We start from the raw sequence: 230,686 nt of genomic DNA on the forward strand, positions 1-230,686 counted from the left end.
GCATGTTATGAAACAGCAACATTCAATACTACTAGTTGCGAGTGGGATGTAACGGGTACGCAACCAGTTCAACCTGTAATTGCATGTTATGAAACAGCAACGTTCAATACTACTAGTTGCGAGTGGGATGTAACAGGTACGCAACCAGTTCAACCAGTAATCGCATGTTATGAAACAGCAACGTTCAATACTACTACTTGCGAGTGGGATGTAACAGGTACACAACCAGTTCAACCAGTAATGGCATGTTATGAAACAGCAACATTCAATACTACTAGTTGCGAGTGGGATGTAACGGGTACGCAACCAGTTCAACCTGTAATTGCATGTTATGAAACAGCAACGTTCAATACTACTAGTTGCGAGTGGGATGTAACAGGTACGCAACCAGTTCAACCAGTAATCGCATGTTATGAAACAGCAACGTTCAATACTACTACTTGCGATTGGGATGTAACAGGTACACAACCAATTCAACCAGTAATGGCATGTTATGAAACAGCAACATTCAATACTACTAGTTGCGAGTGGGATGTAACAGGTACGCAACCAGTTCAACCTGTATTAGATTTACTGCCACGTACCTGTATCGAAAAAGAAACTGTTTTTGAAATTTCTAATTATGATGTTCAGTATACTTATATTATACTTCCTAACGCAGGAGTCATGAGAGATGGCAACCTTATAAAAGCTACGACTGGCAATTATACTATAGAGGCTATGATTAATGGTTGTAGTTCTCCGACCACCGCATTTACAGTGGGTTCACAAATATGTGCGGTTAATGATAATATTGGGGTTATGGATACTGCGAAAAATACGACTACAGATTTTAGTATTTTTAAAAATGATATTTTAAATGGTAGTGAAGTTGCTCCATCTGATGTGATTTTATCGAGTCCTTCAAGTCCGTTTTTTACGCTTAATTCAAATGGAACTTTTGAGATTGCTCCCAATACACCAACTGGAACGTATCAAATACCGTATACAATATGTGAAACTTCAAATCCAACAAATTGTAGTTCGGCAGTAGTTACCGTGTCAATTATTTGTAACAGTACTAAAGTTTCTGGTGTTATCATGAATGAAAATTCGAATACGCCACTTGTTAATGTTCCGATTACATTAAAACCAATTAACGGAACGACAGGAGCAACTTTAATTCGCATCACCAAAACCGATGGATCCTATTCTTTCGACGGCATGATTCCGGGTGATTACGTACTGCAAGTACAAGATGCCAACTTAAATACCGCGCAAGAACTGTTTAATACCAATCCGAGTTTCTTGATTTTAGAAGTTGAAAATTGCCAATATTTAGAACGAAATTTTGGTTATGCCAGTACCGACTTACCGGTTATGGGTGATTTTGTTTGGTATGATTTGAATAATAATGGTATTCAGGACGAATGGTATGATGCCAATAATGATGGTCTTGTAACGCAAAATATGCCGGACGTTAATGGTGTAATTGATTACAGCAAATGGGAGTGGATTGATTTCAATGGTGATGGAAGTTACCTTGGAAAAGAAAATGCAGGCGAGCTCAATGCAGCAGGTTTTGGTAACGGTAGTACTAATGTTCCTAATATATTTATAACAGGACCAAATGATTATTCCCGTAGTATAACGATGGGTATTCAAGGTTACTGGAGAGCTAGAGCTGATAAAGGTAATTACGGCGAATACCGAGTTGAATTTATTAAAGAATCTTTAATGGAATCTGCTTCAGAGGCTATGGCTGCTTCTGGATTGGTAAAAGTACTACCGGGTTTTACTAAAAAGAGGACTGCAAATACTCAAACAGCAAAAAGCAACCGTTTTGTAGATTGTGCTTCTACAACCAATACCGTTTTGTTTACCACTATTGACGATACACACCGTGTGCGTTTGGATTTGGATTTTGGAATAAGTTGTAAAACTTACGCCACCCTTGAAGCGAAAGATGACAGTATTTCAGATGTAAATGGTTCTTCAGGAGCTCTTGGGGTGTTGAATCTATTGCGAAATGATATTAAAGATGGTAATGCTATTCAGCCTACAGATGTTATTGTAACGGGGATTAATCTACCAAGTGGTTTTGTATTACACCCTAATGGTGTAGTTGATGTTGCTCCAAATACGGACGAGGGAACGTATACTTTTACCTATCAAATATGTGAAAGTGGTACTTCTAATTGTGCTACGGCAACCGTAACTATTGATGTGGTAGTTCCTCCAGCGCCGGCACCAATACCGGATCCTGTTATTATTCCGATTTTAGTTGTTGCTAATGATTCGGCTACAGCAGATGGAATTAATGGTTCTGTTGCCTTTTTGAATGTATTAGGAAATGATAGTTTGGATGGAACTTCAATTAATCCATCCCAAATTAGCTTACAAGGATTGCATCTTCCAAAAGGAATTGTCTTAAATCCAGACGGTACCATAGATGTAGCACCTAATACGGCAGGTGGGAATTATGTTTTTGATTATCAGGTTTGTGATATTGCAAATCCAACCAATTGTAAAACAGCTACTGTGAATTTGTTTGTTGAATCGCCTTCAATAGCCTTGATAAAAACCGCAGTATTTAACGATGAAAATGGAAGTGGGTATGCCAATGCAGGAGAAACCATTACGTATTCCTTTACAGTGGTCAACACCGGAAATACGGTTTTAGAAAACATCAGCATTTCTGATCCATTGCCGGGTATCCAAATAAAAGGAGGTCCTATTACTTTAGGCGTAAATCAAACGGATGAATCGACTTTTACAGCTACTTATGCCGTTACGCAAAGCGATATTAATGCAGGTAAAGTAGTCAACCAAGCCACAGTTAACGCCACAACGGCTAGCGGAATAGAAGTTGAGGATTTGTCGGACGCTAGTAGTTTGACAGCCGATAATCCAACCATTGTTTCTTTAGAAGGTTGTGTCATCAAAGTGTTTAATGCTATGACTTTGAATGGTGACGGAGAAAACGAACGTTTTTATATTCAAGGAATCGAGTGTTATCCCGAAAACAAAGTCGAAATCTACAACCGTTGGGGTGTTTTGGTTTACGAATCGGAGCATTATAACAATGTGGATCATGTATTTAAAGGTTTTTCCGAAGGCCGTGTTACGGTGAAAGAAACAGGAGGATTACCAACAGGCACCTATTTTTATGTGTTGAAATACCAAGATAACTCGGCTCAAACACAACAACAGGCAGGATATTTATATATAACAAACTAAAACCAGTGGGTTTTTGCTTCTGTTTTTAGTTACTATAAAAAACACAATTATGAATAAAATAACATTGTTTTTTCTGTTTTTATCATCTGTTTTGATGGCACAACAAGATGCGCAGTTTACGCAATACATGTACAATACTATTAATATTAATCCAGGTTATGCTGGGTCAAGAGGCGTGATGAGTATTTTTGGATTGTATCGAACCCAATGGATTGGTTTGGATGGTGCACCCGAGTCGGCTACTATTTCGGTAAATACTCCGTTAAACGAAAGTAAATTAGGATTAGGTGTTTCTTTAATCAATGATAAAATTGGTCCTACTACAGAGAATGCTTTTTCTGCCGATTTATCGTACAGTATCAAAACTTCCGAAACCTTTACATTATCTTTTGGTATTAAAGCCACAGCTAACTTGTTTAGTTTGGATGTTGATAAATTAACTCCAGAACATCAAGGCGATGCACAGCTTCAGAATTTCAACAACAAATTTACACCCAATTTTGGAGCAGGAGTTTATTGGCATTCGGATAAAGCGTATTTGGGATTTTCTATTCCTAATTTTATTCAGACCGATCGTTACAATGATAACGATGTCGTGATTTATAAAGACAAAATCAATTATTACTTAATAGGAGGTTATGTTTTTAATCTGAACCCGTACGAAACCATCAAATTTAAACCGGCATTTTTAACCAAGATGGTCGAAGGTGCCCCTTTACAAGTAGATGTTTCGGGTAGTTTTTTATTCAACGATGTTTTTTCTATCGGAATAGCTTATCGATGGAGCGCTTCGGTTAGTGCCATGGCTGGATTTCAAATTACAGAAGGTTTGTATGCGGGTTATGCCTATGATCATGAGACCACTAATTTGAATAATTACAACTCGGGTTCGCATGAAATTTATTTGCGTTTTGAGTTGTTTAAGAGTTACAATCGCATGACCTCACCTCGATTTTTCTAAAATAAAGAAACAGTATGAAAGTAAAAATAAACGTTTTTTTAATGTTACTTGTTTGCTCTTTTTTATCGCTTAAAGCCCAAACGAATTCCGAAACTCCTGCTGATAAAAAATATGAAAAACTGGCTTATGTCGATGCTATTTCCATTTATGAAAAACTAGCATCTAAAGGATATAAAAGCCAAGAAATGTTTCAGAAGCTGGGTAACGCACATTATTTTAATGGCCAATTACTCGATGCGAACAAAGCCTACAATCAGCTTTTTGAAATGAATCCCAATCAAGAAGCAGAGTATCTTTACCGTTATTCGCAGTGTTTGAAAGCGGGAGGGAATTATCAAAAAGCAGATTCTGTATTGGTACAATTTCGTCAGCAATTTGATCAAGATAGCCGCGGTTTTAAAGTAAAAGAAAACACCAATTATTTGCGAGAAATAAAAGCCAATTCGGGGCGATACCAAATTGCCGATGCCGGAATTAATTCGGATTATTCCGATTTTGGTGCGGCATTTTACCAAGATAAATTGGTTTTTGCTTCTACAAGGGATACCGGCGGTGTGGCCAAAAAAACATTCAAATGGACTAACGGTTCTTTTAGCAATTTGTATCAAGTCGATTTGTTAGCCGATGGCAGTATCGGCAAACCGGAACGATTTAAAAAAGAAATTAATTCAAAATTTAACGAATCAACTCCTGTCTTTTCAAAAGACGGTACAACCATTTATTTTACTCGCAATAATTATGTAGCGGGTAAAAAGGGTAAAAGCAGCGAGCAAACCACTTTGTTGAAAATTTATAAAGCAACTTGGTTGAATGAACAATGGACGAATATTACGGCGCTTCCATTTAATAGTGAGCAATACAGTGTGGCGCATCCGGCTTTGAGTCCCGACGAAAAATACCTTTATTTTGCATCTGATATGCCGGGAACAAAAGGGCAATCGGATATTTTTAGAGTGGCTATTTTTGATGATGGTGATTTTGGACAACCCGAGAATTTAGGAAGTGAAATCAATACCGAAGGAAGGGAAACATTTCCTTTTGTTTCTAGTGATAACGAGTTGTATTTTGCCACCGATGGGCGACCCGGTTTAGGAGGTTTGGATGTATTTGTGTCTAAAATAATGGGTAATTCTACTTTTGCAACACCTCAAAATTTAGGAGAACCGATTAATAGTCCGCAAGATGATTTCGCTTATATCATTAATGGCGAAAACCGAAATGGTTTCTTTTCTTCCAATCGAAATAATGCAAGCGGTTATGATGATATTTACCGATTTACTGAGACTCAAAAATTACAATGTTCGCAAGTTTTGGTTGGAAAAATCACGGATAGCGAAACCAATGAGTTGCTTTTAAATGCGCAAGTACAGTTGTTTGATCAAAATCATTTGCTCATAGCCGAAACGGTTTCTAATGGTAAGGGTGTATATACCTTTTCGAATTTGGATTGTAAAACCAATTATTTTGTAATGGTTCAAAAAACCGATTACGAAACGGTTGAAAAAGTGGTGACCACCGAAAAATATTCAGGAATGACTGCTTTTGATATTAGTTTGGCTAAAAACCGGAAACCGGTTATGGTGGGAACAGACTTGGCTAAAACCTTGCATATTCCTATTATTTATTTTGAGTTGGATAAATTTAATATTAATAAAGAAGCAGCTTACGATTTGGAAAAAGTTTTAGCGGTGCTCCAAGATAATCCAACCATGAAAATCGATATCCGTTCGCATACGGATAGTCGTCAAACCAAAAAATACAATTTGATTTTGTCCGAAAAAAGGGCTCAAGCTACCAAAAAATGGTTGGTACAAAATGGAATTGACCCTACGCGATTAACGGCCAAAGGTTATGGCGAATCGCAATTGGTAAATCAATGTGGCGATGGCGTAAAATGTAGCGAAAAAGAACACAAACAAAATCGAAGAAGCGAATTTATTATTACGTCGCTTTAGTTAAAAGGTTTCGGTTTTATTGGGTTTGTTTACGGTTTTGTGTTGTAATTGGTTGTTTGTTAGTAAATTGTAATTAAAAAGTAGTGTATTCTGATGCCGTTTTTGATTTTTTTTTCTAACTTTAAAATCCTTAAAAATTTTTAGTTATGACAGTAAATCAAATATTAAGCGAAAAAGGACACGAAGTCTTTTCGGTACATTCAGCTACCACAGTGTATGAGGCTTTACAAGTAATGAGCGAAAAAAACATTGGTGCCATTTTAATAATTGATGGTACTGAGCTAAAAGGGATTTTTTCGGAAAGAGATTATGCTCGAAAAATTGTTTTGAAAGACAAAACCTCGCGCGAAACACCCGTGAGTGCCATTATGGAATCGACTGTTTTTACAGTAAAGGAATCGGATGATTTGGAAACCTGTATGGGAATGATGAGCGGAAAACGCATTCGACATTTACCGGTTGTGCGAGATGATACAGTTGTCGGTTTGGTTTCGGTAGGCGATGTGGTAAAAGCCATTATCGAAATGCAAAAAGTCACCATCGAACATTTAAATTCCTATATTTCACAATAATTGTAACTACTAAAAAATAAAAAAAAGTTCAGCATACGCTGGACTTTTTTTTTGGGGTTTGACTGTTAATTTTTTTGAAATAATCCGTGAAAACCGTTTATTAATTAACAAAATAATAGTACGATATTAAGTATCAATAAAAATGAGTTGGTTTTAACTCAATTTTATTATATTTGAAAAATTACTTGAAATTATGATTGCACATTTGCAAGGAAAATTAGTTGAAAAAACGCCAACTGAGGTGGTTATTGATTGCGGAGGAGTTGGTTACCAGGTTAATATTTCACTTCATACCTATTCCTTACTTCCTAATACCGATTTTATTACACTTTTTACCCATCTTCAGATAAAAGAAGATGCCCATACGTTGTTTGGTTTTATCGAAAAATCAGAGCGTGAAATTTTCAGAATGTTGCTTTCTGTTTCGGGTATCGGAGCCAATATTGCCCGCACCATGCTTTCCTCTATAGCACCCAAACAAATCATTAACGCCATTGCCGCTGGCGATGTGGCGAGCATTCAATCCATTAAAGGAATTGGGAATAAAACAGCACAACGTGTTATTCTAGATTTAAAAGATAAAGTGCTTAAATTATACAATTTAGAAGAAGTTTCTATAGTGTTAAACAATACAAATCGAGATGAAGCGTTATCTGCTTTGGAGGTTCTAGGTTTTGTTCGAAAAACAGCTGAAAAAGTAGTGGACAAAATCGTAAAAGAAGAACCCGATGCCACAGTGGAGACGTTAATCAAGAAAGCATTGAAAAATTTATAATTTAACATTAAAAAGAAACGAATTGTATGCCTAAAATTTGGTTTTTTTTGGTAGTGTTGTTTTGTGGTTTTTCGGTTCAATCGCAGGTAAATCAGCAAGCTCAAGATTCTGTTAAAACGGGCTTTGCTACCGGGAAACTTCAATTGGAAAATCCGCCCAGTATTCTTTCTGCCTACACCTATGACCCTGTAACCGACCGTTATATTTACACCAAAAAAGTGGATGGTTTTTCGATTGATTATCCTGTGGTGTTAACGCCGGCAGAGTATGAAAAATTGATGCTTCAGGAATCGCGACGCAATTATTTCAAGCAAAAATCGGATGCTATAGATGGCCGAAAAGACGGTAGCGAGGAAGCTAAAAAAGATCTTTTGCCACGGTATTATGTGAATTCTGGTTTTTTTGAAACTCTTTTTGGTAGTAATACTATTGATGTAAAACCCACCGGATCCGTTGAAATGGATTTGGGATTGCGTTATACCAAACAAGACAATCCCGCTTTTTCTCCCCGAAATCGTTCCAATTTGTCTTTTGATTTTGATCAAAGAATTAGCATGAGCTTGCAAGGTAAAGTGGGAACTCGTTTGGGTGTAAATGCCAATTATGATACACAATCGACTTTTGCTTTTCAAAACTTAATCAAATTAGAATATACGCCCGATGAAGACGATATTGTTCAAAAAGTAGAAGTGGGTAATGTGAGTATGCCTTTGAATAGTACTTTAATTCGAGGAGCTCAGAGTTTATTTGGTGTTAAAACCCAATTGCAATTTGGAAAAACCACGGTAACTGGCGTTTTTTCGGAACAAAAATCACAAACTAAAAGTGTGGTGGCTGAGGGTGGTGGTACCATCGAAAAATTTGATTTGTTTGCCTTGGATTATGATAATGACAGGCACTTTTTTCTCTCCCAATATTTCCGAAATAAATACGATGCGGCTTTGTTGAACTACCCGTATATTGATAGCCGGGTGCAAATTACCCGTATCGAGGTTTGGGTAACCAATAAGCAAAACCGAATTAATACAACGAGTAATAATTTAAGGAATATCATTGCGCTGCAAGATTTAGGAGAAGGACAATTGGCCGGAATTCCGGATAACGAAGTGGTGGTTTTGAATCCTTCCACCGGAATGTTTAATAATCCGATTGGTTCTCCAGCGGATAACTCCAATAACGACTTTGATCCTGCTCAAATTGCTGCGGGAACAGGTTTGTTGAATTCGAATATCCGAGAAATTGCTACGGCTAATTCGGGTTTTAATACGACCAATGTCAGCGAAGGTCGTGATTATTCGAAATTAGAAAATGCCCGAAAATTAACTTCAAATGAATTTACCTTTCATCCGCAATTAGGGTATATTTCGTTACAACAACGATTGTCAAACGACGAGGTTTTGGCCGTTGCTTATGAATATACCATCGGCGACCAAGTCTATCGAGTGGGAGAGTTTGGTAATGATGGGGTTGATGCTACAGTGGTAACCGGAACTTCTAATTCTAATCAGGCGGTAATTACACAAAGTTTGATTTTAAAAATGCTGAAAAGCAATTTAACGAATGTTCAAAATCCGGTTTGGAACTTGATGATGAAAAACATCTATCAAATTCAGGGAGCTTACCAAATCAAGCAAGAAGATTTTCGATTGAATATTTTATATTCCGATCCTTCGCCAATCAATTATATTACTTCGGTGCCTAATTCGAGCTTTCCGGCAAACCCCGCTCCTGAGGATAAAATTGAAAATACGCCTTTATTAAATGTTTTCAATTTGGATAAATTGAATTACAATAACGACAAGCAAATTGGAGGTGATGGTTTCTTCGATTTTTTACCTGGTTTAACGGTTGATGCACAAAACGGACGAATCATTTTTACCTCTAAAGAGCCATTTGGTGAGTTGTTGTTCCGTAAATTATCCGACAATACTTCGCAAGATTACAACAACACGGCTAGTTATAATGCCAATCAACAAAAATATGTGTTTCGAAGCATGTACCGTACGACACAAGCTGCGGCTATACAAGACAGTGATAAAAACAAATTTTTATTGAGAGGTAAATACAAGTCGACTGGAAGTGACGGAATTCCAATTGGTGCTTTTAACGTGCCACAAGGTTCGGTAGTAGTTACCGCGGGTGGAAGGGTTTTGATGGAAGGGGTTGATTATAGTGTGAACTATCAATTAGGAAGGGTTCAAATTTTAGATCCGTCATTACAAGCATCCAATACACCTATCGAAATTTCGTTAGAGAATAATTCTATTTTCGGGCAACAAACTACTCGTTTTATGGGTGTGAATGTTGAGCATAAAATTTCCGAAAAGTTTTTGGTTGGCGGGACTTTTTTAAAAATGACTCAAAAACCTTTTACTCAAAAATCGAATTATGGGCAGGAATCGATAAACAATACCATGTTTGGATTTAATACCAGTTTTTCTACCGAAGTTCCTTTTTTAACCCGATTGGCGAATAAATTACCGAATATTGATACGGATGTACCTTCGAATCTTTCGGTTCGTGGTGAAGTAGCTTTCTTAAAACCGGGAACACCAAAAGCTGATAATTTTGATGGCGAATCTACTATCTATGTAGATGATTTTGAAGGAACGCAAACAACGATTGATATGCGCTCGGCTTATGCTTGGAGTTTGGCTTCTACACCTAGTCGAAATACAAACAGTCCATTCAATTTTAACGCCGATGCCAATGATTTGAGCTACGGTTTCAAAAGAGCCAAATTGGCTTGGTACACTATTGACCCTGTTTTTTATGTACAAAAACCGGATGGTATTAGTAATAACGATTTGTCGTTAAACGCAACTCGTCGCATTTACAACGAAGAATTGTATCCGTTGACCAATTTGGCGCAAGGACAATCTTTAGTAGTGAACACCTTAGATTTAACTTATTTTCCATCCGAAAGAGGTCCGTACAACAACAGTACCGATGTAGGTTTAAATCCAACTGAAAATTTCGGAGGGATTATGCGTTCTTTAAATGCTACTAATTTTGAACAAGGAAATGTAGAGTATATTCAGTTTTGGATGTTGGATCCGTATGAAGGGGAGGGTTCCATTTCCCCAACCAATACCGGTAAGATTTATTTCAATTTAGGAGAAATTTCAGAAGATATTTTAAAAGACGGCCGAAAGCAATTTGAAAACGGATTAGGTCCGGATCAAATTATGGTAAATCCGCAACCTATTTGGGGAGATGTGCCTGCTTCGCAATCGTTGGTGTATGCTTTTGATACCAATGAAAGCAATCGCGCCAATCAGGATGTTGGTTTAGACGGTTTGCCAAATAGTAAAGAGGCCGCCGTATATACCAATTATGCAACAGACCCCGATCCGGCAGGAGATGATTATACTTATTATTTAAATACAACCGGGGGTGTAATTGATAGATACAAACAATACAATGGAGTAGACGGAAACTCCGCCGTAAGTATTAACGACCGTAATCGTGGCTCGACCACGTTGCCCGATGTGGAGGATATCAACAAAGACAATACCATGAATACCATCAATGCGTATTATGAGTACAGTATTGATATGAGAGAAGGAATGGCTATTGGAGAAAATTTCATTACGGATATTCGTACTACAAATGTAACCTTAGCCAATGGTCAGACCACAACAGCACGTTGGATTCAGTTCAAGATTCCGGTTAGACAACCTGAAAACACTATTGGGACTATATCGGATTTCAGATCGATTCGTTTTATGCGAATGTTTATGACCGGATTTAATGATCAGGTTACGGTGCGTTTTGGTGCTTTGGATTTGGTTCGAGGCGAATGGCGTAAATACGATTATACCTTACAAGGTGATCAAGATACGCCTGATGACGATGGAACCGATTTTGATGTAGCAGCTGTAAATATTGAAGAAAACGGCGATCGTTGTCCTGTAAATTACATTACTCCACCAGGTGTGCAACGCGAACAATTGTATAACAACAATACGATTATAAATCAAAATGAACAATCGTTGTCTGTTCGTGTTGGAGGAAGTGGTTTAGAGCCAAATGATTTAAGAGGGGTTTTTAAAAACGTAAGTGTCGATATGCGTCAGTACAAAAACTTACAAATGTTTTTGCATGCTGAGTCGCTTCCTTTTGAAGCTTCTTTAGACGATAACCAACTAACGGCTTTTATGCGAATTGGAAACGACTTTACTCAGGCTTTTTATCAAATTGAAAAACCGCTTAAAGTTACCATTCCGTCTGGTTCGGGAACCAATTGTTCGAAGTTGAGTGCCGAAGAAGTATGGCCCGCCGAAAACAATTTGAATGTTAGTTTGGAACTGTTAACGCGAATGAAAATATTGGCATTGAATATTGATCCCAATTCCTTACCAGCAGATGGTATTTATTATCCCGATGATGATCCAAATGTAAGTGGTGGTGATGGTGATCCGAATTTGCGTTTGGGGATTAAAGGAAATCCCAATTTCGGAATGATTCGAAGTTTGATGGTCGGTGTAAAAAATAATAGTCTGCAAAAAGTGGCCAAAGGAGAAGTTTGGTTCAACGAGTTGCGTTTGTCTGGTTTAGACAACAAAGGCGGTATGGCGGCTATTTTGAATGTCGATACCAACATGGCCGATTTTGCCACTGTTTCGGCAACCGGACGCAAAAGTACTATTGGTTTTGGCTCTATTGAGGAAACTACTATTCAACGCAGTCGCGAGGATTACCAACAATACAATATTATTACGAATATGAATTTAGGTAAATTGATGCCTAAAAAATGGGGTATTAATTTGCCGTTTAATTATGCTATTGGTGAAGAAGTCATCACACCCGAATACGATCCTTTTTACGAAGACATCAAACTCAAGCAATTGTTGGATGAAACTACGGATGAAAATCAGAAAGAATTGTACCGAACACGAGCGGTAGATTACACCAAGCGTAAAAGCATTAATTTTATCGGAGTTCGTAAAGACAAAGATCCTGAAAAGAAAAAGCACCTTTATGATCCAGAGAATTTGACTTTTTCACAATCGTACAACGAAGTCGAAAGACACGACTACGAAATTGAAGATTACGAAGACCAGCTTTCGAGTACAGCGGTAACCTATGCGTATGCTTTTCAACCCAAATTGGTAGAGCCATTTAAAAAGAATGCTTATTTTAAAAAGAGCGATTATTGGAAATTGTTGAGCGATTTTAATTTTAATTATTTGCCTTCGACAATCAATTTTACAACGAATATTAACCGTCAATACAACCGTCAGCAATTCCGACAAGTGGATGATGTGCAGGGTATAGGCTTGCAGCCTTTGTACCGTCGTAATTTTGAATTTAATTATCAATATGGTTTTGCATACAATCTTACCAAATCACTCAAAATTAATTATGCTGTAAACACCGGAAACATTGTTAAAAATTACATGAATTCGGATAACGAGCCTATACCAGAATTTACCATTTGGGAAGATTATTGGGATATTGGATTGTCCAATCAGCATTCGCAACAAATAGTGCTGAATTATGAGTTGCCATTGTATAAAATTCCGGTTTTAGGATTTTTAAAAGCCAATTATTCGTATACCGGTGATTTTAGTTGGCAGCGAGCTTCTACGGCTCTGTCTAACATCGAAATTGAAGGGGTAAACTATAATTTAGGAAATACGATTCAGAATGCCAATTCGAGTACTTTTTCGACTTCTTTGGATATGAATGTGCTGTACAAATATTTAGGTTTAACGGGAACTTCTGCTAAAAAAGCGGCGCCCAAAACCGTTGCCCCAAAACCGGGTGAAAAAGTAGTCAACACAAATAAAACCACTTTGGATATTAACAGTCCGTTTAAAAATGCTTTAATCGGTGTGTTGACTAGTGTAAAAAATATCCAAGTAAATTATACCGAAAATAGCGGGACTGTCTTACCAGGTTATTTGCCAGGAATTGGCTTTTTTGGTACTACAAAACCAACATTTGGATTCGTTTTTGGAAGTCAAGATGACGTACGTTACGAAGCAGCCAAACGCGGTTGGTTGACTAATTACGACGGATTTAATCAAAATTTTACACAAGTCAATAACAAACTTTTAAAAGCCACCGCAAATATTGATTTGTTCCCTGATTTTAAAATTGATTTAACGGCTGATCGCTCTTATTCTGAAAATTTCTCCGAACAATACGATGTTTCGGGAGATGGTTTTTATAATTCGAGATCGCCTTATAGTTACGGACTTTTCTCTATTTCGACGGTATTGATTAAAACCTCGTTTGGAAAAAGCGACGAAAACCAGTCGGCGGCGTTTGATGATTTCAGAAACAACCGTTTAATCATTGCAAATCGTTTGGCAACTCAAAGAGGAATTGATATAAATAATCCAGCCAATTTAGATCCGGAAGGGTTTCCAATTGGCTATTCTAAAAACAATCAAGCGGTTTTATTGCCTTCGTTTTTGGCAGCTTATTCAGGTAAAGATGCTTCGGGCGAATCGTTGGGTATTTTCAGAAGTTTTCCTATTCCAAACTGGAATGTAAAATACAACGGACTGATGCGTTATAATTTCTTCAAGGAAAAATTCAGACGTTTTTCATTGCAACATGGGTACCGCGCTTCGTATACGGTGAGTCAATTTCGTTCCAATTTTGCTTATGATGAAAACCCCGGTGGAATGGATACCAACGGAAATTTCTTAAATCAAACCATCATGTCTAATGTCAATTTGGTTGAGCAATTTAGTCCGCTTATTCGTATGGATTTTGAATTAAAAAGTTCCTTGAAAGTTTTAACAGAAGTCAAAAAAGACCGCGCACTTTCGATGAGTTTTGATAATAATTTATTGACCGAAGTGCAAGGTGTAGAGTATATCGTAGGGTTAGGATATCGTTTTAAAGATGTCATCATGTCGTCGCGTTTAGCCGATAATCCAACCGGAATTATCAAGAGTGATATCAATATAAAAGGCGATTTGTCGTATCGAAATAACCAAACTTTGGTGCGTTATTTGGATTATGATAACAATCAATTGGCAGCGGGGCAAAATATTTGGTCGTTAAAACTTACTGCCGATTATGCTTTTAGTAAAAACCTTACGGCCATATTTTATTACGATCATTCGTTTTCTAAGGCAGTGATTTCAACCTCATTTCCAATTACAAATATTCGTTCAGGCTTTACTTTACGTTATAATTTTGGAAATTAAATTGCAGAATAAAAACAATACTTTCTTAGAAGATTGTTACATTTGTGGCTTAAATTTTAAAATTAGTAATAATTAAATTAGTAGTATGAGCATACCAGCAAATTTAAAGTATACAAAAGATCACGAGTGGGTTAGTATTGATGGCGATATTGCTACCGTTGGAATTACGCATTTTGCGCAAAAAGAATTAGGCGACATTGTATATGTTGAGGTTGAAACATTAGACCAAACTTTAGAAAAAGATGAGGTTTTTGGTACTGTTGAAGCAGTTAAAACCGTTTCGGATTTGTTCTTGCCTTTATCTGGAGAAATCGTTGCTTTTAACGATTCTTTAGAAGCTACGCCCGAAGCAGTAAATTCAGATCCTTATGGAGCAGGTTGGATGATCAAAGTTAAAATAAGTAATGATGCTGAAATTGAAGGATTACTTTCGGCTGATGCTTATAAAGAATTGATTGGTGCGTAAATTATTCTATTTATGCCTAGCGTTAGGATGGACCGGTTTTATAGCCTATTTCTGTCTAGTACCGGCTTCAGAATTGCCTTCGATTACCCTGCCGTATGTTGATAAAATGGTGCACATAGCATTTCATTTTGGCTTTACTACTGTTTGGTTTTTGTATTTTAGAAAACAATTCGAAAGTCCGAATACGTACAAATCGCTTTTAATGGCCTTTGTGTTTTCGGTTTTTTTCGGAATCATGATCGAACTTATTCAAGGTTTGTATACTGCAACTAGAGCGCAAGATGTTACCGATATTTTTGCCAATAGTTTAGGCGGAACAATGGCCATAATCAGTATAGTATTTTACAAAACGTTTTGGTCAAAAAATAAGAAGCTCACTATTTAGTGGGCTTTTTTTGTGTTTTGTAAATGGCATTTTTAAGTAAACTGTATTTTTGTAAGGTAATTGAATTCGATTTTTATGATGGACATCAGAAGTTATTTAGATTCGACTTATTTAAAAACGGCAGCCCAAGCAGGTATTTCCGAAGCTGACAATCAGCAAATAGTGCAACATGCTATTCATGAGGCGATTCGGGAACATTTTAAATTAATTATGATTCGGCCCGAATATGTGGCTATGGCGCAAGATTTAGTTACAGCGGCTGACTCTCCCTTATTGGTGGGGACTGTAATTGATTTTCCGGAAGGCCGTAATTCGCTTAAATTTAAAATTGATCAAGCACAAGAAGCGATTGCTAATGGGGCCGATGAATTGGATTTTGTTTGCAATTACAATGCATTTAAAGAAGGTCAAATTGATTTAGTGCGACAGGAAATTCTAGAAGGTACTCGACTAGTGTTAGCCAATCATAAAACAATTAAATGGATTATCGAAGTGGCTGCTTTATCCGAAAAAGAAATCATTCAATTGTCGACATTGATTAAAAATGTTGTAATGTTGCATTTTGATGAAGAACTTTATGGGAATGTCTTTGTAAAGTCCTCCACCGGTTTTTATCCTACAATTGATGGGAAACCCAACGGAGCTACTTTACCTACAATTACCATGATGTTAGAAAATGCCTCGCCTTTGCCTATAAAAGCAGCTGGAGGTGTACGTACTTTCGAAGAAGCACTCGAGATGATTCAGTTGGGTGTAAAACGCATCGGTACATCAGGAGCCAAAAAAATAGCTGAAGGCCAAGAAAACAGGAACGATTATTAAATTTCTACATATTACCATGAACAAAAGGTTAAGCGCGTTATTTTTATTATTGAATGTTCTTTTTTTAAATGCGCAAACTAAAAATAAAATAGTCGTTACCAACAGTGTAAACGAACGTTTCCCTGTTTTTGAAGCTTGTCAAAAAGTAGCCAACGATTCTCTTGAAATTTGTTTTTATGAAAAGGTACAAGAGTTGGTATATGCCCATTTTGAAGTTCCGGCTTCTTTAAAAGAAAATAATTTTAAAGGTGTTGTTAAGGTTTTGTTTGAAGTCAATACTTCTGGCGAATTCAAAGTTTTGTACGTGAATGCTGTTGCAGATGATTTGCAAAAAGAAGCCATTCGGGTTTTTAATCAATTTCCTAAAGTCGAGCCAGCTTCGTATGATGGTCGCCCTACTTATTCCAAATACACGATTAATATAAGTTTACCTCTGCAAAGTCCCGAAGAGGCTGCTGCACAAGCGTTGTTGCAATCCGAATTGGAAATTCCGAAAGAGCAACCTTTGACCGAGTTGGATAGCATTGTTTATAAAAAATACCAAAATCCCGAATTTGAAAGTCATTTAAATATTCCGTTTTCTCATAGTTATTATGCCCAATTTGATGCCCAATTAAATCAAGTCGGAAGTAATAATCATACGGCATCAAAGCCCTACACGTATTCGGAAGTGGCGCGTTATTATGATTTTAAAAAAGTGAATGCTTCTCTTCAAAAAAACACCTCTACTTGGTTTGGAAGAAAATTATGGAACGAAAATTTAGTGCAAATTCAAGGAGAAGGCTATTGGTTAAGTCTTAATCCTATTTTGGATTTGCAGCTGGGTTCGGCCTCGCATAACGATTCGTATACGTATTTGAATACTAGAGCACTTAATTTTAGAGGCGGAATCGGAAAACAGCTTAATTTTACGACTACTGTTTTTGAAAGCCAAGGTCGTTTTGCAGCTTATTTCAATCGGTATGCCGAATCGATAAAACCTTCTGGTGGTAATCCAGCCATTATTCCTGGAATGGGAATTGGGAAGGCTTTTGGAGAAGGTGGTTATGATTTTCCTTTAGCCGATGCTAATTTGACTTTTACGCCAAGTAAATTCTTTGATTTTCAGTTGGGTTATGGGCGCAATTTTATCGGAGATGGCTATCGCTCTTTATTAGAAAGTGATGGTGTTAGTCCGTATCCGTATTTCAAAATTAATACTACTTTTTGGAAAATAAAATACACCAATACGTATATGTGGCTTAAAGATGTACGGCCAGAAGTTACAGTGGATAGAACTTATGCAACCAAATTCATGGCTAATCATTATTTGAGTTGGAATGTTTCGAATAAATTGAATCTCGGTTTCTTCGAATCGGTAGTTTGGACCGATAGCAACAATCGTGGTTTTGATGTGAATTTTGTAAATCCCATTATATTTTATCGTGCAGTTGAATTTGCGTCTTCTTCTCGAAGTGGAAATGCTTTGTTAGGAATTACCTCTAAATACAAATGGAATAATTCGGTTGCACTTTACGGTCAGTTTTTATTGGATGAATTTTCAATTGGGGATATGGCAGCCGGCGAAAAAAGTTGGAAGAATAAATTTGGGTATCAGGTAGGGGCTAAGTATTTTAACGCCTTTGCTGTTCCGGATTTGTTGCTTCAATTGGAGTACAACCACGTGCGACCTTATGTGTACCAACACAGTAATGTAATTACCAATTACGGTCACAACAATCAAAGTGTTGGCCATCAATGGGGAGGTAATTTCGAAGAATTAGTTGCTATTGGGCGTTATCATAAAGGCAGGATTTTTGCCGATGCTAAACTTACATACGGTACAAGAGGTTTGGATTTTGATACTACCGAAGATTCTTTTAATTATGGGTCTAATCCGTATAAAAGTTACGATGATAGTCGTCCGTATGACAAAGGTGTAAAAGTTGGACAAGGAAACAAAACTAGCATTTTTATAGCCGATATTCAAGGGGGGTATTTGATTAATCCTGCAACAAATTTGAAATTGTACGCCAGTTATATTTTTAGAAATTTCGATCCCACTCAGAATACTGTATCCACATTTAAAGAAACGACCAATTGGTTTACAATAGGATTGCGCTCGGACGTTTTTAATTGGTATTTTGATTATTAATACGATTTTCCATACTTGAATTGATTTTTGAGGAATAAATAGCATTTGATAATCTTGATTTTGCTTTAAAACTAAAATTTAACTTCTGCATTTCGCAATCTAATTTGTACATTTGCGCCAGTTTTTAAAAATAATCAAATAAAAAGACCTTGATTAATTCTTCAAATACACTTTCCCTTAAATCCATTTTTAGAGATTTTAAAGAAATTACAAAAGCAGGATTGGCTATTAGTGTTCTTTTTTCTTCTATTGCGGGGTATTTATTGGGTTTTGATGCCGAACATCCTTTTCAATTATGGGTTCTGTTGTTTTTGTGTATTGGAGGCTATTGCATGGTGGGTGCTTCTAATGCTTATAACCAAGTAATCGAAAAAGATATTGATGTTTTAATGGATAGAACCAAAAATAGACCTGTTCCATCCGGTAGAATGTCGCCCAATATGGCTTTGTTTATTGCCTCTCTTTTGACCATTATTGGTTTGATTTTATTGTATGCTATCAATCCTAAAACGGCAATGTTTGGCGCGATATCCATCTTTTTATATACAAGTGTGTATACACCTTTAAAAACAGTGACTTCCTTATCTGTTTTTGTTGGCGCATTTCCTGGCGCTATTCCGTTTATGTTGGGTTGGGTAGCTGCAACAGGTGATTTCGGAATTGAAGCAGGTACACTTTTTTTGATACAATTTTTTTGGCAATTCCCTCATTTTTGGGCCATCGGGTGGTTTTTATATGAAGATTACGAAAAGGCAGGTATTTTTATGTTGCCAACAGGAAAGCGTGACAACGGGACCGCTTTACAAATTATATTGTATACCATTTGGTTGATTATAGCTTCGTTGTTGCCTATGTTGGGTTACACCGGTCAATTGTTTATTAGTCCTTTTGCAGCCCTTTTGGTATTTTTGTTAGGACTTTGGATGTTGTTTTATGCGGTCAAATTGTATAAAAGCAGGACTTCAAAAGCGGCTAGAAACTTAATGTTGGTTAGTGTTTCTTATATTTCGCTTTTACAGTTAATATATATAATAGATAAATTTTTAAGATAGTTTATGGATATTGTTATGAACAAAGAAGAAAATAAAGCTAGAAGCGATAAGTCGTACAAATTGATTTTGTTGTTTGCTATGGTAAGCATGACCATGATGTTTGCCGGTTTAACCAGTGCTTTTGTGGTAAGTAAATCCCGTGCCGATTGGTTGAAAAACTTTGAATTGCCTTCTGCTTTTTATGCTAGCACTTTGGTAATTATGTTGTGTAGTGTTACTTTTTATTTAGCCAAAAAAGCAATCAAAAAAGATAAACATCAGGTAACTACACTTTATTTAGTGGCCACTTTGGTTTTAGGTATTTTATTTATAGTGTTGCAATTTGCCGGTTTTGGGCAAATTGTTGAGCAAGGTTTTTATTTTACGGGTGCTGGTAGCTCAATTACTACAACTTTTTTGTATGTTGTTACGGTTACGCATCTTTTGCACCTTGCGGGTGGAATTATTTCACTTTTGGTGATAATTTATAATCATTTTAAACAAAAATACAATTCAACTCAAACTCTTGGAATAGAACTAGGTGCGATGTATTGGCACTTTCTTGATTTCTTGTGGGTTTATTTATTTTTATTTTTATATTTCTTTAAATAAGAAAAAAACGTAAATTTGGGAACTTTTTAACGAATAACTTTTATGGACACGACAGTTACTACTGCAAACAATGATGAAAAAATTTGGGGAGGCGGAAATGAGCCTTTAGCAGCAAGTTATGGTAAGATGATGATGTGGTTTTTTATCGTATCGGATGCTTTAACATTTTCGGGCTTTTTGGCTGCTTATGGTTTTTCAAGATTTAAGTTTATTGAAACTTGGCCAATAGCCGACGAAGTATTTACACACTTTCCCTTTTTACACGGTAGTCCGCAACCGATGTTGTATGTGGCATTAATGACTTTTATTTTGATTTTTTCTTCTGTAACTATGGTTTTGGCTGTAGATGCAGGTCATCAAATGAAAAAAACCAAAGTGGCTGTTTATATGTTGTTAACGATCATTGGTGGTTTAATTTTCGTAGGGTCGCAAGCTTGGGAGTGGAAAAACTTCATTAAAGGAGAATTTGGTGCAATCGAAACTAAAGGTGGAAGTATTCTTCAATTTGTAGATAAAGAAGGACATCAAGTTGCTTTGGCTGATTTTGCTATCAAACACGAAGGTGGAAGAGAAGCGTTAAAAGGTAATGCTGCTACTTGGTTTTTAACAGATGCTGATGCTTTGCCTGCTTATTCTGTTGAAGATGTTATGGCTGGTTTTGAAGCGCATCCTGATTTGTTGGTAAGAACAGAACAATTAACTGATAAAAAGAAAAAAACAATTCTTTCAAGAGAAGAGTCAGTACAACGTTTAGCCGATGCTAAATATGTAGTAGAGGGAGCTAATTTGAAAAGAAACGAATACGGAAATAAATTATTTGCTGATTTCTTTTTCTTTATTACTGGTTTTCACGGTTTTCACGTAATTTCAGGTATTATTATTAATATTATTATCTTTTTTAATGTATTGTTAGGGACATATGAAAAAAGAAGAAGTTACGAAATGGTAGAAAAAGTGGGGCTTTATTGGCACTTTGTTGATTTAGTTTGGGTATTCGTATTTACAGTTTTCTACTTAGTTTAATTTATTTAAGATTTATTGCATTATGGCACACGATCACGTTTCTAATACAAAAAGAATTTGGTTTGTTTTCGGATTACTTTCTGTAATCACTACAGTAGAGGTAATATTGGGTATTATTAAACCAGCTTCATTAGAATTCAATCATTTTTTAAGTTTGAATTTGTTAAATTGGATATTCTATATTCTTACTTTGGTAAAAGCATATTATATTGTATGGGCTTTCATGCACATGGAGGGAGAAAAAAGTGCTCTAAGATGGTCGGTAGTTTTACCTGTTGTTTTCTTAGTACTTTATTTGTTGTTCATTCTCCTAACAGAAGGACATTACGTTTATGGGGTTTTTAAAAATTCAACTATCAAATGGAATTTTTAACATCATATTAATTCAAAAAGAGTCCCGATAACATCGGGATTTTTTTATTTTTGTACTCTCTTAAAGTACCGCAGTTAGATGAAAAAAAATATTGTTCTTTTTAGTTTGTTTGTACTTCCCATTGTAGCCTATCTGTTTTTTGCTTCGGGTGTAAATAGTTTTACCACACTTCCTGTTATTTCCCCAAAAGTGCCTGATTTAGGCAATTGGAAATCCCTCCATAACGAAACCGTTACATTAAATAATAAAATTACTATTCTGGGTTTCGGAGGCACTAATATTGTTAACAATCGCGGTAATCTCTTTAATCTTAATGAAAAAATTTACCAACGTTACCATAAATTCGAGGATTTGCAGTTTGTCATGATTTGTCCGAGGGGTACAGAAAAAGACATACAAGGGATTTTAGACGCTTTAGATGACTTTACTGATATTTCACAATGGCATTTTGTTTTTGCTCCTACGGATGAAATAACAGCTTATTATGCGGGGTTAAAACTCAAAGGCAAATTAGATAGTAATTTTGGGACTTCGAATGTGTATATCATTGATAAAAATCGGAATTTACGTGGTCGCAATGATGAAAAAGACTATAAAGAAGGATACGATACTTTTCACCCTTCAGAGTTGAGTAATGAAATGTTGGACGATTTTAAAATTATTTTGTATGAATATCGTGCAGCTTTAAAAAAGAATCATAATGCCACTAAACAACTATAAATTACATACAGATGTTTAAAAATAAAACCTATATCGGAATATCATTTATCATTTTAATTTTTGGAATTTATGCGATTCCTAAAATTGTAGATCGCATTAAAGATGGTGATGTGGTTAAGGGAACCCGATTAGATAATGTGAGTAAAGACGGTGAAATGTCTTCGGTATTGGAAACTATCGGGCCAGCTCCAAAATTCAATTTGACCAATCAGGAAAATAGCAAAATCAGCAACGAAGATTACAAAGGGAAAGTGTATGTGTTGGAGTTTTTCTTTACCCGTTGTCCGTCTATTTGCCCGAAAATGAATATGAGCATGCTGGAAATTGAAAAGAAATTTTTTGGTAACCCTAATTTTGGAATTGTTTCCATCACGATCGATCCTGAAAATGACACACCCGAAGTGCTTAAAAAACATGCTGAAATGTTAGGAGTTAAATCGTCCAGCTGGAATTTTTTAACTGGTGATAAAAGTACAATTTATGATTTATCCAATAAAGGATTTAATTTGTATGCAGGTGAAAATGCTAAAGTGAATGGTGGTTTTGAACATTCGGGTTTGTTTGCCTTGGTAGATAAAAAAGGCAATATTCGTTGTAGACATGATGAATTTGGGAATCCGATTTTGTATTACGACGGTTTGGATAAAAAGGGAGTTAGAGACATACAAAAAGACATTACAATATTACTTGCCGAATAATGGAAACAAGATCTTTAGAAAAAAAATACAACAAACTTATCATCGCAGTATCGATTGTGATTCCGGTTGTGGTGGCTATTTTATTTGGGGTTAAATTAAAAGACTTTGGTTACGATGTGGCGCCTTTGTCGTTTTTGCCACCAATCTATGCTACTATAAATGGATTGACTGCTTTGGTTTTGGTTATTGCTGTAGTGGCTATAAAAAAAGGGAATGTGGTTTTGCACGAACGCCTTATGAAATTGGCCATCGCTTTCTCTTTGGCTTTTTTGGTGATGTATGTAGCGTATCACATGACTGCCGATTCGACTAAATATGGTGATTTGGATCATAATGGTTTGGTAGATGAGTTGGAAATGGCGCAAATAGGGGCTTCAAGATTAATATACTTTTTTATTCTTGTTACCCATATTGTTTTGTCAATTGCGATCATTCCGATGGTTTTAATAACTTTTGTTAGAGGTTTATCGCAACAATTTGATAGACATAGAAAAATTGCCAAAATTACATTTCCTATTTGGTTGTATGTTGCCATTACAGGAGTTGTAGTGTATCTTATGATTTCTCCTTATTATGCCTAAAACAACTATTATATCGTCTATCGAAAATCAATCAAAAAAGGTTGGAAGTGCTGTTTGGGTAAAGCTGTTTTTTATCTTGGTTTCTTTGTTTTTGACTTTTGAAACTAACGCACAATGCGCCATGTGTCGGGCGGCATTAGGTGGTGATGCCAATGTGAAACAAGCCGAAGCAGTGAACGACGGAATTGTCTATTTGATGGTTATTCCGTATTTGCTAGTGGTGGTTATCGGTTATATTATTTACAAAATGTACCAAACTAAAAAGAAAAAGGCCGACTGAGTTTACAAGCCATCAACTGCAACATTTAGGCTGCCTTTCACTTTTAAAAAGGCAATTATAGCTTGATTGTTCAATGTTACTTTTTCAAATACAATGTCTTGTAGAGTGCCGTTTACAAAAACGCCTTTCATGGGCGAATAATTATTTAAATACCCCAGCATTGTTTTTTTGCCTTCTTCTAAATTGGGTGCAATAGAGTAGCGACACGTTTCTTGTATTTTCCTTACAATATAACCTTGCAATAACCAATTGGCTGTTTTGGTCAGTTTGTTTTTTGTGTCTAAAACGTAATCCAGTTGGTCAAAATACAACTCTTTGGTTTGTGCGTTGTATTGCGGAAAACCACTTAAATAAACTACCCCGTTTAAAGAGCCCGATACATCCAATGCAATAATCATTTTGCCATTTTTATGCCAAATGTCTACTTTGTTGACGGTAACTTTTTTACTGCCACTTTCAAAAACTTGTCCGCCAAAATTTTTGGTCATAATTTTAGAAGCCTCGCTATAACTCGAAATAGCAGCTATGGTGGCGCTAACTTGATTGGGGATTTTGGTAACCGGTTTTAAAACAATATTTGCCGAATTGAAATTTGTTTCTGGTTGTTTGCCAATTATGGTTTCCATTGTGCATTTCATTCCCATTTGAATGGAAAATTGATCTTTCTTGAGTACGGCCGGTGAACAGTATATTTCGGAAGGATTTATCCGAAGCCAACTTTCGTACGCTTCGTTCATTAAAAAAGGCGTGCAAATTTGGGCTAATGCAGCCATTACATTCGGTTTAAAATCCATTGCTTTTTCTATAGCATCGTCAATATTTTTCTCCATTTTATCTTTAAAAAGTCCAATTGCTGGATTGGCAAGATACGTTATGGGTAGGTTTTTGCCTAAAAGAGTCATGGTTGGACTTTCATTCCAAGTCAGGGATTTAATACTGGTTTTGGTTTTTAATTTCCAATTTTGTAACGCCACATCACTTTCTAATGTTAAAATTCCGTTTAAATGAAATTCTCTCGTATCATACATTTTGATGCCTAATTTTTCGGTGCCAATTCGGTATTTGATCACTGCTTTAAGGGGCAAAACGGTTTCTAGTTTGTCGGAAGCTTGCGTTGTTTTGCTATGCATTTGGATAGGAGCTGTTTTCCAAATTTTCATTTCGATGTCGTTATCTTCAATTGTATTGTCTTCAAAAATCAAACCGCTCAAATAGGTATTGGTTTGATTTTCAATGTCTTTTATTTTTACTGTAACGGGTAAATTTATAAACGAAGCTTGGTTTTGATAACTTAGCGGAACAGCATCATCGGGTTCGGGTTTTAAAGTGGCTAATTTTTGTGTAGTGGAACAGCTTGATAAAAGAAAAAGAAATAAAATAAAACCGACTAATTTTGGGCAATGTTGCATATCTGAATTTTTTAACAAATGTAAAAAAAGTAAATATTCGCTGTTAAATCTTGTAACGTTTTCGCAAAATAAGACACTTATGGTTAAAATTCTTAAAACTATTAACGTTTATTTGTTGTGAGATAACTACCAAATTTGGTATTATTGCTTTATAAAATTAAGGAACTATGATCGAAATTAAAGACTTGCATAAGTCCTATAAAATGGGAAATTCTAAACTACATGTATTGAAAGGAATTAATTTCAATATAAAAGAAGGTGAATTGGTAGCTATTATGGGGTCTTCAGGTTCTGGAAAATCGACATTGTTGAACATTTTGGGTATTTTGGATGAAGCAGATGAAGGTAGCTATACGTTGGATAATGTGCCTATTAAAAATCTGAATGAGACGATCGCTTCTCGTTATCGCAACCAGTTTTTGGGTTTTGTGTTTCAATCGTTTAATTTAATAAATTACAAAAATGCGTTGGATAATGTGGCGCTTCCGTTGTATTATCAAGGCATAAAGCGAGCTGCCAGAACCGAAATTGCCATGAGTTATTTGGAGAAAGTAGGATTGGGTTCGCATGCCAATCATTTACCTAATGAACTTTCGGGCGGACAAAAACAAAGGGTGGCAATTGCACGCGCATTGGCTTCAAATCCTAAAGTTTTATTGGCGGATGAACCAACAGGTGCTTTGGATACCAAAACATCTTACGAAGTAATGGAGTTGATTCAAGGCATTAACGACGAAGGTAAAACCATACTCATAGTTACGCACGAGCCCGATATTGCAGCCATGTGCAAACGCAATGTAGTGCTAAAAGACGGTTTGATTATCGATGATAAAATGGTAGAACAAGTAAGAGCTTCGCAATATGTTTAATATAGAGCGGTGGCAAGAAATATTTGAGGCTATTGCCAAAAACAAACTTCGAACTTTTTTAACGGGGATTTCGGTAGCATCGGGTATTTTTATTTTGGTGATTTTATTGGGAGCCGGTAAAGGACTTCAAAATGGAATTGAAAAACAATTCGAAAATGATGCCGAAGGAATTATTGAAGTTTGGTCCAATTCGACAACAAAGCAATACAAAGGACTTAATCCAGGTCGCGAAATTCAATTACGTAATAGTGATTATGAAATTCCCGTACAAAAATTCGAAAATCAAATTGATAAAAAATCAGCGACCAACATTACTTGGGGCGGCTTGATTAGTTACGGAAAAGAGTCAGGTAACTACCAATTTAGAGGTGTAAATCCGGATTATTTAGCTATTGAAAACGGAACTATCATACAGGGACGTTTTGTTAATGCGAAAGATTTACAAAATAACGAAAAAGTCGCAGCCATCGGATTAAAAGTAAAGCAAGATTTGTTTAAGGATGCCGATCCTATGGGAAAAATCATTGTGGTAAATGGTATTAATTTTAAAGTGATAGGCGTTTTTACAGATCCTTCGGGAGAACGAGAAGAATCTCGAGTTTACATGCCGATGACTACGGTGCAAAGGGCTTATGGTGCAGGAGATAAAATCAATGGGATGATGTTTGTGCTTAATAAAACCGCTAATTACGAGGAAGCTTTAGCGCAATCGGAAAATTTTACTAATGGTATAAAAGAATTATTAAAAAGCAAAAACATTATTGCACCCGATGACGATGCGGCAATTGGAGTGTATAATTCGGTTGAAGATGCCAAACAATTTTACGATCTTAATTTATACATTCGCCTCTTTTTTTGGTGGGTTGGTATTTGCACCATCATTGCCGGTGTTGTGGGAGTAAGTAACATTATGTTAATAATTGTAAAAGAAAGAACCAAAGAAATTGGAATTCGAAAAGCGTTAGGTGCCTCTCCCATTTCTATAATCGGAATGATTTTGCATGAGTCTATTTTTATCACCACCATTGCTGGCTTTGTGGGTTTATTAGCAAGTTTGTTATTGCTGGAGTTTGTAGGCCCCATGGTGCAAAGTGAGTTTTTTAGAAATCCCGAAGTTGATTTTGGAGTTGCTTTAACCACGTTAGGTATTCTGGTTTTTGCAGGAGGTTTGGCTGGTTTTTTCCCTGCTTACCGAGCCGCTAAAATTAAACCCATTGTAGCACTTAGAGACGAATAACGATGTTTAAAAAAGATAATTGGGACGAAATTTTACAGGCCTTAACAGCCAATGTTTTTAGAACGGTTTTAACCGCTTTTGGTGTGTTTTGGGGTATTTTTATTTTGGTGATTTTATTGGCTGCAGGTAATGGACTCGAAAATGGCGTAAAAAAAGGTTTTGATGGCATTGCTACTAATACCATGTTCATGTGGAGTCAAACCACTTCAAAAGCCTATAAAGGGTTGCCTAAAACAAGACGATATGATTTTCGAAATTCGGACGTAGCAGCATTAAAGCAAGCTTTTCCTGATTTGTTGTATGTTTCGCCTCGAAATCAATTAGGTGAGTTTAGTGGTTCAAATAACGTAGTACGTGGCACTAAAACAGCGGCTTTTTCTATATATGGCGATTATCCTGAACTCATCAAACAACAACCGATGGATATTATCAAAGGGCGTTTTATCAATTATCAGGATATTTCGGAAAGACGAAAAGTTGTGGTAGTGGGAGAAGGAGTAATCAAAGAATTGTACCAAAAAACAGAAGAAGCATTAGGAACCTATCTAAAAATTAATGGTATCAATTTTATGGTGGTGGGCGTTTACCATTCCAAACAACAAGGCGGAAATGCAGAGCAGGAGCAAAAAAATATTTTTATTCCGTTTACCACTTTTCAACAAGCCTTTAATTATGGCGATAAAGTAGGATGGATGGCACTAACGGCAAAAGACAATGCTTCGATAACCGACTTAAAACCGCATATTTTAGAAAAAATAAAAGCCTTGCATTATATTCATCCAGAAGATGATCGCGCCGTTGGAAAATTTGATTTGTACGAACAATTTAGTAAAATACAAAGTTTGTTTACCATTTTAAAAATCATCGCCTATTTTGTGGGTACGTTGGTTTTAATTTCAGGCGTAATCGGTATTTCAAACATTATGTTAATCGTGGTAAAAGAAAGAACTAAAGAAATCGGGATTCGACGCGCTTTAGGGGCAACTCCAGCGGCTATTCGAGGACAAATTTTATCAGAATCCATCTTTTTAACGATAATATCAGGAATGTTAGGAATTGCAGTTGCAACCGGAGTGTTGGCTGTTTTAAATATGGTTTTAGATAGCATGCCAGCAGATAACAATACAATGTTTGCGAATCCGAGTGTTGATTTGGGTGTTGTGTTTATTGCTTTGCTTATTTTGGTAGGTTCGGGTTTATTAGCCGGATTTATTCCAGCCCAAATTGCAATAAATGTGAAACCTGTAGATGCTTTACGAACCGAATAAAATTACAATCATTATAATCGAATAAAACCCAAAAAATGAAAAAAGGAGTAACCATAACCATTTTAATTGTCATCGTTTTAGTTTTTGTTGGAGCCTTGTATTATTTGTATGCTAAAAATCACGAAGCAGCCATTGTATACAAAACCGAAAAAGCAGAAGTGAAAACCATTGTAAAAAACACTATTGCTACAGGTAATATTCAACCCGATGAAGAGGTGCTTATTAAACCCAATATTTCTGGAATTATTGAGGCTGTTTATATCAAAGCCGGTCAAAATATCAAAGCGGGGGATATGATTGCTAAAATAAAAGTGGTGGCCAATGTTTCCAATTTGAGTAACTCTCAAAATCAAGTGCAAACCAGTAAAATAGAATTAGATAATCAAGAAAAAATGTACCAACGTCAAAAAACATTATTTGATAAAGGCGTTATTTCGGCCAATGATTACGATGCTGCTTTGTTGGCTTACAAACAAGCCAAACAAAATTATGCGGCTGCCAAGCAAAGTTTGGATATTGTAAAAACGGGAACTACATCGGGCTTAGGTAAATATGCTAATACGTTGATTCGTTCCACCGTAAATGGGATGGTTTTAGATGTTCCGGTAAAAGTAGGAAATCAGGTAATCGAAAGCAATAATTTTAATGAAGGTACTACCATTGCAAGTGTTGCCGATGTGGGCAGAATGATTTTTGTTGGAAAAATCGACGAGTCGGAAGTGGGGAAAATTAAAGAAAAAATGCCTATCGAAATTACCATTGGCGCTATTGAAAATAAAAAATTTGATGCCTCCCTTCGTTACATTGCACCAAAAGGAGTAACTGAAAATGGCGCTATTCAATTTGAAATTAAAGCCGATTTGACAAATGATGATGCTACTTTTATCAGAGCAGGTTTAAGTGCGAATGCCTCGATTATTTTGGAAAAAGCGGATAAGGTTTTAGCTATCAAAGAATCGTTAGTGCAATTCGATAAAAAAACGCAAAAACCTTTTGTAGAAGTAGAAACTGCTCCGCAAAAGTTTACTCGTAAAGATTTGACTTTAGGCGTAAGTGACGGTATTTATGTAGAGGTGAAAAACGGAATAAAAGCTTCGGATAAAATCAAAATATGGAACCAAGGTTTGATTTCAGAAGATAAAAAAGAATAAAGCCTAAAAGGTAGAATCTTGATTTTAAAATTAATGTTAAATTTGTGTGGCAGGCTTGCTGCACTTCACGATAAGTATATGAAAAGTATAAAAACTATTGGCTTACTATTGGGTTTATTATCGGTCTTTTCGATGCAAGGACAAACCAAACAATGGACCTTAGAAGAGTGTGTGAAATATGCGATTGACCACAATATCTCCATTAAACTATCCGACTTGGATACGCAGTCGGCCGAAATCAATAAAAAAGATGCTTTTGGAAATTTTTTGCCTTCGGTTAATGCCAATGCATCTCATTCCTGGAACGTTGGTTTGAACGTCAATCCCGTAACAAATATTGCGGCGACTTCAACAACCCAATACTCGTCTATGGGAGCCGGAGTGGGTGTTGATATTTACAAAGGTTTGCAAAACCAAAATACCATGCGTAAGCAAAAACTAGCGCTTATTGCCTCGCAATATCAATTAACCAAAATGCAGGAAGATGTGGCTTTAAACGTGGCCAATGCTTTTTTGCAAGTGTTGTTTAACAAACAGAATTTAAAAGTACAACAAGAGCAATTGGCAATTAACCAAAAACAATACGAGCGTTCGGATGAAATGGTTAAAGCAGGAAGTATTCCAAGAGGAGATTTACTCGATGTAAAAGCCACTGTAGCTACTAGTCAGCAAAATGTAATTAATGCCGAAAACACTTTGTTAATTTCTAAATTAAGCTTGGCGCAATTGTTACAATTAAAAGAGTTTGCCAATTTTGATGTTGTAGATGAGAATACACTTCAGGACGAAAATAATATTTTGGAAAAAACACCTATGGATGTATATGCAAGAGCCAAAGAAACGCGTACAGAACTTAAAATTGCGCAAACCAACTTAGAAATTGCCGAAAAAAATGTCAAAATTGCAAGAGGTGCTTTTCAACCCACTTTGCAAGGGTTTTATAATATTAATACCAGGATTTCTTATGCCGATCAAATCAGTATAGAAAACGGTACAGTTGTTTCTAGTCCAGCGCCACCGTTTTGGAATCAATTTGCAGATAATAAAGGACAAGCGTTTGGTTTTCAGTTGAGTATTCCGGTTTTAAATGGTTTTTCGGTTCGCAACAATGTAGAGCGTACCAAAGTTGATTTGGAACGTTCTAAAATAGATTTGGAGCAAAAAGAATTGGATTTGCAACGTAATGTGTACACTGCTTTTACCGATGCCAAGGGAGCCTTGAAAGCACATGAATCGGCAATCGTAGCTTTAGAAGCCCGACAAGAAGCCTTTAATTATGCTACCGAAAAATACGAAGTTGGTTTGATGAATTCCTTCGATTTTAATCAGGCGCAAACCTTATTTACCAATGCACAATCGGAAGTATTGCGTACCAAATACGATTATATTTTCAAAATCAAAATATTAGAGTTTTATTTCGGAATTCCAATTATTCAAAACTAATAAACCATGTCAAAAAAAACACTATACATTATTCTTGGAGTTACAGTGGTCGCTATTGCCGCTTTAATCGGTTTGTCAAAAGCCGGAATAATAGGAAATAAAGACGAAGGAACAGAGGTAGAAGTTGCCAAAGTTATTAATTCGACTATTGTTGAAACCGTTTCGGCAACCGGTAAAATTCAACCTGAAATCGAAGTGAAAATTTCTTCTGAAGTTTCGGGCGAAATTATTTCGCTAAATGTAAAAGAAGGTCAAGTGGTTAAAAAAGGCGACTTATTGGTTAAAATCAATCCCGATTTATATACCTCTAGTTACAATCGTTCTATTTCTAATTTATCCGGAACCAAAGCAGGTTTGAGTCAGTCTGAGGCCAATTACAAAGAAGCCAAAGCCAATTATGATCGTAACAAAACCCTTTTTGATAAAGGCATTATTTCCAAATCGGATTGGGATAAAGCCATTGCTTCTTTTGAAGTAGCTAAAGCCAACAAACAAAATGCGTATTATAATGTGCAAAGTGCTTCGGCTTCGGTAAACGAGGCAAAAGACAATTTAGGGCGTACCACTATTTATGCGCCAGCCGATGGAACCATTTCGGTTTTGAATGTAGAATTGGGCGAGCGCGTTTTGGGTACCCAACAAATGGCGGGAACTGAGCTTTTGCGTGTGGCCAATTTGAATAATATGGAAGTTGAAGTAGACGTAAACGAAAATGATATTGTAAAAATTAAGGTAGGCGATGAAGCAAAAGTAGAGGTCGATGCTTATTTGAAAAAACAATTTAAAGGCGTTGTGACTAGTATTTCCAATTCGGCCAGCAGCGATTTAACTGCCGATCAGGTAACTAATTTTAAAGTAAAAGTGCGTATTTTAAAAGATTCGTACGCCGATTTAACAGCAGGTAAACCCGCAGCATATTCTCCTTTTAGACCCGGTATGACCGCTACGGTTGATATTATAACTAAAACAAAAACGAATGTCCTTGCAGTGCCGATTAGTTCGGTTGTAGTTAAGTCGGATACAGCAGCTACAGCAGCAAAAGACTTTAAAGTAGAAGATCCTAACGAAGACAAAAAAGAAGCTCCTAAAGAAGATAAAAAGTTTGAATGTGTTTTTGTAAAAGTAGGCGATAAAGCCAAAATACGCGTCATTAAAACAGGTATTCAGGATGATATGAATATAGAAGTTTCGTCGGGACTGAAAGCTGGCGATCAAGTCATCACGGGTCCTTACACTGTAGTCTCTAAAGAGTTGAATTCGGGAGATAAAGTAAAAATTAAAACGGATAAACCTAAAAAATAAACTAATTTTGAAGCCACATTTTATTGCTAAATGTGGTTTTCTTTTTTTATCTAAAAATCAAGCAAAAGTGGGTTATATTTTAAATATTGAAACAGCAACTAAAAATTGTTCGGTAGCATTGGCTCAAAACGGGCAAATCGTTTTGTGTAAAGAAATCGCGGGCGAAGGCTATTCGCATGCGGAGCAATTACATGTTTTTATTGAGGAATGTATACAGGAAGCTTCCATTTCTTTTTCTGATTTAGAAGCAGTCGCCGTCAGTCAAGGACCTGGTTCGTACACGGGTTTGCGTATTGGCGTTTCGGCGGCTAAAGGATTGTGTTTTGCGTTGTCTATTCCGCTAGTAGCGGTGGATACTTTGCAATCGTTGGCTTCGCAAGTTACTATTTCAGATGGTTTAATCGTGCCGATGTTGGATGCCCGCAGAATGGAAGTTTACAGTGCCGTTTTTGATACCAATTGGCAAAAAGCACGTGCTATTCAGGCCGAAATTTTAACCGAATATTCCTTCGATTCCTATACAGAAACTCTTTATTTTGTTGGCGATTGTTTGCCCAAATGCCAAACGGTTTTAACTAAACCTAATTTTGTTTTCTTAGAGAATATCCAATATCCGTCTGCCAAAGAAATGGCAAAATGGAGCTTTGAAAAATTCCAAAACAAACAATTCGAAGATGTGGCTTATTTTGAACCGTATTATTTAAAAGATTTTATGGTCACTACTTCTAAAAAATAAGTTTGTTTATTCTTGCAGATTGGTTTTACTCAACTCTTGAACATAGGGCTGCATATTAATTCCAGCATTTTCTAGTGCATATTTGCAATTTTCGAGTGTGTTGGTACTGACTGCATCAAAATCTTCATTTTTAGCCCAAGGATAAACCGCCAAAACAATTCCATTGTCGGCTAAACTTTTTACAAAAACGCGCGGCGCAGGTGTTTTTAAAACATTCGGATCGTTCAAAAGCAAATTTAATATAATCTGTTTGACTGTTTTTATGTCGGCATCATAGGCAATGGTAAAGGTAAATTCGGCTCTACGATGTCCTTGCATGGAGTAATTGATAATGCTACCGTTAGAGAGCGGACCGTTTGGAATGAAAACCGTCTGGTTGTTGGCTGCAATAAGTTTGGTTACAAAAAGTTGAATTTCGCTCACCGTACCCGTTATCCCTTGTGCTTCAATCAAATCGCCATCCCGAAATGGTTTGAATACAATTATCAAAACGCCTCCTGCTAAATTAGAAAGCGAGCCTTGCAACGAAAGTCCAACCGCCAAACCAATAGCTCCCAAAATGGCGACAAAAGAAGAAGTTTCAATCCCGAGTTTTGAAATGAAAGTGACGAAGAGTAAAATGCGGAGTGCCCAAAGTAACAAATCGGCTAAAAACTTGGTTAAAGTGGGGTCTAAATTACGGCGTATCATAATTTTTCGTATCAATCGATTGATGATGCGAATGAGGTACAGTCCGATGAATAAAATAAGAAAAGCCGAAATTAATTTGGGCGAATACCCAATCATCATGTCGATGATTTTTTGAATATAAAGCGCAATTTTTTGATGTTCTTGTTCCATAAAAGCAATAAAAAAACCTTCTAAAAAGAAGGTTTAGTTGATATATAAAGATAAAAATTATCCGTTAATAGCTTCTACTTTTATTTGCTCGTCGTTTAACATGCTTTTTAACATGTTTTCAATTCCGCTTTTTAAAGTAAAAGTCGAAGAAGGACAACCGCTACAAGCACCTTGCAAAATAACATTTACCGTTTTGCTGTCTTCGTTATAGGATTCAAAAGCAATGTTTCCACCATCGGCAGCAACGGCTGGTTTTACGTATTCTTCTAAAATATTAATAATTTGCTGCGAGGTAACATCTAGTTTGTCAAAAGCTTCATCTTTTTGAGAGTCATTTTTTGTAGCTGCCGGTAGTAAACTTTCGTCTATCACGGTACCGCCATTTTCCATGAATTCTTTAATAAAAGTTCTTACTTCTAAAGTGATTTCATCCCAACTGTTAATTTCGTATTTGGTTACCGAAATGTAATTCTCGTCCATGAAAATTTCTTTCACAAACGGAAATTTGAATAAGGCTTGAGCCAAAGGTGAAGCCGCAGCTTGATCAATATTTTTAAATTCAACGGCTGTTTTGGTTAGCATTTTATTCACCACAAATTTCAATGCCGATGGGTTTGGCGTTGTTTCGGCGTAAACGGTAATGGGCATTTTTTTAGGCTTGTTTTCGTTTTCTGTTATAATGGTACCGCCGTTTTCTACAAATTTTTCAATTTGTTCGGCAACCGCTTCCTTAACATCGTCCCATTCTACAATGCTGTAGCGTTCAACAGCAATAAAATTTCCCGAAATGTAAACTGTTTTTACAAATGGCAAATAGAATAATTGTTGTGCCAAAGGCGATTCTTTAGCCTCGTCTATGTTTTTGTATTCGTAACTTTGGTGACGTGTAATAAAATCAGGAAATTCAAATTTTATTATGGTAGGATTTTGTGTTTCTTTTATCGTGATTTTTGCCATGGCTTGTTTTAATTTTTATGCAAATTTACTAAAGATATTTTCTACTAATAGTTATATTTGGTTTTTATTATCATAATTAGAATTAAATAATAGGAGATGCAATAGGTTACTTTTGAAGAAGAGTCCAATTAAAAAAACACAACCAATCAACCACCGAATGCCATTACAACTAAGACTCTTTGTCCTGTTTTTGGGAATATTTTCCTGGGGATATTCACAAGAAGGAATTCCGGTTTATTCCGATTATTTAACCGATAATTATTACCTCATTCACCCTTCGATGGCCGGAGCAGCCAATTGTGCTAAAATTCGACTTACTGCTCGCAAACAATGGATTAATCAAGATGATTCGCCTGCTTTACAAACCCTCAGTTTCAATGGTAGAGTAGGTGAGAAAACCGGTGCAGGTATTATTTTGTTTAACGATAAAAACGGATATCATTCGCAAAAAGGGGTCAAATTAACCTATGCCTATCATTTGCTTTTTTCGAGAGATGAAATTGATTTAAATCAGCTTTCATTCGGGATTAGCGGAGGACTGATTCAAAATCAACTTGATGAATCGACTTTTAGCGGCTACGATCCAATTATTTTTGGTGATATTCAAAAAGACAGTTATTTCAATGTCGACTTAGGAATGTCGTATAATTATCTGAATTTTTATGCTCATGCTACCATTCAGGGCTTGTTGGAAACTCGTCGCGATTTGTATTCGGAATTAGAAAGTGATAATTTACGAAAATACCTCTTGAGTGTGGGTTATGTGTTTGGGCAAAAAAAGGATTTCTATTTTGAGCCTTCAATTTTGTTTCAATTGATGGATAAAACCAAAGAAAAAATAATAGACGCTAATTTAAAAGTGTATAAAAAGCTTGATTTTGGTAGCTTGTGGGGCGGATTATCGTACCGTCGTAATTTTGATGGAACCCAATATTTTGATGGAAATGAAATTGCAGTACAACGCATGCAATATATTACGCCGTTTGTAGGTGTTAATTTTAATAAATTTATGTTGGGTTACACGTATTCGAATGTAACCGGGAATGTGAATTTTGATAATGGTGGTTATCATCAAATTACGTTGGGTGTCGATTTGTTTTGTAAAAAAGAACGCTACGACTGCGCTTGTCCTGCTATTAATTAAACGCAATTTTAAAAGTAAACTTATGCTTATAAAAACAGTAAACGGAAAATCGCCTCAAATTCCTGCCGATTGTTATGTGGCCGAAAATGCAACTATTGTGGGCGATGTGACTTTTGGCGATTCGTGCAGTGTATGGTTTAATGCCGTAATTCGTGGCGATGTGCATTTTATTCAAATTGGCAATAAAGTAAACGTTCAGGATGGTGCCATTATTCATTGTACCTATCAAAAACATCCCACTATAATCGGGAATAATGTTTCGATTGGGCATAATGCAATTGTGCATGGTTGTACAATTCAGGACAACGTTTTAATTGGAATGGGCGCTATCGTAATGGATAATTGTGTGGTGGAAAGCAATTCGATTGTAGCAGCCGGTGCGGTTGTAACCCAAAATACCGTAATTGAATCGGGTAGTATTTATGCTGGCGTTCCTGCTAGAAAAGTCAAATCGATAGACCAATCTGATTTTGCCGGCGAAATTGAACGAATTTCGAATAATTATATGTTGTATTCGAGTTGGTTTAAGGAGTGATTTTTTTAAAAGTATTAAGTATTAAGTCGTTTTTAATTGCTACAATTGCAAGCGTTCGAAAAATTCGTTTTTATAACTTTCGCTTATCGGAAGTCGCTTGTCGGCAATTAAAACTTTGCTTTTTTGAATTGATTTGATGTGTTTGATGTTCACAATATACGAACGATGAATGCGGGCAAAACCTTTACTTTCGAGTAAATTTTCGAGTTTGATTAAACTTATAAGTGTTAAGGTAAATTTGTTATCGGTGGTGACAATTTTTACATAATCTTTTAGCCCTTCAATGTATAAAATATCCGAAAAATTAATTTTTACATTTTCGTATTCTGCCCGAACAAACATAAAATCTGGATTAATTTCGGGAGTAGTTGGTGTTGCAAGAGTTGGCGCAATGGTAGAAGTTGCCGTTTGTGTGTTTTGAAAAGTTTGTTGTGCGCGAACTACCGCTTTTAAAAAACGATGAAACGGGATCGGTTTAACCAAATAATCAATGGCGCCCAAATCAAATCCTTCTACAGCATATTCGGAATAAGCCGTTGTAAAAATCACCAATGGTTTTTTTTCTAAAACTTTCAGAAATTCGATTCCGTTAAAATGCGGCATTTCGATATCCAAAAACAATAAATCAACGGTCATTTGGTTAAGCGCCGAAACAGCATCAATAGCATTGGTAAACGTTGCAACCAATTCGAGCGAATCTACTTTTGAAACAAAATCTTGTAATAAATCTACCGCTAAAGGTTCGTCGTCAATAATTACACATTTCATAGGAAGAGCTTGATTTGTAAAAAGTTTTGTCAAAAATACTTGTAAAACGTAAAGGAGTGTTTTAAAAAAATCATAAAATAAATATACCTTTAGCCTTTTACTACAATGGTTTGCGTTAAGGTAAACCCGTCGGTTAAATTTCCGGTTACCGTTGCCAATTCCTGACTCAAACTGTCCGAAAAAATCGAGTCTTTTGAATTCGAAGTGTCGGCTTGACCATGAGCGACATAATGGGTACTTGCGTATACTTCGGAAGAAATCGTTTCCGGAAAAGCAATTTGTGTAACCAATACCGAATTGCCAGAGTCAGTTAAAACTTCTACGTGAAGATGTGGAGCGCGACCTTGATACCAACCTGGATAAATTGAAATAAAAGCGACTTTTCCATTAGTATCCGTAGTTTGTCTGCCTCTTAAAAAATGAACCGAAGTATAATCGGTTTGTTGCATTTGCGTACCGCCGTACTCCGAATAATTCCCATCTTTATCACAATGCCATAAATCGACCAAAACCCCGGCCAAAGGGGCGCAATTGTTATTTTGGTTTTCGATGATGAGGTTGATGAGTAACGGAATGCCGATGCGATCGGATTTGATGTTTTCTAACACCAATTGACTTGGCGTTTTTATCGGAAACGGGCCTTTAGTTTCGGAAGGGGAAACCATACAAGTACCATCTGATGATTCCGAATTGTTGTTCGTTTCCTCTTTAGAACAGGAACTCATTACTTTACTAGCAGCTGCTAGCGAAGCCATTCCTAATAATCCATTTCGAATAAATTTTTTGCGATCCATAATGGTATTCGTTAATTTAAATGTGTCTTTATTTTATCTAATTGCAAGAGCAAATACACTTTGTAAAATTGATTGTCTTGCTGTATTTTGAGGTCGTGCGCATTTGGGTAAATAAGGTCTAAACGATTTTTAATATTGTTTAATCCAATGCCCGAATTTTCGGGGTCGGTGGTGTAATCTTCTATTTTATTTTCTATTTTAAAAACCAGATTATTTCCTTCAATGGTAATTTTAATTTTGATGTAAGCAGCGCCTTTGTAATCGGTTCCGTATTTGAAAGCATTTTCCACAAACGAGATTAACAAAAGCGGTTCGATAAATTTGTTTTTAGCATCACCGTGAACATTAATGTTGATGTTTTCGATGTTGTTTAGTCGTAATTTTTGTAATTCGATATAATTTTGAATGTAGTTGATTTCTTTCTCTAGAGCTACCGTTTTGTTGTCGGTTTCGTATAACATATAGCGCAGTAATTCCGAAAGCGTCACGATGGCATTGGGCACCAAATCCGATTTTTTAAAAGCAAGCGAATAAATGCTGTTTAACGAATTAAACAAAAAATGCGGATTGGTTTGTTGGCGTAAAAAATTCAATTCGGTTGTGGTACGGTGACTTTCGGCAATGAGTTTTTTTTGTTCGTTATCATAATATTCCGCCAGTATTTTAATAACCGAACTAATGGCAATGATTAAAATGTAATAAATGGAAGGTGCTATTTTAAAGAAAAAGGGCTCTTTGTGCGGCTCTTTATTAAAATCGGGTGGCGGAAAACCTTTTGGTATTTCATTGGGTTTGTTTTTTGGGTCGAATTTTTCGATGGCCATTCGGTTTTCGTGCTGAAATTTAGGCTTGGTATAGGCAATGCGAAAAGACATAAAAACGACAATTAACCCGATAGTCCAACCCAAGTACCAACCGTATTTTTTTTGCAATAAAAAACGCGGTACTAGGTAAAAATAATTCAGATAAAACAAGACGATTCCCGTTGCCCATTGTACGTAAAAGTCGGTATTCACGCTAAAAATTGTTCCGAAGAACTGTACCCAAGAGCTGAAAATAAAAAATATCCAAATAGTGGTATGGATGATTATTTTTTGTCTGTTTTTATTCTTAAATGCTTCCAAAACGTGCTAAATTTTAATTCCTAATAAAAGTAAATCATTTTTTGTTAGGGTTGGCGACTGATGCGATTGGAGTTTTTCTTTTACGAATTCGCCTGTTTTAAGGGCCTCTTCTTCAGAGGAAAAACTTTTATTCTGACTAATTACCGGAATGATGCTTTGTTTGATGATTACTTTTTCATTGTCGGTTATTTTGTAACCCCAACCGGTTTCTGTTTTAAAAGAAATTACTAAAAATGCTGAACGATTTTGGCGTGCTGTTGCAAAAAGTACCAAACAAATCCCTAAAAAGAAGACTAGTTTTATAGCATATAAATTCTTCTGGAAACTATTCCAGAAGAATTTATCAAATGATTTAATTGTCATCATCATCTTGTTCTTGTTGTGGTTTAAACTCCCAGCAATCATCATAATAAGATGAACCGCTTCGGCCTAAAATAATGAAACCCCTATTGTTGATGGATATTCCGAGAGCATCAGTTCTTCCAGAACCTTCTAATGCTGTTTTTTCTTTCCATAAATCGGTGCTAGGGTTGTATTCCCAAATTGTTTTCGACGATTCTCCAGTACCAACATAACCCAATCCATCCATCGAAAAACTTACGGCATTAGAGCGCGCAATGTTGTAATCGTCATGATCATCTTCGTCGTCGTTTAAATCTCTTTTTTTCGTCCATGCTTCGGTAGTAGGATCGTACATCCAAAAATCGGTTTGGTAGGCGCCGTTGTTAATTCCGGTTCCTAAATAGGCTTTGTCATCAATAATAAAAACGGTTGCGTTTCTTCTTTTATTTCCGCTAAAACCACTTACAATATTCCAGCTATCGGCAGTTGGGTTGTATTGGTAAAAATCTTTTAAATAATTTCCGTCGTAACCCGTACCAAAAAATGCTTTTCCGCCTACCTGGAAACCGACAGCCGAATAACGGGCAGTACCAGCAAAATCTGCTTTTTGAGTCCAAGTATTCGTGTTGGGATTGTATTGGTAAAAATCTTTTAATTTATTGGTGCCATCATAGCCCAAACCAATATAACCGTTACCATCTAGTTCAAAGGCAGAAGCGGCACTACGCGCAATTCCGGTAAAGTCGGCTTTTTGTTCCCAGTAATCTCCTTCGCTGTTGTAAACCCATAAATCTTTTAGATACGCATCGCCTGTATAACCTGTTGCGATATATACATAATTATCTATAATAAAAGCTACGGCACTCGATCGGGCAGGGCCATCAAAAGCCGATTTTCTAATCCAGTTCCCTAATAAATCATCGTCATCGTTGTCATTGCTGCAGCCAGTTGTAAGTAAGGAGGTAAAAATGGTTAGCGCTAAAACTATTCTTTTCAAATTCTGCTTCATCTATTGTAATTGTTTAATGTTTGTATTTTATTCCGAATGAAAAACAAGGGCCGTTACCGACATTTAAATCAGAAACTACGGTTCCGTTGTTTTGAATTAGTTGGTATTTTCGGTTTGAATCGTATCCGCCTCGAAGGTTTATAATCCAATTGTTGTCTATATTTCTTTCGTATTCTAGTGCTGTCGAAATTTGCGATATAGATAACCTTTGTGTATTTTCTTCAGCATACTTTTCAGAGTCTACATTGTAGAAATTTCCCGTAAAACTGTTCCATAATCTAAACTGATTTCGTTCGTTGTTTGAGTAACTGATTACCGAATTGGGATAACCCACTTTTACGTTTATTTGTTCGTTAACTTGATAAGCAACAGCGCCAATCGGAACCATTTTGGGCGATCCTAAAAAAGAACTTCGAGAAACTCCTGCCATTAAAACCAAATTCGAACCAATAATTTGATGTAATTCAAGTCCGCCCAAAATGCTTACGTTATCTATTCCGATTTTTTCTTGAAAGCTCAAACTGGGTAAAATGTTGGCTTTTACCGCCGTTTTTGCTGAAAATTTTAAGGTAGCTTCAATTGTATTTTTAATTTCATTAAAACCATTTTGGTTGTTTTGCCAATTGGTATATCGGTTGTCATAAGTAGCATTGGCATGTGTATACGACAACGAATTTTCAAAAGCAACTGCCTTGTTTTTTGCAAAATTAAATCCAATACCAATCGAAGCTTGATTCCAATTTACTTGTTCACTTGCGGCTGTTAGAACGTTTCCTTGTGCGGTAAAACCATTTTGTGCTTGTATGCTAACCAAAGGAGCAGTCAGTAAAAAGTAAATTAAAGGTGGTATTTTCATTTTTATTTTATTGGTTTCAAAAGTAGCTTGATTCGTCTTTTTAAAAAAAGAAGATATATAAGCGGTGGTTTTGCATAGACCAATTTGCTGTTTTTTTCTTTGAATGGATTTCAATACAACATTCTATAGTTATCGAGTAAATGCTTGCTTTAATAGATGAATTTCGTTTGGCGGTATATGTTGTAATGTAGTGCAGTAAAGCGTCATTTATATTTGTCCAAAAAATAAGTATGTACAAAATAATTTTACTCCTGCTTTTAGTAGGTGTCTTTGCAGCTTGCGAAACCGTTGCCGATGCAGGCGTGTTTGTTGTGGGATCGGATTATTTATCGGTAAATAATAAAGTGATTCAAATTGATACGTTAACGGCAAACATGGCAACCATCAACTTTGATTCTTTAGTCACATCGGAACAAAATCGCATTTTGATTGGCAACTATGACGATCCCATTTTCGGGAGACTAAAATCAGTGAGTTATTTTCAATTGTCCAATTCGGTGGGTGATTATTCAGTCGGAAATACCTCGGCTTCGGATACGGAATATTTGAATTATGTTTACGATTCGATAGCCTTGGTTTTAAAATACGATGATTATTATTTTGGTGATACGACAAAAGTGCAAACCATTGATGTACATCGCATTTTAGAAAAAGTAAAACCCGCCAATTCCGAAGATTCTCGTTTTTATAACAATTCGAGTTTGGCTTACGATTCTAAAAGTTTGGCGACTTATTCTTATAAACCACGCCCAACCGAAAAAGATTCCATTCATGTTCGTTTGGATGATGCGTTTGGCGAGGCACTTTTTTTACGCTTAAAAAATAGAGAAATCACCAATTTTGATGAATTTACCGAATACCTAAAAGGAATGGTACTTGTACCAAACTCAACCAATTCATCAAATATTGTTGGGTTTAATTTGTCTAGCGAATTACGCGTGTATTATTCGAAATACCAATCGGATGCAGAAGAATCTATCGTAAAGAGTTTTACCATTGCCGATGCTACTAAACAATACAATGCTATTTCGTCGGACAAAACGGGAACTTTAATTCAGGATTTACCCATTTCGTCTAGTAGTTTATCCAGCAATTTGAGTGGTAATAAAGGTTTTATTCAATCCGGTTCGGGTGTGGCCTGTCGAATTGATTTTCCGACACTCAAAGAAATGAATTATATAGCGGAAAACGGCACTGTAGTCGATGCCGTTTTAAAAATCAAACCGGTTAAAAATTCCTATTCCGATGCCTATCCCTTGCCCGATTCGTTGCAAGTATATGTAGCGGATAATCTCAATCGAATTAGCGGTACTTTAAACGATTCTAAAGATATTCCGATATATGCTGTCTTATCGCAGAAGAAAGACGAATTCAATGAAAATGTTTATTACGCATTGCCTTTAGGTGGTTTTTTGCAGAAGGAATTGCTGAAACAATCCGATTCCCGAAAAGGCTTAATTCTGACTATTCCGAATTATAATAAAGAGATTAACCGGGTGGTTTTAGGCGATCAAAATTTATACGATAACAAAATGGAATTGCAAATTTTTTACCTGACTTATTAATGAAGAATTGTTTTTTTTATATTGTGTTGAGCTTTTGTTTTTCGGGTTTGGTTTGTGGGCAAAGTATTTCCACTTCGCCCTATTCTATGTACGGATTGGGGAGTGTTTATGATTCCGATTTTGGCGGTATTCCTGGAATTGGTTCTTCGGGTTTGGCTTTACCTTCATCAAATTTTATCAATAATTTAAATCCGGCTTCGTTGGGATTTATGAATCAAAATCATTTTTTGTTTTATGTAGGAGGGAAGACTATTTTTACCACTTTTCAAAATAATGAACTCAAAGAAAGTCGCAATACCATGCAGTTTTCGCATTTGGCTTTTGCCTTTCCCATTTCAAAAAAATCGGCCTTATCCTTGGCATTAAAACCGTATTCGAGTTCGAGTTTTAAAATTTCCAATCTGGAGTTGCCTATTTTGGATAGCCAAAATTATTATACTTTGAATGTTTTGGGTTCTGGTGGTTTAAATGATTTGGATTTCAGTTATGGCTATCGAGTAAGCTCAAAATGGGCGGTAGGTTTTACAGGCACTTTTTTGTTTGGAACTACTACGGAAAACCGCGAATATTACGTAGCCAACTCGGTAACCGCTATTGCTAAAGAAAGTTATTTTAATGGATTTCGAGCGACAGTTGGAACGCAGATTAAAATTGATTCCACTTTAACCCTTGCCGCTACGCTAAAAGTTCCTTCGCAAATAAAAGTTTCCAAAGTGCAATCGGTAGCCACTTCTAATTCAACGGGAGATAGTACAGTTGCAACAGATGAAGCGTCGGATAGTGATGATTATTTTTTACCCTTTGAATTCGGTGTCGGAATTAGTAAAGTTTTTAAGCAAAAATTCAACTTAACTGCCGACTATCAAAGATCCTTTTGGACTGCAACGAATCAATCCGATAGTTATGGCGATTTTGTCAATCAAAATCATTTTGCGGTAGGTTTGTCCTATCAAAAAGCGCAACGTTCCTGGAATTATTGGGACCAACTTCGGTATTCGGTTGGCGGTAATTACAATTCGGGTTATTTAGAAATAAATGGCAATAAAGTAAATGATGCCGCTTTGTCTTTAGGAGTTTCTTTTCCTTTAGAGAATAATTTTTCAGCGATCAACCTATCGTATTCGTATGGCCAAAGAGGTAGAATTGGCGACGGTTTGGTCAAAGAAAATTACCATAAAATATCCCTAAATATATCGTTAGATGGTATTTGGTTTTTGAAGCGTAAAATCGACTAATTTAAAATTCTTTTTCTTCTACTGTATACTCTTGCCCAATGATGGATTGCAATACATGGGGATTGGTGTTTGTGTAAAAAATGGGTTTGGGAGCTTCTAATGTTGCTAATCCCACTTTTTCTTGCAAGATGTTTCGGGTTTGACGTGCTACTGCTTCGCCCGAATCAATAATTTGAATGTGCTCGGGCAGTATTTTTTTTATTTGCGGAATTAAATATGGATAATGACTGCAACCGAGTACCAAATAATCAATATTCGCCGCTATCATGGGCTCCAAATACGAATGGAGTAGTTGGGTCATTTCGGGCGAATTTAAATCGCCTGCTTCAATCAATTGTACCAATCCGTGGCCAACTTGTTCCATGATTTTTGTGTGTTGAAACATTTCGGCCGTTTTATGAAACAAGTCGCTGTTTAAAGTGCCTTGTGTTGCTAAAATACCGATGGTTTGAGTTTTGGAGTTTAACGCAGCAGGTTTAATGGCAGGTTCAATTCCGATAAACGGAATTGGATATGTAGCTCTTAATTCTGAAATGGCATTTGTCGTAGCCGTATTGCAAGCTACCACAACCAATTTGCAGTTTTGATTTAGTAAAAAATCAACATTTTTTTTACTTAAATCGATGATTTCTTGTTTTGATTTCTGACCGTAAGGGGCATTTTTACTGTCGGCCAAATAAATGGTTTTTTCGTTTGGTAACAAGGCATGAATGGCCTTCCAGATAGAAGTGCCTCCAATTCCCGAATCAAAAATGCCTATAGGGTGGTTGTTGGTCATGAGAACAAATTTATACTTTTTTTAAATTATAAAAGAAGCAATCTTTCTTTTGTAAAAAAAAAACTGCTCCAAACTGATGATTCAGTGGAGCAGTTTTGTATAGGGTTTGGATGGATTAAAATCCTAAATCTTTTTTTACATCAGCAGTCAAGTTTGGACCATCTGCAAGTAATAAAGAGCTTCCGTCAACAACATATTGGTATCCTTTTGCTTTACCTACTTTTTGGATAGAAGCTTTCACTTTATCCATTAATGGTTTTACGATATCCGTTTCTTTTTGTTGCAATTCTTTTTGTGCATTATCTCTGTAATCCACAATTCTTTTTTGCATGTCTTGTACTTCTTTCGAACGATCTGTGTTAACCGCTTCTGTAACCGTAGTTGATTCTGCTTCGTATTTTTTAAGTTTAGCTTGGTACTCGTCTACCATTTTTTTGTATTCAGCATCATACGTTTTGCTCAATGTTTCTAATTGTTTTTGTGCATCAAGCATCGCTGGCATTTTAGACATGATTTCGCCAGTATCAACGTGAGCTATTTTTGCTTGAGCTGACATAGTTTGATTAGCACCTACAAAAAGTATAGCAGCAATTAGTAATGTTTTAATTTGTTTCATCATCATTTTAAATATTAATTAATTATTGGTCGTATTTGTTTTTAATTTTTAGTCGAAGTTTCGCTAGGAGTTGTTGTTTCTTTTGCTTTTTTGGCAGCCTCTCGTTCTTCTAATATTTTTTGTCTTCTTAATTCTAATTCTTTTTTACGTTCTTCATACAAACGTTGTCTTTCTTCTGCTTTTGTTTCGGCAGCGGTTTTGGTTGGTATTTCCTCCTCAACATCGCTTTCTACCGATTTTGCTGTTGTGTTAGTTGCCGGTGCCGCTTGCGTTTTAGCTGTTTCAGAAACCGTGCCATTTTTTTTAGCTTCTCTTTCGGCTAATATCGCGTTTCGTCTTTCTTCGTATTCTTTTTGTTTTTGGTCTTGCGCTAATTTTCTTTCGGCTAGTATTTTTTCACGTTGTACTTTTTTCTCTTCGGCAATTTTTTGTCGTTCGCTTAAAGCAGGATTCTCTTCAATAGCATCAAGTTTAGCTTGTTGTTGCTCTTCAAGTTCCAATTGTTTTTTAGTTACTTGCTCTCTTTTATCTGCTCTGGTGATGATGCGTAATACTTGATCGCTAATATCAAATCGTTTCGCCGCAAATAGCATTGTCAAATCGGAAGAACGGTCAAAAATAAAATCGTATTTTTTTGCTTCGGCAATATCCTGAACGGCAGTAAAAACTTGGTCCTGTATAGGTTTTGCTAGCGCCGCTTTTTGTTGCATTAGCATCCCGTTTACGCCAAACTGTTTTTGCTGAAAATCCAACATTTCATTTTCTAAGAACTTAATTTCGGTTTCTCTTTCTTCTATTAATTCTTTCGTTAATAGGGCTCTTTCTACTTTAAGAGTTTCTTTTAAATTGGTGATATCCGTTTTTTTTGCTTCGATATCTTGTTTCCATTTTTGGGCTTTCAGTTCTAACTGTGCTTTGGCTTCGGTATAATCGGATACATTTTGTAAAATATATTCCATATCAATGTAGCCTACTTTCGTAGTTCTGGTCTGCCCCTGATGCTTGTTGGCAAAAATCAGGGCTAAAAATATAAATAAAAACTGTTTTCTCATAACAACATCACTTTATTTGAAAATTTTTAACCAATTAGACTGTTAAAATTGTTGCCCGATAATGAAATGGGTTTCCCAACCGTTGGCTTTAGGAGATCGTGTTCCTGGTGCAGTAGGTAATCCATCAAATCCGTAACCGAAATCAATTCCTAATAAACCAAATGCAGGCATGAAAACACGTAAACCAGCTCCCGCAGATCGATTCAAATCAAATGGGTTGTAGTTTTTGAATTCAGGGTAAGATGCTCCCGCTTCAAAAAAGGTCAGTGCATAAATCGATGCCGATTGTTTTAAGGTGATTGGATAACGTAATTCGAACGAGAATTTATTGTAAATGGTTGCTCCAATTTGTTGTCCGGCACTGTTAATAGGGGTTAAGGAATTGTTTGGATATCCTCTTAACTGAATCGTCTCACGTCCATCCATCGAATAATTGGCCATTCCATCTCCTCCTAAATAAAAACGCTCAAACGGAATTACACCACGATCTTGATTGTAAGCTCCTAAGAAACCAAATTCGGCCAATGATCTAAATACCAATTTACCGTACACTTTTGTATACCAATCGGCTTTAAATTTTACTTTGTAGTACTCTAACCAGTTGTATTTTTTCTGGTCAACTTTAGCTGGGTCTGCCGCCGCATCTTGGTAGTTGTCTACATGATTTCCGCTAGCATCTAAATAATCGCCAGGTTGTACAATGATACCATTGTTGTCTTGGTACGTATCAGAACTTGTTTTTTTGTACTCTTTTTGATTGCCTAAATCAGCATAATCAACTCCATTGAATAGCGAATACGGTGGGCTAAATTTTGCCGAAACAGAGAACTCTGATCCATACATTGGAAATATCGGGTTGGTTCCTTTGTTGTTTCGGGTAAGTCCAATCGTGTACGATAAGTTTCTAGAAGCACCGTTACCAAAAGTAAACAGTCCTGTATAATAATTATTCAAATCGTAGTGCTGGTAGCTTAAAGCTTGTGATAGTACAAAATAATCATCTGGTGATGAAAGTCGTTTCGCTTTACCAATAGAAACCGTAAAGATGTTGAAACTTTGGCTTCGGTCTACTGTTTGGGTAATGTAATTGTTATTGTATTGTTTACTGTATGAAATAGACGAGTTAAATTGTACCGGTTTTTTACCACCAAACCATGGTTCGGCAAACGATAAACTATAGGTTTGGAAATACGTACTTCCTTGTAAACGCAACGAAACTTTTTGTCCATCTCCCATAGGAAGCGGTTTGTACGATTCTTTATTGAATATATTTCGAGTAGAAAAATTGTTAAACGAAAGTCCTAATGTACCGATGAAACCACCGCCACCATAACCTCCTTGAAGTTCTATTTGACTGGCTCCTTTTTCAACTAAGTGGTATTCAATATCTACCGTGCCTGCGGCAGCATCTACATTTTTAAATTGAGGGTCGATAGATTCTGGATCAAAAAATCCTAATTGTCCAATCTCACGAATGGTACGTACTAATTGCTCTTTGCTGTACTTGTCACCTGGTTTGGTACGCAATTCACGATAAATTACATGATCGTTGGTTTTGTCGTTACCAACAACGGTAATTTTGTTGAAATAAGCAATTGGTCCTTCTGTAATTCTAATTTCAAAATCAATGGTGTCGTTTGCTGTTCTGGTTTCTACTGCATTAATATTAGAGAACAGGTATCCGTTATTTTGGTATAAATTGGTGATATCTTCCGCATCGGGTTTTGATTTGTCTGCAATTCTTTCTTGCAACAAAACACCGTTGTAAGTATCTCCTCTTTTAATACCTAATAAACGCTGAAGCGATTGATCAGGATAAATAGTGTTTCCTAAAAATTTAATATTACCAAAGTAGTATTTGTTTCCTTCTTCTAGTTTTATTTTAATAGCCAAGCCGTTTTTCTTTTTGTCATAAGTAACCGAATCCGAAATGATTCGCGCATCACGGTATCCTTTGGCTTTGTATTTGGCTAAAACTTTTTCGAGGTCTTCTTTGTATTTGTCTTTTATGAATTTGGAAGCTTTATAAAAACGTAAAAAGTTTCGCTCTTTGGTGTTTTTCATAGCGCTTTTCAGCTCTTTGTCTGTTAATTGCGTATTTCCGATAAAGTCAATATCGTTAACTTTTACTTTTTCGCCACGATCCAAACGCACCAACATATTCACATGATTGCCATCTGTCGAGTCGGCTGGAGTAGTGGTAATAGTTACTTTGGTGTTAAAATAACCGTCTTTTTTGTACTTGTTTTCGATGTAATTTTTAGAAGTGGTAATTAAATTTTCGTTGACAATTTTGTTTTTGGTCAAATTATTATCTTTAATCAAACCGTCGACTTTGCTCTTTTTTACGCCAACAAATTTTACCTCATTTAATTTGGGTAATTCAACTATTTCTAAATCAAGATAGATGCTGTCGTTTTGAATATGGTTTACATAAAAAGAAATCTCGTCAAAGAGTCCTAATTTACCGAGCTTTTTGATGGCGCCACTAATTTCTTCGCCCGGAACGGTAATTTTTTGTCCTTTTTGCAAACCAGAAAAGGTCACTACGGTTTGGGCATTGAAACTAATTTTTCCTACAATAGCTACATCTGCAAGTGTGTAGGTTTTACCTGAATCAAAAGGTAGTCTTTCTTGTGCTTTAACTTTCGAAAATCCTCCAAGAACTAGCGCAGCAATTAGTAATTTTTTTAAACTTTTATGTAACACTAAGTGATTATTTAATTTGTTCGCTTGTTTTTCCAAATCGACGTTCTCTTTTTTGATAACTAATGATAGCCTCATATAAATTTTCTTCTTTAAAGTCTGGCCATAACACATCGGTAAAATACAATTCTGCATAAGCAATTTGCCATAGCAAGAAATTACTGATTCTATGTTCTCCGCTGGTACGTATTAACAAATCTACATCGGGTAAATTTTGCGTGTAAAGATGCTCATTAATAATTGAATCGTCAAGACTGTCAATTGAAATTATATTATTTTTAACTTTATTGCTAATGGCTTTCACCGCTTGCACCAATTCTTCTCTAGCCCCGTAACTTAGGGCTAAAGTTAGGGTTAAGCGGGTATTGTTTTTAGTCTTTTCGATAACGTCAAAAAGTTCTTTTTGTGCTTTTTTTGGCAATTTTTCTAAATTTCCAATGGCGTTTAACTTGATGTTGTTTTTATCTAAAGTTTCCAATTCTTTTTTCAAGGAATTGATTAGGATTTTCATCAAGGCTTCTACTTCCAATTTGGGTCTGTTCCAGTTTTCGGTAGAAAAGGCATAAAGAGTTAGATTTTTAATCCCGAGTTTGGTACACGTTTCAATGGTTTTTTTAACTGATTTGGTACCGTTTTCATGACCAAATGCGCGCAAAAAACCTTGTTGTTTGGCCCAACGACCATTCCCGTCCATAATAATGGCCAAATGTTCGGGTAATTTGTTCGGGTCTATTTGTTCTAATAAATTCATTCTTAATATGGGCAAAAGCAAGGTTTGTTTCCAAAAGTATACGTTAGTGTCATTCCAGTAAACACATACCAATCATTATTATTTAAGTTGCCAAAACGGTATTGGCTCAAACTGTTACTATTTGGAAAACTTCCGTCTACATTATCGGTAAAGGTATAACGAGCACTAATTTCGGCTCCTAAAACAAAATTGGGCGTGATGTTTGTTTTTACTCCTAATGTCATTGGGATGGCAAATGAATGTGCTTTCGATTCTTTGAAAGTATCGCCATTTATTATATATAGGTCGTTATAACCAAAATAACTTAATCCCGAATATACATACGGTGTGATTTGTTTTTCGGATAAATGCAAATTGAAATCAAAAAAATTAAATTCAATTCCGGCAGCTACCTCCCGCACTGTATTGTCAAAACGATATCCTCTTTGGTTTCTAGCGCCTTCATTCGAATCGAAATCATTGGCGGTTAAAGTTGATTGGGTGTAAGAAAACCGATACGCATGACGGGTGCTGCGGTTCCATTTGTACAAAATACCAAATGCTAATTTATCGGGCGAAATATAGGTCGTGTTTCCTACGTCGCCGATATAATTGCTTCCGCCTAAAAATACACCTACCTCATGAATTTGAGCGGAAGATGAAAAGAGGGAGCTAAAACATAACAATAAATAAAAATATCTATTCATTTAATTCTTAGTTGCGTGCAAATATAATAATTATCACTTCGAATCAATACCAATTCCACTAAATGTGGAAATTTTATGGATGAATGCCTTATATTGTCACTATTAATAAAGGTTTTACATCTACGAAACGAAAAAATGAGGTTGAATAGTATAAACCAGAAATAGTATTCAGAATTAATTTCTTTTGTCTTCTCCCCAAAGTAATTTTTTTCGAAGGGTTTTTAAGAAAGTTTCTCCAGGAATTTCGACCATGTTGATTTTGAAATCGGTTTTTTTGATGGTTAAAATAGATTCGTTTCGTACGGAAGTAATTCTCGAATCTAAGGAAACTAAATATTGGTCTTCTCGGCCGCTGACTCTTAATTTAACTTCGGTATTATCAGCAATAACCAAAGGTCTGGCATTGAGATTATGTGGTGCGATGGGAGTTACTACTAAACTTTCTACTGTTGGAGTGAGTATAGGACCGCCACAACTTAATGAATATCCGGTTGATCCGGTGGGTGTGGCGATAATCAAACCATCAGCCCAATATGAGTTTAAAAATTCGTTATTTAAATAGGTGTCAACCGTAATCATGGAAGTGGAATCTTTTCGGCTAACGGTTACTTCGTTCATGGCAAAATTCATGGCTTCGATAGCTTCGTTTTTTGGCTCGCAATGCAAACTCAGTAGTGTTCTTTGCGAGATGCTGTAGTTTTTATCGATTACAAATTGTAAAAATGACGCAATATCTTCTTTAGAAACGCTAGCTAAAAAACCCAATCTACCGGCGTTGATTCCTAAAATAGGTACTCCCGAATTACGAACCAAAGTAGCTGCTCTTAAAATAGTACCATCTCCACCAATGCTAATTAACATTTCGTAGGATTCGTCTAGTCCGGCTTCGGCAGTAAAGGTTTGGTATTGTTTTTTGATGAGTTCTTTTTCATACAACATGTCCAGAAAGTTGGCTTCAATCACCATTTCGATGTTGTTGGTGTTAAAAAATACAAAAATATCTTTTATGATAGGTTCGGTGCTGTTTTGGTAATATTGTCCGTAAATAGCTACTTTCATTGGGTTGTGTTAGGTAGTGTAAAAGCGATGTTGACTTGAGTTAACCCAAATCGATTGTTTTTTTGGTTTAAATGTTTAAATATTTGTCTAAATAATCCGATCGTTCCTGAAGGTTTTTTAAGTAATTGTCTTCCTGATGTTCTGAGATTATTTCGTAATCGTAGCGTCTGAAAGTTTGAATGATTTCATTGATAGAACCCATGCTGATTTTAATTGTAATTTCGACGGTAACAGCATCGGCTTCCGAAATAAAAAGACCTAAAATGCGGGCGTTATTACTTTCTACAATTTGAGTAATTTCGCTCATTGTATAATCCAGCAATCCTTTTTTTACGATTATAATACCGCCTTGTTCTTTTAAAAAGGGTGTTTCATGAAAAAACTTCATGATGTCTTCAATTTCATAATAACCGATGTAGGTGTTTTTTTCGTCTAAAATCGGAATTAAATTGGTGTGGTTTTTAGCAAAAACTTCAAGCACATCTAACCAGATCATGTTTTTACGAGCAAAAAAATGATCCAAAGTGTATTTGTAATCAATGATTTTTTTGTCTGAGTCAAAAGTTTCAATGTCATCTGCTGAAATGCTACCTATGAAAACGCCTTCTTCCATAACAGGGAAATGCGAAAAATGCAAGTCGGCCAAAAAGTCTTGAACCGAAGCAATGGTTTCTTGGCTGTTAAAAGCTTTAAAGTCGTTGCTGATGTAGTCGTGAAGGTCTGTCATAAATCAAGCGGCTATATTTATTGCAAAATAATCAAAAAATAGCAAATTCTCCTAAGTTTTACTTTGTATTTTTGTGCTAAGAAGTATTATTTTACAGTAATTATTTTAAATTATGACAAAGTTAAGTGTAAATATTAACAAAATAGCCACTTTAAGAAATGCGCGTGGTGGCAATGTGCCCGATTTACTAAAAGTAGCTACCGATATTCAGAAATTTGGGGGAGAGGGAATCACCGTTCATCCCCGTCCAGACGAACGCCATATTCGTTATCAAGATGCGAGAGATTTAAAGGCAATAGTGTATACCGAATATAATATTGAAGGAAATCCGCAGCACAATTTTATCGATTTGGTACTCGAATGCCAACCCGATCAGGTTACTTTAGTGCCCGATGCTATTGGTGCGTTGACTTCCAATGCGGGTTGGGACACCATTAAGCATCAGGATTATTTAACCGAAATGATTCAGGAGTTTCAACGAAATAACATCCGTACATCAATATTTGTCGACCCCGAGCTCAATATGATTGAAGGTGCGAAAAAAACGGGCACCGACCGAATTGAGTTGTATACCGAAAGTTTTGCCCATCAATATAGTTTGGGAAATTTAAAAGGAATTGATCCCTACATTGCAGCGTCTGTTCGTGCCAACGAATTAGGATTAGGAATTAATGCTGGCCACGATTTGAGTTTGGATAATATTCAGTTTTTTAAACAAAATATACACGGTTTGTTAGAAGTTTCTATTGGTCACGCCTTAATTGCTGAATCGTTGTATTTAGGATTGGAGAATGTAGTGAATATGTACAAACGTAAATTACAATAAGAAGAAATGGTATATTCAAAAATTGAAGGAGAGGGGAAACCTTTGTTGGTATTACACGGTTTTTTAGGAATGTCTGACAATTGGAAAACCTTAGGATTGCAATTTGCAGAAAATGGTTTTGAAGTCCATATGCTGGATTTACGAAATCATGGCCGTAGTTTTCATTCAGACGAATGGAGTTATGAAGCCATGGTGCAAGATGTCTACGAATATTGTCAGGCCAAACAATTGAGCGCTATTACCGTTTTAGGGCATTCTATGGGAGGGAAAGTGGCTATGCTTTTGGCTACCACTTATCCTGATTTGGTTGAAAAATTAATTGTTGCCGATATTGGACCTAAGTTTTATCCGCAACACCATCAAGATATTTTGGGCGGTTTAAATGCGGTTGATTTTTCGGTGCAACCCAGTCGTAATGAAGTGGAAGAAATTTTGAAACCCTATATTCCGGATTTTGGTACGCGACAGTTTTTAATGAAAAGTTTGTATTGGGTTAGTCCGGGGCAATTAGGCTTTCGATTTAATTTGAAAGTGTTTAATGGTAATTTGGATGCCATCGGAAAACCCTTAGCAGCTGATAAAATTTTTGAAAAACCAACTTTGTTTATTCGTGGAGGAGCTTCCAATTATGTTTTAGATGCCGATATCGAATCGATTAAAATACATTTTCCTGATTTGAAATTAGAAACCATTCCTAACGCTGGGCATTGGCTTCATGCCGAAAACCCAAAGCTTTTTTATGAAATGGTTATTTCGTTTTTGAATGCATAAAAAAATAGTTTGTAATTGCATTTGAGTAAAATAAGGTGCTTACACAAAATGTTTTTTACTGAGTAGGGACTTTATTTTAATTCCATTTGTTAGGTTTAATCTAAAATTGTAGTATTTTTATTGTATAAAAAATAATCGTATGAAATTAATTTTAAGAATACTTATTACCGCCATTTTAGTAGTTATTTTGGCTAATTTTTTACCTGGAGTGCATGTTGCCAGTTTTACAATTGCTTTAATTGTTGCAGTTGTGTTAGGTTTGTTAAACATTTTTTTTAAACCCATTATGGTGTTACTCACGTTACCAGTTACTATCATAACGTTGGGGTTGTTTTTGTTGGTGATTAATGCTATTATTATTTTGGTGTGTACCAAAATTGTAGGCGGTTTTACAGTGGATTCCTTTTGGATTGCTATGTTGTTTAGTGTTTGTTTGTCTGTTTTACAGTCAATTTTCTTCCGCATTGTAGGTGAATAGGCAAAGGAAAGGACAAACTGAAGCGTTACAAAAGCGCCTTCTTATCAATATATTAAAAAGCTTGGTTGGGTTGCAAAAAATTTATAATTTTGCGACCCAATTTTATTATGTAAATTAAAGAATCAGATGGATATTAAGAGAGTAGCAATAGACGCAGTAAATGAGGTAATTGTGATGAACGTAGTTCATATGGATTACAAAGGTCAGGTAGCCAAAAGAATCAACGAAAAAATGCCTTTAGCACAAGTAAAAGGTTTTCGTAAAGGACAAGTGCCTAAAGATCTTGTAGCGAAACAATACGGGAAAAGCATTAAAATAGAGGAAGTTAAAAAAGTGGTTGATTTGGCTTTAGAGCGCTATATTCAATCAGAAAGATTAAACCTTTTAGGAACTCCACTACCTAAAGTAAACGAAAACTTTGATTGGGATGCAGAAGAATTGACTTTTGAATATGAAATCGGTTTAGTGCCTAATTTTGATATTAATCTAGAAGCTAAAAATGATATTGTAAAATATGTAGTTTCGGCTGATGATAAATTAATTGATGGTCAAGTAGAGCGTATTCAAAAACAATTCGGAAAAGCAAATCCAGTTGAAAAAGTAAAGGCTGATGCTGATATTACTGGGACTTTTGTAAACGAAGCTAACGAAATCGAAAACAAAACTACTTTTGCTTTGTCGGTTTTCAAAGATAAAGCCACTGCCGATTTGTTTATCGGAAAAGAAGTTGGTGATGTGGTAACTGTTAATACAAAAGGATTGTTTCAAGACGATCACCAATTGATGGATTATTTAAAAGTGGGGCATGATAATGTACACGATTTAGCAATTGATGTTACTTTTACTATCGAGGCAATCAATGTTTCAGAACCTGCTGAATTGAATCAAGAATTATTTGATAAATTATTCGGAGAAGGTAAAGTTGCTACTTTAGAAGATTTGAAAGCGAAAATTAAAGAAGATGCTGAGGCTCAATTTGCGCAACAAGCGGATCAAAAATTACTAATGGATGTACAAGATTTCTTAATCGAAAACACCAAATTTGATCTTCCTGAATCGTTCTTGAAAAAATGGTTGCAAACAGTTGGAGAGAAAAAAATGACTGCCGAAGAAGCTGAAGTTGAATATGCAAGATCGGAAAAAGGTTTGCGTTTTCAATTAATCGAAGGAAAAGCAATGGCGCAAAGCAACATCCAAATTACCTTTGAAGATTTGAAAGAATTTACAACGGGAGCTATCAAACAACAAATGGCTCAATTTGGACAAACCAATCCAACCGATGAAGAAGTACAAGGAATTGTTGCTAGAGTTTTATCAAACCAAGACGAAGTGAAGAGATTGTCGGAACAAGTTGTAGCATCTAAAATGTTAGAATTGTTTAAAGAAAAAGCAAATCCAACGGTTAAAGAAGTTACTTACGAAGAGTTTGTAGCGGCTTCTTACGGAGAATAAATTTTAAGTATAAAGTAAAAAGTAGTAAAGTTGAACGTTCAAAAGGATAAGTAGTTTTTTGAACTTTATGATTTTATTACAAATACAGAGTAATTAAAAATAGTTATATTTGAGCGTCAGAAAATTTTTTTTGACGCTCTTTTGTTTAATAAAATTAGGTTTTAATTCAGATAATTTTAAATTTACAAGACAAATTGGCATCTAGTACAAAAAGGTATGAACTTTGCCTTGTGCTTAAATGATTTTAAAACTTTAGACTTTCAACACTTTCAAACTTATAAAAATGAATTACGGTAAAGAATTTAAAAAATTTGCTACAAAACACCAAGGTGTAAATGCAATGTATTACGATAAAATTGTGGGTGCAATGACACCGACTAACATGACACCTTATATTATTGAGGAACGTCAGTTAAATGTTTCGCAATTAGACGTTTTTTCTAGATTGATGATGGATAGAATCATTTTTTTAGGAACCGGAATAGACGATCAAATTGCGAATATTGTTCAGGCGCAATTGTTGTTTTTAGAAAGTGCTGATGCTTCAAAAGATATTCAAATTTATTTGAATTCACCAGGAGGTAGCGTATACGCTGGATTGGGAATTTACGATACCATGCAATATATTAAACCGGATGTGGCTACTATCTGTACCGGAATGGCTGCTTCTATGGGAGCTGTTTTATTGTGTGCAGGTGCTGAAGGAAAACGTTCGGCATTACCACATTCACGCGTAATGATTCACCAACCATCAGGAGGTGCGCAAGGAGTAGCAACTGATATGGAAATCAATTTGCGCGAAATGTTGAAATTAAAAGATGAATTATATAAAATTATTTCACATCATTCTGGTCAAACTTTCGATAAAGTGCACGCAGACAGCGAGCGCGATTATTGGATGAAAGCTGATGAAGCTAAAGAATACGGGATGATTGATGAAGTATTGAGAAGAGGATAAAAAATAGTGTAAAGTCAAAAGTCTTAAAGATGCAAGTTTGCAGGCTTTATGACTTTTGACTTTATGACTTTAGACTAAAAAGAATGGCAAAAGTAGTATTAGAATGTTCGTTTTGTGGGAGAAAAAAGCCAGAAACTAATTTATTAATTGCGGGGATTAATGCGCACATTTGTGATAAGTGTATTGAACAAGCCCACGGAATTGTTGTAGAAGAATTAAAAGCAAATGGAAATGCTAGTTTAGTTGGTGATTTAGTTTTAAAAAAGCCAAAAGAAATTAGAGCCTTTTTAGATCAATATGTAATTGGTCAAGAACAAACCAAAAAAGTAATGTCGGTTGCGGTTTACAATCACTACAAACGTTTGATGCAGCAGCAATTAGACGACGAGGTAGAAATTGAAAAAAGCAACATCATTATGGTAGGGCAAACGGGTACCGGAAAAACGTTGGTAGCCAAAACCATTGCCAAAATGTTAGATGTGCCATTGGCCATTGTGGATGCAACCGTGCTTACCGAAGCAGGTTATGTGGGAGAAGATGTGGAAAGTATTTTAACTCGTTTGTTGCAAGCAGCCGATTACGATGTAGCAAAAGCAGAACGCGGAATTGTATTTATAGACGAAATTGATAAAATTGCTCGTAAAAGCGATAACCCATCTATTACCCGAGATGTTTCGGGCGAAGGGGTACAACAAGCTTTATTGAAATTATTAGAAGGAACCGTTGTTAATGTGCCACCAAAAGGAGGTCGTAAACACCCCGACCAAAAGTTTGTCGAGGTAAATACGCAAAATATATTGTTTATTGCCGGAGGAGCTTTTGATGGAGTAGAACGCATAATTTCAAAACGTTTGAACCGTCAAGCAGTTGGTTATTCAACATCGAAAAATGCCGACAATATTGATAAAGATAATTTGTTGCAATACATCATTCCGAAAGATATTAAAGATTTTGGTTTGATACCCGAAATTATCGGTCGTTTGCCGGTGTTAACACATATGGATCCGTTAGATCGCGAAACCTTACGTGCTATTTTAACACAGCCTAAAAATGCCTTAATCAAACAATATAAAAAATTGTTTTTGATGGATGAGGTTGAATTTAAAATTACCGATGAAGCTTTGGATTTTGTTGTGGATAAAGCATTAGAATACAAATTAGGAGCTCGTGGTTTGCGTTCGTTATGCGAGGCTATTTTAACCGATGCGATGTACGAATTGCCAAGTTCGGAAGATAAAATTTTAACAATTGATAAGCAATATGCCGAACATACTTTAAGCAAAAACTTATTGAAGCGAATGGAAATCGCATCGTAATTAGTATAAAAACGAAAGGATTTAAAACCTGCTCCAAATTTGGGCAGGTTTTTTTTATGTAATTTTAACTGGTTCATTTTTAATATTTTGTAAATTTATAAGCCATAAAAAATAAAATACATACAAATGATACGCGTACACACTATTATTAATTCCACTCTAGAAAAAGTTTGGGAGTTTTGGACCCAACCAGAACATATTGTAAAATGGAATGCGGCTTCGGCTGATTGGCACACTACTTTTGCCAGCAATGATTTGAAAGTCGATGGTAAATTCAAATCAACTATGGCTGCAAAAGACGGTTCCATGCAATTTGATTTTGAAGGTGTTTATACTAAAGTCGAATGGCAATCGGCACTCGAGTACGTGATGTCCGATGGACGAAAAGTACATGTTTTTTTTCAAGAAACGCCTCTTGGTATTGAAATTACCGAACATTTTGATCCCGAAAAGCAAAATCCAGAAAGTATGCAGCAGCAAGGATGGCAAGCTATTTTGGATAATTTCAAGCGCTATACCGAATCTAATTAACTAAAAAACACCAATACGATGAAACAAATCTGGCTCAATTTACCCGTGAAAAATGCAAACGATTCTAAAACCTTTTTTTCAGCGATTGGTTTTTCCTTTATCGAAGAACATACCACACCCAATTCGGCTTGTATGTTGGTAGGAGAAAAACAATTTGTGATTATGCTTTTTGAAGAACCGCAATTTGTTGCTTTTTCTCAAGTTCCGTTACCCGATACGAAATCAAGTTCCGAATTGTTGATTTCTATTGATGCGTCAAGTCGGAAAGAAGTAGACGAATTTGCCCTTTTGGTTACAAAAGCAGGAGGCAATCTTTTTGCCCCTCCGGCCGAAATTGAAGGTTGGATGTACGGTTGTGCTTTCGCTGATTTGGATGGTCACCGTTGGAACATGTTGTATATGGATTTGGATAAAATTGCCAAATAATTTTTATTCTAAATCAAAAAACCACGATTTTGTGTTAAAAATAATAACCTATAAAAACATTAGTTTATGACAACAATCAATCCGTATTTGATTTTTAACGGCGAATGCGAAGCCGCTTTTTTATTTTACCAATCGGTTTTTGGAGGTGAAATTCCATACATGGGAAAATTTAACGAAATGCCCATTGATGAAAATAGTCCCAAATTATCCGAAGCCGATGCTAACAAAGTCATGCACGTTTGTTTGCCGATTGGGAACACGATGTTGATGGGGAGTGATAGCAATGCACAATCTGGCGAGGTGAAATTTGGTGATAATTTTTCCGTATCGATTAATGTTGAAAGTGCCGAAGAAGCCGATCGCATTTTTAATGGGCTATCCGCAGAAGGAATTGTACATATGCCGATGAGCAAAACTTTTTGGGGAGCTTATTTTGGAATGTTTCGCGATAAGTTTGGTGTAAGTTGGATGGTGAATTTTGATGAAACACAATCTTAATTCTTGCCAAGAAACATGCTTTAAAACTGTTAAAATTATTCATTTTTAATACGGCATACCTCATTTTAAAGTCAAAAAAAACAATAAATATTCTTTTTTATAAAAAATAGATTGTCGAATTTTGCGCCTTCAAAATCAATACACAACAAAATGGCAATAGAGGATAAAGAGATTATTTTATTGAAAGTTTCGGGTCAAGATAAGCCTGGAGTTACCGCTGGGTTAACCTCGGTTTTAGCTAATTATAATGCCATTATTTTAGATATTGGACAAGCCGATATTCACGATACCCTTTCATTAGGGATTTTATTCCAAATAGAAGCGGGTTCCTCATCGGCTCCAGTTTTAAAAGACTTGTTGTTTAAAGGATATGAATTAGGAATAAAAGTGAAATTTATTCCCATCACCATCGAAGATTATGAAAAGTGGGTTAATGCCCAATCCAAACAACGTTTCATAGTAAATATTTTGGGCGAAAATTTAGCAGCTTCGCAATTGGCTGCCGTTACCAAAATCATGTCCGATCAGCATTTGAATATTGATTCGATTAAACGTTTAACCGGACGCGCCTCTATTGTAGAAACCGAAGAATATCCGCGTTCGTGTATTCAATTGTCTGTTTCGGGAGTAGTGACCGATAAATCGGTTTTAACCGCTAGTTTCATGGGCATTTCTCGAAATTTAGATGTCGATATTTCGTTTCAAGAAGATACCATTTACCGCCGCAACCGTCGTTTGGTTTGTTTTGATATGGATTCCACTTTAATTCAAACAGAAGTAATAGACGAGTTGGCCGAATTAAATGGAGTAGGAGATCAAGTTCGTGCTATAACCGAATCGGCTATGAACGGCGAAATTGATTTTAAAGAAAGTTTTAAAAAGCGCATGGCCTTGTTAGAAGGTTTAAGCGAAGATGTGCTTCAAAATGTTGCGGTTAATTTACCGATAACCAAAGGAGCGCGCAGGTTAATGAAAGCCTTGAAGTATTACGGATATAAAACCGCTATTTTATCTGGAGGATTTACCTATTTTGGCGATTACCTGCAAAAAGAATTGGGTTTTGATTATGTCTACGCCAATCAATTGGAGATAAAAGACGGTAAGTTGACCGGAAATTATGTAGGAGAAATTGTGGATGGACAAAAGAAAGCCGAATATTTAAAAGCAATTGCCGAAAAAGAAGGCATTCACATCAACCAAACAATTGCTGTAGGTGATGGTGCCAACGATTTACCGATGATTAATTTAGCAGGATTAGGAATTGCTTTTCATGCCAAACCAACGGTAAAAGAAAGTGCTTCTACCTCCATTTCTAGTTTAGGATTAGACGGTGTTTTGTACCTTTTGGGTTACCACGACCGCTACATCGATATGATGGAATAATATTCTTTGGGTTTAAAAATAGTAGCCTCATTTTTTTCGAAAAATGGGGCTTTTTTATTCTTACATCTCCTTCAACTGCTCCAAATAATCTCTTTGGTTAGAAAGTCTCGGAATTTTATGTTGTCCACCGAGTTTGTTACTTTGTTTGAGCCAGTCGTAAAATAAATTTTCTCGTGCTATATTGATGACTAATGGGTTTAACGTCATGTTGTTGTAGCGTTTGGCTTCGTAATCGGAGTTAAGGGTTTGTAAGGTTTGATCCAAGGTTTTTTGAAAAAGTCGAATATCTTGCGGTTGTTTCTTAAACTCAATCATCCATTCGTGTGCGCCTTTTTCTTTGCCGTCCATGAAAATCGGTGCTACGGTATAATCAATAACTTCTGTTTTGGTTAATTCACACGCCTTAGCAATAGCCTGATCGGTATTTTCCACCATCAGTTCTTCGCCAAAGACATTAATGTGGTGTTTGGTTCTTCCGGTTACTCGAATTCGGTATGGATTTAAAGAGGTAAATCGAACAGTATCACCAATTAAATAGCGCCACAATCCCGAATTGGTGGTAATGACAATGGCGTAGTTTTTATGCAATTCTACTTCGGCCAAACGAATGGTTTTTTGTTCCAAAGTTCCAAAAGTATTCATCGGAATAAATTCGTAAAAAATGCCATAATCCAGCATCAGCAACAAATCTGACGAATTATTCAAATCCTGAATGGCAAAAAAACCTTCCGAAGCGTTGTAAATTTCGTAATACTGAAAGTCTTTTTTAGGCAGGATTTTTTTATACTGTTCTTTATAAGGCGAAAAACTTACCCCACCATGAAAATACACTTCTAAATTTGGCCAAATTTCGAGTAGGTTTTCTTTGCCCGCACTTTCTAAAACTTTATTGAGTAAAACCAGCATCCAAGAGGGAACTCCCGCAAAGCTCGTAACGTTTTCATTGCGCGTTTCGCTAATAATAGCCGCCATTTTAGATTCCCATTCACTCATTAACGAGGTTTTGTTGCTCGGCGTGCTGCTAAATTCGGCCCACATAGGCATGTTTTCAATTAAAATAGCCGATAAATCACCAAAATAAGAATTGTTGTCCTCGTAAATTTGAGAACTGCCGCCCAAGCGCAAACTTTTTCCAATGAATAATTCCGAATCTTCGTTGTTGTTCAAGTACAAACAAAGTAAATCTTTACTGCCTTTGTAATGGCAATCTTCTAGCGCCTCGTTGCTTACAGGGATAAATTTGCTTTTGGCATTGGTGGTGCCACTCGATTTTGCAAACCATTTAATGGGCGTTTCCCAAAATACATTTTGTTCGCCTTGTCGCGTACGCTCAATAAGCGGTTGTAAATCTTCGTAGGACGAAACCGGAACACGCTCGGTAAAGGTTTGGTACGATTTAATTGTTGCAAATTCGTATTGTTTGCCAATAATCGTTTGTTCCGAAGTTCGTATCAAATTGAGTAATAATTCTTCTTGAACCTCATTGGGGTATTTTAGGAAAAGTTCAATTTGATGAATTCTTTGTTTAAGAACCCACGAAGCAAAGGAGTTGATTATTGGTAAGGGCATTTTTGTGAAAGTGTTATGAATTATGCGTGACGAATTATAACTTTACCAAAAATAACAAAATTTGTTAGATTTCAAATTTAAAAATACACTTAATGCAGTACCAAGGAGTTCTTACCAAAATGCAGACAGAATGGGGTAATCCTATTCAATATTATTTGGTTTTCGAAGATGGTTTTATCAATATGAACCAATTGTTAAACAACGATATTGAACTTAATTTTGAAGGATATCAATGTTTAAATTGCCATAAGAAGAAGAAAATTTACCGTCAAGGTTTTTGTTACGATTGTTTTTACGGTAGCCCAGCAGTGGGCGATTGGATTATGAAACCCGAATTGAGCACTGCGCATTTGGGTATTCAAGATCGTGATTTGGCCTATGAGGAAAAGGTGCAATTGCAACCGCATATCGTGTATTTAGCTGGGTCTAGCGAGATAAAAGTAGGGGTAACGCGCAAAACGCAAGTGCCTACTCGTTGGATTGATCAAGGCGCCTCTCAAGCAATTGCTGTTGTTGAAGTTCCGAATCGGTATTTGGCTGGAATTACCGAAGTAGCTCTAAAAAGCCATTATTCGGATAAAACCAATTGGCGTAAAATGTTGCAAAATGAAGTGGAAACGCTCGATTTGATTGCCGAAAAACACAAAATCGCTGCCTTGCTTCCTGAAGAAGTTCAGGAGTATTTTTACTCTCAAAAAGAAGATTTATACGAACTGCATTATCCTGTTTTAGAATATCCCAAAAAAGTAACTTCTTTAAATTTGGATAAAACGCCTCATTTTCGTGGAAAATTAATGGGAATTAAAGGGCAATACCTGCTTTTTGAAGACGGAACGGTTTTTAATATTCGTTCCTACGAAGGTTATGTGGTAACGTTATCTTTATAAGTAGAAATAAAAAGCCTGAAATGATACATTTCAGGCTTTTTATTTTAGAAGGCTACACCGGATTATTTTTTCTTTCCGAACAAGCCATTGAGTAATTGGCTCGCTTTTTCTTTTACCGCTTCGGTTTTTTGTTTTTGTTCGGTTGTTTTGGTCGAATCTTTTGTTATCGAATTTTTAGTTAAAAGGTTGTTTACTAAAGCATTGCCTTTTTCTTTTAATTTGTCTTTTTGTTGGTTGGACAATTGCGTAGTCAAATTGGTAATTGCCGTTTTCATGTCTAACGCAATTTTAGGATCCGAAAAATTACCAGTAACCACGGCTTTTATCGGAATGTTTTGTAGTTTTTCCTGATCGGCAACCGATAATTTGGAGATAAAAGCAGTGGCTTCTTTTCCTAAATATTTAGCCGGAACATCAAACGTAATGTTGTAATTCATTGTTTGATCAAAACCGTGTGTGCCGCCAATAGTCGCTTTGATATCTTGGTATTTTATATCAAATGGTTTTACGTTTACTTTTCCGTTATCAAAAGTAAGTCCCACTTTTAAATCGTTTAAGTTAAGTTTGCTTAAATCGATAAAATTTACTTTAGAATCGAGTGCGGTTAATAAAGTTGAATTTTTTTGATTGATGGTTGTAGAAAGCAATTGTCCTAATAAATCGCCCGAAATAGATTGCAAATTTGGAGTAAGTTCCATTGCATCTAATTTTCCGTTTACTTTGATGTTCGAGTTGATTTTTCCGTTTACAATTCCGGCAAGTGGTGCCATTTTTTTAAGCATGTCTAATTGCGTGAACGATTGTGCAATATCCACCTGATTAAAGCCTAAATCCATATCAAAAGTAGGTACTTTTCCTTTGGTCGAAACCGAGCCGGTTAAAGCAATTTTACCACCAAAAATAGCCGTGTTGAAATTTTCTAAAGTAGCTTTTTCATCTTTTACGATTAGTTTTCCAGACACGTCTTTCAATTTCAAGTTATCATACAAAACCGTGTTGGCTTTGGCTGTAATGGTGCAATTTAAAAAGGCCGGAATTTTCATGGCTTCGGTTGGTTTGGCTTCTTTAGTTGCAGAATCTGATTCGCCCGAAGTTAAAAAATCATCCACTGCCAATTGGTTCGATGTCATGTTGAAATTACCTTTTAACTCTTGTTTTTTAAACATAAAACCGTAGAAATTCTCTAAAACCCCGTTGATGGCTAAATCACTTTTACCGGTCGTGGCATTAAATTGTTTTAAATTAATTCGATGTGGATTAAATTCGACCATTGCCGTTTGAATGGCCATCGATTTGTTGTTTTCATCGGTATATTTAAAATCAGATAAACTCATAGTTCCTGCATTTTGGATGTTTTGGTACTGACTTTTTTCTATCGAAGCCATGTCAAAATGTGTGGTAACATCGGCTTTTAAAATCCCACGTAAAGGTTTATCTAATTTGATTGGATAAGCTTGCGACAAATTGGCTAAATTGATTGTTCCTTTTAAAGCGGCATCTACAATCGGATTTTCCACCACATTTTCAATTTTACCTTTCGCATTAAAAACATCTTGATCTATACGAAACGACAATTGGTTTATGTTGAGGTAGGTGTCGTTTAAAATTCCGGTTTCATTACTTATTTTCGTATTAATTACAATGTTTTGAACCGATTTTGGCAATCTAGGATATTGAAAGGACGCGTTGTTAGACGTAATCGCTACATCAAATTTAGGTACGGTGGTATCGGTATAAAGTCCTTTGGCAAAACCGATAATACTAAAATCGCCTGTTGTTTTTATTTCGCTAAGTCCAGAAGTGTAAGCCGACGGAATTAATCCTAAAAAGTTGGTAAACGAAGAGGTAGGTGTTTTAAAGGTTAGGTCGTATTGCTGGCCTTTTTCAAGTAGTTGGATAAATCCGTTGAACTCTAAAGGGAGTTGGTTTATAAGGGCTTTGTTTTCTTTAAAACTGTATTTGCTTTGTTCTAAGTCAATTCCTAAAACAGCATCGAGAGTTAAGGCCACTTTATTCATGTAATTCATTTTATCCAAATCTAAAGAAACCAAGGCCGTTGATTTGGTTTTTAAATCCAATTTTGAATTGGTGAAATCGCCTGTTCCTTCGTGATTTAAACTATCGATAACCATTTTGATTTTTGAACGTTCATCAAAATAACGGAATTTGAAATTCTCAATTTTATAATGCTGAATTTGTAACGCCATCGGATCTTTATCGGCATCATTGTTTTCTTTGGGTTGGTCTTTTAAAGCAATATCGTAATTGCCAATGCCATCTTTGTTGAATAAAATGTTTATGTAACCGTCTTTCGAATCGATTCCTTGAATCGAAATCGGTTCGTTTTTACCTTTAAAAAGTTCTTTGATGCTCATTTGCAAATTCAATTCGCCTAAAGCCACCAACGTATCACCTTCAAAAGGAGCTTTGTTGATAATAGCTAATTTTTCGATAGAAACTGTAGCATTTGGAAAATCGGAAAACAAGCTCAAATCAGCCTCCGCAAAATGAACCTTTGCATCAAGGTTTTTGTTAATGGTTTCGGTAATTTTGAGTTTAATGGTGTCGCTAAAAAAGTAGGGAATACCAAAAAGGGTGGCTGTAAAAAGGGCCAAAATAATTCCGATAGCAATTGCAATTTTTTTAAACATAATAATCAATTTGGGGTTGCTTTTAAATGTCAATTGAACAAAAATAAGGTTTTGGAGGTAATCTGCTTTATAATATTTTCACAAAAGTGCCGATTTCTTTTAATAGGTTTTAATCAAAAAAAAAGATAGCTCGCCGAACTTTCTTTTGACAGAAGTAAGCAAGCTATCCAAAAATAAACACGTTTTTATTTTTTTATACGTGAAGATATAGTGTTCCCGTTGCAGAAAGCGCCAGGCAGAAATTTTGTTTTTTGGTTTGGCTAAATTACTACAGGAGCAAGGAAAAGGATGTTACTGAAAAATTACTATTTGGTTATCTGTATTTCAAGTTAATGTTAGCAATGTTAATTTTAGAATATCAAAAAAGCCGATTCAACAGTAAAACTGGAACCGGCTTTTGTAAAATAAGAGTTGTATATTCCTTATTGAATAGAAATTTCGAAAGGCATTAATGCTTGAATGCCTTGTGTTTTTTTGGTTTTTTTAAATTGTTCCAATAACAAGAAATTCGCTTCGCCAATTTCTTCTTTAATGAAAGCGTCTTTTGATTTAACAAATGGTAAACCACTCAATAATTCGTTTAAATCTTTTTTGTAAACCGGGAAATTTTGAGTGCTGTATTCTTTTATTTTTCCTAATCGAGCTGCTTCGGCTAAGGCGTCATCTAAACCACCAATTTTATCAACCAAGCCAATTTTTAAAGCTTCAGAGCCTGACCAAACTCTTCCTTGGGCAATTGCATCTACTTGATCAAAAGTCATTTTTCTTCCTTCCGCAACATGTGTTACAAAGGTTTTGTAAATTTGCTCGACTCCCTCAAGCGTTACGGCAGCAAATTTATCGTCTAATGGTACAAACGGACTGTAATTGGCTGCATTTTCATGGGTTTTTACTTGTTCGGTATGAATGCCAATTTTGGTAGCCAATGGCGAAAAGTTAGGCAATACACCAAATACTCCGATAGAACCCGTGATGGTGTTTTTTTCGGCAAAAATAGTATTGGCGTTGCAAGCAATATAATATCCGCCCGAAGCGGCATAGTTACCCATAGAAACCACTACGGGTTTTACTTTTTTGGTTAATTCAATTTCCCTCCAAATCAAGTCAGAAGTTAAAGCACTCCCTCCTGGACTGTCTATTCGCAAAACAATGGCCTTGATGTTTTTGTCTTTTGCTGCTTCTTGTAGTGAACGACGCATTGAGCCTTCTCCAATCGTATTCACATCGCCTTCGCCGCTGCCAATTTCGCCTTGGGCATAAATCACCGCAATTTGGTCGTCACTTTCAGTTATTTCCGAAGTAGTAACATGGTTCTGCGTGTAATCGTCAATCGAAACTTTATTATAGTCTTCATCGTTAGCTACTTTTAGCGCTTTTTTAATGTCGTTATGGTAAACGTCTTCATAAGCCACAACATCAACTAATTTTTCGCTTTTAGCCATTTCAGGTGTTCTTGCCAAAAGTCCGTTTGCAATTTCATTCAAATGCACAACCGGAATTTTTCTGCTTTTAGAAATATCGGTCACCACAACATCCCAAACGGATCGTAAAAGTGCAGTTAATTGCTCGCGATTGGCTTCGCTCATTTCGTTTTGAAGAAAAGGTTCAACGGCACTTTTGTATTTACCGTGGCGAATAACCTCCATATGAATTCCGGTTTTTTCTTGTAAATCTTTAAAAAACATTACTTCCGATGATAAACCTTTAAAATCCATGTCGCCAACCGGATTTAAGTAGATTTTATCGGCAACCGAATTCAAATAATATTCTTTTTGCGAATACGAATTAGCATAAGCCATGATGAATTTTCCAGACTTTTTAAAGGATTCTAAAGCATCTCTGATTTCTTTAGTTTGCGCCATTCCAATCGAAGATTGGTTGTTTAGGATAGAGATTCCTTTGATGTTGTCGTCTTTCTCGGCAGATTTAATGGCTTTAATTACATCGGTGATGCCAATACTTTTTTGATCCGAAAAGATAGAAACCCAAGGATCTTCGTATTTTCCAGCATAATCATTTTGAATTCTTTTTAAATCTAACTCAATTACCGAATCGTTTTTGATGGTTACTTTATCGCCATCACCTCCAAACAAAGCGGCAATAAAGATGATTCCGAAAAAGGATATCATTAAAAAAACAAAAATCCCGATAACTGTTGCTAAAACATTTCCTAAAAATTTCATAGTTATTTATTTTTTCTATAAGTAGCTTTCCTTAGCCTAATGTTACAAATGTAGTTAAAAGTTGATTTTTTTAATTGGCGTTTGTTTGCTTTATTTGTAGGTAAATACTTTATTGTTGTAAACGTATGAATCGAATTTTAAAACTTTTTCTTTTGTTTTTTCCTTTGTTTGCATCAATAATCTATGTACTATGTCAGTTGCTTAAATTATTTAAATCTTGTTCTTTGATTTCCAATTTTCATTCTTTATTTCATAAACGAAATTTAATTTTGGATCTTCTCCATAATATTCAACTTGCTGTTCTCCAATTTTTTCAGCACCAAGCCTGCCGACAGCAATCTGTGAGCGGATATTGTCTGCTCCTATATGGAAATTGACTTTTGATACGTATTGAAATATATAGTTAAGCATCATTGCCTTAACATTCCCATTTATACCTTTGCCCCAATATTTTATACCATAAAAAGTATAGCCGATAAAAATGCTATTCTTTACTTCATTATAGTCATAAAACCGAGTACTTCCGATAACTTTTTTAGTAGCTTTATTTACAATTTTAAATGCTCCTCGGCTTTCTATCGCCCCATCAAAGAAAGTACGAAATACCTCTCTCTTCCATCTGTCTTTATTTGGGTGTTGTTCCCATATTCTTGGGTCTGAAGCTGCTTCGTATAAAATTTCGAAATCCTCTTCCTGTAATGGAAAAAGAGCTGTTTCTTCATTTTCTAATGTCGGTTGAATATCTGGGCCAGTAGATATGATATCTGATTTTAATATTTTCTTCATCATTATATCGGTCTGCTCGTCATCTCCCAATTTGAAAATATGTTTATCAAATTCTACAAAACCATTCTTCTTGTAAAACCTTATTGCTCTTAGGTTTTCTTCCCAAACTCCTAACCAAACATAGTCGGTATTTATTTGTTTGGCAATTTCAATGGCTTTTTCATAAAGCACTTGTCCGACCTTTTTCCCATGAAATTCTTGTAAAACATAAATGCGTTCAATTTCAAGTGCTGTGTCGTTTTGCAATTCGGTTTGGGAAGCCCCGAAGTTCAGTTTCAAATAGCCAATGACTTTTTCATCCAAGATTGCAAAATAAAATTCGGAATGCTCATTATTCAGTTCTTCGGTTAGCTTTTCAATAGAAAAACCATCCTCTAAATACTTTGCTATATTTTCTTTGGTATTGCTTTCAGAAAATGTTTCGTAAAAGGTTTGTCTGCCTATTTGTTGTAACTGCTGAATATCGTTTAATGTTACTCCCTGTATGGTTATATTTTCCATTGCTATTCTAATTTTTAACATTCCATTCGTAATTAATCCACTCGTTATTTTCCTTTGCTCCCAAACGCTCATAAAATCTTTTCCCTGCTTCATTCCAAGGGGCAACCGTCCATTTTATCTGTCCGCAGTTATTTACTTTGGCTTCTTTTTTTAGAACATCCATCAATTGTTTACCAATTTTTTGCCCTCTGTATTTTTGATCTACATAGAGTTCTTTCATATAAATCCCCGGCCTGTTCTGTGCCGTGTACGGGAGAAAATAATACACTAACATTCCTGCAATTTCATCCTTGTCCTCGGCTACAAAGCAATAAAAGTCTGGCGGACTTTTGCGGAAACCGCTTACCTTTACAATTTCTGGTGTGATGGCGAAAACATCAATATACTTTTCAAAAATTGCTAAATCTCTCATTAACAACCAAACTTTTGCACTGTCTGCCTCAACAGCTTTGCGGATAATTATTTCGTCATTTTTCATAAGTCGACTTATTTTCTACAATAAGAAGTCAAAATTAATCCTGTATTGGATTATATTTGTAGTCCAATTTAAATAAAATGGATAGTCCAATTATTAAAGGTGTATTTAACCGTATAAAACTAAATCCTGAAGATGCAAGAGCAATCTATCTTCAGTTGTCTGATGAGATACTGACTTTGATTAAACACGGCCAGCTCACGACAGGTCAGAAACTACCCTCAACCAGAGATGTGGCAAGTCTACTAAAGATTAACCGGATTACTGTGGCGAAAGCATTTGAAGAACTACAGATGCAGGGCTGGCTGGAAAGCTCCGTAGGTCGAGGTACGTTCGTTTCCTCTCATATTCCTGAACTTGAACCAAAAAAACTTCAAAATAAAGCGATCGATAAAACCCAAAAAGTAGCAGGTTTTGCGCTCAATGCAAAGCAGTATTTATCTAATCCGTACTTTGTACCTACCTCAGAGTTTCATTTGGATGATGACTATCCTGACCCTAAATTAGCCCCATTAAAAGAACTTTACAGGGCATATCGCAACCAGCTTACTAGGAGTGGTTTATACTATAAATTTGGAAGTTAGAGCTTTCCTGATGGGTCAGAAATGTACAAAGAGGCATTATCCAGTTATTTGAATGAAACAAGGGGCTTAAAAACTACCCAAAGGAATATACTATCTGTCAGAGGCACTTTGATGGGAATTAACCTTGTTTGTACTGCTCTCATTAATCCCGGTGATGTTGTAGTGTCAGGTATTCCAGGATGGCAACGTGCCGAACATAATTTTGTACACGCCAAAGCAAAGCACATTGGTATTCCGGTAGATGAACAAGGTTTGGCGGTTGATGAGCTAAAAAAAATATGCAAGCGAAGAAAGGTAAGAATGGTGTATGTAACACCTCATCATCATTATCCCACAACAGTTTCACTTCGTATAGACCGAAGATTAGAATTGCTTCGATTAGCTAATGAATATGGTTTTATCATTTTTGAAGACGATTACGATTTTGATTTTCATTACAATCATCGCCCGTTACTTCCGCTCGCAAGTGCAGACGAAAACGGAATGGTCATTTATTGTGGCTCTTTTAGTAAAAGTTTTTCTCCTGCTTTTCGTATGGGGTATTTAGCTGCTTCCGAAAATGTAATTGAACACCTTACCAATGTCCGTGTACTACTTGACAGACAAGGTGATCATATTTTGGATAATGCAATGGCAGAACTATTAAATGACGGGACAATACAACGTTACCTTAGAAAAACATTGACAGTTTATCAAGAAAGACGAAATCATTTTTGTAAGCTGCTGCAAATTGAGCTTGGCAATGTGGTGAACTTTTCTATTCCTGATGGTGGAATGACTGTATGGACTGAATTTGATAAATCTATTAATCTGGAAACATTGTCACAACAAGCATACAACAAAGGACTTTATATATCCGATGGAATAATTCATCAATATCCAACCTATAATGAAAATGGAATTAGGTTAGGTTTTGCTTCGTCTCCTATGGATGCTTTGACGAAAAGTGTAGAAATCATTAGAGCGCTGATATAACAATTTCATTAATTTTCTATGTGGTGTTGCAAATAGCAAGCAAGTAAAACTTGAAGATTATAAAGAAAACGAACTATCAATTTAAGGCCTTTTTATTCAGCAATCTGGGACGCAAAATATGATCCTCATAATCTGAATTATAATAGGAATCAGTTTTCCATAAGATAAATGTCAGCTCCAGTAACTTTCGCTGTATGGCAACTATAGCCTTCATCTTAATACCATGATTTGAAACTAATCTTAAGAAAACATCTGTAAATCTTTCATCTGTTCTTATTGCAGCGAGTGCCGGAAAGTGCATTACTTTCCTTAAATTCCGATTACCCCGCTTGGATATTCGGGGTTTGGATTTTACTGAGGTCCCAGATGTCTTTTCTCTTACATCTAATCCTGCATAACTGATCAACTGTCTTTTATTTTTTATTAACTCGAATCCGTTGGTTTCCCCGATAATGGTTTCCGCGGTCAGATTTCTAATTCCAGGAATAGAAGATACTATTTTCATCTTTGCTATTAGAGTTTGATCTTCTTTGATAAGGAGATTAATTTCTTCTTTTATTTGCTTTTCCTGCAAATCAATAAGCGCTATTCTTTTTTAACTGAGCTTTCACTCGAAGTTGCAGAAGCACTTTCTGCATGCAGTTGGCTTTTTAACATTGTGCGCTCATGAACCAGCTGCTCTCGTTCCCGGCAAAGCTGTCTCAAATCATTGAATATTTTTAATGGAGGTTGCCACACTTCTAATTGCCTTTCCAAACCAAATCTCGCAATGGCTTGTGAAGCGCTCTTGTCAGTAATAGTTTTTATGTCAAGTGTTTTTGCATAATTACTGATCTTGTTTGGCAAAACGATACTGACTTGTTTTTTAATACTGCAAAAATAGTAGGCTAAGGATTCATGGTAAACTCCTGTTGCTTCCATTACATAACGTACTACTGTTCCAGTTGATGTCTGATTATTTACCCACGATACAAGACTTGAAAAACCTTTTTTAGTATTTGGAAATACTTTGTAGGCATAGACTTCTATGTTGATCTCCTCATCCATTCTACCAAGCGATACAACTAATTCATTTTGTGCAACATCAATTCCTACTGTCTGCTTTAATAATACCTTCATCATGTCTATTTTAGGTAAGTGATGACCTTTCTTCATCTTTTCTCCTGACTGGATATACTGGCTATAAAACTCATAATAATGAGCGAATTCCTTACATTCTGTTCAGATTCTAAATGTTTAAAGAAGAGGAGCCAGTCTCTTTTCTTGAATATACCATAAGGTTATTTAAAGCAAAATCTGCTCTCACCCTTCTTCACTTAGATTATATTATGCAAACATAAGAAGCATAATAAAAAGGAATTTGAGGTAGTTGGAAATTTTAGTTGGTAGGTTTTAAAAATAATCTAAAATACTTTTCCGTTCTTTGTCTTTAATTATGAAAGCGCAACATCAAGTCGTATTATCGTTAGGAAGTAATCAAGGTAACCGCCTAGAGATTCTCCAAAATTGTATCCATCACATTCATCACGGAATAGGAACTGTAATCAAGGTTTCCCGTGTTTTTGAAACACCTTCTTGGGGTTTTGATAGTGATGCTTTTTACAATTGCGCTTTGCTGATGCACACCGTTCAGGAAGCCACGGTTGTTTTAGAAGCTATTTTAGCATTAGAAAAAAAGTTAGGTCGCATCCGAAGCAATTCAACCGAATACCAAGCCCGAATTATCGATATTGATTTAATTGCTTTTGATGAAGATGTTATAGCGTTGCCTGAATTAAAAGTACCGCATCCGTTATTGCAAAATCGAAAGTTTGTTCTTGAACCTTTCAAAGATTTACAACTAAATTGGAAACATCCTATTTTGCATCAATCCTTAACCGAAATGATTCAGAATTGCAACGACGAAAGTACCTGTGTGGTGGTACATACGATAAAATCGCCTTTGGATGATATTCCTTTAAATACGTTTAATTATATTGCTTTTGAAGGAAATATTGGAGCTGGGAAAACCACTCTAGTGCACAAACTTTCAGAAGATTTTAATGCTAAAATTGTTTCGGAACGTTTTGCTGATAATCCGTTTTTGCCCAAATTTTATCAAGATCCGAATCGGTATGCTTTTCCTTTAGAAATGTCTTTTTTGGCCGATAGGTACCAACAATTGTCAGACGATTTAGCTCAGTTTGATTTGTTTAAAGATTTTATTATTGCCGATTATCATATTTTTAAATCGTTGATTTTTGCCAATATAACCTTAACCGAAGACGAAAATAGGTTGTATCGCAATTTATTTGAGATTATTGCCAAAGAATTGCCTAAGCCTGATTTGTATGTGTATTTGTATCAAAATACCGAGCGGTTGTTGCAAAACATTAAAAAAAGAGGTCGCGCTTATGAACAAAATATTGAGGCTTCGTATTTAGAAAAAATTAATTTGGGCTATTTGGCTTACATTCATTCTCAAACCAATTTGAATGTTTTGATTATTGATGTTTCCGAATTGGATTTTGTAGCCAATCACGCCGATTATTTGTTTATTTTGAATGAAATAAAAAGCAAAATAGGCCAATAGTATTTACTTTGGCCAGTTCATTTTTTGAAAAATATCCCAAACTACAATTCCCGCACTAACCGAAATGTTTAAGGAATGTTTAGTTCCCAATTGTGGAATTTCGATGCAGCCATCACAGGCGGCAACCGCTTCTTGTGCTACGCCATATACTTCGTTGCCAAAAACCAAAGCGTATTTTTGGTTGGTTTTCGGAATAAAATCTTGTAAGAAAACGGCATTTTCTACTTGTTCAATAGCTAGTGTAATAATTTGTTCTTTTTTTAATTTTTCAATTAAATCAACGGCATTTTCGGCATGTTCCCAGCTAACAGTTTCGGTGGCGCCAAGTGCTGTTTTGTGAATTTCTTTATTAGGAGGAGTGGCGGTAATGCCGCAGAGGTAAATTTTTTCAATTAAAAAAGCATCGGCAGTACGAAATACAGAACCAATATTGTGTAAACTTCTTACGTCGTCTAAAATCAATACTAAGGGTGTTTTTTCCGATTGTTTAAAATCGGTTACCGTTTTACGATCTAATTCGCTGTTTTCTAATTTTCTCATCAGGGATTTTTTAGGCTATAAAAAAAGCTCCCAAATATAGGAAGCTTTTAGTTATTTTAAATGTTTTTACGATTTAGCTTTTTGGAGCGTCTGGTAAAACAGTTCCTTTAATAGTAAGGGTTTTGGTTGGTTGACCTGCTGCGTTAGACGTAACGGTTACTGTTTTAGTAAAAGCACCCACTCTGTCTGTAGCATATTTAACTCCGATAATTCCTTTTGCTCCTGGCGCGATTGGTTCTTTTGGAGTAGTAGGTACTGTACATCCACAAGATCCTTGAGTATTGGTAATAATTAAAGGTTTGTTTCCGTTGTTTGTGAAAACGAATTCGCGTTTTCCATCTGCATTATGAGCAATTGTTCCGTAGTCAATTACTTCATTTTCAAATACCATTCCGGCACCGTCTACTTTGGCAACCTTTGCGGCAGTTGATTTTGATTTGGTTTGCGCATTAGATGTGGTAACTCCTAAAACAGCAAATAGGGCAAGTAAAACTATTTTTTTCATTTCTGTATAAATTTAATTTTTAACAAATCTAGGTAAAATATTGAAAGTTGACCTAAAAAAAATCTTAAAAAAAATTAATTTTTTACTAGTAATTTATTATTCGTTTTAAAATTTTAAATTCGCTGAGATATTAATTTAGTACAAAAAAACAACAATTTGGCGGCAAAAGATAAGGGAGTTAAAGAGACTCCATTGATGAAACAGTACAACGAAATTAAAAGAAAATATCCAGATGCCTGCTTGCTTTTTAGGGTAGGTGATTTTTATGAAACCTTTGGCGAAGATGCCGTAAGGACTTCAAAAATTTTGGGAATTACGCTAACCAAACGGGGTGTTGGTTCTGATTTGCAAACGGCCTTGGCGGGTTTTCCGCATCATTCCCTTAATACCTATTTGCCCAAGTTGGTGAAAGCCGGATTACGTGTGGCCATTTGCGACCAACTCGAAGATCCTAAAATGACCAAAACAATTGTCAAAAGAGGAGTAACCGAATTGGTAACGCCTGGTGTTTCACTTAATGATGAAGTGCTGCAATCCAAAAGCAACAATTTCTTGGCCTCGGTTTATTTTACCAATAAAATATTGGGAATTTCTTTTTTAGATGTTTCAACGGGCGAATTTTTAACGGCTCAAGGAAATGCGGATTATATTGATAAATTACTTCAAAATTTTAGCCCAAGCGAAGTGTTGGTCGCCAAACATCATAAAAATGAATTTAAAGCCATTTTCGGAGATGATTTTCATACTTTTTTTCTAGAAGATTGGATTTACAAAGAAGATTATGCTTTTGAAACCTTGACCAAACATTTTCAGACCATTTCATTAAAAGGATTTGGAATTGAAGAATTAAAAGAGGGAATTGTGGCTTCGGGTGCTATTTTGTACTATTTATCCGAAACACAACACAACAAAGTGCAACACATTACGTCCATTCAGCGAATTGCCGAAGATGCTTATGTTTGGATGGATCGTTTTACCATTCGAAATTTGGAGTTGTATCACAGTTATAACCCAAATGCCGTAACCTTATTGGATGTTATTGATAGAACATTATCTCCTATGGGAGGTCGACTTTTAAAACGGTGGTTGGCTTTGCCGTTAAAAGATGCTGTCAAAATAAAAAGCCGTCACCAAGTAGTTTTTTATTTAAAAGAAAATCAAGAGGTATTGCAACAAATTCAATTTCAAATTAAACAAATCTCCGATTTAGAACGTTTGATTTCGAAAATTGCAACTGGTAAAATTTCACCTCGTGAAATTAATTATCTAAAAGATTCTCTTGATGCTATTGTTCCCATAAAAGAATTGGCGCTAAAAAGTCCGCAAGAAGCCGTTAAAGTTATCGGTGACAATTTGCACAGTTGCGAATTGCTTCGAGAAAAAATTAAAAATACGCTCAATCAAGATGCTCCGGTTGCCATTGCAAAAGGCAACGCAATTGCAACAGGAGTGAGTGCCGAATTGGATGAACTCCGTTCTATTTCGTCTTCGGGTAAACAATTTTTAGAAGCAATCGAATTGCGCGAATCCGAACGTACGGGAATTTCGTCTTTAAAAATTTCGTTCAATAATGTTTTTGGCTATTATATCGAAGTACGAAATACGCATAAAGATAAAGTTCCTGCAGAATGGATTCGCAAACAAACTTTGGTTAATGCCGAACGGTATATTACCGAAGAGTTGAAAGAATATGAAACTAAAATTTTAGGCGCCGAAGAACGCATTCATAAAATTGAAACCGATTTGTTTGAGCAATTGGTGAATTGGATTGCTACTTACATCAAACCAGTGCAGTTAAATGCTAATTTAATCGCGCAATTGGATTGTTTGAGTTCGTTTACACAATTGGCTATCGATAATCACTATGTTTGCCCCGAAATAGACGAGTCTTTTGAGTTGAATATTCAAAACGGGCGCCACCCGGTAATTGAAAAACAATTGCCAATAGACGTACCCTATATTGCCAATGATGTTTTTTTAGATAACGAAACCCAACAAATCATCATGATAACGGGTCCGAATATGTCGGGTAAATCGGCTATTTTAAGGCAAACGGCTCTGATTGTTTTACTGGCTCAAATGGGAAGTTTTGTTCCGGCCGAAAGTGTACGAATGGGAATTGTTGATAAAATTTTCACGCGTGTTGGTGCTTCGGATAATATTTCGATGGGCGAGTCGACTTTTATGGTCGAAATGAATGAAACGGCTTCTATTTTGAATAATATTTCCGATCGAAGTTTGGTTTTATTGGATGAGATAGGAAGAGGGACCAGTACCTACGATGGAATTTCGATAGCTTGGGCCATTGCCGAGTTTTTGCATGAGCATCCTACAAAGCCGAAAACCTTATTTGCGACACATTATCATGAATTAAATGAAATGCACGAATCGTTACCGCGCATTCAAAATTATAATGTGGCGGTTAAAGAGCTAAAAGATACGGTTCTTTTTGTGCGTAAATTGGTTAAAGGGGGTAGTGCGCATAGTTTTGGAATACACGTAGCCAAAATGGCCGGAATGCCTCAAATTGTAATTCAGAAAGCGCAAAAACTTTTAAAGAAGTTAGAAAAAGACCATTCCAACGATGCGTTAAACGGCATTAAATCCGAGAAGGAAGAAATGCAAATGAGTTTTTTCAATTTAGACGACCCGCTGTTGGAAGAAATTAAAGACGAGATTCTGAACTTGGATATTAACGCGATTACTCCAGTAGAAGCGCTGATGAAGCTGAATGAGATTAAAAGGATGTTGGTTCGAAAATAATTTCATTTTTAAAGAATACGTTATCAGAAAGTTATGTTTTTTGTGTAATTTTTTTTCGAAAAAGGCTTGTTTAATTGAATAAATGTCCTAAATTTGCACTCGCAATACAGAACAAGTGTTGCGGTTCTTAAAAAAGTTTGAAACGCGAAAATAGCTCAGTTGGTAGAGCGCGACCTTGCCAAGGTCGAGGTCGCGGGTTCGAGCCCCGTTTTTCGCTCAAGATCATACAATGCTCGGATGGTGAAATTGGTAGACACGCTGGACTTAAAATCCAGTGAACAGCAATGTTCGTGCGGGTTCAAGTCCCGCTCTGAGTACAAAAGCCTCTTCGTTTAGAAGGGGCTTTTTTTATGCCAAAAAATTAGTGGTAGTTATTGTTTCAAAATATCATTTTTAATTTATAATCAAATATGGGGGCTTTTGTGGTTAGTAAGCGTTTTAACGGCGAATATAAGTTTGTGTTTACTTCTCGTAAAGGAAAAGTTGTATTTACTAGTTTGAGCTACGAATTGAAGTTTGAGTGCGAGGAAGCAGTGGAGCGCTTTAAGTCGAAAATAGATTCGGCCGATTTTAAGAAATTCAAATCCTCGGGTGGGAAATATTTTTTTAAGCTGGTTTTTGAAGGAAAACATTTTGCTACCAGTAGAAAATATTCGACTTCGTTAATGTTGCAAAAAGGAATTGCAGAAATCGTGAAATACGGAGGGCAATCAGAATTATTGGATTTTACAGATAATCCGTTTTTTGATGAAGAAGAGATAGAAATGGAAGAAGAGCTTTAGTAGTTTTTTGGCATAAAAAAAGCCATCTCGCAAAGCGGATGGCTCATTTTTCTTTTTTAGCTAATTATTTAGCAGCTTCTTCAACAGCAGTAGCAGCAGAATCAACAACAGCAGCAGCAGAATCAACTACAGTAGCAGCAGAATCAACAGTTACAGCAGCAGAATCAACTACTTCTTCAGCTGGAGTCTCAGCAGGAGCATCAGCTTTCTTACAAGATACAACAGTTAAAACAGCAACAGCAGCTAAACTTAAAAATACTTTTTTCATCTTACTTTATTATAAAAGGTTAATTATTAATTCGAGGCAAAGATATAAAATTTTTAATATGTAAAATATTTTTTCATTTTTTTTTTAAAAAATATTGCATCAAAACCTCGCGTGTGATTTTTACAAATTTTATGCCAAAACAGGGTTTGGATTTATTTTTGTAAGCTTTTCTTTTTTAGGGTTTTACTTTGTTTTGGGTGCACTAGTTTTAATTCGGAAATTAAGTTTTGTGCATTTGCATATTTGTCAATAATAAACAAAATATAGCGGGCATCTACCATAATGTTTCGGCAAATGGCAGGGTCGTAATAAATATCGCTCATAGTGCCCTCCCAAACACGGTCAAAATTCAGTCCGATTAGGTTGCCGTTAGCATCAATAGCAGGACTTCCAGAATTACCGCCTGTAGTGTGATTGGTGGCAATGAAACAAACTGGCATTTTTCCGTTTTCGCTGTAATTGCCAAAATCTTTTTTGTTGTATAAATCGATCAGTTTGGCTGGAACGTCAAATTCATAATCACCCGGTATGTATTTTTCTAAAACACCATCCAAGTACGTAACCGGTTTGTATACTACAGCATCTTTTGGCTCGTATCCTGTTACTTTTCCGTAGGTAACGCGCAAGGTGCTGTTAGCATCTGGAAACATACGCGGATTGGTTTTAAGTTCTAATAAGGCTTTAATGTAGGTACGTTGTAAAGCGGTAATGTGTAAGTTTAACTCACTGTATTTTGGTTCTACATTGGTAAAGTAAGCCGTGCTCGCTTCTTTTACAAATTGAAAAGCAGGGTCAGCATTTAAGTTTTTGATGATGGTTGATGTATCGCCACTCAAAATTTGTTTTACCCCTTCAAACGTAGTTAATTTGGATTGGTGGTAAAGTTCATTTTGTAATTGGGTTAAATTGGCTGCAGTGATGCTTTTTGGTAAAAATTGTTTTGGCGATTGGTTTACGTATAGTTCAATTACTTGTTCAAAGATTTTTTCATCAACTGTATTGTTGTAATCTTTGTAAAAATCGCCTAAACCAGTAGCTAAGTTGTTTTTTCTATCGGTAAAGGCTTGTTCTCCTTTTGTTTTTAAAATTTGCTCTAATTGTACAAATTTGTACGTGTTTTTAAGTAATTCTACATTTCGCAAGAAGATTTCATTAAAATACTCACGAGCAACGGCATACGGTGCGATTGCTTTATAATTTGTTTCGAAATCGGCTAATAAAGTGCCGTATTCGGACTCTTTTCCTGCTTTTTTAACGGCTTCTTGAAATTGTTTTTCTTGTTCGCGTTTTACAGCAACGGCATTCGATTTTTTAAGTCCTTGCGATTCTCCAATCCATTTTTTCCAATAATTGGCTGTGCTGGCATATTTAGCAGCGTATTGAATTTTGATAGCATTGTCTTTTCGCATATACGAATCGGTCACTTTTAAGGTGCGATCACGAACTTCAATTTTGGCCGGATTTAATTCGGTTACAATTTGTTCAATGGCAACGGCAGGCAAATATTCAGAAGTTCTTCCTGGGTAACCAAAAACCATAGTGAAATCGTCTTCGGCAACGCCATCTAACGAAATAGGTAAAAAGTGTTTTGGCGTATACGGCACATTGTCTTTAGAATATTTTGCGGGGCGATTGTTTTTATCGGCATAAATTCTGAAAATAGAAAAATCGCCTGTATGACGCGGCCAAACCCAGTTGTCGGTATCAGAACCAAATTTTCCGATAGATGAAGGCGGAGTTCCTACTAAACGTACATCTTGATAAGTTTCGCTTACAAATAAAAGGTATTGGTTGCCTTTGTAAAAAGTACGAATGCGGTTTTCTTGAAAGTTTTCTTTTGGATATGATTTTGATAAAGCGCTGATGTTTTGCTGAATTTTAGCTTGTTTGCCTGCTTCATCGGCAATGGCGTTAACACCTGTTAAAATATCAGGGGTAACATCGACGATTTTAACAATGAAAGTCACTTCTAAATCCTTGTTAGGCAATTCGTCCTCTAGTTTATAAGCCCAAAAACCATTGGTTAAATAATCTTTTTCGGTGGTAGAATGCGACTGAATTTGCCCATAACCGCAGTGGTGGTTGGTAAGTAATAATCCTTTTGGTGAAATCACCTCCGAAGTACAACCTCCATTGAAATGCGGAACAGCATCTTTTAAACTAGAATTGTTTACATCATAAATGTCTTTTACCGACATTTTCATGCCTAATTTATGCATTTCCCCGGCATTCATTCCGTCTAATAATGATGGAATCCACATTCCGCCTTGTTGGGCGTGAATTTGAAAAGCAATAAATAATGCGAATAATTTTAAGAACTTCATTTTTTTCGTGTTAATTGATAATTTTTCAAGGTTTAAATATCATTAAATTTCGATTATGATATTTGAAATCGCCGGCAAGATACAATTTTTGTGCTTTTTCGTTGTGTTTTTCAATTTCTAAATAAACAATTTTTAAGGATAGTAAAGGAATTTGTGTTTTAATGAATTCAATTGCTTTTTTGCCTAAGCCGTTTCCTCTAAAAGACTCTGAAATAAATAATTCGTCTAAAAAAGCAATGCGTCCTTGGTATTCAAAACTAAAAATAAAAGTTAGCACGATATAGCCAGCTATTTGATTGTTTTGTAAAATAAACCAAGCCTTGCCTAGGTTTTCATTGGAAATAAATTCTTTTAAAAGCTCTTTTGAAATGTTTTTGTCAATGGGGTAGTGGTCGATGGCGTAAAAATCTTCCATCATCGAAACGAGCGTGTCGGTATCGGAATGCGTTATTGCTTTAAAATGTATCATTTTATTTTTTTTAAAATCGTGTCTGTTGCACCTTTGTTTTCTTGTACAAATTGACCGCAAATTTGGCCTGTTAGCAAGCGATACGCAACATCTGTAATCAAACGATCCAATGTTTTTTGTAATTGATCGAAATTGTGAACACTCACACAACCTTTGTTTTCGACTAAGGCGATGGCTTCGGCGAAATGAGAAAAATTCGGGCCAATAACAACCGGGACGCCAAATGTAGCAGGCTCTAAAAGATTGTGAACTCCCGGATTTCCAAAGCCGCCTCCCACATAAGCCATATCGGCGTAACTGTAAATCTTGGTTAATATGCCCACGGTATCAATAATAAATACATCGAAGTTGGCTAAATTTTGATTTTCTTTTTCGGTAAAAAGAATGGTTTTTTTGGTAATGCTTTTTTGAAGTTCGGTGATTTGTTCGGGTTTGATGTTGTGAGGCGCAATAATGAATTTTACGTTTTGCGTTGTGCTATTGATGTATTCGGCTAATAATTTTTCATCTTTTGGCCACGAACTTCCAATGACCAAGGTTGTGGTGTTGTTTTTGAATTCGGCAATAAAATCCAAGGAGTTGTCTTTTTCTAAAATGGCTACAACTCGGTCAAATCGCGTGTCGCCCGAAATAGTTACATTTTTTAAGCCAATCGATTCTAAAAGTTGTTTCGATTTTTCGTTTTGAACAAAAAAATGAGTGAAAGCCTGAAGTGCATTACGGTAAAAATGCGCGTAGGGTTTAAAAAAGATTTGATTTTCTCTAAAAATGCCCGAAATCAAATAGGTCGGAATTTGGTTTTTTTGCAATTCATTTAAATAATTAATCCAAAATTCGTATTTGATAAAAAAAGCTTTTTCAGGGTGCGCCAGTTTGATGAATTTTTTAGCATTGAATTTGGTATCCAAAGGCAAGTAAAGGGTAACATCGGCAATTGCATTGTTTTTGCGAACTTCGTATCCAGAAGGCGAAAAAAACGTGACGATGATTTTGTGCGAAGGATGCGTTTCTTTTAATTTTTCGATAACGGGCAAACCTTGTTCGTATTCGCCCAGCGAAGCTGCATGAAACCAAAAAGTAGCATCGGATGGTTTGATTTTGTTTTCTAAAATGTCGAAAACATTTTTTCTGCCTCGTACAAAAAGCTTCAATTTTGGACTAAAAAGGGCTGCTATTTTTAGCAAAAAACCAACGAGGTATACTGCAACATTGTATAAAAAAATCATATAAAAATATTTGTCGTAAAATTACGCTTCTTTCGCTTATTTTTATGGCTGAAAGGCATTAAATGACTATTTTTGTGCTTCAATTGTCGCATTTGCAGCAACACTCGTTTTGCCAGTAGCTATTGAAGAACTTTCACAATTTGCATATCATGAAAAAATTACAAATGGTTGACTTAAAAAGTCAATATGATAAAATAAAAGATACGGTGAATACTTCTATCCAAGAAGTCTTAGATACCACCACTTATATTAATGGACCGTTGGTTCACGAATTTCAAAAAAATCTTGAAAATTATTTAGGCGTAAAACACGTTATTCCGTGTGCAAATGGTACCGATGCTTTGCAAATTGCCATGATGGGATTGGGTTTAAAACCGGATGATGAGGTAATCACGGCCGATTTTACCTTTGCAGCCACGGTTGAAGTTATTGCCTTGTTGCAATTAACACCTGTTTTGGTAGATGTCGAAATGGATACGATGAACATATCTGTCGAAGCCATCAAAAAAGCCATAACGCCAAAAACGAAAGCAATTGTTCCGGTACATTTGTTTGGACGTCCCGCAAATATGGATGCGATAATGCAAATAGCTGCCGAGCATAATTTATTTGTTATTGAAGATAATGCGCAAGCTATTGGAGCTGATTATGTTTCGGAAAATGGAAGCAAAACCAAAGTGGGTGCTATTGGTCACGTAGGTGCTACTTCTTTTTTTCCATCTAAAAATTTAGGTTGTTACGGAGATGGCGGAGCTATTTTTACTAATGACGATGACTTAGCGCATACTATTAGAGGGATTGTAAATCACGGAATGTACGAACGTTATCACCATGATGTGGTGGGCGTAAACTCGCGTTTGGATAGTATTCAAGCAGCGGTTTTAAATGCCAAACTACCTTTTTTAAACGATTATAATAAAGCGCGTCGTCAGGCAGCTACGAAATACAATGCAGCTTTTTCTGATCATGGCAACATTGTTACTCCAAATTTTGACGAAAACGAAAATAACCACGTTTTTCACCAATATTGTCCTCGTATAATTAATGCCGATCGCGATGGATTATTGACGCATTTACAATCAAAAGGAATTCCATGCGCTATTTATTATCCAATTCCGTTACATGCTCAAAAAGCGTACTTGGATTCGCGTTACAAAGAAGAACAATTTCCGGTAACCAATCAATTGGTACAAGAAGTAATGGCTTTGCCTATGCACACTGAGCTAGAAGATGATCAAATTGCATTTATTACTGATGCTGTTTTAGAATTTTTGAATAAATAACCAAAAGCTAAAAACTAACTAAAATGAAAATAGTAGTCACCGGAGGTTTGGGATTTATAGGATCGCATACTGTAGTTGAATTGCAAAATGAAGGATTTGAAGTCATCGTAATTGATAATTTATCCAACTCGTCTGAGAGTGTTTTAGATGGTATTGCATCGATTACAGGCAAAAAACCAATTTTTGAAAAAATTGATTTACGCGAAAAAAAGACTGTTCAAGATTTTTTTAAAAAATACGAAGATGTTTCGGGTGTAATTCACTTTGCAGCTTCAAAAGCTGTAGGCGAAAGCGTAGAAAATCCCTTGTTGTATTACGAAAATAATATTTCGACTTTGGTGTATTTGTTACAAGAATTACAGAAAAAACCAAAAGCGAATTTCATTTTTAGTTCTTCGTGCACGGTTTACGGTCAAGCCGAAAAAATGCCAATTACTGAAGATGCTCCTGTGCAAAATCCACTTTCTCCTTATGGGAATACCAAAAAAATGGGAGAAGAAATTATTATCGATACTACTAAAGTAACCAATATTAATGCAATTTTATTGCGTTATTTTAATCCAATTGGGGCACATCCTTCTGCCGAAATTGGTGAATTACCACTTGGCGTTCCTCAAAATTTAGTTCCCTTTATTACGCAAACGGCTATGGGATTACGTCAGGAATTAGCTGTTTTTGGAAATGATTATCCTACTCCAGATGGAACCGCAGTTCGTGATTATATTCATGTAGTCGATTTGGCAAAAGCCCACGTAGTAGCTTTACAGCGTTTACTAAATGATGAAAATCAAGATAAAATTGAAATTTTTAATTTAGGAACAGGAAAAGGAAGTTCGGTTTTAGAAGTTATTGAAAGTTTTGAAAAGGCAAGTGATAAAAAACTTCCCTATAAAATAGTTGCACGCCGAGAAGGTGATATTACCGAGGCTTATGCGAGTACTACCAAAGCCAATGATGTTTTAGGTTGGAAAGCGCAATCCACTTTAGATGAAGCAATGGCAAGCGCCTGGAAATGGGAACAGAAAATTCGTTCCTAAAAGCGCAGTAAAACATAATTAAAAACTCCCAAATAATCGTAGGACTATTTGGGAGTTTTTTTAATCAAAAATTATGTTAGTTAAGCATTTGCAGTCGCGGCTTCTTTATCGATTTTGTTAATTAAACCGGTTAACACTTTTCCTGGTCCTACTTCTGTAAATAAAGTAGCACCATCAGCAATCATTTGTTGTATCGATTGGGTCCATCTTACAGGTGCAGTTAACTGGACGATTAAGTTCTTTTTTATTTCGGTTGGGTCTGAAACAGCACTTGCCGTTACGTTTTGGTATACTGGGCAAATTGGAGTTGAAAATGTTGTGGCTTCGATAGCTGCTGCTAATTCTTCACGAGCCGGTTCCATCATTGGTGAGTGAAAAGCACCACCAACAGGTAATAATAAAGCACGTTTTGCTCCAGCTTCTTTCATTTTTTCACAAGCTAATTCAACAGCTTTAAATTCTCCCGAAATTACTAACTGACCAGGACAATTGTAGTTTGCAGCCACAACAACTCCATCTACAGAAGCACAAATTTCTTCCACTACATTATCGGCTAAGTTTAAAACCGCAGCCATGGTTGATGGTGTGATTTCGCAAGCTTTTTGCATGGCTAAAGCGCGTTGCGAAACCAATTTAAGACCGTCTTCAAAAGATAAAGTTCCGTTTGCTACTAAAGCAGAGAATTCGCCTAAAGAATGTCCAGCTACCATTTCGGGTTCAAAATTTTCTAAGGTTTTAGCTAGAATAACCGAATGTAAAAATACGGCTGGTTGGGTTACTTTTGTTTGTTTTAGTTCGTCGGCAGTGCCTTCAAACATAATATCGGTGATGTTGAAACCTAAAATTTCGTTGGCTTTATCAAATAATTCTTTTGCTACAGTTGAGTTTTCGTATAAATCTTTACCCATTCCAGTAAATTGTGCACCTTGACCAGGAAATACGTATGCTTTCATTTTTTTAAATTTAAAGATTGAATGATTATTTTCAATTGGTCAGCAAAAGTACTATTTTTTTAATTGAAAAGATTTTGAAAAAGAGCAATAAAAAAGCCTCGCAATAGAATCACGAGACTTTTAAAAACTTTTTTTATTTTACTTATTGTTTTGCTAATTGCAATTCAATATTCATTTTTATTTCGTCGCCTACTAAAACACCACCCGTTTCAAGTGCCGAATTCCAGTTTAAACCCCAATCTTTGCGGTTTATTTTTCCTAAAATATTTAAACCTACTTTGGTATTCCCCCAAGGATCAGTCATTAATCCGCTAAATTCTACTGGAAATTTTACGTCTTTTTCAACTCCTTTGATGGTTAATTTTCCACTTAATTCGTATTCGTTTTCTTCAATTTTTTTGAATCCAGTTGATTGAAAAGTCAAATGGCTGTGGTTTTCTACATCAAAAAAATCAGCGCTTTTTAAGTGATTATCACGATCGTTATTATTGGTATCAATTGAATTTACCGCTGCTTTAAAATCGATTTGCGCATTTTCAAACGAATCATCTTCGGTAGTTACGGTACCTTCGTATACGTTAAAGCGTCCGGAAACATTGGTAAACATCATGTGTTTTACTTTAAAACCAATTTCTGAATGTGTAGGGTCGATTGTCCATTTAGTTGTTGCCATAATTCTATTTTTTTAAAGTTTAAATTAATAAAGTACTTGCATCGGAATTTCCATTAATAAAAATTCAGCATCCGATTTTGCTTCAATAGTTAGTTTTTCGAAATCGCTAATTCCGATAGCATCTCGAGTGGTTAAGTCGTTTCCATTGACGGTTAGGTCGCCTTTTAAAATAAAAAGGTATACTCCGTTTCCTTCTTTTTTTAGTTGATATGTTGCCGATTTTCCCGCATCAAAATTCCCCATGTGAAACCAAGCATCTTGGTGAATCCAAACGCCTTCATCATCTTCATTTGGCGACAATACTTGTTGTAATTTATTATGTCTGTCGGCTACATTTAAGGTAATTTGTTGGTATCGTGGTTCAACATTTCGTGTTTTCGAAAACAACCAAATCTGCAATAATTTAGTTTGTTTATCCGCATTCGGATTAAATTCGCTATGCTGAATTCCGGTTCCGGCACTCATAACTTGCACATCGCCATGTTTGATTATCGACGAATTGCCCATGCTGTCTTTGTGAGCTAAATCGCCTTCGAGCGGAATGGTAATAATTTCCATATTATCATGCGGATGGGTTCCAAATCCCATACCAGCAGCAATAGTATCGTCGTTTAAAACACGAAGCGCGCCAAAATTAATTCGGTCTGGATTGTACCAACTAGCAAAACTAAAACTATGATAAGCATTTAACCATCCGTGGTCGGCATGACCTCGAGTATCGGCTTTGTGAATGACTGTATTTTCCATAAGTATTTGTATTTGTGGTTATTTGATACAACAAAGTTACAAGCATTACCTACAAAAATCACTTAATCTAGATTAAGAAATGGTTTAGCATTTACGATTTAGATGCTTTGAGAACTGTTTTTTAAAAGTTTGCTTTTCATTTTACTAAAAAACTCGGGTGTAACGCCAATGAAAGAAGCAATTTGTTTTTGGGGAACTTTCAGAATTAAATTGGGGTATTTTATGCAGAATTTTTCAAAGCGTTCTTCGGCCGAAAGACTTAAATTATCCATTAAACGTTCTTGGTTGGCGACCAGAGAATTTTCGGTTAATATGCGAAAAAAACGCTCCAATTTTGGAATATCGTGGTACAATTGTTCTTGATTTTCTTTGGATAATACCACTACTTCTGCATCTTCAAGAACTTCTATAAATAAATTGCCGGGCTTTTGTGTAAAATAACTGTACATATCGCTAATCCACCAACCGGCACAAGAAAAACTCAAAACGTGTTCAACAATATTATCGTTAATGGTAAAACTTCGTAGAATGCCAGAGTTTACAAAATAGGATTTTGTCGAAATTTGTCCTGCGTTTAAAATCACACTTTTCGCTTTGTGGTGTTCTAGAGTAGTTTTCGATAAAAAATGCAATTGCTCTTGGGGAGTCAATTGAACATGCTTGGCGATATTTTCAAGAATTAATTCCATTGTCTCAAATGTACAAAAATCAAGAATTAAAACCCGAATCGTTTTTTGAGAAAGCTATTGCAAAAGCATTTCTTCGTAAAGAGACAAAACCGGAATGTTAAGGTGTTGGTTGATATTGGTTTTGGATGCTTTTTTTAATTTTAAACGTTCCTTCTTTCGTGTTTCAATAACAAAATCAATCGCATTGGTTGAGAGTATATTCGCTAATTCGGAACCAGTATCTTTATTTTGATGCGATTCTTTTTCTATAATTTGACTAATTTTTTGAAAAGGGAAATGCGTGTTCAAATAATTTTCCAACTTCTTTAAATTGATTTCCGATTCTTTATTCTGAAGAAAAACGGCATTCGTTAATGGATTGTCAACAGCATTATTTAGGTGTAAAATAGGCGTTTTTTGCTTTTCTAAATATTGAATTAAAGTGGAATGAAACCTTTTTTTGCTGTTAACCATAGAACTCGTAAGCACTATTAAATCGGTTTCAAATTGGTGTAGTAGTTTTTTTAAAAGACTCGAAGAAAGGCCAAATTGCCGTTTGAACTCGATACTGCAATTCGGAAAACGTTCCGCGTACTCTAAGCAAGTATCTACTATTTTTTGTTCTTTTGATGTTATTTGCGAATTGAATTCTCTTAAAAAATGTGCCGCCGAAATGGCATTAATTTCTTCCGAGACCCACAAAAGCACTATTTTAATTTCTTGATTTTGCCCGTGAACAATTGCAGTTTTAATTGCCGAAAGGGTGTCGTAATGGAGTTGTGTTGGAATTAAATAGTTTTTCATAAGTACGCGTACTGCCTGTACTTACAAAATAAGAAGGGTAATATTAGAAAGGATTTAATACGGAATTAAAAAATCCTAAGAATCCAGATTAGAAATTTTAATCTTGTTGGTATGGAATACAATCGTTACAATAGTTCCTTTGTCTTTTTCAGATTGAATTTGTAATTCGCCATTGTGCATCCGAATGATTTTCATAGCCAGAGGCAATCCTAAACCGTAGCCAATGTATTTGCTGGCTTCTTTTCCTCTAAAAAAAGGCTCGTATAAATGCGGAATGTCTTCGGATGGAATCCCAATTCCGATATCGCTAATGGTTACTTTAATCGCATCTTTAACGGTGCTGAGGTTAACAAAAACTTCTTTGTTGTCAGAATATTTAACGCCGTTGGCAATAATGTTGTTGATGGCTAATTCTAATAAATTTTTGTTGCACGGAATGGTCAATAAACTACTGTCTTTGGCCGAATTATCCAATTTGATAGTAACTTTATTGTCTGGGTAAAATTTATCTAAATCGTTTTTTACTTCGAATAGTAAATCATCAATTCGCACTATGTTTTGCACTTGTTTGGTACCGTCGTATCCGGTTTGTGTGAGTTTTAAAAGGCTTTCGGTTAAGCTGCCTAATTTAGATGATTGTTTGTAAATATTCTCGAGCGAAGCAATGTATTCTTCTTTTTCGCGGTCTTTTAAAAGCATGATTTCCGCTTCGGCAATAATTGTGGTAATAGGCGTTTTTAATTCATGCGAGGCATTGTTGATAAAGTTGGTCTGAATTTCAAAAGAAGTTTCCAATCGATCCAACATGTTATTAAAGGTCGAAGTTAAATCGGCAATTTCATCCGAACTATCACTATTTTGCAATCGGCGAGATAAATTGGAAGCGCTAATTCGTTTTACTTCTTTGGTAATATTTGCCACGGGATTAATCACTTTTTTGGCCAACAAACGACCTAAAAAGAAAGATAAAAGCACAAAGGCCAAAATACCAAACGACATGATTCGGGTTATGTAAACCGTGGTTAAATGTCCTTTACGATCTACGGCCGAAATAATGACGATGTATTTTTGTCCGTGTTCGGTAAAAATTTGACCCAAAAAATATTTGTTGTTAATCTCAAAAGATTCTTTGCCGTTTTTTAAAACATTGGTGTAGAATTCGTTGGGTAAATTCAAATTGATGTTGTACTCAAACGTATTGTGACTGTTTACTTTTAGTACAAAATCTTCTTCCTGAATTAGTTCTTCTAAACCGTTTTTTTTAAGCTGTTTGTAGTATTTTATTTTTTCGGGATCTTTTTGAAAATGAATCGACGCTACAATTTTAGCTCGGTCTTCTAACCGTTTCAAAAAATAATATTGATTATTACTTCGGAATAAATAAAAAACCAAAATACACAATAGCAAAGTGCTAAAGGAAGATAAAATGACGTAACTAAAGGTGATTTTTTTCTTAATGTTCATGTTCACTTTGTATCATGTATCCAAATCCTTTGATGGTTTGAATTTTTTTGGTGTTGTAGGGTTTGTCAATTTTTTTGCGAAGGTAATTGATGTATACATCTACCACATTCGTATTCATATCAAACGTAATGTCCCATACATTATCTAAAATTTGATTTCGCGAAACAATGGTTCCCGAATTTTTAGCAAGATAGTGCAAAAGTGTAAACTCTTTATAAGTCAAAGCAATCGGATTTCCGTTTTTGTAAACCGTTTTGGTTTTAGCATTGATTTCTAAATCGTCTATTTTTATAATATCGGGTGACTGTTGGTCAATTTTAGCTCTTCGTGCTAAGGCCATAACACGGGCATTTAATTCGCTAAATTTAAAAGGTTTTACCAAATAATCATCGGCACCATTTTCTAAACCATTTACGATGTTTTCGGAAGTTCCCAAGGCTGTAAGTAACAAAATAGGAACAAAATTTTTCATAGCCCGTAACTTACGGCAAATTTCGATTCCGTTGATTTTTGGAAGCATAACATCTAAAACAACCACATCAAAAGTGTTGGTCAGAATCATTTGCAACGCAGTTTCTCCATCAAGAGAGACACTCACATCGTAGTTATTCTCGGCAAATCCTTTTCTTAAAATGGCCAGTAAATTCGGTTCGTCTTCTACAATTAATAGTTTCATTTGGTCAGAAATGTTTTTACAAACTTAAAAAAAAGCAATGCTTCTTTTGGGATGATGCGGTTTAATTAAGATTTTTTTATAAATAAACCTTGAAATCTTGTTTTGAAAACCAAAATCTATTTTTAAATCCGATTTAGCGTTTTCAAAATCAAATACTTCACAAAATGGAAGCAAAATCAAAATTATGAAACCCTCTGATAAAATTGTATAACAAATTTGCTGTAAGCACATCGGATATTTGTAAGGTAAAATAACAAACCGTTTTTACGAGAAAAAATGGATTTAAAACGGAATTACTAATGAAAAAAATTTACATCAATACGGGGAACACTACTACTATTTTATCACAACTCAATAAAGCATTGGGCGGAAAAATGACAACGGTAAACGACGAAAGCAAAATTTTACTCAAGTCGGATTTGGCTCGTGGTCGCATTAAAAGTTCTTATTTTAAAGAAGGCGCTTTGTACATGCAATTTGATTTGTATTTTACAGAAGAAGTATCTCTAAGTTTAGAATCGTTTGAAAATGTACCTTTGTTTTTTGCGTATTGCTCTTATGGAGAAATTAAACACGGTTACGGTTTTCAAAATAACAATACTTTTTGTTTGAAGGCAGGAAAATCGGCCATTATAAACGGTAACGGAAATGTAAATACGGTTGTTAGTTTTAAGAAAAACCAGCGTATTTCGTTTTCGCTTCTAGGAATGGCAACACAATCCTCGCGATTTGACGCAAACTACGGAATGAAAAATCAACTCAAAGCACTTTTTGTAGATGACAATCACAGCCGAATCAAAAGTGGAAAGTCAAATTCGAGAATAAAACAAAATTTGCAAGCACTCAATCAAATTAACAGTAAAAGCACCGAAAGTCATTTGGCTAAAAAAGCGTTAGTGGATCAAATTTTTGGTTATGAAATTGCACAATATACTAGTGTTTGGGAAACCATGTTGGCTTCTGTGAATTTGATGGTGCCGAGGTACGTTTTGAGTTTTAAAAATTACATCCATACTCTTTATACGCAAATTACCAATGGTAGTTTGTTGGTACAAGGAGTACGAGAATAAGGAATATTTTGGTTTTTAAATATAAATAGATTGGTTTTTGGTTTGTAAAAAGGCAGTAGCTCTAAAAGTTACTGCCTTTTACTTATTTATCATCTTGATCCAAATGTTCGGTTTGTTCCAGTTCTTTCTTCCTAGGCGGTTTTTCTTCATAACCCAAATTGGTAATGCTTTCGGTTAACGGGTCGATTTTTTCTTTATTCAAATCGTCCATCAAATCAATCGGAATTGGAAATTTTTTCTTTTTATCTGGGTCTTTTCCTGTAGATTCTTCTTCGTTTTTGAATGCAGTTTCATCCAAGCGTTCGGCTTGATTTTTGTCTTTGTTGTCTTCGTTGTGAGTTGTATTTTCCATGATGCGTTGTTTTAAAGTTGTGAATAAATAAAGGTATAACTTGCTGGAACAAGGTTTGTTATAAAACTATTTTTTCAGTTTATAGAATTTAAACCACAAAAAAAACTACTTTGTTACAAGTAGCAAAGTAGTTTTTAATGATGCTCGCGAAATCTTTAGATAATCGCTTCTTTTTTAAGTTCAATTTTAGCCAGCGTGTTTTTAATATTAGCCAATTGTTTCGCAACCAAGCCATGTAACATTGGGTTAAAATGACCTTCTTCTAGCGTGCTTTCGTATTTTTTGATGGCTGCCTCTTCACCTGTAATACAAGCGTTGATGATGGCTTCTTTGTCGCCACCTGTCACCATCGATTTAAAATCAATCCATGTTCTATGAATGGCTCCCAATGGACCACTTGTGGTGTTGGTCGATTTTCCTAGTTTGTTAATCTCATCTTGAAGTTCGGTAATATGAAGCGCTCTTTCGCGTGCATAACTCAAAAAATCAGCTTTGCTTTGTGCGTCTTCTACATTTTCGGCGGCGTTAGTATAACCCAATTTTCCGTCTTCTAAAATGGCAATTAAGCCTTCTAATTGATCAATTGTTGTACTTGTTTCCTGATTTGTTCTATCTGTATTTTCCATGATTTTATATTTTTAAAATGTTATATACAAACTTATTCTAAAACAGGTTGTTGCGTCTTACATAATTTAGAAACCATTTTATATAATTGATTTGGCGTAGAAAAAAAGCATAAAAAAACTGCCTCGTAAAGCAGTTTTAATTTTTAGAATTGTAGGGTTTTAGTGAAAATGATCTTCCTCGATTTCAAATTCGGCATCTTTTTCCCAGATTTCCATTTCGCAGGGTTTACAATTGAATTTTAGTTTGTATTCCAATTCACCCTGTTTTAAAACTAATGGTTCTTTTACTTTAACACCTACGATGTCTTTTTGGTGAATTGGACATTTTTTTAATTCGTATTTGATGCAATATTTGGTGGTCATTACACGTGATTTTCCTGGATCCCATTGCAATTCGAATGCTTTTTCTATTTCGGTAACACCGTGACGTTCGTAGAATTTACGAGCGGTTTTGTTCGAAACGTTGTACATGAAATCCAATTTGGTTTCTGGATAAGGATGTGACGTTTTGACCAATTGGTGTTCTTCGCGAACGTAATTTTTCAAACGAATTTCAGATAATTGTTCGAAAACATTTCTTCGCATTTCGTTTATTTTTGAAATAGGAAGGAACCAGTTTTGCGAAAACATTACATTGATTTCATCTGCGCTGTAGGGTGTAAAACCTGTTTTTGCCAATTGCACTTTTATGTTTTCTTCGATCGATTCGCCCGTTTTTGTTTGTTCTTTTGGATGCTCTAATTTTACGGTGCTTACATTTCCATCTTCGTCGGTTGCAATTAATTCAAAACCGTTTTCGTTTTCGGTAAGCAATAAAGTAGTTCCGATTTTACGGATGGCACTGTCTTCTCTCTCCACAATTTTGATGAAAGCAGCGTCGTTGTTTCTGTAAATGAAAGTTCCGTCTTTGATTTCTTTTAAAACGTTTGGGTATACTTTTCCGTTGTCTGCTTTGTTGACGTAGATTCCGTCGGCTTCGTTATTTTCTTTGATGAAACAAAGTCCGTCACCGTTGTTTAATAATTCACCGTTTTCGATTTCGTAAGCGTTTCCAATCGTTCGGATTAATTTACCAATATATTGTCCTTTTGATTTTGGACTTTCCCAGGAACCAATCGAACTGTGTCTTTCGTTTACGAAATAATCCGTATAACCACGATTGAACGTTCTGCTTAAAGTAGAATCAAAAGTATAGGTGCATTTTCCAGAAGAAGCTTTAATGTATTTGTCGCTTCCTTCTCCTTCTAAAAAGCTGTCTAATTTTTGCCGTAAATACGAAACGTTGTTTTTAACATAAGCGACATCTTTTAAACGGCCTTCAATTTTGAAAGAAACGATTCCCGCTTCAATTAAATTCGGAATCTGATCCGAAACGTCTAAATCTTTAATCGATAGCAAGTGGCTGTTTTTGATTAAAGTTTCTCCGTTTCCATCGATTAAGTTATATGGTAAACGGCAGTTTTGTGCACAAGAACCGCGGTTGGCACTACGTTCTCCGTTGGCCACACTCATATAACAGTTTCCGCTAAACGAAACACATAAAGCTCCGGTAACAAAAAACTCTAACTCAACATCAGCGTGGTCGTATATTGTTTTAATTTGATGCAGGTTTAATTCACGTGCTAACACCACACGTTTGATTCCGGCATCTTTCAAAAATTTAATTTTATCTGCATCGCGGTTATTGGTTTGTGTACTGGCGTGCAATACAATAGGAGGCAATTCCATTTCCATAATTGCCATATCTTGAATGATAAGCGCATCAACGCCAATATCGTACAATTCCCAAATCATTAAACGGCAGGTTTCTAGCTCGTTATCATATAAAATAGTATTAATAACCACAAAAACCTGAGCATTAAATAAATGCGCATATTTAACCAAGGCCGCAACATCTTCGATTGAGTTGTTGGCATTAGAACGCGCTCCAAATTGTGGCGCTCCAATATATACTGCATCAGCACCACTATTGATGGCCGCCATTCCTCCAATTAAATCTTTAGCGGGAGCTAATATTTCGATTTTCTTCTTCATTTCTAAAATGTTAGACTTTTACGGAATTCCCCAAAAAAGTGTGCAAAGGTCTAATAAATTTTGGAAGATTTCTAATGCTTTGTTTATTTTTTTGAAATTGTTAACTGAAATGATAAGTAAGATCTAATTTTAAATTTTTGCTAGATGCTTTTTTTTATTGAAGTGTTTGTTTTGCAAAGTTGGAATAACAGCAAAGCCGAGATCAAGTTATAGCGTTGGTTTATTTGAAAAATACTTTTGTTTTAAATACGTCCATGCTCCTGTAGACCATAAGGCCCACAAAATAAGTACAGGCTGAAAGAGTAAACGAATGAAGCGCTTTTTGTCTGTATCAAGTCCAAAAGCATCAATACCGTTGGTGTACTGCGAAATGTTTCCTGGGAATATCAGAATGTAAAATACAGCTAAAGCAAGTCCGACTTTAATGCGGTGTTTTACAATAAAAATCAGGCTTAATCCCAGAGCAATTTCAACAACGCCCGAGGCGAGTACTACAAAGTCGATAAAAGCGGGGTTGTCTGGTAGCCATTTTGGTACTTGAGCTACGAATTCCTGACGTTGAAAAGTAAGGTGGCTTATTCCAGCAAAGGTCATAAAAGCACCTAATAGGATTCGGAATATTTTTTGAGTGAGAGATGTTTCCATAATGGTAAAATGAATTTTAAAAATGACTTTCCTTAAAAATACGTCTTTTTATTTTTAATTCTAATTGTTTTTATCGTTCGAAATGGATTGGATTAATAAAAAATGGATTGCGTTCATGAAATCGTTTAAATGAAGTTTTAGTATTGTAGATTGAAATAAAAAAGCCTCAAGAAGTTCTCGAGGCTTTGGATTTAATAGCGTTTTTATTATTCTTTGATTAGTTTGATGGAAGACGTTCCCTTTTCTGATTTTACGGTAACAAGGTATACACCTGCTTTAGCCGAAATCGAACCTACTTCAACTTGGTTTTCTCCTTTTCCTTTTTGTATTTCTTGACCTAAAACATTATAAATACTGTAGGTGAATTTACCTTCGGCTTTTATGCTAAAAGTTTGAGAAGCAGGATTTGGAAAAACCACCGCATTTGGTGAAGATGTACGGTTTGAAAAATCAGACACACCTAAGTTTTTAGTATCAATAACTTTGATGTTTGGCTGTGTTTGTGGATCCATATCTGTTCCTAAATAAAAACTCGGATGCGGTGGTTGATTGTAACCTGAGTTTTGCCAAGCAATAGCTGTTCGGTACTGGGTGTCGTGCATTAAAGTATACAACCTATGTTCTGTTGGGATAGTAGTTGTATATATTCTAATAGCGGAGTTGTCGTCCTTGCGAACGATTAATTCTTCTCTCCAATCGCCGAAAAGGTCGGCACTCAAAGAAGGAGTCGCTTTGGTGGTATTGTTAGTGAGGTATCCCGTAGCGGTTAAGAGATTAGTTGTATTGCCATTTTCGTAATTCCATTTATCTATGACAGGAACATAATAAATGTTAGGATCCGCACCGTTTTTTTTGCCATCTAAGAGTTCACGGCTTAAATCGCCATCCCACCAAATAGTGAAGTTTTGAGAAGGTTTTTTATTGCTGATGAGATTTCCCTTGCAATCCATTAGGAAATTTACACCACCAGCACTACCAAAGCATTCATAACCTTTGTAGCGAGGGTCGATATCAGCAGCATTGCAACGTCCGATATCTGCGCTTGCCGGTATCCCCCATAAAGTGCCACCCGTTTTAGCATCTAAAAACACAAGACCATTCGTTTTATATTTTGCAGGCTCTTCCAAACATTGCCATATTTCCAGTCCTGGACGATCGGGATCCATATCGCTCATGTGCAATGCATCACCGTGTCCTAATGTATTGGCATATAAAAGTGTTCCGTCATCATTCATAGCGCTGGAACCATTGAATATTTCATCTTTGCCATCGCCATCTGAGTCGCCAACTGTCATTTGATGGTTGCCCATACCTGCAGCTCCCGAATTTCCAGAAGTGTTACTGTCAAATATCCAACGCTGCGAAAGGGTACCGTTTCTCCAATCCCAAGCTACTCGGACCAATCGTGTATAGTAACCGCGACCCATAATTAAACTCGGTTTTTCGCCATCAAGATACGCAACCGCAGCGACAAAACGCTCCGAGCGACCGCCATAACTATCTCCCCAATTTGATACTGTGCCTCGTGCGGGAAGGTAATTGGTGGTTGCCATGGCTTTGCCTGTTTCGCCATTAAAAATGGTTAAAAATTCGGGTCCCGAAATAACAGCACCATACGTGCTTGTTTTGGTTTTACTCCCATTAGGGTTACGGTAATCTGCTGCTGCATCGCCAATTACTATTCCGGTTCCATCGATGGTACCATCCGCAGTTCTGCAAGCCATTTCGGCTTTTCCGTCTGAATCCAGGTCATATACAATGAATTGTGTATAATGGGCGCCAGCACGGATGTTTTTACCCATATCAATTCGCCAAAGCCGTGTGCCATCCAATCGATAACAATCGATATAAACATTTCCTGTAAAACCGGGTTGCGAATTGTCCTTTGAATTAGAAGGATCCCATTTTACAAATAATTCGTATTGACCGTCACCATCTACATCACCAACACTGCAATCGTTTACGGTATAGGTATAAGAACCGTCTACGTTTCTTCCATCAGGAGGTATTTGCATCGGTATATCCAAATATTGATTCGCCCAAATGGTTGCGATTTCTGAGTCTGCTTCTTCTCTTCCGTTGATAATGGCTCGAACCGTATACGCTCCGTCAGAAGTAGTGGTATGCGTGAAATTGGTAGTGGTTGTTAAAGGATTGTCGTTTAGTTTGACGTTGTTGTAATACAAGTTGTAACTAACATCAATAGGTTCGTTTCCGAGCATCCGCCAGTTAACATACACTTCATTCGAGTTTAAACGCATGGCAATTAAGCCGCGATTTAATTTTTCAACATTTCGTTGGGCTATTACTTGGTTGGTTAAGCCAAATAAAAACAAAAACGCAAAAAGGATGCGTTTAAAAACAATACAATTTGCCTTTGTAATTTTTTGTTTCATAGTTAATTATATAATTTGGTTAGTTAGTAGGCGCTAAAAATAATTATAAAAAAAATCTAGACTATCCTGTACTGTGTTGGCTCTTAAAAAGGCTGGTTTTGGGGTGGTTAAAAACAGAAATGGTTATTATTTATGCAGCTAAATCGAGGTAGCAGATTACTTTTTCATTCTAAAAAGTTAGATATAAAATAGTAAAAAAAATACCTCAAGTTTCCTTGAGGTATTATAAAATTATAAAATGTGTCTTACGACTTTATAGAAAAATTAAGCAGTCAATGCTTCTTTAATTCGGCGTAAAGCTTCGGTTAAAATCTCGTTGCTTGTGGCGTAAGAAAAGCGAATGCAATTTGGATTTCCGAAAGCATCTCCTGTTACGGTAGCTACATTTGCTTCGGCCAAAAGATGCATCGATACATCGTTTGCGTCTTTGATTTCAGTTCCTTTTAATGTTTTTCCAAAGAAAGAAGAAACGTCTGGGAATACGTAAAATGCGCCTTCCGGAACGTTAATTTTGATGCCTGGAATTTCTTTCAATAATCCTACAACCAAATCTCTACGACCATGGAATGCCTGAACCATTTCGTTTAAAACGCTAGGATCAGCATCTACAGCAGTAATGGTAGCACGTTGCGCAATACTATTTGCTCCCGAAGTTACTTGTCCTTGAATTTTAGTACACGCTTTTGCGATAAATTCTGGTGCTCCGATGTATCCAATTCGGTATCCTGTCATAGCAAATGCTTTTGCAACTCCGTTTACCGTAATGGTTTTTTCTAACATTCCTGGGATAGAGGCAATACTGCAAAAAGTTCCAGAGAAGTTGATGTGCTCATAGATTTCATCGGCAACTACGTAGATATTTGGGTGTTTTTCTAACACTTTAGCTAAAGCAGTTAATTCTTCACGGCTGTAAACAGACCCCGAAGGATTACAAGGTGAAGAAAACCACATCATTTTTGTTTTTGGTGTGATGGCAGCTTCTAATTGCTCAGGTGTAATTTTGAAATCGGTTTCAACAGAAGTCGGAACTTCTACAGGAATTCCGCCTGATAATTTTACGATTTCGAAATACGAAACCCAGTAAGGTGCTGGCAAAATCACCTCGTCACCATCGTTTAACATTACTTGTGCAATGTTGTATAAAGATTGTTTTGCTCCTGTAGAAACTACAATTTGAGAAGGTTTGTACTCTAAACCATTGTCTCTTTTGAATTTTCTGCAAATAGCTTCTTTTAAATCCTGATAACCATCAACAGGAGAGTAGGTACTGTAATTATCGTCGATTGCTTTTTTTGCTGCTTCTTTGATAAAATCAGGGGTATTAAAGTCTGGCTCGCCCAAACTTAAACTGATAATGTCTTTTCCTTGTGCTTTTAATTCACGTGCTAATGCTGCCATCGCCAAAGTTTGCGAAGTGGCCAAGTTGTTAATTCTGTCTGAAAGAATATGATTCATTATAAAAAATTTGATAACTCTTACTTGCTGTTGGTAAGAGGGGTTATTAATAGTTTAATTAAACGGTTAATTCAGGTTTTATTCCGAGTTCTTTTAAATGCTTAAAGTGTGCAATAACGGCACTTCGCATGGTTTTGTATTCGTAATATGGCAAATTGCATTCTTTGGCAGTTTCGCGTACAATTTTAGCAATTTTACCATAATGAATATGAGAAATATTCGGAAAAATATGATGTTCAATTTGATGATTCAATCCACCAGTGTACCAGTTTACCAACCAGTTTTTGGGTGCAAAATTAGTTGTAGTAAACAATTGGTGAATGGCCCAAGTGTTGTCCATTTCTCCCAATTCGTTCGGCGACGGATTTTCGGTATGTTCTACCACATGCGCCAATTGAAATACAATACTCAAAATTAATCCTGCAGTATAATGCATCACAAAAAAGCCAATAAGCACTTTCCACCAAGTAATACCAATTACAATTGGCAACACAATCCAGATGGAAACGTAAATAATTTTGGTGATAATTAAAGTAGTCCAAAGAATTTTTGGACTCTTAGGTTGACCATATGATAATTTGCGTTTTAAATAAGCACGCATTTGTTTAAAATCGGTAGTAATGGCCCAGTTGAAGGTTAACAAACCGTATAAAAAAACAGAATAATAATGTTGAAAGCGATGAAAACGATGCCAAGGCGCCGAATTGGTAAATCGAATAATTCTACCGGCATCCAAATCCTCGTCATGCCCAGGAATGTTGGTATAGGTGTGGTGTAATACATTGTGTTGTACTTGCCAGTTGTACACATTTCCTGCCAGTACATAAATAGTGCCTCCCATAAAATTATTTACCCAGCTTTTGGTAGAGTACGAACCGTGATTGCCATCGTGCATCACATTCATACCTACTCCGGCCATGCCAATTCCCATTACGATGGTCAGTAACAAGTGTAACCAAAAAGGCATATCTAAAGTTAAAATTAAAAAGTACGGCGCAAGGAAAACCGTAAATAAAATAACCGCTTTTACATGCAGTTTCCAATTTCCAGTTTTTTTGATGTTGTTTTCTTTGAAGTAATTGTTTACCCGAGAGTTAAGTGTTCTAAAAAACTTTAAATTGTCTTGCTTAGCAAATGTCGGTGCGGTGTTATTCATATTAATTTTAAATAGTTTTCAAAGGTACTTATTATAAATTTTCAATTTACAAAATTGAGTTAAATATTTCGGTAAGAAACCCGTACTTTTGTTAAAAATTAGAATTATGAATGAGATTTTGAAGTATTTTCCGAATCTAACCCCGCTTCAAATAACGCAATTCGAAAAATTAGAAGCTTTATACCAAGATTGGAATCAGAAAATTAATGTGATTTCAAGAAAAGATATTGATTCGTTGTATACCAAACATGTTTTGCATTCGCTTGGAATTGCTAAAATCATGAAATTCGAACCCGGTGCTACAGTTCTAGATGTAGGGACTGGCGGTGGGTTTCCTGGAATTCCATTAGCAATTTTATTTCCGGAAACTCGTTTTTATTTGATTGATGTAATTGCCAAAAAAATAAAAGTGGTTCAAGGTGTTGTGGATGCTTTAGGATTGAAAAATGTAAAAGCAGAGCAAAAACGTGCCGAATTGGTAAAAGGAGATTTCGATTTTATTGTAAGTCGTGCCGTAACCAATATGCCTGATTTTGTTTCATGGGTTAATGATAAAACGAAAAAGCAAAACAAACATACGTTACCAAATGGTATTTTGTATTTAAAAGGAGGTGACTTAACCGAAGAATTGGCCGATTTTGCAAAAGCAACTTTATATGATTTGGCCGATATTTTTGAAGATGAATTTTTTGAAACTAAAAAAGTAGTGCATTTACCATTGAAGTTTAAGGCTTAGAAAATAGTCTTAAAGTTTAACGTCAAAAGTCTTAAAAGATTTTGTCAAAATAAAAAGCCGAATCTAAATTTTAGATTCGGCTTTTTTATATTGGATTTTAAGACTTTCGACTTTCCAACTTTAAGACTTATCCCAAAAACGGATATCTGTAATCTTCGGGTGTCACAAAAGTTTCTTTAATAGTTCTTGGAGAAACCCAACGCAATAAGTTTAAGGCAGAACCTGCTTTATCGTTAGTACCAGAAGCTCTAGCGCCTCCAAATGGTTGCATTCCGACAACTGCTCCAGTTGGTTTATCGTTGATGTAGAAGTTACCAGCAGCGTTTTGTAATTTAGTGGTTGCTACTTCAATCGCATAACGATCTTGACTGAAAACGGCTCCAGTTAGAGCATACTCAGAAGTAGTATCCACTAATTCTAAAGTCTCTCCCCATTTAGCATCTTCGTAAACATAAATCGTGATTACCGGTCCGAATAATTCGGTTTCCATTGTGGTATATTTTGGATTAGTCGTTACAATAACGGTAGGCTCAACAAAGTACCCCACCGATTTATCATAATTTCCACCAACAATAATTTCGGCATCAGCGTCTTTTTTAGCTTGGTCAATATATTTAGCTAATTTATCAAAAGACCCTTCATGAATTACGGCAGTAATAAAGTTTCCAAAATCTTCTGGAGAGCCCATTTTCATTGATTTTACATCAGATATAACTTGCTCTTTTACCGCTGGCCATAAACTTTGTGGAATATAAGCTCTTGATGCAGCCGAACATTTTTGTCCCTGAAATTCGAACGCACCACGGACAATTCCAGTTGCCACTTGTTTTACATTAGCACTTGGATGTGCAATGATGAAATCTTTACCGCCTGTTTCTCCAACAATTCTTGGATAAGTTTTGTAACGGTTAATATTTGCACCAATTTTTGCCCAGATTTCTTTAAATACGTGAGTTGATCCTGTAAAGTGAACTCCAGCAAAATCAGGACTTGCTAAAACAGTATCCGTAATCATTAAGGCATCTCCAAAAACGACGTTGATAACGCCATCCGGAACACCTGCTTCTTTGAAAACGTCAGTAATTACTTTTGCAGAGAATACTTGACTGTCACTTGGTTTCCAAACTACAACATTCCCCATCATAGCGGCACTAGCCGGTAAATTGGCAGCAATTGCAGTAAAGTTAAAAGGAGTAATGGCATACACAAAACCTTCTAAAGGGCGGTATTCCAAACGATTCCAAGTTGTAGAATCTGATTTTGGTTGATCGTTGTAAATTTGAGTCATAAATTCTACGTTGTAACGTAAAAAGTCGATTAATTCACAAGAAGCATCAATTTCGGCTTGATGAATATTTTTAGATTGACCTATCATGGTAGCCGCATTAATGCGTGCTCGGTAGGGGCCTGCGATTAATTCAGCTGCTTTTAAAAATATAGCGGCACGTTGTTCCCATGCCATATTTGCCCATTTTTCACGAGATGCTAAAGCATTCGAAATAGCTTTTTCAACATGTGTTTTTTCGGCTAAGTGATAAGAACCAACAACATGTTTGTGATCGTGAGGAGCGGTAATATTTCGGGTATTTCCAGTTCTGATTTCTTCAGATCCGATGTAAAGCGGAACATCAACTTTGCTGTTCCACATATTTTGGTAAGCGCTCAAAACAGCGTCTTTTTCGGGTGAATTAGGAGCGTATCCTTTTACGGGTTCATTGACCGCTTTTGGGACGTTAAAAAATCCTTTTAGCATATCTTTTGTTTTTTTGAAGATTAGACAATTTGGTAAAAAGATTATCCGAATAATAAGAATAATCTAATGCAGTACAAAAGTACAAAGGATAAATTAATAATTTGATAAAATTATTATAAGTTATTGCCAAGCGTAAAATAAAAAATGGCTACTTAGTTAAGTGCAAAAGGGGCGCACATTCTAAAAGTAGGTACAATTACTTTAAAGGTTTTAGTCGAGGTGAAATTGATCATGTTAAAATGACCTTTCATGGCTCCATAAGGCGAAGCTAATAAACAACCGGAACTATATGTATGGTGTTCTCCTGGTTTTAAAACGGGTTTTTTTCCAATAACACCTTCACCATCTACTACCTCAATATCGTTTAAAGAATCGAATATTTCCCAATGGCGCGAAGTTAATTGTACAGAATCTTTACTGTGATTTTCGATGGTCACTACGTAACTAAAGGCAAAATGAATCTTGTAGTTTTTGAAGTAAGTGCCTTCAAAACTAGTCAAAACGGAAATTTTTATGCCTCGAGTTATTTGTGATACCATTCTAAAGTAGTATAGATGTGTATGATAGAGCAAATTTACAAAAAAAATCCATGCTTTCAGCCCTTTTAAAAATGTTTTTTTAATTGGTGATGTTTAATGAAGAGGCATTACCTTTACCAATTACCCTCTGATAACGGTCGTTATTGGCTTGGTAATAGACTAAAACCGTGTATTCATTTTCGGTTTGGTAAAAATTTCCATCAATAGCATTTTGATTGTCAAGAACCCCTTTTTTATCAAGTATTTGATACTGATAATTGGTAAATCCTTGTTTGATTAAAATGGGTTTTTCGAAAACACCTTTCTTCTCATTATAGTCCATTTTGTTTTCATCTGAAAAGCTAAAGTTATTAAACATTCCGGTAACGTAAACGTCTTTGTTTAATTGGAAAGAAGGGGCGGATAAACTAAAGTAAACCCAAACATAATCCGCTTCTATTCGGTCATCATCTGAGTTGAATTTTTTGACTACAAAATTACCATTTACATCGGGGTAATTGGTGTAAATACTATTTCCTCGGGCTTGGTTGGTAAATAAATAGGCGTTGTAAATTTCGTTGTCGGCATTAATTTTTCCAACGTTATTATTGGCAACCCGAACATCTTTGTTTTCAAAATACAAAAATTCATTTCCAGCCCAAAATTGTGTCTCTTTGTTGTATTTATAAACCAATTCGTTGCCAATAGTATACTGAGGAGGGATGTTTTTTATCGCGGTATTAAAATTCCCATTTTGTAAAAGCAACACTTTTACATTTTGTAGAGGTTGTTGAAATATAATGGTTTTAGAGTCTATTGCAAATTCTAGGTTTTGAGTATAATCGATTGTGTTTAAATCGCGACTTCTTTTGATTAAAAGCGGAACGGTTGCAAGGTTTTCATATAAAATGAATTTTCTTGAAAAAACAATTTCCTGATTTTCATTTAAAATTTGTAACAGGTAATTTCCTGAAAGTTTTAAGCGTGTAAATTGGTTGGGAAACGATAATTCGTAATGCGAATACAATTGCAAGGTGTTTAACGAATTGCGGTAGTTTTGAATGCGTTGGTTATCGAAACCTTGTAAATAATCGGTTTTTGGAATGTTTGACGGCATCCAATCGTAATTGCAATGTATGATTTGGTAGTTGTAATTTGCTTCGTTGCCAAAAAGATCATCAAATTGAAGTTTGAATTCACTACCCAATTCAAAAATGGGTACTACATTTTGATTGTCTACCACAAACGAAACGGTTTTAATATTGTAAGGCGGAATTATTTCTTTTTGAATTTGTGCTTGTGAGAAAATAGTAAAAAAAAATAAAGTAAAAAAGTACGTATATAGTCGCATAGTAAATGTATCTCAAGTCCGTAAATATAGTGAAATTTACAAACAGCCTTTATTTGAATTTTCTTTAGTTTTTTTCTATAAAAGCGCTGTATTTTAATAAATCAGTAGGTTTTAGAAACTCTTTTTCTTTTATTTAATTGTACCTTTATGTGCTAATTACTCTACAAAAAATAATAAAAAGCTTATGAAAAAAATAGTTTTTCTCTTTATTTTCGGATTTACATTAGGAAATATACAAGCGCAAGAGAGTGGTGTTTCCGACGATTCAAATAACGGAACTTGGTTAAATCATCGCTATACCATAAAATTAGGTGCTTATTTTCCGTTAAATACGACTGTGGTAAAAGTAGGAAACGAAAGCGGGAATATTGGAACTGAAATCGACTTTGCTAAAGATTTGGGTTTCTCTAATTACAGTACTTCTTTTGTTGCCGATTTGAACTGGAGAATATCCCGAAGATCGAGTTTGGGTTTTGAGTATTTCCATTTGAATAGAAGTGCTACCAAAACGTTAGAAAAAGACATCGAATTTGGAGACAATACCTATAATGTAAATGCAAGAGTGAGTTCCTTTTTTGATTCGCAAATACTTCGCGTTTCATATGGTTATTCGTTTATCAGTAAACCAAAATTTGAAGCAGGTGCTTTAATTGGTGCCCACGTTCTTTTTACTGATGTAGGTATGCGACTTGAAACCAGCAGTGGAAGTGGAGCAGAAATTAAGGATAATTTTGATTTTGTGGCACCTCTTCCAGATATTGGACTTTGGGGAAATATAGCCATTGCTAAAAATTTGGATTTATTCCTTAACGGAAATTATTTTTATATAGAAGTAGGGGATTATTCGGGGCGAATTTTTAGTTACAGTGCTGCTTTTTCGTATAATGTACACCGTAATATTGATATTGAATTGGGTTATACTGGACTTAATTTTAAGGTAGATATGGAAAAAGAGCGTTTAAACGGATTTTTAAAATGGGGTTACAATGGGCCTGCTTTAAAAGTAGCCTATGTTTTTGGTCGTCCGATTAAAATTAAAAACTAACTTCTTATTTGTAGTTTAGAAAACAAAAAACAGGCAAATTCTTAAAAAGTAATTTGCCTGTTTTTTTATTGCTATTATTTGTTTGCTGCTTAATTTTTAAAGCAAAGCGGAATAATTTCTCCTGGTGCCAAACAATATTTTTTTACCAATTCGGGTGCTATTTTTTTGGTGTAATCTTCTTCAATTACAATAAAACCGATACTGCGTAATTTGTCAAAATAATCACGACCGTAAATACGTACATGATCGTATTGACCAAAAATTTGTGCTCTTTCTTTCGGGTCAGTAATTGTATCGTCGGTAAAAGTTGTTTCTCGGTTTAAATCTTGCGGAATTTGTAAAACAGCCATTCCTCCAGGTTTTAAAACTCGGTATAATTCCTCCATGGCCTTGGTGTCATCGTGTATATGTTCTAAAACATGATTGCATAAAATAACATCATATTCGTTGTCCTTAAAAGGTAAATGGCAAATATCTGCTTTTACATCGGCCAAAGGCGAATACAAATCGGTTGTTGTATAATCTAAATTTTTTTGTTTCCGAAAAAGCGAATAAAAAGCTTGCTCGGGAGCAAAATGCAATAGTTTTTTAGGTGCTGAAAAAAAATCGGTTTGATCTTGTAAATACAGCCACAACAAACGATGACGCTCTAAAGAAAGTGTGCTCGGAGATAAAACATTGTTGCGTTGTGTGCCGTATCCATAAGGCAAAAATGACTTAAAACTTTTACCATCAATTGGATCGGTAAATTGATTTCCTTTTAAAGCCATCGCCAATAATGGACGAGCCAAATAACTCATTCGAATCAAAACAGGACGCGGAATAGTGTTTAATGCAAGTTTGAAAAGTTTTTTCATCAGTGATTTTTTCACAAAGATTCTCAAAGGAAGCGCAAAGCAAAGGCTTACAGAGATTATGCTAAAGTTTTAGGTGTATTTATAAATCTTTTAATGTTATTTTTAAGGATAGTGCTTTTGTAATTCATTAGCAAACCCAAAGGGTAATTGCCCAGTTTTAAGTAAGTCAAAATTTGGGAAAATGTACGGGTGTAAAACTTTCAACAGTTTTTAACTCAATTACAATTTTATTTTCAACGAGTAAATCGATTCGGTAGCCTTGGTCAAGAATTAAACCTTTATAGTTAATTGGTAATGAAAGTTCCTTTACCACATTTAAGCCAGCATTTTTTAATTCAAAGTATAAACATTGTTGATATGCTGATTCTAGTAGTCCAGGGCCTAATTGCCGGAGAACCTCAATTGCTAATCCTATTATTTTATAAGAAAGGGCTTCAAGTTCTTTTGTTACGTTTTCAAATTCGTTGGACATTCTAAAAAAAAACTTTGTAAATCTCTATGTTTGCTTAGCGAATCTTCGTGAAATCCATTGTTATACAACTAAAGGCACTTTTCTAAATTCGTCTTCTTCGTTACTTTCAATTCCGAGTGCTTTGTAAATGTATTTAAAAGTCGATAAAATTTCAGGCTTTCCATCTATTAAAGCGACATCATGCTCAAAATGGGCACTTGGTTTTCCGTCGGCAGTAGTAATAGTCCAACCGTCTTTGTGTTGTTTGATATTTTTCGTTCCCAGATTAATCATCGGTTCGATTGCCACTACCATTCCTTCTACAAAAAGTTTACCACGCCCACGTTTTCCGTAGTTGGGCATTTCGGGATCTTCGTGCATTTTTTGACCTAAACCATGGCCTACCAATTCGCGAACCACACCATAACCGTGCGCTTCGTTGTATTTTTGAATAGCATTTCCTACGTCTTCTACACGATTTCCAGCCTTGAATTCTCGTATTCCAACATATAAGGATTCTTTTGCAACTTGTAACAGTTTTTTGGTTTCTGGAGCTACTTCGCCAATTTCAAAACTATACGCGTGGTCACCGTGAAATCCGTTTTTAAAAGCACCACAATCTACCGAAATTACATCGCCATTTTGAAGCGGTATGTTATTCGGAATGCCGTGTACTACTTGTGAGTTTGGACTCATACAAAGGGAATTCGGGAAATCATAAAGTCCCAAAAAGCTTGGAGTTGCGCCGTGGTCACGTATGAATTCTTCGGCCAATTTATCCAAATATAAGGTGGTTACACCTTCTTTAATTTCAGAAGCAATCATTCCTAAGGTTTTAGAAACGATTAAAGCACTTTCGCGCATCAACTCTATTTCTTCACGTGATTTTACTATAATCATAATTTCAAATTATCAGTTGGCAAAAGTACGATTTTAAAATTATTTAATTTGGATTTGCCATAATTTTAAAAAGTTCAGAATTTGATACGTAAAAACGGTTCGCTAAGCTAATTTCTGCCAGTTTAGCGCTAACCAAATTGTTTTCGCGAGTGTTGATTAAGAAAAGAGAACTTTCGCCAAACGAAAACAAACGCTCTTCTGAGTCCAACATTGTTTTGTTGTCATTAGCCAATTTTTTGATAATGGTTAATTGTTTGGTTAATGATTGTATTTCGGTTTGCTGCGCCTGAATTTTATTGGTAAGCTGCATGCGTTCTACATCCATCGTATATTCGGCTTCTTGAATTTTAAATTTGGTAAGTTTCAATTTACCTCGTTCTTTTCGTAAGAATAAAGGGAACGAAAAATCGACACCAATTTTGTAATTATCCCCATTAAAATCGTCCCAATAATTTGGTTCCGAAAGGTACGAATAACCCAAGTTGATTTTAGGCAACAATTCGTTAGCATTTAATTGTCGTTCCACATTTAAAATATCAATTTTACTTTGCAATGCATTGATTTTTGGGTGGTCTTCAATCGAAATGGAATCTGTTAATAATTGGTTGGTTCGCAAGGTTTCTTGAATGGTACTTTCAAGTTGTGTTTCGGGAATTATACCGTCTGCGAGTTCCATCGGAATGGCATTTTCTAGCCATAAAAAATTAGATAATTCTAACTTGGCTTTAGCTAGTTTTAAGTTTGAATCTTCCAAGCTTAACAAGCGGTTTTTTACTGTAATACCGGCTTCAATACTATCGATGGCTGGTTTGTCGCCTTGTTCTATTAATCCTTGAATTCCTGCGTATCTCGATTGCGCATTTTTGGTATAATTTTGATACAATTGTACCTCTTCGTAATTTTTTTTCCAATTAAAATAAGCCACCGAGGCATCGTATAAAACAGCAATTGCTTGTAGTTTTACCTCCGCTTCACTTAATTTAATTTGCATTTTGGCTTTTCTTAAATCGGCCATACGTTTGTTAATCCACAATCCTTGTCCAACCGGAACTGTAATGCCCAACGAAGCCAATCCATCAGTAGGTGTTTTGTGTTCGGGGTTTAAATAGTACCCTTCGTTATTTTCAAATCCTGCTTTTAATTCGATTCCATACCAAGTCGGAATTTTAAAACTGCTGTTTAATAACGAATAATATTCGGTGTCTTTGAATTGCTTTTTGGCATAATCCACTTCAATTTTAGGATCAAAAGCGCCGCGAGCCATCATCAAATCGGTTTGGGCTTTGTTCAAAATCAATTCGGCATTTTTTACCAACGGATGGTATTTTTTTACATAACCCAAAAATTCGTTGTAACTCAATTCTTCCGCAACAGGTTGCTGAGCCAAAAGCCATAAGGGGGTTAAAAATAATATGTAGAAAAGCTTTTTCATCATTTCTTTTCTTTGGTTGTTTTTGCTTCTTGTTTGTAATAATTTGGTGGGAAACCGTTTAAAACACGCCAAATTTCGAACCAAATTGGCACCGTATCCAATAAAGCTAAGGTTTGTGCTCCCGAACCAATACTTAATTCTTTAGGCCACTTGGCTTCGTTTTTATCAGGCGCAATTAAAACGCGGTATTTTCCATTCGGACTAATAAAGTTTTCGATGGCTACAATGGTTCCTCCAAAAGTTCCATACGAAATATCTGGCCAGCCCGAGAAAACAATAGTCGGCCATCCGTCGAACCAAACACGCACTTTTTCGCCTTTGTGAATTAACGGTAAATCGATAGGATCTACATATGTTTCAACAGCAATTTCGTAAGAAGAAGGCATTATCGTTGCAATGGCCGTACCTTCTTTTATGGTTTCGCCAATACCCGATTGTAAAGCACGGTTAATGTATCCGCTTTGTGCTGCTTTAATATAATACATGTTGTTACGAATGCTGTAATTGGCATGCTGGTTTTCGAGTTTGTTAACTTGCGCTTTGGCATCATATTGACTACTCAAAGCGGTAAATTTATCACTTTTAGATTTGGCCGCTTTTTCTGAATACTCGGCATTTATACGGCTAATTTCAACTTGAGCGTTAATCAAATCGTTTTTACTGCTTAATAATTTATTTTCTTGATTGATGATTTTAGCTTCGGCTTCTTGCAATTTCAATCTTTTTTCTTCTACATCGGTTAAGGGTTTTAACCCTTCGCTGTTAAGTTTAACCGCACGATTAAATTGAGTGGTGGCAATTTTAATTTGAGTATTAACTGCCACTAAATCCATACTGTCACTTTTTATTTTTAAATGTGCTTGTTTGATTTTGTTGTTGGCTTGTGCGAGCTTTAATTTTTTTTCGGCTTCAATGGCTTGCAGTTGATTTTCTAAACTCACTACTTTTGATTCGTAAGATTCAACGGCACTTTTTTTGGCGTCAACCTGATTTTTGGTGTTTGATACCAAATTAGGGTCCATGTATTCTTCTTTAATTTCCGAAATAAAAAGAATAGTATCACCTTTTTGAACAAAATCACCTTCTTGAACATACCATTTTTCTATTCGTCCCGAAATAACACTCTGAATAGATTGCGGACGTTGATTGGGTTTGAGTGTGGTTACGGCTCCAAAACCCGAAATGTTTTGTGTCCACGGCAAAAAAAGCATGGCCAAAGTGAGTATTGAAATACCAATTATAATTTTGTTTAAAATTTTATAATGCGTTTTATTTTCAAGCGTGCGAATGGTTTTAAATTCGTCTAAAGATTGCTTGGGTTTATTGTTGTCAGAAATATTTAACATGGTATTATTTTTTTTCGTCAGCTATTATTTTACCCTCTTCCATCGTGATGATGCGATTGCTTCTTGTTTTCCAATACGGATTTTTGGAAGAAACTATTATGGTCCATTTGTGCTCTTTTGCAGTTAGGAAATCAATAATTTCTTTGGCAACATTTTCATCCATTGTATCGGTTGGGTCTTCGTAAAAAAGAATTTTTGGTTTGCGGATAATGCTTCGCGCCAATAATATTTTTTTGACATTGGAAGAAGTGAGTTGTTTCGCTTCTGGAAAAATAGTAGTTTCAAGTCCTTTCGGCAACGATTTAATCAAGGAACTCAATTGCAAACCATTTATAACCCATTTCAAATCTTCTGCATTTATAGCGGGATCATTAAAAGTAATGTTTTCTAAAATGGTGCCTTCAAACGGTGTTTCGCCATTAATAATGCAGCCAATTTGCGAACGATATTGTTTCAAGTTGATTTTTTTAAACGAATCGTCGTTGATGTAAAACGACCCAGCAGATTGTTGTAATAATCCCGATAATATTCGGATTAAAGTGGTTTTACCCGAACCGTTTTTGCCCTCTAAAAAGATGTGTTCTCCTTGATCAATTTTTAAATTAATCATGCTCAAGGTTTTTTGATTGGCATTTGGAAAACGGAACATCAAGTTTTCGGTTTCTAAACTAATGTTGGTGTAGCAATTGTCGTAAGGTTCTTTGGTTTCTTCTTCTAAAGCCAAATCGGTAACCTGACCAATTTTTTCGGTGGCCGTTAAAACATCGTAAAAAGTTTCGAGTCCTAAAATGATTTTTTCTACCGAATTAATCACCAATAAAATAATAATTTCGGCGGCTACAAACTGACCAATATTCATTTCTTGAGAAATAACCAAATAACCTCCAACCGATAATAAAGTGGCGGTAATGAGTATTTTAAAACCAATCAATTGCATGAATTGGCGCTTGATTACATTAAAATGCTGTTCTCTGTAATTTAAGTAACTACCCACAATAATATCGTTTTTTTCTAATGCATATTTGTAGTTTAACTGACTTCTGAAACTAAAATTATTTCGCGCAATTTCTTGTAACCAGCTGGCAACTTGGTATTTGAACTTGGATTCTTTTAAACTGGTTTCCATTCCGGTTTTGTACGAAAATTTAAAAATGAAATACAATAAAAAGAATAACAAGATTCCGAAAATGATAAAAAACGGATGGTATAACGACAACAAGATGATTCCGAAAGCAATTTGTAATAAAGCAGCCGAAAAATCAATTAACAGTTTTGAAGTTCCTTTTTGAATGGTTAATGTATCAAAAAAACGATTAGCCAATTCGGGCGGATAGGAATTGTACAAGGCTTCGAATTTGATTTTTGGTAAACGGGTTGCAAATTCAAACGAAGAGCGAACAAATATTTTTTGCTGTAAATTCTCGGTTATACGCAGTTGCATCAACGATAAGATTCCGACCAAAGCCACGCCAATAATTACAATAATGATTAAAACAATCCAAGAAACACTGGCATGTCCGGATTGAATAAAATTAATAATAGCCTGAATTCCTAAAGGCAAAGACAAACTAATTAACCCAGCAAAAATGGCGTAAAAAAATATTTGAATAACATCTTTTTTGTCGAGTTGTAATAGGTTATAAAATCGTTGTAATGGTGTCATAGTTCAAAAATTGTATTTTATTTTTTTAAAATCCGCAAAACTAAATCAAAGTAAAAAGTGGTAACACTTGTTGGTGATTTGCAATCGGTTATGGTGTGTAAATGATCGTTTAAAAAATGTTGGTGTAAACTACCTTCAACGATGGTTGAAGCCAAACTTTTAGCATAAGGATAATTCGGATTGGCATCGAAAATAAGTGCTGCCAAATCGTTAATTATGTTTTTGTACACTAAAAAATAACCTTCTTTATTATCATCGTCAACCTCTTTTGTATACAGCGCTTTATTAAATTCGGATATAATAATTTTATTTAAAATAGATTCGTTTATATGTAAGGTGCTGTCGTCATCTACCACTTTTTCGGTTATTACAGCAATAGCTTTGTTTAATTTTTCAATCGGATTAGTTATGTTATGGATAGCGAATTTTATTTTGTATTCCATCCAACTCCAATACCAAGTAGAAAGATAAATTACCAATTTGTGTTTGTTTACAAAATAGCGGTAAATAGAACTTTCGTTCGAGCCAATTCGTTCGCCTAATTTCTTAAAAGTAAAATGTTCTAAACCGATTTCATCAATTAACAAGATGCTGTTTTGGATGATTTTTTTACCCAATTCAGATGTTTCTGGATCTTTTAGATACAGTTTTTCGTTAACTTTTATGTTTAAATTGCCTAACAAAGTACTCATTTTAAAGTCTCTTTTCAACAAAATTAATAGTATTACTTTTGATTCTGCGCTTTTAACAATTAATTATAGGATCTTAAGGCGAATTCTAATGTTATTTTAATCTTGGTTTAAGTTACTCTTATTTCTGGATGAATTTACTGACTTTATTTGACTGTTTGAGTCATTAGTTTCGAAAAGAAATGGGTAAATTAGCAGTAAAGAAAAAAAAGGAACGATTTGGAAAAAAATACTGATAAAAAAACGGATTTAGCAAAAATGAAGCAATTGGCATTGGCTGTTTTGGCTCTTGCAGTTGTTCTTTTTTTTGTGGCGCATCATTATAAAATTGCTTGGCTTAAAGCGTTTAGCGAAGCCGCAATGGTTGGCGGAATAGCTGATTGGTTTGCTGTTGTAGCTCTTTTTAAACATCCTTTGGGAATTCCGATTCCGCATACGGCGCTTATCCCGAATAATAAAGATGCTATTGGTGAAAATTTAGGAAATTTTGTTTCAGATGAATTTTTAATAAAAGAAAAACTGGAAGTTAAAATAGACGAATTTGATTTTGCTACTAAAGCTACCAATTGGTTAAAAGAAGAAAAAAACGCTCAGAATATTTCGAATTTAATTTCCGAAAATGTTATTCCGGGTATCTTAAAAACAATTGATGATACCGATGTTAAACAGTTTTTACAAACGCAATTTGAAGCCAAACTTCAAGAAATTAATTTTAGCGAATGGCTGGCAATTGGTTTAGAATCGGTTTTTAATGGCGAAAAACAATCGAAAGCTATTTCAAAAATAATTGGAATTTTAGCCAGCGAACTGCAAGCGAGCAAAGAAGAAATTAGAGAAAAAGTTAAAAAATCGACACCTTGGTATACGCTGGGTGTAGCCGATAAAAAAATTGCCGACGGTGTGTTTAATGGCTTATACGAATTTTTGTTAATGGCTAATGAACCAGAAAGTACCATTCGTAAAAAAATTAATTTGTACCTGATGGATTTTATTGCCGATTTAAAGAATTCGGTCGAAATGCAGGAAAAAGTGAACTCTTTAATTGTTGATTTTGCTCAAAGACCCGAAATGCAAGACTATATTGGCTCTATTTGGCAAGATTTAAAATCGGCTGTTTTATCTGATTTAGAAAAAGGGGAGGAGTCGCGAATTAAAATAACAATTGCCAAAACAATTCAGAATTTTGGTATGAATATTCAAAATGACACGGTGATGATGGCCAAAATCAACACTTTTGTTCGAGTAGATTTATTGGATATTTTAATTCGTAACAAGCATGCCATTGGAAATTTAATTGCGACATCTGTTCAAAGTTGGGATAAAAAAGAAATTGCCGAAAAATTAGAATTGGAAGTCGGGAAAGATTTGCAGTTTATTCGGATTAACGGAACCGTAGTTGGCGGAATTGTAGGTTTGATTATTTATTGTGTGGAGCAATTCATCTAAAAAAAAATGAGCTACTTTATAAGAGTAACTCATTTTTAATTTATATAAATAATTTTTTATAGTAACGAATGTTGTGTCATTACTGCTGGTTGCGGCACACCCATCAATTCTAAAATGGTCGGCGCAATATCGCCCAAAACGCCATTTTGAATTGATTTTAATTCTTTATCAACCAAAATAAGCGGCACCGGATTGGTAGTGTGTGCAGTATTTGGTGTTCCATCTGGGTTAATCATTGTTTCACAATTTCCGTGATCGGCAATAACTAAAGTGGTGTAATTATTGGCCAAAGCGGCTTCAATAACTTCTTTTACACAAGCATCAACGGCTTCGCAAGCTTGTATTGCGGCACTCATAATTCCGGTATGGCCTACCATATCTCCGTTGGCAAAATTCAAACAAACAAAATCTACTTCGCCTTTGTTTAATTCGGGTACTAAAGCATCTTTTAATTCGTAAGCGCTCATTTCGGGTTTTAGGTCATAAGTGGCTACTTTTGGAGAATTTCTCAAAATACGACTTTCGCCTTCAAAAGGAGTTTCCCTTCCACCAGAAAAGAAAAAGGTTACGTGAGGGTATTTTTCGGTTTCGGCAATACGAATTTGTTTTTTACCTGCTTTTTCAAGTACTTCTCCTAATGTTTCGGTGATGTTATCTTTATTGTAAATTACTTTTACATTTTGATACGTTTCATCGTAGTTGGTCAACGTAACATAGTATAAGTTTAATTTATGCATGTTTTGTTCGTGAAAATCCTGTTGCGATAAAGCTTCGGTAAGTTCACGACCACGATCGGTTCTGAAATTAAAAAAGATAACCACATCTTCTTCATGAATGGTAGCAAGTGGTTTTTCCTCTGAATCAACCACAACAATTGGCGCTATAAATTCGTCGGTAACATCATTTTGGTAACTCGCTTCAATTGCCGAAACAGGATTTGATGTCTTGGTACCTTCTCCGTTAACAACCAAATCGTATGCTAATTTAACACGTTCCCAACGTTTGTCACGATCCATAGCATAATATCGTCCAATGACAGAAGCAATTTTTACCGGAGTTTTTTCGATATAATGTTGAAGGTTTTCAATATACCCCTTCCCCGATTTTGGGTCAACATCGCGCCCATCGGTAAAAGCATGAATGTAAACTTGATCCAATCCGTATTCTTGAGAAGCATCAATCAAACCTCTTAAATGCGAAGTATGCGAATGAACGCCACCGTCCGAAACTAATCCTAAAAAGTGTACTTTTTTATGGTTTTCTTTAGCGTATTTAAAAGCGTCAATTAAAACGGGTTCTTTGGCTAATGTTTTATTGGCAACGGCTAAGTTAATTTTGGCTAAATCTTGGTATACAATTCTTCCTGCACCTAAATTCATATGTCCCACTTCACTGTTTCCCATTTGGCCTTCAGGTAAACCGACATTTAAACCATCGGTACGCAATTGCGCGTGAGGATATTTAGTATATAAACTATTTATAAAAGGAACATTCGCGTTGTCTATTGCTGAAACTTTAGGGTCGGGAGATTTTCCCCAACCATCCAAAATCATTAGGATTACTTTTTTATTCATTGTAGTTTTTATTTTTAACAAAGATAATCGAAATGTAAAACCTTAAAAACTATCTGGGTTATATTTATGTTTTATAAAGTCGAGAACCCCAAAAAATCGTTATTTTTTTAAAATTGCCCTTCTTTTTTAAAATATATGTAGTGAGTTGTCTTGCAAATGGTTTTTTAAATATAGCTGAGACAAGCAATTAGAGGCAAATTGTTAATCGCTTTATAATCAGATTGTAATGTTTTAATGTAAGAATACTTCCAGTAAAGTGTGAAAGTTGTAACAAATAATGTTAAAAATGCAATAAATAAAAGGTAAAAAGAGTTATAAAGTTTTATCCGCTAATTAATTTTTATATTTTTGTCAAGCCTCGAAACAAATTTAACTTAAACGAAATCAATGATATACACTATTTTTCCTACGCTGTTATTTGCAATTTTGTCTTTTACTAATGCTGTTGGAGTTACAACTAAAGTAACCGAAAAAAAGCCCACGCTTGCGGCAGTTGTTAAACCTACTGTAGAAACAAAAATTGCTTCTTTGTACCAAAATTTAAAAAGTAATTCGTTTGAATTGCCTCAATTTGAGTGTTTCAACGAAGCGCTTCATGGTTTTTATCTTTTAAAAGATAAAGGTGTAATCCAAAAAAATATTTTAACGCTTATTGATTTTAGCAAATCGGCCAATCAAAAAAGATTGTGGGTAATCGATTTGACTACTAATACAATTTTATACCATTCGTTAGTTTCGCACGGAAGAAATACCGGTGAAGAATTTGCTACTTCATTTTCAAATACCAATTCATCTAATAAAAGTAGTTTGGGTTTTTACGCAACTGCCGAAGTTTATAACGGAAAACATGGTATGTCATTGCGTTTGGATGGTTTAGAAAAAGGTGTAAACGATAATGCTAGAGCCAGAGCGATTGTAATGCACGGAGCAGATTATTGCTCGGATTCGTTTATTCATAACAATAAGAGATTGGGTAGAAGCTTGGGTTGTCCTGCAATTCCTGAGAGCATGAAACGCGAAATCATTGAAACTATTAAAGGTAAATCGTGTTTGTATATTTACCATCCTTCCAGAAAAACCGAGACTTTACAACATTTAATTTCGTAATTTTCGATACAATTCGGCATCTAAATTGTAAATGTCTCGCCTAAATTGCAATTGATTGTTGTGGCTCCAAGCGGTCCAATACCATTGAAATAAATCGTATTTTTTGGTTATCGGAATTGCTTTTGTTTTTTCAGAAACGATTATCGAATCAATAATTTCGGCCGACCATTTTGTTTCGTCGTTTAATAAATGTTGCGCCAATTCTAACGGATTTTCTATCCGAACACAACCCGAACTTAATGAACGGTTTTGTCTTCCAAATAAATTACGGTGATTGGTGTCGTGTAAATAAACACTATGCGAGTTCGGGAATAAAATTTTCATGAGTCCCAACGAATTGTTTTTTCCGGGTTTTTGCACATATCGGTACGCCAACGGATTATTTTCATTCCAGTTTGCAGGAGCAACGGTATCTCCATTAGCATTCAAAATCGTGATGTTTTTTTTAGCGGTATAATTCCGATTTTTTTTCATTGCTGCGGTAATATCTTCTTTTATGATAGTAGGAGGCACGGTCCAAGTCGGATTAAAAACAATGGTTTTTAATGTTGAACTAAGAATTGGTGTTTTACGATTACTGCTTCCCACTACAACATTTCGGTTCAAAACGGTATCATTTTGTTCTACCACATGCAAACTGTAATTCGGGATGTTGACAATTACATAATCATTTTCTAAAACGGCATTGTACCAACGCCAACGTTCTAAATTGGCAATAATTTGTTGTCTTCGTTCTTCTTTCGAATGGTTTAAAGCCCAAATTGTTCCTTTTCCAATTACGCCATCGGCATGCAGCCCGTGTCGGGTTTGAAACTTTTTAACCGCATCTAAAGTTTCCCAAGAATAAATAGTATTCAAAGGTTCTTGCTGAGATAAATCGTGCCAATACTGCAACTTTTTCTTGATTTTAATTAATTCGGCCGTAGTGTCGTTAAGTACGATTTTTTCAACACCGGTAATTCTTACCGTTTTATCTTCCGGAAAAGTATTGATGATATGTAATGCTTTTAAAAGTTGTTGGTAGGTAGCAGTTTTGGGCTGACTTTCGGTTAAAGCCTTGTTTAAATCATCTTTGTTAAAAGCATCAATCAAAACTTGGTTTACATTAAAATCTTTAGGTTTCAAATCCCAATCAGTGTAAAGTTCTTTCGGATTCAGTTTTCCTTTGTATAAATGATTTAAAAATTTTTGAAAACTACCAGTTAGCATTACATCGTATTGAATCAATTCGTCATCGTTTAATTTTACAATGTTGTTTTCTAAATTTTGTAGTTTTTTAAAATTGTAATCGGATGCATTTAATCCGTAATTTTCTGAATTTTGAATTTGATTTAATACGAATTGTCTTTTTTTGAAGGAACTCCAAACCGTTTCGTAATTAGAAGAACGGTAGAAATTCCATAACAACTGGCTATGGAAAGATTTTAATTTAGAAGTATCAATAGGAATTGTTCGTTCGTCGTCTTTTACAATTTGTGGTGTGGGTATTTTCGAGGAATCGATAGCCGTTTTTTCAATAACAACATTTGGTGCCGTTTTTTTGCATCCAAAACAGAGTAAGAGTAAAATAATATAGCGTTTAAAAAATACCATAATGCTGTATTTGATAATTTAAAAAGTGTTAACATGTGAAATGGTAGGTAATTTGATTATAGGGTTCTGTTTCGTGTAAAATTACAGCACTATTGCCAATTTGAGGTTCATTTTTTGTTAAGATTCAAAATTATAACTTTTTAATAGTAAAGTTGTTACTAGAAATAGTGATTTTTTGATTTAATTTTTTCAAAAAAATTTGTTTTGAATTCAACTTATTATTTATATTTGCACCACCAAAATGCGGAAGTAGCTCAGTTGGTAGAGCTCCAGCCTTCCAAGCTGGTTGTCGCGAGTTCGAGCCTCGTCTTCCGCTCTAAATAAAATAGAGTTAATTTTAATTGCTTTTAATAATTACAATTACACTTTCTGCGGAAGTAGCTCAGTTGGTAGAGCTCCAGCCTTCCAAGCTGGTTGTCGCGAGTTCGAGCCTCGTCTTCCGCTCATAAAAAAAACCGAAACATTTGTTTCGGTTTTTTTATTTTAAATCACTAAGGTCGCTTCCGCTTGTGATTTTTTTTGGTGCTTGGTTGGCTTCAAATAAACGTGCGCTTAAATCTCCTTTTAGAGTAATTTTTTCTCCTTTAACCTCTAACCAACTTCCTTCTCGTAAACCCAAAACAGGTATGTTGTTAAAAGCGTGAAACTCTTTTATTCGGGTTTCTCGGGTTTCTCCCATGTGTTTTGATTGTAAATCGGCATCTAGATAATGCGGATTTAAGTTAAACGGGATTAATCCTAATGTTTGAAAACTGGGCGGATACACTATAGGCATATCGTTTGTAGTTTGTATAGAAAGACCACAAATGTTACTTCCGGCGCTTGTTCCTAAATAGGGAGTTCCTTTTTTTACTGTTTCCGATAAAACGGTCATAACTTGGTGGTGATAAAGTTGCTGAACCAGTAAAAAGGTGTTTCCGCCTCCAGTAAAAATAGCTTCTGCATTTTTTAAGGCTTTTGGTTTGTCTTCAAATTCATGAAGACCTTTAACTTCGATGTTTATTTTTTCGAAAGTTTCACGCACTTTGTCGGTGTATTCAGTATGTGAAATGCCACTTGGACGCGCAAAAGGAATGAAGACTATAGAAGTACAATTTTTAAAATGCAATTGCAATTCGGGCAAAAGGTATTCTAAATACGTGCCGCCATGCAATGTTGAGGTGCTGGCAATGATGATGTTTTTCATGAAAATTTGTCTCTTTTAGTGAGTTAAAGGTACAAAATAGGCAATTTGCCACTGCTTCTTTCTTTTTTAAATTAACATTTATTTACCATGTTATTAGTACTTAATTTGGAGGTGGTTGTTCTATTTTTACAAACTAATAGAGGCTAAGTGTTACTAAATGAGGTACTTGTTTTGCTTGATTTCATTCGTTTTTTTATCTGCTACTAAAGCTCAAAATGCTGCGGTTTTTCAGATAAATGGCATTGTGAAAATGAATGAAATTCCGCAAGAAAATATTTTTGTAATCAATAAAAATTCCGAAAAAGGGGTTCAAACCGATAGTGAAGGAAAATTTTATTTGTCCGTTAAATTCGGTGACGTATTGGTTTTTTCATCTATTTACACCAAAGAAAAAGAATTGAAAATTACGGAAGATTTAAATGTTATGAATGAAATAAGCATTGATTTATTTCCGGCGATAAATGAATTACAAGAAGTAGTGGTTCGCAATTACAGTGGTTTAAATGCGCGAGCATTAGGAATTATTTCTGCTGACCAAAAAACGTATACTCCTGCCGAACGAAAACTAAAATCTGCAACCGATTGGAAAGGCGCTGGAGGCGTTTCTTTTGATCCGGTGCTTAACTTAATTTCTGGTCGAACTGCGATGCTTAAAAAAGAGGTTGAGGTTGAAAAAAAGGAATTTTATATGTTGCTTTTAGACGAAATGTTCGATCAACATCATTTTGTAAATCGATTGCAAATTCCGACAGAATATGTAAAAGGCTTTAAATATTATGTGGTTGAAAATAAATATTTTACAAGGGTTTTAGATTCTAAAAATAAAACAGCAACTGAATTTTTATTAGGAGAATTAGCGCTGAAATACAAAGATATTCTTGCCTGTGAAAACGAATAATACACTCCTCATTTTTGTTTTTTTGATTACCCAAATTATTATTGGTCAAGCATTTCATTCCAAAGAAATTAACGGACAAGTGGTTGCCGATTCCGTTTCGGTCGAAGCAATTTCGGTTGTAAATAATACCACCCAACAAAGTACTGTTACGGATGTTAATGGTTTTTTTTCGATCATGATTAAGGAGGGAGATGTGTTGGTTTTTTCGGCTGTGAATTTAATCGGTCTAAAAAAACGAATTACTCCCGAAGATATGGCGCTTTCTTTTTTAATGGTTAAAATGCAAGCCAATAAAGTCGAATTAAACGAAGTTATAATTAATCAAAATTCCTCTATAACAGCCGAAAGTTTAGGTATTATTCCGTATGGTCAAAAAAAGTACACACCAGCCGAACGCAAAATTAGGACCGCTACTTCCACACCTATTGATGGGCTTTTGAACGCCATGTCAGGCCGGACTAAAATGTTGAAAAAAGAATTGGTGAATGAGAAGAAACAGCGTTATCTCTACAGATTAGAAACGTGGTATTCGGATGAGTATTATACCGAGCGCTTGAAAATCCCATTAGATTATATAAAAGGTTTTCAATATTATTGTGTAGAAAATACTGAGTTTATTCGTACCTTAGAGACTAACAATAAAACAATGAACATGTTTTTAATTACGCAATTGGCTCAGGAATTTTTAAATAAAATTGAAAATGAAAACTAAATTTTTTATCCTATCTGTGTTTTTAGTGTTTCTGCAAATGGGTTTTGCACAAACCAATAATAGGCAAATTCTACATGGGAAAGTGCAAAATGACTCGCTTACCATCGATAACGGCTATGTGTTAAATATCAATGCTCAAACCCGAACCACAATAGATAAAGACGGATTATTTGATATAATGGCCAAACCAAAAGATACTTTGTTGTTTTCTGGAATGGTTTTTCAATCAAAAAAAGTGATTTTAAAAGCAGTTGATTTTCAGGTAAAAATAGTGGTGATTACGTTGGAATTAGCTAATAACCAATTGAGAGAGGTTGTGGTGTCTAAGCAATTTAAAGATGAATCTTTAACGGGAAATAACCAGAGAATAATTGACGGACAATACGCAGCCGATTTACAAACAACGGCCGAAAATCAGGTAATGCCATCCAACCAAACTATAAAGTACGGAATGGATTTTGTTCGCATTTTTAAAGAAGTAAAAAAAGTAATTAAGCCTCAATCCGAAAATAGCGAAAAGTATATTGAAGATGTAGCTTTTTCAGAATATGCACAAGCTAATTTTAGTCCGTCGTTTTACAAAAACGATTTGCAGTTAAAAGAAGATGAAATTGATTTGTTTTTGATGTACTGTGCAAATGACAAAGAATCTAGAAAATATTTAGAGCCAGACCAAAAGTTTGAGCTAATGGATTTCTTAATCAATAAAAATAAGGAGTTTAAAAGAATTACTCTTTCCAAATAAGTCCATTTCTGCATCATCTTTTGTTTTAATTTTTGAAGTCAAGTTTCTAAAGCGCATAGGTTTTTTAAGTAAATTTTAAAAAACAGGGAGCCAAATTTTAATACCTTTGTGGCTACCTAAAAAAAATACAATTATGTTCGGAATAGGAGGTGGTGAATTAATTTTCATCCTATTTATCGTTTTAATGCTTTTTGGATCTGATAAAGTGCCTGAAATTGCTCGTACAATGGGAAAAGCGATGGCGCAACTTAAAAATGCCACAAACGATATAAAAAATGAAATTCAGAAAGGAGCCGAAGAAAATGGTTTTGATAGAAAATCATTAAATGAAATGACTGGCAACATCAACGAAGAAATTTCAAAAGCTAAAAATAGTTTGTTAGGCGATGCCACCCAAGAGTTTGAAAAAACCAAAGAAGATATTGATACGATTACGGGACCGATAAAACGCATGCGCTAATGTTGGAAAAAATACTGCAAAGCGATGTTAAATTATTGGTTTTTTTAAACGGATTAGGTTCAGAAACCTTTGATGGTTTGTGGCTCATTATTACCAAACAAGCTTATTGGACTCCCTTTTTTTTATTTTTATTTTATCTTATTTATAAAAAAATAGGTTCCAAACAGACTCTTTTTGTTTTACTGTTTATTGCTGTTCTTATTACCTGTACCGATCAAGTGACTAACTTGGTCAAAAATAATGTACAGCGTTTGCGACCTTGCAATAATGAGGATATTAAAGCTATAATCAGGATTGTGCAACAACGAAATTCGTTTAGTTTTTTTTCGGGACATGCTGCTAACTCAATGGCTGCGGCTACTTTTATATTTTGTTTGTTAAAGCCTTATTACAAATACATGTCTTTTTTGTTTTTATGGCCTTTAATTTTTGCCTACAGCCGTATTTATTTAGGATTGCATTATCCGATAGATATTTTATCCGGCTTTGTAGTTGGAATTGTTTTAGGGTTTACTTTTTTCAAACTCTATAAAAAAGCACAAGCTAAGTATTTCCCGATTTTATAAAAGATAAAAAAAACCGCAACAAATCTAAATTGTTGCGGTTTTTTTTCATGAAATTAAATTTACAATACTCTGCTTACCGTAAGGCCATCTCGAATGGGTAAAAGAACTGTTTCAACTCGTGGATCTTCGTTTACGAGAGTGTTGTATTCTAGTAATATTTGTGTACTGGTGTCGTTCTTTTTTACAGGTTCTAAAACTTTTCCGCTCCATAAAACATTATCCGATAGAATAATGCCGCCCTTATTCATTTTTGGTACGATTAAATTCCAGTAATTAATATAGTTTTCTTTGTCGGCATCAATAAAAACCAAATCGAATTTACAATCTATATTAGGTATGATTTCCTTTCCTTCTCCCAAATGTTGCGTAATTTGATTGCCCCAAGGCGATAAATCAAAGTATTTTCGTTGAAAATTAACCAATTCTTCTTTGATATCAATAGTATGTAAATGCCCTTTTTCTTGCATTCCTTCGCATAAGCATAATGTAGCGTATCCTGTATAAGTTCCGATTTCTAAAATATACATAGGACGAATTAATTTGGAAAGTATACTCAAAACGCGACCTTGAAAATGGCCGCTTAACATGCGAGGTAAAAGTATTTTTTGATACGTTTCCCTGTTTAGTTTAGCCAATAATTCGGGCTCTTTTTGAGAATGTTTTTCGATGTAATTTTCTAATTCTTCAGAAATAAAATGCATGGTCCAAAAGTTATTGAAATCGTAATGGTTTTCAAATTTTGCATAAAAGTACAAAATATTTTAGGCTACGATTCAATAAAAAAAGCCACTACTTGAGTGACTTTCATTTTTCAATTCGCGAAGTATTTACTTTTTAAGTTCTTTTTCAACGTCGTTGGCAGTTTTTTTAACGCCGTCTTTTACGTTAACAGCAGCTCCTTCAACAGCATCAACGCCTTTTTTGGTGGCATGTTTGATATCCTGTAGCGTACTGTCTATTTTTCCTGATGCGGTGTCTTTTTCATTTTTTAAATCATGCAACATTGTATCTAGTTTTTGACCAGGAGTTAATTCGGTTTCGGTTGTGTGGGTAGCTTCTTTTTTACATGATTGCATGCTTAAACTAAAAAGAGCTATGATGACTAAGGTTGTGATTGGTTTTTTCATACTAATAAAATTAAATTCGAAGTTTAAAAATATACAGCTAAATTAAATTTTGAAAAAAAGTTTCACTTATAAAATTAACGAAAATTTTTACATAATTAACAAACTTCTATTGTCATTTTTATTACGTCTATCCTAAGAATATAGGTTTGTTTTAGCGACATTTCAAATTACTTATTACCTTTGCGCCATGCAAACCGAGAAAAAAGACATACGAGCATTATCTAAAGAAGAATTACGTGATTTTTTTGTTTCTAACGGAGACAAAGCTTTCCGCGGTAATCAGGTTTACGAATGGTTGTGGAGTAAAGGGGCACATTATTTTGAAGATATGACCAATGTGGCCAAAACCACTCGTAACATGCTGGAGGATAATTTTGTAATCAATCATATTAAGGTTGATACGATGCAGCGTAGTAATGACGGTACGGTTAAAAACGCGGTTAGGTTGCATGATGGTTTGGTAGTCGAATCGGTTTTGATTCCAACTGAAACCCGAACTACCGCTTGTGTTTCGAGTCAGGTTGGTTGTAGTTTGGATTGTAATTTTTGCGCTACCGCTCGATTAAAACGCATGCGAAATCTAGAACCCGGCGAAATTTACGATCAGGTTTTGGCAATTGACAAAGAGAGTCGTTTGTATTACAATCATCCACTTTCGAATATTGTATTTATGGGCATGGGAGAACCTTTGATGAATTACAATAATGTGATGAAAGCCATTGATATGATTACTTCCGAAGAAGGTTTAGCCATGTCGCCAAAGCGCATAACGGTTTCTACTTCGGGTATTCCAAAAATGATAAAAAAAATGGCCGATGACCAAGTGAAATTTAAATTAGCCGTTTCTTTACATTCGGCAATCGATGATACTCGCGCGCGAATTATGCCTTTTAGTAAAAACTTCCCATTGGCCGATTTACGGGAATCTTTAGAATATTGGTACCGGAAAACCAAAAGCAAAATCTCTTTTGAATATGTAGTTTGGAAAGGTATAAACGATGATAAAGCCTCGGTCGATGCCTTAGTTAAATTTTGCAAGTACGTACCTTGTAAAGTAAATTTAATTGAGTACAACCCGATTGATGATGGCGAATTTCAGCAAGCTTCGGAAGAAGCTATATTGGCTTATATAAAAGCGTTGGAAAATATTGGTGTGGTGGTAAAAGTTCGTCGTAGCCGAGGAAAAGATATTGATGCTGCTTGTGGACAGTTGGCTAATAAAGAAGGAAATTGATTTTAGTAATTGCTTTTTAATCATTTTTTATTTAAAAAAGAAGGTCTAAAAGACTTGCTTTTAAAACTTAAATTTTCGCATTGACTTTTCTTTTCAAAGTAGTATATTTGATTTCTGAATGAATATTACTTCGCAAATAAAACAGCCCATTTTTGATGAAATGGAACTTTTTGAAAAAAAGTTCTACGAATCCATGACTTCTAAAGTGGCTTTACTTAACCGAATTACTTATTTTATAGTTAATCGTAAAGGAAAACAAATGCGACCAATGTTTGTTTTTCTAACTGCCAAAATGGTTGCCGGTGGCGAGGTAAATGAAAGGACGTACCGTGGCGCTTCGGTAATCGAATTAATTCATACGGCTACATTGGTACACGACGATGTGGTGGATGATAGCAATAGACGTCGGGGTTTTTTCTCAATAAATGCACTTTGGAAAAATAAAATTGCCGTTTTGGTTGGTGATTATTTGTTGTCTAAAGGACTGTTGCTTTCTATTGATAACGACGATTTCGATTTGCTAAAAATCATTTCTATTGCTGTTCGCGAAATGAGCGAAGGCGAATTGCTTCAAATTGAAAAAGCGCGTCGTTTGGATATTACCGAAACCATTTACTATGAAATTATCCGTAAAAAAACAGCAACTTTAATTGCGGCTTGTTGTGCACTCGGAGCTAAATCTGTTTCCGAAGATGCTCATCATGTTGCTACAATGCACCAATTTGGTGAACTCATTGGAATGGCTTTTCAGATAAAAGATGATTTATTTGATTATACAGATGAAGCCATTGGCAAACCCACTGGAATTGATATTAAAGAGCAAAAAATGACTTTGCCGCTTATTCATGTTTTGAATAATTGTTCGGCCAAAGAAAAAAACTGGCTAATCAATTCGATTAAAAATCATAATAAGGATAAAAAACGCGTTAAAGAAGTGATTGCTTTTGTTAAAGACAACAAAGGCTTGGAATATGCCGAAAATAAAATGGTCGAATTTCAAAAAAAGGCGTTGTTGCTTTTAGAAACCTATCCAGAATCTACTTATAAATCGGCGCTAATTTTGATGGTAAATTACGTTATCGAACGAAAAAAATAACATTTTATTAAATAAGTATTAAATTGGTTTTTAGTTGTTTATGATTTAAATACAGCTAAAAATCAATTTTTTTTATCTTCGATACAACCTTTTTGTGCTTTTTTGCGTCTATACTTATAGCAATCAAAAACAACCGATTTACTAAATGAAAATAATTGCTTTGCACCAAAACGAATCCGAAATTATTCGGTTAGCAATCGATCAAGATCGAAAGGCACAGCAGCAATTGTATTCTAAATTTTCACCCAAAATGCTAAGTGTTTGCAGGCAATATGTAAAGGATATTCAGCAAGCCGAAGATGTGATGATTACTGCTTTTTTGAAGGTATTTCAAAACTTAAAAGCGTATCAAAATAAGGGTAGTTTTGAAGGTTGGATACGAAAAATTATGATTAACGAATGCATTTCGTTTTTAAGAAGTCATAAAAAAATGCAATTTCTCGAAGAGCAATTTTTAACCGAAGAATCGCATAATGAGTTAGAAGTACAATTGAGTGTAGATCAAATTCAATTTGTTATTGATGCTTTGCCCGATGGTTATAAAACGATTTTTAATTTATTCGCCATTGAAGGATACAAACATCAGGAAATTGCAGATTTGTTAGGGATTTCTGAAGGAACTTCTAAATCGCAATTGTCTCATGCTCGAAAATTATTGCAGCTTCAAATTTCAAATTTAAAAATGGTGAACAATGGAACAAAATAAGGTAGATGCCGAATTTAAAAAGCAACTGAATTTGCGGGAAATTAAACCGAATACAGCTGCTTGGGATAAGTTGGAAATGATGTTAGATGCGCAACAACACCAAACTAAAAATCAGCCCAAAAGAAGTGTTTTCTGGTATGTGGCAGCTAGTTTTGTTGGTTTGGCTTTAATCGGAACTTATTTTTTGAATGAGCCCAAAATGGAGTTTAAAAATCTTCAAAATCCGGTCGTGATCGAAGCTAAAAAAGAAGGAAGCGTTGTAAATAGTAGACCGCAACAAGAAACTAAAGTTAAGAATGAAAAGGTTGAAAATTCACATAAAGTTATTTTAAAACCGGAAACAATAGTTTTGCTTTCTACTAAAGAGGAAAAGAAGGTGGAGCAGGAAAAACAAATAGTGCCGGAAAAAACACAAAATAGTATAAAAGCTGATTCGAATGTTGATTTGCTTTTGGAAGAGGCCGAACAGAATTTGGCGCAACGTCCATCAGAAATAAATCCTAATATAAAAGTAGATGCCTCCAAATTATTATGGCAAGTAGACAATGAGTTGGAACCTTCTTTTCGAGAAAAAGTTATTCATAAAGTTTCGCAGAATTTCCATGCGGTAAAAGTGGCCATTTCCAATCGGAATATTCAAGACGAAAATCATCCATAAATCAATAAAAACAAACAGTCAATCAATCTGGAATTTTGCAAATGAGCAATTTCCATAATTACAATTACTATGAAAAATTTTATTATTGGGCTTACTCTTTTTTTACTTTCTCTTTTAACAAAAGCTTTTGCACAAGACACTTTTGAAAAAAAAGCACATGAAATTGCCATTAGAATTGAAAAAATCACGCTTGAGGAAAAACAAGCTTTGAAAAAAGAAGTAGATGCGGTGAACACCGAATTGGTAGAAGGGAATCTTACCAAAGAAGAAGCCGAAAAGAAAAAGCAAGAATTAGCTGAAGTTCGCGCAGAAAACATACAAAAGCGCGTTGCGGTAGAGCAAGAATCGTTACAGGAATTGATTCAATTAAAAGTGGATGGTAAAATCACCTCCGATGGTTCTGATTTAGGTCGAGGCGGCACTGTGGTGATTATTGGAAGTAGTAACGATAGTATAGGTAAAAATCAAACCGAAATTATTATTCCTTCGATGAAAGTGTATAAAGGAAATGATGGGAAAAAATACCGTCAACCCAAACGGACTACTTCGCAATTTGTTTTTGCGATGGGTTTGAATAATGTGATGGAAGATGGAAATTATGCAGATGATCAATATAATTTTATCGGTTCGCATTTTTACGAATGGGGAGTTACTTTAAATTCGCGATTAATAGAAAATCATAATTTGCTTCATGCCAAATACGGATTATCATTAATGTATAATAATTTGCGACCGCGCGACAATCAGTTTTTTGTGGTGAATGGTAATCAAACCGATTTAGTAACCAATCCTATTCATTTAAAAGAATCGCGTTTTAGAAATGTGTATTTGGTTGTGCCTCTTCATTTAGAATTTGATTTTTCGAAACCTAAAATTCACGACGGAGAAACCTATTTTAGAACTCACAAAAGTTTCCGAATGGGAGTAGGAGGTTACGCCGGAATTAATGTTAAATCAAAGCAAATTTTAAAATACGAAGACAACGATTTAAAGTCAACCGAAAAAACAAAAGGAGATTATAATGTAAATAATTTTATATACGGCGTTAGCGCTTATATGGGGTATCGTACCACAAGTTTGTATGTGAAATATGATTTGAATGAACTATTTGAAAATAATAGCATTGCAGCTAATACCATTTCATTTGGGGTTCGGTTTGATTTTAATTGATTTTTTTTGAATTAGTAAATCTGAAAAAAAGTACCTAAACAAGGTGCTTTTTTGGTTTTTAATCTTGACAAATCAATTCAGTTTTGCGTATTTTTACACACTTGCAAAAAATTAATTTTCCTTATTTTGATAGCACAAACTACTGTTGATACTGTTTTTGAAACTGCTCGCGTTGAGGAGGTTATTGGCGATTTTGTGCAATTAAAACGAGCCGGAAGTAATTTTAAAGGATTGAGTCCTTTCTCGGATGAGCGTACTCCGTCGTTTATGGTTTCGCCAGTTAAACAAATTTGGAAAGATTTTAGTACCGGGAAGGGTGGAAATGCTGTGGCTTTTTTGATGGAACACGAACATTTTACCTATCCAGAAGCTATTAAATATTTAGCCAAAAAATACAACATCGAAATTGAGGAGACACAGCAAACCGATTTAGAAAAGGCCAACACCGACTTGCGTGAAAGTATGTATTTGGTTTCGGAATTTGCGGCGAAATATTTTCAAGATGTTTTGCTGAATTCAGAAGAAGGGAAGGCCATTGGGTTGACTTATTTTAAGGAACGTGGTTTTACGAACGAAACAATAAAAAAATTCAGTTTAGGATATTCGCCCGAAACTTGGGACGCGTTTACCAAAGAAGCTTTAGGAAAAGGCTATAAAATGGAATTTTTGGAGAGTACCGGTTTGACCATTCCTCGTGAAGACCGGCCATTCGATAGATTTAAAGGTCGTGTGATGTTTCCTATTCAGAGCATGTCCGGCCGTGTTTTAGGGTTTGGTGGTCGGATTTTAACCAACGATAAAAAAGCTGCCAAATATTTAAATTCGCCCGAAAGTGATATTTACCATAAAAGCAAAGTTTTGTATGGTATTTATCAAGCCAAACAAGCTATTGCCAAACAAAATAATTGTTTTTTAGTCGAAGGTTATACCGATGTTATCCAGTTTCATCAAGCGGGTATCGAAAATGTGGTGGCTTCTTCGGGAACAGCCTTAACACCCGATCAAATTCGATTAATTAATCGCCTAACAAAAAATATTACGGTTTTATTTGATGGAGATGCCGCCGGATTGCGAGCTTCAATCCGTGGAATCGATTTGATTTTGGAAGAAGGAATGAACGTTAAAGTGTGTTCATTTCCTGATGGGGAAGACCCAGATAGCTTTGCCAAAAAAACATCGTATGATGATTTAGTTCGTTATTTAGATGAAAATGCCAAAGATTTTATTCAGTTTAAGGCATCGCTTTTGATGAAAGAAGCGCAAAACGATCCCGTTAAAAAAGCCGATTTGATTCGGGATATGGTCACGAGTATTTCAAAAATCCCAGACCGAATTCAGCGCGAAATCTATATCCAAGAATGCGCTCGGATTATGGATATTTCCGAACAAGTTTTGGTAAGTACCTTGGCGCAATTGGTGCAAAAAGAAATTACAGAGATTGGTAAAAAACAAAAACAAGAGCAAAAAGCTTTTGAAATTGTTAAAAACGAATCAGCTGCTGAATCGCCTAAAATTGATATTCTGTATTCTTTAGAGCGAAAAATAATTGAAATTTTACTGCTTTACGGAAATAAAACAGAACTTTTTGAAGACGTTTTGCTTAAAACCAATGAAGATGGTATTGTGGAAATGTATACCGAGAAAAAAGAATACAAAGTAGTAGATCGTATTTATTTGAGTTTGCAAGAAGATGAGGTAGAGTTATCTAACGAAATGTTCCGCAATATTTTTTCTGATTTGGTTGCGTATTACAACCAAGTGGAGCATTTTAGTTTAGAAAGTTATTTAATGCGAATTCCTCCTGATTTGGCCCAAGAAGTTACCGATATCATTATGGAAGATGAGCAATTGGTAATGCACAATTGGGAAGGGCAAAATATATTCCCGAAATACAAATCCGATTCTATTTCGCAATACGTTTCCGAAACCATTTTGTCGTTGAGATGGTATTTGGTAGGGAGTATTATTGAAGAATTAAAAAGCTCCATACAATCTGATGTTAATGCAGATAATACAGAGCTTTTAATGATGATAATGGATTATTCAAAATTAGTCAATACATTTTCGCAGAAACTAGGCCGCGTAATGTCTCGCTATCATTAAATAATTTCAAGTGTTTTTGCTTTGTTAACCAAGTCAACCAGATTGGTAACATTTAATTTAGTTAGTAAACGTAGCTTGTACGTACTAATTGTTTTTTCGTTTAGGTTTAAGATTTTTGAAATTTCGTTATTTTTCTTACCGTCACTTAAATAACGCAATACTTCTATTTCTCTATTTGAAAGCTTGCGGTATAAACGTTCGCTTTTGCTTTGTTTGGCAATAAGTGCCATGTTTTTACGAACATTTTCGTTAATAATAATTTTTCCTTCGTGAACTTTGATAATAGAATTTCCTAAAGTTTCCAGTTTTTCTGTTTTTTGAACATAACCTGCAACACCTGCTTTAATAGCATTTGGAGCATACATTTGCTCAGAAAGGTCACTGAAAATGATAATTTTTGTTTTAGGGAAGTTTTTTAATAAAGCTTTTACTTCAAAAATACTAGCTAAACCTTCTAGCTCTAAATCCAATAATAACACATCTACATCTTTAGTTTGAAGAATGTCTCTTACCATTGAAAAATTGCCAACATTCGCCACAATAGAGATGTCATTGTGGTCTTTAAAATAGGATTTTACACCAAAGTGCGTCACAGGATGGTTGTCTGCTAAACATACTTTAATCATAATTTTACATTTTTAGAATTGTACTTGTTTTTGGAGCTGTAAAATTAATAAATAAATTCTGTAAATAAATGCTTACCATTTAAATTAAGGATTATTTTAACGTTTGAGGTAGTAAACAGACTGGTATAGGGTTCATTTTGTGTTGGTTAATGGTGTTTAAACGCTTGTAAATTTGAAAAACTTCTTGGTTTCTACCCGAAAAATCATCGGCAGTTTTACCTGCTTCATCTGCTAACATAGCCCATTCTAATTCTTCATAACTAGCGCCTAACTGGTCTTCATCGGTGCGGCTATCTCCAAATAAACCATCGGTAGGAGCTGCATTCAAAATAGAATCGGGAACTTTTAAATATTCAGCCAAAGCATATACATCCGATTTCATTAAATCGGCAATCGGACTCAAATCTACACCACCGTCTCCGTATTTGGTATAAAAACCAACACCAAAATCTTCTACTTTATTTCCAGTTCCTGCAACCAACAAACCATGTATGCCTGCTAAATAGTACAAAGAAGTCATTCGTAATCGCGCACGTGTGTTGGCAAGGGATAAATTTAATTTAATACTGTCTTCGTGATTTGGTACGCTCTCTTTAAAAGTGTCGAAGGTAGTAGTCAAATCAACTGCTATGCTGTTTACATTTGTAAATCTTTCTTTTAATTGTTTAATGTGTTCCTGCGCTCTAGAGACTTGATTTGGGGCTTGATGAATCGGCATTTCTACACATAAAACTTTTAAACCGGTTAAGGCACAAAGGCTGGAAGTTAGTGCCGAATCAATTCCGCCCGAAACACCAATTACAAATCCGTTTACTTTTGCCTTTTCTGCATAATCTTTAAGCCATTGCACAATATAATTTGTTGCGTTTTTAGTTTGAATAGTACTTTTTTTAGCCATAATTGTTCATGTTTTAAACTACAGGGATGTATATTTGCAAAATCATTTTTAAAATGATAAGCTGTCTTCACAAATTTAATTAAAATAAAATGAAATTATATCGGTTTACGATACTACTGTTAGTGTTTTTTTTCGCTTGTAATAAAAAAAGTGAAGCCGAAAAAACCATCGAAACTATTCCGGTAACAATTAAGGTCGAACGTTTTGAGAAAGCTTTTTTTGAAGCGAAACCCGAAGATTTAGGGAAGATAAAAAAAGAATATCCCTTGTTTTTTCCTGCCAATACTGATGATAGTGTGTGGATTGAAAAAATGCAAAATCCGTTATGGCGCGAATTGTATCAAGAGGTGGAAAAAAAGTATAGTAATTTTGATCCTGTTCAAAAAGAATTTGAATCTTTGTTTCAGCACATCAAATATTATTTTCCAAAAACCAAAACACCCAAAATTGTTACGGTTATTGCCGAAATGGATTATAATGATAACGTTATTTATGCTGATAGTGTAGTGGTGGTGGCGCTGGAATTGTATTTGGGTAAAGAGCATAAGTTTTACCAATTCCCGGAATACATCAAACGTAATTTTGAAGAAAAACAAATGATCCCTGATGCTGTATCAAGTTTTGCCGCAAGCCAAATAAAACCGGTCAGCGATAAAACACTTTTAGCACAAATGATTTATTTTGGCAAAGAATTATACTTAAAAGATTTGCTGTTGCCTGAATACCAAGATAACGAAAAGATAGGATATACACCAGAACAATTAACGTGGTGTCAAGAAAATGAAGGCTACATGTGGCATTATTTTCTAGAAAAAGAAATGTTGTACGAGGACGACCCGAAACTTAAAACGCGCTTTATTTCGCCAGCACCTTTCTCGAAATTTTATCTTGAAGTAGATAACGAATCTCCAGGTCGTGTTGGAACTTGGATTGGTTGGCAAATTGTGCGTTCCTACATGAAAAATAATGATGTTTCATTAACGCAATTGTTGCAAACAAGCGAGCGCGAAATTTTTGAAAAGTCAAAATATAAACCTAAGAAATAATTGATATATGAAATCAGAAATTAAATTCAATATAGAATTAGATGAAAACCGCGTTCCCGAAAAATTGTCTTGGACTGCAAATGATGGAGGTGTAGAGAATGAGGAAGCTAAAGCCATTATGCTTTCTATTTGGGACAGCAAAGCCAAGGAAAGTATGCGTATTGACTTGTGGACCAAGGATATGCCAGTTGATGAAATGAAAATCTTTTTTCATCAAACGTTAGTCGCAATGTCGGATACTTTTAAAAGAGCTACAGATGACGAAAAAATGGCCGATACTATGAAAGATTTCTGCGATTATTTTGCAGAAAAATTAGATCTAGTTAAGTAGTTTTCAGGTTATTCTATTTTTAATAAACCAGTAAAAGAAGTATTTGCAATCTTTTTTTATTGGTTTTGTTTTTTGTAAGTTGCAATCCCAAAAACGAAATTCTCCAAAACTTAAAAATAACCTGCTTTGATATTTCCTTTTATTATTAGTTTGTTAGGGCTCTTTTTCTTGTTAGTAAATAGTCTCCGTTTTTTTCGAACAAAAAAAAATAAAGGGGAATTGTATCTTATTCTTACCATTTATTTGGCGCTTCTTTTTGTAGAAGAATTATGTTGTAATGTGATTGGTTTTATAAAACCGGGAGGAAACTTTTTTTTGTCGCACTACTATTTTATAGTACAGTTCGTTATATTGAGTTTTTTCTTTTTCAAACTTTTTTCAAGTCGTGTTCTCAAGAGACTGATAATGCTTATAGGGGTAATTGTTTTATTTTTGTTAGTTATTCAATATGCGAATGATCCTGAACTTTATTGGCGATTTAATTTAGTAGAAGTCGGTTTAACATCCATTCCACTTATTTTATATGCCTTGATTTTTTTAATTCAGAATCTACAGAAAAGTACACACACTTATTTTTATTTCTGTAACGGACTAATTGTTTATTTAACCTCTAGCGCTTGTATTTTTTTAACAGGAAATAGTGATTCGGTGCTTTTTACGGAACCCTTTGTGTTGGACTTTTGGTTTTTTAATTCGCTTTTTTACATCTTATATCAGTTTTTAATTTATAAAGAGTGGAAATTTCTTAACTCTCATTTTGAGAGTACCGAAACAGATTATGCTGATAAAGTTACGGTTGTAGAATAAAAAAAGTCCAAAAAGGAAATGCTTTTTGGACTTTTTTTTGAGTTTATCTTTTATTTAAAACTGATTATTATTTTTAAAAACCTCTTGGTTGATTTCGTCTATGTAGTGTAAAACCTCTTCTCTTCCTGTTCCTTCAGTAGCCGAGGTAATAAAGTAAGGCGGCATTTCTGCCCAATTGTTAGCATACATTTCTTTTTTGTAAGCGGCAATATGAGAGTCGATTTTAGTTTTGCCAATTTTGTCGGCTTTGGTAAAAATGATACAAAACGGAATTTCGCTTTCGCCCATATATGACATAAATTCGATGTCGATTTTTTGCGCTTCGTGGCGAATGTCTATCAAAACAAAAGCGCAAACCAATTGTTCTCTTGTTTCAAAATAATCGGTTATGAATTTTTGAAAGATGTTTTTTGTCTTCTTTGATACTTTTGCATAACCATAACCTGGCAAATCGACTAAAAACCAATTGCTGTTTATTTTGAAATGATTGATTAGTTGTGTTTTTCCTGGTCTACTAGAAGTTTTGGCTAAACTTTTATGATTGGTAATCATGTTGATTAATGAAGATTTACCAACATTTGATCGACCAATAAAAGCATATTCTGGAATAATGTCCTTTGGGCATTTGGCAACCTCAGAGTTGCTTATTATAAATTCGGCGGTATTTATTTTCATAATTCAGTTGTCTAAAACCCCTAAACAGCTAAAGGATTTATTTTACAAATTGACTTTTATAAGCCATTTTTCTAAAACTTCATTAAACTCATCGGGGTGTTCCATCATAGCAGCGTGACCACATTTGTCAATCCAATACAAACTCGAATTGGGTAGCAATTGATTGAATTCTTCCGCAACGCTGGGTGGTGTTACGTTGTCGTTTTTACCCCAAATGATACAGGTTTCTGTTGTCATTTTTGGTAAATCTTTTGCCATGTTATGACGAATAGCACTTTTAGCAATCGTTAATGTTTTTAGCAATTTAATACGATCGTTGACCGTTGCAAATACTTCGTCAATAATTTCGGGAGTGGCAATTTTTGGGTCATAAAAAACATCCTCAGCTTTCTGTCTGATGTATTCATAATCGCCCCTGCGAGGGTAGCTATCGCCCATCGCACTTTCGTAAAGTCCAGAACTTCCTGTTATTACGAGCCCGGCTACTTTTTCGGGGTATAATTTGGTGTGGTATAAAGCAATATGGCCTCCTAACGAGTTGCCAAGTAAAATGACCTTATCATATCCTTTAAAATTGATAAAGTCTTTTACATATTTCGCAAAGCTTTTTACGTTGGTTTTTAATAAACTTTGGGTGTAAATGGGTAAATCAGGAATGACTACTTTGTAACCTTTGGTCGGGAAATATTGAGCCACTCCATCAAAGTTGCTTAGCCCTCCCATTAAACCGTGCAGAACGACAATCGGAGTTCCTTCTCCAGCTTCAAAATAGCCATATTTGCCTTCTTTTTTGTAGTGTTTATCCATGTATGTTTAACCAAATTCAATTTTGACAAATATAGGGTTTAATAGATTAAAATGAATTTTTCAAAAACATTTTTAATCAGTTAATTTTTTACTATTTAATAATTAGCTAGAAATCAAGGCATATTTGTTTGAATTTGTTTTAGCAATTACTTTCAATTTTACAAAATAACCTAGTGGGTTTTTACTTTTTTAATACTTGTAAACATATTCTCATAATTATTTTGCAATTCTCCTAATGTTTTGATTGTCCATAAATTAAGCCTTTAGCGCTAAAAGTGGTTAAACTTATCAACAATGTGGTAGAATGTGGTAAAATGTGGTAAAATTTTTTATATTTTTGTTCTATAACAAATCAAAACTTTTTTGTGGATACAATTGTAGGAACATACGAGTGTAAAGTCGATGCTAAAGGGCGTCTGATGATACCTGCGCCCTTAAAAAAGCAATTGTCAAACTCACTTCAAGATGGATTTGTTTTAAAACGTTCGGTTTTTCAGAGCTGTTTGGAGTTGTATCCGATGAGCGAATGGAATTTGATGATGGCAAAAATTAATAAGCTGAATCGTTTCGTGAAAAAGAACAATGATTTTATCCGAAGATTTACTGCTGGTGTTAAGATTGTAGAAATTGATGCTTTAGGACGATTGCTGATTCCGAAAGATTTAATGGCTTTTTCGAGTATTTCAAAAGAGGTTGTTTTTTCATCGGCGGTAAACATAGTGGAGATTTGGGATAAAGATTTGTATGAGCAATCAATAAGTGGCGAAGATATGGATTTTGCCGATTTAGCCGAAGAGGTAATGGGGAATTTAAATGACGACGAAAATGGAATATCATAACTCGGTTTTATTACATCCAACGGTAGATGGTCTAAATATTAAACCTGATGGGGTTTATGTTGATGTGACATTTGGTGGTGGTGGGCATTCGAGAGAAATTTTGAAACGATTGGGACCGAATGGAAAATTGTTTGCTTTTGATCAAGATGAAGATGCTTTAGCGAATACCATTGAGGATAGTCGTTTTACTTTAATAAATGAGAATTTCAGATTTATCAAGCGTTTTTTGCGTTTTCACGGCGTAAAGTCAGTTGATGGAATTTTAGCTGATTTGGGGGTTTCTTCACATCAGTTTGACGTTGCAGAAAGAGGGTTTTCTACCCGTTTTGAAGCTGATTTGGATATGCGAATGAGTCAGAAAAACGAACTGAATGCCAATCGAGTGGTTAATGAATATGATGAGTTAGAATTAAGACGTGTGTTTTTGGATTATGGCGAATTAAAAAATGCGCCTGCAATTGCTAGGGTTTTGGTTGAAGCGCGTAATCAAGAGCCTATTAAAAATTCGGAACGTTTTAAAGTAGTCTTGTCTCGTTTTTTGCCAGGTCACAAAAGCAATAAAATTTTGGCGCAAATGTATCAGGCTATTCGAATTGAAGTGAATCAGGAAATGGATGTGTTGAAGGAATTTTTGGAGCAATCTCTAGAGATTTTGAAACCCGAAGGACGACTAAGTATTATGTCGTATCATTCCTTGGAGGATCGTTTGGTAAAACGCTTCATGAAAAACGGCATGTTTGAAGGGGAGCCTGAGCGTGATTTTTTTGGAAATTATTCAGTGCCCTTTAAAACCATTGGAAAATTGATTGTGCCTGATGAAGAAGAAATCAAACAAAACAACCGTGCTAGGAGTGCAAAATTAAGAATAGCCGAAAAAAAATAAGGGAGATGAAAAATGGTGTTTTTGATATTTTAAAAGCAAGATTTTTAATAAATGATGATGCAGTTAAAAATTGGCGGTTTATTGTTTTTGTAATTCTGTTGGCTATTATAATGATTGGAAATACACAACGATACGAGCAAAAGGTGTTTGAAATTGCAAAACTTAATGGCGAAGTAAAAGAATTGCGTTCTGAGTTTGTAGACCGACGTTCGGAATTGATGAAGTTAAAAATGGAATCAACGGTTTCGGCTAAAATGATTGAAAAACAAATTTATCCGTCAACCGTTCCGCCGATAAAAATTAAAGTAAAAAAAGAAAAAGAAAAGGGATTTTTTAAAAAAATATGGCAGTAGAAGATAAACATATTTCATACCGCATCTATATAGTAGCAGTTTTCATCTTTTTGATGGCAATTGCTATTGTTGTTAAATTAACTAACATACAATGGGTGGAGGGAGATTATTATCGACAATTGGCCAAGCAACGTACGGTTAAAAATTTTGTTATACCAGCTAATAAAGGAAATATATATTCGGCCGATGGTAGTTTGTTGGCTACTTCAATTCCGAATTATGATATCCGATTTGATGCGGTTGTTCCTAAAGTGGAAGTTTTTGAAGAAAACATCAAGCCTTTGGCAGATTCGTTGGCAACTGTTTTGAATGAATCAAGTGCTTACTACCAAAATGAATTACGAAAAGCACGCGCGAATAAAAATCGATACTATTTAATTGCTAGAAAATTAAGTTATACCGATTTTATGAAAATCAAAAGCTTTCCGATGTTTAAACTTGGAGCGTATAAAGGCGGAATTATTGTGGAGCAAGAAACGGTTCGCGAACATCCAATTGGTAAAATTGCCGAACGAACTATTGGATATGATCGAATTGATTCAAAAGGGATTCCGGTTGGAAAGGGAATTGAGTGGGCTTTTAGAGATTATTTAAACGGTAAAGATGGTAAGATTTTAAAACAAAAAATCGCCAAAGGACAATGGAAACCCATTCGTGATGTAAACGAAGTAGATCCGCAAGATGGTTTTGATGTGGTCTCAACCATTGATGTTTTTATACAAGACATAGCACATCATGCTTTGTTGAAGCAACTCGAGGATTATGAAGCCGATCACGGTTGTGTGGTGGTTATGGAAACGCAAACTGGACACATTAAAGCGATTGCGAACTTAGGAAGAGCGAAAGATGGTACCTATTACGAAACAACCAATTATGCCATTACCGAATCGCAAGAACCTGGCTCCACTTTTAAATTAGTAGACTTAATGACGATTTTAGAAGATAAAGTGGCCGATACTAGTGATATATATGATACGCATGGAGGAGTTGTAAAATACTATGGTAGATCGGTTCGCGATTCGCATAAAGGAGGTTACGGAAAAATTTCCTTAGCGCGTGGTTTTGAGTTATCCTCTAATACGGTTTTAGTGCAAGCAGTTTATGATAATTACAAAAACGACCCTGCCAAATTTGTTAATCATGTAAAAGGTTATGGTTTAGGAAAAAAATTAGGGTTGCACTTTAAAGGAGAAGGCAGTGCTTATGTGCCAGCGCCGGGTGATAAACATTGGTCGGGGGTATCATTGCCTTGGATGGCTTTTGGGTATGGAGTTTCAGTGACGCCACTACAAACGTTAACCTATTATAATTCAGTAGCCAATAATGGTGTGATGGTTAAACCACAATTTGTTTCGGAAATAAAAGAATGGAACAAAACCATCAAAAAAATTGATGTGGAAGTTTTAAATCCAAAAGTGTGTTCAGATGAAACCTTGGCAAAGTTAAAAGCTGTTTTGTTGAATGTGGTTAAAAAAGGAACGGGGAATAAATTGTATTCGAAAGACTTTTCAATGGCAGGGAAAACAGGTACAGCACAAGTAAACTACCATAAAAAAGATGGTTCCTCTTTGTATTATGCTTCTTCGTTTGTAGGTTATTTTCCTGCTGATCATCCTAAATATTCGTGTATTGTAATGGTTAATAAACCAAGTACAGCCAAAAACAATTATTACGGTGCCGATGTTGCTGGTCCGGTTTTTAAAAGAATTGCACAAAAAATATTTACCGACGCGCCTTCTACAAACGAAATAAAAACATTAAAAGTTAAAATTCCGAAACAAGAAGCAAGTTACAATGCGTATTATGCAAAATTGCAAAAGAAACAAAAAGCAATTCCGAATGTAAAAGGAATGCCTGGAATGGATGCTGTGGCTTTGCTTGAAAATTTAGGTTTACATGTTAAAGCAATCGGAATTGGAAAAGTGAAAAAACAATCACTAGAGGCGGGTCAAAATATAGAAAGAAATGCCACTATAGTTTTAGAATTATCATGAAAATATTAAAAGACATCTTATATAAAGTAGCAATTGAATCTGTAATCGGTTCAACGGATGTTGCTGTTAATAAAATTGATTTTGATTCTCGAAAAATTATCGGGAACGATGTTTTTGTTGCTATAAAAGGAACTGTTTCGGATGGACATGATTTTATTACAAAAGCAATCGAATTAGGTGCAAATACCATTATTTGCGAAGATTTACCTGAAACAATTGTGGATGCAATTACGTATGTAAAAGTTAAAAATGCCAACTCGGCTTTGGCTTTTATGGCGGCTAATTATTACGATAATCCATCTGCCAAATTGAAATTAGTGGGGGTAACTGGAACCAATGGAAAAACGACAATTGCGTCTTTATTGTATCAAATGTTTAGCAATGCTGGTTTTGAGGTTGGGTTGCTTTCGACCGTTAAAATTTTGGTGGGAAAAACAGAATATAAAGCCACACATACCACGCCCGATTCGTTAACAATTAATCATTATTTAAATGAAATGATTGCCAACGGAATTACGCATTGTTTTATGGAAGTGAGTTCGCACGGAATTCATCAAAAAAGAACCGAAGGACTTCATTTTGTGGGAGGCGTTTTCACCAATTTATCACACGATCACTTGGATTACCACGCCACTTTTGCCGAATACAGAGACGTGAAAAAATCATTTTTTGATTCGTTGCCCAAATCAGCTTTTGCTTTAACAAATATCGATGATAAAAACGGTGGCGTTATGTTGCAAAATACGGCAGCGTCAAAAAGAACATACGCTCTAAAATCGTATGCGGATTACAAAGCACAAATTTTAGAAAGTCAGCTTTCGGGTTTGTTGCTAAAAATTAATGAGCAAGATGTTTGGGTAAAATTAATCGGGACATTTAATGCGTATAATGTTTTGGCCATTTACGGAACTGCAATTGAGTTAGGAATTGAGAAAGTAGAAGCTTTGCGATTGTTATCAGAATTGGAAAGTGTTTCGGGCAGGTTTCAATACATCGTATCTAAAAATAACATTACGGCTATTGTTGATTATGCTCATACGCCAGATGCTCTCGAAAATGTATTGAAAACGATCAATGATATTCGAACAAAAAACGAGCAATTGCTTACAGTGGTAGGTTGTGGCGGAAACCGCGATACAACCAAAAGACCCATTATGGCAAAAATAGCAACCGATTTAAGTGATAAAGCTATTTTAACTTCGGATAATCCTAGAAACGAAGAACCCGAAGCAATTTTGAAAGAAATGGAAGCAGGTGTTGAACCGCAAAATTATAAAAAAACATTGGTCATTGTCGACCGAAAACAAGCTATAAAAGCAGCTTGTCAGATGGCAGTTCCTAATGATATCATCTTGATTGCCGGAAAAGGACACGAAACCTATCAAGAAATAAATGGTGTACGAACTCATTTTGATGACTTAGAAATTGTAACCGAAATTTTAAACCAACTAACCTAATAAAAACCATATATGTTATACTATTTATTTGATTATTTAGACAAAGTATTGGATGTTCCGGGAACAGGAGTTTTTCAATACATAACATTCAGATCGGCTTTGGCTTTTATTTTGTCTTTATTGTTGTCTACTATTTACGGTAAACGAATTATTAATTTTTTGAGAAAACAACAAGTAGGCGAAACCGTAAGAGAATTAGGTTTAGCGGGTCAAAATGAAAAAGCAGGAACTCCTACTATGGGCGGTTTGATTATTATTTTCGCGACTTTAATTCCGGTTTTTCTGTTTGCCAGATTGCACAATATTTACATTGTTTTGCTAATTGTGACCATGCTTTGGATGGGGATTATTGGTTTTATCGACGATTATATCAAAATATTCAAAAAAGATAAAGAAGGCTTAAAAGGAAGATTCAAAGTAATTGGACAAGTTGGTTTGGGGCTTATCGTAGGAACCGTGTTGTATTTTAGTCCCGTAGTAACTGTTAGAACCGATACTGGAAATAGTGATATTTTTAGGGTAACCACAACGAATGTAATGCCCCCAACTCCGGTTGAAATTAAATCAACAGCTACAACTATTCCGTTTTTTAAAAACAATGAATTTGATTATGCTGAGTTATTAGCCTGGACAGGCGAGGGCTACCACAATTGGGCTTGGTTGGTTTTTATTCCAATTGTGATTTTTATTATTACGGCAGTGTCCAATGGAGCGAATTTAACCGATGGAATCGATGGTTTGGCTGCTGGAACGTCGGCAATTTCGGTTTTGGCTCTGGGAATTTTCACCTTCCTTTCTGGAAATATTATTTTCTCCAATTACCTCAATATTATGTACATCCCGAATTCGGGCGAAATGACCGTATTTATCTCTGCTTTTGTTGGAGCCTTAATTGGTTTTTTGTGGTACAACTCTTATCCGGCTTCAGTTTTTATGGGCGATACGGGAAGTTTAACTATTGGAGGTGTTATTGCAGTTTTGGCTATTGCGGTTCGTAAAGAAATGCTGATTCCGTTGTTGTGTGGTATTTTTTTAGTAGAAAACCTGTCGGTAATTATGCAGGTGAGTTATTTTAAGTATACCAAAAAAAGAACGGGAGAAGGAAAACGTATTTTTTTGATGTCGCCTTTGCATCATCATTATCAGAAAAAAGGATACCACGAAAGTAAAATTGTAACCCGATTTTGGATTGTGGCCATTATGTTAGCCATTTTGTCTATAGTAACTTTAAAATTAAGATAAGATGCGACTGGTAGTTTTAGGCGGAGGAGAAAGCGGTGTGGGTACTGCTATTTTAGGAAAGAAAAAAGGGTACGAGGTTTTTGTATCGGATTTTGGGAAAATTAAGGAGAATTATAAAGAAGTTCTTGGAATTAATGGCATTGTTTGGGAAGAATCGCAACATACAGAGGATTTAATTTTAAATGCCGATGTGGTAATGAAAAGTCCTGGGATTCCAGATAAAGCACCCATTGTAAAAAAACTGATTGAAAAAGGGATTTCGGTCATTTCGGAAATTGAGTTTGCTTTTCCGTTTACCGACGCCAAAACAATCGGAATAACAGGAAGTAATGGCAAAACAACTACTACCATGTTAACCTATCATTTATTAAAATCGGCTGGATTAAATGTGGGCTTGGGAGGCAACATAGGAAAAAGTTTTGCTTGGCAAGTAGCCGAAAATAAATTTGATGTGTATGTTTTGGAACTAAGTAGTTTTCAGTTAGACGGAATCATTAATTACAGACCCGATATTGCCATTATTACGAACATCAGTCCCGATCATTTGGATCGTTACGAATACAAATATGAAAAATATATCGATGCCAAATTTCGCATCACCATGAACCAAACCGAAGAGGATTATTTGATTTACGATGTAGATGATGAAGCTTCTTCAAATTGGTTAGAACAAAACAAAACAAAAGCACAATTAATTCCTTTTTCACTTGTGAAAACCTTAGAAAAAGGAGCAACCATAAACGATAACAAAATGGAAATAAAAATCAACCAAGAAGAATTTATAATGGATACCGAACACATTGCGCTAGAAGGAAAACATAATTTAAAAAACGCCATGGCAGCAAGTTCAGCAGCACGCTTAATGCAAATTCGTAAAGCAACAATTCGCGAAAGTTTATCTAATTTTCAAGGAGTGGAGCACCGCTTAGAGAAGGTTCTAAAAATTCAAAACGTACAATACATAAACGATTCAAAAGCAACAAATGTAAATGCTACTTTTTTTGCTTTAGATAGTATGAACGTACCTACAGTTTGGATTGTTGGCGGGGTTGATAAAGGAAATGATTACAACGAATTAATGGCTTTGGTTCGTGAAAAAGTAAAAGCTATTATTTGTTTGGGAGTTGACAACCGTAAGATAATTGATGCTTTTGGAAATGTAGTGGATATGATGGTAGAAGTTAATAACATGAAAGATGCGGTTAAAACAGCGCAACGTTTAACCGAAAAAGGAGATGCGGTTTTGTTATCACCAGCATGTGCTAGTTTCGATTTGTTTGAAAATTATGAAGACAGAGGAAGGCAGTTTAAACAGGCTGTTCAGAATTTGTAAAAGAAAGTTTTAGGTTCCAAATTTGAAATTGATAAATTGGGATTGTAAAGTAAAAAAGAAGAGTAAGAAGAAATGAAATTATGAAAGAGTTAGTAAACTATTTAAAAGGAGACCGAGCAATTTGGACATTTGTGGCCTTATTGGCATTGTTTTCGTTTATGCCAGTTTTCAGCGCGAGTAGTAACCTGGCTTATATTGGTCACGGGACAGGAAATACGTTAGGTTATTTACTGAAACATTTTGTACATATTGGAGTTGGATTTGCAATTATTTACGGAGTGCATAAAATTCCGTATTTATACTTTCGAACTTTCTCTAAGTTTTTATTACCCATTGTGTGGTTGTTGCTCATCTTAACACTTATTAACGGAACAGTAATTGGAGGCGCCAATGCTAGTCGGTGGTTACAAGTTCCTTTTATTGGAGTGAGTTTTCAAACCTCGACATTGGCAGCAGTAGTGCTTTTTATTTTTGTAGCACGTTATTTATCTAAAAAACGCGAAAACCCTGATACGTTTCAAAATTCGGTAATTCAGTTATGGATTCCAGTTTTCATTACATTGGCTTTAATATTACCGGCAAATTTTTCTACAACAGCCTTGATTTTTTCGATGGTGTTAACGCTTACTTTTATTGGCCAATATCCTTTAAAACACATTGCCCTAATTATAGCATCAGCAATCGTGGCATTTTTGTTTTTCTTGCTTTTAGCAAAAGCTTTTCCTGAATCTCATTTCTTTAGTCGTGTGAATACTTGGGGAAGTCGTATCGAGAATTTTACAACCGAAAAAGCCGACGAAGACGACTATCAAATTGAAAAAGCTAAAACGGCTATCGCTTCGGGACAAATTGGAGGATTGGGACCTGGAAAAAGTGTGCAGAAAAACTTTTTACCACAGTCTTCTTCCGATTTTATTTTCGCCATTATTATTGAAGAATATGGTCTTGTTGGAGGTGTTATCATAATCGGTTTGTATTTGTTGTTGTTTATTCGTTTCATAGTGGCTTCCCATAAAGCGCCTACTTTGTTTGGTAAATTAGTCGTAGTCGGACTTGGATTTCCAATGATTTTTCAGGCTATGATTAATATGGGTGTGGCAGTTGAACTTTTACCTGTAACGGGGCAAACATTGCCTTTAATAAGTAGTGGAGGAAGTTCGATTTGGATTACGTGTTTTGCCCTTGGGATTATTATTAATGTGACCAAAAAAGAAGAAGAAATTGAAGAAGAACAAAAAGAAAAATTAAAAAATAAAGAATTGAGAGAACAGGCTTTGCAACGTTTAATTGATAAAGAAATGGAAGAGCCAATGGATGAAAATGAATCTTTTTCAATTGATGATGTAACCAAAAATCCGATGGAAGCGGTAATGAAATAAGGCGCAAGTTTTAATTAGAATAGTAGTAAAAATGGCAAAGTATAAATTTATATTAAGTGGAGGCGGAACAGGAGGTCATATCTATCCTGCCATTGCCATTGCTAACGAATTGAAAGCGCAATTTCCAGATGCCGAGTTTCTTTTTGTAGGTGCACAAGATAAAATGGAAATGCAAAAAGTTCCTCAAGCAGGTTATCCTATTGAAGGACTTTGGATTGCCGGTTTACAACGTAAATTGACTTTACAAAATGCAATGTTTCCTGTAAAATTAGTAAGCAGTTTGATTAAGGCGAGAAAAATCATTAAAGCGTTTCAACCTAATGTGGTTATCGGAACAGGAGGATTTGCCAGCGGTCCCTTATTGCAAGTGGCCGAATCGGCTAAGATTCCAACTGTGGTGCAAGAACAAAATTCGTTTCCGGGAATTACCAATAAAATATTAAGTAAAAAAGCAAGCGTAATTTGTGTAGCGTATCCCAATTTAGAACGGTTTTTTCCAGCCGAAAAAATCGTATTAACTGGAAATCCAGTTCGACAAGATTTAATCAATATAGATTCTAAAAGAGAGGATGCCATCGCTTTTTATAATTTAAATCCAAATCAAAAAACGTTATTAATTTTAGGAGGGAGTTTAGGCGCGCGCAGAATTAACCAGTTAATTGAAAAAGAGTTGCCAAAATTTTTAGCCAACGAAGTGCAAATAATTTGGCAATGCGGGAAGTTGTATTTTGAGGAATATAAAAAATACAATCAAAATGGGGTTAAGGTTGTCGATTTTATAGAACGAATGGATTACGTTTATGCAGCTGCTGATATTGTAATTTCGAGAGCGGGCGCTTCTTCTGTTTCTGAATTGTGTATTGTAGGAAAACCGGTGATTTTTATTCCTTCGCCTAATGTTGCCGAAGATCATCAAACTAAAAATGCCCAAGCAATAGTCAATGAAAAAGGTGCCATTTTATTAAAAGAATCCGAATTGGATAACGAATTTAGTTTGGTTTTTGAAGCGCTATTAAAAGATAGTGGAAAACAAATGCAATTGAGCGAAAATATTAAAAAGTTGGCTTTGCCTAATGCAACAAAAGCCATTGTAGAGGAAATTAAAAAGTTGATATAATGTAATTTTTTTTAAAAATTTTAAAAATATAATCGGTAGACTACACCTTATTTTTAAGCAATTGGTCTACTTTAAATAATAAAAATGACATCGTTTTGGCAGTGAGTTCTTTAATGAAGTAAAAATTCAAAATATAATACAAAACCCAATGAATTTAGATCAAATACAAAATGTTTACTTTATCGGGATTGGCGGAATCGGCATGAGTGCATTAGCTCGATACTTTCAGAACATAGGGAAAAATGTTTGTGGATACGACAAAACGCCATCGATGTTAACTTCTGAATTAATTGAAAGTGGTATTGCTATTCATTTTGAAGATAATATTAATTTGATTCCAAAACATTTTTATGTCGAAAATACATTGGTAATTATCACGCCGGCTGTTCCTAAATCCCATTCGGAGTGGAATTATTTTTTAGAAAGAAATTACCACGTACGCAAAAGAGCCGAAGTTTTAGGAATTATCACCAAAGATACCTTTTGTTTTGCAGTAGCAGGTACGCACGGGAAAACGACTACATCGAGTATTTTAGGTCATATTTTATTTGAAAGTGGTGCTGATGTCACTGCTTTTATAGGTGGAATTGTAGAAAATTACAACTCCAATCTTATTGGTACCGGAAAATCGATCACAGTAGTTGAGGCAGATGAGTTTGATAGGTCGTTTTTACACCTAAATCCAGATATTGCTTGTGTAACGTCTATGGATGCCGACCATTTGGATATTTATGGAACGAGTGATGCTATTGAGGATTCTTTTAGAGAATTTGCATCAAAAATTACGGACAAAAAAAAGCTTTTTGTAACGACCGAATTGCCATTAGAAGGATTGAAATGTGCCATAAATGAAACGGCTGATTTTAAAGTTTTTAATGTAGAAATTAGCCAAGGGAATTATGTTTTTAATATTCAAACTCCTACGGAATTAATTGAAAATTTACAATTTGGTTTGCCTGGAAAACATAATTTAATGAATGCGCTAATGGCTGTTGCAATGGCCAAAACGCATGGTGTTTCTAACGAGGCTATTCGAAGTGCTTTGGCAAGTTTTAAAGGCATTCGCAGAAGATTTTCGTATCAAATTAAAAATAATAATTTGGTTTATATCGATGACTATGCGCATCATCCAACCGAAATAAATGCAGTACATCAAGCAGTTAGAGAGTTGTATCCTGGGCAAAAAGTGTTGGCAATTTTTCAGCCGCATTTATTTAGTAGAACAAAAGACTTTATTGATGGCTTTGCCGCTAGTTTATCTGCTTTTGATGAAGTATTTTTGCTCGAAATTTACCCTGCTCGCGAATTGCCTGTTGAAGGAGTAAATTCGGATTGGTTATTGGGTAAAATGACAAATGAAAATAAGAAAATTGTAACTAAAGAAGATTTGGTAGCCGAAATTTTGGCAAATAATGCCACGGTTATTGTTACAATTGGAGCAGGAGATATTGGTGAGATGGTTCCTATAATTAAAGAAAGATTAAATGCGAAAAATTAACTGGACAACAATTCGTTTGCTGCTAATGATTGGGTTGGTGTTTTTTCTGTATTCCTTTTCGTCTAAGCGAAATGAAAGCAGAAAATTAGCCAAATCAACAGTGGTTTTTGTGGGCGAAAATTCCTTGTTAATTACACCAGAATCGGTTAATAAATTGTTAATAGAAAATAAAAGGGAGCTTTCAAGCATTCGCAAAGATGAGTTAGATTTGAATAAGATAGAAAAAGCATTAAACAATCAGCCTACCATTGAACAGTCGGAAGTGTTTGTTACGATTGATGGAGTCTTAAAAGCAGTAGTTACGCAAAAGACGCCAATTGCGAGAGTTTTTAATGAAGATCGCTCTTTCTATATTGATTCTAAAGGAATTAAAATACCACTATCAGCTAATTTTACAGCGAGAGTTCCTCTTGTTTCAGGGAATATTAATACCGAAAATAACCAAAAGCTAGCTTGCTTGCTTAGCATAATTCACAACGATTCGTTCTTAAAAAAGAACATCATTGCTGTTGAACTTATGCCTAATAACAGCTTAAAAATGTTGAACCGAAATTTTGATTATATAATCGATTTTGGAAGATTGGTACATGTTGAAAGAAAATTTGATAATTATAAAGCCTTTTTTCAGAAGGCGGTTTTAGATAGTTCGTTGTATAAATACAAAAAAATTGATCTCCGATTTACAGAACAAGTAGTTTGCACAAAATAATAGAAGATGGAAAAAGATAACATTGCAGTAGGTCTAGATATTGGAACAACCAAGATTGTAGCCATGATTGGTAAAAAAAATGAGTATGGAAAGCTCGAAATTTTGGGTGTTGGTAAATCCAAAAGTTTGGGTGTGGCTAGGGGTGTGGTAAACAATATCACGCAAACGATTCAATCTATTCAACAAGCTATTCAGGAGGCAGAAAATAATTCAGGATATAAAATTAAAGACGTTGTGGTGGGTATTGCGGGTCAACACATTCGTAGTATTCAACATACCGATTACATCAGTAGAAACAATCCAGAGGAAGTAATTGGCGAAAATGACATTCAATTATTGATTGATCAGGTAAACAAATTAGCGATGTTACCTGGGGAAGAAATTATTCACGTGTTGCCACAAGAGTTTAAAATTGACGGACAGGCCGAAATTAAAGAGCCTATCGGAATGTATGGGGGGAGATTAGAATCTAGTTTTCATGTTGTCGTGGGGCAAGCTTCTTCTATCCGAAATGTAGGTAGATGCATCCAGAGTTCTGGAATCGAATTATCGGGATTAACTTTAGAGCCTTTAGCTTCGGCGGATGCAGTTTTAAGTCAAGAAGAAAAAGAAGCCGGTGTTGCTTTAATTGATATTGGTGGCGGAACAACCGATTTAGCCATTTTTAAAGATGGTATTATTCGTCACACTGCGGTAATTCCTTTCGGAGGAAATGTAATTACAGATGATATTAAAGAAGGATGTTCTATCATCGAAAAACAAGCGGAATTGTTGAAAGTAAAATTTGGTTCGGCTTGGCCTGGTGAAAACAGAGATAACGAAATTGTTTCTATTCCAGGATTAAGAGGCCGTGAACCAAAGGAAATTTCACTTAAAAACTTATCTAAAATCATTAATGCCCGCGTAATCGAAATTATTGATCAGGTTTTTACCGAAATAAAAGCCTACGGTCATGAAGACACGAAAAAGAAATTAATAGCCGGAATTGTATTAACCGGAGGTGGTGCACAATTAAAACACATCAAACAGTTAGTAGAATACATTACCGGAATGGACACTCGAATTGGATATCCAAACGAGCATTTGGCGGGTAATTCGGATGAAGAAATATCAAGTCCGTTATATGCCACGGCGGTAGGTTTGGTAATGAATAGTATTGAAAACAGTACGCAAAGTGCTATTGCTATTAATGCTGTAAAAGAAAAACCAAAACCATATCAAAGGCCAGTGGCTGTACATCAGCACGAAGTTTCGGAAGTGTATATGGAGCGAGAAGAAGTAGAGGAACTACCAAGAATGAATACGGTGAAAGAAGAATCTACCGAAACTAAAATCCGAAAATCATTTTTTGATCGTTATGTCGACAAAATAAAAGATTTTTTGGATAATGCAGAATAAAGAGTAAAAAGGGAAAATAAAAAATAAGACAAGGATTTAATAATAAATAAAAACCAATATTATGATGAGCAACTCAGAATTTGGAAGTATTTCATTTGATTTACCTAAAAATCAATCGAATGTAATAAAAGTAATTGGAGTTGGTGGCGGAGGGAGTAACGCTATCAATCACATGTTTAAGCAAGGTATCAATGGTGTAGATTTCATCGTTTGTAATACCGATTCGCAAGCGTTACAAAACAGCCCGGTTCCTAATAAAATTCAGTTAGGAGTTAACTTAACAGAAGGTTTAGGTGCAGGAGCAAATCCGGATGTAGGACAACAATCGGCTATCGAAAGTATTTCGGACATCGAAAAAATGTTAGATAGTAACACCAAAATGCTTTTCATTACAGCAGGAATGGGTGGAGGAACAGGTACAGGTGCTGCTCCCGTTATTGCTCAATTGGCCAAAGAAAGAGAAATTCTAACAGTAGGAATTGTAACGATTCCGTTTTTATTCGAAGGAAAAGTGCGTCAAGAACAAGCACTTTTAGGAATCGATAAACTGAGAAAACAAGTTGATTCGTTAATCGTTATCAATAACAATAAATTACGTGAAGTGTATGGTAATCTTGGTTTTAAAGCCGGATTTTCAAAAGCTGATGAAGTATTGGCAACAGCCTCGAGAGGTATTGCAGAAGTAATTACCAATCACTATACACAAAATATCGATTTACGTGACGCTAAGACTGTTTTGTCTAATAGCGGAACTGCAATAATGGGTTCATCTGAAGCTTCGGGTGCTAACAGAGCCAAAGAAGCTATTGTTGCTGCATTAGATTCGCCTTTATTAAATGATAATAAAATTACGGGTGCTAAAAACGTATTGTTGCTTATCGTTTCTGGTACTAACGAAATTACGCTTGATGAAATTGGAGAAATCAATGATCATATTCAAAACGAAGCTGGTCATAATGCCAATATCATCATGGGAGTTGGTGAAGATGAAAACTTAGGTGATGCCATTGCTGTAACTATTATTGCAACGGGTTTTGATGTTGAACAACAAAATGAAATTGTAAACACCGAGCCTAAAAAAATTATTCATACTTTAGAAGATGAACAAAAAAGCATTCATAATTTAACCAATAATCCTGTTGCTACTTTTGATTTAGATGCTGAAATTCCTTCTGCTAAAACAGAAGAAAAAATCATCTACGATTTAGAAGAAGAAATTTTCACAGCTCCAGAAATTGTTGCTCCAGTTGCAACCACTCCAGTTGCAAATGAAAATGAATTGTTGGCTATGTCGGAATTTATTAAAAATTTAGATGTTACGTTCGAAATCGTTTCGCCTATAAAAGATATTGATTTTGCTATTACTGCCCCAGAAGTTGCTCCTGTAAAAGCAGTACAACCAAAACCAATCGAAAAACAAGAGCAAACTACTTTTTCGTTTGATATGCCTTTGTTTAATGCAGAACCAGAGATAACGCAACCTAAAAAAGTAGAAGAAGATAATACGGTTTTATTTGAATTGACAAACGAAACTAAAAATATCAAAGTAAACCAACCAGTGCAATTTGTTCCTGTAACTGAACATGCTGACAATGGAATCATTAAGCATTCTTTAGAAGAATATATGGAGCTGGAAAATGAATTATTGGCTTCTAAACCGGTTGCAAAAGTGACAGAACCTGAAGTTCCAGCTGAGTTAAATATTACGATGAAAAAAGTAATTGAGCCTGTTGCTGATTTGGAAAGTCCTGGATTAGATGCTGCTTCGCCTTTAGAATTAACCATTGAAGAAACGTTGCGTTTGAGAGCTGATGAAAGAAGAAAAAAATTAAAAGAATTCAATTACAAATTTCATAACAACGTTTCTCGAATTGATGAATTAGAAAAAGAACCCGCTTATAAGCGTTTTGGAATTGAGTTGTCTAATAATCAAAATGTTAATAACAATTCCAGATTTTCGGTTGGTACTGATAGTAATAACGATTTGCAATTGCGTTCTAATAATTCCTTTTTGCACGACAATGTAGATTAGTGCTAAAAATATTAAATAACCTTAACCCGAAAATTGAATTTAATTTTCGGGTTATTTTTTTTATCTTCGCAACGAATTTGCCATTTTAGCTAATTGCAATTAGACTTCATAACAAACAATTTTACGTTTAAGTATAAAAACCATATAAATGAGTTTACAAACCCAAATCATGGATGAAATTAAAACAGCCATGAAAGCCAAAGATACTGTTGCTTTAGAATCGTTACGTGCAATTAAATCTGCTTTATTGTTAGCGCAAACCGAAAGCGGCTCAAAAGAAGCAATTTCTGAAGAAGAAGAAATTAAATTATTACAACGTTTGGTTAAACAACGTAAAGATAGTGCTGCTATTTTTACTCAACAAGGAAGACCTGATTTGGCTGAACCAGAATTATTGCAAGCAGCAGTAATCGAAAAGTTTTTACCTGCACAATTAACCGAAGAAGAAGTAGAGGCTATTGTGGCTAAAATTATAGAAGATAACGAAGCTTCTGGTATGGCAGCAATGGGAAAAGTTATGGGATTGGCTTCGACTGAATTAGCTGGAAAAGCTGATGGAAAAACCATTTCGACAATTGTGAAAAAATTACTTTCGTAATTATTTTGTATAAAATTTGACCACGTAGTTCAACTGGATAGAATATCAGATTTCGGCTCTGAGGGTTGGGGGTTCGAACCCCTCCGTGGTCACAAACAAAGATTAAAAGCCTGAGAAAATAGATTCTCAGGCTTTTTTTATGGTTTTAAAATTTTAAACCTTTTTATAAAATTTTGTATTTACTTAAAGTTTTTGCTTTAATTCCATTAGGTATTATTGGGTTTATAGAGATAGTATTATATTTATTATTTTAAAATTCTTTGTGGGTGTATATTATTTAATATCAATTAAATACTAATTTTTATAGAGTTACAAAGATAAGTTTCTGCTATTTAAATATAAAAATATTCGTATATTTTAAAAGCAATCTAACTTAAGAAATTAAAATTAGGCAGAAAATAATAAGACAAACGTTGCTTATAACTGGATTGTTTTTCATTTTTTTTAATGCCTGTAACACAGAAGAAATCCTCTCTGATCCCACAGCAGAAGCTAAGAGTTGGTTTATAAAAAATGTAACCACTGAAAATTTTGAAGTATTAAAATACACTCAGAAAATTGATTGGGAAAATATTATTATAACCAGTGGAAGACAAGGTGAAATTGTTGAAGTCCCTTTGCTTTTAAAAGATTACATTGCATCTTCTTCTAAAGAAGAATATTATGAATTTTATAGAATGATGTTTATAAGAGATAATCAGGGCAATTTTAAAGTTTATTACCTACAAATAAACACTCAAGAGGAAGATTTCAATAACGCTGAACCAAACTTTAATTTTTACGCTATTGACCAGAGTTTTACGGGTAGTGTGTTTATTAAGGAATTGAAAGTTAAAAATGGAACCCACCTAAAATTCAAAAAAGGCGATAGAATAAAACCTAGTATTAATGCTCGATATGATGTTGTATGTGTGGAGTACGGATGGTGGTATGATGACGGAAGTTTTGAGCCTATTTTTGGATTAGGATGTTTTGGCGGAGGAGGCAGCGGAGGAGGTGAAGGAACACCTCCTAATAATCCAGATCCAGGATATGGAGGTAGTGGTGGAAATAATAACTCGTCATCAAGAGACTGTGGCCCAGGTTATATAAAGAAATTTGGAAAATGTGTTAGTGTTGCTCAGCTAATAGAAGAAAGAATAAAGGATAGTCTTGACCCTTGCCCAAAGGGTGTTTTAGAAAAATTAAAAAACGGCAGTGCTGATATAACACAAATTTTAAAAGACTTAGGAGCTAGCGAAACAATTACTATAAATATGAAATCTGATTCTAAAATCCCAAATCCTGCACGGTCAGTTAAAATAGAAGGTACTAATAATTACAACCTTTTTATAAGTTCAAATTATACAACTGCTACTGACCTCTTTAGAGCATCGTGTATATTACATGAAATAACACACTGTTACTTTTTTAGTTTAGTTGATGAGCAAACAATTACCAATAACCCAAATGTATTGAATGATTTTCCTACCTTATATCAAGCTTACTGTGATGAAAATTATCCCCCAACAAATAGTCAATCAGCGAATGCTCACCACGACGAAATGGCTCAAAAATATGTAAAAACAATTGGGTCTGCTCTGCAGGAGTTTCAGACAGGTGTAGCTGTTCCTGCAAATCAAGAACCACTACAAGTATATACCGATTTGGCTTGGGGTGGTTTGCAGGAGGCTCCCATATTTGCAGAGAAATTCCCAGTAGGAAGTCCCGATTTCCTTAGAATAAAAGGACGATACGACGCAGAAGGTAGTGGTCGTACAGTAAATGGACAAACAATAATCGGAAAACCTTGTAATTAAAATACTATGAAAAAATATATTTATATCACTGCTTTATTGTTTTTTATTTTTGGCTGCTCTTCTACTAATAAGAGTATTGATCCTATAAATGCGTACTTAAAAGAAACCGTTAAAAACAACGATACTATAGTGATTATTACAAACAAAATTAATAATAATTACGCATTGGATTTGTGGAAAGAGAGGGCTTACATTAGCGAGAATCCTAATAATTTAGAGAATAGTCTTGATGAAAATCCAAGAATTTACGAAGAAAAATATTGGGCTGAAATGAATGAAAAATACCGTAATCAGGATACCGATTCTTTATGGTTAAGGAAATCATTATGGAAACAAAAGGAATTTAAAAATTTTAAAGTGAAATGGATGACCGAAAAGGTTTTTCCAAAACCATACATCTACAGCGAATATATGGACAAAATTCCAGAAAAACCTGCGTTTTCATTTTCAGAACCCATGATCTACAAAAAAAAATATGTTGTTTTTGCTTTTGCAAAAACAACTACAGGTCGACAATTTATAAACCCTAGATCTTTTCTAATTATGAAAAAAGAAAAAGGCAAATGGATAATTGTTAAAGAAATAACAGATGGGTTTTACTATTAGAGCTTGAACTAAAAACAGTTTGTGGCATTATTATTTTAAAAAAATATTAGAGGCAGTGAGTATATTCAACTCGATTTATTGCTCCGTGCTAGCCATAGACTTTTTTAAAATTTATAGTACAGTGACAATATAATCATTTAAGGTTTTCATTTCCTCCATTTAAAGGTTCGAATTTTATGACGTCAAGTTCACTAAATGGGACAAAGAAGAAATATCCTTCTTTGTCCCATTTTTATTATACAACTTCACTTCATAATTATATAATATACCAAAAGGATTATCGACTTACTTTTAACTGTTTTTTAAATGTAAGAAGATGTGCCGATTAGAAAAAAAATTACAAAAAATTGCAGATGATCCCAAACAATCTGCCAAAGCAATAGGATTGCGATATTTTTCCGATGACAAACGTGGTTTTTATCGCTATAAAAAAGGAAAAAACTTTCTATATAAGGATGAAGAAGGATCACTAATCAAAGATAAAGCGCTATTGGAGCGTTTTAATAAGTTAATAATTCCGCCCGCATGGGAAAATGTTTGGATTTCGCCCTACGAAAACGGGCATTTACAAGCTACAGGTATCGATGCAAAAGGAAGAAAACAGTACAAATACCATATAGATTGGACTAAAATTAGAAACCAGTCTAAATTTTTTCGTTTGCGACAATTCGCCACGGTCTTACCAAAAATTAGAGTTCAACTCGAAAAAGATTTGAATAAAAAAGGCTTGCCTTATGAAAAAGTAGTGGCCTTAGTGATTAAATTAATTGAGGTAACCAACATTCGAATAGGGAATGAAGCTTATAAAAAACTGTACGGTTCTTTTGGATTGACGACTTTACGTGACCGACATGTGAAAATGAATTCGGGGGCTCTTTTCTTTGAGTTTAAAGGTAAAAAAGGAGTGAAACATAAAATTAGTTTAAAAAATAAACGTTTAATGCGATTGGTGAAACGTTGCAAAGATATTCCTGGTCAAGAACTGTTTCAATATTATGATGATGAAGGTCGTCACCATGTAATTGGTTCTGCTGATGTTAATTCGTATTTGAAAAATAGTACGCAAATGGATTTTACTGCGAAAGATTTTAGAGCTTGGGCAGGTAGTTTAAATGCGCTTTGTAGTTTTTTAAACGAAGAAAAACCACTAAGTAAAACCGAATGTAGTAAAAAAATAGTAAGCGTAATTGATAGTGTTGCGGGCAAATTAGGAAATACTCGTGCGGTTTGTAAAAAATATTATGTGCATCCTACTGTAATTGCTGCTTTTGAAAATGGCCGAATTTGGAACTACAAACCTAAATCTTCGCGAGCTAAGTCTGCACTAAACCCAGAGGAAAAAGCTTTACTCAAATTGTTAACAGATGAAAAAATAGCCGCTGTGTTGTAAACAATTTAATATAAAAAAATCGGAGCAGTAAAAACTGCTCCGATTATAATTATTGAAAAATTCTTCGGTTTTTCTAGAAAATTTATTTTTTGATTACTCTCAAAGTCTGGGTTTTATTTCCTTGCGTAACTTTTACATTATAAATTCCCGGTTTATATTGTTGACCAATTGCTACGTTCTCAGAATTGGAATGTTCTATTTTTAATGTGTCAATTTGTTTTCCACTCATATCATATGCAGTTACCGTTATAGCCTCATTTTCGTTTGAAGTGACTTTTTTTACATGAAAAGTATTTTCAAATGGAACAGGAAAGGCCATAACTTTAAATTCGTTGTTATTTAAGGATGGATTGGCAGTTCCTAAATTAGTTTGAGTTGTAGTATGGATACCCGGTGAGCCAACTTCGTTACTGCTATTCGCTGCAACAAATGCACCATTAATCCCTACTGTACTCAACTGCGAAACTGGTTTTGTGATGGTCGTAAGACCCGCGGTATTATCGAATGTTCTAAAAGTTCCCGAAGGCGACGTTTCAAATAACACCGATGCAACAGGTGTACTGCTAATTCCGTTGTATAAATTGACTTGGTCGCCATTACCACTTAAACCAATTCCTGAACCAGTGTAATTTCCAATTTTTAATCCAGTTGGAGGGTTGTTTCCAAACCAATTGTTTAAAAATAGTGCTGATTTACTGGATAAATCATTCGTTTCGATAAAGATAACGGATTCTCCGGGTTGAATAGTAGTAATACCATTTAAAGCAACTGCCGCAGCTGGCGATTGCGAATTATCATCAACTTTCCAACCTGTTATATCTACTGCATACGCTTTGGTATTGGTTACTTCAAACCAATCCGCTCCAACGGGACTATCGCCACTTGACCATGGGGCTATTTCAGACACGAATATTTTTCCCGTTGTACCCGGTGAACCAATTTGATTGAAATCATTAACTGCAGCAAATGCATCATTTACTCCAATTTGGCTTAAGGTTGTAATAGTGGCATTGTTTAATCCAACGGCATTATTAAATGTTTTATTGGTGGTAGAAACCTCAAAAGTAATGCTGGCTCGCAAGTTTCCGTTCGGATCGTATAAATTCACTTCGTCTCCAGAAGTACTTAACCCAATTCCGCTGCCGCTATAGGTTCCTATTTGTAAGTTGCTTGGTACATTGTTTCCAAACCAAGTCGATTTAAAATTATTTATAATCGTGGCCGAATTGGTGGCACTGGTTTCTAGAAAAATAACGGATTCTCCTGGAGCAATTGAGGTTATGCCATTTAATGCTAGTGCTGCACTAAATGATTGAGAACTGTCGTCTACTTTCCAACCTGATATATCTAAAGCTGCATTTCCGTTATTAGTTACTTCAAACCAATCTGCACCAACTAAATTGTTACCACTTGACCAAGGTGCAACTTCCGAAATACTAGTGGTTGCAGCCTGCGTCGTTTCATTCAATACATCGGTAACAGTTAAAGTAAAAGCGATACTTGCATCAGGACTGTTTCCTAGCGTTTTATCGTCTACATTAATGGCGATACTGTAACTTGATTTTGCTTCGTAATCCAAAACAGTTCCTGCTTTGATATAGAGCCCTGCATTTGTAATTTCAAAAAAAGCTGCATCAGGTCCTGTAATAGAGAACGTATTCGTTCCTAAACCATCATCGGTTACTAAAATATCAGAAATTTTTACTGCAGAAGTTGTGTTGGAGTTTTCTAAAATGCTCGAAGTAGTATTGTTTAATGAAATTGCAGTAGGGGCTTCATTTTGTTTGTTTGAAGGAGCATAGACCCATAATTGAGGATGATTGATGTCTCCACCACCATTTTCATTCACAATATAAATAGTGCCATTACGATCCATTGTAATCCCTTCATGTTGTTGATTGGGTGCGTCTAATGGATTTCCAGGATCCGAAGTTATGGTTAGAGTGCTTGAAATAGTCCCATTTCTGTCGATATTGACCACTTTTGCATTTTCCTGACTTAATACCAACAGGTTGTTATATAACGGTTGACCTTGAAGAGCTGGTAAATTCGATAATGCAAAAATATCCGCTACGTCAGTAAAACCAAGAAGAGCTGGGTCAAATAAATTAGTTGAGTTCTCGGTAGTTGCTGATCCGTTGGTGGCTGTACCAGCCATAAAATCAACGCTGGTTTGGAAAATTCCCATAGGAGATATTTCCTTTAAAACAATAAAACCGTTTGTCAGCGGATCGTACGAAAGTCCTTCGGTTCCTATATTATTCACGAAAGTTCCAATTTTTACCGTTTTAGTATCGTTTCTAGTAAGTGTCGTTCCTGCCGCATAGGTAAATAAAACCAACTGACGATCGCGTTCTTCGGCCATAACAAATTGCCCGTTTCCAATGTAAGTTATACCTTCCGTGTCGTAAAACTCAGTTTGTTGAGGACTGTTTCCTTGTGCTAATGTCATAGTATCAATTAGTTCACCAGTTTTAGAAACTTGCACCACAGAAGTAGAACCGTCTCCCACAATAAAAAGCGTATCGGTGTCCCAATTATAAGCAACACCCGAAGCTTCTTGTGCTAACAAATTATTTGCAGGATGTGCGATGCGAGTTGGTTCGGGTAAATCATATCGTCCTACTCGGATATAAGTAGAAAGATCTACTGTTTGGGCGTTAGATAGTTGCGAGAAGCAAAAAAACGCAGCAGCAGATAATAATCCAGTTTTAATGGTTACACGATTAAAATGGAATCGATTTGTAATAAAAAAAGTTTCTTTTTTAGAATGTTTTGAGGGTAAAGGTTTAGTCATAGGGTATGTTTTTAATAAGCTACAAAGCTATTTAACAAGAAAAAATAGCGCTTAATTTTAGGGTTACCTTATGATTAAATATTTGGAAATGTAAGTTTAAATGAATGTTAGGAAGTGATGAAGTATGTTAAATTGGTTTTTGCGCAAAAAAAAATCCGAAGAAAATTTACTTCGGATTTGTGAGTTTTGAATTTAGATAACTTTAAAAGCAACTTAGTTGTTTTAAATCGGCAACCGTTGCAAGGGGATCGGTTGCTCCAAAAACGTAGCTTCCGGCAACCAAGACATCAGCTCCTGCTTCAACCAATTGTTTGGCGTTTTTATTAGTTACGCCTCCATCAATTTCGATAAGAGTCGAAGCGCCTTTTTTGTTTATTAATGCTTTTAATTTTTTGACTTTGTCGTAGGTATTTTCTATAAAAGATTGTCCGCCAAAGCCAGGATTTACACTCATGATGCAAACCAAATCAATATCTTTAATCACATCTTCTAATAAGTCAATATTTGTATGCGGGTTTACTGCTACACCTGCTTTCATTCCTTCCGCTTTTATGGCTTGAAGGGTACGATGAAGATGTGTACAAGCTTCAAGATGCACGGTTAATACATTGGCTCCTAATTTTTTAAAGCTTGAAATATAACGATCAGGATCTACAATCATCAAATGCACGTCGATTGTTTTTTTAGCATGTTTGTTAATAGCTTCTAAAACAGGCATTCCAAACGAAATATTGGGTACAAAAACACCATCCATTATGTCAATATGAAACCAATCGGCCTCGCTATTGTTAATCATTTCGATATCGCGTTGAAGATTGGCAAAATCAGCAGCTAAAACTGAAGGTGCTATTAGGGTATTTTTCATAGTGTTGTTTTTTCTGAAAATTCCGTGTTGTTTTTGATTCGGCAAAGGTAATCGATAATTAAATGAAATGGAAATGCTATTTCAAATAAAAACCCGTGGAGTTTAGTTATGTTTTTTTACCTTAAAATTTAAAAAAATAAAACTCCGGTAATCAGCCGGAGTTTCAATCATCAATCAAAAAACGAACAGTCAATCAAACTGTTGTTTGCTGTTAGTCGAAAGTAAAACGTCTAAAAGGGAAAAAAGCCTTTAGAGTATGGTAAACTTTCTAACTTTAAGACTAATTAGCCTAAATATGTTTTTAAGATTTTACTTCTAGAAGTGTGTTTCAATCTGCGGATTGCTTTTTCCTTAATCTGACGAACACGCTCACGAGTTAAGTCGAATGTTTCTCCAATTTCTTCCAAAGTCATAGGGTGTTGATCACCTAATCCAAAATACAAACGAACTACATCAGCTTCTCTTGGAGTTAATGTTTCTAAAGAACGTTCGATTTCAGTGCGTAACGATTCGTGAATCAATTCTCTATCCGGATTAGGAGATTCACCTGAACGCAATACATCGTAAAGGTTAGAATCTTCACCTTCCACTAATGGAGCATCCATTGATAAGTGACGACCAGAGTTTTTCATAGACTCTTTTACGTCGTTAACAGTCATGTCTAATTCTTTTGCAATTTCTTCAGCAGAAGGTGGGCGCTCGTTAGATTGCTCTAATAAAGCGTACATTTTATTGATTTTATTGATAGAACCAATTTTGTTTAATGGCAAACGAACGATACGAGATTGCTCTGCTAAAGCTTGAAGAATCGATTGACGAATCCACCAAACGGCGTACGAAATAAATTTAAATCCACGTGTTTCATCAAAACGTTGAGCCGCTTTAATCAAGCCTAAGTTTCCTTCGTTAATCAAATCAGGAAGGGTTAATCCTTGGTTTTGGTATTGTTTTGCTACCGAAACCACGAAACGTAAATTGGCTTTAGTTAGTTTTTCTAAAGCTCTTTGATCACCAGCTTTTATGCGTTGTGCTAATTCTACTTCTTCATCGGCCGTGATCAAATCTACTTTTCCGATTTCTTGTAAATATTTGTCTAATGAAGCAGTTTCACGATTGGTTACCTGCTTGGTGATTTTAAGTTGTCTCATCTTTTTGTCTCCTTATTTTAAAGTGTACAAGTAGTTATACGTAAGCAGTACTAAGAATGTTACAATTTTTTCTAATAAAAATTATTTTTTTCTAAAAAGGAGCTCGGTTAAATGAATGGAATTGTAAATAAGATACTTTATTTTTAGAATTATTCATTAAGAAAACCGTGTTTTTGAGTGCTTTTTTTATGAAAACCATCATTTCTTTGAGTATGTAATATAAATAATTGTTTCTATAAAAAAATCCCATTCATATCGATGAACGGGATTTTATATAATAAACCTTTAGTAAACTAAGATCTGATTACTCTTTTTTATCCTCACGAGGAGGTCTTGGAACAAGTGCTTTTTTCGACACTTTTTCTTTTTTAGTTTTTGGGTCAATTCCTAAGTATTTAACTTGGAATACATCTCCCATTTTAACTACATCGGCCACATTTTCGGTGCGTTCCCAAGCCAATTCAGATACGTGTAATAAAACTTCGTTTCCTGGAGCAGCAGTGTATTCAACAACGGCACCAAAATCCAACATTTTAACTACTTTTACTTCGTAAGCTTCACCCATCTGAGGTTTGAATGTAATCGAATCTATTTTAGCTAATACGGCTTTAATACCGTCAGGATTAGTCCCTAAAATTTCAACCACACCTTGTTCGTCAACTTCATTGATTACGATAGTAGTTCCGGTAGCTTTTTGTAAATCTTGAATTACTTTTCCACCAGGACCAATCAAGGCTCCAATAAAGTTACCAGGAATAGTTCTCGTGATGATTTTTGGAGCATGTGCTTTAACGTCCTCTCTTGGAGTTGCAATTGTTTCCGTTAATTTTCCTAAAATATGCAAACGACCTTCGCGAGCTTGACTTAACGCTTGTTCCATGATGTCGTAACGCAATCCATCAATTTTGATGTCCATTTGACAAGCTGTAATTCCATCAGCAGTACCTGTTACTTTAAAATCCATATCACCCAAGTGATCTTCATCTCCTAAAATATCAGATAAAACCGCAAATTTTTCGCCATCTGTAATCAATCCCATTGCAATTCCAGAAACAGGTTTTACCATTTGAACTCCGGCATCCATAAGTGCCATAGTACCAGCACAAACTGTAGCCATTGACGAAGAACCGTTTGATTCTAATACCTCAGAAACCACACGGATAGTGTAAGGACAATCGGCAGGAATCATATTTTTTAAAGCTCTTTGTGCTAAGTTTCCGTGTCCTACTTCTCTTCGTGAAGTTCCTCTTAAAGGACGTGCTTCTCCGGTAGAAAAAGGAGGGAAGTTATAGTGTAAGTAGAATTTTTCTTCACCTTGTTCAGATGGAGAATCGATTACATTTGCTTCTCTAGAAGTTCCTAAAGTTACTGTAGCCAAAGCTTGTGTTTCTCCACGAGTAAATAAAGATGAACCGTGTACTGATGGTAAATAATCGGTTTCACACCAAATTGGTCTGATTTCGGTAGTTTTACGACCATCTAAACGAATTCCTTGTTCCAGAATAACATTACGAACGGCTTCTTTGTTGGTTTTGTAGAAATATTTCCCTACTAATTCAACTAAATCAGTATTTTCAGCATATTCTTCTTCAGTAAATAAAGCTTTAACTTCTTCTTTTACTGCTGCAAATTTTTCGCCTCTTTCGCTTTTTCCAGAAGCTTCTTCAGCAATAGCGTAACATTTGTCATAAGCTGCTGCTTTTACTTTGGCGTAAATAGTAGCATCTTCTACTTCGCCTTCATAGGTTCTGTATTCAGCATTTCCTAAAGAAGTTCTTAAACGTTGTTGTGCTTCAATTTGCGTTTTGATGGCTTCGTGAGCAAATTTAATAGCTTCAATCATTTCGGCTTCTGAAATTTCTTTCATTTCACCTTCTACCATGGCAACAGAATCCATAGAAGCCCCAATCATCATATCGATATCAGATTGTTCTAATTCTTCTTTGCTTGGGTTAATAACCAATTTTCCGTCGATACGCGCTACACGAACTTCCGAAATTAAATTGTAAAATGGAATGTCTGAAACAGCCAATGCGGCAGATGCAGCTAAACCAGCAAGGGCATCGGGCATAACATTTTCGTCATGCGACATTAATTGAATCATTACTTGGGTTTCGGCATGGTAATCGTCTGGGAAAAGCGGACGCAATACACGGTCAACCAAACGCATGGTCAATACTTCGCTATCACTTGGTCGCGCTTCTCTCTTAAAAAAACCACCAGGGAAACGACCTGCAGCTGCAAATTTTTCGCGATAATCTACCGTAAGAGGTAAAAAATCAATACCTGGATTTGCAGTTCTTGCCGATACCGCTGTTGCTAAGAGCATACAGTTGCCCATTCTTACAACCACAGATCCATCGGCTTGTTTGGCTAATTTTCCTGTTTCGATTGAGATGGTTCTTCCGTCTCCTAAATCGATAATTTCTTGTTTTACTTGTGGAATCATAAATTTTCCTTTAGTTGATTATACAATGGATTTTAGTTGTGTTGTAGTTGTAGTGTAGTTGTTGTAAGCTAAAAACCAAATGAAAAACCAAACTTTTTTTTGTAATATATAAAAACAAAAAGAGGCGCGCAAGCACCTCTTTTATTGTATTATTTTCTAATACCCAATTCTTTGATAATTTCACGATATCTGTTGATTTCTTTCTTTTTCAAGTAATCTAACAAAGATCGTCTTTTACCTACCAATTTAACCAATGAACGCTCTGTGTTGTAATCGTGACGATTTTGTTTCAAGTGTTCAGTTAAGTGGTTGATTCTAAATGTGAACAAAGCGATTTGTCCTTCTGCAGATCCAGTATTTTCTGCTTTACCTCCGTGTTTAGCGAAGATTTCTGATTTTACTTCTTTAGTTAAGTACATGCTAATATTATTTAATGATTATTATGTATGTCTGTTATAGACGGCTGCAAAAGTACTATATTATTTTGAATTTCAAATTATGAACCTTTAATTATTTTTAATTGGCCGGTTGGATAGTAATGGGTAATGAATATAAAACCCTTACTTTTCGTCCTCTTTGTTCTCCAGGATTCCAGTTTTCTGCCTCATTTAAAACTCTTATGGCTTCGGCTCCCGTTCCATGACCAATATCTCTTAATATTTTGGGTTCAGTTATTTTACCATCTTTATCCACTATAAAGCTCGTGTAGATTTTTCCTTTCAAACCTTTTGGTAATTTGCTTGTATTGTAATTTTTACCAATAAAATGATAAAAAGACATGATGCCATTTTTTGGCTCTGGTTTTTTTTCTAAAGCGTCATAGGTTGTTTCGGTACCCTTTTCGTCTGTTGTGGTTCCTGTAACAAATTTTCCGTTGTTGTAATATTCATTGTATTTTATATTTGGATTTACAACCCAACCTTGCCAATTACCATCTTTAAAACCATTTTTTATATTTCCTTTTCCATAGAATCGTTCGAGGCTTTCTTCATAATAACCATTGCCATCAGTTACTTTTTGCGTTCCATTTTCGTCCCAATATTGCTTTATTTTGTGTTGTGTATGGTTTGTTTTGGAATCTTCAATAAATACTGCTTCTAGTTTTTTCGAACCATTTTCATACCATTCAAAATCGTTTCCATTAGTACGTCCTTTAATGTAATTTGTTTCCGATTTTTTAGTGCCATTTTTGTAATAATAAGTTGCTTTTCCCTCTTTTGTGGCCATCGTAAAACTTTGAAGTTCCTTCCATTCGTAGTTCTCCAGAACGGTAATATTCTAAGACGGTATAATTTTCTTTTTTGAGTCTAGAATCTTTAATTACTCGTATGTATTGATAATCTTTTGATTTGGTTTGGGTACTTTTAGAGTCTAGATAATAAAATTTGTCGTTTTGAGAAAGTTCTAGTTCCTTATTTTCGTGGGTTTGTGAGAAAGCGAATTGAATAGTAATCAGAAAACATAGTGCGAGTAAAGTTTTTTTCATTTTGCAATGGTTGGTTTTGGTTAGTTAATGTTTAGTTTTTAAAATAGCTTCGCTACTTCTTGATTTACAAATTCTAAAAAGCGTTCGTCGGCTTCGGTAAAGGGATCAATAACGTGGCTGTCAATGTCAATTTGGCCAATATTTTTTCCGTTTACAAAAAGTGGTACTACAATTTCAGATTCTACTGTAAAACTACACGCAATATAGTTGTCTTGCGCCGAAACATCGGGCACTACAAAATTAGCATTGCTTTCGGCTACTTGTCCGCAAATGCCTTTCCCAAACGGAATTACCGTGTGATCTGTTGGAGCGCCAACATACGGGCCTAAGTGCAAGGTTTTATTGTCGTGGTTGGCAAAATAAAAGCCTACCCAATTGTAATAAGAAACCTGTTGGTTTAAAAGTTCGCAAATTGCCAATAATTTTTGATCACGAGATAAAGGGGTTTCGCTTATAATAGAACGTACTTTTGGTTGTAATTCTTGAAATGTCATTTTGAAATTTTTTTAGACAAATGTATTTAATGCTCTTTTTAAAAAATGTATATTTTTGTTAAAAAAATCACTTGAGAAAATACATCCAACAATACCGACCTTTTTTACTTTTTTTGGGAACATTTTTTTTAGTGTATGTGGTTTTGACATTTTTGTATCAACAGTATTTAAGTAGTTTTGATGATACAAAATCGGATGGTATAACGGCATTGGTGAGTCAGCAAGTAGAATCGGTTTTGCAATGGGCAGGTTTTCAGGTTAGCGTAACACCTGTTTTAAACGAATGGTATCTTACGTATCAAAATACAGCCGTAATCCGAATTGTAGAAGGTTGTAATGCAGTGAGTGTTTTTATTTTATTTGTTTCTTTTATAGCCGCTTTTGCGGGTCGATTTGTAAATACATTCCTTTTTATTATTTTCGGCACTGCTTTTATTTACTTGTTGAATATTTTACGAATTGCCGCCCTGAGTATTCTCTTATACCGATTTCCAGCGTATTCTCATTTATTACACGGTGTTTTATTTCCGCTAGTCATTTATGGAACCGTGTTTGTTTTGTGGTTTTTTTGGGTAACAAAATATTCGAAATATGCCAACTAATAAATTAACGACTTTTAGTGTAATCTCTTTATTAGTGATTTTTTTAGCGCTGATTCGTGCCTTTGAAACACATATTTTTTACGATCCTTTTTTGGTATTTTTTAAAGAAGATTTCAAAAATGCGCCCCTTCCAAAATTTGATAGTTGGAAATTAGTACTAAATATTTTATTGCGTTATTTATTGAATACGATGCTTTCTTTAGCTATTATTTTTGTTGTTTTTAAAAAGAAAGCACTCGTACAATTTACGGCTATCTTATATCTGTTTTTTTTTGTGATTTTATTTAGCGGGTTTTATTTTCTTCTTTCTAGTAAAACAACTGTAAATGTTTGGTTGTTGTTTTATGTACGCCGGTTTTTAATACAACCTATTTTCGTTTTGCTTTTTGTACCAGCGTTGTATTATCAAGAGCAAAAAGAAAAAAATAACATTTAATTAGGGCTTGTCATTTTAGTTTTTGGTAAATTTGCCACATGCGTTTCAAAAAGTACACAAGCTTTTTTTTAGTAATTCTGATGTTGGTTTCTAACATCGGATTGGCTTTGAATGTACATTATTGTGGCGAAAATGTGGCTTCGGTATCTTTTGATAAAAAGGTCTACACACCAAAAGAGGAAAAATGTTGTGCCGTTAATAAAACCAATAAAACCTGCTGCAAAGATAAAGTCGTTGTAGTCGAAAAAAAATCGGATAATGCAACGGTAAAATCGTTTTCTTTTGAAATTGCATTGCCTTTTGTTAATCAATTGTACGTTCCTTTGGTTTTTGAGGAAATGTCTTTTTCTCTTCACAGCAAAATACTTCCTTATTATGTGGAGGCTAATGCTCCACCGCTTTATCAACAATACCATCAACTTATTTTTTACGCCTGATTCTTATGGTTTTTTATTTCGAATTTTTGATTTGAAATAATTTTCATTTTGTTCTTTTCGGAACAAGAAAATAAAAATACAACCATAATGAATCATTTTTTATGCAAAAATACATAACACATTTAGTGATGGTTTTGCTATGCATTCCGGTCTTTGCTCAAGAAGATTTGAATGAAGTTAAAATCGTAAAAAAACAAAAGGGGATAAAAAAATCCTATACTGTAACAGGTAATATTTCGACCTTAACTACTAAAGAATTAGCCAAAGCGGCCTGCTGTAATTTAGCCGAAAGTTTTGAAACCAATCCGTCTATTGACGTGAATTTTTCGGATGCGGTAACAGGAAATAAGCAAATTAAAATGCTCGGATTAACCAGTCCGTATTTGATGATTACCGAAGAAAATATTCCCTCGGTAAGAGGTGCTTCGCAGGCTTACGGATTATCATTTACACCCGGAACTTGGGTCGAGAGTATTCAAATAACCAAAGGAGCAGGGAGTGTAGTGAACGGTTACGAAAGTATTTCGGGGCAAATTAACACCGAATTGTTAAAGCCTTTAACGGATGTTCCTTTATTTGTAAATGCCTATGGGTCGACCGATTCGCGATTAGAATTGAATACACAATTTTCCAAAAAACTATCGGATAAATGGGCAACGAGTTTGTTTCTTCATGGCAATACAAGATTGTCTAAAAACGACATGAATAACGACGGATTTTTAGATAATCCGTTAGGAAGACAAATTAATATTCTAAATCGCTACCAATATGCAAACGCCGAAACGGGATTGGTAGGTTTTGTAAGCGTTCGGTATTTGAACGATAAAAAACAATCAGGTGAGGTAGATTTTGATAAAGATACGGATCGCGGTACGACCAATGCTTGGGGAGCCGAAGTCAATACAGAGCGGTTTGATTTGTCAACCAAAATAGGATATGTTTTTCCTGATCAACCGTATCAAAGCATTGGTTTTCAAAATGCATTTAACACGCACAATCAAAAGTCCTATTTTGGATTAAATCAGTATGATATCAAGCAAAACAGTTATTATTCTAATTTGATTTTTAATTCGATTATTGATAATACTAAAAACAAGTTTGCGGCAGGTTTGAATTTTACTTACGACAAATACGAAGAATTTGTGAATGTTACCGATTACAGCAGAATAGATAATTCTGTAGGAGCTTTTTTAGAATATACCTATGATAATTCGGATAATTTTAGTTTGGCTTTAGGCGGAAGGGTAGATAATCACAACCGATTGGGTACTTTTTTTACTCCTCGATTACATGTTAGATACAATCCTTGGGAGTATTCAGTTTTGCGATTTTCTGCCGGAAGAGGGAAGCGAATAGCTAATATTTTTGCCGAAAATCAATCGTTATTTGCATCGTCTCGAGCTATTTCTATTTTAAACGATGGAGGTAAAACGTATGGTTTGAATCCCGAAATAGCTTGGAATTACGGCTTGAGTTTTTCGCAAAAGTTTCGAATTTTTAATAAAAATGCCGAAGCGGTAGTTGATTTTTATCGAACCGATTTTTCAAAACAAGTAGTTGTTGATGTTATGCAAAGTCCACAACAGGCTTTGTTTTATGATTTACAAGGAAAATCGTATGCCAATAGTTTGCAAATCGAATTTAATTTGGAGCCTGTTCACGATTTAAATTTAAGAACCGCCTATAAATTTTATGATTTAAAAACGGATTATTTATCGGGTACTTATCAAAATCCGATGCAAGCTAAAAACCGTTTTTTTGCTAACTTAGAGTATGAAACGCATGCAACTGAGAAAGGAAAACAATGGCGAATGGATTTTACCTTTAACCGAATTGGAAAGCAACAATTGCCTAATACGGCTTCAAACCCAATTAATGAGCAATTACCCGATTTTTCGGCGGCATATTCGTTAATGAATACACAAGTTACACGGGTGTTTTCGGATGTTTTTGAAGTGTATGTAGGAGGGGAGAATATTGGAAATTACCAACAGCCACGTGCTATTTTAGGTAGTGAAAATCCGTTTGGTCCGTATTTTGATGCTTCTATGGTTTATGCGCCTATTTTTGGACAAATGTATTACGCGGGATTGCGTTTTAAAATAAAATAATTTTTAAATACTATAAAGATGAAACAGTTATTGATATTGTTTTTGTTTTCTTTTTTTGTTGGAAGTACACAAGCACAAGAAAAGAAGAATAAAAATTTAAAATATACGACTGAGGTTAATGGAAATTGTGAGCAATGTAAAAAGCGTATTGAAAAAGCGGCTTACGGCGTTTCCGGAGTTAAAATGGCTAGTTGGGATGTGGATACACATCAACTATCAGTTATTTTAAATGAAGAAAAATGCTCGCCAGCTGATTTGAAAAATGCTATTGCTAAAGCAGGGCACGATACTGATAGTGTTAAAGCTACTACAACGGCATATGAAGGATTGCATAGTTGTTGCAAGTACGATAGAGAACCATAAAAAGCAAGAGCCCAAACAACCGTTTGGGCTCTTGTTAGTTAATTTAATTTTAAATTGCGAAAATAGATTGTATTAAAAATTTATTATTGCTATTTTCACAATCTTATAAATACTATAGCCTGATTTCTATGAATAATTTTGAATGGACTCAATTGCTCAACCCCGAGTTTTATATTACTTTTAGTGTTGGCGGAATTCAAATCGGATTGTTTATAGTATTGTTTATCGTTTTTGCCGAAACTGGTTTGTTTGCTGGTTTTTTCTTGCCAGGTGATAGTTTGTTGTTTTTATCCGGAATTTACAGTCGCGATTTAATCGAAAATGTTATGGTATTGCCAAGCGATTTCCTAAACGTTTTTATTTTGGCTGTTTTGGTAGGAACGGCAGGAATTTTTGGTAACATGATGGGGTATTGGTTTGGAGCAAAAAGTGGCTATTATTTATTTAAAAAAGAAGATACTTTTTGGTTCAAGAAAAAATACCTTTTACAGTCAAAAGATTTCTTCGAAAAGTATGGTGGAAAGGCAATTATTTATGCTCGTTTTTTACCAATTTTTAGAACGTTTGCACCCATTGTAGCTGGAATTGTTTCGATGGACAAAAAGAAATTTATGTATTTTAATATTTTGAGTTCTTTTTTATGGTCCTTTTTGTTGATTTTTGCCGGGCACTATTTGTATGGCGTATTTTTGGATTTTGGAATTGACTTAAAACATTACATTGAATATATTATCATTGTGATAATTCTAATTTCTACAATTCCAGTTTTTATAAAATTACTCAAAAAAAGACCTGCAGATAAAATATAATAATTTTTCATAAAACATAAAAAAATCCGAAGCTTTATAAACTTCGGATTTTTTGTTTTTCATGTTGATATTACATCATTCCTGGCATTCCGCCTCCCATTGGCATTCCGCCTCCGGCATTTTCTTCTTTAATATCGATTAAGGCACATTCAGTAGTTAAAATCATTCCCGAAACAGATGCAGCATTTTCAAGTGCAACACGTGTTACTTTTTTAGGATCAATAATACCGGCTTTTAACATGTCCACATATTCGTCAGTTTTTGCATTGTAACCAAAATCACCTTTTCCTTCGGCAACTTTCGAAACTACTACAGATCCTTCCAATCCAGCATTTTCAACAATTGTACGAAGAGGCGATTCTACAGCACGAGATACAATTTTGATTCCCGTTGCTTCATCAGCATTGTCTGCTTTTAAAGCTTCTAATGATGCTTTTGCTCGTAACAGCGCCACACCACCTCCGGCAACAATTCCTTCTTCAACAGCTGCACGAGTTGCATGTAAGGCATCGTCAACACGGTCTTTTTTCTCTTTCATTTCTACTTCAGATGCCGCACCAACATAAAGAACAGCAACACCTCCAGCTAATTTAGCCAAACGCTCTTGCAATTTTTCTTTATCATAATCAGATGTGGTCGTTTCCATCTGGCCTTTGATTTGGTTTACGCGGTTTTTAATCATATCTGCTTCGCCAGCGCCGCTTACAATAGTAGTGTTGTCTTTATCGATAGTTACACGTTTAGCAGTCCCTAACATTTCGATAGTAGTGTTCTCAAGGGTGTATCCTCTTTCTTCAGAAATAACAGTACCACCAGTTAAAATTGCAATATCTTCCAACATGGCTTTTCTTCTGTCGCCAAAACCAGGTGCTTTTACGGCTGCAATTTTTAAGGCTCCTCGTAATTTGTTAACTACTAAAGTAGATAAAGCTTCACCATCAACATCTTCCGCAATAATCAATAATGGTTTTCCTGATTGTGCTACCGGCTCTAAAACAGGTAATAATTCTTTTAGAGAAGATACTTTTTTGTCGTATAATAAAATGTATGGACTATCTAATTCGGTTTCCATTTTTTCTGGGTTGGTAACAAAATAAGGAGATAAATAGCCTCTATCAAATTGCATACCTTCCACTACGTCAACATAGGTATCTGTTCCTTTTGCTTCTTCCACAGTGATAACACCTTCTTTACCTACTTTTGCGAAAGCATTAGCAATCAATTCGCCGATGATATCGTCGTTATTGGCAGATATAGAAGCAATTTGTTTGATTTTATCCGAATCGCTTCCTACTACTTTAGCTTGTTTTGCAAGGTCGGCTACAATCGCTTCAACCGCTTTATCAATTCCGCGTTTCAAGTCCATTGGATTTGCTCCCGCGGCTACGTTTTTCAAACCTTCTTTTACAATCGCTTGGGCTAAAACGGTAGCAGTTGTTGTTCCGTCACCTGCTAAATCATTGGTTTTAGAGGCTACTTCTTTTACCATTTGAGCTCCCATGTTTTCAAGAGCATCTTTTAATTCGATTTCTTTTGCTACAGAAACACCATCTTTAGTAACTGTTGGACCACCAAACGACTTTCCAATAATTACATTACGACCTTTTGGTCCTAAAGTTACTTTTACAGCATTTGCCAATGCATCAACACCACGTTTTAATCCGTCACGTGCTTCAATATCAAATTTTATATCTTTTGCCATTTTTATTTAAATTTTAATTCTCTTAATACTTAATTCTATAAACTTAATGCGTTTTTAAATAATTGCAAGAATATCATCTTCTCTCATAATAAGATAATCAGTTCCTTCTAATTTTAATTCGGTACCAGCATATTTTCCGTAGAGAACAGTATCTCCTACTTTTACGGTCATTGCATGGTCTTTGGTTCCGTTTCCAACAGCAACAACAGTTCCTTTTTGTGGTTTTTCTTTTGCTGTATCTGGAATAAAAATCCCTGACGCAGTTTTAGTTTCAGCTGCTACAGGTTCAATAAGCACGCGGTCTGAAAGCGGTTTAATGTTTAAAGTCATGATTTTATATTATTAAAGTTTAACAATTTTTATTACTGCTTTTTTACTTTCAGAAATTATGCCAGCTCTCGAAAACTGACATTATTTCTTATAAAAAATGCCAGCTTTGACAGGCTGGCATTTTAAGTATGGTATGATAAAATTTAATTAGCTGGAGTAGTTGCTGGAGCTTCTTGAACTGGCGCTGCAGGAGCAGGAGCTGGTGCAGAAGAAGCAGCTGGAGTTTCAATGATTTTAGATTCGCTATCACTCAAAGAACCGGTAAAAGCCAAACTTGATAGTAAAATTAAAGAAATCAAAATCGTAGCTAATGTCCAAGTGCTTTTATCTAAAAAATCAGTAGTTTTTTGTACACCACCCATCATTTGCGAACCACCTAAATTAGAGTCTAATCCGCCTCCTTTTGGGTTTTGAACCATGATTACTACTACCAATAGAAAACATACTATTGTGATTAATACTAAAAAAATTGAAAATGTGCTCATTGCTTAATTGTTATTGTTGTTTTGTTGTAATGTCTTAATATCCGAAATACGGTCTGCAAAGAAACTAATTTTTTCTGGATATTTCAAAATTAATATTTCATATGCTTGAATTGCTTTGGTGTATTTTTTTTGTTCCAAATAAACACGAGCCAACGTCTCGGTCATCAAATAGGTATTGTCTTCTTTATTAATGTCTATTTGAACTGTTGAAGCGGATGACGCTTTTATCGGACTTATTTTAGGATTGCTTTCGATGAAACGATCTATTAGTTCAGCCTTTTTTTTCTTTTCCTCATCGATTGAGTCGGTTGAGGTATTGTTTTCATTGGTTGAGGTAGCAAGTGGAATTGACTTTTCTTCTTTTCGTTGGATGGGTTGCACGCGCGATAATTGTAGCCATTCCTGAAATGAATGTTTTTCGTTTGAAGAAAAATCCAATGGTTTGCCTAAGTCTAAATTTTCTTCTACCGTTTTACTACTTTCAGAAACAATTGAATCCGAAACTTGAATCGAGGTTAAAATAGATTTTTCTAACGGATCAATTGTAGTAAGGTTTTCTGTTATATTGGGTTTTTCTGCCACAACATGTTCCATATCTACAATATCCATATCCAAAAGGGCTAATTCTTTTTTCTCAAAATACTCTTTTTGGATAGTCGTAAAATTTGTAGATGTGATAAAATCGAATAAAACACTGCGGTCTGTCGTATGTGCTGCGGTAACTTTTAGCGCATAATTGTATTTGAAACTGTTGGCGTTGTATAAACCTTTTAAGCGCAATGATCTAGCGCTTTGAAAATACGGGAATTCATTTAAAACAGTAGTCAAATCATCCGTATTTTTTTCGGTGATTGTTTCGGGTTTGTTGAGTAAATACGTATAATCAGTGCTATTCATTATCTATTAATTAGGTTTTTTTGTTGTAAAATTACCATTTAGCCAACGACTCATTAAAGATGTCTTGTGTGATACGATCAAAAATTTCATCGAGGGCTGTGTTTAAAGCACTACCTACCAATTGCGTACTTGCTGGGTAATCGTAGTAAAACTCAAATGTTCTTTCAAAATCGTCGGTCTCTTTATTTTTGTTGGTAAAACGAACATTTACCCGAATTGTTAACCTGTTTTGTGCTGCTTTTTGATCGGCAGTTGCAGTCATAGGCGTTATGCGGTAGCTTGTTATTTCTCCTTCATATTTTAAATCGCCACCATTGCTTACTAAGCTTAAATTGGTTTGATTTTGTATTAAATCTTGCAAAGCCAATGTAAAAGTTCTGTCGATTCCCGGTTCAATTAAATCGGCTTGATTTTGAAAAAAGCCAACTTGAAACGTTTTAGCATCTATTTTTCCGGTTCCCGTAAAATTGTAAACAGAACAACTGCTAAAAGTTACTGTAATAAAAAGGATGGTTATGTAGTGTATGTATTTCATTTTTGAGGTGTAAAACCAATGATTTTTAAATCGGTATTTGTTTTTTAATTGTCTGTAAAGTATAAAACTTATAAATCAAATTGTTTGATTTTTCGGTACAAAGTGCGCTCCGAGATGCCAAGTTCTTCAGCAGCAGCTTTTCGTTTTCCTTTGTTTTTTTCTAGTGATTTTTTAATCATTTCGATTTCTTTTTGCTCGAGTTTTAAGATTTCTTCTTCCTCAATAGTTTCGGCAAACAAATAATTATCGTCGTCATTTTGGTCAAACACTTCCGGATGAGATGGTGCCGGAATTACCGCAGTTCGGGGTTGTTCTTCAAAAGCTATTTCGCTGTCTTTTTCGGGATTACCGTAGATTTTCTGAATTAAGTGTTTGTTATTTTCTTTAACATTTGCACTTCCGTTTTGCATCAATTCTAGAGTCAATTTTTTTAAATCGTGCAAATCGTTTTTCATATCAAAAAGCACTTTGTATAAAATTTCTCGTTCGGTACTAAAATCACTTTCTTTTTTTCCATCGGAAACCACAGAAGGTAGATTACTTCCTTCAGAAGGTAAATAGGATAAGAGTGTTTCGGCAGTTATATCTCTATTGGTTTCCAAAACCGAAATTTGTTCAGCCACATTTCGCAATTGTCGCACATTTCCGCTCCACCTGAATTTTTGTAAAATATCCACCGCTCTTTCGTCTAGTTTTAAAGGTGGCATTTTGTATTTGTGGGCAAAATCAGAAACAAATTTACGAAACAATAAATGGATGTCGTCTTTACGCTCACGAAGTGCTGGTAGTGTAATTTCGACTGTACTCAATCTGTAATACAAATCTTCGCGAAATTTCCCTTTTTCGATAGCATTAAATAAATTAACATTGGTAGCGGCTACAATTCGGACATTGGTTTTTTGTACTTGCGATGAACCTACTTTAATGAATTCGCCATTTTCTAAAACACGCAGCAAACGGACTTGTGTGGTTAACGGCAATTCGCCCACTTCATCTAAAAATATGGTTCCGCCATCTGCCACTTCAAAATAACCTTCGCGGGTACTGGTGGCTCCGGTAAAAGCGCCTTTTTCATGTCCGAATAATTCACTGTCTATTGTTCCTTCGGGAATGGCACCGCAGTTTACGGCAATATATTTTCCGTGTTTTCGATGGGAAAGCGAATGAATTATTTTCGGAATACTTTCTTTGCCAACACCGCTTTCTCCGGTAACCATTACCGAAATATCAGTTGGTGCAACTTGTATCGCTTTTTCGATGGCGCGATTCAGTTTTGGGTCGTTACCAATTATTTCAAATCGTTGTTTTATTGCTTGTACTGTTTCCATGTATCTGTAAAAGAATTGGTTTTGAGTTTTCAAATTAAAGATAGCCTAAAATTTGAAAGCATTTATTTGAAATGATGTTTTTAATTCATATCCGAATAGCCAACGGCTTCGCCTCGTAGAGTTGCGCTGGTGCAAGAGGTGATTTTTACATTTACAAAATCGCCAATTTTATAATTTTCTTTCGGAAAAACCACCGTGATGTTTTGCGAATTTCGTCCTGAAAACTCTTGATGTGATTTTTTCGAAACTTTTTCAATGAGTACTTCTACGGTTTGGTTAACAAACTCTTGGGTGCGAATTAAGGAATGTTTTTGTTGTAAATCGACAATTTCTTGTAAACGTCGGGCTTTTGTAGTTTCTGGAACATCATCTTCCATTTTTCTGCCGGCTAAAGTTCCCGGACGTTCCGAATACGAATACATATAACCAAAATTGTATTTTACATATTCCATTAAATCCAAAGTGTCTTGATGATCTTGTTCTGTTTCGGTAGGGAAACCGGTTATCATGTCTTGTGTTATGGCAGCATCTGGCAATATTCTTCGGATGTTTTTAATCAATTCCATATATTCCGCTCTAGTATGCAATCGATTCATAGCAGCCAAAATTCGGTCGCTACCCGATTGTACCGGTAAATGGATGTGGTTGCAAATATTAGCATGTTTGGCAATAATATGCAACACGCTTTCGTGCATGTCTTGCGGGTTAGATGTAGAAAATCGAATGCGCATTTTAGGAAAAGTGACCGCCACCATTTCTAATAATTGGTCAAAATTTACTGCGGTTGCTTTTTGCATTTCAGAAGCATTGACGTAATCCTTTTTCAATCCGCCACCATACCACAAATAGCTGTCTACATTTTGGCCTAAGAGTGTCACTTCTTTAAAACCTTTGCTTTCTAAATCTTTAATTTCATCTAAAATGCTATTGGGTTCACGGCTTCTTTCGCGTCCGCGTGTAAACGGAACAACGCAAAACGTACACATATTATCGCAACCTCTAGTTATGGATACAAAGGCTGTAATTCCGTTGCTCATTAATCGCACAGGCGAAATGTCTCCGTAGGTTTCTTCTTTGGAGAGAATTACATTAATCGCTTCCCGACCTTCTTCGACTTCGGCTAATAAATTAGGTAAATCTTTGTACGCATCTGGTCCCACTACTAAATCGACAATTTTTTCTTGTTCTAAAAATTGACTTTTTAAACGTTCGGCCATGCAACCCAAAACGCCTACTTTCATTTTAGGGTTTTTTTGTCTTTTTACGGCATTGTATTTTTCCAGACGTTTGCGAACCGTTTGTTCTGCTTTATCGCGAATCGAACAGGTATTTACCAAAACCAAGTCGGCTTCTTCTAAAATAGTGGTAGTATTATATCCTTGATTTGATAATATAGAAGCCACGACTTCGCTGTCTGAAAAGTTCATAGCGCAGCCATAGCTTTCAATAAAAAGTTTTTTGTTGTTTTCGGGTTTATGCTCTAAAACCAGACTCTCGCCTTGTTTTGTTTCGTCAATCGTTTTTTCCATAAGGCACTTTCAAAATGCGTTTTTAACTAAGTTTGCAAATGTACAAATATTTGATGGTTTCTGACAAGATGGCAGTGTAAGAATTAACAATGTTTTACATTCTTAATTATTAAGGTATAAAAAGTGAGTTTTCCTTTTGATAAATTATTTGATTAGGAACAATTCGGTGAATACTAATAGAAATGTAATAAGCAATTTGCTTTTTTTGAAATGCAAAAATTAAGAAAAGAAACTTTCGGTACGAAATGACTTTTCAGTAAAGTTAAGTAGTGTTAAACGGCTTTAGTAAAACGTAAATTCTTTCAAAATAGAAATCTTAAACCTTTATATTTAAAAAAAACTTCTACTTTTGTCCTAGAAAAATAGAGCAATGGCAAAGAATTTAGTAATAGTGGAGTCGCCTGCAAAAGCGAAAACAATAGAGAAGTTTTTAGGAAGTGATTTTCAAGTGGAGTCGAGTTATGGGCATATAGCCGATTTGCCTTCCAAAGAAATTGGAGTAGATGTAGCAAATGATTTTAAACCTAAATACCAAGTTTCGCCCGATAAAAAAGCTTTAGTCAGCAAGCTGAAAACCTTATCTAAAAATGCCGAAATGGTTTGGTTAGCAAGTGATGAGGATCGCGAGGGAGAGGCTATTTCTTGGCACTTGGCGGAAGAATTAAAATTAGATTCTAAAAAAACGAAACGAATTGTTTTTCACGAAATTACCAAATCGGCTATTTTAAAAGCCATTGATAATCCCCGAGAAATTGATTATAATTTAGTGAATGCGCAGCAAGCACGTAGGGTTTTGGATCGATTGGTTGGTTACGAATTATCTCCGGTGTTATGGCGAAAAATTAAAGGAGGACTTTCTGCGGGTCGTGTGCAATCGGTTTCTGTTCGATTAATTGTAGAGCGCGAACGCGAAATTCAAGATTTTAATGCAGTGGCAACTTATTCGGTTTCAGCCGAATTTAAAAATGAAGATGGCAAAACTTTCAAAGCAAAACTGCCTAAGAATTTCAATACAAAAGAAGAAGCCGAAAATTTCTTAAATCAAAATAAAGGTGCTCGTTTTAAAGTTGCTGATTTAGAAACCAAACCAACAAAAAAATCGCCAACAGCACCTTTTACTACTTCCACTTTACAACAAGAAGCGGCCCGTAAATTATACTTGCCTGTTGGAATTACGATGCAATTGGCGCAACGTTTGTACGAAGCAGGGTTGATTACCTATATGAGAACCGACAGCGTCAATCTTTCTAAAGAAGCCATGGATGCTGCCGAAGCGGAAATTATAAAATCCTACGGAAAAGAATATGCTAAACCGAGGGTTTTTTCAAATAAAAATAAAGGAGCTCAAGAAGCTCACGAGGCTATTAGGCCAACAGATATGTCACGCCATACGGTTAATATTGACCGCGACCAAGCTCGTTTGTACGATTTAATTTGGAAAAGAACGCTTGCTTCTCAAATGAGTGATGCCAAATTGGAACGTACCAATGTGAAAATTGAAGCTGATAAACATTCTGAATTATTTGCAGCCACTGGTGAAGTATTGCTTTTTGAAGGCTTTTTGAAAGTATATTTAGAAGGTCACGATGACGACGAAGAAGAGCAAGAAGGAATGTTGCCTGCGATGAAATTAAATGAAAAGTTGCAAAACAATTATATTACGGCAACCGAACGTTATTCAAGACCGCCTGCAAGATATACGGAAGCTTCTTTGGTTAAAAAATTAGAAGAATTGGGTATTGGTCGTCCTTCAACTTATGCGCCAACCATTTCTACTATTATCAACAGAAATTATGTTGAAAAAGGAACTTTAGAAGGTCAAGAACGTGATTATACACAATTGACTTTTCAAAATGATAAACTAGTAGAAAAAACACTTAAAGAAAATACAGGTTCGGATAAAGGGAAATTAGTGCCAACGGATATTGGAACTATTGTAACCGACTTTTTGGTGAAGAATTTCGAAACTATTTTAGATTATAACTTTACAGCAAAGGTTGAACAAGATTTTGATGAAATAGCCGAAGGAAATATTGATTGGGCTTATATGATGAAGGAATTTTACGACAAGTTTCATCCCAATGTAAAAGATGTGGAGGCAAATGCAGAGCGTGAAAGCGGTGAGCGTATATTAGGTGTTGATCCAGCTACTGGTAAACAAGTTTCGGTTCGTTTGGGTAAATTTGGCCCGATGGCTCAAATTGGTGAAGCGGATGATGAGGATAAAAAATTCGCAAGTTTAATGACCGATCAGAATATCGGAAACATCACACTAGAAGAAGCACTGAATTTGTTTTTGTTGCCTAAATCTTTAGGGGAATATAAAGGGGAAGAAGTAGAGGTAAATAATGGTCGTTTTGGTCCTTATGTGCGACACGGAAGTGTTTTTATTTCCTTGCCAAAAGGCGAAGATCCTTTAGGAGTTTCTAAAGAAAGAGCGCATGAATTAATTGATGAAAAGGCTTTAGCCGATGCGCCAATTGCTACATATAAAGGAGAGCCGGTGCAAAAAGGAGTAGGGCGTTTTGGGCCATTTTTAAAGTGGAACGGCATTTTTATTAATGTCTCTAAAAAGTTTGATTTTGATAATTTATCTAAGGCGGATATTGAGTTTTTGATTGAAGATAAATTGCAAAAAAATATCGATAAAGTAATTCACAATTGGGAAGAAGAAGGTATTCTGGTTGAGAAGGCGCGTTGGGGGCGTTCAGTAATTACAAAAGGCAAAATCAAAATAGAATTGAGTAAAGATATTGATGCTTCTAAATTAACCTTAGATCAGGTTAAAGAGATGATCGCTCAAAAAACACCTGCCAAGAAAACAGCAGCTAAAAAAACGACTACTAAAACAGCTACCAAAAAAACAACTAAAAAGAAATAATAGTTACCAATGGAATTTGATTTTTTAAAACCCCTTGAGGCCGACTTCATAACTTTTATAAACTCGTTGTCTTCTCAAGAATTGGGGAGTAAAATTGTTTTTCATACAGAAGATCAATTTCCAGAGAAAACCAAAATCGACATTGCTATTATCGGAGTTTTAGATAATCGCGGTAATTTAGATGAAACGATAGTCGATTTAACTTCGGTTAGAACTAAATTATACAGTATGTTTCCAGGTAATTGGGTTGCTTCCATTGCCGATTTAGGGGATGTGTTACCAGGTAATACCTTAACGGATACTTATTTTGCGGTGAAAACTGTTGTAGCCGATTTGATAAAAAATAATATCATTCCAATTGTTATTGGTGGTTCTCAAGATTTGACCTACGTATTATATCGTGCGTATGACAACCTAGAACAAATGGTCAATTTAGTCGCAGTTGATAGTAAATTTGATTTCGGAAAAGATACTGATACGATGATGGCTAATTCGTACTTGTCGAAAATAATTATCGATCAGCCTAATAATTTGTTTAATTTTTCGAACATCGGTTATCAAACGTATTACAATCCGCAAGAAGAAATTGATTTAATCGAGAAATTATTTTTTGATGCTTATCGATTAGGCGAAATTGCCAATAATATTGCTTTGGCAGAACCTGTTTTTCGCGATGCTGATTTGGTGAGTATTGATTTGAATTCGGTTCAGTCGGCTACTTCTGCTAATTGGACAGCCTTTGAACCTAATGGTTTTGATGGTCGCGAAATTTGTGCGCTTGCACGATACGCGGGCATAAGTGATAAAGTTACTTCTTTCGGAATATTCAACCACCAAAATACCCATGCTGAATCGGGTTTGATTGCTCAAATTATTTGGTATTTCATAGAAGGTTATCATTATCGTTCTAAAGAATACCCATTCGGCAGTCGTGAAAATTATCTTAAATATACCGTTTTGTTAGATGGAGATGAGCTTGTTTTTTATAAAAGCAACAAAACAGAGCGTTGGTGGATCGAAATTCCTTTTATTTCTTCTAATCATAATAAACTAAAAAGAAATACGTTATTACCGTGTTCTTACGATGAATATTTGGCAGCATGTAATCAAGAAATGCCAGAAAGATGGTGGAAGGCACAAAGGAAAAATATCGTATAGTAAATCTTTGATTTTGTAGGAAATTCTTATAAAATTTAACAAGTTTTTAAAGTGTTTCTTAAAATTTAACGTTTTACATCTGATTTTTTAAACACTTTATCGAGTAAATATTTTTTTTTTATTTTTTTTAACTTTATTTTTGGACTTCCAAAGAAATTTTAAGAAAAGCTATTGTTTTTTATAAAAATAATAAATACGTTTACGAACTAAAATAATGAATAGATAATCCAAATTTATATGAAGAAGTTTATTGCATTTGCGGCAATTGTGACCTTGTTAACTAGCTGTGGTAGATCAAGTGATAAAGGAGAATTGGTCGGTGTAAAGGGAGGGAAATGGTATCCTGAAAAACCTTACGGAATGACTCTTGTGCCAGGTGGATCTTTTATAATGGGTAAGCCAGACGATGATTTAGCAGAAGTAGAGGATGCGCCAACAAGAACCGTTACTGTTCGTTCTTTTTATATGGATGAAACTGAGATTACAAATAGTGAATATCGTCAATTTGTAGAATGGGTTAAGGATTCTGTAATGCGAGTACGATTGGCAATTTTGGCTGATGCAACTGGTCAAAAACCTGGAGCTAATGCCGGTAAAGGTAAAAATGCAGGAAGTATTGGTGATTTTGCCTTTAATGATTCGGAGCCAGAAAAAATGTCTGCCTATGATAAATATATGTATGACAACTATTATAGTATAGGAACAGCTGATGATCCTTATGCGGGAAGAAAACTGAATCGCAAAGTAAAGCTTATTAAGGATACACAACAGTATCCAGATGAATACTATACAGAGGTAATGGATTCTATGTATTTGCCAATTGAAGAGTCTTATAATGGGCTTCGTACAATTGATGTAAATAAGTTGAAATTTAGGTATTCATGGATGGATATTCAGGCTGCGGCAAAAGCCAAAGTGGGTAAAAGAAAGGACTTCGTGAAAACGGAAGAAATTAAAGTGTATCCTGATACTACAGTGTGGATTAAAGACTTTACGTATTCTTATAACGAGCCAATGCATAATGATTATTTCTGGCATAAAGCGTATGGTGATTATCCGGTTGTGGGGGTTACTTGGAAACAAGCAAAAGCTTTTTGTGCTTGGAGAACTTTGCAAAAAAACACTTGGGTTAAATCTAAAAAGAAAGGTCGTGATTTAGTAAACTCATTCCGTTTGCCGACTGAGGCAGAGTGGGAGTATGCTGCAAGAGGAGGTTTAGAGTCGGCTACTTATCCTTGGGGAGGTCCTTATGTTAAAAGTGATAGAGGTTGTTTTATGGCAAACTTCAAACCTAACAGAGGAGATTATGCTGCTGATGAAGCGTTGTATACTGTTGAAGCCAAATCATATGATCCAAACGGATACAATTTATACAATATGGCAGGTAATGTAGCAGAATGGACTGATTCGGCTTACAATCCAAATGCTTACGAATATGTATCGACAATGAATCCAAACGTATTGGATGCTTCTAATAAACGTAAAGTAGTAAGAGGAGGTTCTTGGAAAGATGTTGCCTATTTCTTACAAGTAAGTACAAGAGACTTTGAGTATGCAGATTCTGCTAGAAGTTTCATTGGTTTTAGAACTGTTCAAGATTACATGGGAACTCAAGTTACAGGAACAAAAAAATAATTCATAAAAACAAACATAAAAAACAAAACCCAATCTAAATTAATCTATTAAAAACTTTTAAATTTTAAAAATTATGGCATTATTAAGTAAAAGAGCAATGAATTTCGCTTATGGTATGGGAGCGGCAGTTGTAATTATTGGAGCTTTATTCAAAATTACGCATTTTGAAATTGGACCATTAACTGGAACTTTGATGCTTTCTATTGGATTAGTAACCGAAGCTTTGATTTTTGCATTATCGGCTTTTGAGCCTGTTGATGACGAATACGATTGGACTTTGGTTTATCCAGAACTTGCAAACGGTGAGAAAAAAGAGCGTGTTAAAAAAGTAGTTGAAACTCCTGCTGATGCTCAAGGTTTGTTATCACAAAAATTAGATGCCATGCTTAAAGATGCCAAAATTGATGGAGAATTGATGGCAAGCTTAGGTAACAGTATTAAAAACTTCGAAGGTGCTGCAAAATCTATTTCTCCAACTGTAGATGCTATGGCAGGACAAAAGAAATATGCGGAAGAAATGTCTTTGGCAGCTGCTCAAATGGAGTCATTAAACAGTTTATATAAAGTACAATTAGAAAGTGCGTCTAGAAATGCTGAAGCTAATAGAGAAATTGCTGATAATGCTAGCAAATTAAAAGAGCAAATGCAATCTATGACAGCAAATATTGCATCATTAAATAATGTATATGGCGGAATGCTTTCTGCAATGGGTAACAAAGGATAATTAGTTGTTTTAAACTATACAATTTTTACAAAATAACTAATTATTAGAAAATATGGCAGGAGGAAAATTAACCCCTAGACAGAAGATGATTAACCTGATGTACTTGGTTTTCATCGCAATGTTAGCAATGAATATGTCCAAAGAAGTTTTATCAGCCTTTGGTTTGATGAACGAAAAATTGGAAGTAACAAATTCGAGTACAACTTTACGTAATGAAGCTTTTATGAATAAATTGGGTCAGTTGGCTCAAGAACAACCCGCTCAATATGCAGATTTAAAAGCAAAGGCAGATAAAGTAAAAATTTTGGTTGAAGATTTAAATTCGTATATCGACAATTTAAAATCTGAAATGACAGCTAATCTTACGGATCCTAAGGATTATGAAATCATGGATAAAGCTGACTTTTTAGATAGTAAGTTCTTTAAAAATGACAAAATCTCTCCAGAAGGACAAGAATTTGTAAATAAAATTAATCATTACAGAGATGAAGTTGCCAAATTGGTTCCTTCAGTAGCTTCTAAAGTAAACAGTGTTTTTTCTACTGAAGATGTAACAAACAGAGAAGGAGTTAAATTGCCTTGGTTAGAGTATCACTATAAAGGCTTTCCTTTAGTAGCTTCTTTAACAAAATTGACTCAACTTCAAGCAGATGTGAAAAATATCAATTCGGAAGTATTGTCTACCATGTTGACAGGTGAGCAAGCAAGTCAATTGTCTTTTACAAACTATAAAGCCTTAGTTGTTTTGGATAAAACAGCTTTTTTCCCTGGAGAAAAAGTAACAGGTAAAATCGTTTTAGGTCGTGTGGATGAAAATACAAAACCTAAAAGTGTAATTTTAAACGGTGCGCAAATGAATCCTTCAAGTTTCAAACAAGGAGGAGTTGTTTTAGATTTTAATGCTGGTGCTTTAGGCCAAAATCCATTAAAAGGTAAATTTATCTTTACAGAAGAAGGTAAAGAAGTACCCGTTGATTTTGAAAGTACGTATACAGTAGTTCCAAGACCAAATTCAGCAACTATTTCTGCAGATAAAATGAATGTAGTTTATAGAGGTGTTGTAAATCCAATGACAATTTCTTTTGCTGGAATTCCAGATAATAACGTGTCGGCTTCGGCTCCAGGATTATCAAAAGCGGGTAACGGAAAATATAACATGAATCCGGGTAGCGGAACAGAAGTTGTTATCAATGTTTCGGGTAAAATGTCAGATGGTAAAGTGGTTACCGATAGAAAAACATTCCGTATCAAAGGTATTCCTGGTCCAACAGGTACTATTAGAGGAGAAATGGGTGTGGTTAAAGGACCTAAATCAAATCTTGAGATTGCTACTGTGGGTGCTAAATTACTTGACTTCGATTTTGAAGTTGGTTTAGATGTTGTTGGATTTAACTTTAAAATTGCTGGTCAACCTACGGTAGTTGTTAGTGGTAATAAGTTAAATGCGCAATGTAAATCTGTTTTAGCCAAAGCAGGTAGAGGTGATCAGGTAACAATTTCTGAAATTAAAACGAAGTTAGTTGGTGCTGGTAGTTATTTATTGCCAAGAACTGCACCGGTTATTTTTGAAATTCAATAATATTGTAGTTAATCTACATCAACATCTTATAATGATATCATGATGAAAGTGAGAAATTTTTTAATGGCTGTATTAACTGTTGCAGGAACCTATACTTCTTTTGCTCAGTCTAATTTGCTTAATGCAAAAACTCCAAGTGAAATCGGTTTAAAAACACCAGCTCAATTGGATTCTGACAATGACAAACCTCTTGCATACGGTTATGTACACGACAGAGATGTTTTAATGGGGAAAACGGTTTGGGAAATTATTGATTTGAATGAGAGAATCAATTTCCCGTTATACTTCCCTGTAGATACAGCTAATATCGGATCGGATAGACGTTCATTATACGATGTGTTGTCGAAAGCTATTAGAAATGGTGAGATAACCGAAGTATATACTGATAGTTATTTCAATACTAAAAAATCGCTTAACGATATTCAGGCTTCTTTATCTCGTATTGATACTACAGATGCTGGTAGAGAGCAAATTAACGCCGGTACAAAATTATCTGATGAGTATGTTTTGCGTACAGATATTACGGCACAAGATGTAGTTCAGTATAAAATCAAAGGATATTGGTATTTTGATAAACGTCAGAGTGAATTGAAATATCGTTTGCTTGGGATTTGTCCGGTAGCACCAGACGTATATACGATCAATAGTGATGAAAAAGATTATGTTGAAATGTTTTGGATTTTCTTCCCAGATGCGAGAGAAGTATTGCATAAGGCAAAATCATTCAATGACAAAAACTCAGCATTGCCTATTTCTTTTGATCAAATCTTAAATTCACGACGCTTTAATAGTGTGATTTACAAAGAAGAAAATGTATACGGTGATAGAGAAATTAAAGAATACATGCAAGATAATGCACAAAATCAATTGTTAGAGGCTGAGCGTATCAAAGAAAAAATTAGAAATTTCGAATCGGATATGTGGAATTATTAATTCACATTATTTAAACTTTTAAAAACTCTTATCTTCATAGATAAGAGTTTTTTTTATATCCTTATTTTTGCAAAATGATAGATTATATAATTGTCGGTTCGGGTTTGGCTGGAATTGCTTTTGCTGAAGAAGCATTAAAGCATCAGAAAACTTTTGTGGTTTTTGATAATCATTCGCAAAATTCTTCCAGAATTGCTGGTGGTTTGTACAATCCGGTTATTTTAAAGCGATTCAGCGAAGTATGGCAAGCTGCCGAACAATTAGAAGTCATGAACTCGTTTTATGAATCTGTCGAAGCTAAACTACTATCAAAATTTAACTTTAAACGGCCTATTTTAAGGAAGTTTTTTTCTATAGAAGAGCAAAACAATTGGTTTGTTGCTTCTGATAAAATTGGACTTAATCCTTTTTTATCTACTAAATTAATTGCAAAAAAATATAAAGGTATAGAGTCTCCCTTTGATTATGGCGAAGTTTTGCAAACAGGCTATGTAGACACTGCCTCCTTTTTAAACGCTTATAGGAACTATTTAAAAAACAATCAGTTCTTAATCGAAGAAAAATTTGATTACAACGAATTGTTTTTTGACGATCATGGCTTGACTTATAAAAATTTTAAAGCTAAAAATATCATTTTTGCTGAGGGTTTTGGAATGATGCATAATCCTTTTTTTCAGGATTTACCTTTAGATGGAACCAAAGGAGAGCTTTTTGTTATAAAAGCTCCAACACTTGATTTAGATGTAATTGTGAATACGAGCGTCTTTATTTTGCCTATGGGTAACGATTTATTTAAAGTGGGTGCTACTTATAATTGGAAGGACAAAACCGACTTACCTACAGAAGAAGGTAAAAAGGAGTTAATTGAGCGTATTCAAGAAATATTGAATTGTGACTTTGAAATTATAGCACATTTTGCAGGAGTGAGGCCTACTGTTAAAGATAGAAGACCACTTTTAGGGACTCATCCTATTCATGCAAACATGCATCTCTTAAATGGACTAGGAACTCGTGGAGTAATGCTAGCGCCCTCAATGGCCAAAATGTTATACGATTATATTGAAAATAAAATGCCACTCGATGCAACTATCGATATTAAAAGAATTTACAAAAAGCGATCTTAATAGTTTTTATGATGTGGTGCTTTTTTCGTAGCTAACAAACATGTTAATGTAAATGTTTCGAGCCAAACGCAATACCACTGGTTGCAAAACAATTGTAGCGGCAATAATAGCGATAAATGCGATTTTTAAACTAGCTTGCATAAAAACATAAGCAATGATAAAAGCTGCAACCCCCACGGCTACATTTAAAGCATAACTTACATACATGGCACCATAAAAAAAGGAAGGTTCTAACTGGTACCTTAATCCACAATGTGAACATTTCTCGTTCATATCAAGAATTTTACCTAAATAGTATGGATTTTTTTGGGTGTACATACTCTCATTTTGGCATTTTGGACAAGTTCCTGTTAAAATGCTATTTAGTTTGGATCCTTTTTTTAACATTTGCAAAAATTTTATCAAAGGTAGCTTTTTTTGAGCTTAGCCTATGTTATATCTATCATAATTATGCTTAATATACACAATTTATCCGTTTCTTTTGGAGGAACTTATTTATTTGAAGAAGTTACATTCCGTTTAGGAGCTGGAGATCGAGTGGGTCTTGTAGGGAAAAATGGTGCGGGTAAATCGACCATGCTTAAAATGTTGGCTCGGGATTTTGCACCAGATTCGGGAGTCATTTCGCAAGAGAAGGACATTCGGATGGGATTTTTACGTCAGGACATCGATTTTGAACACGGAAGAACCGTTTTAGAAGAAGCCTACGAAGCTTTTACCGAAATTAAAATTGTAGAAAAAAAGTTAGAAGAAATTAACCATCAATTAGTTTCTAGGACTGATTATGAAAGCGAAGAATACAGTAAAATTATTGAAGATTTATCTGATTATACCCATCGATTCGATTTATTAGGTGGTTATAATTATGTTGGAGATACCGAAAAAATTTTATTGGGACTTGGATTTAAAAGAGAGGTTTTTAACAACCAAACCGAAACATTTTCGGGTGGTTGGCGAATGCGTATTGAATTGGCCAAATTGCTTTTACAAAACAATGATGTATTGCTATTGGATGAGCCCACCAATCACTTGGATATAGAAAGTATCATTTGGTTAGAAAACTTCTTGCGAAATTACCCTGGCGTCGTGGTGATTGTTTCGCACGATAAAATGTTTTTGGATAATGTTACCAATCGTACCATCGAAATTTCATTAGGAAAAGCGTATGATTTTAATAAACCCTATTCGGAGTATTTAGAGCTACGTCATGAAATTCGAGAAAAGCAATTGGCTACTCAAAAAAATCAGGCTAAAAAAATCGAAGAAACAGAAAAGTTAATTGAAAAGTTTAGAGCCAAAGCTTCTAAAGCTTCGATGGCACAATCGTTAATAAAAAAATTAGATAAAGTCGAACGAATTGAAGTCGATGAAGACGATAATTCGGTGATGAGTATTTCGTTTCCAGTTTCTAAAGAACCGGGTAAAGTAGTTGTGGAGGCAGAAAACGTTACAAAAGCATACGGTGATAAAGTTATTTTAAAAGATATTGATTTGTTGGTTGAACGCGGAAGTAAAATCGCTTTTGTTGGGCAAAACGGACAAGGTAAATCGACTTTTATCAAAGCTATTGTAAATGAATTTGAGTACGACGGGACAATTAAATTAGGACATAATGTACAATTGGGATATTTTGCGCAAAACCAAGCAGAATATTTAGATGGTGAAAAAACATTATTACAAACCATGGAAGATGCCGCTACTGATACCAATCGGTCAAAAGTGCGCGATATGTTGGGGGCTTTTTTATTTCGTGGCGATGATGTAGAGAAAAAAGTAAAAGTACTCTCGGGTGGAGAACGAAACCGTTTGGCTCTTTGTAAACTTTTGTTGCAACCCATCAATGTATTGTTGATGGATGAGCCTACGAATCACTTGGACATTAAATCGAAAAATGTTTTAAAAGCAGCTTTGCAAAAATTTGCAGGTACCTTGTTGTTGGTTTCTCATGATCGTGATTTTCTTCAAGGAATGTCAAATATAGTGTACGAGTTTAAAGATCAAAAAATCAAAGAATATTTAGGCGATATAAATTTTTTCTTAGAGCAGCGTAATTTAGAAAATATGCGAGAAGTGGAGAAAAAAGATGTTGTTAAAACGAATCAGCCGAAAGAAAACAATACTAAATTATCGTACGAAGATCAAAAGAAAACGAAAAGTTTGCATAATCGATTGAGTAAAATTGAAAGTCAAATTAAAGAACTCGAAAAAGCGATTCAGCATGATGATAAAATGTTGACATCTAATTATGATAAACACATAGAAGACGCCTCTTTTTTTACGGCTTATACCAAAAAGAAGTCCGATTTAGATCAATTGTTATTGGATTGGGAAATTGTTCAGGAAGAAATTGACGCACTGAAATAATAAAAAGACTACTAGGAAAAGTTTCAAAATGAAGTAAAATTTTGAAACTTTTTTTATATCAAACCAATTTTTTTTGAGTGTGCAATGGCTTCGTTACTGTCTTTAAAATAACATACTTCCACTTCTAAACTGGTTAAATTATCCAAAACGGCCGACACTTTTGTTTTTTTTGATTTTCCGGTTTGCCGAATGTAAACTGCTTTTACCGTAATTGGGAAAATTTTGCATATATGTTCGTATAAATAAGGATCTTGTTGCGAATCATCTCCCAATAAAACATACTTCAAATTGGGATAAAATTCTAAAACATGCTTTATTTTTTCAAATTTATGATGATGGCTGCCTCTTCCGCTTTTAAAAAAATCAAAGAACCCTGTTTTAATGTTTTTTAATAAGACCACAGCTCTGGGTAACTCATGGAGTTTGGTAAACCGTACAATAAATTGATACAAATTCCATTCGCTACTCGAAATGTAAAAAAAAGCATTCTGTTCACTTTTGTTGTTCCGATTGGCTGTACTCAGCGCTTGATAATGTAGAACAACATTTTCAAAAATTTTGCGATCATTTAAGTTTTTAAACAATAAAATATACAATTTCTTGAAGATATTTTGAGTGTGAGAAACCAAAAAAGTATCATCAATATCCGAAATGATTCCTAAATTACCTTGGTGCGGCCGAATGAACGTTTCTTTCAATACAATGGTTTCTCCGTCGTATTCGTGACTTACTAGGTAATTTTGCCATCCAAATGTATGAGGAGCATCGAGCGGAATACAAAATTTAAAATAGCCATCATCTAAGGTTTTGGTGTGAATTTTTTGATTATTAAAATGCAAATACACATCATAATTTGCAATGGTTTTAATTTTATATAGTGCAATTATCGAACGGGCATTTTTTAAACTTTTCTTTTCAAAATTATAATCGGTTTTAGAATTAGGCCTAAAAACATGACCCATAACAATTAACTCGTTTTCATTTGCATAACCGCGATATAATTTTACAATTGGAATCATAGATTTTGTATATTTAATAAAATTCTTAAGCGAATTACCTTGTTTAAAGTAAAGATAAAATTTTGAAAAAGAATATCCTATTTGTTGTAAACCCAATTTCGGGCGATGTTGATAAAACGGAACTAATTGATTTGGTTCAAAATTACGCGTCTAATTGGGACATTGGTATTATTGTTTACGAAACAACGGGAGAGGATGATCAAAAGCAAATTTTAACCATTTGCGAATCGGTGCCCTTGAATCGGATTTTGGTTGCGGGAGGGGATGGAACTATTAAAATGGTGGCCGAAGCTATTGAAGATTTGTCTCTTTCCCTCGGAATTTTACCCGCAGGATCCGCCAACGGATTGGCAACCGATTTAAATTTACCTAAAAGTATCGAAGAAAATTTAAGTATTGCTTTTCATAATGACCATATGGATATGGACATGATTTGTATTAATGGGAAGCGTAGTTTGCATTTAAGTGACTTGGGATTAAATGCCGATTTGATAAAGAACTACGAGGCCAATAATCTACGAGGTTTTTGGGGTTACGCTGCACAAGCGTATACTACTTTAAAAGAATCGGAGTTGCCTTTTTCGGCTAAAATAATAACCGAGGAGTTGAATTTTGAAATTGAAGCCCGAATGATTGTTATTGCAAATTCTCAAAAATACGGTACGGGTGTTACAATTAATCCATTGGGTGTGATGAATGATGGAAAATTTGAATTGGTGATATTGAAAAATCTGGATTTAGTTGTTTTGGGTAAAATTTTAAACGGCAACATTCCGATTAATACCGAAGATGTGGTAATAGTATCTACGCACAAAGCTAAAATTGAACTAGAGAAACCAGTAAGTTTTCAAATTGACGGCGAATATTGTGGTAAACAAACGAAATTGGATATAAGTGTCTTAAAACAGCATTTAAAAGTAGTAATTCCGTAATTTATTTAAATGGATTTCGTTCTTTCCAATCGGTTTTGGGTTCGAAATAGCGAAATAATTTAGGCATATTAACCTGAATGAGTCGGCTTTTGTGACTGATTAATCCAAACATTGCCACCGGTTTTGCACCTACCGAACTTTTGATTTCCAATGCCGTTCTTGCAAAAATAATTTGACTGAATTGCTTTTTTATGGAATAAGCAATCATGTCGTACAACATGTTTAAATACAACATTTTTTCTTTTTGTAGTGTTTCGTCGTAACCTAAAAAATACGTATCAATAGCACTTCCGTTTTTAATCAATGTATTAAAACCAATTAATTTATCGTTATAGAAATAGCCATAAAATAAAAAGTCATCCTTCAAATGTTTCTTTAAAACGCTAAAATGATTTTTTGCTAAAAAAAAGGTGTTAAAAGGTGCATTTTTAGCAACGTGATAATACAGTTCATAAATTGTGTCTTCTAAAGTAATAATGTCATTGAGTGTGCATTTTTTTTTAGTTAAATCAGTCGCTTTTTTGCGCGCTCTTTTGTATTGATCACGGTATTTTTTATTCAAATCGGCTACATAATCTACTTCCGATTTCCAGTTGTTTTCTATATTGAAAACCATATTGGGCTGCGTTGAAAAAACAAAAGCCAAGGGGAATTTAGTATGTATGTTACTTATTTCTTCTGAATTAAAATCTTTTATAGTTGTAATATGGACTTTTTTCCCTTCTTTTTTGAGGTTTTTTTTGATTTCGGTTAAAGCCGTATTTAGAGCTGATAATCCGTTTTTTAAATCGGTGTTTTTTTTAAAAAGAAAAGCATTTTGTCCAGTTAACATATTGTTTCCCAAAAAAAGAACACGAGAAGCAAAATTTTTAAAGGCGATATTTCGAACCGAAGTTTTAAGGCATTTGTCTCTTTCGCCATAAGAATCCAGTAAATCCGAATCTAAAAATTGCGAAATAGCACAGCCGATAAGTTCCGATTTTTCGAATATTCCAATAAAAAAACAGCGCATATTTAGCGGCGCAGATTCTTCTAAAACAGCCAAATACCGTGTGCTTAAAAAAATATTTTCAGATGCAATTATATCCCAATCGGATGGTAATTCTCTTGTTTTCGTGAAAATTTTGAAAGTAAAATTCAGATTCAATTTTTATTTTTCTCAAATGTAAATAAATCTTGTAGTTCGGTTATGCCATTAAAATGTTAAACATTCAATGAAGTTTAGGTCGATTTAATTTGGTTAAGCCCAACCGCACAAGATAGCACCCACAACAGTTAAGGTTACAGTCCAAAATCCGGCATGAATAAAAATATATTTCCATGATTTTCTTTCAAATAAGCCATTAATGCCAATGATGGGAAGTGCGAAAAAAATTCCGGTTATAAATCCATGTAATGCACCGTGTTTAAAAGTTCTAAAAGCACCGCCGTAATCAGTCATAAAAGCAGCAAAGGATGGTTTAAGCTGTTTCTATCATGGTAGCGCCGCCAATCATGCCTACAGCTCCTGTTTGATGTATGGTAAGCGACATCAGGGTTCCGGTTATCATTAAAGCAAAAAGATACGTAAAGCCAAATATTTTGAGCATGTTACCTTTTCTAAGTTCTTCGGTGGTAAAACCGTTTTCTTTCATCCAAATGGTTCCGAATACTTTTGGGTTGTACCATATAAAACCGATAATTAAAACAAAAAATGCAGATACTGGGAATGCTAATGGGTTGGTTATCATGATCGTGGTTTTTAAGTTAGTGTTGTAAAAGTACAAAAAACAGTATTGTTTTTTTTATGATTTTTTATGGGAATATTTTGTCGAAAAATCGGTAAATATTTTGAAGTCAAAGTTTGGTGTTTCTTTCTAAATTAAATACATTCGAAATAACAAATACCACCTTTTTATGAAAAAAATGGCAGCCCTTTTTTTGACCATTATTTCTTCTTTTTCTTCTTTCGCAGAAAGCATTTCAGATAAAGAAAAAGAAGCTCTTTTGAAATTATATCACGCTACAAATGGCGAAAAATGGACGCATAAATGGGATTTATCCCAATCGGTATCAAACTGGCACGGCATAACAGTGGAAGAAGGTAAAGTAGTAGCGGTTAATTTAGCCGAAAATAATTTATCGGGTGCTATTCCGAAAGAAATTGCCGACTTGGTTTATTTGGAAGTTTTAGATTTGCACCAAAACAATTTAAGAGGCGAGATTCCGCAAAGTATCGAGAATTTACAGCAATTGCAGGTTTTGGATATTTCATATAATAAAATTTCAGGTCCTTTGCCCGAAGCGGTTTGTCATTTGCATCATTTAAAAGATTTATCTCTTTTTGTCAATCATATTTCGGGGGCATTACCTGCTAATCTTGGACTTTTAGAAGAATTAGAAGTGCTCTCTTTGTTCGATAATGAAATAGAAGGCGAGTTGCCAGCCTCATTTTACACAATTAAGACTTTAAAAGTGGTCCTTCTTAATAGCAATAAACTTTCAGGAAAATTGCAACCTTCCATAAAAAACATGAGCGATCTTGAAAATTTGAGTTTGTTTGATAATAAAATGTCAGGGAGCATTCCGGCTGAACTCGAAAAAATGTCACATTTGAAAGAGATGAATTTATCCTATAATCGATTTAGTGGTAAAGTGTCTAAAAATTTGGTTGCCTTGGATGCGCTGAATATGACCATGTTGGATGAAAAAGGTGCGTTTATATTATTAGATGTAAACCTACCTCCACACGATCTGTTTGTTTCTAAAAATTAAACTTGTCTTTAATGTTAAAATATTACAGTTTGTTTATTTTGAAAGCTTATCAGTAAATTATTCTTATTTTAACGATTGTATAATTAGAATATCATATTTTTGTAGTAAATTACTAGTAAGGACAACCACAGTAATTTTTATTTAGCAAACCTATGTTTAATTTAATTTTTGAGTTATGATCATTCATTATAAAGGAAGTCAATTTGGTCAATCTACTACATTTACATTAAAAATTATCGGAAATAATTTATCCAGATCAAGTTCCAATTATCAAGTGGAATTGTATGTGGGAGATAAAAAATTACCAACTAAAACATCCGAAATTCATCAAAGTTTATCCAACTGTTTAAAAGAAATTTATCTTTTCAGAAAATACAATGGTATTCAATTTGATGCTTCTTCCGAAACCATAGAACCTAAATTAGTGCCTTACGATTTGGTACTGTTTAACTTTCAAAAACATGCTTTGTTTAGAGCATAAATTATAAAATTCCAAAGAGCCGTTCGTTTGAGCGGCTTTTTTTTATTCTTAAAAATGTTGTAATTTTAAAAGAGTTGTTTTTTTATAACAGTAATCATTAAATCGTAACAAATATATTATGGATATTACAACCAGTATAAATCCCGCTAACGGGAAAGAAATAGGACAATACAAACGAATTTCAGTCCAAGAGGCAACTACTTTTATAAATCAAGCGCACGAATGTTTTTTGAATTGGAAACAAACTACGTTTCAAGAACGCGCTTTTTTATTAAACCAACTAGCGGAAGTTTTAGAAACCGACTTGGAAAAATATGCTCAAATGGCGACGCAAGAAATGGGAAAAACCATCGGGCAGGCGCGAAAAGAAATTGAAAAATGCGCCTTAGTTTGTAGGTATTATGCCGATAATGGCGCCCATTTATTACAAAATGAAAATGTAGCAACCGAAGCAAAAAAGAGTTACGTAACTTTTCAGCCAATGGGTGTAGTCTTGGCTATTATGCCGTGGAACTTTCCCTTTTATCAAGTCATTCGTTTTGCGGCGCCGGCACTTATGGCAGGGAACGTGGCCGTGCTTAAACACGCATCCAATGTTCAGGGCTGTGCTTTTTTAATTCAAGAAGCTTTTGAAAAAGCGGGTTTTCCCAAAGCTACTTTTACGAATTTGAATGTAGATTCAAGTGCTATTGAAACTTTAATTGAGCAGGATAAAATTGTAGCCGTTACGCTTACCGGAAGCGAAAAAGCAGGTCGTTCTGTAGCTTCTGTTGCAGGAAAAAATTTAAAGAAGGCAGTTTTAGAATTGGGTGGAAGTGATGCCTATGTCATTTTAGGCGATGCTGATTTGGAAAAAGCAACTGATTTAGCTGTTTTTGGTCGATTGCAAAATAACGGACAAACCTGCATTGCCGCCAAACGTTTTGTGGTGGTCGAGCCGATTTATAATGATTTTATAGCTATGTTAACTCAGAAAATGGCAGCAGCCAAAATGGGTAATCCTTTAGAGGAAACCACTTTTTATGGTCCGTTAGCCCGAATTGATTTACGCGATGAACTACATGATCAAGTTGAAAAATCAGTTAAAGAAGGTGCTCGATTGCTTTTAGGAGGGGTGATTCCTCAACAAGATGGTGCTTACTATCCCGCTACTATTTTAGCCGATGTGAACCCCGGAATGGTTGCTTTTGATCAGGAACTTTTTGGTCCTGTGGCAGCAATTTGTAAAGCCGAAAACGAAAAACACGCAATAGAACTTGCCAATAAAAGTGAGTTTGGTTTGGGCTCGGGTGTGTTCACTTCCGATGTTGCAAAAGGAGAACAATTGGCTTTGCAATTGGAAGCCGGAAGTAGTTTTGTAAATAAATTAGTGGTTTCAGACCCTAGATTGCCTTTCGGAGGAATAAAAAATAGTGGTTTCGGAAGGGAATTGTCTGGTTATGGAATCAAAGAATTTGTGAATATTAAAACCATTTGGGTGGAGTAGGTTTTTAAAAAAAGCTTCAGATTTCTCTGAAGCTTTTCTAGTAGCGGGAACTGGACTCGAACCAGTGACCTTCGGGTTATGAGCCCGACGAGCTGCCTACTGCTCTATCCCGCGATGTGCGTTTTGTAATCTCAATAAGGCTACTTAGTAGCGGGAACAGGACTCGAACCTGTGACCTTCGGGTTATGAGCCCGACGAGCTGCCTACTGCTCTATCCCGCGATGTTTCGGGTGCAAAGATACGTCGAATTTAGAGAAAAACAAGGAAAACTTTAAAAAATGTTTTATTTCCTGTATTGAGTTGATATAATTACCTTTGTAAAATAAATTATATTCAAATGGCACACAAAGCAGGTTTTGTAAATATTATCGGAAATCCAAACGTAGGAAAATCGACTTTAATGAACGCTTTCGTTGGAGAACGATTGTCAATTATCACTTCTAAAGCACAAACTACTCGACACCGTATTTTAGGAATTGTAAACGGAGAGGATTTTCAATTGGTATTGTCAGATACTCCCGGGATTATTAAACCAGCTTATGAGATGCAAGAATCCATGATGGGTTTTGTAAAATCGGCTTTTGAAGATGCTGATGTTTTGATTTATATGGTTGAAATTGGAGAGCAAGATTTAAAAGATGAGGATTTTTTCAAGAAAATAATTCACGCCAAAATCCCAGTTCTACTTTTATTGAATAAAATTGATAATTCCAATCAAGCTCAACTTGAAGAACAAGTAGCGTTTTGGACGGCCAAAGTTCCTAATGCGGAAATCTTTCCTATTTCGGCTTTACAAAATTTTAATGTTCCTGAAGTTTTTCAACGTATATTAGAATTGTTGCCTGAATCGCCCGCGTATTATCCGAAAGACCAACTTACCGACAAGCCAGAGCGTTTTTTTGTGAACGAAACAATTAGAGAAAAAATCCTCTTAAATTATAGCAAAGAAATTCCGTATGCGGTAGAAATTGTCACCGAAGAATTTGTAGAAACCGATGATATTATCCGAATTCGATCGTTGATTATGGTAGAACGCGATACTCAAAAAGGAATTATTATTGGGCATAAAGGTGCTGCTTTGAAGAAAGTAGGAATGGAAGCCCGAGCCGATTTAGAAAAATTCTTTGGAAAACAAATTCATATTGAGATGTATGTAAAAGTCAATAAAAATTGGAGAAGCAACGCAAATATGCTAAAGCGTTTTGGGTATAATCAATAATTTTAGTGAAAAATATTCCTCAGTGTTATTCTTATGGAAGAGCAATTTCATAAACTAACTAACTAATTTGATTTCCTTTCTTTGAAATAACAAGAATTAAATAAACCATTTAGATTTTGGTTCGAATAATTAAGTAGCTATTATTTTGTTGAATAATTTTTCTAATTCCTGCATTTGGTCATTCCCTTTATATCTGATTTTACGAGCAATAAAATACAGCATAAACCACGAGATAACCAGTAAACTCAAAATTGTATAATCGGTGGTGATAGCATTTTTTAGAGTGTAATGAGTATATAGAATTCCACAAAAAATAAGGAAGACACCCGCTATTATAAAATGCAGAAACATAAAAAATGTCCATAAAGTGGGGTCTGGTCCAAATAATCCTCGTATATGAGTTTCGTTTTCGTTACTTTTTTCTAATTCCAAATGCAAATGCGGAGAGTAGTATTTTTTTCTTTCTCCATTGATAAAAATCCAAACATGGTTATCACTTATTTTTAGGCTATAGTTTGGATTTTTTTGTTGTTTGAAATCTATAAATTTTTGAATAACAACATCCGTATTTTGAGATACATCTTTGTAAAAACGCAACAAAAGACGAACTTCGTTATCGACTTCCATAAGAGGGTTGATTTAGAGTTAACTAACTTTAAATTGCGAATATATCAAAAAAATTGATAATCCTGCTTTTATGCACTACCTTTGTAGGCCGAAACTACTGAGTAGTTAGCGGATTAATAAAAATCTGAATAGAGATTATGAATAATATTGTTGCGATAGTAGGAAGACCTAATGTAGGGAAATCGACCCTGTTTAATAGGCTGATACAAAGAAGAGAAGCTATTGTAGATTCAGTATCTGGGGTGACCCGCGATAGAAACTATGGTAAAAGCGAGTGGAACGGAAAGGAGTTTTCTGTTATTGATACCGGTGGATATGTTCGAGGAAGTGATGACGTATTTGAAGGTGAAATCCGTAAACAAGTAGAATTGGCAATTGACGAGGCTGATGTAATTGTTTTTGTGGTAGATGTAGAGGAAGGTATTACGCCGATGGATGAAACGGTGGCTAAATTGTTACGTAAAGTGACCAAACCGGTTTTATTAGCGGTGAATAAGATCGATAACGCCATGCGCGAAAAAGATGCCGTAGAGTTTTACAATTTAGGATTAGGCGATTATTATACTTTTGCTAGTATTTCTGGTAGCGGAACAGGGGATTTATTGGATGCTTTAGTGGAAGCTTTCCCTGTAAAACCGGAGCCTGTGAAAGAAGAGGTTGTTTTGCCTCGTTTTGCAGTTGTAGGAAGACCCAATGCTGGAAAATCGAGTTTTATTAATGCGTTAATTGGTAAAGATCGGTTTATGGTTACCGATATTGCGGGAACAACTCGTGATGCAATTGATACCAAATTTGATCGTTTTGGGTTTGAATTTAACTTAGTAGATACTGCCGGAATTAGACGTAAGGCGAAGGTTAAAGAAGACCTTGAATTTTACTCGGTGATGCGTTCGGTAAGAGCAATTGAGCATGCCGATATTTGTATTTTAGTGATTGATGCTACTCGTGGTTTCGAAAGTCAGGATCAAAATATTTTTTGGTTAGCCGTTAAAAATCGTAAAGGAGTGGTTATTTTGGTTAACAAATGGGATTTAGTCGAAAAAGATACGATGTCATCTCGCGATTATGCTGAGAAAATTAAAAAAGAATTATTGCCTTTTACCGATGTGCCTATCCTTTTTGTGTCGGCCTTAACCAAACAACGTTTGTTAAAAGCGCTTGAAACTTCGGTACAAGTTTTTGAGAGTCGTCAACAACGTATATCGACATCAAAGTTTAACGAACACATGTTAAAAGTGATTGAAGCATATCCTCCGCCAGCAACTAAGGGAAAATATGTTAAGATTAAATATTGCATGCAATTACCAACTCCAACACCTCAGTTTGTGTTTTTTGCTAATCTGCCACAATATGTAAAAGAGCCTTATAAACGTTACCTTGAAAATAAAATCAGAGAAAATTGGGATTTTTCAGGAGTTCCTATTGATATTTATATTAGGGAAAAATAAGAAGCATAAAAAAACCACTCTACTTGAGTGGTTTTTTTATTAGATATAGTTACAAAGCGTATTTTAAGGTTATACCATAGGTTCTTTGATCGCCTAAAACCCCTGCATATTGTCCGGAATTTCCACCTGCAGGTAATAATTGTTCGTAGTAATCTTTATCGAATAAATTTCTTCCCCAAAATTGAAATGATAATCCTTGAGTAGTTCTAAACCCGATTCGGGCATTAAAAATGGCATATCCATCCACAATTAAATATTTTGAAGCCGAAGCACTTGAGGAGAATTCGGATCTTGCGAAAGAATCGGCAGCGAAATAAAATTTACCCAAGTTCCCGAAGAATTTTCCACTTTGAGAAAAGTCAACTCCCAATGAACCCGACCATTTTGAAACGCCTGGTAAATCAGTTCCCGAAACATCTTTAAAAGCTACTGGAGCACCGGTTTCTTCTAATGGTAATGGAGCATTTTTAAAATCGACATAAATTCCTTCTGTGTAAGACAAGGCTCCGTTTAGAGTAATATGTTGGTTCACAATGAAATTCGCATCTACTTCAGCTCCACGAACACGCACTTTTTCGGCATTAGCCAAGTACCCTCGGTTAACACCTAATTCGGCAGCTTGTACTTGAGTTTGGTAATTTTTTATCTCCGTATTGAAAACGGTTAAATTTAAAATGGAATTTTTAAACGGTGAGGTTTTTACCCCTACTTCATAATGGTTTACTTCTTCGGGTTTAATTACAGCCAATTCTAAGATAGGTTTTCCTGCCAAGGTTGGTAATCCTGCCACATTTACTCCCACTGGTTTATATCCTTTTGAATAGGTTGCGTAGGCATTTATTTTATCTGAAAATTGGTACGTTGCAGTAATGTTTCCTGAATAATCGGTGTCATCAACCGCTGTATTGAAGGCTTGGTCCGAGTAAACCGATTTTTGCAATGCGATTAAAGCAGGATCATTGGTTTGTAATCCACCATAGGTTTTACGATTGTAGTCGGCTTCTTTTTTATCAAAATTATATCGAATTCCGGGTAAAAGATGAAAACGTTCGGTGATACTCCAGTCCAATTGCCCAAATATGGCAGCACTCGAAGAACGGATTTTTGAATTGGTTTTGATTCCATATCCTTCAAATAATCCCGGAGTTGCCCAAAGCGGACTTGTAGTGCTTTGAGAAAAACGCCATTGTGCATTTCCTGATTCTTCGGTACCGTTTGTTTTAACAGTTTGGTCTATAAAAAATGCGCCGACAACAGCATTTAATCGAGATGAAATTTGACCTGAATAACGCAATTCTTGTGTAATTTGAGTTTGTCTTGATGGGTTTTGTGATTTAGCTAAAACTTGTAAGCCAGTAAAATCCCTGTCGTTTGATGGATCCCAATTCCAGAAACGCCAAGCAGTAGTAGAAGTAAGTGTTCCATTTCCTATTTTGGTATCAATATTTAACGAAAAGCCGCCTAAATCTTGACCTGAGCGCCAAGGCGTGTCGTGATCAATTTTACGGTCAAAGGCATTTAAACTTGGTAGTTGGTAATTTAAATCGGCAATAATTTGATTAAACTGACGGTAATCTGCTCTTTGTGTAGGAGCTATTCCGGCAATTACTTGTGCATAACCATCTGGACGTTGAGTAGTTAAATCGGCAGCAAAAGTAATATTGGTATTTTCCGACGGCGTATAGAGTAGCTGACCTCTAAATCCCTGATTGTTTAAAGTATTGGTTGGTTTTCCGGTTACTACATTGTCAATTAATCCATCGCGTTGCGTGCCCGAAAATGAAATTCGTCCAGCTAATTTTTTGCTTAAAGGTCCTGTAATAGAAGCTTTGGCTTGTAAAAAGTTAAAATTTCCGTAGCTTAATTCAAAATCTGCTTTGGTAGTAAAACTTGGCTTTTTAGAAGTAATATTAAATGCTCCTGCAGTAGTGTTTTTTCCAAATAAAGAACCTTGGGGGCCGCGTAATACTTCAATTTGTTCTACATCTAGAAAGTCTAATGTTGTTGCAGCAGGGCGTGCATAATAAACACCATCGACATAAAAACCAACACCAGGATCAATTCCGTCGTTAGTCAAGCCAAAAGGAGAGCCCATGCTACGAATGTTAATTCCGGTATTTCTTGGATTAGAAGAATACAATTGTACTGCAGGAACCAATTCTTTAATTCTATTTACATTGAATGCTCCGGCTTCTTCGGCTTGTTTACCGGTGACTACGGATACAGCAATCGGAATTTCTTGTACTTTTTCAACTCGCCTTCTAGAGGATACCACAACTTCAATTAATTGGTTTTCTTCATTAAGAATAATGTGTAATGGACTTTCATTTAGACTGTTTATTTCGATTTGTTGTGTGGTATAACCAACATACTGAACTAACAATGTTAACGGAAATTTGTTTTTGGAATCTATTTCGAAGTTTCCGTTACTATCCGTACTTGTGGCGTTTGTTGTTCCTTTAATGACTACGTTTGCTGCTTCCAAAGCTTGGTTGTGTTTATCTGTGACGGTACCTTTAATGCTTTGTGCATTAGAACGTATGCTTATTAAGAGTAGCAAATTAATCAAGGAAATTTTATATAGTAGTTTCATTTTTTATATTAATTATATGTGATTAGTAGAGTTTTAAATTAAATTTTTTTGATTTACATCATACACATACAAAGCTCTATCCTGTTAGAAGATTTGACTTTAATTTGAAAAGTTTTTTTGTTCGTAATGGTCAACATGATTTTTGTTATTAAATTATTTTCGACAAATATATATAAATTCTATAATATTAGTAGGGTATTGAAATATATTTTTTTAATAAAATAGAAAATAGTAATCAATAATAAATTAAATTGTTGATATTTAGGTGTTTATTTATTTTTTTAGAAGTGAATTTATTTGTCAACCAAGGAGGCAATAGTGATATTCTGCATGGCTTTGAGAGTTTCATCTCGAATCATCATTAAACCATGACGTAAATTGCATTCGTTTTCGGTTTTACAATCGGAGCAGGGTTCATAAAAATTGAGTGAAGCACAAGGTAATAGCGCAATAGCTCCGTCAAAAAGGCGATGAATTTCGGCCAAAGTAATGTCGTGTTTCGATTTGATTAGGTAATAACCGCCCATTTTTCCTTGTTTACTACTTACAAAACGAGCTCGTTTTAAGTCCAATAAAATTTGTTCTAAAAACTTTTTAGGTATGTGAGCACCTTCGGCAATCTCAATAGTTCTGGAGATATGATTTTCTTCTTGCTCTGCTAAATAGAGCAAGGCTTTTAGTGCATATTTTGCCTTTTGTGATAGCATTTAAACAAATGATAAATTAGTAAATAGTTTTTTTGAAATGCAATTTAATAAAATTAAGGAGAAAAGTGTTTACCAGCTTCCGCCAGAACCACCACCGGAGAATCCGCCGCCGCCAAAGCCACCACCAAAGCCACCACCACCAAATCCGCCGCCAGAAGAATCACCAAATCCGCCACCATAACGACCGCTGCTTCGTCCTAAATTACTTAAAATGATTGCATCAAGTAGGCTCGGTCCGCCACCGCCACGGTTTCCAGAATTTCCACCGCCACCGCCACGGTTTTTAGACAGTAAGATTATAATGATAACAATGATAATGATAAAAGGGAGAATAGGGAAATCACTTTCTTTGTTGGCTTTTCGTGTTCCTTTGTATTTTCCTTTAAAAACATCAAAAAGAGCATCGGCACCTTTATCTAAACCGCGATAATAACTACCAGCTTTAAATTCGGGGATGATGATATTTCGCGTAATTTCGCCACCAATACCCGCTGTTAAACGGTCTTCTAAACCGTAACCAGGTGAAATCCAGATTTTTCGTTCGTTTTTAGCCAATAAAATTAAAACACCATTATCTTCTTTGGCTTGCCCAATTCCCCATTGATGGGCCCATTTGGGTGTAAGAATACCAATGTCTTCGTTTTTTAAACTTTCAATAGTAATTACTACAATTTGTGTAGAAGTCGAATCGGAATAACGCACCAGTTTTTCTTCTAATTGCGTTTTTTCTGTCGGGCTTAAAATGTTGGCGTAATCATAAACCGAAGTTTGAAATTTTGGTTTTTCGGGAATGGTAAATTGCGCCACCATAACCGACGAAATCAGAAAAAGAAAAAGAGTTAAAAAAGAAGTGAAGGTATTTTGGGTGGGTTTATTCATTATCCTTTTGATATTTCATTAGATAGTTCGTTGGTGTCATTTTCAGACCACGGAAAGTATTTTTTAAGTTGTTCGCCAGCCATCAAAATTCCGTCAATAATGCCTTGTTTGAAATTTTGTTTTCTAAATTGGGCAACCATAACTTCTTTGGTGCTTTCCCAAAAATCGACCGGAACTAAATCATTGATTCCTTTATCGCCACAAATCACAAAATTTTTATCGGCTACGGCAATGTAAAATAAAACACCATTTTGTAGTTCGGTAGCATCCATTTTTAATTCGTGAAAAACTTCCAAAGCTCGGTCAAAATGGGGTTTTGAAGTAGTTTCTTCCAAATGTACACGAATTTCGCCTGAAGTATTGGTTTCGGCAATTCGAATAGCATTTACAATTTCTTGCTCTTCTTTTGGGGTTAAAAAATCCTCTACTTTTGACATGTTTTACGAAATTGGGTTACTGAACAAATCACAGAATGTGTTTTTTATGAGAATAGTAATGGAGGAATTTAAAACTCGATTACGTTTAAATTCCTCCATTTTTTATATTAGAATTTTACTTCTACTGGTTTTTCAGCTCCTTCAACAGCATTGAAATACGCTTTTTCTTTAAATCCAAACATTCCTGCAAATAGGCTGTTAGGGAAAGTTTTGATGTGGTTGTTGTATGGTTTAACCGCTTCATTAAAACGCGTACGAGCCGTTAAAATTTGATTTTCGGTACTGGCTAATTCATCCTGTAATTTCAAGAAATTTTGATTCGCTTTTAAATCAGGATATTGTTCAACCGTTACTAACAAACGAGATAACGAACTACTTACGCCGCTTTGCGCTTTGTTAAATTCGGCCAACTGTTCTGGTGTAATATTCGATGGATCTACAGTTGTTTGTGTGGCTTTGGCACGAGCTTCAATTACGGCAGTTAAAGTTGATTTTTCAAAATCGGCAGCACCTTTCACCGTGTTAACCAAATTCCCAATAAGGTCATTACGTCTTTGGTAAGCCGTTTGAACATCTCCCCAAGCTTGTTCTACATTTTGGTTTAGCGTTACAGCCGTGTTGTTAATTCCTTTAACCCAACTGTAAATACCGATAAGAATTACGACTACAATAATCCAAGGCAAAAATCTTTTCATGTTTGTTTTAATTTAAAAGTTTATCTATTAATTGTTTTGGTGCCAAACGATTATAATTCGTTTTTGATGGCGGTTAATTGTGTTTTGATGCTTTCTAATTTACGGATAATTTCAAACTTATCGAGTGTTTTTTTCTGTCCCTCTTTTAAATGAATTTTGGCTCCTTCTAAAGTAAAACCTCGCTCTTTGACCAAATGGTAAATGAGTTGAAGGTTTTTCACGTCTTCGGGAGTAAACATTCGGTTGCCCTTGGCATTTTTCTTGGGTTTTAAAATGTCAAATTCACTATCCCAAAACCGAATTAACGAAGCATTAACATCAAAAGCTTTGGCTACTTCACCAATGCTGTAGTATCGTTTGTCTTTTGAAAGTTCAATGTGCATACGTTTTGTTTTAATCCATTTAAATTTAAAAATGCGAAAGGTATCCGAACAGTAAATTTACTATTAAAATCTGAATTTGTTAATCTAACGACTGATTTTCTTGATTTGCTAATTTGGCAATGGCAACATATTCTACTGCCGAGATATTTCCGTAGTAAAAATTCAGCGGATTGACAGCTTTCCCGTCTTTGTGTACTTCATAATGGCAGTGAGGTCCTTGCGAACGTCCCGTGCTTCCTACATATCCAATGATATCACCTCTTTTAACACGTTGGCCAACTCTACAATTGTATTTGCTCATGTGGCCGTACAGGGTTTCATAACCAAAACCATGTTTGATAACCACATGATTTCCGTAGCCCGAAGCTGTATTATCTGCGCGAGTCACCACGCCATCGCCAGTGGCATAAATTGGAGTGCCAGTATTGGCAGTGAAATCCATGCCGGCGTGCATTTTTTTAATTTTGGTAAACGGATCACTTCGGTAACCAAAACCAGAAGCCATTCGTTTTAAATTTTCATTTTGAACAGGTTGAATGGCCGGAATTGCGGCGAGTAAATCTTCTTTAGCGCTGGCCAATTTTAAAATTTCATCCAATGATTGCGATTGTATAGCCAATTCTTTAGCCAATTGATCCATTCTGATGGTCGTGTTTTTAACCAATTGCGAATTGTTATAACCCTCTAATTTTTTGTATCTGTTTTTGTTTGAAAAACCAGCTTTTCGAATAGAGTCCGGAATTTCGGCTTTATTAAAATATACCCGATAAAGATTGTTGTCGCGGTTTTCTAAAGCATCGGCAACGGCATCAATTTCGTCCATTTTTTTGTTTAAAATGGCGTAATTTAATTTTAAATTTTCTATTTCTCGAGCCTGAAAACGGTCGCGAGGCGTTTCAAAAAAAGGGGTGTTTAACAATAAAACAAATGCTAAAAAACCAAACAAGGCCGAAGCAATCAAAAACAGCAAAAAAACACCAAATTTGGTTCTTTTTTTGGTGCTGATTTTTCGATACGCCAGATTTTCAGAATCGTAATAATATTTTACTTTCGCCATATTTTAAAATACCCTATTTTTGCACTTCTTAAAAAAGGTTAGTCGAAACAAATTTAATAAATGTTACTGTTGTTCGGCCTTTTTTTGAGATTAAATAAATTTATAGCCGATTGAAAGAGTTGAAATTTAATGATTTAAAAATTGTTGAATTTTATAAAGAAATTGAATTTGGAACTGAACTGAAGAATAATCTTTAATTTTTTCAATCCTTGAATCACTAAATTATATAAATGAAATCACAAGACATTCGCAAAGCATTTCTACAATTCTTTGAAAGCAAAGGACATTTAATAGTTCCTTCGGCTCCTATTGTTTTAAAAGATGATCCTACTTTGATGTTTAACAACTCGGGTATGGCTCAGTTTAAAGAGTATTTTTTAGGAAATGCCACTCCCAAGAGCAATCGAATTGCTGATACTCAAAAATGTTTGCGTGTTTCGGGTAAACACAATGATTTAGAAGATGTTGGTTTTGATACCTATCACCATACCATGTTCGAAATGTTAGGAAACTGGTCTTTTGGCGATTATTTCAAAAAAGAGGCTATTCCGTTTGCTTGGGAATTTTTAACCGAAGTTTTAAAGTTAGATAAAGATCGTTTATACGTTTCTGTTTTTGAAGGAAATGAAGCAGAAAATGTTCCTTTTGACCAAGAAGCGTTTGATATTTGGAAACAATTTGTATCTGAAGACCGCATTATACTTGGAAATAAAAAAGATAATTTTTGGGAAATGGGCGATCAAGGACCTTGCGGGCCATGTTCTGAAATTCACATTGATTTGCGTACCGATGCTGAGAGAGCTGAAGTTTCTGGTTTTAGTTTGGTAAATGCCGATCACCCTCAAGTGGTTGAAATTTGGAACAACGTATTTATGGAGTTTAACCGTAAAGCCGATGGTTCGTTAGAAAAATTACCTGCACAACACGTGGATACCGGAATGGGATTTGAGCGTTTGTGTATGGCAATGCAAAATGTAACTTCTAATTACGATACCGATGTTTTTACGCCACTTATTGAAAAAGTAGAGCAAATTACAGGTTTACAATATACTTCAAACGAAGTAAAAAACATTTCGGAAGAGCAAAACAAAACCAATATTGCCATTCGTGTGGTAGTTGATCACGTTCGTGCTGTTGCTTTTGCCATTGCCGATGGACAATTGCCTTCCAACACTGGCGCTGGTTATGTAATTCGTCGTATTTTGCGTCGTGCTATTCGTTACGGATTTACTTTTTTAAATACCAAAGAGCCTTTTATTTATCAATTGGTTGAGGTATTGGCCAATCAAATGGGTGAGTTTTTCCCTGAAATAAAATCACAAAAAACGTTGGTTTCGAATGTGATTCGCGAAGAGGAAAATTCGTTTCTAAAAACCTTAGATCAAGGATTGATTTTGTTGGAAACTATTGTCGCAAATAATTCAGAAAAAGTGATTTCGGGTAAAAAAGCTTTCGAATTATACGATACCTACGGTTTTCCAATTGATTTAACGAGTTTGATTTTACGCGAAAAGGGACTTGAATTGGATGAAAAGGAATTCGAATCGGAATTACAAAAACAAAAAGAGCGTTCTAGAGCGGCTTCAAAAGTAAAAGCAGGCGATTGGCAAATTTTAATTGATGACGAAGAAGAAGAATTTATCGGATACGATCACACGCAAGCCAAAGTAAAAATTACCCGTTACCGAAAAGTAGAAAGTGCTAAAGATGGTGAGGTGTACCAAATTGTTTTCAACATGACACCGTTTTATCCTGAAGGTGGAGGACAAGTTGGAGATAAAGGTTATTTTGAAGCGGCTAACGGCGATGTGGTTTATATTATCGATACCAAAAAAGAAAATAACGTAATCATTCATTTTGCGAAAGAATTGCCAAATAATTTAGCTGGCTTTTTCACCGCTTATGTTGATTTGCACAGTCGAAAAAACTCGGCAGCTAACCACTCGGCAACGCACTTAATGCATTTGGCTTTACGAACTGTTTTAGGTACACATGTTGAGCAAAAAGGATCCTTGGTGACGCCAAAAAATCTTCGTTTTGACTTTTCGCATTTTGCAAAAGTAACCGACGAAGAATTGAAACAAGTTGAAGATTTTGTAGATGCTCGAATTCAAGAGCATTTACCATTAATAGAAAGACGAAGCATTCCAATCCAGCAAGCTTTAGACGAAGGTGCTATGGCGCTTTTTGGTGAAAAATATGGCGATAATGTGCGTGCTATCAAATTTGGAGATAGTATGGAATTGTGTGGTGGTATTCACGTAAAAAACACAGCCGATATTTGGTCGTTTAAAATTGTTTCAGAAGGAGCTGTAGCAGCGGGAATTCGCCGTATTGAAGCCATTACGGGCGAAGGTGTCAGAACTTATTTTGCTTCGCAAGAAGAATTGTTAGGTGATATTAAAGCAGTTTTGAAAAACCCTCAAGATACCGTTAAAGCGGTGACTGGATTGCAAGATGAGAATGCCAAGCTTAAAAAACAAGTGGAGGCGTTGTTAAAAGATAAAGCTAAAAATATGAAAGCCGATTTAGCTAAAGAATTGCATGAAATTAACGGAATTCAGTTCTTAGCCAAACAAGTTGATTTGAATCCGGAAGGTGCCAAAGATTTGGTTTATGAGTTGGGTAATTTAGGAACTAATTTGTTCTTGCTTTTAGCTACAGCCGAGGAAGGAAAACCAATGTTAACCTGCTATATTTCAAAAGAATTGGTGGCCGATAAAAAACTAAATGCTGGACAAGTGGTTCGTGAATTAGGAAAATACATTCAAGGAGGCGGAGGCGGACAACCGTTTTTTGCAACTGCTGGAGGTAAAAATGTAAATGGAATTGCAGAAGCGCTTGAAAAAGCTAAAGATTATTTGAATTAAGGGAGTGATTAAAAATATTATACCCAAAAAAGGTTGTCCTGATTGAGGCAACCTTTTTTTGTTTTTTAAAGTCAGATCTATAACAAAGTGGTTTGATTTATATTGAAAAAATATTTTTTTGAGATCAATATTCTATTATTTTTGGAGCATAACCCAAATATAAATTTAACCTACTATTATCATGAAAAAAATTATCTTTTTCACTTTTTTGCTGTCTTCTACAGCTATTTTTTCTCAACAGTTATCTTATGGAAGCTGCGGAACAGTTTACGACGCTAATCAGAAAAAAGTAAAACCGATGGAGGTGCGTAAATTAATGGAAAATAACCCCGAAGCATTAAAACTGTATAATGCAGGTAGAAGTAAAAAGACGTGGGGGAACGTACTTTTTTATGGCGGAATTGGTTTGGTGGCAACAAATGTAATTGTAGCCATGAATAACGATAATACTACTTTTACCAACACTTCAATTAATTATGGGAATAGTTCCATTGGATCGGTGGTGAAAGCAGATTCAGAGCGATCCAATATGACAGCTGCTATTATCGGTGGAGCTATGATTGTGGCTTCTATTCCTATTAAAATTGGATATCCCAAAAGAATAAAGTCGGCTTTAGGTTTGTATAATGATAAAGTTGTGGCAAATTCAAAACCAGATCCCAAAACAACTTTATTGGCTAGTACCAATCAATTAGGTTTTAAAATCGAGTTTTAAAAAGTTTATATAATTTACCTATTAATCAAAACCAAATACTTCGCTATTTGGTTTTTTTATTGTCAAAAATTCGTGAAATTCGTGTTCAAATAAACATACAATGCAGTTTACTACGCCAATTCCGATTTTACCTAGTTCAAATCCTATAGATTACAATGCTAAAATAATATCGTTAGGCTCCTGTTTTGCGGAGAATATGGGCGAAAAATTAGATTATTTTAAATTTCAAAATACCACCAATCCGTTTGGAATTATTTTTAATCCGGTTTCTATAGAAAAATTGATTTTTAGAGCCATACATCAAATTGCTTTTACCGAAAATGATCTTATTTTTCACAACCAAATGTGGCATTGTTTCGAGGTACATTCACAACTTTCTGATTTGGATGATGTTGTTCTTTTGAAAAAATTGAATAACATATTAGTTGATTTTCGAACAAAACTGGAACAAACTTCTCATGTTATCATAACCTACGGAACTGCTTGGGTATACCGACACAAGGAATCGAATGAAATTGTAGCCAATTGCCATAAAGTACCTCAAAAACAATTTGTCAAAGAATTACTTTCGGTAGAAATAATTCAAAAAAGTATTCAAAACACAATCAAATTGATTCAGTCAGTAAATCCGAAAGCGAATTTCATTTTTACTATTTCTCCAGTGCGTCACATTAAAGATGGTTTTGTAGAAAATCAAATCAGTAAAGCGCATTTAATTACTGCTTTACATGGTTTTTTGGTTCACAACTCACAACTCACAACTCAAGACACTTCACGCTTCACTCTTCACTATTTTCCTTCCTACGAAATCATGATGGATGAACTTCGTGATTACCGTTATTATGCCGAAGATATGTTACATCCCAACCAAACGGCTATTCGGTATATTTGGAGTAAATTCAAAGAAAACTATCTCTCGGCTTCTGTTTTTGGGGTGTTAGAAGAAGTTGATACCATTCAAAAAAGTTTGTTGCATCGGCCTTTTAATCCAAAATCCGAAAGTCACTTAAAGTTTGAAGCCAAATTGCGTGAAAAAATTACTACATTAGTGCAACAATACCCCCATATTCAATTTTAAGATGATTCGAAAAATACTTCTTTTTGCAGCCGTTATTGTCGGGATACTTTTGGCTTTTCGTTATTGCGAATTTAAAAAAGACGACAATTCCCAACTCGATTACAGTGGTTTAATTCAGGAACAAATTGTAAACGTAGGGAAACTGGTTGTAACCGAAGGACATTTTTCGGAAGTGATTACCTATAAAAATCAAGAAAAATATTTGATGGATATGATTTCTTTTGAGAAAAAAGCCTTGATTGTGGTTAATGCAGATGTAACCATTTCGTATGATTTGCACAAAATGAAATACGATATTGATGAGAAAAACAAGACGATCACGATTGTTTCGATTCCAAAAGAAGAAATAAAAATTAGTCCTGATATTAAATTCTACGATGTAGCACAAAGTCAGCTTAACCCTTTTACAGGCGACGATTACAATAAAATAAATGCTTCGGTTAAAGCGAATTTATCTAAAAAAATAGCCAAATCTACCCTGAAAAGCAATGCAAAAAACAGGCTGATAAGCGAGTTGTCAAAGATTTTAATTTTGACCAAAACAATGGGATGGAAATTACAATATGAAGGACAAATCATTGAACAAGAATCGGATTTAAAACAAGATTTAAAGTTATAAAGAAAAAATGCAGCGCTTTTATGAGCGCTTTTTTTGTGTTTAGACTCTTTTGTAAAAGTAAATCCTGAAACAAAATTTGTGAATTATGTAAAATTTAGCCAACTAATTTCAAGAAATTTGAAGTTGTGAAATCTGATTTTTTTCAGTTCGATCCAACCAAAGCCAATCAATAATGAGTAAAGCCAATTATGCTATTTTTAAAAAAATTGCACGCATTTTGTTATGGTGTGTTGGGATTATAGTGGCATTATTACTTCTGTTGATAGTTTTAATTCAGGTTCCATCGGTGCAAAACTTTGCTAAGGATAAAGCCATTACTTTTCTTCAAGATAAAATCAAAACCAAAGTAGCTTTAGAGCATATTGCTATTAAGTTTCCTAAAAAAATAGTATTAGAAGGCTTTTATTTTGAGGACCAACAAAAAGATACTTTATTGAGCGGAAAGCGGCTTGAAGTAGACATTGATTTGTTTAAAATCTTGAATCATCAAATCGAAATTAATTCGGTTTTACTCGAAAATACAACTGCAAATATTTCTCGAAATAAAGATTCTATTTTTAATTTCGATTATATCATCAAGGCTTTTGAATCGCCCGAAAAACAGCCTGTCGATACAACCAGCACGCCTTATGTTATTAGTGTGGTAAAAGTCGATTTGAAAAACATAAAATTTGGTTTTAAAGACGTTTTGGCTAAAAACGATATTCATTTGAAATTGAATGAATTTAGCACGAAATTCAAAAAATTTGATTTGGATGCAATGGATTTTAATGTTCCGACTATTCAATTAAACGGATTTCAATTGGCAATGAATCAAGATTTAGTTGAAAAAATTGCTGAAACTTCGGTTAAAACGATTGATACAATTTCTAAAACCCCTGATTTTAAAATTCAGTTGAATACGGTCGAATTATCTCAAATCAAAATTCTATACGATAATAAAGATTCCAAAATGAATTCGGGCTTGGATTTAGGAAGTCTAAAATTAGCTGTTAACGCAATCGATATGAAAAAACAAGCTATCGATTTAAAATCGTTTGAAGTTAAAAACCTCAAGGGAAATTTGCTTTTAGGAAAAAGCGATAAAGAAATTAAAACTCCAAAATTAGATACCACAAGTATTCCGCAACAAGGTTGGAAAGTAAAATTACAAACGGTCGATTTGCAAAATATTGCGTTTCGTTATGACGATATGCAAAGCAAAAAAACACCAAAAGGGTTGGATTATGCACATTTGGATTTGAAAAATTTCAACACTAAAATGGAGCGTTTGTACTATGGTAATGATACTATTTCGGGAAAAATTAACTCATTAAAAGTGCAAGAAAAAAGTGGTTTAAACGTTCAAAGTTTTCGTACCGATTTTTTTTACGGACCTAAAAAAGCATTTTTAAAAGAATTGTATTTGAAAACCCCACGTACTTTATTGAAAGATGAAGTGCAGTTAGAATATGCCTCTTTGGATGCGCTATCTAAAAATATTGGCGAAACTGTTATTGATGCTAATCTAAAGCAAACAAAAATTGGGTTTCAAGACATATTATTGTTAGCGCCTAATTTGCAAAATACCAATCCGTTTAATTCGTATCCAAATGCAATTTTAAGTGTTAATTCTAAATTAAAAGGTAAAATAAAAAATCTTTCCATTCCGATTTTAGAAGTGCAAGGTTTGGGAACCACCAGAATCAAAGTTTCCGGTACTGTTGCAGGATTGCCCGATGTCGATAAAATGTTTTTGGATGTGGCTATTCAGCAATTTTCGAGTACGGCAAAAGATATAAATGCGTTTGTCCCAAAAGGTACCCTTCCCAATTCCATTCAGCTACCTTCTCAATTTAATTTAAACGGAAAATTTAAAGGAACGGTCACTAATTTTAAAACCAATTTGAATTTAAAAAGCAGCTTCGGTTCTGCTAAAGTAGACGCACTTTTTGATCAACGAGTAAAAAATCGTGAAAAATATGACGCAGCTGTTGTCTTTACAAACTTCGATTTAGGTAAATTAATTAAAAATGATTCGATTGGGAAAATTTCAGTAAAAGCAAAAGTTAAAGGAACTAGTTTAGATCCCAAAACGGCCAATGCAAAACTAAACGCTGTAGTGCAACAGGCAGTTTTCAATCGTTATACTTATTCAAACATCACGTTAGATGGTGCTATAGCAAATGGGAATTTTGATGTAAAAAGCAATAGTTCCGATCCCAATATTGCATTTGTCATGAGTGCTAGTGGTGGTTTTGAGGATAAATTTCCTGCTGTAAAATTAAAACTGAATTTAGACATTGCCGATTTAGAAAAACTTCACTTACACGCGGGGCCTTTAAAATTACGCGGAAATATTATAGCTGATTTCAGTAATACCAATCCCGATTTTTTAAACGGAAAATTAACAGCCTCGAATATTCAAATTCTTAAAGAAGCCGAACCAATTGTTTTGGACTCTATTAAATTGCTTGCTTTTTCGGATGCCGAACAAAATAACATTCAGATAAGTTCTCAGTTTTTGAAAGCCGAAATGAAAGGAAAATACAAATTGACTACGCTTTCGGATGCGATTCAAGAAACAGTGTCTAAATACATTAACCTGAATGTTACCGATAAAAAAGCGGCCAAAATTTCGGACGAACAATATTTTACGGTAACGGCTAAAGTAGATAACGACCCGATTATTTTTCAATTAATTCCAGATTTAACCAGTTTGGAACCGATGAATTTAGAAGCGGCTTTTGATAGTAAAACCGATTCTCTTTCGTTAAATGCAAACATTCCTCGTTTGGTGTATGCCGGAAACACGATTGCGGGCGTAACGGCCAATGTGGCGACTAAAGAAAATACGATTGATTATGCGTTGAAAATTGGGACCATTCAAAACGAACAATTTAAATTGCCTAATACAAGTTTAACAGGCTCGGCTTCCGACAATGAGTTGGATTACGCGTTGCAAATTTTAGACGATGCTCAAAAAGAACGCTATTTTATAGCCGGTAAATTGGCAGCCAACGAAGGGCAAAACACGTTTACAATTGATATCGAAAAATTGCTTTTAAATTACGATAATTGGAAAATAAACCCCGATAATACAATTGCTTTTGGAAACAAAGGTTTTTATATTAATAATTTCGAATTGAGCAACGAGGGGGATTTTCTTAAAATTCAATCGGATGCGCAGGTAAAGGATTCGCCTCTAAACATTGAATTCTCCAATTTTAAAATTGCTACTATTTTAAGTATTGTTCAAAAAGAAGATATTCTGGCTGAAGGGTTAATTAACGGTACTGCAAGAATTGAAAATAGTACCACACAACCTGTTTTTACTTCTGATTTAAATATCAACCAATTTGCTTTTATGGGCGAGCCGGTTGGCGATTTAAGTATAAAGGTTGACAATCAAACTGCCGATACACTTTCGGCAAATGTAGTTTTAAGCGGAGAAGGAAATGATGTTAAATTGGCTGGAACTTATGGACTTGGTGCAGGAAATTTGAATTTAAATTTAGATTTGAACACTTTAAATATAAAAAGTATTCAAGGTTTTACAATGGGAAATATTACCGAGGGGACCGGAAAATTATCGGGTAGTTTTGATGTAACCGGAACAGTTGATGCACCAAAAGTGAATGGAAGTTTGCAATTTTCGGAGGCTGGTTTTCGAGTAACACAATTGAATTCGTTTTTTAAAATTAAAGACGAAACTATTGCATTGAATAACGAGTCGATTCAGTTTGATTCATTTACACTGGAAGATGAAAACAGTAACGATTTGATTTTAGACGGAAATATCAAAACCAGTAATTTTACCGATTATTCTTTTGGATTGACACTAACGGCCGATAATTTTAGAGCGGTCAATTCAAAAGCAAAAGACAGCGATTTGTTTTATGGCGATTTGTTTTTAGATGCCAAATTGAATGTGAAAGGAACTTTAGATAGTCCAGAAGTTGATGGTAAAATCACGATTGACAAAGAAACCGAATTTACTGTCGTAATGCCGCAATCCGACCCTTCAATAGCGGATCGTGAAGGAATTGTTGAATTTGTGGATGAAGATAATGCGTACTTGCGTCAGACCGAAAAAATGCAAACCGAACTCAACCAATCCGAACTTTTGGGCATGGACGTAAATGTTGCTATTGCCATTGATAAGGAGGCTAAATTAACTTTGTTAATCGATAAAGGAAATGGCGATTATTTGGAACTTAAAGGGGAAGCACAATTAACAGGAGGAATCGATCCTTCCGGGAAAACCACGCTAACAGGTAAATATACATTTGATGAAGGCGCTTACGAAATGAACTTCAATATGCTGCATCGCAAATTTGATATTCAAAAAGGAAGCTACATTATTTGGAATGGCGAACCAACCGAAGCCACTTTAAATATTACAGCCGTTTACGAAGTGGAAACTGCTCCAATTGATTTGGTTGGCAATCAATTACCAACCGATAGTCCGACGATTCGCAATACGTACAAACAAAAAATTCCGTTTAAAACCATTTTAAAAATGAATGGCGATTTAATGAAACCCGATATTTCGTTTGACATTCAATTACCAGATGGGAATTATGGCGTTTCATCCGATGTAGTGACACTTTCACAAGGTAAATTAGAAGAATTGCGCCAAGATCCGAACGAAATGAACAAACAAGTTTTTGCTTTATTATTGTTAAATCGATTTGTAGGCGAAAATCCTTTTGAAAGCGAAAGTGGGGGAGCCAATGCCGAAACAATTGCACGCCAAAGTGTGAGCAAAATTTTATCGGAACAGTTAAATAATTTAGCTGGCGATTTAATTAAAGGAGTACAACTGGAATTTGATTTGGAATCGACTGAAGATTATACTTCGGGAACTCGAGAAGAACGTACCGATTTGAACGTGGGACTTTCGAAAAAATTATTGAATGACCGTTTAAAAGTGACCGTTGGAAGCAGTTTTGGATTGGAAGGAGCTCAGCGTAATAACGAACAAAATACCAATATTGCCGGTGATGTAGCATTGGATTATCAACTAACTGCCGATGGTCGTTATATGGTGCGTGCTTATCGTAAAAACGAGTACCAAGTGGCTGTTGAAGGGCAAGTAATCGAAACGGGTGTTGCTTTTATTATTACTATGAGTTATAATAAATTCAGAGAATTATTTCATCGTTCTGAAGAAGAAAAACGCATCATTAGAGAACAAAAAGAGTTTAAAGAAAAGAAAAAACTCGAAGAAGAAGCGAATAAAGAAACCATTCAGAAAACCTAAAATATGAAAAGGATAATTTATAAATATGGTTTTGTAGTGCTTTTGTTTTTTATGTTTGCGTGTAGCAATACCAAATATTTAGCGGAAGGCGAACTCTTGTACACGGAAGGTTCTGTTCAAGTAGAAGATTCTATTTTGAAAAAGAAAGACCGTAAAGCTTTAGAAAATGAATTGGAAGCGTTGTTGCGTCCTAAGCCCAATAAACAAATTTTTGGGTTGCGTCCTAAATTATTGATTTACAATTTGGCTGGCGAACCAACTAAAGACAAAGGAATTCGGTATTGGTTACGAAATAAAGTAGGAGAAGCACCCGTGCTTTTTAGTCAAGTTGATTTGGATTATAATGTGGCTTTGTTGAGAAATTTTACCGAAAACAGAGGTTATTTTAAAGTTCGAGTTAGTGCCGATTCTACGACTAATGGCAAAAAAGCTTCAGCCGAATATACTGTAAAACCCTATCAACAATATAAAATAAAAGAAGTTGATTTTCAGGCAGACTCGACTAAACTAGCCAAACAAATCAACCGAATTATAACCCGTAGAAGTTTACTGAAAGTCGGTAATCCGTATGATTTAGATGTGATAAAAGCCGAAAGAGAACGCATCGATACGCGGTTAAAAGAGCGTGGCTATTATTATTTCAATCCCGATTATTTGTTGGCGCAAGTAGACAGTACCAAGGGCGATCACGAAGTAACAATTAAATTGAAAATTAAAGAAGCAACTCCTGCAAAAGCCAAACAAGCTTATACGATAAACGATATTGTTGTTTATCCGAATTTTACTTTAGGCAAAGATTCGGTTGTGTACAAAAAAGAAGATATCAAACAATATGGGGACATAACCATAATCGATTCTACGGATACGTTTAGTCCTAGAATTTTTGACCGCACCTTGTATTTTAAAAAAGGCGATTTATACAACCGAACCGATCATAATTTAACACTAAATCGCTTCATCAATTTAGGAACTTTTAATTTTGTAAAAAACGAATTTAAAGAGTCGGATTCTATTCCGAATACATTAGATGCGTATTATTTTTTAACCTTATTGCCCAAAAAATTCATCCGAGTTGAAGCCAAAGGAAAAACCAATTCGGCAAGTTATACCGGAACCGAAATAAACGTGAATTGGAACAATCGAAATTTATTTAAAGGTGCCGAACTTTTAACGTTGTCTGTTTTTGGTGGTGCCGATTTTCAATTGGGTGGTACTAACAAAGGCTATAATATTTATAAATTTGGAGGGGAAACAAGCTTGACTTGGCCACGATTTATAACGCCATTTAAGATTGAAAGTGCCAGCGGATTTGTACCTAAAACCAAAGCGACTTTAGGATACGAATTTCAGCAAAGAACCCAATTGTATGGCTTGAATTCGTTTACCGCTTCTTTCGGGTATTTGTGGAAGGAAAACATTAGAAAAGAACACGAATTCAAGCTTTTTGATGTGAATTATGTGAGTCCAAATAATGTAAGCGACTTGTATCAGGCACAAATTGATGCCGATCCCACTTTAGAGAAAGTAATTGAAAAGCAATTGATTTTTGGTCCTACCTATTCGTATACGTACACCAATACGATGCAAAAACGAAAAAAAAGTACCATTTACTTTAAAGGCGAATTGGACTTAGCCGGAAATATTACAGGTTTAATTACGGGTGCAAATGCTAAAAAACAAGATACCGTTAAAATATTGAACGTTCCTTTTAGCCAATACGCTAAAATTAGAACCGATTTTAGGCATTATTTAAAATTAAGTCGCAATAGCGAATTGGCTACCCGTATCATTGCAGGTGTGGGTTATAGTTATGGAAACTCAACGGTAATGCCTACTATTAAACAATTTGTAGCAGGAGGTAGTAATAGTATTCGTGCGTTCCGTGCCCGTTCTATAGGGCCGGGTTCTTATTTGAATACGGTAACCGATAGTATCTTTTTGCCGGATCAATCTGGGGATATTAAATTGGAGTTGAATGCCGAATACCGAGCCAAATTGTTTAGTATTGTAAAAGGCGCTTTGTTTGTGGATGCCGGAAACGTTTGGTTGTTAAACAAAAACCCGGATAAACAAGGGGCTGAATTTTCGAAGGATTTTATGAAAGAATTAGCTGTCGGAGTAGGAGCCGGTTTGCGTTTCGATTTGTCTTTCTTGATTTTGCGTTTCGATTTGGCTTTCCCTATTCGAAAACCTTATTTGCCAGAAGGAGAACGATGGGTGCTCGATCAGGTTAATTTTGGCGATAGTACTTGGCGAAAAGATAATTTGATATTGAATATTGCTATTGGTTATCCGTTTTAAAAATTATAATTTGATTAACAGCGACATTTTTTTGCTTCGAATACGAATACGTAAATTTGTATAAACTGCAAAAATGATAAAATGTCAAAAAATATACCCATTTCGCTATTAGAATTAGCATTAATAACAAAAGGCAGTGATGCCGCTGATACATTTTCAAAAACCAAAGAAATAGCTCAATTAGCAGATGTTTTAAATTACAAGCGTTTTTGGTTGGCCGAACACCACAATATGGCGCATGTGGCCAGTACCGCAACGGTGGTTTTAATTGGTTATATTGCTAGTCAAACCGAAAATATCCGGGTGGGTTCTGGCGGAATTATGTTACCCAATCATTCGCCTTTGGTGGTCGCCGAACAATTTGGTTCTTTAGAAATTTTATATCCCAATAGAATCGATTTGGGATTAGGAAGGGCACCCGGTACCGATGGTCTGACGGCTCAAGCCATTCGTCAAGATTTTTTTGAACAAGCACAACACTTTCCACGAAACGTAGAAAAAATTCAGAAGTATTTTTCAGTCGAAAATGCCGAATCCAAAGTAAGGGCTTTTCCTGCTGAAGGCGTTGAGGTGCCTATCTGGATTTTAGGTTCTAGTATGGATAGCGCTGCTTTAGCAGCTTCGAAAGGATTACCTTATGCCTTTGCTGGACATTTTGCGCCTAGACAAATGTATCAGGCTTTTGATTTTTATAGAGAAAATTTCATACCGTCACAATACCTCGATAAACCCAAAATTATAGCGTGTGTCAATGCTATTGCTGCCGACACCAACGAAGAAGCTAACGTATTATCAACGAGTTTGTATCAAATGTTTTTAGGATTGGTTCGAAATTACCGCCAACCGATGCAACCACCAGTGGCAAGTTTAGACGGAATGATGACCGAAGAAGAACAATTTCATGTTAACCAAATGACCGCTTGTTCTTTTATTGGCGATGCCGAAAAACTCACCAAAAAAATCAAAGAATTTATTGAATATACTCAAATTGATGAATTAATGATTACAAGTCCTATTTACGATCATCAGGATAAATTAAAAAGCTTAGTTATCATGAAGAACGTGATGGATGCAATCAATAAATAAAAAAAAAGGGTTTGGTGCTAAATACCAAACCCTTTTTCGAACTAATAGTAAGATGAATTAGTCTTCCATGCCAGTATTGTCTCCGCCGTCTGAATTTGATCTTCTTCTTTCAACGTTTTCTCTCATTCGTTCTTGGCTTTTTTCCTGATTTGTTACGAATTTTTTGTACTGATCATCAGTTAAAATAGTTTTCATTTTGGCGTTGTGACCTTCTTTTGCCGCTGTCATTTGTTTTTTCATCACTTCGCGTTCAGCAGCAGTTGGTTTTGATGCTCGGTCGGAACGTTCTCCTCTCATTTTTTGCATTTCGGCAGATTCAGAAGTCAGTAAGTCTTTAACCTGTTTTTGTTGGTCGCTGCTCAAATTTAATTCTTTTGTCAAACGTTCGGTTTGTTTTTCAACACGTTGTTCTGGAGTTAAACGTTCTCTTTCTGGACGGTTTTGAGCAAAACCTACCATACCGATAGAAAGTAATGCTACTAAAAGAAATTTTTTCATGATAAGTTTGTTTAAATGTTAATAGGTATAAGATTATAAAAGAAGAAAAAGGTTTAATGCTATTTTTTGAATTTAATCTGATTTAACAAAGTTTTTTAAAAAATTGTTGTTTAAATTTGCCACGTGAAAAAACTGGTATTCCTATTATTACTTGCAATTTTTATAAAACCCCTTTTTCCGGTGGTGGAATATGTGGTGAGCTATGATTATATAGCGAATGTGCTTTGCGAAAACAAAGCCAAACCGCAAATGCAATGTAACGGAAAATGCCATTTGATTAAAGAATTGGCAAAAGCCTCTGATACGCCAGAAAAAGGGAACGACAAAAAGCAACCTTCCTTCGAAAATACCATCATTTTTTACCAAGAAATAGAAAGCCATTTTACTTTTAAAGTAGCCTATTATACTAAAACAATCAAAATTCCTTCTGATTATAATTTGTCTTATTCTTTTTTGAAGACAAATGCTGTTTTTCGCCCACCTGTTGTTTAATTAAAAAGTGTTTTTTTAATAGCAAGATGTTATTTTATATTAACATCTGCTGGACGTTGTTTTTTCATTTTATCGAAATACAACAATAAAACACGTAATTTTTCACCTATTGATTTAAAGATATTCCTGTTTTGTTTAAAAACAGTGGAATTTGCTATGAATTAGGGGTGATGCTTAAAAAGCTTTTTAATTAAACATTCATTCAGAAATGAAATTTTTCAAACTTTTTGCTGTGGCCTTTTTTTTGGCCATAGCGAGCTCGTGTACTTTAGATAAAACCGATTTTGAAGCCGAATTAGAAACGGAAGTTCCGGAATATTATGAATTTGAAGAAGCCGCTGTATTAACAGTTGAAAATTATACGATTCATATTGAGGCCTTAAACGGAACTTTTTATAAAGGGTATAACGAAATTCGATTGCATATTAAAGATGCCCATACTAATACCGAATTAAGCAGTTCGGAGGTTACTTTTTTACCAATAATTACGCATTTGGCAGGCGATAATGCTTCGGGGCCACATCAATATAAATTGTCGTACAATGCAACCGAAAAATATTATTCGGGTTATGTGGTTTTTCCTGAAGAATCTTCACAAGGGAATTGGCAATTTTATATCAGTTTTACCGATGCCAATCAGGTTTTTAAAGGAACTCAGCAAGTGATGGTGGAAACGCAGACCAATAAAAATTTGAACATGGCTTCTTTTATTGGGGCTGATAGTGAGCAGTATTTTATTGCTTTAGTAGCACCTCAAAAACCTACAGTAGCCGAAAATAATTTGGTAGCGGGAATTTACAAATACGATAAACCCACAACGAGCGCAGGAACATTTCCAGATCCATCACAATTTTCCTATTCGGTAGTGTCAAATTATACGTTGAAACTTGATCCAAGAATGCCAGAGCCTTCGATGGGAAATCATTCCTCACCCAATAATAAAGATTTAACGCAGCAAAATGATGGTTTGTATCACGGCGTTGTCAATTATACCATGACCGGGAATTGGACGCTGAATTTAATGTTGTTCAATCAAGCCGGACAGTTGTTAAAAGGCACTGTTGTACCAACCGATTTTACTCCTGGTGTTCAAGGCGTTAAAAGTGAACTTTATATTGATACCTTATTCTAAAAACATGAGATATTTACTAATGTTGCTTTTTTTTGTGGTATCAGTCGCAGCTCAACATACAGCTACGCATCGGGATAGTATTAAAAGTTTGGAAGAAGTAACCATCAAAAGTGCTACAAAAAACAAAATTGAAACCGAAATGAAAATGGCTATTTCGGTAGATGAATTTTTATCGTCTTCGGCAAATATCAGTTTCATAAAACGCGGTGCCTATGCTTGGGAACCTTTACTAAACAACATGAGTACCGAACGGTCTACACTTACTATTGATGGCATGCACATTTTTGGCGCTTGTACCGATAAAATGGATCCAATTACTTCGTATGTTGAAAGTAATAATCTAGCAACAATTGATATAAAATCGGGACAAGAAGGAAACATGCACGGTTCGACAGTAGCTGGGAGTATCGATTTAAAAAGAAAAAGTACTGCTTTTAGCGAAAACGCATTGTGGAAAGGAACTTATCAATCGGGGTTTGAATTCAATAACAAACAGTTTTTTAATCTAGGAAATGTTTCTTTTTCATCTCAAAAATGGGTAGCCGATGGAAGTATTTCTTATCGAAAAGCCGAAAATTATTCTGACGGAAATGATGATGAGGTTAACCATTCGCAATTTAAAAAATTCAATTCTTCGCTTGGCTTGGCTTATAAAACGAGCGATTTATCTTCGGTACGAGTAGAGGCTATTTTTGATATGGCCAAAGATGTCGGATATCCAGCTTTACCAATGGATTTGTGGTTGTCGAGAGCCGTTATTGCTTCGGCTTCTTACAAACTATTGTTTGAAAAAGGGTTGGTTAAAGTTTGGGATTCAAAAGTGTATTTTAATGCCATCGAACATTATATGGATGATACGACTCGTCCCGAAAATTTGGTACACATGGACATGCCAGGCTGGAGTACAACCTACGGATTACTATCGAGAATTAACTTGAAAAAAGAGCAGTATTCTTCTGAAATTCAATTGAACGCGTACGACAATTTATCCATTGCCGAAATGCGAATGTATCCGCAAGATCGAAGCGAACGAACCATGTTTGCTTATAGCTGGCCTTGGGTTACCACTCGTTACGCAGGACTTTCTATGAACAATGTTTGGGAAATTTCGGAAAAAAGTCAGGTTAACGTGGGCGGATCGTTGGGTATAAATTACAATTATTCCAAATACATTGATTTTAACTGGATTTTTCATCCAGGAGCACCACAAGAAAAAACAAGATTTCTACCAAGCTTAAATGCAGGCTATATTTTTGATAGCAATCAGTTTAATTTTTCGATAGGAACGGGTTATGGGCATAGGGCACCATCGGTTTCCGAAGGTTACGGGTATTACATTTACAATAGTTTTGATCGTTACGATTATATTGGAAATCCGAATTTGAAAAATGAAATTTCGTATGAAGCCAATGCAGCTGCTGGTTTTAAGACTGATAAATTAAGTGTACAGGGTAAAATTAATTATTTCTATATTCAGAATTACATTATTGGCCGAATTTTAAGTATGGGAAGTCCGATGAATTACCAATCGGTTGGGGTTAAAGGTTATACTTCTTTGGATTATGCTACCTTGTTGAATATGTCTTTGAACGCAACGTATGATATTTTGCCGCATTTGCATTGGAATGGTGTATTGACTTACGCACGAGGAATGGATGATAACGGCGGGAATTTACCTTTTATTCGTCCGTTGAGTTATCAAACTTCGCTTCATTTTATGCATAAAAATTTCGGAATTCAAACTTCGATTAATGGCGATTTCGAACAAATTCATTACAGCCCAGAATATGGCGAAGATGAAACACCTTCTTACACCATTTGGAACATTTCAGCCGATTATTCGTTTAAAATTAACCGCATGAAAGCAGTAGTTCAAGTAGGTGCCGAAAATATCCTCAACGAATATTACAGCACCTATGCCGATTGGGGAAATATTCCAAGAATGGGGCGCAATATTTTTACTTCTTTAAAAGTGAATTTATAAAAGATGAAGAACGTTTTTAGCATCACGATGATATTCCTGTTTCTGTTGGTTTCCTTCCAGCAGGCATTGATTTTGGTGCATTTTGAACTAAATCAAAAAAGTATAGAAGCCGATTTTTGTGTCAATAAAAATAAACCAGAATTACAATGCCACGGAAAATGTCACTTGAAAAAAGAATTAGAAAAATCAGATAAATCGGATTTAGAATTAAAGAGTATTGGCAAGAAAATCGAAGTTTTTTTGCATTCCAATACCGAGTTTTATATTCAGCTTCAACCGTTATTTCGAATAAAAGAAGAATCCTTTTATAAAGAAAAAAAGCTTCTAATGACTCATTTTGAAATTTTACATCCGCCGCCTAATTTCTTGTAGAATAACCTAACTAGAAAAATTACCATTACAGAAATTAAAAAAAAATATAAAAATGAAAAATTTTAAAAAATACCTTTTATTAGTTGTGGCCGGTTTGGCATTTGTTTCTTGCTCAGACGATGGTGATAACCCTGTAGCAAATAATGTAACCTTGTCATTTAATAATACATTCAAAAATAGTACGATTGTATTAGGAAATGCAACGTCAGCATCCGCAACTGCAAATACATCCGCAGCTGGACAGGTTCATCATTTTTCAGAATTGAAATATGTAATTAGCAACATTCGTTTAGTTAAAGCCGACGGAACTGAAATACCGTACAACGTAAACGATTTAGACAAAGGAGCGGCCGTAATCGATCAAGCTAAGGCGGCTTCGTTGAATTATGTTTTAAGTAATATTCCTTCGGCAACATACAAACAAATTAAATTTGGCTTAGGAGTAAAAACCGATTTAAATACGTTAGATGAAGTTCGTTTTCCTGTTTTTTACGCAACGGCTGGCGCTAACGATACCGAAATGCATTGGGAGTGGGGTACTGGTTATCGCTTTACTAAAATTGAAGGTTTTTACGATACCGATAACAAACAATTATCCATTCATACCGGGAGTACGGTATCAGGTACTATGGGCGATTCGGCTACTTATGTGCAAGGAGTAGATGCTTACCGCGATATTACTTTGGATTTGACTACTAATGCCGTGGTGGGAAAAAATGCACCTAAAATTACTATCAAAGCTGATTTTGATAAATTACTAAGCGGAAAAATAAATACAATTACATTAAGCTCAACTGGGATGAATGCTAATGCAACTCCAAGTGTGCATACCGCTGCCAATATGGTAAAATATGTGGACAATATTGGAGGCAATGGTTCTTCCGATGTTAAAGGAATGTTTTCTGTTGAAAATGTAGAAAACTAAAAATAAATTTCAGAACCATCTGATTTAGGAGTTAGATGGTTCTGTTTTTAAATTCATTTATAATGAAAAAATTAATCGGTATCTTATTGCTTTCCTTATGGTTTGTGTCTTGCAGCAGTGAAGAGTCTGATAGGGTTACTATCGATAATCCCGAGATTTCAATGGAGATTCCGGCAGGTTTTCCAGAGGTGAATGTTTCTTTTACTACAAATAAACCAACCCAATATGGCGTAGAATTAGGTGCAAAACTTTTTTCTGACAAACGTTTCAGTGCCAATAATACCGTTTCGTGCGCTAGTTGTCATATTCCAACATCTGCATTTGCCGATCATAATCCGCAGGCAATTGGGATAGAAAATAGAGTAGGACTACGAAACACGCCTTCGCTTCAGAATTTAGCTTTTCTGCAATTTTACAATTGGGATGGAAACAAACTGCAACTCGAAAATCAGCCGTTGGTTCCGATTATTACACACGAAGAAATGGATTCTTCTATTTTAGAAGTAATCGGAAAAATTCAAGGAGATGCCACGTATAAAGATTTATTTGACAAAGCTTTTGGAGATGAGAATATTACCCCAGAGCGCATTTACAAAAGCATCGCGCAATTTGAATATACCTTAATTTCGGCCAATAGCAAATACGATAAAGTGAAACGAAACGAAGCTGCTTTTGCGGAAACAGAAGCAAAAGGATACGCGGTTTTTCAGCAAAAATGTGTTAGTTGTCACAGCACCGAATTGTTTACAGACCAAAGTTTTAGGAATATAGGTTTTCCAATAAATACCGATACAAATGAAGCTGGAAGAGCCCGAGTAACCGGAAATATGGAAGATTATATGCGTTTTCGAGTTCCTTCATTACGCAATGTAGCCCTTACCGCACCTTACGGGAGTTTTGGGCAGTTTGCCTCTCTTGAGGCTGTTTTGGATTATTTTGATAAAGGTGTTTTAGATGCCGAGAATTTAGATGCAATTTTCAAAAAGAACGGCAATAAAATTTCGCTCTCTACAACCGAAAAAGTACAACTCATTGCCTTTTTAAACACTTTAACCGATGAGCAATTCTTGAAAAAACAATAAATAAATTCGGTGAAAATAGCCATGACAATTTACTTTTGAAAATAGAAGTAGTAAATAGTACTTATAAAGTATGTAAATACCCTAATAGAATTGTGAAAAATTTTTTAGGGTATTTTTTTATGCTTTTATTTTATTGTTTTAGAGTATTTTATGCTTTAGTTTGAAATAATCTAACATATTTTTTTGTTTTTGTGTATGTAAAAATACGTAAGTATTGTTACTTAGTATTCTTTTGTTTACTTTTACCCGCAATAAATTATGACTAACGACACGTTGAATAATTGTGAAAAGGATTTAATATGAATTGTGTTACATTTTTTCATAACTTTAAAGACTGTATTTTTTGAAGTTGTAATTATAAAGTGCTTATTATGAATAGATAAGTGCTTTTTTAAAATAATAAGTATGTCGCAACAATCCCTTTCGCATCGTATATTGTTTTTAAACACTTTAGCTTTTGCTATTTGTTTTGCCTGTTGGACACTCAACGGCGTATTGGTTACATTTTTAGTAGACAAAGGTATTTTTGATTGGAGTGTGGTTCAAATTGGTTGGTTATTGGGTATTCCGGTTTTAACAGGCTCGGTAATGCGTTTTCCAATGGGGATTTTAACCGATAAATTCGGGGGGAGAATAGTCTATTCGGCATTGTTGATTTTGGCATCTATTCCTTTGTTTTTATTGCCATTGGCAACTAACTATTTTATGTTTGCTTTGTTGAGTTTTTGCTTCGGAATGGTTGGAACAAGTTTTGCCGTGGGCGTTGCTTATACCTCATTATGGTATCCGAAAGAATGGCAAGGAAGAGCATTAGGGATTTTTGGAATGGGAACAGCGGGTGCTTCGGTAACGCCTTTTATAGCGCCCACGCTTTTAGCACGTTTTTCCGAATCGGATCCTGAAAATGGTTGGAAATGGCTGCCTATTTTATACGGTGCTGCGCTGCTTTTAATGGGTATTGTTTTTATCATTTTTTCGAAAACAAAAAAAGTTGAAGGAGAATCTAAGTCGGTTAAAGAATTGTTGCAACCCTTAAAGCGTGTTCGTGTTTGGCGATTCGGGACTTATTACTTTTTAGTATTTGGTTCCTTTGTTTCGTTTTCGCAATGGTTGCTACCTAATTTCATGAATGTGTATCATACCTCATTAATTTTAGGAGGATTGTTCACTACATGTTTTAGTTTGCCTGCTGGAATTATTCGGGCGTTTGGGGGTTATTTATCAGATAAATTCGGAGCTCGAAAAGTGATGTATTGGGTGTTGAGTAGTTCGGTGGTCTTAAGTTTTTTGCTGCTTTTTCCTAAAATGAACATTACCACAGCCGGAAGCGGTTTGATGGCAAGTAAAGCGGGAATAGTTACTACAGTTTCGAAAGAAAAAATTGTAGTTGACGAAAAAGTATACCCTTTGAAGCCATTTGATAAAGATGCCAAATACAACGCCTATTTTCCATCAAAAAAAACATGGCAAGAGGCGGTAGTTGAAGTGAATCAGCAAATTCAGAAAAAAGAATTGATTGCTGATGGTATTACCCAAATTCATTTTGAAGCCAATATGTGGGTTTATTTGGTTTTGGTAATCTTAATTGGTGCTTGTTGGGGGATAGGCTCTGCAGCTGTTTACAAGCATATTCCAGAATATTTCCCGAATGAAGTGGGGGTAATAGGAGGAATGGTGGGTATGATTGGAGGACTAGGTGGTTTTATAGGGCCGATAGTATTTGGATATTTACTTTCGTTTACTGGGTTTTGGACCAGTTCGTGGATGTTTATTTTAATACTCTCATTAATTTGTTTGATTTGGATGCATCGTGTTATCGTGAAAATGACCCACGAACGTTTACCTGATTATGCAAAAGATATCGATAGAAAAGAATAAAATTATAAGAATGAAAAAGAGTAGAACCTTTAACAGGAAAGCATTATTAATAGCGAGTGGACTTTCGGCTATCATG

General features: G+C 35.2%; 209 protein-coding genes, 7 tRNA genes and 3 pseudogenes (1 of these 219 cut by a window edge). 123 read left to right on the forward strand and 96 right to left on the reverse strand.

Annotated elements, in window-relative coordinates; all coding sequences use genetic code 11:
• The 18 genes from I5M07_RS10385 to I5M07_RS10470 all read left to right on the forward strand — a co-directional run.
• Positions 1-3,219, forward strand: a 3,219-nt coding sequence (locus tag I5M07_RS10385; protein WP_200106383.1) for a T9SS type B sorting domain-containing protein, incomplete at its 5' end; no start/stop codon positions are given.
• A 49-nt stretch (positions 3,220-3,268) separates the two neighbouring features.
• Positions 3,269-4,180: a PorP/SprF family type IX secretion system membrane protein gene (locus I5M07_RS10390; protein ID WP_200106384.1), complete on the forward strand. Its 912-nt coding sequence runs from the start codon at positions 3,269-3,271 to the stop codon at positions 4,178-4,180.
• A 14-nt stretch (positions 4,181-4,194) separates the two neighbouring features.
• Positions 4,195-6,135: an OmpA family protein gene (locus I5M07_RS10395; RefSeq protein ID WP_200106385.1), complete on the forward strand. Its 1,941-nt coding sequence runs from the start codon at positions 4,195-4,197 to the stop codon at positions 6,133-6,135.
• A 146-nt stretch (positions 6,136-6,281) separates the two neighbouring features.
• A complete protein-coding gene (locus tag I5M07_RS10400) occupies positions 6,282-6,707 on the forward strand; it encodes a CBS domain-containing protein (RefSeq protein ID WP_200106386.1) in 426 nt (141 codons plus the stop codon).
• Positions 6,708-6,900: 193 nt separating this feature from the next.
• Complete coding sequence (gene ruvA, locus I5M07_RS10405) at positions 6,901-7,482, forward strand: Holliday junction branch migration protein RuvA (protein WP_200106387.1); 582 nt, start codon at positions 6,901-6,903, stop codon at positions 7,480-7,482.
• A gap of 26 nt (positions 7,483-7,508) precedes the next feature.
• The gene (gene sov / locus I5M07_RS10410) at positions 7,509-14,654 is read left to right on the forward strand and encodes a T9SS outer membrane translocon Sov/SprA (protein ID WP_200106388.1); all 7,146 of its coding nucleotides are present in this window, start codon (positions 7,509-7,511) and stop codon (positions 14,652-14,654) included.
• Between the two features lie 85 nt (positions 14,655-14,739).
• Positions 14,740-15,120 (forward strand): glycine cleavage system protein GcvH, encoded by a 381-nt coding sequence (gene gcvH / locus I5M07_RS10415; protein ID WP_200106389.1) that lies wholly within the window; start codon positions 14,740-14,742, stop codon positions 15,118-15,120.
• Complete coding sequence (locus I5M07_RS10420) at positions 15,113-15,505, forward strand: VanZ family protein (protein WP_200106390.1); 393 nt, start codon at positions 15,113-15,115, stop codon at positions 15,503-15,505. The genes gcvH and I5M07_RS10420 overlap by 8 nt, the downstream gene beginning before the upstream one ends.
• Positions 15,506-15,583: 78 nt before the next feature.
• Positions 15,584-16,327: a deoxyribose-phosphate aldolase gene (gene deoC / locus I5M07_RS10425; RefSeq protein WP_200106636.1), complete on the forward strand. Its 744-nt coding sequence runs from the start codon at positions 15,584-15,586 to the stop codon at positions 16,325-16,327.
• A gap of 16 nt (positions 16,328-16,343) precedes the next feature.
• A complete protein-coding gene (locus I5M07_RS10430) occupies positions 16,344-18,461 on the forward strand; it encodes an energy transducer TonB (protein ID WP_200106391.1) in 2,118 nt (705 codons plus the stop codon).
• Between the two features lie 152 nt (positions 18,462-18,613).
• A complete protein-coding gene (gene cyoE, locus I5M07_RS10435) occupies positions 18,614-19,513 on the forward strand; it encodes a heme o synthase (RefSeq protein ID WP_394369057.1) in 900 nt (299 codons plus the stop codon).
• Positions 19,514-19,516: 3 nt separating this feature from the next.
• Positions 19,517-20,104, forward strand: a complete 588-nt coding sequence (locus I5M07_RS10440; protein ID WP_200106393.1) for a cytochrome c oxidase subunit 3 — start codon at positions 19,517-19,519, stop codon at positions 20,102-20,104.
• Positions 20,105-20,146: 42 nt separating this feature from the next.
• A complete protein-coding gene (locus I5M07_RS10445; protein WP_200106394.1) occupies positions 20,147-21,127 on the forward strand; it encodes a cytochrome c oxidase subunit 3 in 981 nt (326 codons plus the stop codon).
• Positions 21,128-21,149: 22 nt separating this feature from the next.
• Entirely contained in the window at positions 21,150-21,500 is a 351-nt protein-coding gene (locus I5M07_RS10450; protein ID WP_200106395.1) for a cytochrome C oxidase subunit IV family protein, read from the forward strand.
• A 78-nt stretch (positions 21,501-21,578) separates the two neighbouring features.
• The gene (locus tag I5M07_RS10455) at positions 21,579-22,220 is read left to right on the forward strand and encodes a hypothetical protein (RefSeq protein ID WP_200106396.1); all 642 of its coding nucleotides are present in this window, start codon (positions 21,579-21,581) and stop codon (positions 22,218-22,220) included.
• Between the two features lie 11 nt (positions 22,221-22,231).
• On the forward strand, positions 22,232-22,918 hold the full coding sequence (locus I5M07_RS10460; RefSeq protein WP_200106397.1) for an SCO family protein: 687 nt from the start codon (positions 22,232-22,234) through the stop codon (positions 22,916-22,918).
• Positions 22,918-23,499, forward strand: coding sequence for a DUF420 domain-containing protein (locus tag I5M07_RS10465; RefSeq protein WP_200106398.1), 582 nt, complete (start codon positions 22,918-22,920; stop codon positions 23,497-23,499). The genes I5M07_RS10460 and I5M07_RS10465 overlap by 1 nt, the downstream gene beginning before the upstream one ends.
• Positions 23,492-23,779 carry a hypothetical protein gene (locus tag I5M07_RS10470; protein ID WP_200106399.1) on the forward strand — a complete coding sequence of 96 codons (288 nt, stop codon included), beginning with the start codon at positions 23,492-23,494 and terminating at the stop codon, positions 23,777-23,779. The genes I5M07_RS10465 and I5M07_RS10470 overlap by 8 nt, the downstream gene beginning before the upstream one ends.
• Positions 23,780-23,781: 2 nt before the next feature.
• Here the strand turns inward: I5M07_RS10470 and I5M07_RS10475 are convergent, their stop codons facing one another.
• Complete coding sequence (locus I5M07_RS10475; protein ID WP_200106400.1) at positions 23,782-25,188, reverse strand: DUF4403 family protein; 1,407 nt, start codon at positions 25,186-25,188, stop codon at positions 23,782-23,784.
• A gap of 167 nt (positions 25,189-25,355) precedes the next feature.
• Here I5M07_RS10475 and I5M07_RS10480 point away from each other — a divergent pair, with 167 nt between their 5' ends.
• The 7 genes from I5M07_RS10480 to tsaB all read left to right on the forward strand — a co-directional run bounded on the left by I5M07_RS10480 (position 25,356) and on the right by tsaB (position 33,194).
• The gene (locus I5M07_RS10480) at positions 25,356-26,057 is read left to right on the forward strand and encodes an ABC transporter ATP-binding protein (protein ID WP_200106401.1); all 702 of its coding nucleotides are present in this window, start codon (positions 25,356-25,358) and stop codon (positions 26,055-26,057) included.
• Complete coding sequence (locus tag I5M07_RS10485) at positions 26,050-27,294, forward strand: ABC transporter permease (RefSeq protein WP_200106402.1); 1,245 nt, start codon at positions 26,050-26,052, stop codon at positions 27,292-27,294. Before I5M07_RS10480 ends, I5M07_RS10485 begins: the two co-directional genes overlap by 8 nt.
• A 2-nt stretch (positions 27,295-27,296) precedes the next feature.
• Positions 27,297-28,562 (forward strand): ABC transporter permease, encoded by a 1,266-nt coding sequence (locus tag I5M07_RS10490; protein ID WP_200106403.1) that lies wholly within the window; start codon positions 27,297-27,299, stop codon positions 28,560-28,562.
• Between the two features lie 35 nt (positions 28,563-28,597).
• Positions 28,598-29,713: an efflux RND transporter periplasmic adaptor subunit gene (locus I5M07_RS10495; protein ID WP_200106404.1), complete on the forward strand. Its 1,116-nt coding sequence runs from the start codon at positions 28,598-28,600 to the stop codon at positions 29,711-29,713.
• Between the two features lie 78 nt (positions 29,714-29,791).
• Positions 29,792-31,156: a TolC family protein gene (locus tag I5M07_RS10500; RefSeq protein ID WP_200106405.1), complete on the forward strand. Its 1,365-nt coding sequence runs from the start codon at positions 29,792-29,794 to the stop codon at positions 31,154-31,156.
• A gap of 6 nt (positions 31,157-31,162) precedes the next feature.
• Complete coding sequence (locus I5M07_RS10505; RefSeq protein WP_200106406.1) at positions 31,163-32,458, forward strand: efflux RND transporter periplasmic adaptor subunit; 1,296 nt, start codon at positions 31,163-31,165, stop codon at positions 32,456-32,458.
• 67 nt (positions 32,459-32,525) lie between these two features.
• On the forward strand, positions 32,526-33,194 hold the full coding sequence (gene tsaB, locus I5M07_RS10510) for a tRNA (adenosine(37)-N6)-threonylcarbamoyltransferase complex dimerization subunit type 1 TsaB (protein ID WP_200106637.1): 669 nt from the start codon (positions 32,526-32,528) through the stop codon (positions 33,192-33,194).
• 6 nt (positions 33,195-33,200) lie between these two features.
• On the opposite strand, the gene I5M07_RS10515 is transcribed toward tsaB, so the two are convergent.
• Positions 33,201-34,034: a mechanosensitive ion channel family protein gene (locus tag I5M07_RS10515; protein ID WP_200106407.1), complete on the reverse strand. Its 834-nt coding sequence runs from the start codon at positions 34,032-34,034 to the stop codon at positions 33,201-33,203.
• A gap of 57 nt (positions 34,035-34,091) precedes the next feature.
• A complete protein-coding gene (locus I5M07_RS10520; protein WP_200106408.1) occupies positions 34,092-34,991 on the reverse strand; it encodes a NifU family protein in 900 nt (299 codons plus the stop codon).
• Positions 34,992-35,148: 157 nt separating this feature from the next.
• On the opposite strand from I5M07_RS10520, the gene I5M07_RS10525 reads away from it, so the two are divergent.
• Together I5M07_RS10525 and I5M07_RS10530 are read left to right on the forward strand one after the other, a co-directional pair.
• Positions 35,149-36,135, forward strand: a complete 987-nt coding sequence (locus tag I5M07_RS10525; RefSeq protein WP_200106409.1) for a PorP/SprF family type IX secretion system membrane protein — start codon at positions 35,149-35,151, stop codon at positions 36,133-36,135.
• Positions 36,136-36,157: 22 nt separating this feature from the next.
• Complete coding sequence (locus tag I5M07_RS10530; RefSeq protein WP_200106410.1) at positions 36,158-36,670, forward strand: gamma carbonic anhydrase family protein; 513 nt, start codon at positions 36,158-36,160, stop codon at positions 36,668-36,670.
• Between the two features lie 39 nt (positions 36,671-36,709).
• On the opposite strand, the gene I5M07_RS10535 is transcribed toward I5M07_RS10530, so the two are convergent.
• From I5M07_RS10535 to I5M07_RS10560, 6 genes are all read right to left on the reverse strand, one after another.
• Positions 36,710-37,438, reverse strand: coding sequence for a LytR/AlgR family response regulator transcription factor (locus I5M07_RS10535; RefSeq protein WP_200106411.1), 729 nt, complete (start codon positions 37,436-37,438; stop codon positions 36,710-36,712).
• Between the two features lie 89 nt (positions 37,439-37,527).
• Positions 37,528-38,232, reverse strand: coding sequence for a dioxygenase family protein (locus I5M07_RS10540; protein ID WP_200106412.1), 705 nt, complete (start codon positions 38,230-38,232; stop codon positions 37,528-37,530).
• Positions 38,233-38,243: 11 nt separating this feature from the next.
• Complete coding sequence (locus I5M07_RS10545; RefSeq protein WP_200106413.1) at positions 38,244-39,356, reverse strand: sensor histidine kinase; 1,113 nt, start codon at positions 39,354-39,356, stop codon at positions 38,244-38,246.
• Between the two features lie 6 nt (positions 39,357-39,362).
• Positions 39,363-39,725: a DUF4907 domain-containing protein gene (locus I5M07_RS10550; RefSeq protein ID WP_233622035.1), complete on the reverse strand. Its 363-nt coding sequence runs from the start codon at positions 39,723-39,725 to the stop codon at positions 39,363-39,365.
• Positions 39,709-40,707, reverse strand: a complete 999-nt coding sequence (locus I5M07_RS10555; protein WP_200106414.1) for a Kelch repeat-containing protein — start codon at positions 40,705-40,707, stop codon at positions 39,709-39,711. Before I5M07_RS10555 ends, I5M07_RS10550 begins: the two co-directional genes overlap by 17 nt.
• 13 nt (positions 40,708-40,720) lie before the next feature.
• Positions 40,721-41,563, reverse strand: coding sequence for a DUF6268 family outer membrane beta-barrel protein (locus I5M07_RS10560; RefSeq protein WP_200106415.1), 843 nt, complete (start codon positions 41,561-41,563; stop codon positions 40,721-40,723).
• A 230-nt stretch (positions 41,564-41,793) separates the two neighbouring features.
• On the opposite strand from I5M07_RS10560, the gene I5M07_RS10565 reads away from it, so the two are divergent.
• Positions 41,794-43,128 (forward strand): DUF4270 family protein, encoded by a 1,335-nt coding sequence (locus I5M07_RS10565; RefSeq protein ID WP_200106416.1) that lies wholly within the window; start codon positions 41,794-41,796, stop codon positions 43,126-43,128.
• Entirely contained in the window at positions 43,128-44,363 is a 1,236-nt protein-coding gene (locus I5M07_RS10570) for an aromatic hydrocarbon degradation protein (RefSeq protein WP_200106417.1), read from the forward strand. Before I5M07_RS10565 ends, I5M07_RS10570 begins: the two co-directional genes overlap by 1 nt.
• Before the next feature lies 1 nt (position 44,364).
• Here I5M07_RS10570 and murI read toward each other — a convergent pair whose 3' ends face one another.
• The 8 genes from murI to I5M07_RS10610 form a co-directional block, all read right to left on the reverse strand.
• Entirely contained in the window at positions 44,365-45,141 is a 777-nt protein-coding gene (gene murI, locus I5M07_RS10575) for a glutamate racemase (protein ID WP_200106418.1), read from the reverse strand.
• A gap of 115 nt (positions 45,142-45,256) precedes the next feature.
• Complete coding sequence (locus I5M07_RS10580; RefSeq protein WP_394369058.1) at positions 45,257-45,760, reverse strand: OmpH family outer membrane protein; 504 nt, start codon at positions 45,758-45,760, stop codon at positions 45,257-45,259.
• A 38-nt stretch (positions 45,761-45,798) separates the two neighbouring features.
• Positions 45,799-46,809 (reverse strand): OmpH family outer membrane protein, encoded by a 1,011-nt coding sequence (locus tag I5M07_RS10585; RefSeq protein WP_200106419.1) that lies wholly within the window; start codon positions 46,807-46,809, stop codon positions 45,799-45,801.
• 42 nt (positions 46,810-46,851) lie between these two features.
• Positions 46,852-49,593 (reverse strand): BamA/OMP85 family outer membrane protein, encoded by a 2,742-nt coding sequence (locus I5M07_RS10590; RefSeq protein ID WP_200106420.1) that lies wholly within the window; start codon positions 49,591-49,593, stop codon positions 46,852-46,854.
• Positions 49,526-50,266: an isoprenyl transferase gene (locus tag I5M07_RS10595; RefSeq protein WP_200106421.1), complete on the reverse strand. Its 741-nt coding sequence runs from the start codon at positions 50,264-50,266 to the stop codon at positions 49,526-49,528. The genes I5M07_RS10590 and I5M07_RS10595 overlap by 68 nt, the downstream gene beginning before the upstream one ends.
• A gap of 2 nt (positions 50,267-50,268) precedes the next feature.
• Positions 50,269-50,952 carry a type IX secretion system protein PorG gene (gene porG, locus I5M07_RS10600; RefSeq protein WP_200106422.1) on the reverse strand — a complete coding sequence of 228 codons (684 nt, stop codon included), beginning with the start codon at positions 50,950-50,952 and terminating at the stop codon, positions 50,269-50,271.
• Positions 50,953-51,126: 174 nt separating this feature from the next.
• Positions 51,127-52,011 carry an NAD kinase gene (locus I5M07_RS10605; protein ID WP_200106423.1) on the reverse strand — a complete coding sequence of 295 codons (885 nt, stop codon included), beginning with the start codon at positions 52,009-52,011 and terminating at the stop codon, positions 51,127-51,129.
• Between the two features lie 67 nt (positions 52,012-52,078).
• Complete coding sequence (locus tag I5M07_RS10610) at positions 52,079-52,738, reverse strand: CBS domain-containing protein (RefSeq protein WP_200106424.1); 660 nt, start codon at positions 52,736-52,738, stop codon at positions 52,079-52,081.
• Between the two features lie 112 nt (positions 52,739-52,850).
• On the opposite strand from I5M07_RS10610, the gene I5M07_RS10615 reads away from it, so the two are divergent.
• The 10 genes from I5M07_RS10615 (at position 52,851) to serB (ending at position 61,377) form a co-directional block, all read left to right on the forward strand.
• Positions 52,851-53,564 carry a pyridoxine 5'-phosphate synthase gene (locus I5M07_RS10615; protein ID WP_200106425.1) on the forward strand — a complete coding sequence of 238 codons (714 nt, stop codon included), beginning with the start codon at positions 52,851-52,853 and terminating at the stop codon, positions 53,562-53,564.
• A 6-nt stretch (positions 53,565-53,570) separates the two neighbouring features.
• On the forward strand, positions 53,571-54,335 hold the full coding sequence (locus I5M07_RS10620; RefSeq protein ID WP_200106426.1) for an alpha/beta fold hydrolase: 765 nt from the start codon (positions 53,571-53,573) through the stop codon (positions 54,333-54,335).
• A gap of 139 nt (positions 54,336-54,474) precedes the next feature.
• A complete protein-coding gene (locus I5M07_RS10625; protein ID WP_200106427.1) occupies positions 54,475-54,813 on the forward strand; it encodes a phage holin family protein in 339 nt (112 codons plus the stop codon).
• 126 nt (positions 54,814-54,939) lie between these two features.
• Positions 54,940-56,265: a trigger factor gene (locus I5M07_RS10630; RefSeq protein WP_200106428.1), complete on the forward strand. Its 1,326-nt coding sequence runs from the start codon at positions 54,940-54,942 to the stop codon at positions 56,263-56,265.
• A gap of 283 nt (positions 56,266-56,548) precedes the next feature.
• Positions 56,549-57,223, forward strand: coding sequence for an ATP-dependent Clp endopeptidase proteolytic subunit ClpP (gene clpP, locus I5M07_RS10635; protein WP_200106429.1), 675 nt, complete (start codon positions 56,549-56,551; stop codon positions 57,221-57,223).
• Between the two features lie 83 nt (positions 57,224-57,306).
• Entirely contained in the window at positions 57,307-58,539 is a 1,233-nt protein-coding gene (gene clpX, locus I5M07_RS10640) for an ATP-dependent Clp protease ATP-binding subunit ClpX (protein WP_200106430.1), read from the forward strand.
• A gap of 126 nt (positions 58,540-58,665) precedes the next feature.
• On the forward strand, positions 58,666-59,070 hold the full coding sequence (locus I5M07_RS10645) for an SRPBCC family protein (RefSeq protein WP_200106431.1): 405 nt from the start codon (positions 58,666-58,668) through the stop codon (positions 59,068-59,070).
• A gap of 18 nt (positions 59,071-59,088) precedes the next feature.
• Positions 59,089-59,496, forward strand: a complete 408-nt coding sequence (locus I5M07_RS10650) for a VOC family protein (RefSeq protein WP_200106432.1) — start codon at positions 59,089-59,091, stop codon at positions 59,494-59,496.
• A gap of 66 nt (positions 59,497-59,562) precedes the next feature.
• Positions 59,563-59,994, forward strand: a complete 432-nt coding sequence (locus I5M07_RS10655) for a VOC family protein (RefSeq protein ID WP_200106433.1) — start codon at positions 59,563-59,565, stop codon at positions 59,992-59,994.
• 150 nt (positions 59,995-60,144) lie between these two features.
• Positions 60,145-61,377 (forward strand): phosphoserine phosphatase SerB, encoded by a 1,233-nt coding sequence (gene serB / locus I5M07_RS10660; protein WP_200106434.1) that lies wholly within the window; start codon positions 60,145-60,147, stop codon positions 61,375-61,377.
• 60 nt (positions 61,378-61,437) lie between these two features.
• Here serB and I5M07_RS10665 read toward each other — a convergent pair whose 3' ends face one another.
• On the reverse strand, positions 61,438-62,946 hold the full coding sequence (locus I5M07_RS10665) for a GH3 auxin-responsive promoter family protein (RefSeq protein ID WP_200106435.1): 1,509 nt from the start codon (positions 62,944-62,946) through the stop codon (positions 61,438-61,440).
• A gap of 92 nt (positions 62,947-63,038) precedes the next feature.
• Between I5M07_RS10665 and I5M07_RS10670 the strand changes: the two genes are divergently transcribed.
• A complete protein-coding gene (locus tag I5M07_RS10670) occupies positions 63,039-63,833 on the forward strand; it encodes a DUF2797 domain-containing protein (RefSeq protein WP_200106436.1) in 795 nt (264 codons plus the stop codon).
• Positions 63,834-63,895: 62 nt separating this feature from the next.
• Here I5M07_RS10670 and I5M07_RS10675 read toward each other — a convergent pair whose 3' ends face one another.
• The 5 genes and pseudogenes from I5M07_RS10675 to I5M07_RS10695 all read right to left on the reverse strand — a co-directional run bounded on the left by I5M07_RS10675 (position 63,896) and on the right by I5M07_RS10695 (position 70,432).
• On the reverse strand, positions 63,896-66,484 hold the full coding sequence (locus tag I5M07_RS10675; protein ID WP_200106437.1) for an AsmA family protein: 2,589 nt from the start codon (positions 66,482-66,484) through the stop codon (positions 63,896-63,898).
• Positions 66,485-66,906: 422 nt separating this feature from the next.
• Positions 66,907-68,667 (reverse strand): signal peptide peptidase SppA, encoded by a 1,761-nt coding sequence (gene sppA, locus I5M07_RS10680; RefSeq protein ID WP_200106438.1) that lies wholly within the window; start codon positions 68,665-68,667, stop codon positions 66,907-66,909.
• A 210-nt stretch (positions 68,668-68,877) separates the two neighbouring features.
• Positions 68,878-69,456 carry a GNAT family N-acetyltransferase gene (locus I5M07_RS10685; protein ID WP_317191327.1) on the reverse strand — a complete coding sequence of 193 codons (579 nt, stop codon included), beginning with the start codon at positions 69,454-69,456 and terminating at the stop codon, positions 68,878-68,880.
• Positions 69,445-69,954: pseudogene (locus tag I5M07_RS10690) on the reverse strand (GNAT family N-acetyltransferase); the annotation flags it as partial. The pseudogene I5M07_RS10690 and the gene I5M07_RS10685, both read right to left, overlap by 12 nt.
• Before the next feature lie 7 nt (positions 69,955-69,961).
• Entirely contained in the window at positions 69,962-70,432 is a 471-nt protein-coding gene (locus I5M07_RS10695; RefSeq protein ID WP_200106439.1) for a GNAT family N-acetyltransferase, read from the reverse strand.
• Between the two features lie 77 nt (positions 70,433-70,509).
• Here I5M07_RS10695 and I5M07_RS10700 point away from each other — a divergent pair, with 77 nt between their 5' ends.
• Both I5M07_RS10700 and I5M07_RS10705 read left to right on the forward strand, forming a co-directional pair.
• Entirely contained in the window at positions 70,510-71,013 is a 504-nt protein-coding gene (locus I5M07_RS10700) for a GntR family transcriptional regulator (protein ID WP_200106440.1), read from the forward strand.
• 21 nt (positions 71,014-71,034) lie between these two features.
• Complete coding sequence (locus tag I5M07_RS10705) at positions 71,035-71,988, forward strand: aminotransferase-like domain-containing protein (protein ID WP_233622036.1); 954 nt, start codon at positions 71,035-71,037, stop codon at positions 71,986-71,988.
• Positions 71,989-72,064: 76 nt separating this feature from the next.
• Here the strand turns inward: I5M07_RS10705 and I5M07_RS16015 are convergent, their stop codons facing one another.
• Positions 72,065-72,562, reverse strand: coding sequence for an IS110 family transposase (locus I5M07_RS16015; RefSeq protein ID WP_233622037.1), 498 nt, complete (start codon positions 72,560-72,562; stop codon positions 72,065-72,067).
• Between the two features lie 11 nt (positions 72,563-72,573).
• Positions 72,574-73,143, reverse strand: coding sequence for an IS110 family transposase (locus tag I5M07_RS16020; protein WP_233622039.1), 570 nt, complete (start codon positions 73,141-73,143; stop codon positions 72,574-72,576).
• A gap of 280 nt (positions 73,144-73,423) precedes the next feature.
• Here I5M07_RS16020 and folK point away from each other — a divergent pair, with 280 nt between their 5' ends.
• Positions 73,424-74,560, forward strand: coding sequence for a 2-amino-4-hydroxy-6-hydroxymethyldihydropteridine diphosphokinase (gene folK / locus I5M07_RS10715; protein ID WP_200106442.1), 1,137 nt, complete (start codon positions 73,424-73,426; stop codon positions 74,558-74,560).
• A 3-nt stretch (positions 74,561-74,563) separates the two neighbouring features.
• Here folK and I5M07_RS10720 read toward each other — a convergent pair whose 3' ends face one another.
• Together I5M07_RS10720 and I5M07_RS10725 are read right to left on the reverse strand one after the other, a co-directional pair.
• Positions 74,564-75,100, reverse strand: coding sequence for an RNA methyltransferase (locus tag I5M07_RS10720; protein ID WP_200106443.1), 537 nt, complete (start codon positions 75,098-75,100; stop codon positions 74,564-74,566).
• 73 nt (positions 75,101-75,173) lie between these two features.
• The gene (locus I5M07_RS10725) at positions 75,174-75,605 is read right to left on the reverse strand and encodes a DUF1573 domain-containing protein (RefSeq protein ID WP_200106444.1); all 432 of its coding nucleotides are present in this window, start codon (positions 75,603-75,605) and stop codon (positions 75,174-75,176) included.
• Between the two features lie 156 nt (positions 75,606-75,761).
• Here I5M07_RS10725 and mutS point away from each other — a divergent pair, with 156 nt between their 5' ends.
• The 4 genes from mutS (at position 75,762) to I5M07_RS10745 (ending at position 79,150) form a co-directional block, all read left to right on the forward strand.
• Positions 75,762-78,368: a DNA mismatch repair protein MutS gene (mutS, locus tag I5M07_RS10730; RefSeq protein WP_200106445.1), complete on the forward strand. Its 2,607-nt coding sequence runs from the start codon at positions 75,762-75,764 to the stop codon at positions 78,366-78,368.
• A 144-nt stretch (positions 78,369-78,512) separates the two neighbouring features.
• Positions 78,513-78,585: transfer RNA gene (locus I5M07_RS10735), tRNA-Gly, on the forward strand.
• Positions 78,586-78,599: 14 nt separating this feature from the next.
• Positions 78,600-78,685, forward strand: a tRNA-Leu gene (locus I5M07_RS10740).
• Between the two features lie 93 nt (positions 78,686-78,778).
• Positions 78,779-79,150, forward strand: a complete 372-nt coding sequence (locus I5M07_RS10745; protein WP_200106446.1) for a DUF1508 domain-containing protein — start codon at positions 78,779-78,781, stop codon at positions 79,148-79,150.
• Between the two features lie 64 nt (positions 79,151-79,214).
• Here the strand turns inward: I5M07_RS10745 and I5M07_RS10750 are convergent, their stop codons facing one another.
• The 4 genes from I5M07_RS10750 to I5M07_RS10765 all read right to left on the reverse strand — a co-directional run bounded on the left by I5M07_RS10750 (position 79,215) and on the right by I5M07_RS10765 (position 83,437).
• Positions 79,215-79,418 carry a hypothetical protein gene (locus I5M07_RS10750; RefSeq protein WP_200106447.1) on the reverse strand — a complete coding sequence of 68 codons (204 nt, stop codon included), beginning with the start codon at positions 79,416-79,418 and terminating at the stop codon, positions 79,215-79,217.
• A gap of 152 nt (positions 79,419-79,570) precedes the next feature.
• On the reverse strand, positions 79,571-81,742 hold the full coding sequence (locus I5M07_RS10755) for a S46 family peptidase (protein ID WP_200106448.1): 2,172 nt from the start codon (positions 81,740-81,742) through the stop codon (positions 79,571-79,573).
• 25 nt (positions 81,743-81,767) lie between these two features.
• Positions 81,768-82,211, reverse strand: coding sequence for a GNAT family N-acetyltransferase (locus tag I5M07_RS10760; protein ID WP_233622040.1), 444 nt, complete (start codon positions 82,209-82,211; stop codon positions 81,768-81,770).
• Positions 82,208-83,437: a 3-deoxy-D-manno-octulosonic acid transferase gene (locus I5M07_RS10765; RefSeq protein WP_200106449.1), complete on the reverse strand. Its 1,230-nt coding sequence runs from the start codon at positions 83,435-83,437 to the stop codon at positions 82,208-82,210. Before I5M07_RS10765 ends, I5M07_RS10760 begins: the two co-directional genes overlap by 4 nt.
• A 149-nt stretch (positions 83,438-83,586) precedes the next feature.
• On the opposite strand from I5M07_RS10765, the gene I5M07_RS10770 reads away from it, so the two are divergent.
• Both I5M07_RS10770 and galE read left to right on the forward strand, forming a co-directional pair.
• Positions 83,587-84,720, forward strand: a complete 1,134-nt coding sequence (locus I5M07_RS10770) for a DegT/DnrJ/EryC1/StrS family aminotransferase (protein ID WP_200106450.1) — start codon at positions 83,587-83,589, stop codon at positions 84,718-84,720.
• 23 nt (positions 84,721-84,743) lie between these two features.
• Positions 84,744-85,757: a UDP-glucose 4-epimerase GalE gene (galE, locus tag I5M07_RS10775; RefSeq protein WP_200106451.1), complete on the forward strand. Its 1,014-nt coding sequence runs from the start codon at positions 84,744-84,746 to the stop codon at positions 85,755-85,757.
• Positions 85,758-85,837: 80 nt separating this feature from the next.
• Here the strand turns inward: galE and fabD are convergent, their stop codons facing one another.
• The 7 genes from fabD to I5M07_RS10810 form a co-directional block, all read right to left on the reverse strand.
• Positions 85,838-86,710 carry an ACP S-malonyltransferase gene (gene fabD, locus I5M07_RS10780; RefSeq protein ID WP_200106452.1) on the reverse strand — a complete coding sequence of 291 codons (873 nt, stop codon included), beginning with the start codon at positions 86,708-86,710 and terminating at the stop codon, positions 85,838-85,840.
• A gap of 142 nt (positions 86,711-86,852) precedes the next feature.
• The gene (locus I5M07_RS10785) at positions 86,853-87,383 is read right to left on the reverse strand and encodes a YceI family protein (protein ID WP_200106453.1); all 531 of its coding nucleotides are present in this window, start codon (positions 87,381-87,383) and stop codon (positions 86,853-86,855) included.
• A 24-nt stretch (positions 87,384-87,407) separates the two neighbouring features.
• Complete coding sequence (locus tag I5M07_RS10790; protein WP_200106454.1) at positions 87,408-88,130, reverse strand: pirin family protein; 723 nt, start codon at positions 88,128-88,130, stop codon at positions 87,408-87,410.
• A 98-nt stretch (positions 88,131-88,228) separates the two neighbouring features.
• Positions 88,229-88,819: a Crp/Fnr family transcriptional regulator gene (locus tag I5M07_RS10795; RefSeq protein ID WP_200106455.1), complete on the reverse strand. Its 591-nt coding sequence runs from the start codon at positions 88,817-88,819 to the stop codon at positions 88,229-88,231.
• A gap of 54 nt (positions 88,820-88,873) precedes the next feature.
• Positions 88,874-89,602, reverse strand: coding sequence for a hypothetical protein (locus I5M07_RS10800; protein WP_200106456.1), 729 nt, complete (start codon positions 89,600-89,602; stop codon positions 88,874-88,876).
• 75 nt (positions 89,603-89,677) lie between these two features.
• Positions 89,678-91,066: a sensor histidine kinase gene (locus tag I5M07_RS10805; protein ID WP_200106457.1), complete on the reverse strand. Its 1,389-nt coding sequence runs from the start codon at positions 91,064-91,066 to the stop codon at positions 89,678-89,680.
• Positions 91,056-91,742 carry a response regulator transcription factor gene (locus I5M07_RS10810; protein WP_200106458.1) on the reverse strand — a complete coding sequence of 229 codons (687 nt, stop codon included), beginning with the start codon at positions 91,740-91,742 and terminating at the stop codon, positions 91,056-91,058. Before I5M07_RS10810 ends, I5M07_RS10805 begins: the two co-directional genes overlap by 11 nt.
• A gap of 299 nt (positions 91,743-92,041) precedes the next feature.
• Between I5M07_RS10810 and I5M07_RS10815 the strand changes: the two genes are divergently transcribed.
• The gene (locus I5M07_RS10815) at positions 92,042-92,812 is read left to right on the forward strand and encodes a hypothetical protein (protein ID WP_200106459.1); all 771 of its coding nucleotides are present in this window, start codon (positions 92,042-92,044) and stop codon (positions 92,810-92,812) included.
• A gap of 82 nt (positions 92,813-92,894) precedes the next feature.
• Here I5M07_RS10815 and I5M07_RS10820 read toward each other — a convergent pair whose 3' ends face one another.
• The 7 genes from I5M07_RS10820 to I5M07_RS10850 all read right to left on the reverse strand — a co-directional run bounded on the left by I5M07_RS10820 (position 92,895) and on the right by I5M07_RS10850 (position 101,476).
• Positions 92,895-93,164 carry a hypothetical protein gene (locus tag I5M07_RS10820; RefSeq protein WP_200106460.1) on the reverse strand — a complete coding sequence of 90 codons (270 nt, stop codon included), beginning with the start codon at positions 93,162-93,164 and terminating at the stop codon, positions 92,895-92,897.
• Positions 93,165-93,319: 155 nt separating this feature from the next.
• On the reverse strand, positions 93,320-93,790 hold the full coding sequence (locus I5M07_RS10825) for a ferritin-like domain-containing protein (protein WP_200106461.1): 471 nt from the start codon (positions 93,788-93,790) through the stop codon (positions 93,320-93,322).
• A gap of 159 nt (positions 93,791-93,949) precedes the next feature.
• Positions 93,950-95,824 (reverse strand): peptidase U32 family protein, encoded by a 1,875-nt coding sequence (locus I5M07_RS10830; protein WP_200106462.1) that lies wholly within the window; start codon positions 95,822-95,824, stop codon positions 93,950-93,952.
• Between the two features lie 207 nt (positions 95,825-96,031).
• Entirely contained in the window at positions 96,032-96,469 is a 438-nt protein-coding gene (locus I5M07_RS10835; RefSeq protein WP_200106463.1) for a DoxX family protein, read from the reverse strand.
• Positions 96,470-96,675: 206 nt separating this feature from the next.
• Positions 96,676-98,865, reverse strand: a complete 2,190-nt coding sequence (locus I5M07_RS10840) for a rhamnogalacturonan lyase family protein (RefSeq protein ID WP_200106464.1) — start codon at positions 98,863-98,865, stop codon at positions 96,676-96,678.
• A gap of 264 nt (positions 98,866-99,129) precedes the next feature.
• A complete protein-coding gene (locus I5M07_RS10845; RefSeq protein WP_200106465.1) occupies positions 99,130-100,320 on the reverse strand; it encodes a pyridoxal phosphate-dependent aminotransferase in 1,191 nt (396 codons plus the stop codon).
• A 58-nt stretch (positions 100,321-100,378) separates the two neighbouring features.
• Positions 100,379-101,476 carry a fatty acid desaturase family protein gene (locus I5M07_RS10850; RefSeq protein ID WP_200106466.1) on the reverse strand — a complete coding sequence of 366 codons (1,098 nt, stop codon included), beginning with the start codon at positions 101,474-101,476 and terminating at the stop codon, positions 100,379-100,381.
• A 106-nt stretch (positions 101,477-101,582) separates the two neighbouring features.
• Here I5M07_RS10850 and rsmG point away from each other — a divergent pair, with 106 nt between their 5' ends.
• Positions 101,583-102,212 (forward strand): 16S rRNA (guanine(527)-N(7))-methyltransferase RsmG, encoded by a 630-nt coding sequence (gene rsmG, locus I5M07_RS10855; protein WP_200106467.1) that lies wholly within the window; start codon positions 101,583-101,585, stop codon positions 102,210-102,212.
• A 127-nt stretch (positions 102,213-102,339) separates the two neighbouring features.
• On the opposite strand, the gene pruA is transcribed toward rsmG, so the two are convergent.
• The 3 genes from pruA to I5M07_RS10870 form a co-directional block, all read right to left on the reverse strand.
• The gene (gene pruA / locus I5M07_RS10860) at positions 102,340-103,965 is read right to left on the reverse strand and encodes an L-glutamate gamma-semialdehyde dehydrogenase (protein WP_200106468.1); all 1,626 of its coding nucleotides are present in this window, start codon (positions 103,963-103,965) and stop codon (positions 102,340-102,342) included.
• A gap of 152 nt (positions 103,966-104,117) precedes the next feature.
• Positions 104,118-104,504 carry a Co2+/Mg2+ efflux protein ApaG gene (gene apaG / locus I5M07_RS10865; protein ID WP_200106469.1) on the reverse strand — a complete coding sequence of 129 codons (387 nt, stop codon included), beginning with the start codon at positions 104,502-104,504 and terminating at the stop codon, positions 104,118-104,120.
• A gap of 79 nt (positions 104,505-104,583) precedes the next feature.
• Positions 104,584-105,834 carry a type IX secretion system plug protein gene (locus I5M07_RS10870; RefSeq protein ID WP_200106470.1) on the reverse strand — a complete coding sequence of 417 codons (1,251 nt, stop codon included), beginning with the start codon at positions 105,832-105,834 and terminating at the stop codon, positions 104,584-104,586.
• A 184-nt stretch (positions 105,835-106,018) separates the two neighbouring features.
• On the opposite strand from I5M07_RS10870, the gene I5M07_RS10875 reads away from it, so the two are divergent.
• Complete coding sequence (locus I5M07_RS10875) at positions 106,019-106,879, forward strand: hypothetical protein (RefSeq protein ID WP_200106471.1); 861 nt, start codon at positions 106,019-106,021, stop codon at positions 106,877-106,879.
• An 89-nt stretch (positions 106,880-106,968) separates the two neighbouring features.
• Here I5M07_RS10875 and I5M07_RS10880 read toward each other — a convergent pair whose 3' ends face one another.
• The 8 genes and pseudogenes from I5M07_RS10880 to I5M07_RS10910 form a co-directional block, all read right to left on the reverse strand.
• Positions 106,969-107,736, reverse strand: coding sequence for a class I SAM-dependent methyltransferase (locus tag I5M07_RS10880; RefSeq protein ID WP_200106472.1), 768 nt, complete (start codon positions 107,734-107,736; stop codon positions 106,969-106,971).
• A 56-nt stretch (positions 107,737-107,792) separates the two neighbouring features.
• Positions 107,793-108,208, reverse strand: a pseudogene (locus I5M07_RS10885) (GxxExxY protein).
• Between the two features lie 60 nt (positions 108,209-108,268).
• Positions 108,269-109,087 carry a type I methionyl aminopeptidase gene (gene map, locus I5M07_RS10890; protein ID WP_200106473.1) on the reverse strand — a complete coding sequence of 273 codons (819 nt, stop codon included), beginning with the start codon at positions 109,085-109,087 and terminating at the stop codon, positions 108,269-108,271.
• 43 nt (positions 109,088-109,130) lie between these two features.
• Positions 109,131-110,519 carry a TolC family protein gene (locus tag I5M07_RS10895; RefSeq protein WP_200106474.1) on the reverse strand — a complete coding sequence of 463 codons (1,389 nt, stop codon included), beginning with the start codon at positions 110,517-110,519 and terminating at the stop codon, positions 109,131-109,133.
• A complete protein-coding gene (locus I5M07_RS10900; RefSeq protein ID WP_200106475.1) occupies positions 110,519-111,865 on the reverse strand; it encodes an HlyD family secretion protein in 1,347 nt (448 codons plus the stop codon). Before I5M07_RS10900 ends, I5M07_RS10895 begins: the two co-directional genes overlap by 1 nt.
• A gap of 4 nt (positions 111,866-111,869) precedes the next feature.
• Positions 111,870-112,514 (reverse strand): ATP-binding cassette domain-containing protein, encoded by a 645-nt coding sequence (locus I5M07_RS16115; RefSeq protein WP_394369059.1) that lies wholly within the window; start codon positions 112,512-112,514, stop codon positions 111,870-111,872.
• A 165-nt stretch (positions 112,515-112,679) separates the two neighbouring features.
• Positions 112,680-113,528: pseudogene (locus I5M07_RS16120) on the reverse strand (ABC transporter transmembrane domain-containing protein); the annotation flags it as partial.
• 17 nt (positions 113,529-113,545) lie between these two features.
• A complete protein-coding gene (locus I5M07_RS10910; protein WP_200106477.1) occupies positions 113,546-114,220 on the reverse strand; it encodes a TetR/AcrR family transcriptional regulator in 675 nt (224 codons plus the stop codon).
• A 216-nt stretch (positions 114,221-114,436) separates the two neighbouring features.
• Between I5M07_RS10910 and I5M07_RS10915 the strand changes: the two genes are divergently transcribed.
• Complete coding sequence (locus I5M07_RS10915; RefSeq protein WP_233622042.1) at positions 114,437-115,663, forward strand: DUF445 domain-containing protein; 1,227 nt, start codon at positions 114,437-114,439, stop codon at positions 115,661-115,663.
• Between the two features lie 56 nt (positions 115,664-115,719).
• On the opposite strand, the gene gpmI is transcribed toward I5M07_RS10915, so the two are convergent.
• Positions 115,720-117,237 carry a 2,3-bisphosphoglycerate-independent phosphoglycerate mutase gene (gene gpmI / locus I5M07_RS10920; RefSeq protein ID WP_200106478.1) on the reverse strand — a complete coding sequence of 506 codons (1,518 nt, stop codon included), beginning with the start codon at positions 117,235-117,237 and terminating at the stop codon, positions 115,720-115,722.
• Positions 117,238-117,624: 387 nt separating this feature from the next.
• On the opposite strand from gpmI, the gene I5M07_RS10925 reads away from it, so the two are divergent.
• Complete coding sequence (locus tag I5M07_RS10925) at positions 117,625-118,344, forward strand: murein L,D-transpeptidase catalytic domain family protein (protein WP_200106479.1); 720 nt, start codon at positions 117,625-117,627, stop codon at positions 118,342-118,344.
• On the opposite strand, the gene I5M07_RS10930 is transcribed toward I5M07_RS10925, so the two are convergent.
• Positions 118,333-119,937, reverse strand: coding sequence for a L,D-transpeptidase family protein (locus I5M07_RS10930; protein WP_200106480.1), 1,605 nt, complete (start codon positions 119,935-119,937; stop codon positions 118,333-118,335). The two genes, I5M07_RS10925 and I5M07_RS10930, sit on opposite strands and share 12 nt — an antisense overlap.
• Positions 119,938-120,180: 243 nt before the next feature.
• Between I5M07_RS10930 and I5M07_RS10935 the strand changes: the two genes are divergently transcribed.
• Both I5M07_RS10935 and I5M07_RS10940 read left to right on the forward strand, forming a co-directional pair.
• Positions 120,181-120,253 (forward strand) — tRNA-Gly (locus I5M07_RS10935).
• 55 nt (positions 120,254-120,308) lie between these two features.
• A tRNA-Gly gene (locus tag I5M07_RS10940) sits at positions 120,309-120,381 on the forward strand.
• Between the two features lie 34 nt (positions 120,382-120,415).
• Here I5M07_RS10940 and pepE read toward each other — a convergent pair.
• Positions 120,416-121,123, reverse strand: coding sequence for a dipeptidase PepE (gene pepE, locus I5M07_RS10945; RefSeq protein ID WP_200106481.1), 708 nt, complete (start codon positions 121,121-121,123; stop codon positions 120,416-120,418).
• 157 nt (positions 121,124-121,280) lie between these two features.
• Here pepE and I5M07_RS10950 point away from each other — a divergent pair, with 157 nt between their 5' ends.
• The 5 genes from I5M07_RS10950 (at position 121,281) to I5M07_RS10970 (ending at position 124,504) form a co-directional block, all read left to right on the forward strand.
• On the forward strand, positions 121,281-122,021 hold the full coding sequence (locus I5M07_RS10950) for a peptidase associated/transthyretin-like domain-containing protein (RefSeq protein WP_200106482.1): 741 nt from the start codon (positions 121,281-121,283) through the stop codon (positions 122,019-122,021).
• Positions 122,008-122,733 (forward strand): hypothetical protein, encoded by a 726-nt coding sequence (locus I5M07_RS10955; RefSeq protein WP_317191324.1) that lies wholly within the window; start codon positions 122,008-122,010, stop codon positions 122,731-122,733. The genes I5M07_RS10950 and I5M07_RS10955 overlap by 14 nt, the downstream gene beginning before the upstream one ends.
• Positions 122,723-123,478: a hypothetical protein gene (locus I5M07_RS10960; RefSeq protein ID WP_200106484.1), complete on the forward strand. Its 756-nt coding sequence runs from the start codon at positions 122,723-122,725 to the stop codon at positions 123,476-123,478. Before I5M07_RS10955 ends, I5M07_RS10960 begins: the two co-directional genes overlap by 11 nt.
• A 133-nt stretch (positions 123,479-123,611) precedes the next feature.
• Positions 123,612-123,938 carry a Sec-independent protein translocase subunit TatA/TatB gene (locus I5M07_RS10965; protein WP_200106485.1) on the forward strand — a complete coding sequence of 109 codons (327 nt, stop codon included), beginning with the start codon at positions 123,612-123,614 and terminating at the stop codon, positions 123,936-123,938.
• Positions 123,938-124,504 (forward strand): phosphatase PAP2 family protein, encoded by a 567-nt coding sequence (locus I5M07_RS10970; RefSeq protein WP_200106486.1) that lies wholly within the window; start codon positions 123,938-123,940, stop codon positions 124,502-124,504. The genes I5M07_RS10965 and I5M07_RS10970 overlap by 1 nt, the downstream gene beginning before the upstream one ends.
• Positions 124,505-124,563: 59 nt before the next feature.
• On the opposite strand, the gene I5M07_RS10975 is transcribed toward I5M07_RS10970, so the two are convergent.
• Positions 124,564-125,205, reverse strand: a complete 642-nt coding sequence (locus tag I5M07_RS10975; RefSeq protein WP_200106487.1) for an O-methyltransferase — start codon at positions 125,203-125,205, stop codon at positions 124,564-124,566.
• A 126-nt stretch (positions 125,206-125,331) separates the two neighbouring features.
• The gene (locus tag I5M07_RS10980) at positions 125,332-125,631 is read right to left on the reverse strand and encodes a hypothetical protein (protein ID WP_200106488.1); all 300 of its coding nucleotides are present in this window, start codon (positions 125,629-125,631) and stop codon (positions 125,332-125,334) included.
• Positions 125,632-125,818: 187 nt separating this feature from the next.
• On the opposite strand from I5M07_RS10980, the gene rlmN reads away from it, so the two are divergent.
• The 6 genes from rlmN to dnaG all read left to right on the forward strand — a co-directional run bounded on the left by rlmN (position 125,819) and on the right by dnaG (position 132,598).
• A complete protein-coding gene (gene rlmN, locus I5M07_RS10985) occupies positions 125,819-126,865 on the forward strand; it encodes a 23S rRNA (adenine(2503)-C(2))-methyltransferase RlmN (protein ID WP_200106489.1) in 1,047 nt (348 codons plus the stop codon).
• A 118-nt stretch (positions 126,866-126,983) separates the two neighbouring features.
• On the forward strand, positions 126,984-127,961 hold the full coding sequence (locus I5M07_RS10990; protein ID WP_200106490.1) for a polyprenyl synthetase family protein: 978 nt from the start codon (positions 126,984-126,986) through the stop codon (positions 127,959-127,961).
• A gap of 145 nt (positions 127,962-128,106) precedes the next feature.
• Positions 128,107-128,667, forward strand: coding sequence for an RNA polymerase sigma factor (locus I5M07_RS10995; RefSeq protein WP_200106491.1), 561 nt, complete (start codon positions 128,107-128,109; stop codon positions 128,665-128,667).
• Entirely contained in the window at positions 128,654-129,325 is a 672-nt protein-coding gene (locus tag I5M07_RS11000; RefSeq protein ID WP_200106492.1) for a hypothetical protein, read from the forward strand. Before I5M07_RS10995 ends, I5M07_RS11000 begins: the two co-directional genes overlap by 14 nt.
• Before the next feature lie 69 nt (positions 129,326-129,394).
• Positions 129,395-130,495: a hypothetical protein gene (locus I5M07_RS11005; protein ID WP_200106493.1), complete on the forward strand. Its 1,101-nt coding sequence runs from the start codon at positions 129,395-129,397 to the stop codon at positions 130,493-130,495.
• A 126-nt stretch (positions 130,496-130,621) separates the two neighbouring features.
• Positions 130,622-132,598 (forward strand): DNA primase, encoded by a 1,977-nt coding sequence (dnaG, locus tag I5M07_RS11010; RefSeq protein WP_200106494.1) that lies wholly within the window; start codon positions 130,622-130,624, stop codon positions 132,596-132,598.
• Here the strand turns inward: dnaG and I5M07_RS11015 are convergent.
• Complete coding sequence (locus I5M07_RS11015; protein WP_200106495.1) at positions 132,595-133,224, reverse strand: LuxR C-terminal-related transcriptional regulator; 630 nt, start codon at positions 133,222-133,224, stop codon at positions 132,595-132,597. The two genes, dnaG and I5M07_RS11015, sit on opposite strands and share 4 nt — an antisense overlap.
• A gap of 91 nt (positions 133,225-133,315) precedes the next feature.
• Positions 133,316-134,122, reverse strand: coding sequence for an NAD(+) synthase (gene nadE, locus I5M07_RS11020; RefSeq protein ID WP_200106496.1), 807 nt, complete (start codon positions 134,120-134,122; stop codon positions 133,316-133,318).
• Positions 134,123-134,211: 89 nt separating this feature from the next.
• On the opposite strand from nadE, the gene gldB reads away from it, so the two are divergent.
• The 3 genes from gldB to I5M07_RS11035 all read left to right on the forward strand — a co-directional run bounded on the left by gldB (position 134,212) and on the right by I5M07_RS11035 (position 136,306).
• Positions 134,212-135,168, forward strand: a complete 957-nt coding sequence (gldB, locus tag I5M07_RS11025) for a gliding motility lipoprotein GldB (protein WP_200106497.1) — start codon at positions 134,212-134,214, stop codon at positions 135,166-135,168.
• Between the two features lie 7 nt (positions 135,169-135,175).
• Positions 135,176-135,499: a gliding motility protein GldC gene (gene gldC, locus I5M07_RS11030; RefSeq protein ID WP_200106498.1), complete on the forward strand. Its 324-nt coding sequence runs from the start codon at positions 135,176-135,178 to the stop codon at positions 135,497-135,499.
• Positions 135,500-135,904: 405 nt separating this feature from the next.
• A complete protein-coding gene (locus I5M07_RS11035) occupies positions 135,905-136,306 on the forward strand; it encodes a hypothetical protein (protein WP_200106499.1) in 402 nt (133 codons plus the stop codon).
• A gap of 54 nt (positions 136,307-136,360) precedes the next feature.
• On the opposite strand, the gene yihA is transcribed toward I5M07_RS11035, so the two are convergent.
• Both yihA and I5M07_RS11045 read right to left on the reverse strand, forming a co-directional pair.
• Positions 136,361-136,981, reverse strand: a complete 621-nt coding sequence (gene yihA, locus I5M07_RS11040) for a ribosome biogenesis GTP-binding protein YihA/YsxC (protein ID WP_200106500.1) — start codon at positions 136,979-136,981, stop codon at positions 136,361-136,363.
• A 42-nt stretch (positions 136,982-137,023) separates the two neighbouring features.
• Positions 137,024-137,788, reverse strand: coding sequence for an alpha/beta fold hydrolase (locus I5M07_RS11045; RefSeq protein ID WP_200106501.1), 765 nt, complete (start codon positions 137,786-137,788; stop codon positions 137,024-137,026).
• 365 nt (positions 137,789-138,153) lie between these two features.
• Here I5M07_RS11045 and mraZ point away from each other — a divergent pair, with 365 nt between their 5' ends.
• The 18 genes from mraZ (at position 138,154) to I5M07_RS11135 (ending at position 158,415) form a co-directional block, all read left to right on the forward strand.
• On the forward strand, positions 138,154-138,627 hold the full coding sequence (mraZ, locus tag I5M07_RS11050) for a division/cell wall cluster transcriptional repressor MraZ (RefSeq protein ID WP_200106502.1): 474 nt from the start codon (positions 138,154-138,156) through the stop codon (positions 138,625-138,627).
• Positions 138,602-139,510 carry a 16S rRNA (cytosine(1402)-N(4))-methyltransferase RsmH gene (gene rsmH, locus I5M07_RS11055; protein WP_200106503.1) on the forward strand — a complete coding sequence of 303 codons (909 nt, stop codon included), beginning with the start codon at positions 138,602-138,604 and terminating at the stop codon, positions 139,508-139,510. Before mraZ ends, rsmH begins: the two co-directional genes overlap by 26 nt.
• Positions 139,511-139,515: 5 nt before the next feature.
• Positions 139,516-139,863, forward strand: a complete 348-nt coding sequence (locus tag I5M07_RS11060) for an FtsL-like putative cell division protein (RefSeq protein WP_200106504.1) — start codon at positions 139,516-139,518, stop codon at positions 139,861-139,863.
• Positions 139,854-141,857, forward strand: coding sequence for a penicillin-binding protein (locus tag I5M07_RS11065; protein WP_200106505.1), 2,004 nt, complete (start codon positions 139,854-139,856; stop codon positions 141,855-141,857). Before I5M07_RS11060 ends, I5M07_RS11065 begins: the two co-directional genes overlap by 10 nt.
• A complete protein-coding gene (locus I5M07_RS11070) occupies positions 141,854-143,314 on the forward strand; it encodes a UDP-N-acetylmuramoyl-L-alanyl-D-glutamate--2,6-diaminopimelate ligase (RefSeq protein WP_200106506.1) in 1,461 nt (486 codons plus the stop codon). Before I5M07_RS11065 ends, I5M07_RS11070 begins: the two co-directional genes overlap by 4 nt.
• 12 nt (positions 143,315-143,326) lie before the next feature.
• Positions 143,327-144,556: a phospho-N-acetylmuramoyl-pentapeptide-transferase gene (mraY, locus tag I5M07_RS11075; protein ID WP_200106507.1), complete on the forward strand. Its 1,230-nt coding sequence runs from the start codon at positions 143,327-143,329 to the stop codon at positions 144,554-144,556.
• 1 nt (position 144,557) lies between these two features.
• Positions 144,558-145,889: a UDP-N-acetylmuramoyl-L-alanine--D-glutamate ligase gene (murD, locus tag I5M07_RS11080; RefSeq protein ID WP_200106508.1), complete on the forward strand. Its 1,332-nt coding sequence runs from the start codon at positions 144,558-144,560 to the stop codon at positions 145,887-145,889.
• An 80-nt stretch (positions 145,890-145,969) separates the two neighbouring features.
• A complete protein-coding gene (locus tag I5M07_RS11085; RefSeq protein WP_200106509.1) occupies positions 145,970-147,268 on the forward strand; it encodes an FtsW/RodA/SpoVE family cell cycle protein in 1,299 nt (432 codons plus the stop codon).
• Positions 147,269-147,299: 31 nt separating this feature from the next.
• A complete protein-coding gene (gene murG / locus I5M07_RS11090; RefSeq protein WP_200106510.1) occupies positions 147,300-148,385 on the forward strand; it encodes an undecaprenyldiphospho-muramoylpentapeptide beta-N-acetylglucosaminyltransferase in 1,086 nt (361 codons plus the stop codon).
• A 148-nt stretch (positions 148,386-148,533) separates the two neighbouring features.
• Entirely contained in the window at positions 148,534-149,883 is a 1,350-nt protein-coding gene (murC, locus tag I5M07_RS11095; RefSeq protein WP_200106511.1) for a UDP-N-acetylmuramate--L-alanine ligase, read from the forward strand.
• The gene (locus I5M07_RS11100) at positions 149,870-150,592 is read left to right on the forward strand and encodes a cell division protein FtsQ/DivIB (protein ID WP_200106512.1); all 723 of its coding nucleotides are present in this window, start codon (positions 149,870-149,872) and stop codon (positions 150,590-150,592) included. The genes murC and I5M07_RS11100 overlap by 14 nt, the downstream gene beginning before the upstream one ends.
• Before the next feature lie 6 nt (positions 150,593-150,598).
• Positions 150,599-151,990, forward strand: coding sequence for a cell division protein FtsA (gene ftsA / locus I5M07_RS11105; RefSeq protein WP_200106513.1), 1,392 nt, complete (start codon positions 150,599-150,601; stop codon positions 151,988-151,990).
• Between the two features lie 61 nt (positions 151,991-152,051).
• On the forward strand, positions 152,052-154,022 hold the full coding sequence (ftsZ, locus tag I5M07_RS11110) for a cell division protein FtsZ (RefSeq protein WP_200106514.1): 1,971 nt from the start codon (positions 152,052-152,054) through the stop codon (positions 154,020-154,022).
• Between the two features lie 148 nt (positions 154,023-154,170).
• Positions 154,171-154,620, forward strand: a complete 450-nt coding sequence (locus tag I5M07_RS11115) for a GatB/YqeY domain-containing protein (RefSeq protein ID WP_200106515.1) — start codon at positions 154,171-154,173, stop codon at positions 154,618-154,620.
• Positions 154,621-154,638: 18 nt separating this feature from the next.
• A tRNA-Arg gene (locus tag I5M07_RS11120) sits at positions 154,639-154,712 on the forward strand.
• A 321-nt stretch (positions 154,713-155,033) separates the two neighbouring features.
• On the forward strand, positions 155,034-156,419 hold the full coding sequence (locus I5M07_RS11125; protein ID WP_200106516.1) for a hypothetical protein: 1,386 nt from the start codon (positions 155,034-155,036) through the stop codon (positions 156,417-156,419).
• A gap of 6 nt (positions 156,420-156,425) precedes the next feature.
• A complete protein-coding gene (locus I5M07_RS11130; protein WP_200106517.1) occupies positions 156,426-157,025 on the forward strand; it encodes a hypothetical protein in 600 nt (199 codons plus the stop codon).
• A 316-nt stretch (positions 157,026-157,341) separates the two neighbouring features.
• A complete protein-coding gene (locus I5M07_RS11135) occupies positions 157,342-158,415 on the forward strand; it encodes a DNA topoisomerase IB (RefSeq protein ID WP_200106518.1) in 1,074 nt (357 codons plus the stop codon).
• 82 nt (positions 158,416-158,497) lie between these two features.
• Here I5M07_RS11135 and I5M07_RS11140 read toward each other — a convergent pair whose 3' ends face one another.
• From I5M07_RS11140 to I5M07_RS11175, 8 genes are all read right to left on the reverse strand, one after another.
• Positions 158,498-161,212 (reverse strand): SdiA-regulated domain-containing protein, encoded by a 2,715-nt coding sequence (locus tag I5M07_RS11140; protein WP_200106519.1) that lies wholly within the window; start codon positions 161,210-161,212, stop codon positions 158,498-158,500.
• A 202-nt stretch (positions 161,213-161,414) separates the two neighbouring features.
• Entirely contained in the window at positions 161,415-162,077 is a 663-nt protein-coding gene (gene rpe / locus I5M07_RS11145) for a ribulose-phosphate 3-epimerase (protein WP_200106520.1), read from the reverse strand.
• 284 nt (positions 162,078-162,361) lie between these two features.
• Positions 162,362-163,225: a sigma-70 family RNA polymerase sigma factor gene (locus tag I5M07_RS11150; RefSeq protein WP_007804760.1), complete on the reverse strand. Its 864-nt coding sequence runs from the start codon at positions 163,223-163,225 to the stop codon at positions 162,362-162,364.
• A 304-nt stretch (positions 163,226-163,529) separates the two neighbouring features.
• A complete protein-coding gene (locus I5M07_RS11155; RefSeq protein ID WP_200106521.1) occupies positions 163,530-165,674 on the reverse strand; it encodes a polyribonucleotide nucleotidyltransferase in 2,145 nt (714 codons plus the stop codon).
• A 149-nt stretch (positions 165,675-165,823) separates the two neighbouring features.
• Positions 165,824-166,093, reverse strand: coding sequence for a 30S ribosomal protein S15 (gene rpsO / locus I5M07_RS11160; protein ID WP_200106522.1), 270 nt, complete (start codon positions 166,091-166,093; stop codon positions 165,824-165,826).
• Between the two features lie 97 nt (positions 166,094-166,190).
• A complete protein-coding gene (locus I5M07_RS11165) occupies positions 166,191-166,901 on the reverse strand; it encodes an energy transducer TonB (RefSeq protein WP_200106523.1) in 711 nt (236 codons plus the stop codon).
• Positions 166,852-167,160 carry a hypothetical protein gene (locus I5M07_RS11170; protein WP_200106524.1) on the reverse strand — a complete coding sequence of 103 codons (309 nt, stop codon included), beginning with the start codon at positions 167,158-167,160 and terminating at the stop codon, positions 166,852-166,854. Before I5M07_RS11170 ends, I5M07_RS11165 begins: the two co-directional genes overlap by 50 nt.
• A 38-nt stretch (positions 167,161-167,198) precedes the next feature.
• Positions 167,199-167,654, reverse strand: a complete 456-nt coding sequence (locus I5M07_RS11175) for a GAF domain-containing protein (protein WP_200106525.1) — start codon at positions 167,652-167,654, stop codon at positions 167,199-167,201.
• A gap of 71 nt (positions 167,655-167,725) precedes the next feature.
• Between I5M07_RS11175 and xrtF the strand changes: the two genes are divergently transcribed.
• From xrtF to I5M07_RS11205, 6 genes are all read left to right on the forward strand, one after another.
• Positions 167,726-168,256, forward strand: coding sequence for an exosortase family protein XrtF (gene xrtF / locus I5M07_RS11180; protein ID WP_200106526.1), 531 nt, complete (start codon positions 167,726-167,728; stop codon positions 168,254-168,256).
• Positions 168,246-168,692: an exosortase F system-associated membrane protein gene (locus I5M07_RS11185; protein ID WP_200106527.1), complete on the forward strand. Its 447-nt coding sequence runs from the start codon at positions 168,246-168,248 to the stop codon at positions 168,690-168,692. Before xrtF ends, I5M07_RS11185 begins: the two co-directional genes overlap by 11 nt.
• A gap of 38 nt (positions 168,693-168,730) precedes the next feature.
• Positions 168,731-169,129, forward strand: coding sequence for an HYC_CC_PP family protein (locus I5M07_RS11190; RefSeq protein WP_200106528.1), 399 nt, complete (start codon positions 168,731-168,733; stop codon positions 169,127-169,129).
• Positions 169,130-169,230: 101 nt separating this feature from the next.
• Positions 169,231-171,240, forward strand: coding sequence for a TonB-dependent receptor plug domain-containing protein (locus I5M07_RS11195; protein ID WP_200106529.1), 2,010 nt, complete (start codon positions 169,231-169,233; stop codon positions 171,238-171,240).
• Between the two features lie 18 nt (positions 171,241-171,258).
• Positions 171,259-171,603, forward strand: a complete 345-nt coding sequence (locus I5M07_RS11200; RefSeq protein WP_200106530.1) for a heavy-metal-associated domain-containing protein — start codon at positions 171,259-171,261, stop codon at positions 171,601-171,603.
• A 128-nt stretch (positions 171,604-171,731) separates the two neighbouring features.
• The gene (locus I5M07_RS11205) at positions 171,732-172,412 is read left to right on the forward strand and encodes a DedA family protein (protein ID WP_200106531.1); all 681 of its coding nucleotides are present in this window, start codon (positions 171,732-171,734) and stop codon (positions 172,410-172,412) included.
• Between the two features lie 70 nt (positions 172,413-172,482).
• Here the strand turns inward: I5M07_RS11205 and groL are convergent, their stop codons facing one another.
• The 7 genes from groL to miaB form a co-directional block, all read right to left on the reverse strand.
• Complete coding sequence (groL, locus tag I5M07_RS11210) at positions 172,483-174,114, reverse strand: chaperonin GroEL (RefSeq protein ID WP_200106532.1); 1,632 nt, start codon at positions 174,112-174,114, stop codon at positions 172,483-172,485.
• A gap of 54 nt (positions 174,115-174,168) precedes the next feature.
• A complete protein-coding gene (locus I5M07_RS11215) occupies positions 174,169-174,444 on the reverse strand; it encodes a co-chaperone GroES (RefSeq protein ID WP_200106533.1) in 276 nt (91 codons plus the stop codon).
• Positions 174,445-174,587: 143 nt separating this feature from the next.
• Positions 174,588-174,929 (reverse strand): preprotein translocase subunit SecG, encoded by a 342-nt coding sequence (secG, locus tag I5M07_RS11220; RefSeq protein ID WP_200106534.1) that lies wholly within the window; start codon positions 174,927-174,929, stop codon positions 174,588-174,590.
• Positions 174,930-174,932: 3 nt separating this feature from the next.
• The gene (locus I5M07_RS11225) at positions 174,933-175,826 is read right to left on the reverse strand and encodes a tetratricopeptide repeat protein (protein ID WP_200106535.1); all 894 of its coding nucleotides are present in this window, start codon (positions 175,824-175,826) and stop codon (positions 174,933-174,935) included.
• A gap of 31 nt (positions 175,827-175,857) precedes the next feature.
• The gene (locus tag I5M07_RS11230) at positions 175,858-176,361 is read right to left on the reverse strand and encodes an LptE family protein (protein ID WP_200106536.1); all 504 of its coding nucleotides are present in this window, start codon (positions 176,359-176,361) and stop codon (positions 175,858-175,860) included.
• A 68-nt stretch (positions 176,362-176,429) separates the two neighbouring features.
• Positions 176,430-177,689 (reverse strand): sigma-54 interaction domain-containing protein, encoded by a 1,260-nt coding sequence (locus I5M07_RS11235; RefSeq protein WP_200106537.1) that lies wholly within the window; start codon positions 177,687-177,689, stop codon positions 176,430-176,432.
• Between the two features lie 80 nt (positions 177,690-177,769).
• Positions 177,770-179,218, reverse strand: a complete 1,449-nt coding sequence (gene miaB, locus I5M07_RS11240) for a tRNA (N6-isopentenyl adenosine(37)-C2)-methylthiotransferase MiaB (RefSeq protein WP_200106538.1) — start codon at positions 179,216-179,218, stop codon at positions 177,770-177,772.
• Positions 179,219-179,588: 370 nt separating this feature from the next.
• Here miaB and topA point away from each other — a divergent pair, with 370 nt between their 5' ends.
• The 7 genes from topA (at position 179,589) to I5M07_RS11275 (ending at position 189,252) form a co-directional block, all read left to right on the forward strand.
• Positions 179,589-182,099 (forward strand): type I DNA topoisomerase, encoded by a 2,511-nt coding sequence (gene topA / locus I5M07_RS11245; protein WP_200106539.1) that lies wholly within the window; start codon positions 179,589-179,591, stop codon positions 182,097-182,099.
• A gap of 9 nt (positions 182,100-182,108) precedes the next feature.
• On the forward strand, positions 182,109-183,257 hold the full coding sequence (locus I5M07_RS11250) for a formimidoylglutamase (RefSeq protein WP_200106540.1): 1,149 nt from the start codon (positions 182,109-182,111) through the stop codon (positions 183,255-183,257).
• A gap of 237 nt (positions 183,258-183,494) precedes the next feature.
• Positions 183,495-184,892: a T9SS ring complex lipoprotein PorK/GldK gene (porK, locus tag I5M07_RS11255; protein ID WP_200106541.1), complete on the forward strand. Its 1,398-nt coding sequence runs from the start codon at positions 183,495-183,497 to the stop codon at positions 184,890-184,892.
• Between the two features lie 73 nt (positions 184,893-184,965).
• Entirely contained in the window at positions 184,966-185,616 is a 651-nt protein-coding gene (gene porL / locus I5M07_RS11260; protein WP_200106542.1) for a type IX secretion system motor protein PorL/GldL, read from the forward strand.
• Between the two features lie 52 nt (positions 185,617-185,668).
• Positions 185,669-187,195, forward strand: coding sequence for a type IX secretion system motor protein PorM/GldM (gene porM / locus I5M07_RS11265; RefSeq protein ID WP_200106543.1), 1,527 nt, complete (start codon positions 185,669-185,671; stop codon positions 187,193-187,195).
• A gap of 42 nt (positions 187,196-187,237) precedes the next feature.
• On the forward strand, positions 187,238-188,128 hold the full coding sequence (porN, locus tag I5M07_RS11270; protein ID WP_200106643.1) for a type IX secretion system ring subunit PorN/GldN: 891 nt from the start codon (positions 187,238-187,240) through the stop codon (positions 188,126-188,128).
• 74 nt (positions 188,129-188,202) lie between these two features.
• Positions 188,203-189,252 (forward strand): NAD(P)/FAD-dependent oxidoreductase, encoded by a 1,050-nt coding sequence (locus I5M07_RS11275; protein WP_200106544.1) that lies wholly within the window; start codon positions 188,203-188,205, stop codon positions 189,250-189,252.
• A gap of 6 nt (positions 189,253-189,258) precedes the next feature.
• Here I5M07_RS11275 and I5M07_RS11280 read toward each other — a convergent pair whose 3' ends face one another.
• Positions 189,259-189,639 (reverse strand): DUF983 domain-containing protein, encoded by a 381-nt coding sequence (locus I5M07_RS11280; protein WP_200106545.1) that lies wholly within the window; start codon positions 189,637-189,639, stop codon positions 189,259-189,261.
• A gap of 63 nt (positions 189,640-189,702) precedes the next feature.
• Here I5M07_RS11280 and I5M07_RS11285 point away from each other — a divergent pair, with 63 nt between their 5' ends.
• Positions 189,703-191,616: an ABC-F family ATP-binding cassette domain-containing protein gene (locus I5M07_RS11285; protein ID WP_200106546.1), complete on the forward strand. Its 1,914-nt coding sequence runs from the start codon at positions 189,703-189,705 to the stop codon at positions 191,614-191,616.
• Between the two features lie 53 nt (positions 191,617-191,669).
• Here the strand turns inward: I5M07_RS11285 and I5M07_RS11290 are convergent, their stop codons facing one another.
• Positions 191,670-192,635 (reverse strand): App1 family protein, encoded by a 966-nt coding sequence (locus I5M07_RS11290; protein ID WP_200106547.1) that lies wholly within the window; start codon positions 192,633-192,635, stop codon positions 191,670-191,672.
• A gap of 62 nt (positions 192,636-192,697) precedes the next feature.
• On the opposite strand from I5M07_RS11290, the gene I5M07_RS11295 reads away from it, so the two are divergent.
• Positions 192,698-193,567 (forward strand): diacylglycerol/lipid kinase family protein, encoded by an 870-nt coding sequence (locus I5M07_RS11295; protein ID WP_200106548.1) that lies wholly within the window; start codon positions 192,698-192,700, stop codon positions 193,565-193,567.
• Between the two features lies 1 nt (position 193,568).
• On the opposite strand, the gene I5M07_RS11300 is transcribed toward I5M07_RS11295, so the two are convergent.
• The 3 genes from I5M07_RS11300 to I5M07_RS16075 form a co-directional block, all read right to left on the reverse strand.
• Positions 193,569-194,714, reverse strand: coding sequence for an 8-amino-7-oxononanoate synthase (locus I5M07_RS11300; protein ID WP_200106549.1), 1,146 nt, complete (start codon positions 194,712-194,714; stop codon positions 193,569-193,571).
• A 93-nt stretch (positions 194,715-194,807) separates the two neighbouring features.
• Complete coding sequence (locus I5M07_RS16070) at positions 194,808-195,008, reverse strand: DUF1761 domain-containing protein (protein WP_317191325.1); 201 nt, start codon at positions 195,006-195,008, stop codon at positions 194,808-194,810.
• Positions 195,009-195,027: 19 nt separating this feature from the next.
• Positions 195,028-195,297: a DUF1761 domain-containing protein gene (locus I5M07_RS16075; protein WP_317191326.1), complete on the reverse strand. Its 270-nt coding sequence runs from the start codon at positions 195,295-195,297 to the stop codon at positions 195,028-195,030.
• Between the two features lie 166 nt (positions 195,298-195,463).
• Between I5M07_RS16075 and I5M07_RS11310 the strand changes: the two genes are divergently transcribed.
• The 3 genes from I5M07_RS11310 (at position 195,464) to I5M07_RS11320 (ending at position 198,288) form a co-directional block, all read left to right on the forward strand.
• On the forward strand, positions 195,464-196,321 hold the full coding sequence (locus I5M07_RS11310; RefSeq protein WP_200106550.1) for a leucine-rich repeat domain-containing protein: 858 nt from the start codon (positions 195,464-195,466) through the stop codon (positions 196,319-196,321).
• Positions 196,322-196,496: 175 nt separating this feature from the next.
• Positions 196,497-196,802, forward strand: coding sequence for a hypothetical protein (locus I5M07_RS11315; RefSeq protein ID WP_200106551.1), 306 nt, complete (start codon positions 196,497-196,499; stop codon positions 196,800-196,802).
• Between the two features lie 118 nt (positions 196,803-196,920).
• Entirely contained in the window at positions 196,921-198,288 is a 1,368-nt protein-coding gene (locus I5M07_RS11320; RefSeq protein ID WP_200106552.1) for an NAD-dependent succinate-semialdehyde dehydrogenase, read from the forward strand.
• 41 nt (positions 198,289-198,329) lie between these two features.
• Here I5M07_RS11320 and I5M07_RS11325 read toward each other — a convergent pair.
• Positions 198,330-198,402 (reverse strand) — tRNA-Met (locus I5M07_RS11325).
• A 34-nt stretch (positions 198,403-198,436) separates the two neighbouring features.
• Positions 198,437-198,509 (reverse strand) — tRNA-Met (locus tag I5M07_RS11330).
• Positions 198,510-198,625: 116 nt separating this feature from the next.
• Between I5M07_RS11330 and era the strand changes: the two genes are divergently transcribed.
• Positions 198,626-199,507: a GTPase Era gene (gene era / locus I5M07_RS11335; RefSeq protein ID WP_200106553.1), complete on the forward strand. Its 882-nt coding sequence runs from the start codon at positions 198,626-198,628 to the stop codon at positions 199,505-199,507.
• Positions 199,508-199,636: 129 nt separating this feature from the next.
• On the opposite strand, the gene I5M07_RS11340 is transcribed toward era, so the two are convergent.
• Positions 199,637-200,134: a hypothetical protein gene (locus tag I5M07_RS11340; protein ID WP_200106554.1), complete on the reverse strand. Its 498-nt coding sequence runs from the start codon at positions 200,132-200,134 to the stop codon at positions 199,637-199,639.
• Positions 200,135-200,271: 137 nt separating this feature from the next.
• Here I5M07_RS11340 and der point away from each other — a divergent pair, with 137 nt between their 5' ends.
• The gene (der, locus tag I5M07_RS11345; protein ID WP_200106555.1) at positions 200,272-201,582 is read left to right on the forward strand and encodes a ribosome biogenesis GTPase Der; all 1,311 of its coding nucleotides are present in this window, start codon (positions 200,272-200,274) and stop codon (positions 201,580-201,582) included.
• Between the two features lie 49 nt (positions 201,583-201,631).
• Here the strand turns inward: der and I5M07_RS11350 are convergent, their stop codons facing one another.
• The 7 genes from I5M07_RS11350 to I5M07_RS11380 form a co-directional block, all read right to left on the reverse strand.
• Complete coding sequence (locus I5M07_RS11350; RefSeq protein WP_200106556.1) at positions 201,632-204,175, reverse strand: TonB-dependent receptor; 2,544 nt, start codon at positions 204,173-204,175, stop codon at positions 201,632-201,634.
• Between the two features lie 293 nt (positions 204,176-204,468).
• A complete protein-coding gene (locus tag I5M07_RS11355; RefSeq protein WP_200106557.1) occupies positions 204,469-204,882 on the reverse strand; it encodes an RrF2 family transcriptional regulator in 414 nt (137 codons plus the stop codon).
• Positions 204,883-204,951: 69 nt separating this feature from the next.
• Positions 204,952-205,761, reverse strand: a complete 810-nt coding sequence (locus I5M07_RS11360) for a TPM domain-containing protein (RefSeq protein ID WP_200106558.1) — start codon at positions 205,759-205,761, stop codon at positions 204,952-204,954.
• Positions 205,761-206,198 carry a TPM domain-containing protein gene (locus tag I5M07_RS11365; RefSeq protein WP_200106559.1) on the reverse strand — a complete coding sequence of 146 codons (438 nt, stop codon included), beginning with the start codon at positions 206,196-206,198 and terminating at the stop codon, positions 205,761-205,763. Before I5M07_RS11365 ends, I5M07_RS11360 begins: the two co-directional genes overlap by 1 nt.
• Positions 206,199-206,305: 107 nt before the next feature.
• Positions 206,306-206,893: a LemA family protein gene (locus I5M07_RS11370; protein WP_200106560.1), complete on the reverse strand. Its 588-nt coding sequence runs from the start codon at positions 206,891-206,893 to the stop codon at positions 206,306-206,308.
• Positions 206,894-206,943: 50 nt separating this feature from the next.
• The gene (locus I5M07_RS11375) at positions 206,944-207,276 is read right to left on the reverse strand and encodes a MerR family transcriptional regulator (RefSeq protein ID WP_200106561.1); all 333 of its coding nucleotides are present in this window, start codon (positions 207,274-207,276) and stop codon (positions 206,944-206,946) included.
• A 79-nt stretch (positions 207,277-207,355) separates the two neighbouring features.
• The gene (locus I5M07_RS11380) at positions 207,356-208,333 is read right to left on the reverse strand and encodes a M23 family metallopeptidase (protein WP_200106562.1); all 978 of its coding nucleotides are present in this window, start codon (positions 208,331-208,333) and stop codon (positions 207,356-207,358) included.
• Positions 208,334-208,563: 230 nt separating this feature from the next.
• On the opposite strand from I5M07_RS11380, the gene alaS reads away from it, so the two are divergent.
• The 7 genes from alaS (at position 208,564) to I5M07_RS11415 (ending at position 222,247) form a co-directional block, all read left to right on the forward strand.
• Complete coding sequence (alaS, locus tag I5M07_RS11385; RefSeq protein WP_200106563.1) at positions 208,564-211,203, forward strand: alanine--tRNA ligase; 2,640 nt, start codon at positions 208,564-208,566, stop codon at positions 211,201-211,203.
• 181 nt (positions 211,204-211,384) lie between these two features.
• Positions 211,385-211,918 (forward strand): hypothetical protein, encoded by a 534-nt coding sequence (locus I5M07_RS11390; protein WP_200106564.1) that lies wholly within the window; start codon positions 211,385-211,387, stop codon positions 211,916-211,918.
• Positions 211,919-212,018: 100 nt separating this feature from the next.
• A complete protein-coding gene (locus I5M07_RS11395; RefSeq protein ID WP_200106565.1) occupies positions 212,019-212,996 on the forward strand; it encodes a GSCFA domain-containing protein in 978 nt (325 codons plus the stop codon).
• 1 nt (position 212,997) lies between these two features.
• Entirely contained in the window at positions 212,998-213,615 is a 618-nt protein-coding gene (locus I5M07_RS11400; protein ID WP_200106566.1) for a DUF4230 domain-containing protein, read from the forward strand.
• 172 nt (positions 213,616-213,787) lie between these two features.
• Entirely contained in the window at positions 213,788-218,860 is a 5,073-nt protein-coding gene (locus tag I5M07_RS11405) for a translocation/assembly module TamB domain-containing protein (RefSeq protein ID WP_200106567.1), read from the forward strand.
• A gap of 3 nt (positions 218,861-218,863) precedes the next feature.
• Positions 218,864-221,161: a translocation and assembly module lipoprotein TamL gene (gene tamL, locus I5M07_RS11410; RefSeq protein ID WP_200106568.1), complete on the forward strand. Its 2,298-nt coding sequence runs from the start codon at positions 218,864-218,866 to the stop codon at positions 221,159-221,161.
• 81 nt (positions 221,162-221,242) lie between these two features.
• Positions 221,243-222,247 carry an LLM class flavin-dependent oxidoreductase gene (locus I5M07_RS11415; protein ID WP_200106569.1) on the forward strand — a complete coding sequence of 335 codons (1,005 nt, stop codon included), beginning with the start codon at positions 221,243-221,245 and terminating at the stop codon, positions 222,245-222,247.
• A 57-nt stretch (positions 222,248-222,304) separates the two neighbouring features.
• On the opposite strand, the gene I5M07_RS11420 is transcribed toward I5M07_RS11415, so the two are convergent.
• On the reverse strand, positions 222,305-222,745 hold the full coding sequence (locus tag I5M07_RS11420) for a DUF4890 domain-containing protein (RefSeq protein WP_200106570.1): 441 nt from the start codon (positions 222,743-222,745) through the stop codon (positions 222,305-222,307).
• Positions 222,746-222,868: 123 nt separating this feature from the next.
• Here I5M07_RS11420 and I5M07_RS11425 point away from each other — a divergent pair, with 123 nt between their 5' ends.
• From I5M07_RS11425 to I5M07_RS11460, 8 genes are all read left to right on the forward strand, one after another.
• On the forward strand, positions 222,869-223,237 hold the full coding sequence (locus I5M07_RS11425) for a hypothetical protein (protein WP_233622044.1): 369 nt from the start codon (positions 222,869-222,871) through the stop codon (positions 223,235-223,237).
• Between the two features lie 208 nt (positions 223,238-223,445).
• On the forward strand, positions 223,446-224,369 hold the full coding sequence (locus I5M07_RS11430; RefSeq protein ID WP_200106571.1) for a hypothetical protein: 924 nt from the start codon (positions 223,446-223,448) through the stop codon (positions 224,367-224,369).
• A 19-nt stretch (positions 224,370-224,388) separates the two neighbouring features.
• The gene (locus I5M07_RS11435; protein ID WP_394369061.1) at positions 224,389-226,353 is read left to right on the forward strand and encodes a TonB-dependent receptor plug domain-containing protein; all 1,965 of its coding nucleotides are present in this window, start codon (positions 224,389-224,391) and stop codon (positions 226,351-226,353) included.
• Positions 226,354-226,356: 3 nt separating this feature from the next.
• On the forward strand, positions 226,357-226,725 hold the full coding sequence (locus tag I5M07_RS11440) for a hypothetical protein (RefSeq protein ID WP_200106573.1): 369 nt from the start codon (positions 226,357-226,359) through the stop codon (positions 226,723-226,725).
• A 52-nt stretch (positions 226,726-226,777) separates the two neighbouring features.
• A complete protein-coding gene (locus I5M07_RS11445) occupies positions 226,778-227,650 on the forward strand; it encodes an MbnP family protein (RefSeq protein WP_200106574.1) in 873 nt (290 codons plus the stop codon).
• A 62-nt stretch (positions 227,651-227,712) separates the two neighbouring features.
• Entirely contained in the window at positions 227,713-228,732 is a 1,020-nt protein-coding gene (locus tag I5M07_RS11450; RefSeq protein ID WP_200106575.1) for a cytochrome-c peroxidase, read from the forward strand.
• A 405-nt stretch (positions 228,733-229,137) separates the two neighbouring features.
• Positions 229,138-230,610 (forward strand): MFS transporter, encoded by a 1,473-nt coding sequence (locus I5M07_RS11455; protein WP_200106576.1) that lies wholly within the window; start codon positions 229,138-229,140, stop codon positions 230,608-230,610.
• 10 nt (positions 230,611-230,620) lie between these two features.
• Positions 230,621-230,686, forward strand: the start of a protein-coding gene (locus I5M07_RS11460; protein WP_233622045.1) for an MFS transporter. It continues 987 nt past the right edge of the window; the window shows 66 of its 1,053 coding nt (coding positions 1-66); it begins with the start codon at positions 230,621-230,623; the stop codon falls past the right edge of the window.

It is taken from the genome of Flavobacterium agrisoli (assembly GCF_016522065.1).
GTDB lineage: Bacteria > Bacteroidota > Bacteroidia > Flavobacteriales > Flavobacteriaceae > Flavobacterium > Flavobacterium agrisoli.

Excerpts from the sequence above, each read along its gene's own strand:
- I5M07_RS10390 (WP_200106384.1), top strand. The coding sequence starts at position 3,269 with ATGAATAAAATAACATTGTTTTTTCTGTTTTTATCATCTGTTTTGATG.
- I5M07_RS10395 (WP_200106385.1), top strand. The coding sequence starts at position 4,195 with ATGAAAGTAAAAATAAACGTTTTTTTAATGTTACTTGTTTGCTCTTTT.
- I5M07_RS10400 (WP_200106386.1), top strand. The coding sequence starts at position 6,282 with ATGACAGTAAATCAAATATTAAGCGAAAAAGGACACGAAGTCTTTTCG.
- ruvA (WP_200106387.1), top strand. The coding sequence starts at position 6,901 with ATGATTGCACATTTGCAAGGAAAATTAGTTGAAAAAACGCCAACTGAG.
- sov (WP_200106388.1), top strand. The coding sequence starts at position 7,509 with ATGCCTAAAATTTGGTTTTTTTTGGTAGTGTTGTTTTGTGGTTTTTCG.
- gcvH (WP_200106389.1), top strand. The coding sequence starts at position 14,740 with ATGAGCATACCAGCAAATTTAAAGTATACAAAAGATCACGAGTGGGTT.
- deoC (WP_200106636.1), top strand. The coding sequence starts at position 15,584 with ATGGACATCAGAAGTTATTTAGATTCGACTTATTTAAAAACGGCAGCC.
- I5M07_RS10430 (WP_200106391.1), top strand. The coding sequence starts at position 16,344 with ATGAACAAAAGGTTAAGCGCGTTATTTTTATTATTGAATGTTCTTTTT.
- I5M07_RS10440 (WP_200106393.1), top strand. The coding sequence starts at position 19,517 with ATGGATATTGTTATGAACAAAGAAGAAAATAAAGCTAGAAGCGATAAG.
- I5M07_RS10445 (WP_200106394.1), top strand. The coding sequence starts at position 20,147 with ATGGACACGACAGTTACTACTGCAAACAATGATGAAAAAATTTGGGGA.
- I5M07_RS10450 (WP_200106395.1), top strand. The coding sequence starts at position 21,150 with ATGGCACACGATCACGTTTCTAATACAAAAAGAATTTGGTTTGTTTTC.
- I5M07_RS10455 (WP_200106396.1), top strand. The coding sequence starts at position 21,579 with ATGAAAAAAAATATTGTTCTTTTTAGTTTGTTTGTACTTCCCATTGTA.
- I5M07_RS10460 (WP_200106397.1), top strand. The coding sequence starts at position 22,232 with ATGTTTAAAAATAAAACCTATATCGGAATATCATTTATCATTTTAATT.
- I5M07_RS10465 (WP_200106398.1), top strand. The coding sequence starts at position 22,918 with ATGGAAACAAGATCTTTAGAAAAAAAATACAACAAACTTATCATCGCA.
- I5M07_RS10470 (WP_200106399.1), top strand. The coding sequence starts at position 23,492 with ATGCCTAAAACAACTATTATATCGTCTATCGAAAATCAATCAAAAAAG.
- I5M07_RS10475 (WP_200106400.1), bottom strand. The coding sequence starts at position 25,188 with ATGCAACATTGCCCAAAATTAGTCGGTTTTATTTTATTTCTTTTTCTT.
- I5M07_RS10480 (WP_200106401.1), top strand. The coding sequence starts at position 25,356 with ATGATCGAAATTAAAGACTTGCATAAGTCCTATAAAATGGGAAATTCT.
- I5M07_RS10485 (WP_200106402.1), top strand. The coding sequence starts at position 26,050 with ATGTTTAATATAGAGCGGTGGCAAGAAATATTTGAGGCTATTGCCAAA.
- I5M07_RS10490 (WP_200106403.1), top strand. The coding sequence starts at position 27,297 with ATGTTTAAAAAAGATAATTGGGACGAAATTTTACAGGCCTTAACAGCC.
- I5M07_RS10495 (WP_200106404.1), top strand. The coding sequence starts at position 28,598 with ATGAAAAAAGGAGTAACCATAACCATTTTAATTGTCATCGTTTTAGTT.
- I5M07_RS10500 (WP_200106405.1), top strand. The coding sequence starts at position 29,792 with ATGAAAAGTATAAAAACTATTGGCTTACTATTGGGTTTATTATCGGTC.
- I5M07_RS10505 (WP_200106406.1), top strand. The coding sequence starts at position 31,163 with ATGTCAAAAAAAACACTATACATTATTCTTGGAGTTACAGTGGTCGCT.
- I5M07_RS10515 (WP_200106407.1), bottom strand. The coding sequence starts at position 34,034 with ATGGAACAAGAACATCAAAAAATTGCGCTTTATATTCAAAAAATCATC.
- I5M07_RS10520 (WP_200106408.1), bottom strand. The coding sequence starts at position 34,991 with ATGGCAAAAATCACGATAAAAGAAACACAAAATCCTACCATAATAAAA.
- I5M07_RS10525 (WP_200106409.1), top strand. The coding sequence starts at position 35,149 with ATGCCATTACAACTAAGACTCTTTGTCCTGTTTTTGGGAATATTTTCC.
- I5M07_RS10530 (WP_200106410.1), top strand. The coding sequence starts at position 36,158 with ATGCTTATAAAAACAGTAAACGGAAAATCGCCTCAAATTCCTGCCGAT.
- I5M07_RS10535 (WP_200106411.1), bottom strand. The coding sequence starts at position 37,438 with ATGAAATGTGTAATTATTGACGACGAACCTTTAGCGGTAGATTTATTA.
- I5M07_RS10540 (WP_200106412.1), bottom strand. The coding sequence starts at position 38,232 with ATGGATCGCAAAAAATTTATTCGAAATGGATTATTAGGAATGGCTTCG.
- I5M07_RS10550 (WP_233622035.1), bottom strand. The coding sequence starts at position 39,725 with ATGATGATGACAATTAAATCATTTGATAAATTCTTCTGGAATAGTTTC.
- I5M07_RS10555 (WP_200106414.1), bottom strand. The coding sequence starts at position 40,707 with ATGAAGCAGAATTTGAAAAGAATAGTTTTAGCGCTAACCATTTTTACC.
- I5M07_RS10560 (WP_200106415.1), bottom strand. The coding sequence starts at position 41,563 with ATGAAAATACCACCTTTAATTTACTTTTTACTGACTGCTCCTTTGGTT.
- I5M07_RS10565 (WP_200106416.1), top strand. The coding sequence starts at position 41,794 with ATGTACAAAATAATTTTACTCCTGCTTTTAGTAGGTGTCTTTGCAGCT.
- I5M07_RS10570 (WP_200106417.1), top strand. The coding sequence starts at position 43,128 with ATGAAGAATTGTTTTTTTTATATTGTGTTGAGCTTTTGTTTTTCGGGT.
- murI (WP_200106418.1), bottom strand. The coding sequence starts at position 45,141 with ATGACCAACAACCACCCTATAGGCATTTTTGATTCGGGAATTGGAGGC.
- I5M07_RS10580 (WP_394369058.1), bottom strand. The coding sequence starts at position 45,760 with ATGATGAAACAAATTAAAACATTACTAATTGCTGCTATACTTTTTGTA.
- I5M07_RS10585 (WP_200106419.1), bottom strand. The coding sequence starts at position 46,809 with ATGAGAAAACAGTTTTTATTTATATTTTTAGCCCTGATTTTTGCCAAC.
- I5M07_RS10590 (WP_200106420.1), bottom strand. The coding sequence starts at position 49,593 with ATGAGGCTATCATTAGTTATCAAAAAAGAGAACGTCGATTTGGAAAAA.
- I5M07_RS10595 (WP_200106421.1), bottom strand. The coding sequence starts at position 50,266 with ATGAATTTATTAGAACAAATAGACCCGAACAAATTACCCGAACATTTG.
- porG (WP_200106422.1), bottom strand. The coding sequence starts at position 50,952 with ATGAATAGATATTTTTATTTATTGTTATGTTTTAGCTCCCTCTTTTCA.
- I5M07_RS10605 (WP_200106423.1), bottom strand. The coding sequence starts at position 52,011 with ATGAAAGTAGCTATTTACGGACAATATTACCAAAACAGCACCGAACCT.
- I5M07_RS10610 (WP_200106424.1), bottom strand. The coding sequence starts at position 52,738 with ATGACAGACCTTCACGACTACATCAGCAACGACTTTAAAGCTTTTAAC.
- I5M07_RS10615 (WP_200106425.1), top strand. The coding sequence starts at position 52,851 with ATGACAAAGTTAAGTGTAAATATTAACAAAATAGCCACTTTAAGAAAT.
- I5M07_RS10620 (WP_200106426.1), top strand. The coding sequence starts at position 53,571 with ATGGTATATTCAAAAATTGAAGGAGAGGGGAAACCTTTGTTGGTATTA.
- I5M07_RS10625 (WP_200106427.1), top strand. The coding sequence starts at position 54,475 with ATGAAATTAATTTTAAGAATACTTATTACCGCCATTTTAGTAGTTATT.
- I5M07_RS10630 (WP_200106428.1), top strand. The coding sequence starts at position 54,940 with ATGGATATTAAGAGAGTAGCAATAGACGCAGTAAATGAGGTAATTGTG.
- clpP (WP_200106429.1), top strand. The coding sequence starts at position 56,549 with ATGAATTACGGTAAAGAATTTAAAAAATTTGCTACAAAACACCAAGGT.
- clpX (WP_200106430.1), top strand. The coding sequence starts at position 57,307 with ATGGCAAAAGTAGTATTAGAATGTTCGTTTTGTGGGAGAAAAAAGCCA.
- I5M07_RS10645 (WP_200106431.1), top strand. The coding sequence starts at position 58,666 with ATGATACGCGTACACACTATTATTAATTCCACTCTAGAAAAAGTTTGG.
- I5M07_RS10650 (WP_200106432.1), top strand. The coding sequence starts at position 59,089 with ATGAAACAAATCTGGCTCAATTTACCCGTGAAAAATGCAAACGATTCT.
- I5M07_RS10655 (WP_200106433.1), top strand. The coding sequence starts at position 59,563 with ATGACAACAATCAATCCGTATTTGATTTTTAACGGCGAATGCGAAGCC.
- serB (WP_200106434.1), top strand. The coding sequence starts at position 60,145 with ATGGCAATAGAGGATAAAGAGATTATTTTATTGAAAGTTTCGGGTCAA.
- I5M07_RS10665 (WP_200106435.1), bottom strand. The coding sequence starts at position 62,946 with ATGCCCTTACCAATAATCAACTCCTTTGCTTCGTGGGTTCTTAAACAA.
- I5M07_RS10670 (WP_200106436.1), top strand. The coding sequence starts at position 63,039 with ATGCAGTACCAAGGAGTTCTTACCAAAATGCAGACAGAATGGGGTAAT.
- I5M07_RS10675 (WP_200106437.1), bottom strand. The coding sequence starts at position 66,484 with ATGTTTAAAAAAATTGCAATTGCTATCGGAATTATTTTGGCCCTTTTT.
- sppA (WP_200106438.1), bottom strand. The coding sequence starts at position 68,667 with ATGAAATTTTTAGGAAATGTTTTAGCAACAGTTATCGGGATTTTTGTT.
- I5M07_RS10685 (WP_317191327.1), bottom strand. The coding sequence starts at position 69,456 with ATGATGAAGAAAATATTAAAATCAGATATCATATCTACTGGCCCAGAT.
- I5M07_RS10695 (WP_200106439.1), bottom strand. The coding sequence starts at position 70,432 with ATGAAAAATGACGAAATAATTATCCGCAAAGCTGTTGAGGCAGACAGT.
- I5M07_RS10700 (WP_200106440.1), top strand. The coding sequence starts at position 70,510 with ATGGATAGTCCAATTATTAAAGGTGTATTTAACCGTATAAAACTAAAT.
- I5M07_RS10705 (WP_233622036.1), top strand. The coding sequence starts at position 71,035 with ATGTACAAAGAGGCATTATCCAGTTATTTGAATGAAACAAGGGGCTTA.
- I5M07_RS16020 (WP_233622039.1), bottom strand. The coding sequence starts at position 73,143 with ATGAAGAAAGGTCATCACTTACCTAAAATAGACATGATGAAGGTATTA.
- folK (WP_200106442.1), top strand. The coding sequence starts at position 73,424 with ATGAAAGCGCAACATCAAGTCGTATTATCGTTAGGAAGTAATCAAGGT.
- I5M07_RS10720 (WP_200106443.1), bottom strand. The coding sequence starts at position 75,100 with ATGAGAAAATTAGAAAACAGCGAATTAGATCGTAAAACGGTAACCGAT.
- I5M07_RS10725 (WP_200106444.1), bottom strand. The coding sequence starts at position 75,605 with ATGAAAAAAATAGTTTTACTTGCCCTATTTGCTGTTTTAGGAGTTACC.
- I5M07_RS10745 (WP_200106446.1), top strand. The coding sequence starts at position 78,779 with ATGGGGGCTTTTGTGGTTAGTAAGCGTTTTAACGGCGAATATAAGTTT.
- I5M07_RS10750 (WP_200106447.1), bottom strand. The coding sequence starts at position 79,418 with ATGAAAAAAGTATTTTTAAGTTTAGCTGCTGTTGCTGTTTTAACTGTT.
- I5M07_RS10755 (WP_200106448.1), bottom strand. The coding sequence starts at position 81,742 with ATGAAGTTCTTAAAATTATTCGCATTATTTATTGCTTTTCAAATTCAC.
- I5M07_RS10760 (WP_233622040.1), bottom strand. The coding sequence starts at position 82,211 with ATGATACATTTTAAAGCAATAACGCATTCCGATACCGACACGCTCGTT.
- I5M07_RS10765 (WP_200106449.1), bottom strand. The coding sequence starts at position 83,437 with ATGATTTTTTTATACAATGTTGCAGTATACCTCGTTGGTTTTTTGCTA.
- I5M07_RS10770 (WP_200106450.1), top strand. The coding sequence starts at position 83,587 with ATGAAAAAATTACAAATGGTTGACTTAAAAAGTCAATATGATAAAATA.
- galE (WP_200106451.1), top strand. The coding sequence starts at position 84,744 with ATGAAAATAGTAGTCACCGGAGGTTTGGGATTTATAGGATCGCATACT.
- fabD (WP_200106452.1), bottom strand. The coding sequence starts at position 86,710 with ATGAAAGCATACGTATTTCCTGGTCAAGGTGCACAATTTACTGGAATG.
- I5M07_RS10785 (WP_200106453.1), bottom strand. The coding sequence starts at position 87,383 with ATGGCAACAACTAAATGGACAATCGACCCTACACATTCAGAAATTGGT.
- I5M07_RS10790 (WP_200106454.1), bottom strand. The coding sequence starts at position 88,130 with ATGGAAAATACAGTCATTCACAAAGCCGATACTCGAGGTCATGCCGAC.
- I5M07_RS10795 (WP_200106455.1), bottom strand. The coding sequence starts at position 88,819 with ATGGAATTAATTCTTGAAAATATCGCCAAGCATGTTCAATTGACTCCC.
- I5M07_RS10800 (WP_200106456.1), bottom strand. The coding sequence starts at position 89,602 with ATGAAAAACTATTTAATTCCAACACAACTCCATTACGACACCCTTTCG.
- I5M07_RS10805 (WP_200106457.1), bottom strand. The coding sequence starts at position 91,066 with ATGAACATTAAGAAAAAAATCACCTTTAGTTACGTCATTTTATCTTCC.
- I5M07_RS10810 (WP_200106458.1), bottom strand. The coding sequence starts at position 91,742 with ATGAAACTATTAATTGTAGAAGACGAACCGAATTTACTGGCCATTTTA.
- I5M07_RS10815 (WP_200106459.1), top strand. The coding sequence starts at position 92,042 with ATGAAAAAAATTTACATCAATACGGGGAACACTACTACTATTTTATCA.
- I5M07_RS10820 (WP_200106460.1), bottom strand. The coding sequence starts at position 93,164 with ATGGAAAATACAACTCACAACGAAGACAACAAAGACAAAAATCAAGCC.
- I5M07_RS10825 (WP_200106461.1), bottom strand. The coding sequence starts at position 93,790 with ATGGAAAATACAGATAGAACAAATCAGGAAACAAGTACAACAATTGAT.
- I5M07_RS10830 (WP_200106462.1), bottom strand. The coding sequence starts at position 95,824 with ATGAAGAAGAAAATCGAAATATTAGCTCCCGCTAAAGATTTAATTGGA.
- I5M07_RS10835 (WP_200106463.1), bottom strand. The coding sequence starts at position 96,469 with ATGGAAACATCTCTCACTCAAAAAATATTCCGAATCCTATTAGGTGCT.
- I5M07_RS10840 (WP_200106464.1), bottom strand. The coding sequence starts at position 98,865 with ATGAAACAAAAAATTACAAAGGCAAATTGTATTGTTTTTAAACGCATC.
- I5M07_RS10845 (WP_200106465.1), bottom strand. The coding sequence starts at position 100,320 with ATGAATCATATTCTTTCAGACAGAATTAACAACTTGGCCACTTCGCAA.
- I5M07_RS10850 (WP_200106466.1), bottom strand. The coding sequence starts at position 101,476 with ATGAATAACACCGCACCGACATTTGCTAAGCAAGACAATTTAAAGTTT.
- rsmG (WP_200106467.1), top strand. The coding sequence starts at position 101,583 with ATGAATGAGATTTTGAAGTATTTTCCGAATCTAACCCCGCTTCAAATA.
- pruA (WP_200106468.1), bottom strand. The coding sequence starts at position 103,965 with ATGCTAAAAGGATTTTTTAACGTCCCAAAAGCGGTCAATGAACCCGTA.
- apaG (WP_200106469.1), bottom strand. The coding sequence starts at position 104,504 with ATGGTATCACAAATAACTCGAGGCATAAAAATTTCCGTTTTGACTAGT.
- I5M07_RS10870 (WP_200106470.1), bottom strand. The coding sequence starts at position 105,834 with ATGCGACTATATACGTACTTTTTTACTTTATTTTTTTTTACTATTTTC.
- I5M07_RS10875 (WP_200106471.1), top strand. The coding sequence starts at position 106,019 with ATGAAAAAAATAGTTTTTCTCTTTATTTTCGGATTTACATTAGGAAAT.
- I5M07_RS10880 (WP_200106472.1), bottom strand. The coding sequence starts at position 107,736 with ATGAAAAAACTTTTCAAACTTGCATTAAACACTATTCCGCGTCCTGTT.
- map (WP_200106473.1), bottom strand. The coding sequence starts at position 109,087 with ATGATTATAGTAAAATCACGTGAAGAAATAGAGTTGATGCGCGAAAGT.
- I5M07_RS10895 (WP_200106474.1), bottom strand. The coding sequence starts at position 110,519 with ATGAAAAAGCTTTTCTACATATTATTTTTAACCCCCTTATGGCTTTTG.
- I5M07_RS10900 (WP_200106475.1), bottom strand. The coding sequence starts at position 111,865 with ATGTTAAATATTTCTGACAACAATAAACCCAAGCAATCTTTAGACGAA.
- I5M07_RS16115 (WP_394369059.1), bottom strand. The coding sequence starts at position 112,514 with ATGTTCCGTTTTCCAAATGCCAATCAAAAAACCTTGAGCATGATTAAT.
- I5M07_RS10910 (WP_200106477.1), bottom strand. The coding sequence starts at position 114,220 with ATGAGTACTTTGTTAGGCAATTTAAACATAAAAGTTAACGAAAAACTG.
- gpmI (WP_200106478.1), bottom strand. The coding sequence starts at position 117,237 with ATGAATAAAAAAGTAATCCTAATGATTTTGGATGGTTGGGGAAAATCT.
- I5M07_RS10925 (WP_200106479.1), top strand. The coding sequence starts at position 117,625 with ATGATATACACTATTTTTCCTACGCTGTTATTTGCAATTTTGTCTTTT.
- I5M07_RS10930 (WP_200106480.1), bottom strand. The coding sequence starts at position 119,937 with ATGGTATTTTTTAAACGCTATATTATTTTACTCTTACTCTGTTTTGGA.
- pepE (WP_200106481.1), bottom strand. The coding sequence starts at position 121,123 with ATGAAAAACATCATCATTGCCAGCACCTCAACATTGCATGGCGGCACG.
- I5M07_RS10950 (WP_200106482.1), top strand. The coding sequence starts at position 121,281 with ATGAGGTACTTGTTTTGCTTGATTTCATTCGTTTTTTTATCTGCTACT.
- I5M07_RS10960 (WP_200106484.1), top strand. The coding sequence starts at position 122,723 with ATGAAAACTAAATTTTTTATCCTATCTGTGTTTTTAGTGTTTCTGCAA.
- I5M07_RS10965 (WP_200106485.1), top strand. The coding sequence starts at position 123,612 with ATGTTCGGAATAGGAGGTGGTGAATTAATTTTCATCCTATTTATCGTT.
- I5M07_RS10970 (WP_200106486.1), top strand. The coding sequence starts at position 123,938 with ATGTTGGAAAAAATACTGCAAAGCGATGTTAAATTATTGGTTTTTTTA.
- I5M07_RS10975 (WP_200106487.1), bottom strand. The coding sequence starts at position 125,205 with ATGCATTTTATTTCTGAAGAATTAGAAAATTACATCGAAAAACATTCT.
- I5M07_RS10980 (WP_200106488.1), bottom strand. The coding sequence starts at position 125,631 with ATGAAAAAACCAATCACAACCTTAGTCATCATAGCTCTTTTTAGTTTA.
- rlmN (WP_200106489.1), top strand. The coding sequence starts at position 125,819 with ATGCAAACCGAGAAAAAAGACATACGAGCATTATCTAAAGAAGAATTA.
- I5M07_RS10990 (WP_200106490.1), top strand. The coding sequence starts at position 126,984 with ATGAATATTACTTCGCAAATAAAACAGCCCATTTTTGATGAAATGGAA.
- I5M07_RS10995 (WP_200106491.1), top strand. The coding sequence starts at position 128,107 with ATGAAAATAATTGCTTTGCACCAAAACGAATCCGAAATTATTCGGTTA.
- I5M07_RS11000 (WP_200106492.1), top strand. The coding sequence starts at position 128,654 with ATGGAACAAAATAAGGTAGATGCCGAATTTAAAAAGCAACTGAATTTG.
- I5M07_RS11005 (WP_200106493.1), top strand. The coding sequence starts at position 129,395 with ATGAAAAATTTTATTATTGGGCTTACTCTTTTTTTACTTTCTCTTTTA.
- I5M07_RS11015 (WP_200106495.1), bottom strand. The coding sequence starts at position 133,224 with ATGATTAAAGTATGTTTAGCAGACAACCATCCTGTGACGCACTTTGGT.
- nadE (WP_200106496.1), bottom strand. The coding sequence starts at position 134,122 with ATGGCTAAAAAAAGTACTATTCAAACTAAAAACGCAACAAATTATATT.
- gldB (WP_200106497.1), top strand. The coding sequence starts at position 134,212 with ATGAAATTATATCGGTTTACGATACTACTGTTAGTGTTTTTTTTCGCT.
- gldC (WP_200106498.1), top strand. The coding sequence starts at position 135,176 with ATGAAATCAGAAATTAAATTCAATATAGAATTAGATGAAAACCGCGTT.
- I5M07_RS11035 (WP_200106499.1), top strand. The coding sequence starts at position 135,905 with ATGCTTATAGGGGTAATTGTTTTATTTTTGTTAGTTATTCAATATGCG.
- yihA (WP_200106500.1), bottom strand. The coding sequence starts at position 136,981 with ATGAAAATAAATACCGCCGAATTTATAATAAGCAACTCTGAGGTTGCC.
- I5M07_RS11045 (WP_200106501.1), bottom strand. The coding sequence starts at position 137,788 with ATGGATAAACACTACAAAAAAGAAGGCAAATATGGCTATTTTGAAGCT.
- rsmH (WP_200106503.1), top strand. The coding sequence starts at position 138,602 with ATGACGACGAAAATGGAATATCATAACTCGGTTTTATTACATCCAACG.
- I5M07_RS11060 (WP_200106504.1), top strand. The coding sequence starts at position 139,516 with ATGAAAAATGGTGTTTTTGATATTTTAAAAGCAAGATTTTTAATAAAT.
- I5M07_RS11065 (WP_200106505.1), top strand. The coding sequence starts at position 139,854 with ATGGCAGTAGAAGATAAACATATTTCATACCGCATCTATATAGTAGCA.
- I5M07_RS11070 (WP_200106506.1), top strand. The coding sequence starts at position 141,854 with ATGAAAATATTAAAAGACATCTTATATAAAGTAGCAATTGAATCTGTA.
- mraY (WP_200106507.1), top strand. The coding sequence starts at position 143,327 with ATGTTATACTATTTATTTGATTATTTAGACAAAGTATTGGATGTTCCG.
- murD (WP_200106508.1), top strand. The coding sequence starts at position 144,558 with ATGCGACTGGTAGTTTTAGGCGGAGGAGAAAGCGGTGTGGGTACTGCT.
- I5M07_RS11085 (WP_200106509.1), top strand. The coding sequence starts at position 145,970 with ATGAAAGAGTTAGTAAACTATTTAAAAGGAGACCGAGCAATTTGGACA.
- murG (WP_200106510.1), top strand. The coding sequence starts at position 147,300 with ATGGCAAAGTATAAATTTATATTAAGTGGAGGCGGAACAGGAGGTCAT.
- murC (WP_200106511.1), top strand. The coding sequence starts at position 148,534 with ATGAATTTAGATCAAATACAAAATGTTTACTTTATCGGGATTGGCGGA.
- I5M07_RS11100 (WP_200106512.1), top strand. The coding sequence starts at position 149,870 with ATGCGAAAAATTAACTGGACAACAATTCGTTTGCTGCTAATGATTGGG.
- ftsA (WP_200106513.1), top strand. The coding sequence starts at position 150,599 with ATGGAAAAAGATAACATTGCAGTAGGTCTAGATATTGGAACAACCAAG.
- ftsZ (WP_200106514.1), top strand. The coding sequence starts at position 152,052 with ATGATGAGCAACTCAGAATTTGGAAGTATTTCATTTGATTTACCTAAA.
- I5M07_RS11115 (WP_200106515.1), top strand. The coding sequence starts at position 154,171 with ATGAGTTTACAAACCCAAATCATGGATGAAATTAAAACAGCCATGAAA.
- I5M07_RS11130 (WP_200106517.1), top strand. The coding sequence starts at position 156,426 with ATGAAAAAATATATTTATATCACTGCTTTATTGTTTTTTATTTTTGGC.
- I5M07_RS11135 (WP_200106518.1), top strand. The coding sequence starts at position 157,342 with ATGTGCCGATTAGAAAAAAAATTACAAAAAATTGCAGATGATCCCAAA.
- I5M07_RS11140 (WP_200106519.1), bottom strand. The coding sequence starts at position 161,212 with ATGACTAAACCTTTACCCTCAAAACATTCTAAAAAAGAAACTTTTTTT.
- rpe (WP_200106520.1), bottom strand. The coding sequence starts at position 162,077 with ATGAAAAATACCCTAATAGCACCTTCAGTTTTAGCTGCTGATTTTGCC.
- I5M07_RS11150 (WP_007804760.1), bottom strand. The coding sequence starts at position 163,225 with ATGAGACAACTTAAAATCACCAAGCAGGTAACCAATCGTGAAACTGCT.
- I5M07_RS11155 (WP_200106521.1), bottom strand. The coding sequence starts at position 165,674 with ATGATTCCACAAGTAAAACAAGAAATTATCGATTTAGGAGACGGAAGA.
- rpsO (WP_200106522.1), bottom strand. The coding sequence starts at position 166,093 with ATGTACTTAACTAAAGAAGTAAAATCAGAAATCTTCGCTAAACACGGA.
- I5M07_RS11165 (WP_200106523.1), bottom strand. The coding sequence starts at position 166,901 with ATGGCCACAAAAGAGGGAAAAGCAACTTATTATTACAAAAATGGCACT.
- I5M07_RS11170 (WP_200106524.1), bottom strand. The coding sequence starts at position 167,160 with ATGAAAAAAACTTTACTCGCACTATGTTTTCTGATTACTATTCAATTC.
- I5M07_RS11175 (WP_200106525.1), bottom strand. The coding sequence starts at position 167,654 with ATGACATTTCAAGAATTACAACCAAAAGTACGTTCTATTATAAGCGAA.
- I5M07_RS11185 (WP_200106527.1), top strand. The coding sequence starts at position 168,246 with ATGCCAACTAATAAATTAACGACTTTTAGTGTAATCTCTTTATTAGTG.
- I5M07_RS11190 (WP_200106528.1), top strand. The coding sequence starts at position 168,731 with ATGCGTTTCAAAAAGTACACAAGCTTTTTTTTAGTAATTCTGATGTTG.
- I5M07_RS11195 (WP_200106529.1), top strand. The coding sequence starts at position 169,231 with ATGCAAAAATACATAACACATTTAGTGATGGTTTTGCTATGCATTCCG.
- I5M07_RS11200 (WP_200106530.1), top strand. The coding sequence starts at position 171,259 with ATGAAACAGTTATTGATATTGTTTTTGTTTTCTTTTTTTGTTGGAAGT.
- I5M07_RS11205 (WP_200106531.1), top strand. The coding sequence starts at position 171,732 with ATGAATAATTTTGAATGGACTCAATTGCTCAACCCCGAGTTTTATATT.
- groL (WP_200106532.1), bottom strand. The coding sequence starts at position 174,114 with ATGGCAAAAGATATAAAATTTGATATTGAAGCACGTGACGGATTAAAA.
- I5M07_RS11215 (WP_200106533.1), bottom strand. The coding sequence starts at position 174,444 with ATGACTTTAAACATTAAACCGCTTTCAGACCGCGTGCTTATTGAACCT.
- secG (WP_200106534.1), bottom strand. The coding sequence starts at position 174,929 with ATGAGCACATTTTCAATTTTTTTAGTATTAATCACAATAGTATGTTTT.
- I5M07_RS11225 (WP_200106535.1), bottom strand. The coding sequence starts at position 175,826 with ATGAATAGCACTGATTATACGTATTTACTCAACAAACCCGAAACAATC.
- I5M07_RS11230 (WP_200106536.1), bottom strand. The coding sequence starts at position 176,361 with ATGAAATACATACACTACATAACCATCCTTTTTATTACAGTAACTTTT.
- I5M07_RS11235 (WP_200106537.1), bottom strand. The coding sequence starts at position 177,689 with ATGGAAACAGTACAAGCAATAAAACAACGATTTGAAATAATTGGTAAC.
- miaB (WP_200106538.1), bottom strand. The coding sequence starts at position 179,218 with ATGGAAAAAACGATTGACGAAACAAAACAAGGCGAGAGTCTGGTTTTA.
- topA (WP_200106539.1), top strand. The coding sequence starts at position 179,589 with ATGGCAAAGAATTTAGTAATAGTGGAGTCGCCTGCAAAAGCGAAAACA.
- I5M07_RS11250 (WP_200106540.1), top strand. The coding sequence starts at position 182,109 with ATGGAATTTGATTTTTTAAAACCCCTTGAGGCCGACTTCATAACTTTT.
- porK (WP_200106541.1), top strand. The coding sequence starts at position 183,495 with ATGAAGAAGTTTATTGCATTTGCGGCAATTGTGACCTTGTTAACTAGC.
- porL (WP_200106542.1), top strand. The coding sequence starts at position 184,966 with ATGGCATTATTAAGTAAAAGAGCAATGAATTTCGCTTATGGTATGGGA.
- porM (WP_200106543.1), top strand. The coding sequence starts at position 185,669 with ATGGCAGGAGGAAAATTAACCCCTAGACAGAAGATGATTAACCTGATG.
- porN (WP_200106643.1), top strand. The coding sequence starts at position 187,238 with ATGAAAGTGAGAAATTTTTTAATGGCTGTATTAACTGTTGCAGGAACC.
- I5M07_RS11275 (WP_200106544.1), top strand. The coding sequence starts at position 188,203 with ATGATAGATTATATAATTGTCGGTTCGGGTTTGGCTGGAATTGCTTTT.
- I5M07_RS11280 (WP_200106545.1), bottom strand. The coding sequence starts at position 189,639 with ATGTTAAAAAAAGGATCCAAACTAAATAGCATTTTAACAGGAACTTGT.
- I5M07_RS11285 (WP_200106546.1), top strand. The coding sequence starts at position 189,703 with ATGCTTAATATACACAATTTATCCGTTTCTTTTGGAGGAACTTATTTA.
- I5M07_RS11290 (WP_200106547.1), bottom strand. The coding sequence starts at position 192,635 with ATGATTCCAATTGTAAAATTATATCGCGGTTATGCAAATGAAAACGAG.
- I5M07_RS16070 (WP_317191325.1), bottom strand. The coding sequence starts at position 195,008 with ATGACTGATTACGGCGGTGCTTTTAGAACTTTTAAACACGGTGCATTA.
- I5M07_RS16075 (WP_317191326.1), bottom strand. The coding sequence starts at position 195,297 with ATGATAACCAACCCATTAGCATTCCCAGTATCTGCATTTTTTGTTTTA.
- I5M07_RS11310 (WP_200106550.1), top strand. The coding sequence starts at position 195,464 with ATGAAAAAAATGGCAGCCCTTTTTTTGACCATTATTTCTTCTTTTTCT.
- I5M07_RS11315 (WP_200106551.1), top strand. The coding sequence starts at position 196,497 with ATGATCATTCATTATAAAGGAAGTCAATTTGGTCAATCTACTACATTT.
- I5M07_RS11320 (WP_200106552.1), top strand. The coding sequence starts at position 196,921 with ATGGATATTACAACCAGTATAAATCCCGCTAACGGGAAAGAAATAGGA.
- era (WP_200106553.1), top strand. The coding sequence starts at position 198,626 with ATGGCACACAAAGCAGGTTTTGTAAATATTATCGGAAATCCAAACGTA.
- I5M07_RS11340 (WP_200106554.1), bottom strand. The coding sequence starts at position 200,134 with ATGGAAGTCGATAACGAAGTTCGTCTTTTGTTGCGTTTTTACAAAGAT.
- der (WP_200106555.1), top strand. The coding sequence starts at position 200,272 with ATGAATAATATTGTTGCGATAGTAGGAAGACCTAATGTAGGGAAATCG.
- I5M07_RS11350 (WP_200106556.1), bottom strand. The coding sequence starts at position 204,175 with ATGAAACTACTATATAAAATTTCCTTGATTAATTTGCTACTCTTAATA.
- I5M07_RS11355 (WP_200106557.1), bottom strand. The coding sequence starts at position 204,882 with ATGCTATCACAAAAGGCAAAATATGCACTAAAAGCCTTGCTCTATTTA.
- I5M07_RS11360 (WP_200106558.1), bottom strand. The coding sequence starts at position 205,761 with ATGAATAAACCCACCCAAAATACCTTCACTTCTTTTTTAACTCTTTTT.
- I5M07_RS11365 (WP_200106559.1), bottom strand. The coding sequence starts at position 206,198 with ATGTCAAAAGTAGAGGATTTTTTAACCCCAAAAGAAGAGCAAGAAATT.
- I5M07_RS11370 (WP_200106560.1), bottom strand. The coding sequence starts at position 206,893 with ATGAAAAGATTTTTGCCTTGGATTATTGTAGTCGTAATTCTTATCGGT.
- I5M07_RS11375 (WP_200106561.1), bottom strand. The coding sequence starts at position 207,276 with ATGCACATTGAACTTTCAAAAGACAAACGATACTACAGCATTGGTGAA.
- I5M07_RS11380 (WP_200106562.1), bottom strand. The coding sequence starts at position 208,333 with ATGGCGAAAGTAAAATATTATTACGATTCTGAAAATCTGGCGTATCGA.
- alaS (WP_200106563.1), top strand. The coding sequence starts at position 208,564 with ATGAAATCACAAGACATTCGCAAAGCATTTCTACAATTCTTTGAAAGC.
- I5M07_RS11390 (WP_200106564.1), top strand. The coding sequence starts at position 211,385 with ATGAAAAAAATTATCTTTTTCACTTTTTTGCTGTCTTCTACAGCTATT.
- I5M07_RS11395 (WP_200106565.1), top strand. The coding sequence starts at position 212,019 with ATGCAGTTTACTACGCCAATTCCGATTTTACCTAGTTCAAATCCTATA.
- I5M07_RS11400 (WP_200106566.1), top strand. The coding sequence starts at position 212,998 with ATGATTCGAAAAATACTTCTTTTTGCAGCCGTTATTGTCGGGATACTT.
- I5M07_RS11405 (WP_200106567.1), top strand. The coding sequence starts at position 213,788 with ATGAGTAAAGCCAATTATGCTATTTTTAAAAAAATTGCACGCATTTTG.
- tamL (WP_200106568.1), top strand. The coding sequence starts at position 218,864 with ATGAAAAGGATAATTTATAAATATGGTTTTGTAGTGCTTTTGTTTTTT.
- I5M07_RS11415 (WP_200106569.1), top strand. The coding sequence starts at position 221,243 with ATGTCAAAAAATATACCCATTTCGCTATTAGAATTAGCATTAATAACA.
- I5M07_RS11420 (WP_200106570.1), bottom strand. The coding sequence starts at position 222,745 with ATGAAAAAATTTCTTTTAGTAGCATTACTTTCTATCGGTATGGTAGGT.
- I5M07_RS11430 (WP_200106571.1), top strand. The coding sequence starts at position 223,446 with ATGAAATTTTTCAAACTTTTTGCTGTGGCCTTTTTTTTGGCCATAGCG.
- I5M07_RS11435 (WP_394369061.1), top strand. The coding sequence starts at position 224,389 with ATGTTGCTTTTTTTTGTGGTATCAGTCGCAGCTCAACATACAGCTACG.
- I5M07_RS11440 (WP_200106573.1), top strand. The coding sequence starts at position 226,357 with ATGAAGAACGTTTTTAGCATCACGATGATATTCCTGTTTCTGTTGGTT.
- I5M07_RS11445 (WP_200106574.1), top strand. The coding sequence starts at position 226,778 with ATGAAAAATTTTAAAAAATACCTTTTATTAGTTGTGGCCGGTTTGGCA.
- I5M07_RS11450 (WP_200106575.1), top strand. The coding sequence starts at position 227,713 with ATGAAAAAATTAATCGGTATCTTATTGCTTTCCTTATGGTTTGTGTCT.
- I5M07_RS11455 (WP_200106576.1), top strand. The coding sequence starts at position 229,138 with ATGTCGCAACAATCCCTTTCGCATCGTATATTGTTTTTAAACACTTTA.